The organism is Streptomyces sp. NBC_00239 (assembly GCF_036194065.1).
Taxonomy (GTDB): Bacteria; Actinomycetota; Actinomycetes; order Streptomycetales; family Streptomycetaceae; genus Streptomyces.
Map to the genome: position 1 here is coordinate 1 of NZ_CP108097.1, position 230,686 is coordinate 230,686.

Sequence of the window (230,686 nt, forward strand, 5' to 3'; positions counted from 1 at the left end):
GTACCTGAGCGCTGCGCGCTCAGGAGAGAACGGCCTCGCTGCGCTCGGCCGGGAGGCCCCCCGCTTCGCGGGGGGCCAGGGAGCCACCTCGCTGCGCTCGGTGGGCGGGTCCCAGACCGCTGCGCGGTCTGGAGGTAATCCACCTCGCTGCGCTCGGTGGCCGGCCCTTCGGGCCGGTAAGGCCTGCGCTTCGCTTAGGCCTCAGGTCTGTTCGCTTCGCTCTCTGACCTGGGGGAATCCGCTTCGCGGCTTCCCGGGGGCGGGCTCCGCTTCGCTGCGCCCGGGGCGGCCGCTGCGCGGCCTTGGCCCGCGAAGCGGGCCCGGATGGCAGCAGAGGAAGGGGCGGCACTGTGCGGACACCTCCCCTGGCGGGCCCAACACGTATACCCCAGAACGGCCCTGACGGCCTGTCTACAGCCCACTGACCTGCGCAAACACCCCTGGACAGACCGGGCAGAGAACGAGCCCCACAAGAGCGTACAGCGCCCCATCTGTTCACCACCGCACCCCACCCACCACCAAAACACACCTACCTGACAGGCAGTCAGATGTACTGAGGGAATTCAATACGTCGGTCTGGAGGAATCTATGGACCGTCCTGATAGCCCATGAAATCGAATTCCAGCACACCCCGCATAAACCATGAGCGGCCCGACTAAGGGGCCAGGTCTGGAAATTCAATCCGCCCGCCACTACCGGGTGGAACGGCCGGGACCCTGCCGCGGCGCCACGCCTCCGCCGGCTTCAGCACGAACCGTCCCGGACGGGCTTGCGCCACTAACCCACCCGCTCGGCACCCTGCGTCCGGTGTGGGCCAGGACCTCACGGATCCGCGCACTCGACTCACTCACTCCATCAGGGAGCCCGGTGCGCAGCCGGGGGCTTGCGGGGCTAACCCTCACGCGGTCCACCCTCAGCCCACAACGGCCGAACGCCCCCGGGCAAGCGCCCTGTCAAGGACTCGCGAATCCGCTCTCCAGGGCCTCTGACCAGGCACGGAACGAATATTCGCGAGAACTCGCACCCGGCCGCGATCACTCGCACGGTTGCCCCTGTCCCGCCCACACAACCCGGCATGCCGACCCGGCACGCCCCGCCTATGAGGAGAACCCCATGTCCCGACTCGCCCTGCTCGTCGTCCTCCAGGCCGTCATCACCGGCCTGCTGCTCCTGGCCGCCCTCGGGTACGCCACGTACCGGTACCCGCGGCTCGTCGCACCCCTGGGGGTGGTCGGCGCATTCGCCGCCGCCTACGCCGGCACCCTCGCCGTCGTGGTCGCCCTATGACCACAGACCAGCGTCGCTGCCCGTGCCGGGCTGGCGCCCCCTGGGCTACCCCTGCTTCGGATGCGTGGACCAGCCCGCTCACTCGCTTCACCCGCCCCGGTCAAGTGTTCGTGAGCATCGCAATGACGACCAGGCCGACCGCGAGCAGGCCGGTCGAGGATCCCCGCCGTTCTCCCATCGGAGTGCTGGTGGTCCGGTGGGAGAACGGCTTACGGGGGGTCAGGACGGGGCCCCAAGGCACGAGTTCGGGCGGTGTTTCGCGAGGAGCGACAAACAGCGTTCTTTGGCACAAATCTGCTAGGGGCTTATCAAGGACCGAAACCCGCGAGATCTCGGCCCCCGTCGGCCGTCTTCACACAGCGGCTCTCGCTCCCGGCCAACCCCGGCGCAACGCCGGCACCTTCGAGAGGAACACCATGTCCACCACCACGTCCGCCCAGACCGAGACGAGCGAGACCGCCGACACCAACGCTCAGCAGCTGACCCGGCTGCGGCGCCAGCGCGACGGACTCATCGCGGTGCTCGGCGTCGTCCTCGCCATCGGCGGAGGTCTGCTGGTACGGCTGGCGCCGTCCTGGGCCGACCCGGCACAGGTATCCATCGGTACGGGGGGCCTGTACGCCGCGCTGATGGTGCCGTACCTGTTTCGGCGCCGGTGACGTCACCGGCAGACTCACCGGTTTCCTCCCCATCATGATCCGCGGTTTCCCAGTAGCCCGGTCGACTGACAACGGCCAGGACCCGAGAGCGACGTAATTGGCTGCCGTGAACGAGATGATCGTGATGGTGGGTCCGCCCGCCGGTCGTCAGTGCAGCCAACGGCCGGGGCAGGCCTCTGAGTACTCCGGCCGCTGCGCCCGGCGCCGGACTGGCCGATGGAGCACAAAGCGAGTGATCAGCCGATCACCGTCCACAACTGCGGCGGCCCCACACCGCGCCGAGAACGGCCTGCTACTGGTGGCTCACAAGCCGTCAGTCCGCCGGTGAGGTCCGGCATTGCCGCTGGTGATTCGCGGACACACCGGTGAGGTTCAGGCGGGGCGGCGCTGTGACCTGGGGTGGGGAGGTTCTCCCCTCGCCCGGTGAGTCACGGGCCAATCTGTTCTCTTTCGGTGACGTCGAGAAGGTGGCGGTGGTGAGGAAGGCGGGACGGCGAAGCCGTGTTGGGCGCCTTGCAGTTCCGTCAGCTCGGTGGGGCCGCCGAAGGCCGGCAGGCCCCGGTCGGCGCGCTGCTGGAACGGTCGAAGGGTCAGCGGGTCGCCCGGGTGATCCAGTCCGGGTATGCGGCTCTGCGGGGTCGATTGCGAACTCAATGGCTCGGCTTCGGCGCGGCAGCGTGTACGACCTGGGGGGCTTGGGGCCCCGCCTCGGGGATGAGGGGTGGTCCGGCTGGCGGGTGAGACGGGCCCCGTGGAGTGGGGGCTTGGGGTTGATGAGTGAGGTGGGGGGTGGGTTGAAGGATGGGGGTGTGGCCCTGGGAGGCAGGGTGCCCTGAAAGTTCTTCGGAGGATTGTGATGGTCGTGTCGCGTCGTAAGGCTGCTGGGCTGGTTGTGGCGATTGCTGTTACTGCCGGGTTGGTCACGGCTGCTGGGGCGTCTGCCGAGCATCGGGAGGGGAAGGCCTCGGTTGCGCGGGTGGTGGGGAGTGCGGAGTTTTCGTTGCCGTACTCGAAGGACGACGATGTGCGGTCGTTCAGCTTTGATGCGCGGGCGGTGCCGTACAGCCGGCCGTTGCCGGGGATTCCTACCGGGCTGCCCACGGATGCGTGGGGGACGGTGAAGGTGTCGCACTACTTCGCGGAGAACGGGACGACGGTCACGGCGGACGGGAAGGTCGACTGTCTGGTGACCGGGCCGCGCACGGCGACGTTGACGGCGATCATCACTCGGGTGGATGCCGGGGGGCCTGACTGGGTGGGGAAGCGGATCGGGTTCAGTGTGTACGACGGGGGCAAGGACGAGGGGCGGTCCGGTGACCGGGTCGGGTTCTCGTGGAACGGTGTGAACCTCCTGCCCGACGGTGAGAAGGAGCCGAAGGACGCGGAGGTCGGCACGTGCATGGCGCCGGCGCCGTATGCGCCGGTGACGAAGGGCGGGTACACGGTGCGGCACGTCGACCTGCCGTTGTTCCCCGGGCAGGGCTGAGCCGCTGGGCCGTCAGGCGTACGCGGAGATCAGGCGGGACAGGTGGCGGCCCGCTACCAGGAGCGGGGTCTGGCTTTCGCTGACCTGGGCGGCCATTTCCGCGCCTTCCAGGGTGCTGATGACGGTGAGGGCCAGGTCGCGGGCGTCGTCTTCGGAGAGGCCGTTCGCGAGGAGCTTGTCCTCGACCAGGCGGCGCCAGTTGGCGAAGGCCACCGCGCAGGCGGCCTGGAGGTCCGGCATGCGGCCGACCGATTCGAGGGCGGTGGCCGTCACCGGGCAGCCGTCGAGCCAGGTGGAGTCCCGTAGGGCCTCGGCGAGGAGGACGGCCACGGCTTCGACTGCTTCGGCGGGATCGGTGCGTGAGTCGAGGCCGCGTGCGAGGAGGGCGGCGAACTCCTGGTCGCCGAAGGCGATGGCGGCGACCGCGAGCTCCTGCTTGCCGCCGGGGAAGAAGTGGTAGAGCGAGCCGAGGGTGGCCTCGGCCTCCTTGACCAGCTGCTTCACCGGGGTGCTCTCGTACCCGCCGTGCTGCATGAGGCGGGAGGCGGTGCGGACCAGGCGGTCGCGGGTGCCGGGAGCGGCGGAGGTGGTCGCGGGCGTCATGGGCACGATCTTACCCCCGGAATTGGATAGAGCGTTCGTTCTAGTGCGTGCTACGGTCACCCAGAGCGCTAGAGCGATCGTTCTAGTCGGAGTGTTCACTTCAGGGGGAGACGTATGTCCACGGGCAAGAACAGCGTCAGTGTCGTCGGTCTGGGTCCCATGGGGCAGGCCATGGCCGCCGCTTATCTGGACGCCGGGTACGAGGTGACCGTGTGGAACCGCAGCGCCGGGAAGGACGCCGGGCTGGTGGAGCGCGGGGCGCGGCGGGCCGCCACCGCGGCGGAGGCGGTGGCCGCTTCCGGGGTCACCGTCGTGAGTCTGATTGATGTGGATGCGCTGTACGCGGCGCTCGGCGAGGCCGAGTTGGACGGGCGGACGCTCGTCAATCTCTCTTCCGATACGCCGGAGAAGGCGCGGGCGGCGGCCGGGTGGGCGGGCGCGCGGGGAGCCTCGTATCTGAGCGGCGGGGTGAATGTGAATCCGGGTGGGGTCGGCAAGCCGGAGTCGTCGATCTTCATCAGCGGGCCGCGGGAGGTGTACGAGCAGCACCGGGCGGCGCTCGACGTGCTGGGCGGTACGGACTTCCGGGGTGAGGAGCCGGGGCTGGCGCTGTTGTACTACCAGCTCAACATGACGATGTTCTGGACCGCGTTCACCGGCTTCTACCAGGCGGTGGCGATCGCGCGGGCGAACGGGCTGACGGCGGCGGACATCCTGCCGTACGCCGGGTACACGGGGGACAGCCTGCGCGGGTTCTACGAGTGGGCCGGGCCGGTGATCGACGCGGAGGACTACGACGGGTCGGCGGAGCGCCTGGCGATGTGCGCGGCGAGTGTGGAGCACGTGCTGCACACGGCGGCCGCGTCGGGCGTCGACACGGGGATCCTCGGCGCGCACGCCGACCTCTTCCGGCGGGGGATGGACGCGGGGTTCGGGGCGGAGAGCAGCACGCGGCTCGTCGGAATCCTTTCCGACGCTGCCTGACGGCTCGTCCCCGGCGCCGGGAAATCGGCTGGGGGTGGTGGCGGTGGGCGTTCTAGGGTGCGGGAATGAACCCTCTGCGCTATCCGCCCAAGCCCCGGCCCGGTGACCGCGTTGCGGTCCTTTCTCCTTCGGCGGGGCTGCCGGGGCTGTTTCCGCAGCCGTACGAGTTGGGGCTCGGCAGGCTGGTGGCGGAGTTCGGGCTGGAGCCCGTCGAGTACGCCACCACGCGCCGGATGGGGGCCTCGCCGGCGGAGCGGGCCGCGGACATCCATGCCGCGTTCGCCGATCCGGAGATCAAGGCGGTGATCAGCAGCATCGGCGGGGACGACCAGATCACGGTGCTGCCGCACCTCGACCGCGAGCTGCTGCGCCGCAATCCCAAGCCGTTCTTCGGGTACAGCGACAACACGAACCTGCTGGTGTTCCTGTGGAACCTGGGGATCGTCGGGTACCACGGGGGCTCGGTGATGGTGCAGTTCGGGCGGCCGGGGGCGATCCATCCGGTGACGGCGGAGTCGTTGCGGGCGGCGCTGTTCGGGCGCGAGGTCCTTTACGAGCTGTCGCCGGCGAAGGCGTTCGGGGAGGTGGAGGGCGACTGGGCGGATCCGGGGACCTTCGAGGCCGAGCCGGTGTCGGAGCCCGCGGACGGGTGGATCTGGCACCGGGCGGACCGCGTGGTCGAGGGGCGCAGCTGGGGCGGGAACCTGGAGATCCTGTCGTGGATGCTCATGGCCGACCGGGAGATCCGGTCGGCCGAGGACTACGACGGGTGCGTGCTGCTGCTGGAGACGTCCGAGGAGCTGCCGCGGGCGGATGAGGTGTACAGGATCCTGCGCAACATGGGCGAGCGCGGGCTGCTCCGCCGGTTCCCGGCGCTGCTGATGGCGCGGGCGAAGAGCTGGTCGTTCGAGCACCCGAACGGGCGCGAGGCGCGGGAGCGGTACCGGAGCGAGCAGCGCGAGGCGGTGCTGCGGGCGCTGGCCGCGTACGCGCCGGAGACGATGGCCGTCTTCGACGTGGACTTCGGGCACACGGACCCGCAGGTGGTGATGCCGTTCGGTGGTGCGGTGCGGGTGGACGGGCCGGCGCGGCGGATCAGCGTGACGTACTGAGGACCCACTCCATGATGTGGCGTGGATCACATGGGTTGGGGTGTGGGGGAGCGATGAGTTTTGTGGGGCGCGGGGGTCTGATGGTGTGTAAGTCCCCGCTAGGAAGAGGAAATCAGCCCCATGCGCATCGTGATCAGCGAGTTCATCAGCCTTGACGGTGTCGTGCAGGCTCCGGGTGGGCCGGACGAGGACACCGATGGCGGTTTTGCGCACGGCGGCTGGTCGCACCCGTTCTTCGCGGAGGTCGTGGGCGGGGCGTTCGCGGACGCCGTGAGCAAGGCCGACGCGCTGCTCTTCGGGCGTCGTACGTGGCAGACGATGGCGGCGGCGTGGCCGGGGCGGGCGGGTGACCCGTTCGCCGACCAGATGAACGCGCTGCCGAAGTACGTGGTGACGGGGACGCTGGGCGCCGACGAGCTGACGTGGAACAACACGACGCGGATCGCGGGCGACGGGGCTGTGGAGCGGATCCGGGAGCTGCAGGCGGCCGAGGGCGGCGACCTGGTGGTCATGGGCAGCCCGACGCTGGTGCGGACGCTGTTGAGCGAGGGCCTGGTCGACGAGCTGCGGCTGATGATCATGCCGGTGCTGCTGGGCGGCGGTAAGTCGATCTTCCCGGAGGGCGGCGGGCTGCAGGCGCTGGAGCTGGTCTCCAACGTGACCAGTGACACGGGCGTGCACGTGTGCACGTACCGGCCGGTGGCTGCGGCGGCCGCTCCCCAGGCGTAGCGGCGGCGCGTGGTCTGACGGTCGGCCCCCTGTGGTGGGGGCCGGCCGTCGGCCGTTCCGTACCGCCTGTGGTGCTCGGGGGCGTTCAGGCCGGGAAGCCGAGGGCGAGGGCGCCGACGACGGGGGCCATGTAGACCAGCGGGAACGGGATGTGTCCGTACGAGCGGGCGCGGATGACGGTGATGACCGCGCCGGCGAAGTAGAGGATGAGGCCGATGGCGGCCAGGATGCCGATGACCGGGACGAAGAGGCCGACCAGGAGGCCTACGGCTCCGGCGGCCTTCGCCAGGCCGAGCGGCATCCACCAGGCCTGCGGGACCCGGTAGGCGATGAACGAGTCGATGACCCACTGCGCGCGCGACAGGGCGGCGTAGGCCGAGAACCCGGCCATGGCGGCGGCGATGACGGTGACGACGGTGGCGGTGGTGGACATCTGCCGGCTCCTTCGGTGGCGGCCTGGGGTGCTTGCCCCGGCCGGTTCGCTGCGACCTTCACCCCCTTGACCCGGCGCGGCGGACGAGTGTGACCGCTCGCCGGAAATTCTTTTGGGGCGGTGTCGCGCGGCTCCTACGGTGGTGCGGTGATGAGTACTCAGATGACCACTCAGGTGATCGTTCTCAACGGTGGGTCCAGCTCGGGGAAGTCCGGGATCGCGCGGTGTCTGCAGGCGGTGTTGCCGGATCCTTGGCTGGCTCTCGGGACGGACACTCTGGTGGATGCGATGCCGGCTTCCATGCAGGCCTCGGATGACGGGATCGAGTTCTCGGCGGACGGCGAGGTCGTCGTCGGGCCGGAGTTCCGGACGCTGGAGGCGGCCTGGATCGCGGGGGTCGCCGCGATGGCGCGGGCGGGCGCGCGGGTGATCGTCGACGAGGTGTTCCTGGGCGGGCCGGACTCGCAGGAGCGGTGGCGCGCAGCCCTGGGCGGGCTGGGGGTGCTGTGGGTGGGCGTGCGGTGCGACGGCGAGATCGCCGCGGGGCGCGAGGTGGCGCGGGGCGACCGTATCGCCGGGATGGCCGCGTCCCAGGCGGAGCTGGTCCACCGGGGTGTCGTCTACGACCTGGAGGTGGACACGGGGCGGGCGGAGGCGCTGGAGTGCGCGCGGGTCATTGCGGGGCGGGTCGCGGGGCGGGCCGGCTGAGCGGTCCACTGCGCTTGGCGGACAGGTGTGCGGGTCGGCACAGGTGGATCGGCGATTTGCCGGTCGGACGCGCGACCGTCGACGAGTCTCCGTGGTGCCGGCTCAGCCCCGCAGCCGCGGCCCGAGCCCATCCGTTCCACGGCGTGCGTGAAGCATGAGAGATATACTTGCCTCCATACTTGATATCAATGAGGTGGACAATGAGCCGTACGGTGATCGACCTCGATGACGAGCTGCTCGCGGACGTGGCCAAGGCCCTGGGAACCAGCACCAAGAAGGAGACGGTCAACACCGCCCTGCGCGAGGTACTGGAGAACAGGCGTCGTGCGCTGGCTCTGACTCGCCTGCGCGCCGCAGCCGACGAAGGCGCGTTCGATCTGACACTCTTCGAGGACAAGCGGAACTACCGACGGTGAACGCCGCTCTCTACCTGATCGACACCAGCGCCCTCGCCCGCTTCATGCGGGGCGACGCCGAGCAATACGGCTGGGACCAGGCAGCGGCCGCCGGCCTGATCGCCACGTGCCCCATCACGGAGCTGGAGTTCTTCTACAGCGCCCGATCGGACGCCGACCGGGCACGCGGTATCGAGGACATCCGCCTGATCTTCGGCTGGGTCCCGGTCGACGACCGTGCCTACGGCCGGGCCTGGCAGGTCCAGGAGGCCCTCACCAAACAGGGCAAGCACCGCAGCGCCGGTGCAGTGGATCTCGTCGTCGCCGCGACCGCCGAGTTGCAGGGACTCACCCTCCTGCACTGTGACCACGACTTCGAGTGCATCGCCGCGGTAACCGGCCAGCCACTCCAGTGGTACGGCCCGGAAGGCCGTAAGTAGTCACGATCAGTTCCGTCACGCCGGCCGGCAGGGGGACGGTCGAGTGCGTGTTCCGGCTGACGCCGACGGTAGAGGCCGACGGTGCTTGTGTCCGGCCCCGGGCCGGGCCGGCTGCCGCCGAGTTGGGAGAAGCGCGTAGCGATCTGGTGGGGGGTGTTCGCCCGGGAGGGCGGGCCTCGGCGGCAACGCCGCGTGCCTATCCGGAAGGGAGTCGAAGGTGGGCCGCCCCGACTCCGCCAAAAGGGGCAGCCCACCGCGCACGCGCGACCGCTTCCCTCCGCCGACGCCCCCGCAGCGTCGCAACCCGCTACGGGGGCCCGTACTCGCTTACGCGTCCAGGACCGTGAGGTCCAGTGCCTTGAGGCGGTCGGGGTCGGCGATCACGTCGATGGTGGTGATCTGGCCTTCGGTGACGGTGAAGGACATGAGGGAGAGCGGGGTGCCGTTGACGATGACGACGACGCCCGCGGTGCCGTTGATGAGGGCCGGGCGGGCGAACGGGGACAGGCGGGCGAAGGAGATGGCCTGGGAGCCGACGGCCTGGGCGCCGGTGAGAGTGGTGGTGTGGCGGGCGCGCTTGGCGCCGCCGTCTGCGCGGAGGACGACGTCGGGGGCGAGGACGGAGACGAGGGCGTCGAACTCGCCGTCGCGGGCGGCCGCGAAGAACGCGTCGACGACCTTGCGCTGTTGGGCGAGGTCGGGGTCGGGCGACGGGGCCTGGCCCTGGACGCGGCGGCGGGCGCGGCTGGCGAGCTGCCGGGTGGCCGCCGGGGTCTTCTCCAACATCGGGGCGATCTCGTCGAAGGGCACGGCGAACATGTCGTGCAGGACGAACGCGAGGCGTTCGGCGGGTGCGAGGGATTCGAGTACGACGAGCAGGGCGAGGCCGACGGAGTCGGCGAGGAGGACCTGCTGTTCGGGGTCCGTGCCGCGGGGGCTGCTGACGACGGGGTCGGGTATGCGGATGTCGAGGGGGTCCTCGCGGCGGGTCTCGCGGGTGCGGAGGATGTTCAGGCAGATCCGCGCCGCGACGGTGGTGAGCCAGCCGGGGAGGTTTTCGACGTCGGTGGTGTCGGTGCGGTGGTAGCGGAGCCAGGTTTCCTGGACGGCGTCTTCGGCTTCGGCGAGGGAGCCGAGCATGCGGTAGGCGACTGCGCGGAGGTGGGGGCGGTGTTCCTCGAATCGGTCTGTCACTGGGGCATTTTCCGTCCCCGGACGGAGGGGTGACCGGGCGGGGTTCGGGCGAGCCGGGTTGCCTTGGGGGTCCGCCCCCACCCCGCGCCTCAAGCGCCGGCGGGGCTGGAAATGGCACCTGCCACGCCGGCGGGGTCGACGGTGCGCGGAGGTTAGCTGGGGCTCCGCCCCAGGCCCCGCGCCTCAAACGCCGGCGAGGCTGGATATGGCCCACTCAGGTTGAGGACCGCCTCATGCCGGCGGGGCTGGATACGGCCGCTCAGGTTGAGGACCGCCTCACGCCGGCGGGGCTGGATACGGCCGCTCAGGTTGAGGACCGCCTCACGCCGGCGGGGCTGGATACGGCCGCTCAGGTTGAGGACCGCCTCACGCCGGCGGGGCTGGATACGGCCGCTCAGGTTGAGGACCGCCTCACGCCGGCGGGGCTGGATACGGCCGCTCAGGTTGAGGACCGCCTCACGCCGGCGGGGCTGGATACGGCCGCTCAGGTTGAGGACCGCCTCACGCCGGCGGGGCTGGATACGGCCGCTCAGGTTGAGGACCGCCTCACGCCGGCGGGGCTGGATACGGCCGCTCAGGTTGAGGACCGCCTCACGCCGGCGGGGCTGGATACGGCCGCTCAGGTTGAGGACCGCCTCACGCCGGCGGGGCTGGATATGGCCGCTCAGGTTGAGGACCGCCTCACGCCGGCGGGGCTGGATGTTGCCCGTGGGCACCTCGGCGCGGCTGAGGGGGTGCCCACGGGGCTCCGCCCCGCCCCGCGCCTCAAACGCCGGCGGGGCTGGAAATGGCCCGCTCGGGCCGGGGTCCGGCTCGAGCGTCGGCGGGGATGGATATGCCGTGGGCACCCTGGCGCAGCTGGAGGTTGGGCGGGGGTGGGGTTGCTTCAAAGTTGGTGGTGGATAGGGATTGGAGGCGTTGTGGGGGGTTACTTGAAGGCGGGGAGGCTGCGTTCCACCCAGACTCCGAAGGGGGCGGCGGGGCGGTTGAGGAGCTTTTCCACGTCGGGGCTCACGCGCTGTTCGGCGGGGAGGGGGAGGCCGAGGATGTCGAGGGTGCCGTCGGCGATGGGCGGGGGCATGAACTGGGACATGTGGGCGAGGGCCTGCCCGCGGGTCAGCTCGACGAAGGCGACGTCTTCGCCGAGGACTTCGGCGAGTACGGCGGCCTGCTCGCGCGGGGTGACTGCGGCCGGGCCGGTGAGCTCGTAGATCTGGCCGGCGTGGCCGTCCTCGCTGAGGGCGACCGCGGCGACGGCGGCGATGTCCGCGGGGTCGACGACGGGGAGGGCGACGTCGGCGAACGGGGCCATGACGGTGCGCTGGCCGCGGACGGACTCGGCCCAGGCGAAGGCGTTGGAGGCGAAGCCGCCGGCGCGCAGGATCGTCCAGTCGAGGCCGGAGCCGCGTACGGCTTCCTCGAACTCGCGCAGCCGGTGGTGGGAGGCGGCGTCGGGCCGGGTCTCGGTGATCTGGGAGGAGAGGAGGACGACCTTGCGGACGCCGGCGTCGGCGGCGGCCTTCAGCAGGGTGGTGGCGCTCTCGCCGCCGGCGAGGAGTTCGCCGGCGAGCAGGATGAACAGGGCGTCGGCGCCGGTCAGCGCCTCGCCCATGCTCTCGGCGCTGCCGAGGTCGGCCTGGACGTGGCGGACGCCCGCGGGCAGTTCGGAGGCGAAGGGGCGGCGCGAGACGGCGGTGACCTCGGCGCCGGAGGCGGCAAGGGTCGCGATGAGCGGACGGCCTACGTTGCCGGTGGCTCCGGTGACGACAATCATGAACGGCTCCTCAACAAGGGTCATGGTGCAAGGGACAGCCGCTGTCGGGGGCGCCGGCGCGGGGGCCGGACGGTGTCCTTCGCCGTGATGTCAGCGACGCTAGCATCCTCAAGGTAGTAGGTACCTAGAGGATAGTGACTATCGCGATCGTGGTCACGGTCCCGGATGTCCCCGTGGACAGCGGACAGTTCGTGGCCGAGGCGCGCCAGGCGGGCGCGGGCCTCGGGAGGGCCGAGTACTTCGACGCGGGCGCCGAAGCCGGCCAGTTGGGCGGCGAGCACATCGAGGGACGGGCCGTCGGCCTCGATGTCCAGGCGCCCGTCGGGGCGTACGGATGCGGTGCGCAGCCGGGTGCCGAGCGCTTCGCGCAGGGCGGGGACCGCTTCGCGGTCGGCCGCGGCGTACACGGTGGCCGCGCGGCGGCGTTGCTCCTCGGCGGCGGCCAGGATGTGCCAGGCGGCCGCCAGGTCGAAGTCGGCGGGACGGCGGGCGGGTTCGCCGGTGGGGGTGACGGAGGTGACCTCGGTGTGGCGGATGGCGTGCAGGCCGTTGTCGCCTGCGGCGACGAGGTACCAGGTGCCGGCCTTGGACACGAGGCCGAGGGGGTCGACCGTATGCGTTGCCGGCCCCGTCTCCGTTGGCGGCCCGGTACCTGTTGACGGTCCGGTCCCCGTTGACGGCCCGGTACCTGTTGACGGTCCGGTCCCCGTTGACGGTCCGGTACCTGTTGACGGTCCGGTCCCCGTTGGCAGTCCGGTACCTGTTGACGGTCCGGTCCCCGTTGGCAGTCCGGTACCTGTTGGCAGTCCGGTCCCCGTTGGCGCTGCCGGCTCGGTCGTTGTCGATTCCGTTGCCGTCGTCGTCGTGATGTGGACGCGGCGGCGGTTGAGGACGGCCTGGCGTAGCGCCTCGTGGTGGGGGCCGCCGGTGGTGTGGGTGGTGTCCAGGCCGTCGACCAGCATCGATTTGCTGGCGTTTTCGGCGTGGGGGCGCAGGGGGGCCGGGACGGCGCGGATGAGTTTGCGCAGGGCGGTGCGCAACTCCGGGAAGGCGGAGAGGGGGCCGGCGGCCAGGAACAGGGCGCCGATCTCGCTTTCGGTGAAGCCGGTGAGGTCGGTGCGGGCGCCGCCGACCAGGCTCCAGCCGCCGCCGCGTCCCCGCCGGGAGTAGACCGGCACGCCGGCGGTGGTGAGGGCTTCGAGGTCGCGGCGGGCGGTGCGTTCGGAGACCTCCAGTTCGGTGGCGACCTCGCGTACGGTCACGCGGCCGCGGGCCTGGAGGAAGAGCAGGGTCGCGACCAGCCGGTCGGCCTTCACGGTGTTCCCCCCTCGCCGGAATCTCCGGTGATCTCGTACCTGTTATTTCCAGTATTTCTAATATTCCTAATAGGCCATGAGATGACCTCTTTTGAGGGGAAGATGAGTGCATGACCGAGAATGCGCATGCCTCCGGCTCCCCTGCCACGCCTCCGACCGCTGACCCCCGCGGCGGCCTTTTCAAGATCGTCGGACTGACCGGCCAGGTGCTGGCCGCGGTCCGTCCCGACCAGTACGACCTGGTCACCCCGTGTCCGGACTACTCGGCCCGGGACATGGCCAACCACCTGGTGTCGGTGCTGCGCCGGGTCACCGTGATGGGTTCCGGCGGGTCGTTCGCCAGCGTTCCGCACTTCGCCGAGGACGTCGCCGACGGCGACTGGGCCGAGGCGTGGGCCGTCGCCGCGAAGGAGTTCGACGCGGTGTGGTCCGACCCGTCGGTGCTGGGCCGTCAGATCGGCCTGCCCTGGGGCCCGGTGCCCGGGGTGATCGCCTCGGTGATCTACACCAACGAGTTCGTGCTGCACACGTGGGACCTGGCCAAGGCCACCGGGAAGAACCCGGAGTGGGACCCCGAGATGCTGGCCGCGCCGCTCGCGAACATGCACCGTGCCGTGCCGGCCGAGCCGCGTGGCGGCCCGGTTCCGTTCGGTCCGGTGGTGGAGGTTCACGAGGATGCTCCCGACATCGACAAGCTGGTGGGTTGGTACGGGCGTCGTCCCTGACGGATACGGATGTCGCCCGGCCGGGGGGCCGTCGTCCGAGGTGGACGGCGGCCCCCCGTCGCGTGCGCGTGCGGGCGGGCGGGCGGCCACGCGTACGTGCGTGGCTACCCGCGGCGCGCGTCCGTGCGTACGGTCAGCCGGCCGAGCCGATGGACTGGGCGAAGTCGAAGAACCGGTACGGGTCGTACTTGGCCTTGATGGTGGCCAGCCGGGAGTAGTTCTCGGCGTAGTACGACTGCTTCCAGTCCGTGAGGGCCGGGTCCATCCAGTTCTGGTACGTCTCGCCGTTGGAGTGCGGGTCGACGGCGGCGAAGCCGTTGTCGACCCAGGTCGTGGCGACCGCCTTGGCCTCGGCGGTGACCTGCTGGGGGTCGTTGATCAGGACCCGGTAGTTCACGGAGAACAGCGAGTCGCGGTGCACGTACGCGGTGTCGGTGCGCGCCAGGTCGTTGGCGGCGCCGCCGAAGAAGTGCAGGTCGAGGTAGCGGGCCTGGCCGGCCCGGCGGTCGGCGTCGAACGCGGACATCACGTCGGCCCAGCCGCCGCCCGCGTACGGGGCGCTCGCCAGGCGGGTGCGCTCCAGGCCGAACTCGGGGCGGGTGAGCACGCCGGCCGGGGACTTCTGCGAGCGCTGGCACTGGTCGAGGGTGAGCGTGGAGCAGCCGAAGATCATCATCATGAGCTGCTGGTACGTCAGGACGGCGTCCTGGCGGGCCAGCGGGGCGCCGGTCATGGAGATCAGGCGGGCGGCCTCGGTGGCCAGTTCGGCCGGGGTGCCGCGGGAGGCGAGCATGATGTTGACGTTGGGCACCGAGCCGGGGGCGGCGTCGGGCTGGACGACGTAGCCGCCGCCGCCGATGGTGCGGGGGGCGTCGACGAGCCAGCGGGTGGCGGCGTCGAGGACGTCGGCCGCGCGGTCGTACGGGAAGATCAGGTTGGTGATGGCCATCTGGTCGCCCACGTGCGGGGTGACGGTGAAGCGGGTGACCACGCCGAAGTTGCCGCCGCCGCCTCCTCGGATGGCCCAGAACAGGTCGCTGCGCGTGGTCGGGGACGCGGTGACGATGCGGCCGTCGGCGAGGACCACCTCGGCCGAGGTGACGGCGTCGCAGGCCATGCCCATGGGGCGGGTCAGGAAGCCGTAGCCGCCGCCCTGGAGGAAGCCGCCGGCGGCGACGGTCGGGCAGCCGCCCTCGCTGACGACGAGGCCGTGCGGGGCGAGGGCATTGAGGATGTCGACGTTCTTGGCGCCGGGGCCGATGTTGACGGATCCGCTGCCGGGGGCGACGGCGATGCCGTTGAGGCGGGACACGTCGATGATCAGGCCGCGGGTGGTCGAGTAGCCGCCGAAGCTGTGGCCGCCGCTGCGGACGGCTGCGGGCAGGCAGTTGTCGCGGGCGAAGCGGAGGGCGACGGAGACGTCGGCCGCGCTGGTGCAGTACGCGACGCCGCGCGGGTTGGCGGAGTCGAACTGGGCGAGTTCGAGCTGCTTGGCGACGCCGTAGGTGGGGTCGGCGGGCAGGACGAGCTGGCCCTGGAGGTTGCGGGCGAGCTGGCCCCAGGGGGTGTAGAGGGTGCCCGTCGCGTCCGCGGCCGTGGCGGTGGCCGTGGCCGTGGCGGCGGTGGGCAGGGCGGCGAGGCCGACGGCGGCCGAGCCCGCGCCGAGGAGTGCTCTGCGAGTGATCACGGGTTGTCCCATGGGTCGAGGTAGCGGATGCGGTGTGCGTGGCGGGGTGGTGGGTGTCGGGTTGCGGGGTGTGGCGCGCGGCCCCGCGGCGGGGCGGGCTGCCCCGGGGGAAGGCAGTGCGGCCCGCCGCGGGGCGGCGCCGGCGGGGTGTCCGGGCCCGTGGGCCCGGATCCCGTCTTGCCGGGCCGGGGTACGGACCCCCGTCCGGGTCCGGACCCCGGCCCGTGACCGGGGGCCCGGTCCGGGTCAGGGACCCGGTCCGTGGGCCGGGCACCCGGTCCGTGGGCGGGGCCCCGCCCCGGGCAACCCGGCTCCGCCGGGTACCGGGCTCTGCCCGGACCCGCGCCTCAAACGCCGGCGGGGCTGGGTGTTGCCCCTCAGGGCGCCAACGAAGGATGGGGGTTGCCCCTCAGGGCGCCGACAAAGGATGGGGGTTGCCCCTCAGGGCGCCGACGAAGGGTGGGGTTGGCCCTCGGGCGGCTGGTACCGGTCCGGGACCGGGCGCCGGTACCGGCCCGAGCCTGCCCAGGCCCGGGCGCTGGTACCGGTCCGGGTCGGGGGCTAGGAGACCTTGCGGCCTCGGATGCCCTGGCGGACCACGCCCTTGAGCATGGAGCGGCCGAGGTCGCGCATTTCCTTGGGTCCCTGGGTGCTGGCCCACCACATGAACTTCATCATGGTGGGGGTGGTGGCGCGGAAGAAGCGGTGGTCTTCCGGGTCCTTCCAGCCGAAGGGGGTGTTGACGGACTCGCAGTTGCGGATCGCCTCGAAGACGATGTCCGCGGCCTTGTCGCCGTCGATCTGGCCGGCCTCGTACGCCTCGCAGGTGTCGACCGTGATCTCGAACAGCTCCTTGAAGGCGTGGCTGTCCGGCCACCACAGGCCCGTGTACGGGGCGTTCTCCATCTCCTTGAAGTGGCGGTCGTCGCCGTCCAGGGAGAAGTTCTGGCGGGCCATGATCTGCCGCATGGTGGCCGGGGTGGTGAAGCAGGCCCAGACGCGGAAGACGGCGTTCCAGAGGCGGAAGTGGTCGAAGGCGATGTAGGAGGCGTTGACGATCTTGTCGTTGTGCTCCAGCAGGCCCTGCTCCAGGCGCTCCACGTACTCGAAGCGCTCGGCGGTGAAGTTGTTGTCGCGCAGCGCGTCCAGCACCCGGTAGGCGAGGGCGTCGACGACCTCGAAGGTGTTGGACAGGCCGCGGGAGTACAGCGGGTCGATGAAGCCGGCCGCGTGCGACATCAGGCACCAGCGGTCGCCGACCGTGCGCTTCGACGAGTACTGGATGCGGTCGGTGGAGACCCACTCGCGGACCCGCTTGGCGCCGTCGAACTGGCGCTTCACGGCCGGGTACATGTCGAGGTACTTGTTGAACTCCTCGTCCGGCGTCATGTCCGTCGGCTTCGGGTACACCCGCTCGTCGAACGTGAGGCCGACGCTGCACAGCGGGTTCTTGGAGTCCTTGTAGTTGTCGAACGGGATGATCCAGAACCAGCCGCGCTCGATCAGGTGGTGCAGGGTGCCGCCGTGGAAGGGCGACTCGGCCGGCGGGCGCAGCGCCTCGGGGTAGTTGCACACGTCGTCGTACGGCTTGACGCCGACGTAGTGCGTGAACAGCGAGCGCGCGTGGTGCTTGAGCCGCGACGGCTTCTCGCGCAGGTCGAACTTGTCGGCGAGCGGCGAGCGGAACCCGCTGGCGTCGATGAGGAACTTGCCGCGGAAGACCTCGCCGTTGTGGCCGGTGACGGTGACGCCGTCGTCGTCGAAGTCGATGTCGGTGGCGCGCCAGTTCTGCCGGAGCTCGCAGCCGTACTTGGCGGCGACGCTCAGGTAGTACGAGTCGGTGTCCTGCCGGTAGAGGTGGATGGCCTCGGTCAGCATCTTGGGGATCACGAACATGGTCGCTTCGCGCGGGTCCGGCTCGCGGTTCTTGCGCTGTGTGACGAATCCGAAGCTCTGCTTGCGGCCGTGCTGGGGGCCGATGTTCTCGGTGATCGCCTTCACGTCGAGCATGTGCTTGATCTCGGGGACGTCGTAGCGCACCGCGAGGATGTGCAGCCACTCGACGAGCTGCGGGTTCTGGGACTCGCCGACCGCGAAGCGCGGGTGCTGGCCTGCGTCGACGAGTACGACCTTGGCGCCCTGGCGGGCCAGGATGGCGCCGGTGATCGAGCCGGCGAGGCCCGATCCCAGGATGACGACGTCGCAGTCGTTCCACTCTTCGGCCTCGGGGGCCTTGTTCACTGCCTCAGCCTTGGTGGGCAAGACCGCACTCCTCTTCACTCGGGCTTTGCGGGTCACTGGGTTCGCTCGGTTGCGGGTCAGGCCGCGGTGCGCGGCTCGCCGAACCAGGTGGCCAGGGCGTCGGTCAGGCCCTCGGGGGTGCCGTCGGCGGCGGCCCACGCCACGTAGCCGTCGGGGCGGACCAGCAGGCTCGCGGTCGGGGCGTCGGCGCCGCCGGGGCGGGCGGTGACGATGTCGACGCGGTCGGCCCAGCCGGCGGCGGCGGCGCGCAGCTCGGCGTTGTCGTGCAGGTCGAGCAGGAGCGGGCGGCCGCGGTGCAGCTGCTCGTAGGTGCTCGTCTTCTCCTCGCCGAGGATGAGTTCCTGGTCGGGGAGGCGGTGGCCGAGCAGCGGGTGGTCGCCTTCGGCGTGGCCGTAGACGATGTCGAGGCCGGTGACGAGGCCGACGAGGTGGCGCTGCACCTCCTCGATCTTGACGAGCTCGGCGAAGATCTCGCGCAGCGGCTGCATTTCGGGGCCGCCGAGGTACAGGGAGCGCTGCACCAGGGTGTTGGCGACGATGCGGGCGCCGACCGGGTGGCGTTCGGCGTGGTACGTGTCGAGGAGGCCCTCGGGGGCGGTGCCCTTGACGGCGGCGGCGAGCTTCCAGCCGAGGTTGACCACGTCGCCGACGCCGGCGCTGATGCCCTGGGCGCCGATCGGGAGGTGGATGTGGGCGGCGTCGCCGGCGAGGAAGACGCGGCCCTTGCGGTACTCGGTGGCCTGGCGGCTGGCGTCGGTGAAGTAGCTGGTCCACAGCGGGGTGGCGGCGCTGATGTCCTCGCCGGTGACGCGCTGGAAGGACGCGGCGACCTCTTCGAAGGTCGGCGGCTCCTGGGTGGGGCGCACGCCGGCGCCGCGCTCGAAGACGACGACGCGGGTGGCGTGCGGGCCGAGCGGCAGGACGACGACCATGCCGGCCTCGCCGACCTCGCCGGTGGGGCGGATCCGCAGCGGGACGCCGGTGACGTCGGCCATCTGCATCTCGATGGTGGCGTTGACGCCGGGGAAGTCGATGCCGGCGATGCGGCGGACGACCGAGCGGGCGCCGTCGCAGCCGACGAGGTAGGAGGCGCGCAGGGTCTGGGTGCCCTCGGGGCCGGCGACCTCGACGGTGACGCTCTCGCCGTCGTCGGTCAGGCCGGTGACCTCGTGGCCGCGGCGTATGTCGGCGCCCAGGCGGGTGGCCCAGCCGTTGAGGATGGCTTCGGTGCGGGACTGCGGGACCCCGCGGACACCGAAGTTGCCGCCCTCGATGATGCGGTAGTCGATCGGAATTCCGCCGAAGTGGCCACCGGGAATGGTGTCCAGTTCGCCGAATGCGTCGAGCAGGCCGCGCTGGCCGAATTCCTCGATGGTGCGGGCCGAGAATCCCAGGGCCCGGGACTGCTGCATCGGCTCTTCGAGCCGGTCGAGGACGATGACGGAGAGTCCGGAGAGACGGAGTTCCCCTGCGAGCATGAGTCCCGAGGGGCCTGCTCCGGCAACAATCACATCGGCGTTAAGGCTTTCCATCTTCCCTCTCCCGGTGGCGTTTTCTCCAGTATTCCGACGGGGCGGGGGAATCAGAACGGCCGCGGATACAGGGTTCTGACAAGTTCGTCAGGTCTGCGGCAGGTGTGTCAGGGCGTGCTCCGGGAAACGGCGGGAGGGTGCCGACAGCGATGTGTCCGGCACCCTCCGGTCGTGCACGTCGTACGGGTTCTACGGGTCGTACGGGGTTCTGCGGGTCCTACGGGTCGTACGGGGTTCTGCGGGTCCTGCGGGTCGTACGGTGGGCCGGTCAGTTGCCGAGGACGCGGTCGACGCGGATCTCGACGACGGCCAGGCCCGGCGGCTGCGGCGGCGGGGCCCAGTACCGCTTGGTGTAGCGGCGGATGCCCTCGGCGACGCGCGCCCGGTCGGTGCTGACGGTGGCCGTGCCCTCCAGGGTGAGCCAGCGCCAGCCGACCATCTGGCAGACCGACACCCGAGCTCCGGGGGCGGCGAGGATGTTGCGGGACTTCTGGCGGTGCACGGTCGTCATGACCCGGGCGATGCCGGTGGCGGCGTCCCAGGTGAAGCGGACCGGTGCGGTGTGCGGGCTGCCGTCGGGCCGCAGGGTGGTGAAGGTGCACAGGTGGTTCTCGGCGAGGAAGGCCTCCGCCTCGGCGGTCAGGCGCGGGGGGTGTGCCGTCTGGGCCATCGTGGGTCCGTTCTCGCCGGGCCCGTGCGGTGCGCGGGCCCGGCGGGTTCGTTCGCTGCGGGGCGGGCCCGGGGGTGCGCTCCCGGGCCCGCGTTCTCAGTGGGCCGCGACGTTGGTGTTCTGGTCCTCGGCCCGGGTCAGCGGGAGCAGGATCAGGGTGACGAGGAAGCCGGCGGCGGCGAATCCGGCGCTGATCAGGAAGGCGTCGTGGAAGACGGTGGTACGGGCCTCCAGGACCAGGGCGGGCACGCCGTGGGCGGCGGCCTCCAGCTCCGGGATCCGGCGGAAGGCGAAGGTGGCTGCGACGGCCAGGCCGACAGCGCCGCCGACTTCCTGGGCGGTGTTGATGAGACCGGCGGCCAGGCCCGACTCGTGCTCCTCGGAGCCGGCGAACGCGGAGACCTGGAGCGGCACGAAGGAGGCGCCGAGGCCGAGGCCGCAGATGATGAAGGCGGGCAGCAGGTCGATCACGTACGAGGCGTCCGAGGGGGCGCGCCACAGCAGCATCATGCCGGTGGCGACGAGGGACAGACCGACCATCAGGACGGGCTTGGCGGCGACCTTGGTGACGACCTGGGAGGCGATGCCGGCGCCGACCGCGGTGGTCAGGGCGAGCGGGACGTACGCCAGGCCGGTGGTGACGGCGGAGTAGTCGAGGACCTGCTGCATGAAGAGGCTGGCGAAGAAGAAGAGGCTGACGCAGGTGCCGAGCAGCAGGACGGCGATGACGTTGGCGGCGCGCAGCGAGGGCCGGCGGAAGATCGCGAGGGGGATCAGCGGGGCCTTGGCGCGGCGTTCGATGAGGAGGAAGCCGACGATCAGGAGGGCGGAGAGGGCGAAGCCGCCGTAGATGCGGCCCATCGGGACGTCGGAGTCGTCGACGGTCTGGCCGAGGGTGAAGATGAGGAGGATCAGACCGGCCGTCAGGACCACGGCGCCGGCGACGTCGAAGCTGCGGGTGCGCTCGGCGGCCTTGCTCTCGCCGACGACCATCGGGGCGATCAGGGCGCCGATGAGGCCGATCGGCACGTTGATGAAGAAGATCCAGCGCCAGCCGGGGCCGTCGGTGAGGAGGCCGCCGAGGGTGACGCCGGCGACGGCGGCGACGCCGCTGAGGGCGCCCCAGGCGCCGAGCGCCTTGTTGCGGGCCGGGCCTTCCTCGAAGTTGTTGGTCAGCAGGCTCAGGGCGGCGGTGGCGATGAAGGCCGCGCCCAGGCCCTGGGCGCCGCGGGCGGCGATGAGCAGGGCGGCGGTGTCCGCGAAGCCGGCGGCCAGCGAGGAGAGGGCGAAGAGGACCAGGCCGGTCTGGAGCATCCGGCGGCGGCCGAAGGTGTCGGCGAGCCGGCCGGTGAGCAGCAGGAATCCGCCGAGGAGCATGCCGTAGGTGGTGACGACGTACTGCAGGGCCGTCTGGGAGATGTGGAGCTCGTCCTCGATGGTCGGCAGGGCCACGTTGACGATGGAGACGTCGAGGAACGTCATGAAGCCGGCCAGGCAGAGGAACGCCAGGATGAGCCCGGGGCGGTACGCGGGCCCGGGCTCCGCCGGTGCCGGCGCAGAGCTTCGCAGGGGGGACTCTTGGATCGACATGCCACTCCTCGGAACGGAACGGATAACGGGGGGACGTTGGTGGCTTTCAGGAAGCTAGCACCCTGGGTAAAGTAGGTACCTAGAGGAAAGTGACTTCCTGGAGGGTTCGCATGAACAGCAGCACGGCCTCCGCACGGAGCGGCGGCGCGGCCGCCCACGCGGCCCGGGTGACGTCGGAGCAGGCTTGCCCGATCGCCCCGGTCCTCGACATCGTCTTCAGCCGGTGGACGACGCCGATCCTGTGGACGTTGAACGAATTCGGCGTGCAGCGCTTCGTGGAGCTCCACCGCAACATCGGCACCATCACGGCGAAGGTGCTGACGCAGCGCCTGCGGCAGTTGGAGCGCGACGGGCTCGTGATCCGCACGTACCACCCCGAGGTTCCGCCCCGGGTGGAGTACGAGATCAGTGAGCTCGGGCGGAGTCTGGCCCCGCTCTTCGCGCACCTGGCGGACTGGTCGGCGGACAACCTGCCGCGCGTGGAGCGGGCGCGGCAGGAGTTCGACGCGGCGGAGGCGCCGGTCGTGGTCCGGGGGCGCTGAGCCCCGCGGGCCGGTCAGGCAGCGGCGGCGTCATCGGCGGCGCTGTCGAGATCGCTGTCCAGTTCGCGCATGGCGCCCTGGAAGAAGATGAGGGGCTCCTCCTCGGCGGCCGGGGCGCCGAGTTCGACGACCTCGCCGAGCAGGATGGTGTGGTCGCCGCCGTCGTACTCGTTGATCAGCCGGCAGTCCAGGAAGGCCAGGGCCTCGCTGAGGACGGGCAGGCCCGCGTCCGAGCGGTGGTGCGGGACTTCCTCGATGCGCGCGGAGTCGCGGCCGGCGAACGCCCAGGCCACCCGCTCCTGCTGCTGGGTCAGGAAGTTGACGACGAAGCCGCCGCTGGACTGCACCACCGGCAGCAGCCGGGAGTTCTGGTGCAGGCAGATCAGCACCAGCGGCGGGTCCAGCGAGACCGAGGTGAACGAGTTCACGGTGGTCCCGCCGGCGTCGTCCTTCTCGCCTGAGGTGATGACGGTGACGCCGGTGGCGAAGTTGCCGCACACGTCGCGCAGCGCGCGCCCGTCGACCGGGTTGCGGCGCTCGGTGCCGGCTGACTGAACGGGTATCACGACAGAGCCCTTTCTCAGCTGTGTGTGGTGAGGACGTCCGCGCCGGGGGTGGTGCGCGCCTCCTGGGGCGCGGCGCCGGCGGGGAGTTCGGTGTCGAGGGGGGCCTTGGTGCCGTCGAGCGGCGCGCCCGCGTCCTTGGCGGTGCGGCGGGACAGCAGGGGGCCCGCCATCGCCGTGGTGACCAGGGCCATGACGACGAGCATGGTGAACATCCGCCCGTCCAGGACGCCGAGGCTGACGGCCGCGTTCAGGATGATCAGCTCGGTGAGGCCGCGGGTGTTCATGAGCAGGCCCAGGTCCACGGACTCGCGCCAGCCCAGGCCGGCCATCCGGGCGGGCAGGATGGCGCCGACCAGCTTGCCGGCGCAGGCCACCGCGATGATCAGGGCGAGGGCGATGAAGTCGCCGCCGCTCAGAGCCCCGAGGTCGACGCCGAGGCCGGTGACGATGAAGAAGACGGGCAGCAGGACGACGCTGACGTTGTCCATCGGCTTGCGCAGGTGCTGGGCCAGGACGCGGGAGGGCTCACGGGGCATCACGAAGCCGAAGAGGAACGCGCCGAAGATGGCGTGGATGCCGATCCAGGTGGTCAGTACGGCCGAGCCGAGGGCGCCGGCGCACAGCACGGCCAGCAGCGCCGACCAGCGCTCGGTGGCGGCCCAGCGCCACACCAGGCGGGCCACCAGCGGCTTGACGACCAGGAACATCAGCGCGATGTACCCGACGCTGAGCAGGCCGATCTTGGCCATGTTGGTGAAGTCGCCGTCCGAGGTGACCAGGGCGGAGACGTACGCCAGCAGGCACCAGGCGAGCAGGTCGTCGATGGCGGCACTGGCCAGCGACAGGGCGCCGACGCGGGTCTCCATCAGCTTGTTCTCGGTGAGGATGCGGGCCAGCACCGGGAAGGCGGTGACCGACATGGCGGTGCCGAGGAAGGTCGCGAAGGCGACGAAGGAGATCTCGTGGCCGGCCACGGTGGCGTGGTCGGGGTAGAGGAACGGGGCGAGCGCCACGCCCAGGCCGAAGGCCATCGCGATGGAGGAGAGGGAGACTCCGGCGGCGAGCCCGGCGTGCGGCCGGATCATCCGCTTCTCGAACTCCCAGCCGACCACGAACATGAAGAGGATCAGGCCCACCTGGGAGACCGCCGACAGGAGCGGGCGCACCTCGGCGGGGAACAGGTGCTGGGTGAGGTTTCCGGGCAGCAGGCCCAGGACGCTCGGCCCGAGCAGGATGCCGGCCGTGATCTCGCCGACGACGGCGGGCTGGCGCAGGCGCTGGGCGAACCTGCCCAGCGCGGCGCCGGCGAGCAGCACGATCGCGATGTCCAGGAGGAGCATCGCGAGGGTGGATTCCGGTACTCCGGCGGCGAGGGTGGTCACTGCATCTCCTGCTGCTGTGGCGCGGGCGGGGTCCCATCGGTCCACAGGACCTGGAAGGAGAGGGCGGCGAGGCGCCAGCCCCCGGGGGTGCGGTGGGCTTCTCCGGTCGCCAGGGTGCCGACGCTGAACAGCGGGCGGGCGGCCCCGGCGTCCGGGTGGTGGACGTGCGTGGAGACGAGGTTGGCGCGCAGCACCGCGCGGTCGTCGCCGGTGAAGTCGACGACGGCGGGCGATCCCAGGTGCTGCGTGGCGGCGAAGGCCGCGAGCGCGTCGCGGTGGTACGCGGCCATGCCGTCGAGGCCCTTGTGGGCGCTCATCGGGAACTCGACCCGGGCGTCGTGCGTGAACAGGGTCGCCGCCCACGCGTCGTCCAGTTCGTCGGCGTCGAGTCCGATGAGGTAGCGGTCCAGCAAGGTGCTTATGTCGGATGTTTCCCGGCCTGGATACATTGCGCGAGCATCCCAAGAATCCGATGGCCAACCAAGGCTGCTTTTCCTGGAACTGACGAAGTTGCAGAAAACCTTGAACCCGGCCGGGAAACCTGACAAACCCGTGCGATTTTCTGACCGGACGGGCCTTTCCCTTCGGCCCATTCCTCTTGCAAGCTGCGGTGGGAACAAAAGACGGACATGCCGTGAAGATGCTCCGCACACCATTTCCCCGAACGGAAGAGAAGAGAGAATGCCTAAGATCGCAGCCGACGGGCAGCACCTGACCGTCCTCAACCTGTTCTCGACCGACGCTCCCGAGAAGCAGGTCAAGCTGCTTGCCGCGATGCGCGAGATCGTCGACTCCGCGGCGTACGAGGGCTGGATCTCCAGCACGGTGCACGCGGGCCAGGACAAGCCGGGCACCGCCAACTTCATCCAGTGGCGCAGCACCGAGGACCTGGAGGTGCGCTACTCCGGCGAGGAGTTCAAGCACCGCACGCTGCCGCTGTTCGGCGAGATCACCACCTCGATCCGGCTGCTCCAGAACGAGATCGCCTTCACCCAGCAGAAGCCGGGCCTGGACGTCACCGAGATCTCCCCGGACCGCGACGACTACACGTCGATCGAGCTGTTCGGCGTCTCGGAGGACGAGCAGGAGCAGCTCGTCGACGCGCTCGGCACCGACTCGGAGTGGCTGGCCGAGGTCGACGGCTACCGCACCCACACCGTGCTGCGCGGCCTGCGCGCCCGCGGCATCGAGGGCAAGTTCGTCGTCGTCTACTCGCAGTGGGACAGCAAGGAGGCGTTCGACGCCTTCCGCGCGGTGCCCGAGGCGGACCGCACCCCGGCGCGCCAGAAGGTCGACGCCCAGGTCACCGCCCTGTCGACCTGGCAGGACGCCAACACGTACCGCGTGGTCCACACCCGTTCCGCGGGCGAGTGACCTGCGGCCCCGGGCGGGGGTCCGGCCGGCTGTGCGGCAGCCGGAAACCCGCCCCCGGGCCGCTTACGGACACGGGCACCGCGCGCCCTGAGCGCGGCCGCGGACAGCTGACCCGAGCACGAGAGGTCTGCCGTCTCCCCCCACCGGCGGCCGCTCGCCCGCCGGAGTGCCGCTGCCGGGAATTCCCCACCCGGCGGCGGCATTTCCGGTTTTCGGACCCCGTCCGCGGACACCACCCGAAGATTTCCCACGCGGGCGAGCGGGTCGCCCCCGGCGCCCCGGCTCCCCGTGCCCTTCGCAGGACGAGGAGTACCGAACATGCAGGATGCGGGCGTGCGCCGGACGGCGCACGAGATCACCGTGGCGGTCCCGGCGGCCACGGTCCACCGGCTGATCGCCGACGTGGACAACTGGCCGCGGACCTTCCCCGACACCGTCCACGTCGCCCTGGAGGCGGCGCCCGAAGGTGAGCAGCGGCTGCGGATCTGGGAGGCCGCCGACGGCGGCGAGCCGCAGGTCCGTACGCTGCGCCGGATCGTCCAGGACGACGAACTGCGGGTCAATTTCGAGCAGTTGACGAACGAGCCGCCGGTGGCCTCACTGGGCGGCGCCTGGCTCGTGGAGCCGGCCGGCGAGGACTCCTCGCGGGTGCGGCTGCTGCACGAGTTCCGGGCGGCCGGCGAGGGCGCCGCGGCCGATGCGGTGCTCGACGCGATCGCCGTACGGGTCGGGCGCGAGGCGCAGGACACCCTCGCGGCGTTGAAGGAGAACGTGGAGGCCGTCCACGCCAGCGAGGACGTCACCTTCTCCTTCGAGGACACCGTCCACATCGACGGCAGCGCCAAGGACGTCTACGACTTCATCAACGAAGCCGACCTCTGGCACGAACGCCTCCCCCACGTCGCGACCGTCCGCCTCACCGAGGACACCCCCGGCCTCCAGACCCTCGAAATGGACACCCGGGCAAAAGACGGCTCCACCCACACCACCAAGTCCCACCGCGTGACCTTCCCCCACCACAAGATCGCCTACAAGCAGGTCACCCTCCCCGCCCTCATGACCCTCCACACCGGCTACTGGACCTTCCAGGAGACCGACAACGGCGTCAGCGCCTCCTCCCAGCACACCGTCACCCTCAACACCGCCAACATCGCCCGCATCCTCGGCGACCAGGCCACCACCGCCGACGCCCGCGCCTACGTCCACCAAGCCCTCTCCACCAACAGCACCGCCACCCTCCACCACGCCAAGGCCTACGCGGAGAGCGGCCGCTGATGGCGGTGGCGAACACGCTCTCCGTGGGCCACGGGGAGCTGGACGTATGGCTGCTGCCGCCCCCCGACTCACCGCGCGACGTGCCGGTGGGCGAACTGGACGCGAAGGAGATGCAGCGGGCCGAGGCCTACCGCCGGCCCGACGACCGGCGGATGTACACGGCGGCCCACGTCGGGCTGCGCAGGGTGCTCGCCGTCTACACCGGCATCGCACCGCACCTGCTGTGCATCACCGGCGAGAAGCACGACGGGCTGGGCGGCCGCAACGGCCGGCCGCGCGTCCTCGGGGTGCCCGGCGCCCCGCAGTTCTCGCTGTCGCACAGCCACGGGCTGGCGCTGGTGGCTGTGGCGGGCAGCCGGATCGGGGCCGACGTCCAGCGGATCCCCGACCCGGCGACCGCCGCGGCCTGCCTGCCCGCGCTGCACCCGGCGGAGCGGGCGGAGCTGGAGGAGCTCCACGGGTCCGAGCAGACGGTCGCCTTCGGGCGGCTGTGGACCCGCAAGGAGGCGTACCTCAAGGGGCTGGGCACCGGGCTGGCCCGGGGCGCGGACCTCGACTACCTGGGCGAGTACGACGCCTCCCGGCGCCCCGAGGGCTGGGTGGTGGGCAACCTGCCGCTGTGCGCGAGCCATGTCGCGGCGGTCGCCGTGCTGGGCAGCGGGGACCGGCGCATCGTGATGCGGGCGGTGCCGGACACGCTGCTGTACGCGCGGGAGGCGGCTGAGCGGATTGCCGGGGTCGAGCCGGGGTTGCACACCGTGTTGCGTGACCTGCGGGGGCGGGGCGGGGCGGCCGCCGCCGCCGGGCGGGCCGTGGCCTGAGCGGCCTGCTCCGCCGCAACGCGCCGAGGGGCCGGACTTCCTGAGAAGTCCGGCCCCTCGGGCGTGCGGGTGGCCGTACGGCGTTTGCGGCGCGGGGATTGGGCCCGAGCCCACTCCGGCCTCGCCGGTGCCTTGGGGCGCAACCCCCAGCCTTGTCGGCGCTGCGTGCGGGAAATCCAGCCTCGCCGGCGTTTGAGGCGCGGGGTTTGGGGCTGAGCCCCAAGCAACCCGGCTGACGCCGGGCACCGGGCTCCGCCCGGACCCGCTCCTCAAACGCCGGAGGGGCTGAAGATGCGCGGGGTCGCCGGGCTCTGCCCGGGCCCGCTCCTCAAACGCCGGAGGGGCTGAAGATGCGCGGGGTCGCCGGGCTCCGCCCGGGCCCGCTCCTCAAACGCCGGAGGGGCTGAAGATGCGCGGGGTCGCCGGGCTCCGCCCGGGCCCGCTCCTCAAACGCCGGAGGGGCTGAAGATGCGCGGGGTCGCCGGGCTCTGCCCGGGCCCGCTCCTCAAACGCCGGAGGGGCTGAAGATGCGCGGGGTTGCCGGGCTCTGCCGGGGCCCGCTCCTCAAACGCCGGAGGGGCTGAAGATGCGGGTTGCAGGTGGCGGGTCAGGCGGCGGAGTGCCAGGTTCGGGGGCCTTCGAAGCCGGGTACGCGGTCGGGGCGGCGCCAGCGGGCGGAGGCCTGGTGGCGGCGGGCCAGGTCGTCGGTGCCGGCGCCGGGGCCGGCGCCGCGGGCGAGCAGGACGGCCGTGAGGGCGGCGAGTTCCTCCGGGGAGGGGTCGCCCTTGACGACGCGCAGCAGGTCCACGGGTGCGGCGGGCTGTCCGTTCTCGTTCACGGTGTGCTCCTCACGTCTACTGGGGCGGGTTGCCGTGCTTGCGGCGGGGCAGGTCGGCGTGCTTGGAGGCGAGCATCGCGAGCGAGCGGGCGAGGACCTGGCGGGTCTCGGCGGGGTCGATGACGTCGTCGACCAGGCCGCGCTCGGCCGCGTAGTACGGGTGGACGAGCTCGCGCTTGTACTGGTCGATCTTCTCCTGGCGCATCGCGTCCGGATCGTCGGCGGCGGCGATCTCGCGGCGGAAGACGACGTTGGCGGCGCCTTCCGCGCCCATCACGGCGATCTCGTTGGTGGGCCAGGCCAGCGCGATGTCGGCGCCGATGGACCGGGAGTCCATGACGATGTACGCGCCGCCGTAGGCCTTGCGCAGCACCACCGAGACGCGCGGGACGGTGGCGTTGCAGTACGCGTACAGCAGCTTGGCGCCGCGGCGGATGATTCCCTCGTGCTCCTGGTCGACGCCGGGCAGGAAGCCGGGCACGTCCACGAGGGTGACCAGCGGGATGTTGAAGGCGTCGCAGAACTGCACGAACCGCGCGCCCTTCTCGCTGGCGCGGATGTCCAGGACGCCGGCCATCGCGGCGGGCTGGTTGGCGACGATGCCGACCGTGTGGCCGTCGATGCGGGCCAGGCCCACGACGATGTTCTGCGCCCAGGCCGCGTGCACCTCCATGAACTCGCTGTCGTCGACGAGTTCCTCGATGACCCCGCGGATGTCGTACGAGCGGTTGCCGTCGGCGGGGACCAGGTCGTGCAGGGCCTCGCAGGGGCGGTCGGCGGGGTCGCCGGTGCGGGCGGCCGGCGGCAGCTCGCGGTTGTTGGAGGGGAGCAGCGAGATCAGGTAGCGGACCTCGGCCAGGCAGGTCTCCTCGTCGTCGTAGACGAAGTGCGCGACGCCGGAGGTGCCGGCGTGCACGTCGGCGCCGCCGAGGCCGTTCTGGCTGATCTCCTCGCCGGTCACGGCGCGGACCACGTCCGGGCCGGTGATGAACATCTGGGAGATGTCGCGGACGGCGAAGATGAAGTCGGTCAGGGCCGGGGAGTACGCGGCGCCGCCGGCGCAGGGGCCGAGCATCACGGAGATCTGCGGGATGACCCCGGAGGCCTTGGTGTTGCGCTGGAAGATGCCGCCGTACCCGGCGAGCGCGGAGACGCCCTCCTGGATGCGGGCGCCCGCGCCGTCGTTCAAGGAGACCAGCGGGGCACCGGCCGCGATGGCCATGTCCATGATCTTGTGGATCTTCGCGGCGTGGGCCTCGCCCAGCGCGCCGCCGAAGACCCGGAAGTCGTGGGCGTAGACGAAGACCGTGCGGCCCTCGACGGTGCCCCAGCCGGTGACCACGCCGTCGCCGTACGGCTTCTTCGCCTCCAGCCCGAAGCCGGTGGCCCGGTGCCGGCGCAGCGACTCCACCTCGGCGAAGCTGCCCTTGTCCAGCAGCAGGGTGATCCGCTCGTGGGCGGTCAGCTTGCCCTTGGCGTGCTGGCGTTCGGTGGCCCGGGGGTCCAGGCCGTGGCGGGCCTCGTCCTTGCGGGCCTGGAGCTCGGTGAGGCGTTCGGTGAGCCGGGCCTCGGGTGTCGCGGGCGGCATCTTCGGGTCTCCTGTCGGGTGGGTGGCGGGGCGGCGGGGCGGGCTGCGGACGCGTGAGCGGTCCGGGCTCAGACGCCCGCGGGGGCCGGTTCGAGGTGCTTGGCGAGCAGTTCGGCGAGGCCGGTGACCGTACCGTCGAGTAGGTCTTCGGCGGCCAGCGGGACGCTCAGGTCCCGCTGGATCCCGCGGACCAGGCTCTCGGCGTTGAGCAGGTCCAGTCCCTGGTTGCGCAGGGGCTGGTGGGGGCCGGTGCGGTGGCCCGGCGGCACCTGGAGGAGCTGGTCCAGGTGCAGGCGCAGGCAGTGGGCGAGGGTGGCGGTGCGCAGCTCGGGGCTCATGGCCCGCAGGTCGCGCAGGGCGGGCAGGTGCCCGAGGGTGCCGTTCGCCGTGCCGTGGGCGCTCTGGGCGGTGTCGTCGGTCATGTCTGTCGCTGCCTTTCGTCGGGTGCGGGCCGGCCCGCCCGGTGGTGTGTCGGCCCGTCAGGGCCGACTGTCCGGGCGGGCGGAAGAGGCGGGAGCGCGAGCGGCTTGAGCGGATCTGAGGCGGCCCCGTGTCCGGCCTCGAGCGCGGGCGCCGGAGCAGCCGCCGGGGCGGCCGGCGGGGCGGGCACGGGAGCGGCCGCCGGGGCGGGTGTGGCGGGGCGGCGGCGGGTGGTGGCCGGCCAGGCGGCCAGGGCCGCGGCGAGCGAGACCAGGCCGCCCGCGGTCAGGCCCCAGCGGGCGCCGTGGCGGGCGCTGAGCCAGCCCACGAACAGGGCGCCCAGGGGGGTGAGACCTTGCAGGATCAGCGTGTACAGGGCCATCACCCGGCCGCGCAGCCGCGGGTCGGTGCCGAGCTGGATGCGGTGGTTGGCGGCCTGCGCGAAGTAGATGCTCGCGAAGCCGGTCAGGGCGAGGAGGACGGCCGCCGAGACGTAGCCGGGTGCCCCGCCGGCGGCCGCCTCCAGGACGCCGAACGCGAGGGCGGAGCCGGTGACCGTACGGGCGGCGGGCCGGCTGCGGCGGCCGGTGGTGGCGAACGCGGCGGCCAGCGAGCCGGTCGCGAAGGCGGTGGTGAGCAGGCCGAAGGCGGTGGCGTCGGCGTGGAAGACGGTTTTGGCGAGCAGCGGCAGGGTCAGCTGGAAGTTGAAGCCGAACAGGCCGACGACCGCCACCAGGCCCAGCGTGACGACCAGGTCGGGCCGGGTGCGTACGTACCGCAGGCCGTCGCGGATGCCGGTGCCGCGGCCGGCGGGCGGGGTGAGGTGCAGCTCGGCGGGGCGGATCGCGCGCAGCCCGGCGACGGTGGCCAGGTAGCTGGCGGCGTTGAGGGCCAGCGCCCAGCCGGTGCCGGCGACGGAGATGAGCACCCCGGCGAGGGCGGGGCCGGTGACCCGCGCGATGTTGAAGTAGGCGGCGCTGAGCGCGGAGGCGTTGGGCAGCAGGTCGGGGCCGACGAGCTCGCCGACGAACGCCATCCGCGCCGGCACCTCGAAGGCGTTGACGGTGCCCAGGCCCAGGGCGAACAGGTACAGCTGCCAGAGCTGGACCGCGTCGGCGAGGACGAGGACGGCCAGCGCCAGGGCGAGCGCGCCGGAGGCGAGGTTGGCGAGGACCAGCAGCTGCCGTTTGGGGCGGCGGTCGGCGAGCCGGCCGCCGTGCAGGGTGAGCAGCAGCATGGGCGTGAACTGGAGGGCGGTGAGGGTGCCGAGGGCGCCGGCGGAGTCTCCCGTCAGGTCGAGGACCAGCCAGTCCTGGGAGACCACCGCCATCCAGGTGCCGGCCACCGAGACGGTCTGTCCGGCGGCGAACAGCCGGAAGTTGCGCACGGCGAGGGAGCGCAGGGGCCGCGGGTACGTCCGGGGACGTGTCGTCTCCATGGGCTCTGCCGGTCAGCCGGCCGCGCCGGCGCGCGCCAGGCACTCCTCCAGGAACGCGAGGGCGCGCAGGTGGTAGGAGCGGGCGACCCAGCCGAGGCTGATGTTGTGGCCGGCGTCGGGCTGCCGGTCGACGGTGACGAACGGCGCGGCGCCGAACAGGCCGGCGAGGCCGTCGAGGTCGTCCTCGCCGTGCCGCCACCACAGTTCGTGTTCGGCGAAGGTGAGCCGTACGGGGACGGTGACGGCGGCCGCGGCGGTGGTGAAGCTCTCGGGCCAGCGGGCGGCCTCGGCGCGCTCGCGCACGGGCATGGGGGCGACGAGGGCGGCCGCGTCGCGGAAGGTGTTGGGCGGGTAGAAGCGCAGGGCGCCCCAGTTGCGCTTCCAGTGGCTGTGCACGTGGGGGTCGCGGTGGTCGCCGGGGTCGACGGCGTAGTCGCGGCCGCAGCCGTTGATGTCGAGGCCGAGCAGGGGCGGGGCGGCGGGGGCGTTAACGGCGTTAACGCCGTTAACGCCGGCGCCTCGCGGGCGGGCCCGGTCGGCGGCGTAGGTGAGGGCGAGTTTGCCGCCGAAGGAGTGCGCGACGAGGAACAGCCCGGCGCCGGTCGGGAAGCGGCCGGCGAGGTGGGTGAGGGCCGCGGTGAGGGTGGCGGACTGCTCGGCGAGGCTCTGGCCGCGGGGCAGCCGGGCGGCGGAGAGCCCGTAGCCGGGGCGGTCGACGGAGACGACGGTGTAGCCGAGGCGGGCGCCGAGGGTCAGCAGGGAGACGTCGGGGTGGGCCTGCCCGTCGAAGTAGCCGGCGCTCATGCCGCCGCCGTGGACGGCGACGATGGTGGCGCGGGGCGGTCCGGCGGGCTGGGCGATGAGCGCGGACAGGGTGATGTCGCCGGCGTCCAGCGTGACGGGGCGGACGCCGGGGGACATCGACGGGGCGACGACCGGGGCGATGGTGGGGGCGCTCATGCGGTACCGCCCCGGGGGCGGGTGGTGGGGCGGCGGGTCATTGTTCCTCCTGGTGCGGGTACGTACGTGCGGGCCTGGCCGGGCCGGGCCTTTCGGGGCTCCGCCCCGGACCCCGCGCCTCAAACGCCGGCGGGGCTGGGTTTCGCCCGGCCAGGCCAGGGCTGTGGCGGGGACGGCGCCTCGAACGGCGGTGATCCAGCCTCGCCGGCGTTTGAGGCGCGGGTGCGGGGCTGGGATGCGCCTCAGGTGGGTGGTCAGGCGGAGGTGCCGAACCAGGTGGTGAGGGCCTCCTTCGCGGCGGACGGGTCGGTGCCGGCCCAGGCGACGTAGCCGTCGGGGCGGACCAGGACGGCGGTGGCGCCGGCGAAGACGTCGGCGCCGGTGGCGGGGGTGCCGGTGACGGTGATCACGCGGTCCTTCCAGGCGGCGGCGCACTCGCGCAGCGCCGGGTCGTCGGCGAGGTCGATGAGCACGCCCTGGGCCGCGTGCAGCAGTTCGGGGGTGCGGACCTCGCCGGCGGCGGTGGCCAGGGTGCGCGGCGGGAGCCGGCGGCCGGTCAGCGGGTGCGCGTCGGCGGGCGTGCCGGCGGGCGTGCCGGCGGGCGCGTCGTAGCGGACGTCGAGGTGGCTGACCACGCCGGCGAGGTGGCGCTTGACCGGGTCCAGCGCGAGGAGTTCGGTGAACAGGGCGCGCATCGGCTCGGACTCCTCGCCGCCGAGGAAGACGGTGCCCTGGGCGAGGGTGTTGGTGAGCAGGCGCTGCCCGGCCGGGTGCCGCTCGCCGTGGTAGGTGTCGAGGAGGCCTTCGGGGGCCCAGCCCTGGACGACGGCGGCGAGCTTCCAGCCGAGGTTGGCGGCGTCCTGGACGCCGGTGCTCAGGCCCTGGCCGGCGGCCGGGAGGTGGATGTGGGCGGCGTCGCCGGCGAGCAGGACGCGGCCGCGCCGGTACTCGGTGGCCTGCCGGGTGGCGTCGCTGAAGGAGCTGACCCAGTCGGCGCCGCCGCCGGAGATGTCCTCGCCGGTGAGGCGCTGCCAGGCGGCGGCGACCTCGGCGAACTCGGGGGTCTCGCTGCGGTCGGCGGGCGGCGCGCCGTGCTCGCACACGATGATGCGGTCCACGCCCTCGGCGAGCGGCGCGGCCATCACCATGCCGGCGGGGACGCGTTCGCCGAGGAAGCGCGGCGGGATGTTGCAGCCGGTGACGTCGGCGAGGTACATGCCGCGGGTGGCGTCGGTGCCGGGGAAGTCGAAGCCGCCGGCCTTGCGGACCTTGCTGTGGCCGCCGTCGGTGCCCACCAGATAGGCGGCGCGCAGCCGCTCCTCGCCGTCGGGGCCGGCGACGGTGACGGTGACGCCGTCCTCGTCCTGGTCGAGGGCGAGGAACTCCACGCCGCGCCGGATGTCGGCGCCGAGTTCGGCGGCCCATTCGGACAGCACGGCCTCGGTGCGGGACTGCGGGATGCCGCGGGCCCCGAAGTGGGCGTCCTCCAGCACGGTGTAGTCGAAGACCACGCCGCCGAAGTGGCCCATCGGGCTGGTCTCCACGTCGCCGAAGCGCGGGACGAGGCCGCGCTGGTCGAAGGTCTCCAGGGCGCGGGCGGTGAAGCCGAGCCCCCGCGACTGGCCGGTGGGCTGCGCGAGCTTCTCGACGACGACGACGTGCGCGCCGCCGAGGCGCAGTTCCCCGGCCAGCATCAGGCCGGTGGGCCCGGCGCCGACGATGATGACGTCCGCGTCCATGTGGTCTCTTCCTCGTTCCTGCCGCGCCTCAGCGGGCGGCGGCGGTTGCGGTGGCGATCGGGGCGTGGGTGGTACGGGGGCTCGCGGCGGCGCCGAACCAGCGGCGCAGCGCGGCGTGCAGGCCGGCGGTGTCGCTGCCGGGGCCGGCCCAGGCGACGTAGCCGTCGGGGCGTACCAGCAGGGCCTCGCCGGGGGTGAGCGGGGTGCCGGGGGCCGGGCGGGCGGTGATCTGGGTGACGCGGTGGGCCCAGGGGGCGGCGCCGAGGTCGGTGCCGGTGCCGAGGTCGAGGAGCAGGCCGTGGCCGGTGCGCAGCAGGTCGGTGGTGCGCAGGGGGCCGCCGGGGTCCGGGGTGGGGAACGCGGCGGGTCCGGCGGTGAGTTCGGCGGCGGCGAGCGGGGCGGGGGGCAGCCGGCGGCCGGTGAGGGGGTGGCCGGCGCCGTCGGGCAGGTCGTAGCGGATGCCGAGGCCGCTGATGGTGCCGGCGAGGGCGGCCCGTACGGGTTCCAGGGCGATCAGCTCGGCGAGGACGGCGCGGGCGGGTTCGATCTCGGGGCCGCCGAGGAGCAGCTGGGTCTGGGCGCGGATGTTGGCGAGGACCTCGGCGCCGACGGCGTGCCGTTCGGTGTGGTAGCTGTCGAGGAGGCCTTCGGGGGCGTCGCCGCGGATCTCGGCGGCGAGTTTCCAGCCGAGGTTGAAGGAGTCCTGGACGCCGAGGTTGAGGGCCTGGCCGCCGCTGGGCATCTGCTGGTGGGCGGCGTCGCCGGCGAAGAGGATCCGGCCGTGCCGGTACCGGTCGAGCTGCCGGTTGGCGTCGCCGAAGGCGTTGACCCAGTGGGGCAGGCCGTGGCCGATGTCCTCGCCGGTGACGCGCTGCCAGGCCTCGGTGACCTCGGTGAAGGCGGGGGCGCCGGTGCGGGGCCGGGCGGGGGTTCCGTACGCGTGGACCATGACGCGGGTGACGCCGTCGCGGGTCGCGGAGATGGCGAGGCCCGCTTCGAGGCGCTGGAAGCGGCGGTCGGGGGTGTCGATGCCGGTGACGTCGGCGCGCAGGAGTTCGCGGGTGGCGTCCTGGCCGGGGAAGTGGGCGCCGGTCAGGCGCCGTACGGTGCTGTCCTCGCCGTCGCAGCCGACCAGGTAGCGGGCGGTGATGCGGACGGGCCCGTCGGGGCCGAGGGCGTCGGCGGTGACGTGGTCGGGGCCCGCGGTGAGCGCGACGAGCTGGTGGCGGCGGTGGAGGCGGGCGCCGAGTTCGGCGGCCCGGTCCTGGAGGAGTTCCTCGGTGCGCCGCTGGAGGACCTTCCACTGGCCCGGGTGGGAGCTGGGCAGGCCGAGGTCGAGTCCGATGCCGCCGAAGTGGCCGCGGGGCTCGCGCGGCGGGCTGCCGAGCGGGGCCAGCAGGCCGCGGGAGTCGAGGATCTCCATGGTGCGGGCGTGCAGGGTGGAGGCCCGCGACTCGGTGGTGGGGCCGGGGCGCTGGTCGAGCACGAGGGCGTCGGCGCCGCCGAGCCGCAGCTCGCAGGCGAGCATCAGCCCGGCGGGGCCGGCGCCGACCACCAGGACGTCGGTGTGCAGGGTCGCCACGGCGGGCGTGCGGGCGGTGTCCGGGGCGTCCCGATGGTCGGCGGCCATGTCAGTTCTTGCCCTCCGCGTAGGCCTTGGCGTGGTGGAGGGTGGCGGTGCTGTTGGTGGAGAGGGCTTGGTGGACGTAGGCGCGGGCGTCGGCGGTGGTGGCCTGGTCGCCGAGGATGCGGGCGATGTTGGCGGTGTTGAGGGTGACGGTGTGCTGGGAGGAGGCGCTGACGCCGTTGTCGGTCTCCTGGAAGGTCCAGTAGCCGGTGTGGAGGGTCATGAGGGCGGGGAGGGTGACCTGCTTGTAGGCGATCTTGTGGTGGGGGAAGGTCACGCGGTGGGACTTGGTGGTGTGGGTGGAGCCGTCTTTTGCCCGGGTGTCCATTTCGAGGGTCTGGAGGCCGGGGGTGTCCTCGGTGAGGCGGACGGTCGCGACGTGGGGGAGGCGTTCGTGCCAGAGGTCGGCTTCGTTGATGAAGTCGTAGACGTCCTTGGCGCTGCCGTCGATGTGGACGGTGTCCTCGAAGGAGAAGGTGACGTCCTCGCTGGCGTGGACGGCCTCCACGTTCTCCTTCAACGCCGCGAGCTCGGAGCGGCTGTTGCGGTCGACGGCCTCGTCGATCCACAGCAGGTCGTGCGCGTCGTCGTCGATGGCGCGGTAGTCGTGCAGCAGCCGCACCCGCGAGGAGCCGTCGCCCAGCGGCTCGATGATCCACTCGCCGCCCATGGCGGCGATGGGCTTGGTGGTGACCTCCTGGCGGAAGGTGATGCGCAGGCCCTCGGGGTCGAGTTCGCGGCGCGAGGTCCAGTTCTTGGGCTGGCCGTTGGCGGTGGCCCAGATCCGGATCCGCTCCTGGGAGCCGTTCGAGTCCACCCGGTCCACGTGGATCGTGGGCGGGAAGATCCGCGGCCAGTTGGTGACCTCCGCCAGCAGCCGGTACACGTCCGGTGCGGGCGCGTCGATGGTGATCTCGTGCTCAACCTCGCGGGTCGTCATGACGCCTTCCTCTTTCGGGAACAACCCGGGCGCGTGCGCACCCGGCGGGTGCGGATCAGAAGTTGCCGAGGCCGCCGCAGACGTTGATCGCCTGGGCGGTGACGGAGGCGGCGGTGTCGGAGGCGAGGTAGGCGACCATGCCGGCGACCTCCTCCGGGGTGGAGTAGCGGCCGAGGGGGATCTTCGACTGGAACTTGTCGAGGATGGCGTCCTCGGAGGTGTCGTAGGCGGCGGCGTAGCCGGCCCGGACGCGCTGGGCCATCGGGGTCTCGACGTAGCCGGGGCAGACCGCGTTGACGGTGATGCCGGTGGGGGCCAGCTCGTTGCCGAGGGCCTTGGTGAAGCCGACCACGCCGTGCTTGGAGGCGGAGTAGGGGGCGCCGAGCACCACGCCCTGCTTGCCGGCGGTGGAGGCGATGTTGATGATGCGGCCGCGGTTCTTGTGGCGCATGCCGCCGGTGTTGAGGACTTCCTTGGTCAGGCGGAAGACACTGTTGAGGTTGGTGTCGATGACGTCCGCCCACAGCTCCTCGTCGATGTCGGCGGTGACGCCGCCACCGGACCGGCCGGCGTTGTTGACCAGTACGTCGACGGTGCCGAAGCGGTCGACGGCGGCCTGGACGAACGCGGCGGCGGAGGCCGTGTCCCGTACGTCGAGGACCGAGCCGTCGGCGTCGATGCCCTCGGCCTGAAGCTCCTTGACGGTGGCCGCGACGTTGTCGGCGTTGCGCGCGCCGATGAAGACCTGGTGGCCGGAGGCGGCCAGCGCCCGGGCGGCCGCCAGGCCGATGCCGCTGGTCGCGCCGGTGATGAGGGCGACCCGCTTCTCCTGCAACGACATGTTCTCTGCTCCGTTTGTGTCCGGGGGTGATTCGTCCGGGGTGGTTCGGCCGTCCGGCCGGGGTGGTTCGGGCGGGCCGAGCGGAATCGATTCCGCTCGGCCCGTGGGAGACGCGGTGACCGGTGGGACCGGTCAGGCGGCGGTGGGAACGCCCGCCGGCAGCGCCGCGTTGACGGCCGCGATCAGCGCCCGCGGGGTGTCGGCGTCGGTGAGCAGGTCCTCGTCGAGGGCGATGTCGTACTCGCGCTCGATGCGGCTGCCGGTCTCCAGCAGGGCGAGGGACTCGTAGCCGAGCGCCTCGAACGGGATGTCGAGGATGTCGCCGTCGAGGTCGACGTCCTCGTCGGCGCCGGCGCCTTCGAGGAGGATCCGGCGCAGGTCGGCGAGGGTGAATTCGGTGGTGGACACGTGTGCCCCTTCGTGGCTCGGTTCGCGGTTCGCGGGCGGATGCTGCGGGTGGTGCGGGTCGTACGGGTGGCGCGGGTACTACGGGTCGTACGGGTACGCGTGACGCGGTGGCGCAGGTCGTACGGGTCGTACGGGTACGCGTGACGCCGTGGCGCAGGTCGTACGGGTGGTGCCGGTGGCGCGGGGCGCGGGGGGCGCCCCCGCCCGTGGGCGCGGGGGGATGGCCACGAGCGGGGGCGCGGCTTGCGGGGTGCCGGGATCAGTCGGCGGAGCGCACCACCACGGCGGAGTTGAAGCCGCCGTAGCCGCGGGCGATGACCACGGCGGTGCGCACGGAGGCGGTGCGGGGCTGGCCCACGACCAGGTCGAGGGCGTAGTCCTCGGCCGGGTGCACGTTGACGGTGGGCGGGATGACGCCCTCCTCGATGGCCAGCAGGGCGGTGGCGACGTCCAGCGGCGCCGCGCCCGAGTACAGCCGGCCGGTCATCGTCTTGGGGGCGGTGACGGGGACGCCGCGCTCGCCGAAGACCGCGGCGAGCGCCTCGGCCTCGATCCGGTCGAGTTCGGGCACTCCGGCCGCGTCGGCGAACACCACGTCCACGTCGGCCGCCTGGACGCCCGCGTCCTCCAGGGCGATCTCGATGGCCTTGCGCAGGGCGGGCTCGCGCCCGAGCTCAGGCGCCGCGTCGAAGGTGGACCCGTACCCGGCGATCTCGCCGTAGACCTTCGCGCCGCGCTCGCGCGCCGACTCGGCCGACTCCATGATCAGGATGGCGCCGCCCTCGCCGGGGACGTAGCCCGAGGCGTCGGCGTCGAACGGCAGGAAGGCGCGGGCGGGTTCGTCGCTGGTGCTCAGCCGCTTGCCGGCCAGCTGCGCCACCCAGCCCCAGGGGCAGATCGACGCGTCGACGCCGCCGGACACGATCATCCGGGTGCCCTTGCGGATCAGGCGGCGGCCCTGCGCGAGGGCGTCCAGGCCGCCGGCCTCGTCGCTGACGATGACCCCGCTGGGGCCCTTGAGCCCGTTGCGGATGGAGATCTGGCCGCTGTTGACGGCGTAGAACCAGGCGAAGGACTGGTACGCGCTGACGTACTGGCTGCCCTGGCCCCACAGCTTCTGCAGCTCGCCCTGGCCGAACTCGAAGCCGCCCGAGGAGCTGGCGGTGACCACGCCCATGTCGTACTCGGCGAGCTGCTCCGGGTCGACGGAGGCGTCCGCGAGCGCCCACTCGGCGGCGACGAGCGCGAGGCGTGTCATGTGGTCGGTCTGCGGCAGCAGCCGGCTGGGCAGCAGCGCCCCGGCGTCGAAGCCGGGGACCTCGCCCGCCAGGGTCGAGGGGTAGGAGCTCGGGTCGAAGCGGGTGACGCGCCCGATGCCGTTCTTGCCGCTCTTGGTCGCGGCCCAGTAGTCCTTGGTGCCCAGCCCGTTGGGCGCGGTGATGCCCAGGCCGGTCACTACCACCGAGGTGGTCATGCCACGCTCCTCTCGGGACGCGCCAGCACCATGGCGCTCTGGAATCCGCCGAAGCCGCTGCCGACGGTCAGGACGGCGTCGGTGAGCTGCTCGCGGGCGACCAGCGGGACGTAGTCGAGGTCGCACTCGGGGTCCGGGGTGTGCAGGTTGGCGGTCGGCGGCACCACGTGGTTCTCCATCGCCAGCGCGGACGCGGCGATCTCGATGGAGCCGATCGCGCCGAGGGAGTGCCCCACCATGGACTTGATGGAGCTGACCGGCGTCCGGTACGCGTGGTCGCCCAGGCTCCGCTTGAACGCGGCGGTCTCGTGCCGGTCGTTCTGCTTGGTGCCCGAGCCGTGCGCGTTGATGTAGTCGATCTCGGTCGGGTTCATCCGCGCCTCGTCGAGGGCGACGCGGATCGCCTCGGCCATCTCGGCGCCGTCCGGCCGCAGACCGGTCATGTGGTACGCGTTGGAGCGGGTGGCGTAGCCGGCGATCTCGGCGTAGATGTGCGCGCCGCGCTTCTTGGCGCTTTCCAGCTCCTCCAGGACGAACACGGCCGCGCCCTCGCCGAGCACGAAGCCGTTGCGGGTGCCGTCGAAGGGGCGGGAGGCGTGCGCCGGGTCGTCGTGGCGGGGGGTGGTCGCCTTGATCGCGTCGAAGCAGGCCATGGTGATCGGCGAGATCGGGGCGTCCGAGGAGCCGGCGATCATCACGTCCACGGAGCCTTCGCGGATCAGGTCCACGGCGTGCCCGACGGAGTCGATGCCGGAGGTGCAGCCGGTGGAGACCACGGTGCTCGGGCCCTGGGCGCCGACCTCGCGGGAGACCTCCGCCGCGAAGGAGCTCGGGACCAGGTAGTTGTACAGGTGCGGGACGGCGTACTCGTGGTCGACGAGGTGCAGCCGGCCGCCGTCGCTGACGACGTTGTACTCCTCGTCCAGGCCCATGGTGGCGCCGACGGCGCTGCCGACGGTGACACCCACCCGGTAGGGGTCGTACGTCTCCAGGCTGATGCCGCTGTCGGCGACCGCGCCGCGGGCCGCGACCACCGCGAACTGCGCGGCCCGGTCCATGCGGCGGATCTCCTGCGGGCCGAGGCCGTGTTCCGCCGGGTCGAAGTCGATCTCGGCGGCGACCTTGGAGCGGAAGGGGCTCGGGTCGAAGAAGGTGATGCCGCGGGTGGCGGTACGGCCTTCACTCAGCAGGTTCCAGAAGTTCTTGGCCCCGACACCGCCGGGGGCGAGCACCTCGATGCCGGTGATGACCACGCGTCGGGGAGTCACGCGGACGCCTCCCAGTGGTAGAAGCGCTTGGCCATGGCGTCGGCCGGGGAGCGCCAGGTGGCGGGGTCGTACGCTTCGATGAAGGGCTTGAGGTCCTCGCTGATCTGTACGAAGCGCTGGTCGTGCCGCGCGTCCTGGATCAGCCGGTCGCCGTTGTCCTCGTCGAAATCCTGCAAATGAAAGTAGAGACCCCGGTATTCGAAGAGCTGGCGGCGCCGGGTGCCCATCCGGTGGGGCATGTCGGTTCCGTCGAACTCGCCGAACAGCTTGGCGACGTCGACATTGGAGCTCGGGTCCATCCGAGCCACAATCAAGGTGCTGTGCATATGTGCTCCCTCTCCTCATGACCCACGAATTGAATTCAGTATCCCGGGGCCAAAAGTCGGATTTCAACAGTGCCTGTGTCAGGCTTTTGTCAGACCGCGCAAGAATTGCGCAGCGGAAATAAAACCCTCAGTCCTTGATTTCGCATATGGTGGCGCCGGAGGTGAGGGGGTCGCCGACTTTGGCGGCGAGTCCGGTGATGGTTCCGGTGCGGTGGGCGTTGAGGGGTTGTTCCATTTTCATGGCTTCGAGGACGACGACGAGGTCGCCTTCTTCGACGTGTTGGCCTTCTTCGACGGCGACCTTGACGATGGTTCCCTGCATCGGGGAGGCGAGGGTGTCGCCGGATGCGGCGGGGCCGGACTTCTTGGCGGCGCGGCGTTTGGGCTTGGCGCCGCCGGCGGCGGCGGTGCGGGCGAGTGTCATGCCGAGGGAGGACGGCAGGGACACTTCCAGGCGTTTGCCGCCGACCTCGACGACGACGGTCTCGCGGCCCGGTTCGTCGTCCGTGTCGTCGGTGGCGGGGGTGGTGAAGGCGGGGATGGTGTTGACGAACTCGGTCTCGATCCACCGGGTGTGGACCGTGAACGGGTTCTCGCCTTCGGGGCGGAAGGCGGGGTCGGCCACGACGGCCTGGTGGAAGGGGATGGCGGTGGCCATTCCCTCGACCTTGAACTCGGCCAGCGCGCGGGCGGCCCGCTGGAGGGCCTGCTCGCGGGTGGCACCGGTGACGATCAGTTTGGCGAGGAGTGAGTCCCAGGCGGGGCCGATGACGGATCCGGTTTCGACGCCGGCGTCGAGGCGGACGCCGGGGCCGGTGGGGGCCTGGAAGAGGGTGACGGTGCCGGGGGCGGGCAGGAAGCCGCGGCCGGGGTCTTCGCCGTTGATGCGGAACTCGAAGGAGTGGCCGCGCAGGACGGGGTCGCCGTAGCCGAGTTCCTCGCCGTCGGCGATGCGGAACATCTCCCGCACGAGGTCGATGCCGGTGACTTCCTCGGTGACGGGGTGTTCGACCTGGAGGCGGGTGTTGACCTCGAGGAAGGAGATGGTGCCGTCGGTGCCGACGAGGAACTCGACGGTGCCCGCGCCGACGTATCCGGCTTCCTTCAAGATGGCCTTGGACGCCGCGTACAGCTCGGCGTTCTGCTCCGGGGTCAGGAACGGCGCCGGGGCCTCCTCCACCAGCTTTTGGTGGCGGCGCTGGAGGGAGCAGTCGCGGGTGGAGACGACGACGACGTTGCCGTGGGTGTCGGCCAGGCACTGCGTCTCGACGTGGCGGGGCTTGTCGAGGTAGCGCTCGACGAAGCATTCGCCGCGGCCGAACGCGGCGACGGCTTCGCGGACGGCGGAGTCGTAGAGTTCGGGGACTTCTTCCAGGGTGCGGGCGACCTTCAGGCCGCGGCCGCCGCCTCCGAACGCGGCTTTGATCGCGATCGGGAGGCCGTGTTCTTTGGCGAACGCGACGACTTCGTCGGCCCCGGAGACGGGGTCGGGGGTGCCGGCGACCAGGGGTGCGCCGGCGCGCTGGGCGATGTGACGGGCGGCGACCTTGTCGCCGAGGTCGCGGATGGCCTGCGGGGGCGGGCCGATCCAGGTCAGGCCGGCGTCGATGACGGCCTGCGCGAACTCGGCGTTCTCCGACAGGAATCCGTAACCGGGGTGGACGGCATCCGCGCCGGCGTCCGCCGCGGCCTGCAGGACCTTGGACATGTCCAGATAGCTGGTCGCGGGAGTGTCACCGCCCAGGGCGAATGCCTCGTCTGCCGCGCGGACATGCAGAGCGTCACGGTCCGGGTCTGCGTAGACGGCTACGCTCGCGATCCCGGCATCCCGGCAGGCCCGGGCAACGCGGACAGCGATTTCGCCTCGATTGGCGATGAGCACCTTGCGCACGTGAACCTCTCCCCCATGACTCTCGGAGTCACCAGAGTGTTCGGTTCACCTGCATATGTTCAACAGAGCCGGTTTCAGGAGTCCGTCAGAATTCCCAGACAGCCGCCAGCACTGTGGGCGGAACTGAAGGAACAGGTCAGGAATTCGTCAACCGGCCGACATCCGGGTAAAACGTCCCCACCATGGCGGGTGCGCCGGCAGCCGATACCGTCACACCCGCCCCGAGGATGCGTACATGGTGAATTCAGGCCGCGCGGACCGTGTCCTCGTACCAGGACCTGGTCCAGGCGAAATCCTCCTCGAATCCGGGGCCGGGCTCCTCGCCCAGATCCGTCCACAGCGGGGAGCTGTCGAACCAGTGGTCGGTGGTCATCATGTCCAGGCCGTGCGCGGACTTGCCGCGGGCGGCGAGCAGGGCGCGCGCCTGCGGCTCCGTCAGCTGCCGCCGGGGACGCGGCAGGTCCGCGCACTCGGCGACCGCGCGCAGCAGCCGGGCGGCGCTCACCGGCTCCGGGTGGGCCGCGTGGTAGACCTGCGCGGTCAGGTCGGCGGCCGGCGCGAAGGCCACCCCGAGCAGCAGGCGGGCCAGTTCGGGCGCGGAGGCGACGGACAGCAGGGCGTCGCCGCGCGCCAGGTCGCCGCGCAGGTTGCGCAGCAGCCCGGCGAGTCCCGGCACCACCCAGACGTCGCCCTTGCCGTACACCAGGTGGGGGCGGAGCACGATGCCGCCGGCGGCCAGGACGGCGTCCTCGGCGGCGGCGCGGGTCTGCGAGGTCGGCGATCCCGGGCGCCTGGTGAGGCCTTCGGGACGGGCTCCGGTGAAGGTGCCGCGGCCGTACACGGACGCCGTGCTCAGGTAGACGATGCGGGACACCCCGGCGCGGCGGGCCTCGGCGACGAGCGCTTCGGTGCCGCGGGCGTTGACGGCCTCGTTGGCCTCGGGGGTGCCGCCGATCTGCGAGGCGCAGTGGATCAGTACGTCCACTCCCTCGCAGGCGCCGCGCAGGGTGTGCGGGTCGGCGAGGTCGGCGGTGACGGTGCGGGCGGCGGACCGGGGTAGGGCCAGCGGCCGGCGGTGGGACATCAGGGTCAGGGCGGTGGTCCGGTGGGCGGCGGCCCGGGCGACGTGGCTGCCGACGAATCCGGAGGCTCCGGTGATCATGGTGGTGAGCACGCAACACGCTCCTGGTCCGGGGAGGTCAGCGGGTACGGGGGCGGAGCACGAGATCGGCGGCGAACACCGCTCGGTCCTCCTGGAATCCGCACACCTGGACGAGGGTGTCGCCGACGGCGTCGGGCAGGCCGGGCATGGCCTGGATCCGGCAGGGCGCGTCGAGTTCGGCGTACCGGGCGAAGGTGCTGTCCAGGCTGATGACCAGGGCGTCCGGCATCCCGGTGGAGGCGTGGGCGGCCTGCCGGGCGGCCTCCAGGAGCATCATGCCGGGGACGTGGTCCACCGGGTGGTCGAAGAAGATCGGGTGGCTGGTGTCGACGTGCAGGAGCCAGCTGTGGTCGTCCGCGCCGGCGTTCGTGTCCGGGGTGAGGACCACGTGCCCGGCGTCCGTACGGCCGACCAGCGCGGGGTCGATGGGCCGGCCGGCGGCCCGGGCGACGGCGGTGGGACGGTCGCCGCGCAGCCGTCGGTGGACGGCCGGGCTGGTGCAGCTGAAGGCGGCGCCGGCCGTGGCCAGGGCGACGCCGTCGACGAGGGCGGTGACGTCGTAGCGCATGCTCGCGAGGTTCTTGCCGCGGCGCACGACCTCGCTGCACACGGTGCGCAGTTCGAGTTCGGTGGGGGCGGGGCCGGCGACCAGCAGGTCCGGGGTGGTGGCGAAGGACATGTCCCACATCAGGAACTGGTGGCCGAAGGCGACGCCGAACTCCGCGTGGGAGAGCAGGGATCCGATCTGGCGGACCGACTCGATGAGCAGCATCGGGTCCTGGTAGCCGTCGGCCTGCGAGAAGAGCGAGTGGCCGCGGGGCCACTGGGCCCGTACGACGAAGGACTCGGGGTGTCCGGCGGGGCCGGTGGGGGCCGCTTCCCAGCCGGTGAGCAGGACTTCGGAGACCGCGGCACGGTGTACGTACTCGCGGGGAACGGTGCTGGTCAGGCCGGCCGGCGCCCTGCCGGCGAAGGCCGGGGCTAAGCCGAACGGGGCGGTCAACACGCTGGTGCTGAAGCTGCTGCTGGTACTGCGGTGCGGTGCAGAGGCAGAAGACGGCATGCGTGGACTCCTGAATCCGAACTGGGCAGGGGTGAGCACGCCGTACGCCTGCAGCCACCCCCCGTGGCAGACGAACTGTTGCAGGCCCCAAGATACAGACATGTCGGTTCGGTAACTCAAGTAAAGGTTTGGTCTAGGAGCCCAACGGCCCTCCGCGCGGACGCCGGTGGTGCCCGATCTCTCGGCGGGCCGCGCGGCGCGCTGAGGTCGGACCCCTCCGGACACGTCCTGACGTGCACTGTCTGTGGATCAGGGGGTTTAGGGCGGTCCACGGGTGCTCCTTCCGCCAAAACATACAACCCTGCCTGTTAACTTCTGATGTACGGAACTCACACTTCAGGGTCCGAGTGCCCCTCCGGAAACCGACACGCCCTACAACTTGCCTGCAAAATGCGGCAGTTGCTGGCCTCCGCGCGGATCTTGGGTTGCACGCGACGCCACACGCCGACACTTGAGGATGCGTTGACAATCAGACAAGTCTGTTTGCTATCTTCCAACAAGCGCGAGCATTTCGCAGTCCGTGATGCCACGCCCGTGCCTCAGGAGGAGCAGATGAACCGGCAGGCCGTAGATCTACTCGAACCCCGGACCGAGCGGTACCGCCCCCTCATCCCGCAGCCCCAGTCCGCGTCCCTGCGCACCCCTCCCCCGCCGGTACCCGCCGGGGACCGCGAGGTGTTACGGGTGCTGGTCGTCGAACCGGAGCCGCGGGCCGCCGAAGCCCTGGTCCAGGGGCTGTTGCGGCAGGGACACCTGGCCGAGAGCGTGGCCACGGGTGGAAAGGCGCTCCAGACCCACCACCAGGCCGATCTCATCCTGCTCGACCTCGACCTGCCGGATCTGGACGGGCTGGAGGTCTGCCGCGGCATCCGCGCGGTGAGCAGCACGCCCGTCATCGCCGTCACCGCGCGCGGCAGCGAGCTCGACCGGGTGCTGGGCCTGCAGGCCGGCGCGGACGACTACATGGTCAAGCCGTACGGATTCCGTGAACTCCTGGCCCGCATCGAGGCCGTGATGCGCCGGGCCAGGCCCCGGCAGGCCGCGGCCCGCACCATCGAGCACGGCCCGCTCGTCATCGACGCCACCACCCGGGAGACCACCCTGCACGGCAGGCCGGTGGACCTCACCCGCAAGGAGTTCGACCTGCTGCACCTGCTGGCCTCGCAGCCCGGCGCGGTCATCTCCCGGCGCCAGCTGATGACCCAAGTCTGGGATGATGCCTGGTCGCACCGTGGCCGCACCATCGACACGCACGTCAGCAGCCTGCGGGGGAAGCTCGGTTCGAGCAGCTGGATCATCACCGTTCGCGGGGTGGGCTTCCGCCTCGGACACGCCTGAGGAATCCGGGGTTCCGACCGAGTTTCACGGAATCCGCCCTCCGGGTCCCTGTCCTCCGGGTACTGACGTCGCGTATACCTGGCCATAGGATGCAGACAGGTCGGTTCGATTTGGGCGATTGCAAGGACTCGGGATGGCACAACAGGAACGCGGAACACGCTCACGGCGCTCGATTCTCGAAGCCGCCGCGCACGTGTTCGATCTGCGCGGCTACGACGCCGCGAGCACCAACGAGATCCTCGCGAGCACCGGCCTGACCAGAGGCGCGCTCTACCACCACTTCCCGTCCAAGGAAGCGATCGCGGTGGCCCTGGTCGCCGCGCACAGCGAGGCCCTGGTCATCCCCGAACAGCAGGTCAAGCTCCAGGCCATCATCGACCTGACCATGGCCTTCGCCTTCCGCCTGCAGCGCGACCCGGTGCTGCGCGCCAGCGTCCGGCTCGCGGTGGAGCAGACCTCCTTCCCGCGGCCGACGACCACTCCGTACGAGCAGTCCAGCGCGGCCATCCACGGCCTGCTGAAGCGGGCCCAGGAGCAGGGCGAGATCCTGCCGGGCGTGGACCTCGACGCCGCGACCTCCGTGATCGTGGGCTCGTTCACCGGCATGCAGGTGATGTCCCAGGTCTACACGAACCGCCAGGACCTGCCCGAACGCATCAGCATGCTGTGGCGGTTCCTGCTGCCCGGGCTCACCAGCCCGGGGATGATCGGCCACCTGCGGGTCGCACCGCCCCCGGCGCCGCCGGAGGACGAGCAGCCGGTCACGCCGTTCTGACCCGGACGCCTGCCGTCCGCGCGGGGGCGGGCGTGGGTGTGCGTGTGCGCGAGGGTGCGGGCGAGGGCCCGGGGCCGGCTGCCGGTGGCGGTGGCGGCCCGGGCGGCGCTCAGTTCTGGTCGGCGGCCGCGAACAGCGGGCGCAGCGTGTCCCAGATCCGCCCGGTCGTCTTGGGGTCCCACCAGGTGCTGTCGGTGTAGCCCAGCGACTCCAGGCCCGCCGTCACCACCACGGCCAGATCGGCCAGATCAGCGAGATCGGCCGGCTCGGCCAGCTCCCCGATCTCCCGGTGGGCGCCGATCTCGCCGAGGTCGGAGAGTTCCCCGAGGTCGGAGAGGCCCGCCAGGTCCGCCGGCTCCGCGGCGCCCGGCGCGCCCTGGGTGACCCGGTCGTGCACCAGCGCCAGCAGCTCGTCACGCAGCCGCGGCGGCCCGTCGGTGCCGTCGGGTCCCACCTGCATACCCGCCCGGACCAGGTACTCCTCGCGCATGGCCGCGCCCAGGGCGATGCTGAACCGGGCCGGGGCCTCGGCGCCCGCACCGGCGAACGCCTGCTCCGCGAGGACCGCCGTACGGGCCTGCGCCTGCGCGTACACCTCCGCCATCAGCTCGGCGGTGGAGGAGAAGTGGTGGTAGAGCGCGCCCCGGCTCACTCCGGCCCGGCGACAGATGTTCACGAGCCCGGCATCGGCGAACCGGCCGTTCGCGATGAGTTCCGCCGCGGCACGGACAAGAGCCTGGCGCGTCTGATCGGACCGCTTCTGCATCAGGCTGCACCTGTCCTTCTTCTCCTGGGGCACACAAAAGGGAAGGAACGCCGGTACGGCAGTCCTCATCCAAGTGGAATCGTACAACCCTGCCTGTTTCTCTCAACACCCCCCGTCGGACAGACTTTCACCTTCCGGCTGCGCAAATGGGCAACTTTCCGCCGTAGCACCCACTTTGGCAGGTCGATCTGCACAACTCGCGGCGCTCAAGCCTTCCTTGACAATCAGACAGGTCTGTTTGTTATGTTCGGCGACGTCGTCAGCGGCACCGACGTTGAGGAGATCCGGATGAACAGCGCGACCGCCACCGTGGTGGCGAGCGGCTTCAGTGAGGCCCTGAACGAGGGGCTGTTGCGGGCCGCGACCCGGCTGCACCGGCCGCGCACCGCCGCCGCGGCCGCCGCCCGGCGCGCCCCGGCCCTGCCCGGCGAGCGCGAGGCGGCCGCCACCGGCCCGGTGCTCTGGGCCTGGGAGAGCGAGGCCATCCTGGAGCGGTTCGCCGAACGGCTGCCGTCGGTGCTGCTCCCGGCCGAGGCCGAGGCGCCCGGGGTGCGCGCGGCCCTGGAGTCCTTCGCCCGTACGGTCCTCCTGCGCGCGGGCGGCGCACCCGACGGGGCAGCGGCAGACGGGGCGGCGGCCGACGGGGCCGCGCCCGCGCCCGCCGCGGCCCCGCACCAGCTGGTCGCCGCCGCCTCCCTGCTCTTCGAGTGCGGGCTGCTGCACGTCCTGGAGTACGGCATCGCCCACAACAGCACCGGGCTGCTGCGGGCGGTGGCCGTCGTCCAGCACCTGAGCGAGGCCATGCGGGGTGCGGGCGAGGGATTCTGGCAGGGCGACGGCGGCCGCGGCGACTGCCGCCGGCTCGCCCGGCAGCTGCACGACGAACTCGGCGGCGCGCTCGCCACCGCCCGCCGCAGTGTCGCGCTGGCCGGCGCCGACGGCGTGGACGGCGCCGCCCGCACCGCGCACCTGGCCGATGCCCGCAAGGCGCTGGACGAGGCGGCCGAGGAGAACCGGGCGCTCGTCGACGGCCTGCGCAGGCGCTCCCAGCTGCCGCCGCTGGGCGAGGCCCTCTACGCCTTCCTCGCCGGGGCGCGGCCGGCCGCGCAGGTGAGCGTACGGATCGCCGGGGACGAGCGGGCCGCGCCCGAGCGCTACCGGCAGGAGGTCTTCCTCGTCCTGCGCGAGGCGCTGCGCAACTGCTTCGCGCACTCCGGGGCGGAACGCGTCGAGGTCTCGGTGCGCACCACCCGGCGCTGGCTGTACGCGAAGGTGGAGGACGACGGCGCCGGGCTGCCCGACGGCGGCGGCACCCGCGGCCGGGGCCTGCAGTCGATGACGGACCGCATCGAGGACCTGGGCGGCCGGCTGCGCGTCTCCTCCGGCGCCGGGTCCGGCACCTGCGTGGAGATACACCTGCCGCTGGGCCCGCGCGGCTGACGGCCGCCCGGACCGGCGGTCGGTCACCGGTCCGGGCGGCCCTTCGGTCCCGGGCCCACAGGCCCGTGGGCCCGAGCTCTGCTGCCGGCGGCCACTGCGCGCGGGGTGCGGGGTGCGGCGGCTGCGGCTGCGGCCCGTGGTCAGTTGCCGGCGAGGGTGTGGGCGACCAGGGCGGTGGCGTGGCCGTGCCCGATGCCGAAGTCGGCCTTGAGCCAGTTGACGAGCTCCATGTGCTTCTTCAGGGGGGACTGGCGGATCATCTCCTGCCACTCCTCGATGGGGCGGCCGTACTTCTTCTCGATGGAGGGGAAGTAGCTGGTCGGGGTGCCGGACATGGTCTTCTCCTTCGGTTCGGTTCAGCGGGTGCGGCGGGTGCGGCGGCGGTTCAGACCGTGCGGCGCAGGTGCACCGCGACGGCGGTGAGGCCGCCGAGGCCGAGGGCCGCGCCCGCGGTGAAGGCGGCGACCGAGACGGACGAGGCGGCGAAGCCGGCCAGCACGCCGGCCGGGGCGATCCGGCAGGCGAGCGCCCAGCCGCGCCGGCCGGTGGCGGCGAAGTGGCGGGCGAGGATCAGGAAGGCGGCGCACAGCGCGAGGAATCCGGCGCCGGCGCCGATCATGTGGACCGCGCCGTGCGCGCTCATCGCGGGCGGCGGGCCGGACGGGGTGCCGGCCGGGTAGCCGGCGCCGGGGTCGGCGCTGAAGACGGAGTTGAGGGCGAACGAGGCGCCGAGGGCCGCGACCAGGCGCGGCACCCAGGTGCCGGCGGTGCTGCCGCGCAGCGCCTCGCGGATGCCGGCCGCGCCCGCGCACATCAGGGCGCCGGTGGCCAGGAACACGCCGCGGTGGATCCAGCCGCTGTCGCCGAGGCTGAGCTGGCTCAGGGCGTTACGGCTGAAGGCGAAGCTGTCGTCGGCCAGTCCCAGGGCGAGTCCGGCGGCGAGGAAGAGCGGTCCGGCGGCGGCGCCGCAGGCGAGCAGAGCGCGCGGGTCGTGCAGGAACCGGGCCGGGGCGGGGGCGGGCGAGCCGGTGGGGGTGCTGAGCGTGGGGGTCATGGGTGGTGCCTTCCTTGGTGCAAGTGCCACAGATGTGGACCGGCGGGGGAAGGCGAACTGAGCGCTTCATGAATGTGACGTAGGTCACACTCGGGAGGTGGGTCACGGACGGGGCAGCTGCGTGATCGGCAGAAGGTCGCCCGGTCCGGTGTGCGGGCGGTCGGCCGAGAGCAGCCAGCGGCCGCCCTCGGTGCGCCGGAACGTGAGCGTGTGCTCGATCAGGTACGCCTCGTACGCGGGGGCGCCGGCCTCGGGCGTCTCGTGGAAGAGCCGGGTGAGCTCCTCGACGTCGAGGGTGGCGGTGTCACCGGCCACCTCGGCCGTACCGGCGGCCCGGTCGGTCTCGGCGCGCCCGTAGCCGGCGCCGTCGCCGCGGAGGGTACGGGCGCGCGCGGCGAGGGCGTCGTACTCGCCGCGCATCGCGGCGGCCAGCGGCGGGGTCATGACGCCGGCCGGCACCTCGGGCCGCGCGGCGGCCCTGGTGACCGCGGCGGCCCTGCTCCCGAGGTAGGCATCGGCGATCCGCAGCATCTCCCGGTTGTCCGCGGCGGAGGCGGTGGACTCCTCGCGGGCCTGCCCGGCCAGGGCGGTACCACCGGCCACGGCGGCGATCAGGGCCGCGGCGGCAAGGACGTAACCGACAGGCGTGCGCATGGGACTCCTTTGGCGGTGGCCGGGTGCGGTCTCCCCCGGCCGCCGGTCTCCCGGTGCACGAGGACTCCCCCGATGATCAGGTACTCCCCCATGAACACGCCGCGGCGGGTCGGGCGGTTCTCGAACGGCCGGACCGGCTAGTGCGGCGGAGGTACGACCCACCGTGTACGACGCGACCGCGAGCCGCCGGCGCCGCGTACGAGATCGGCGTGGCGCCGGGTGCGGGGGGCGCGTGAATCGAGGCGCTCTGGGCCCACGCCGACCCCACACCTGCGGGCAGGAGGGGGCGCTGTCGTGCGTCCGGGCCCGGTTAGCCTGCGGCCATGACGATCCGTGCTGTGGTGTTCGACGTGGGGGAGTGCCTGGTCGACGAGACCCGGGAGTACGGCACGTGGGCCGACTGGCTCGGAATCCCCAGGCACACGTTCGCCGCGATGTTCGGCGCTGTGATCGCCCAAGGCCGCGACTACCGCGAGACGTTCCAGGAGTTCCGGCCCGGGTTCGACCTCACGGGGCAGCGCGAAGCCCGCGCGGCCGCCGGGAAGCCGGAGTGGTTCGGCGAAGACGACCTCTACCCGGACGTCCGGCCCGCGCTCGCGCAGCTCCGCGCGGACGGGCTGTGGCTCGGCATCGCAGGGAACCAGACGGTCCGCGCCGGTGGCCTGCTCCGGGACCTGTTCACGAAGGACGTCGACCTCATCGGCACGTCGGACGACTGGGGCGCCAGCAAGCCCGACCAGCTGTTCTTCGACCGGGTCGCCGAAGTCGTGCCGTTCGCCAACGACGAGATCCTCTACGTAGGCGACCGGGTCGACAACGACCTCCGGCCCGGGGCGAAGGCGGGAATGCGCACCGCGCTGATCCGCCGGGGCCCGTGGGCGACGATCCAGTGGAACACCGACGAGGCCCGGACCCTGCCGATGTTCCGGGTCGACAGCCTTGCCGAGCTGTCGCCCCGGATCGCCGAGTTCAACGAACGAGAGCGCTGACGACGGCGCCCGAGCCATAGCGCCGGTCGTGGAGCGAGCGGGCTGGTTCATCCTTGTTCAGGCATACAAGACGCCGCCCCTCTCGCACTGTGCGGAAGGGGCGCCTTCGCCATCTCCCCGTCAGCAAAGGGGAGTAGCGTTTCGAGTGTCTGAGTCAGAACGGAGTCCCGTATGCCTGAGCAGCACGACCCCGCACCCGCCGTCCAGACCTTTGCCCAGCGCGCCCGCAATGCGAGAGACCGTGCCGGCCTGACGCGCCCCGTGGCGGCCGGCCTCGTGGGCCGCTCGGCAGAGTGGATCAAGGGCGTCGAGACAGGCGCCATCGGAATGCCCCGACTGCCCATGCTGATCCGCCTCGCCACCATCTACGAGTGCGACGTCGCCGACCTGACCGGCGACGACCGTATCGCCGCCGCGAGCTACACCAAGGCCGCTCACACCGACCTACCGACGATCAAGAAGGCCCTGACCACCTACCGCCTCTCCCCGGCCGATGGCGTGCCCGAGTCCGCCGAAGTGCTGAGCGCCCGGGTCCGCCAGGCCTGGAAGCTGTGGCACGGAAAGGGCGACCACCGATCCCGTATCGCCAGTCTCCTGCCGGACCTCCTCGCCGACACTCAGCACTCGTCCCGGGTCCTGGAGGGCACCGAGCGTCGCCGTGCGCTCGTCGCGCAGGCGCAGGCCTACCACCTGACGCAGCTTTTCCTCAGTTTCCAGCCCGCCCCGGAACTCGTGATGCTGACGGGAGACCGGTCCATGACGGCTGCGCAGGACGCGGACAGCCCACGCGCGATCGCCGGGGCCGCCTGGTACATGAACCATGTGTACCGGGACGCCAACGAGGCGGCCGACGCCCGCGTGGAACTCGCCGAGCAGGCAGCCGGTCTGCTCCGTCAGGACGACGCCGAGCAGCTTGCCCGCTGGGGGCTGCTCCAGCTGGCCGTTGCCCTCTCCTTCGCGAAAGTCGGGCGGGCCGGTCAGGCGTGGCGGTACTGGGACCGCGCGAAGGAAGCGGCCCAACGTCTCGGCGAGGACTACGCACACCCCTGGCTCGTTTTCGGGCACGGTGTCGTCGATGCGTACGCGCTCACCATGCACAACGATCTCGTGCAGCCCGGCAAGGCCTTGGAAGTCGCGGCCGCGCTGGACCTGAAGACCGTGCCGTCCGCAACACGGCGCTGCTACCACCTGATCGAAACGGCTCGCGCCCACGGCATGCAGGACGAAGGCGTCGCCGCGGTGGCACTGCTCCAGAAGGCGTTCAAGGAGTCACCCGAGACCATCCGCTACAACATGCACACCCGGATGGTGCTGCCCGAACTGGCGAAGACCGGTCCCCGGATGGTCCGGGAGGACGCGCACACTCTCGCGCTGGAACTCGGCGTACCTGTGTGATCACGGAAGGGGTAGGAACCCTACCCCTCGGCAAGGGGGCAGGAACTCTACCCCTCGGCCGCGCACAGCACCCCTACCGTCGTCCCATCACCCGCTGACGACGGTAGGAGCACTGCCATGAGCACGCCGGACACCCACTCCGTACAGGCCCTGGTCGACAAGGTCCTCGGGCCCTACGGGCAGAAGCCGTCCGCCGAGGCGATCGGCCGCCTCACCGGCGAACTCCTCGCGGCCGGCGCCGGGCTCCTCCCCCACGCCGAGGGCCTGCGCGAGGAGGACGGATTCGCGGACGGTGCGCTCCGGGACTGGCACAAGCTCACCTCGGACGGGCCGTCCGACAGCGCCCTCGGGGACTGGAACCACGTGCGCGGCCTGGCCCGGGTGGTGCGGACGCTGTGCCGGGCGATCGAGGGCGACGAGCAGCCTCCGTACCGGGAGACGACCGTGCCGCTCTCGTTCTCCTTCGGCCGGATGCCCCTGTGAGTGCGGCGGCCGACGACCGGATCTGCTGCCGCTGCGACCGGCCCGTCACCGGGCCGGCGCGGGAGACCGTGCACGACTCGATGAGCGGCGCCCGCCCGAGCACCTGGGCGCACGAAGACCCCCGCGCCTGCCGGGCCGCCCGCGACGGCGAGGACCCGTGAGCGAACACGCCCGCCAGGCCCTGTACGTCGTCATCTGCGTCAGCGTCCTCGCCACGATCGTCCTCGGCACCCGCTGACTTCACGCTTCCACCCGGCCGCCGGGCCCGTGCCGGTTCTCGAACGGCCGGAAAACGACGGCCGGCCCGGTGGCGGGTGCCACCGGGCCGGACGGGTGCGAGCGGGCCGGCCACGGGGGTGGGCCGGGCCGCTCGCGGGATCAGTCCACGAGCTGGCGCTCGCGGGCCGGGGTACGGGAGGCCGGGACGGACGCGATGTGGTTGAGCTTCTCGCCCTCCACGTCGACGTTCGGCAGGGCCTTGTCGAGCCAGCGCGGCAGCCACCAGGCGGCCTTGCCGAGCAGGGCGAACAGGGCGGGCACGATCGCCATGCGGACGACGAACGCGTCGAAGAGGACGGCGGTGGCGAGTCCGAAGCCGATCATCTGGATCATGTCGTTCGTGTCCAGGATGAAGCCGGAGAAGACGCTGATCATGATGAGGGCGGCGGCGCTGACGACCCGGCCGCTGTAGCGGAAGCCGGTGACGACGGCCTGGTCCGGGTCGGCGCCGTGGGCGTACGCCTCGCGCATCCGGGAGACCAGGAAGACCTCGTAGTCCATGGCCAGGCCGAAGACGATGCCGATCATGAAGATCGGCATGGTGCTCATGATCGGGCCGGGCTGGTCGATGCCGAAGACGTCCTGCAGCCAGCCCCACTGGAAGACCGCGACGACGGCGCCGAGGGCCGCGCTGACCGACAGGAGGAAGCCGAGGGCCGCCTTCAGCGGGACGAGCAGCGAGCGGAAGACCAGGACCAGCAGGAGGAAGGCGAGGCCGACGACCAGGCCGAGGTAGGGCACGAACGCGTCGTCCAGCGTCTTCGAGAAGTCGATGAGCATCGCGGTCTGACCGGTGATCAGCACCTCGCCGCCGGTCTGGTCCTCCAGGCCGCCCGCGAGCGCGCGGAGGCTGCGGACCAGTTCCTCGGTCTGCTTCTCGGACGGGCCGGTGGTCGGCACGACGTTGATGATGGCGGTGTCGCCGGCCTCGTTCGCGACGGCCGGGGAGACCGAGGCCACCCCGTCCTCCTTGGCGAGGGACTTGCCGACGGTGTCGCCGGCGTCCTTGGCGTCCTTGGCGGAGACCGTGACCGTCAGCGGGCCGTTGAAGCCGGCGCCGAAGGACTCGGACAGCATGTCGTACGCCTTGCGCTGGGTCATCTCCGGCGCCATGGTGCCCTCGCCCGGCAGGCCAAGCTCCAGGCTGGCGGCGGGCACCGCGATGGCACCGAGGCCCACGACGCCGACCAGCAGGACGGCGATCGGGTGGCGCAGGACGTAACGGGCCCAGCGGGAGCCGAGGTTCGGACGGGCCGGGTCCTTCTTCGCGGCGCGGGCGGCCGCCTTGGCGGTGCGCTTGGCGGCCGCGCGCTCCTTGCGGGCCTTGAGCGGCTGGGGCCAGAACAGGTGGCGCTCGCGGCGGCCCATCACCTTGTACGGGGCGAAGCCGATCAACGCGGGGACCAGGGTCAGCGCGATGAGGACGGCGACGGCGACCGTGCCGGAGGCGGCGAGGCCCATCTTGGTGAGCAGCGGGACGTTCACCACGGACAGGCCGGCCAGGGCCACGATGACGGTGAGGCCGGCGAAGACGACGGCCGAGCCGGCGGTTCCGACGGCGCGTCCGGCCGCCTCCTCGCGGTCGCGGCCCTCCAGCATCTCGGAGCGGTAGCGGGAGACGACGAACAGGGCGTAGTCGATGCCGACGGCGAGGCCGAGCATCATCGCCAGCGTCGAGGTGGTGGCGGACAGACCGAAGGTGCTGCCGAGCGCGGTGATGGCGGAGATGCCGATGGAGACGCCGATGGTGGCGGTGAGGAGCGGCATGCCGGCCGCGATCATCGAGCCGAAGGTCAGCAGCAGGACGACGGCGGAGATCAGGATGCCGATGCCCTCGGCGGAACCGCCCATCTCGGCCTCGATCTTGACGGCGTCACCGCCGGCCTCGACGGTCAGGCCGCCGGCCCGGGCCTTCTCGGTGATCTTGTCGAAGGCGTCGTGGGCCTCGTCGCTCACCTCGGGCCCGGGGACCTTGTAGGTGACGACGGCGTAGGCCGTGGTGCCGTCCTTGCTGATCGTCTGCGTCTGGTACGGGTCGGTCGCGCCGACCACCTCGGGAGCCTTGGACAGCTCGCCGACCAGCTTGCCGACGGCGGCCTTGGGGCCCGCGTCGGAGATCTTCGCGCCCTTGGGGGCGCGGACCACGACGCGGGCGCTGGCGCCGGTGGCGCTGGCCGTCGGGAACTTCTCCTTGAGGAGGTCGAAGGCCTTCTGCGACTCGGTGCCGGGCATCGAGAAGGTGTCGGCGGGCGGCGGGGGCGCCGTGGACGCCGCGACGCCTATGCCGCCGAAGATCAGCACCCACAACAGGACGAACAGGCCCCGGCGCCGGAAGGCCAGGCGGCCCAGTTTGTAAAGGAAGGTGGCCACGGCGGGTGGACTCCCATCGGCAGGAAATATCAGCAGGACTCGGGGAGCATAACAAACCGCAGCGCCGGTTTATTTAACGCCCGATGGATTCACGCCACCGCGACGATCTCTCCACATCCCCGATGTCGTGCGAGGGAAGAACCGGAACCGCGCCCTCAGCTCACCGCACCCCGCTGGAACCCCACCCGAATCCTGCCGGAGCCCCGCTCGAGGACCGCTGGAGCCCCGGGCGCGCGCCCGACACCCGCATCCCCCTCCCGCATCCCGCATCCCGCACCCCGCACCGACGCGGCCCGGCCCGGCCCCCGGACGCACGCCCGCCCGCGGCCCCAAGACCGGGGCCGCGGGCGGGCGATGGGCGCAGCGGCGGGTGGCGCTATCCGGCGGCGCCGGAGGCGCGGACCAGCCGGGCCGCCAGCCCGTCCAGCATCAGGTCGAGGCCGTAGCCGAAGGCGTCCGCCGAGGCGGCGGGTTCGCCGCCGCCCCGCTGCGCCGCGAACCACGTGCTCAGCCGCGGGTACGGGCGTACCGCCTGCGCCACCACCGGCCGCACGCGCTCGGCCCACTCCTCGCGGCTGCGGCCGCTGCGCGCCAGCGCGATCACGAACGCGGCCTCGCCGGTGCCCGCCCCGATCACGTACGCGAGCAGCGCCCGCACCGCGTGGTGCGCCTCGTCGAGGGGGAAGCCGCCCGACTCGAACACGGCGAGCAGGTCCTCGGTGTTGCGCAGCATGCGGGGGCCGAGCGAGGAGAAGGAGGACCCGCCCAGCACGGAGGCCAGCCAGGGGTGCCGCAGCAGGGTGGCGCGCAGGCTCTGCGCGCCGCTCACGGCCGCCGCGCGCCAGCCCTCGGGGCCGCCGGCGGCGGGCACCTCCATCTCGCCGTAGACCTCGTCGACGACCAGCTCGACGAGTTCGTCCTTGTTGGCCACGTGGGAGTAGAGCGAGGTGGCACCGGCGTTCAGACGGGCCGCCAGGCGGCGCATGCTCAGGGCCTCGACGCCCTCGGCGTCGAGCAGCCCGATCGCCTCGGCCACGATGTACTCCCGGCTCAGGGCCGGCTGCTCGCGGCGGCCGCGGCGCGGGCGGGTCCACACCGACGGGATCAGCTGCTCGTGCGCTGCTGCGGACATGCGGCCGCCTCCTCTTCCTCGTGGCTGGCCGCAGGATAGCCCGATCTGCGTACGTTGTGCGGTATTTGGGACGTCGTACGCCCTGGCGCACGGCGCACGGCGTCCGGATGCGGGCGTCGGCCGACTGCCCGTCAGGAAGCGGCGGCGCCGACGCCCGCGAGCAGACCCTCGGTGACGGCCTCGGCGACGCCGGCGTTGTGGTCGACGAGGTAGAAGTGGCCGCCGGGGAAGACCTTGACCTCGAAGTCGCCGCGGGTGTGCTCGCGCCACGTGTGCGCCTCCGCGACCGTCACCATCGGGTCGTCGTCGCCGGTCAGGGCGGTGATCGGAGCGTCGAGCGGCTCTCCCCCGCGCCAGCCGTACGTGCCCAGGGCCCGGTAGTCGGCCCGCAGCGCCGGCATCACCATCTCCAGGACGTCGGGGTTGTCGAGCATGCCCTCCCCGGCACCGCCCAGCCGGTGCACGTCCGCCAGCACCTCGGAGTCGTCGTAGAGGTGGTAGGGGACGTGCGGCCGGTAGTCCGGAGCGCCGCGGCCCGAGAGGAACAGCCTCTGCGGGGCGGGCAGTTGCTTCCGGGCGAGCACCAGCGCCGTCTCGAAGGCGATGATCGAGCCCATGCTGTGGCCGAACAGGGCGTACGGCCGCCCCGGGTCCGCGGCGATCTCGCGGGCCAGCTCCTCGGCCACCGCCTCGACGAGCGAGACGAGGGACGTGAACGGCGCCTCGCGGTAGCGGTCCTGGCGCCCCGGGTACTGCACGGCCACCACGTCGAAGTCCTCGGGGAGCGTACGCGCCAGCGGCATGTACGCCGTCGCGGAGCCGCCCGCGTGCGGGAAGCACACGAGCCGCGGCCCGGTCCCCTCGGCCGTCGTGTAGCGACGGAACCACGTGCTGTTCACTGTGGGGTGTCCCTTCGTCCGTGCCGGCCGACTGGTCCCGGCCGTGGCCGGACCAGTCAACCGCCCGGTTCGGCCGGGCCGGTCGAGCGCCGCTCGCGTCCCGGCCGAGGGACCCTCAAGAAGCCTCCGACCACGCCATGTAGCGGCCCGGCGCGGTCGCGTACAGGTCGAACGTCGAGCCGCGGCGCGGGCCCGCCACCACGTCCAGCGCCGGATCCACCGTCAGCATCGCCTGGTGCAGGCGCTGCAGCTGCGGGGACGGCTCCACGCCCAGTTCGTCGATCAGGCGGCCGCGCAGCCTGCGGTAGACGTCCAGGGCCGTGGCCTGACGGCCGGACCGGTACAGCGCGACCATGGCCTGCGAGTGCAGGCCCTCGTGCTGCGGGTGCCGGGCGATCAGCTCGGTCAGCTCGGCGATGACCTCGACGTGCCGGCCCAGACGCAGGTCCGCGTCGATGCGCCGCTCGACGGTCACCAGCCGGCTCTCCTCCAGGCGCAGGACCTCGATCTCCAGGATCGGCCCCACCCGTACGTCGACCAGGGCCGGGCCGTTCCACAGGCCCAGCGCCTTGCGGAGCAGCTCCGCCGCCCGCTCGTCGTCCCCCTCTTCGAATGCGTGCTGTCCGCCCGTCACGAGCGTCTCGTACTCGTGTACGTCGACCGCGTCCGGCGGAATCTGCAGCACGTAGCCGCCGTGCCGGGTCGCCAGCACGTCCTTGGCGCTGCCCGGTACGCCCGGGCCCATCGCAGTGCCCAGTCTCCGGCGCAGCTGCAGGATGTACGTCTGCAGCGTCGTGAGCGCACTCTGCGGGAGCGCGGTGCCCCAGATCTCCTCCATGAGGGTCTGTACGGGTATCACCCGCCCCGGAGAGAGCGCCAGCAGCGCCAGGATCTGGCGCGGCTTGCCAGCCGTAGGAACAATCGAGCCCCCGTTGACCTCGGCACTCAACGGACCCAGAACCTGAATCTTCACGGTCTCCTCCGTAATTCGTCGAGTTCCCATCGATTTACAGCCTTCGACTCCGGCACGGTAGCTGGGTCCAGTACGGCTCCCCCGAATTCTTGAGCAGGTGTCGAGCCACCCTCCGTCCCACATGGTTGCATGATGAAAACACAGTGGTAGATTCCGCTGAGGGGATGAGAACCGGCACTTTTCTTTCGCCCGCCGGTGTTCGTGTCTTTCCGCAGATCCCGCAGCTCGCCGGGAGGAGGCACCATGGAATTCGGCGCACCCGCCACCCACGGCACACCTGCCGCACCCGTGGCCCGAGGCGCGGACGGCGACACCGAGGCGGACTTCCGCGTGCTGGGGCCGGTGGAGGTGTTCGACCGTCACACGGGGACGTACCTCGTGCCCTCCGGCTCCAAGCAGCGGGCGCTGCTCGGCGCCCTGGTGGTCCGGGCGGGCCACGTGCTGTCCGCCGAGCGGCTCATCCACGAACTCTGGGGCGACCGGCCGCCGGCGAGCGCGGCCAACGCGCTGCAGGCCCACGTGGCCCGGCTGCGCCGGCTGCTGCAGGGCGGTGCGCCCGACGCCGACGGCCAGGAGTGGATCGCCACCCGCTCGACGGGCTACCTGCTGCGGCCCGGCCGGGCCACCACCGACGCGCAGCGCTTCCACCGGCTGTCCGCCGAGGGCCGCGCGGCCCTCGGCTCCGACCCCGAGCACGCGGCCGAACTGCTGCGCGGAGCCCTGTCCCTGTGGCGCGGCCCGGCACTGGAGGGGAGCACGCAGGGCCCCCTGTGCACGGTGGAGGCCGACCGGCTGGAGGAGCTGCGGCTGACCACGCTGGAGACCCTGTACGACGCGAACCTGCGCAGCGGGCGGCACGCCGAGGTCGTCCGGGACCTGGAGCGGCTGACGGCCAACCACCCGATGCGGGAACGGCTGTACGACCTCCAGATGCTGGCGCTGTACCGGTGCGGCCGGCAGACGGAGGCGCTGGGCGTGTACGAGCGGGCCCGCCGGCGGCTGGTGGACGAGCTGGGCGTCGAGCCGGGGCCCGCGCTGCGGGCGCGGATGGAGGCGATCTTGCGTCATGCGCCGTCGCTGGCGGTGGGGGTGGCGGCGGGGGTCTCCGACGGGTGGCGGGATCCGGATGCGGCGCTGCTCGAACTCGGGCGGGAGATCGCGCGGCTGGGTGTGCGGATCGAGTCGCTCGGGCGGGAGCAGGAAGCGCTCATCCGCCGCTTCAACCTCCTCTCCCCGACCCCCGCCGCCGCCCCCGTCCCGGGCGACCAACTCGTCTGAACGCCGCGCAACCGCCAGCCTCGCCGGTGTTTGAGGCGCGGGGTTGGGATTCGAACGGTGGCGGGGTCGGTCAGGCGTGGCAGGTTGTGGGGCGGCCGTGGTACGTGGTCATTTCTTCGAAGAGGGTTCCCACGTCGAGGGGGGAGCCCTCGGGCAGGCCGTGTTGTTCGGCGTAGGCGCGGTGCAGGTTCGGCAGGAGGCGCTCGCTGTCGAGGAGGCCGGCGTAGGCGCCGAGGTCGGTGGCGCGGGCCAGGTCGAGCGGGGCCGCGCCGGCCGCGACGCCCTCCTCGGCCAGGCGCTGGACCCACCGCAGATAGCCGGCGTTGGCATCGAGCAGCTCCGGCCCCCCGACCGCCCCGTGACCCGGCACGATCGTGGTGGCGCCGAGCCCCCGCAGCCGCTCCAGCGCGCGCAGCGACCCGGCCACCGACCCCATGACGCAGAACGGCGTGACCCCGTTCATGACGAGGTCGCCGGTGAACAGCACGCCCCGGTCGGGCAGCCAGACGATCGTGTCGTCGGTGGTGTGGGCCGCCGGGCCGATGTGGATCAGCTCGGCCCGCAGGTCGCCCACGTGGAGCGTCGTGCGGTCCCGGAAGGTCAGTTCGGGCGGGGTGATCTCGATGTCGCCCCAGCAGACGTCCGGCCACAGCCCGGCCATGTGCAGGCCCGCCGCCCGGACCATGGCCCGGGTCCGCTCGTGGCCGATGGTCAGGGCTTCGGGGAAGACGAAGTTGCCGTACGTGTGGTCGCCGTGGAAGTGCGTGTTGACCACGGCGCGCGGCGGGCGGGGCGCCAGCCGCAGCGCCGCCCGGCGCAACTGCCGGGCACGGCTCTCGGTGGCGGCGGTGTCGACGAGCGCGCTGTGGCCGCCGTCGGTGAGGATGCCGGCGTTGTTCAGGCACCAGCCGCCCTCGGGCTGGACGTACGCGTGGACGCCCTCGGCCACCTCGATGACGGCGGTGTCTGCGGGCCGCCTGACGGTCGTGGCGTGCACGGGACACCTCTTTCTGTTCACGGCGGGCCCCCGTCCGGGCCCTCGCCGATGCGGGACCTGAATTCTGCGGGCAGACGCCGTGGTCCCGCTCAATTCCCCGTGCATTCCCGATGGAGTTGTCCTGGATTCCTGTTGGATTCCCCGTCGATCGCCCGTTGATTACGGCGCGTTTTCCCGCCCGCACGGCCGTGGAATGCCGTTCCCGCGTACCCGTCCGGACGATATCGGGGACAGGCCGGACGGAAATCCGCTCAAGGGTCGGCGGAGCGGGCGCGCGGCGGCGGGCCGTCAGGCGAGGGCGGGCTCCGGCAGGACCAGGCGGCGGGGTGCGGCGCGGCCCCACGGGAAGCCGTGGTGCAGGTGGACGGCCGGCGGCCGCGCGTCGTCGACCTCGACCGCCACCGCCGCCAGCACCTCGGGTACCGGCTCGACCTCCAGGAAGCGCCAGCGCGCCGCCGAGTCGTCGGCGGGCGGCCGGAAGGCGAGGACGCCCCGGTCCTCGGCGAGGGTGAACACGAACGAGTCGAAGGGCAGTCCCAGTCCCAGCCCGCGGGCCTTGGAGTAGGCCTCCTTCAGCGTCCACAGCCGCAGGGCGCGCCGGTTGCGGGGCCGCCCGGGAGCGGCGCTGGCGATCCAGTCCTGCTCCTCGGGGGAGAACGTCGCGATGATGTTGTCCAGGCCGCGCTCGCCGCGGTCGAGCCGCTCGACGTCGACCCCGATGCGCAGGCCCCGGGAGACGCCCAGCAGGTTGTACGCGTTGGCGTGCGAGAGGTTGAAGTCCAGCGTGTCCGCGCCGCGCGGCAGGCCGCCGTCGGGCGTCTGCAGGAACGGCCGCCCGCGCGAGGAGCGCCAGATGATCGCCTCGGCCTCGGGGATGCCGGTCTCCAGGGCCAGCACCCGGCGCACCAGGGCGTGGGCGACGAGGTACTGGCGGCGGTCGCGTTCGAAGAGGAAGCGGCCGGCCACCTCCTGCTCGTTCTCGTCCAGCCAGTGCGAGGCCAGGGTGGCGGCGATGCCGGGCGCGAGGTCCTCGTTGGGGCAGAACCACAGGTTGACCGGGGCGGGTTCGTTCTCCCCCGGCCCGCCGTGGTCGAGAGACAGCACGCTCATGCCGACCCCTCCTCGCCACCCAGCCACAGCGGGACGCGCAGGAACGCGGACGCGGGCAGCGGCACGGCCACGGAGGCAGCGCCCCGGGCCGGCTCCAGCGCGGTCCAGTCGATGTCGAGCCCGGACAGCCACAGGCCGCGGAGCTGGTCCAGGTGCCCGGCCCGCCAGAGCGCGGCGAGGTACCCGTCCGTCTCCGGTACGCCGCCCAGGTCCAGCGGGTCGGCGCCGCCGTCCCGCAGATCGGCGCAGGGCGCGCCGTCCCGTACGAACCGCTCCAGGGCCCGTACGAGTTCGCCGGTGTCGGTGACGACGGCCGCGAAGCGGCAGTCCATGGCGGACCGGCCGGTGCGCAGTGCGCGGGCGAGCGCCGGGAGCGGGGGCACCGGGCCCGGCCCGTCGAGCAGCTCGGCGAACCGGCCCGCGGTGGCGGCCAGATGGGCGGGGGTGGGGGCGGACAGCACGAACAGTTCGCGGGCGGCCTCGGGAGCGGCCTCGGGTACCGGGTCCGGGACCGGGTCGGCGCCGGGCAGGTACTCCTCCAGGACCACCTGGGCGTCCGCGCCGCCGGCGCCGCGCACGCCGACGCAGATCCGGCGGGGCGCGGCCGTCGCGTTCTCCCAGGGCTGCGCCTCGATGCGGCCCGGCTCCGGTGCCAGGATCCGGTGGCTCAGTTCGAGCACGGCCCGGGTCAGGGCCGCGGCGCCGGTGGCGGAGCCCGCGTCGCCGACGAGCGCGCGGACGGATCCGGCGTCCTCGCGGACGGCGGCGGCCGACGCGTCCAGCCCGGCCGCGCGCAGCGCCTCGCGCAGCACACGCTCCGCGGGAGCCGCGGGCGCGGCAAGGTCTGCGCCGTGCCCGCCGTCCGTGCCGTGCACGGGGCAGGAGGCGTGCAGGGAGTCGGCGGCGCGCGCGGCGGCGCGGGCGCGCCCGCCGCCGGCCCGGGACCCGCGGCCGGGGCCGGCCGCCGAGGGGTCGGGGGCGGTGTGGCCGACCGCGCTGCCGCGGATGAGGCAGTGCACGGTGTCGCCGTCGGCGAGGGCCCGCGCCAGGGGCTTGAGGAGGAGCGCGCCGACCCCTTCGCCCGCGCCGGGGCGCCGGCTGGAGGGGTGCAGCAGCAGCCGGACGCCGCCGACGAGCGCGGCGGCGCACTCGCCGCGGTGCAGGGCGGCGACGGCCTGGTGCAGCGCGACGAGCACGGAGGACTCCGCAGTGTCGACCGACTGGCTCGGGCCGGTGAGGCCGAGCAGGGCGGAGAGCCGGTTGGGCAGGCTCCACCGGCCGCCGCCGGGCATCGGCCGGGGTTGTTCGCGCCGCCAGGTCCTGGCCGCGAGCAGCACGTAGTCGCCGGTCCCGGCGCCGGTGAACACGCCGACGCTGCGCGGGGTGCCGTCGCCCGCGGTCAGCGCGTCGAGGCGGCCGCCGGTGCAGCCGGCGTCCTCCAGGGCCTCCCACGCGGTCTCCAGGAACAGCCGCTCCTGGGGGTCGATCAGGGCTGCCTCGTCCGCGTCGATCCCGAAGAACTCCGGGTCGAAGTCCTGTACGCGCTCCAGGTAGTGGCCCCGCTCGTCACCGGGGCGGCCGGCGGGCGGCTCGGCGGCGCTGTCGTGCCCGCCGCGGGCCAGCCGCCAGAAGGCGGCGAGGTCGGGTGCGCCCGGGTAGCGCCCGGCCATGCCGACCACCGCGATCGGCCCGGCGTCCGGCGCGGGGGCCGCGAGGGGGGTGGCGGGCGTGGCGGGTGCGGCGGCCGCGCCGGACGCGGAGTCCGCGCCGCGGCCGGCGGCCGGGCTGGCCGCGGCGGGGGACGGCTCGGCGCCGTCCGGCTCCGGCCAGGCCTCCGGCAGGCGGAAGACGACCGGCGCGGGCCCGGTGCCGGTGCCGGTGTCGGCCGCGGCGGCGTCGCCGGCCAGCAGCGCGGCCACCTGGGCCCGGTCCAGATGACCGTTCTTGAACCGGGTCAGGACTTCCTTCTCGTCCATCTGGACGCGCTCCTTCTCAGGGTGGAAACAGCTTCAGCCGCGTCGGGCGAGCAGCAGGAGCGCCTCGTCCACGGTGAGCCGGTCGTCGCGGATCGCGTCCAGCAGGACGTCGAGATCGCCGCCCGGGAGCGGACGTACGGCAGGTTCGTCGGCCGCGGGGGCGGCCTGGGGGGCGGCGGCCGCGGGGGCGGCGAGCGCCGGTCCGGTGGCCGGGCGGAGCGCCGGTGCCGTTGCCTGCGGGGCGGGGCCCGGGGCGGTGGCGCGGGCCGGGGCGAAGTCCTGCTCCGAGCCCGCCGTGCGCGCCGCGATGTAGGCGGCCATGGCGGCGAGGTTGGGGTGCTCGTACAGCAGCACCGACCGCTCCTGGAGGCCGAAGGCGCGGTTGACGACCGCGATGAACTCCGCGCCCACGATGGAGTCGACGCCCAGCACGTTGAACGCGGCGGTGGTGTTGATGTCCCAGGGGTCGCAGGACAGGATGCCCGCGAGCTGCTCGCGCAGCACCTCCGCGATGCGGGTCGCCGCGGCGGCCGCCGGCACCTGCCGGGCGGGGGCGGGCGGCTGCGGCCCGAGCCCGAGGCCCGCGCCCGACGCCGGGAAGGCGGCGGTGGGGGCGGCGGCCGGGGCCGGCGCCGCGGCGAGGGTGGGAACGGGGGCGGCGGCCGCGCTGCTCGCCGCCCGCGCGACCTCGCGCGCGAAGGACGACGGCGTCGGGAAGTCGTACAGGTCGGTCGCCAGCACCCGCAGCCCGTACCGGGCGTTGACCACGGCCACGAACTCCACCACCAGCAGCGAGTCCAGCCCCATGGACTGGAAGGTCTGCTCGGGGTCGATCTTCTCCGGCTTGACCCGCAGGACGTCGCCGAGCACCCCGATGAGGTCGGTCAGTACGTCCGCAGGATGTTCATTCGTCATCGCAGGCTCCTCCAAGCCGTCGGTGGCACACGGTCACGCGGTGCTGCCCGAGAACACCGGACGGCACCGGCCGTCCGCGGGGTCGGGATACCGGGCGGCCCGCTCGCCCGCGAGGCGGGGCGCGGGACCGGTGCCCGGCGTCCCGACCCGGAAGTTCTTCGCCGCGCCCTCGGGCACCAGGCTCGGCAGCAGCAGCGACCACAGCCCGGACACCCGGCACTGCAGCTCGGCGGCCGGCATGCCCGTGGCGGCCAGCGCCTCGATGCCGCAGGACGCCGCGACGACCAGCGATTCGACGCTCTCCCAGCCGATCCCGTCGCGGAGTTCACCCGCGTCCCGGGCCTGGCGCAGCAGGCCGCACACCTCGGCGAGCCAGGTCCGGTGGAAGTCGGTGGCGAGCGCGGCGGAGCCCGTGCACTCCCTGGTGAGACGGAAACTGGCCGGGATCACCGGCTCCTCGCGCAGGCCGATCGCGAGCCAGTGCGTCGTGTCGACCAGGGTCTGCAGCGGAGAGCGGCCGGAGGCGCGCAGGGCGTGCACCGATGCGTGCAGCAGCTCGCAGCCGCGCAGCCGGATCGCCTCCGCCAGTTCGTCCTTGGAGGAGAAGTGGAAGTACAGCGCCCCCTTCGTCACTCCCGCGCACGCGGCGATCTCGCTGAGCGTCGCGTTCGCGTAGCCGTTGCGGTGGAACATCTCGGCCCCCGCGTGCACCAGCTTCCTGCGGGTCCGCTCCGACCTGTCCTGCATCGCGCTGCCTCCTCGGCCCGGGGTCCGGGCGCGGCGGGTGCGGGCCGGCGAGCCGGTCGCGGCCGCGTTCCGGGTATGACGCACGGCCGTCTCAGGCCACGCGTACGAGTTGCTCACTGTTCGTCTCCGCCACGACCGGACTCTCGGGGCTGGCCATGAGGATCGAGCGCTGCAGCCGGCGCAGGGCGGCCGAGGGCTCGAGCCCGAGTTCGCGCACGAGGGTGGCGCGCAGCCGCTGGTAGACGTCGAGGGCCTCGCCGCGGCGGCCGGAGCGGTGCAGGGCCAGCATGAACTGGCCGTGCAGGTTCTCGTGGGTGCGGTACCGGCTGGCCAGTACGGTCAGTTCGGCGAGCAGCTCGCGGTGCCGGCCGAGCCGCAGATCCGCCTCGATGCGCTGGTCGAGCGCGCAGAGGCGGGTCTCTTCGAGCCGCCGGGTCTCCATGTCGAGCTGGATGCCGCCGTGCACGTCGGCGAAGGCCGGTCCGGACCACAGCGACAGCGCCTCGCGCAGCAGCCGGGCCGCGCCGGGGAAGTCACCGCCGTCCATGGCCCGGTAGCCCATGCCGGCAAGCCGGTCGAACTCGCGGACGTCGCTGGTGCCGCCGCCGCTGTTGAGCAGGTAGCCGCCGGGCAGCGTGACGAGCACGTCCTTGGCGGTGCGCCGCTCAGCCGCACCGGCCGCGCCCTCGGGGCACTCGCCGTCCTCGGCGGCCGCGCCCTGTTCCAGGGCGGTGGCGATGAGGGCCCGCAGCTGCAGCACGTAGGTCTGCAGCGTGGTGCGGGCACTGCGCGGCGGTGCGCCCGCCCACAGTTCCTCGATCAGCGCCGACACCGGGACCACCTGGTCGGCATGGAGCGCCAGGAGCGCCAGCACCTGTCGCGGCTTGGGGGCCGTCGGCGTGATGGAGACCCCGTGCTCCCGCACCGCCAGTGTGCCCAGTACTTCGATGTCCACGCCATTCTCCCCTGTCCGTGGATGAGCCTCCGCCAGTAAAAAACAGGACCGGCGGTTTGTCAATGTGAAACCGACCGTGTGTGCTGTTTGATTTCGAACCGCCTGAAGGACCCTCAAAGACCAGTCCCCACCTGCGTAGTTGCCACCCTTGACGGAGGCCGGGGCGCCCGGCCTCTGACCTGCAGACCTTCCAGAGTGGGCCCGATCAACAAACCGGCCGGTCTTTATTTACCCGCAGCCGACGCCGCGGCGTCGAGGTCGACGAGGCGGGGGCCCGCGGCGTCGAGGCCGGCGAGGCCGGCCGCCGGCACGACGGTCGGCAGCAGCAGCCGCCAGAACCGCGCGACCGTCGCCGCCGAGAGCCAGACGGCGTCCCGGAACCCGAGCACCTCGAACCCCACGGTCGCGGCCACCACGGCGCTCTCCACGTCCCGCACCACCACGCCGGGGCGCAACTCGCCCGCCGCCGCGGCCCGTTCCAGCGTCCCGGCGACCCACATCCGCCAGCGGTCCCGCAGGCCGCCCGGGCGGGGGCGGGCCACGTCGCCGCTCAGCGCGAACCCGGCCCGCAGCACCACGTCGTCGAGCTGCGCGTCGGCGAGCTCGTGGGTGGCGTCGATCAGGCGTTGCAGATGGCCGCCCGCCCCGGCCGGCGGCGCGCCCTCCGTGACGGCCTTCAACCGGGCCAGCGCCGCCTCCTCGACGGCGTCCGCGAGGCCCGCCTTGGTGGCGAAGTGGAAGTGCAGCGCCCCGTTGCTCACCCCGGCCAGCGAACTGATCGAGACGAGCGACGCGGGGGAGAAGCCCTCGCGGTCGAAGACCTCGGCCGCGGACCGGATGAGGGCGTCACGCGTACGCGCCGCACGTTCCTGCTTCACCATCTGCTGCTCCGTCGCTCCAGGGGGTCGCCCGCGTGCCGAAGGGCAGGCCGGAGTGCTCACCCGAACCCAGAGTGTAATACAAACCGCCTGTGCGGTTTTAACGACTTCGTTACCTTGGGGAACCGGCCGCCGCGGGTCCGTTTGACCTTGACCCAAGGTCAGGGTGGACGCTGATTGCATGACCACTTCGACTGTCCCGCCCAAGACCGGCATGCTCCCGGTCGACGACACGCAGCTGTTCCTCACCGACACCCGCGGCCCCGGCCGCCCCGTCGTCTACCTGAACGGCTGCTACGGCGACCGCCGGCCCTGGCTCCCGGTGATCTCCGAACTCGACAGCGGCTGGCGGCACATCACCTACGACGAGCGGGCCCGCGGCAGGTCGAAGCGGTCGGCCGACTACTCCTTCGACGCCTGCGTACGGGACATCGACGCGGTCCTGGCCGCGACCGGGGTGGACCGGCCGCTGCTCGTGGGCTGGTCGTACGGCGCGGCGATCGCGGCGCACTGGGCCGACCGGAACCCGGACCGCGTCCTGGGGGTGGTGGCCGTGGACGGTGCCATTCCGTACGGTCTGACCGGCGAGGCGGGACGCGAGCGGATCAGGCGCCTGTTCCGCCGGATGCGGTGGGCCCTGCCGCTGTTCCGCCCGTTCGGCATGGCCGCGCGGATGACCGCCGACCAGCACGCCGACATCAACATCGAGGCCAACGAGATCAACGCCGCCATCGAGCCGGTCCTCGACCGCGTGAACTACCCGCTGCGGTACGTCCTCGCCACGGGCGGCAGCCTCGGCGGGGGCAAGGAGGAGATGGAGCAGATGCGGGCCTCGCTCGACCCGGTGCTCGCCCGGAACCCGAACGTCAAGGTCAGCGCGAAGGTCCCGAGCAACCACTCCCACATCCTGCGCAAGGACTTCCGGGCGGTCGCCGCGGCCGTGCGCGAGACCGCGGCCGCGCACGACCGACGGGTCCGCTGAGCACATGGTGTACGGGCTCACGATCGGTCAGGCGGCCGCGTTCGCCGGCGTCACGGTCAAAACCGTGCGCCACTACCACCGGCTCGGCCTGGTCGACGAACCGGAACGCGACGGATCCGGCTATCGCCGGTACGGGTCGTCGGAGATCCTGCGGCTGGTGCAGGTCCGCACGCTCGCCGGCGCGGGCGTGCCGCTGGCCGAGATCGGCGACCTGCTCGACGCCGACCCGGAACGCTTCGCCTCCGCCCTGGACGACGTGGAACGACGGCTCACCGAGCGGATCGAGGAACTGATCGCGCGCCGCGCGGTGCTGCACCGCCTCGCCTCCGGCGACCGGCTGCTGCTGCCCGAGCGCGCCTGCGCGGCCCTGGACCGGCTGGCCGAACTCGGCTTCAGCGCCGACTACGTGGCACTCCAGCAGGAAGCCCTGATCCTGGCCCGCGCCCTGGTGCCGGAGGTCTTCGACAGCTTCCTGATCCAGCTGGAGCACCAGCTCGGCGACCCCGAGTACGTCGAACTGGTCAAGCGCTGCCAGGAAGCCGAGTCGTGGGATCCGCACGACCCACGCCTCGACGACCTCGCCTCCGCCCTGTCCTCCATGGTGCTGGCCAACCGGGAACTGCTGTCGATGCCGGCCGAGTTCCGGGCCAGACCCGACGCCGCCACCCGCTACGGGCTGATCAACCACCACCGCGAGGAGCAGGCGCCGGCGGCGGCCAGGCTCAACGAGCTGCTGGAGGCGAACCTGCGCGCGGCCGGCCTCGACATCCCGCGTCAGTGACGGCCGCGCGCCGCCCCGCGCCCCGTCATCCGTACGCGTAGAAGCCCCGGCCGGACTTCTTGCCCAGCAGACCGCTCTCGACCATGCGCAGCAGCAGCGGCGGCGGCGCGTACAGCGGCTCCTTGAACTCCTCGTACATGGCCCGCGCGATGGACACGGTCGTGTCCAGGCCGATCAGGTCGGCGAGCCGCAGCGGCCCCATCGGGTGGGCGCAGCCGTGCACCATGCTCTGGTCGACGGCCTCGGCGGTCGCCAGACCCGACTCGACCATCCGGATCGCGGACAGCAGGTACGGGAAGAGCAGCGCGTTGACGAGGAAGCCCGCGCGGTCCGGCGAGGCGATCGGCTTCTTGCCCAGGACGTCGCGGACGAAGACCAGCGCCCGCTCGCTCACCGCCTCGTCGGTCAGCACGGTGGCGACGAGCTCGACGAGCGGCAGCGCCGGCACCGGGTTGAAGAAGTGCAGGCCGAGCACCTGGCCCGGGCGGCCGGTCGCGGCGGCGAGCCGAGCCACCGGGATCGAGGACGTGTTGGTCGCCAAGATCGCGTCCGGGTCCGCGACGATCTTGTCGAGGGTGGCGAAGACGTCCAGCTTGAGCTGCTCGTCCTCCTTGGCCGCCTCGATGACCAGCTGGCGGTCCGCAAGGTCGCCGAGGTCACGGGTGAACGTCACCCGGCCCAGCGCCGCGTCGCGCTCCCCGTCGGTCAGCTTGCCCTTGGCCACCCCCCGGTCGAGGGACGCGGCGAGCCGCTGCGGGGCCGTGACCAGGGACGACTCGGAGAACACCGCGACCGTCACGTCCAGCCCGGCCTTCGCGCAGAGTTCGGCGATGCCGGTTCCCATGATGCCGCTGCCGACGACACCCACCCGTTCGATGGCGGCGCCGGGGCGCTGCGTGGTCGTGGTCATGCGTGGGTCCCCCAGGTCAGAAGTGATGCCCCGATCGACATGCCGCCGCCGAATCCGGCGAGCAGCACCAGGTCGCCCGGCTTCAGAGCTCCGGTGCGGTTGGCCTCGTCGAGGGCCACGGGCACCGAGGCGCTGCCGACGTTCCCGTACCGGATCAGCGTGCGGTGCGTCTGCGCGCCGGTGAGCCCCGCGCGTTCGACGACCTCGCCGAGCATCACGCCGTTGGCCTGGTGCGGTACGAAGTGGTCGACGGCGCCGATGTCCACGCCCGCCTTCTCCGTCAGTGCGATCAGCGCCGGCGGGACGTGCTCGGCGACGAAGTCCCGTACCCCGCGGCCGTCCATCTTGAAGAAGTGGCCGCCTTCCGCGAGGGTCTGCGCCGACGCCGGGTTGCGGCTGCCGCCGGCCTCGACGCGGATCAGGTGGTGGGCGTCGCCGCGGCTGGCCAGGTCGCTGGCGATGATCCCGTACGGCTCCGGGACGGCCCCGACGATCGCGGCGCCGGCGCCGTCGGCGAACAGGATGGCCGTCTTGCGGTCCGTGAAGTCGAGGATCCGCGAGTAGACGTCCGCCCCGATGACCAGCACCCGGGCGTCCGGGCGCAGCGTCACCAGGCTGTGGGCCAGGGTCAGCGCGTAGACGAAGCCGCTGCACACGACGTTGACGTCGAAGCAGGCCGCGCCGTAGGCGCCGAGCCCGTGCTGCACCAGGTACGAGGTGGGCGGCTGCGGGAAGTCGCCGGTGGAGGTCGACACGATGATGTAGTCGATCTGCTCCGGGGTCAGTTCCGCCTGGGCCAGGGCCCGTTCGGCGGCCTTCACCGCGAGGTCGGACGTGGCCTCGTGCGGGGCGGCGTAGCGGCGCGACCGGATCTGCGTCTTGCGCTCGATCCACTCCGCGGTGACGCCGACGCGCGCGGCGACCTCCTCGTTGCCCACCTCGTCCTTGGGCAGGTAGGAGCCGGTGGAGAGAATGCCTATGGCCATGTCACGACCCTCCGGCGGGCGCGGTCGCGGCGTAGTCGCGCAGCGGGTTGATCCGCGCCACCCCGATCTTCTCGCGCAGGGCGGGGTCGGTGACGCCGAGGCCCTCCTCGGGGGCGAGGCAGAGCACGCCGACCTTGCCGGTGTGCTTGTTCAGCTGGACCAGTCGTGCGGCCTCGCCGACGTCCTTCAGCGGGAACACCTCGGAGAGGATCGGGGAGAGGTGGCCCAGCTTGAAGAGCCGGTTGCACTCCGCCTGCTCCTGGAGGTTGGCCGCGTGGCTGCCCACGATGCGCTTGAGGTTCATCCACAGGTAGCGGTTGTCGAAGTGGTGGTCGTAGCCGGTGCTGGAGCCGCAGGTGACGACCGTGCCGCCCTTGCGCACGACGAACACCGAGATCCCGAACGTCGCCCGCCCGACGTAGTCGAACACGACGTGCGGGTCCTCGCCGACCTGGCGCCGGATCTCCCGGCCGAGCCGCTTGCCCAGCTCGATGGTGCGCTCCGGGGTGAGTGCCTCGTCGCCGCCCATGCCGATCTCGTTGCGGTTGATCACCACGTCGCAGCCGAGGCGGCGCAGCACCTCGGCCTTGCGCTCGGAGCTGACCACGCCGACGGCGATGCCGCCCGCGTTCTTGACCATCTGCACGGCGAACGCGCCCAGGCCGCCCGTCGCACCCCAGATGAGGACGACGTCGCCCTGCTTGATCCGGGCGCCGTTGTCACCGACGAGCATCCGGTACGAGGTCGCCGCGGTCAGCAGGACGCCGGCCGACTCCTCCCAGGTCAGGTGGGGCGGCTTGGGCAGCAGCTGGCTCGCGCGCACCACCGAGTAGTGGGCGAGACCGCCGAAGTTCGTCTCGAAGCCCCAGATCCGCTGCCCCGACCCGAGCATGGCGTCGGCGTGCGTCGCCGGCTCCTGCTCGTCGACCTGGACGCAGCTGGCGACCACGTGGTCGCCGACCTTCCAGTGCCGCACCCCGACGCCGACGCGCACGACGATCCCGGAGGCGTCCGAGCCCACCACCTGGTGCGGCAGGTCGTGCCGGGCGGCGTACCCGCCCTCGCGGGCGTAGCGCTTGAGGAAGTCGAAGGTGGGCACCGGCTCGAAGGTCGCCGACCACACCGTGTTGTAGTTGATGGAACTCGCCATGACGGCGACGACCACCTCGTCCGGGGCGATCTCCGGCATCGGGACCTGCCCGACGTGCAGCGACTTGCGGACGTCCTTGTCCTCGACGCCGTCGAACATGCCGACGTCCGAGGCCAGGATGTGCGCAGCCTCGTATTCCGACGGGAGTTCGTGCCTCCCGATCTCATCCGGGCCGGCCCCGGCGAGCAGGGCTTCGGTCAAAGAATCCATGATTCCCTTTCCCATCTTGCAGTGATCACAGAAACGTGCGGATGGACGATCGATGGAGAGCACGAACAAAACCGCTGCAGGCCGGACCGGAACCACGGACGCGGCGGCCGGGCGACGGACGCCGCCCGGTGCTGTGGCCGGCAGGGGCTGCCGGCCACGGCACTAGAGGACCGCTCCGGCCTTCGTACGGCGCTTCAGGCTCGGCCGGCTGGACTGGGAGAGGTCCTTCCACATGTCCGACAGGCCGGTGACGGTGCGCGCCGCGAAGAGCCTGCGGATCGACACCTCCTGCTTGAGCTCGGCCCGGATGAGGCCGACCAGGCGGATCGCGCGCAGCGAGTTGCCGCCGAGGTCGAAGAAGTCCTCGTCGATGCCGACCCGGTCGAGTTCGAGGACGTCGGCGAAGAGCCCGGCGAGGATCCGCTCGTTGTCGTTGCGCGGCGCCACGTACTTGCGGTCGTCGAGCTCGGGCTCGGGCAGCGCCGCCCGGTCCAGGCGCCCGTTGGCCGTCAGCGGCAGGGCCTCCAGCACGGTGAACACCGACGGCACGAGGGACTCCGGCAGCCAGCCCGCGGCGAACCGGCGCAGCTCCTCGACGGAGATGTCCTGGCCGGCGACCGGCACCACGTAGGCCACCAGGCGCTGCTGGCCGGTGCCGTCCTGCCGGGCGACGACGACGGACTGCGCCAGCCCGGTGTACTCGGACAGCACCTCCTCGGCCTCGGCCAGCTCGACGCGGACCCCGCGCACCTCGGCGCGGCTGTCGGCGCGGCCCACGTACTCGAGCCGGCCGTCGGTGCCCCAGCGGACCCGGTCGCCGGTCCGGTACATGAGGGTGCCGGCGGCGCCGAACGGGCAGGGCACGAAGCGCTCCGCGGTCGGCCCGGGCCGGCCCGCGTAGCCGCGTGCCACGCCGGGACCGGACACGTACAGCTCGCCGACGACGCCGACGGGGACCGGGGCGAGGCCCGGACCCAGCACGTAGAGGGAGGTGTCGGCCACGGGGCGGCCGATCGAGCCCGCGTGGTGGACCGGCTCGCCGGCGGCCAGGCGGTGGGTCGCGGCGAACACGGTGGCTTCGGTGAGGCCATGGCCGTTGACGATCGTCAGGTCGGGGCAGGCCTCGCGGACCCGTCGCAGGGCGGCCGCGGGCACCCGGTCGCCGCCGGTCCACACTTCGCGCAGGCCCGCGAGGCGCTCGGGGTGCGCGGCGGCGATCGCCAGGAAGCGGCCCGCGGGCAGCCATACGGTGGTGATGCCGTGCGCGGCGCGCGCCTCGGTCAGCGCGTCGACGTCCAGCTCGCCGGCGGGGGCCACGACGACCCGGCCGCCGTTCAGCAGCGGCGCCCAGAGTTCGAGGGCGAGGGCGTCGGAGGCGTGCGGCGCGTGCCACAGCACGGTGCTGTGGGCGGCGTCCTTCCACTGGCCGTCGGTGACGAACCGGCTCAGGTTGCGGTGGGTGACGGCGACCGCGGTGGCCGCGTCGGCCGAGCCGGAGCCGTACACCAGGGCCAGCAGGCCGTCCTGGTGCGCGGCGGCCGGGGCCTGGCGCACGGCGTCGCTGCCGGCGGTGGTGTCGAGCGCGTCGAAGGCGATCAGCGCGACGTCCGGGCCGGCGGAGAGGGTGGCGGCCGTCGCCGCGTCGGTGAGCCAGGTGCGCGCCGGCGAGCCGGCGAGGAGGGCCTCGATCTGCTGCGCCGGGAGCGCCGGGTCGACCGCCAGGTAGGCGCCGCCCGCCTTCACCACGCCGAGCAGGGCGACGGCCAGGTCCACCGAGCGGGGCAGCGCGACCGCCACGACCGTCTCGGGTCCGACCTGCCGGGCGCGCAGCTCCTGGGCCAGGCGGCCGGAGCGCTCGTCGAGCTCCCGGTAGGAGACTTCGGTGTCGCCGGAGACCAGTGCGACGGCGAGGGGGTCCTGCGCCACCTGGCAGGCGAAGAGTTCGGCGACCGTCAGCTCCGGCGCGGGGGCCGTCTCCTCGGCGGGCGCCGTCAGGACGCGGCCGCGCTCGTCGCCGTTGACGATGTCGAGGGCGCCGACCGGCTGCTCGCCGGCGGCGACCACGGCGCGGATGTAGGAGATCAGCTCCTCGCCGATGAAGCGCATCTCCGCGGCGTGGTAGAGGTCCGCGGGGGCGTCGAGGCGGATGTGGAGGTCGCTGTCGGGGCTGCCGTCGGTGTAGACGCCGATCGACAGTTCCTCGAAGGTGCCGGTCGTCGCGCCGGAGTAGCGCGCGGGGCTGTCGCCGAAGTGGAGCTGCTCGGCGAAGTCGACGACGTTGATGACGGCGCCGAAGCTGCCGCGGCCGCTCAGGACGGTGCCGCTGACGCGCTGGATGTCGGAGTAGTGGCAGCCGGCGTGGCCGAAGATCTCGTACGTCTCGTCGCTGATCGCGTCGGCGACCTCGGAGAAGGTCGCGCCGAGCGGCACGGCCACCTTCACGGGCACCACGTTGACGGCGAGTCCGGGCGTGCGGGCGGCCACGCCGACGCGGTTGCTCACGGCCAGCGAGAGGAGGAACTCCGGGCGGTCGCAGCGGTGCCGGAAGAACACGGCCGCGGCGGCGGTCAGCATCTGCGACATCCACACGCCCATGGAGGTCGCGGTCTCGGTCCACACGTCGGCCTCGGCGCGCGGAACGGTCAGCGTGCGGCTCACCATGCCGATGGTCTCGGCCACCGCCGACCAGCGGTCGGCGCTGCTCATCGGCTCGGAGAGGGCGGCGCGCTGCGCGTCGGACAGGGCGACGCGGGGGACCTGCGCGGGCGCCGGGGCGTCCTTCAGGTAGTCGCGCCAGAACTCCGAGTCCTCGGTGAACTTCTCGGACGCGAGGTAGTCGACGGCCTCGGTCGCGAACGACTCCAGGTCCCACGGGTGCGGCAGCTGCGGGACCTCCTCGCCCCGGGCGAGCGCCGTGTAGACCTCGGCGAGGCGGCGGGACAGCAGGCCGCCGGCGCCGAAGCCGTCCGAGATGACGTGGTGGTAGGCGATCACCAGGAGGGATCGGTTGTCGGCGAGCTTGACCAGACCCAGGCGGAACAGCAGGTCCTGCGCCAGGTCGAACGGCTCCCGCACCAGGTCGGACAGCGCCTCGCGGGCCGCCTGCTCCGGGTCGGCCTCGGCACTGAGGTCGAGGTGGAACGGCCGCCAGTCGCCCAGCTCCCGGGCCACCATCCGCAGCCCGCTGCCGTCGTCGACGAAGTTGACGCGGAGCACCTCCGCCTCGGCCATCACGTGCAGGAACGTGGCCTCCATGACCGCCGCGTCCAGCTCGCCGTCCACATCCCACATGGTCAGCGCATGGTTCGGCGTGTCGGAAGCCATTTCCTGCGCCCGCCACATCCCCTTGTGCGCAGACGACGCACCGAACGAACGCATACAGATCAACCCCTCAACAAACAGGCCCGAATTGGAATACTTCGCAGATCACCCCCACCTTCCGGGAAGGGATGCAGTCGTTCAACACGACGTGGTGCCGGGCGGGACGAGCGGCTGTGGAGCTTGCGCCCGTCCCGCCGGCGGGACATTCCTACGGGGCGGAAATCCGCCCGCCACACCGTGGGAGCACTCCCGGCGGGAGCGCTCCCGGCGGGCTCACTTCGCGCCGCTGCCGGCCATCGAGGACACGATGTGCCCGGCGATCCGGCGCGGCGACGGGTGCTTGAGCACCACGTTCGCCCTCAGCTTGAGTCCGGTCGAGGCGGTGAGGCGCTTGCTCAGCTCCACCGACAGCAGCGAGTCGAACCCGATCTCCTTGAACTCCTGGTCCGGATTGACCGACGCGCTGGAGGAGTGCCCCAGGACGACGGCGACCTTCTCCAGGACGTGCTCCAGCACGAGTGCCTTCGCGTCGTCGTCGGGCAGCACCGACACCCGGTCCGACAGGGGGGCCAGCTGCGCGTCGTCCTGCGCGGGCAGCTCCGTCGCCGCCGCCTGCGCGCCCGCTTCCGTGTGCAGGGAGTTCAGCCAGTACCGCTGGCGCCGGAACGCGTACGTCGGCAGGTCGACCCGCGGGTGCGTCCCCAGGAGGGCGTCCCAGTCCACGGACCCGCCGCGGACGTGGAGCTGGGCCAGCGAGCCGAGCACCGTCTCCGCCTCCGGCCGGTCGCGCCGCGTCGACGACAGGACGACCGCGTCGTCCAGGTCCTCGACGATCTCCTGCACCGAGGCCGTCAGCACGGGGTGCGGGCTCATCTCGGCGAACACCCGGAAGCCGTCCTCGGTCAGCTGCCGGACCGTGGCCTCGAAGCGGACCTGCTCGCGCAGGTTGCTGTACCAGTACTCGGCGCCCAGGCGCGTGGTGTCGATCGCCTCGGCGTACACCGTCGAGTAGAACGGCACCTGCGAGGCCTGGGGGCTCACGTCGGCCAGCGCCTCCAGGAGCCGCTCGCGGTACGGGGTCACGTAGTGCGAGTGGGAGGCGTACGCGGCCTGGAGCTTGCGCACCTGGACCTCGTCGGCCTTCATCGTCTCGACGAACGCGTCCAGTGCCTCCGGGTCGCCGGACACCGCCACCGAGCGGGGTCCGTTGACCACGCCGATGCTCAGCAGGCCCTCCCACGGAGCGAGGCGTTCCGCCACGACCTCCGCGGACTCGGCGACCAGCGCCATCGCGCCGTGGCCGAGCAGGTCCATCATGACCTTGCAGCGCAGCGCCACGGTCTTGGCGGCGTCCCGCAGGGACAGCGCGCCGCTCACGTAGGCGGCGGCCACCTCGCCCTGGCTGTGGCCCACCACCGCGGCGGGCTCCACGCCCCACGACCGCCACAGGGCGGCCAGGGACACCATCACCGAGAACAGCGTCGGCTGGATGACGTCCACCCGGTCCAGGCTCGGCGCCCCCTCGGCGCCGCGCACCACGTCGAGGACCGAGAAGTCGATCCACTCCGACAGTGCGGCGTCGCACGCGTCGATGCTCTGCGCGAACGCCGGGAAGGCCTCGTACAGGGTGCGGCCCATGCCGACCCACTGCGAGCCCTGCCCGGGGAACACGAACACGGCCCCGCCGCGGGTCCCGCCGGTGCCGCGCACCACCGCGGTCGACTCCGCGCCGCCGCTCAGCGACGCCAGGCCGCCCAGCAGTTCGTCCCGGTCCCGCCCGAGCACCACCGCACGGTGCTCGAAACGCGACCGGCTCGACAGCAGCGACGCGCCGATGGCGGCGAGGTCCGCGGCCGGGTCGGCGGCGACGAACGCGCGCAGCCGCTCGGCCTGCCGCTCGACGACCGCCGCGCTCTTGCCGGACAGCACCCACGGCACCAGCCCGCCGACGACGCCGGCGCCCGGAGCGGGCTCGGGCGCCGCGTCCTCCTGCGGGGCCTCTTCCAGGATGACGTGCGCGTTGGTGCCGCTGACGCCGAACGAGGACACGCCGGCCCGCCGGGGACCGTCCGCGCGGGTCCACTCGCGGCCTTCCGTCAGCAGCTCGACGCCGCCCGAGGCCCAGTCCACGTGCCGCGAGGGCGCGTCCACGTGCAGGGTCTTTGGCAGGTAGCCGTGGCGCATGGCCATGACGGTCTTGATGACGCCGCCGACGCCGGCGGCGGCCTGGGCGTGGCCCATGTTCGACTTCAGGGAGCCCAGCCACAGCGGCCGGCCCTCGGCCCGGTCCTTGCCGTACGTCGCCAGCAGGGCGCCCGCCTCGATGGGGTCGCCCAGCTTGGTTCCGGTGCCGTGCGCCTCGACCAGGTCCACCTCGGAGGCCTCGACCCCGGCGTTGGCCAGGGCCCGCCGGATCACCTTCTCCTGGGCGCGGCCGTTGGGGGCGGTCAGCCCGTTGCTGGCGCCGTCCTGGTTCACGGCGGAACCGCGGATGACGGCGAGCACGGGGTGGCCGTTGCGGCGGGCGTCGGACAGCCGCTCCAGGAGCACCCAGCCCACGCCCTCGGCCCAGCCGGTGCCGTCGGCGGCGTCCGAGAACGCCTTGCACTTGCCGTCGGGGGACAGCGCGCCCTGCCGGGCGAACTCCACCAGGGCGGCGGGCGTCGACAGCACCAGCGCGCCGCCGGCCAGCGCCATCGAGGACTCCCCCGAACGCAGCGACTGCACGGCCTGGTGCAGTGCGACCAGGGACGCCGAGCACGCCGTGTCCACGGACACCGACGGGCCCGTCAGCCCCAGTTCGTACGAGACCCGGCCGGAGGCGACGCTCAGCGAGCTGCCGTACAGGAGGTAGCCCTCCAGGTCGGTCGGGGCCGACTCCAGGAAGCGCCACCCGTACTCGGTCGAGCTGATGCCGGCGAAGACGCCGACGTCGGTGCCGCGGACGTCGGCGGGGACGATGCCGGCCCGCTCGAAGGCCTCCCACGCCGTCTCCAGCATGAGGCGCTGCTGCGGGTCGGTGGCCAGCGCCTCGCGGGGGCTGATGCCGAAGAACTCCGCGTCGAAGCCGGCGACGTCCTTCAGGAAGCCGGCCTGCTTCGTGTACGTGCGGCCGACGGCGTCGGGGTCCGCGTCGTACAGGTCCCGCCAGCCGCGGTCGGTCGGGAACTCGCCCACGACGTCGCGGCCCTCGCGGACCATGTCCCACAGCTCCTCGGGCGAGGACACGCCCCCCGGGTAGCGGCACGCCATGGACACCACGGCGATCGGCTCGCCACGGCCGGCCTTCAGCGCGTCGTTCTCGTGGCGGAGGCGGTCGCGCTCCTCCAGGAGCGTACGGAGCGCCCGCTGGACCCGGTCCGCACCCTCCGCCGTCTGATCCGCGGAGTTGGTCATATCCACTTACCTCTTCTCATCCAGAGCCAGGTCGAGCAGCGCGTCGAGGTCCATCTCCGACAGGCCGTCCGTACCGGAGTCCGCGTCCGCCGCGTCCCCGTCGCCGCCCGGCCCGGCCGGGTCGGCGCACGCCAGGACCAGATCGAGGAGGCCGGCGCTCCGCAGGCTTTCGATCGAGACGGTCCGCAGCACTTCGCGGATCTCAGCGTCCTCGTCCGCACTCGCGTCCTGCTCGGGCCGCAGCAGGCCGAGCAGGTACAGGGCCAGCTCGCGCGGGGTGGGGTAGCTGAAGACGAGGGTGGAGGCCAGGCGCAAGCCGGTCGAGGACGCCAGGCGGTTGCAGAGTTCGACCGCGGTCAGCGAGTCGAATCCGAGCACCGTGAACGCCTGGTCGGCGTCGACGGCCGCGCCGGACGGGTGTCCGAGCACGATCGCGGCCTGTTCGCGGAGCCAGTCCAGGCAGACGGTCTCCGCCTCGGCCGCCGGCAGGGTGACCAGCCGGGACGCGAGGCCCACCGAGCCGGCGTCGTGGGCCGGGCCCGCCGTGCCGCGGCGCGGGCGACCGCCTTCGGCGAGGCCGCGCAGGAGCAGCGGCACCTCCTCGGCGGGCTTGGTCCGCAGCGCGGCGACGTCCACCCGGGCCGGGATCAGGACGGGCTTGTCGAAGGCGACCGCCGCGTCGAACAGGGCCAGTGCCTCGGCGGTCGGCATCGCGGCGATGCCCATCCGCCGCAGCCGGGACAGGTCGGCCTGGTCGAGCTCCCCGGTCATGCCGCTGCTCTGCTCCCACCAGCCCCAGCACAGGGAGGTGCCGGGCAGGCCGGCCGCCTTGCGCTGCGCGGCGAGACCGTCCAGGAAGCCGTTGGCCGCGGCGTAGTTCGCCTGGCCGCCGGTGCCCAGGGTGCCCGCGAGGGCGGAGAACTGGACGAAAGCGGACAGGTTGTGACCGCGGGTCAGCTCGTGCAGGTTGATCGCGCCGCCGACCTTGGCGCCCAGCACCCGGTCGATGCTCTGCGCGGTCAGCGACTCGACGGTGCCGTCCGCCAGCACGCCGGCCGCGTGCACGACCGCCGTCAGCGGGTACCCGGCGGGCATGTCGGCGAGGACGCCGGCCAGGGAGTCCCGGTCCGCGACGTCGCATTCCACGACCCGCACGGCGGCGCCCGCGCCCTCCAGCTCCGCGACCAGCTCGGGAACCCCGTCGGCCGCAAGGCCCCGGCGGCTCGCCAGCATCAGGCTCCGCACGCCGTGCTCGGCGACCAGGTGGCGGGCCAGGAGCGAGCCGACGCCGCCGGTGCCGCCGGTGACGAGCACGGTGCCGCCGCCGAGGCCGCCGCCGATCTCGAAGACCAGCTTGCCGATGTGGCGGCCCTGGCTCATCTCGCGGAAGGTGCGGCGCGCGTCGCGGATGTTCCGTACGGAGATCGGGGTGAGCTGCACCCGCCCCTCGGCGAACAGCTCCATGACGTCCCGGAACATCGCCTGGATGGCGTCCGGGCCGGCCGAGCCGTAGAGGTCGAAGGCCTCGTAGTCGACGCCGGGGTGGTCGGCCGCCACCTGCCGGGGGTCGCGGATGTCCGTCTTGCCCATCTCGATGAAGTCGCCGCCTCCCGGCAGCAGCTTCAGCGAGGCGTCGACGAACGTGTGCGCGAGGGAGTTGAGGACCACGTCCACACCGCGGCCGTCCGTGGCGGCGAGGAACTTCTCCACGAACTCCAGGTCGCGCGAGGACGCCAGGTGCGCGTCGTCCAGACCCAGGCTCCGCAGGGTGTCCCACTTGGCCGGGCTGGCGGTCGCGTAGATCTCGGCGCCGACGTGCTTGGCCATCTGGACGGCGGCCATGCCGACGCCGCCGGCCGCGGCGTGGATGAGGATGCGCTGACCCTTCTTCAGCTTCCGCACGTGGAACAGCGCGTAGTAGGCGGTGAGGAAGGTGCTGGGCATGGACGCCGCCTCGGCGTGGCTCCACCCGTCGGGGACGGTCGCCAGCAGGCGGTGGTCGGCCACGGCCACGCGTCCGAAGGAGCCGTTGAAGATGCCGGTCACCCGGTCGCCCGGGGAAAGGCTCGTGACGTCGTCGGCGACCTCCAGGACGATGCCGGCGCCCTCGCTGCCGAGCCCGGAGTCGAAGTCCGTCCGGTCGATCAGGCCCAGGGCGATCGTGACGTCGCGGAAGTTCAGGCCGGCGGCCTGGACGGCGATGCGGACCTGACCGCTCGCCAGGGGGGCCTCGGCCTCGGGGGACGGCACCCAGGTCAGGTTCTCCAGCGTGCCCTTGTTCGGGATGTCCAGCCGGTGCGCGCCCGCACCGGGCGCCTCGATCTGCTGGTCGGCGGGCGAGGCCTGCACCATGCGGGGCACCAGGTGGGCGCCGGCGCGCAGCGCCAGCTGGTCCTCGCCGAGGGCGAGCGCGTCCGGGAAGCACGCCAGGGAGCTGTCCTCGTCGTCGATGTCGACGAGCCGGAACCGGCCCGGGTGCTCGGTCTGGGCGGAGCGGATCAGGCCCCACACGGACGCGCCGGGGAGGCTTTCGACGTTCTCCCCCGCGGCGGTGCCCAGCGCCAGGCGGGTGAGGACCACCAGCGTGGACGCGGCGAGCCGCTCCTCGGCGAGGAACCGCTGGACCCATTCCAGTACGCGCTTGCCGGCGTCGCCGACCGCAGTGAGCGGGTCGGCGCCGGCGGCGGCGAAGTCGTCCGGGCACACGACCACGTGGCCGGGCGCGTCCGCGGCGAGGACCTCGTCCAGGGACGCGTAGCGCGCCGGGTCCGCCCCGGCCGTCCCGGCCAGGCGGCCGGCCAGGCCGTCCGGCGCGCCGAGCACGCCCCACGACCCGCGGTAGGTCTCGGGCAGGCCCTCCTGGACGGGCCGCCACTGCAGTTCGTACAGCGACTGCTCGCGGCTGCCGCGCGCGGCGTGCACCTGCTCGGCGCTGGCCGGCCGGAACGTCAGCGCGTCGACGTGCGCGATCTTGCGGCCGTGCTCGTCGGCGACGGCCACGGACACGACGCCTTCGCCGGCCGGGGAGAGGCGGACCCTGACGGTCGGGCCGCACGCGCCGGCCAGGGTGACGCCGGACCAGGCGAAGGGCATCCAGCCCTGGTCGCCCGTCACCTTGATGACGCCGCCGACGACCACCGCGTGCAGCACGGTGTCGATCAGCGCCGGGTGCAGGGCGAACCCGCCGGCCGATCCCTGGGCGCTCTCGGGCAGCGTGGCGAGGGCGAAGAGGTCGTCACCCTGCTGCCACACCTCGCGCAGCCCGCGGAAGGTCGGCCCGTAGTCGAAGCCGCCGTCGGCGAGGGAGTCGTAGATCCCGTCGAAGGGGATCTGCCGCGCCCCGGCCGGCGGCCATGCGGCGAGCGCCCGCGTGTCGTCGGCCCAGTCGGCGGTCGGCGCGGTGGCCGGCGCCAGGCCGCCCATCGCGTGGCGGGTCCAGCCGCCGGGCGTCGCACCGTCCTCGGCGGGACGCGAGTACACGTCCAGGGAGCGGCGGCCGCCCTCGTCCGCCGCGCCGACGACGACGCGCACCTGCACGTCGCCGGTGTCGGGGAGGATCAGCGGGACTTCCAGGGAGAGTTCCTCGACGGCGGGGGCGCCGACGTGGTCGCCGACCGACAGCGCCAGGTCCATGTAGGCCGTGGCGGGTACGACGGCCGCGCCGAACACCGCGTGGTCGGCCAGCCACTCGTGGGTCCGCAGCGACCACAGGTCGGTGAAGACCACCTCGCCGGTGCCGGGGTGGTCGACCACGGCGCCCAGCAGCGGGTGGTCCGCGGCGGACAGGCCGGCCGAGGAGACGTCCGCCGATCCCGTGCCGGCGAGGAAGTCCACCCAGTACCACTGGCGCTGGAACGCGTACGTGGGGAGGTCCACCCGCTCGCGGGTGCCGAACAGGGCGTCCCAGTCCAGGGATCCGCCGCGGACGTGGAGTTCGGCCAGCGCGCCGGCGACGGCCTGCACCACGCCGCGGTCCCGGCGCGAGGACGACACGACCAGGGCGTCGTGGACGCCCTCGGCGGCGAAGTTCTCCTTGGTGATGCTGGCGAGCGTCGCGCCCGGGCCCACTTCGAGGAAGACGTCCGCGCCGGCCGCGCGGGCGCACTCGACCGCGTCGTGGAAGCGGACGGGCTCGCGGACGTGGCCCACCCAGTAGGCGGGGGACGACAGCTCCTGGAGGGTGGCCTCGCGGCCCAGCCGGGTCGAGAAGATCGGGATCGACAGCTCGCCCGCGGGCAGCTGCTGAATCGATTCCGCGAAGGCGTCCAGGATCGGGTCCATGAGCGGGGAGTGGAAGGCGTGGTCGACGGGGAGCAGCTTCGCCGACCGGCCGTCGGCGACGAGCCGGTCCCGCAGGTCGTGGACCTCCTCGCGCAGGCCCGAGACCACCACCGACTCCGGGCCGTTGACGGCCGCGATGCCGACCCGGGCGTACCCGCCGATCAGCGCGGTCACCTCGGCTTCCGAGGCGCGCACCGCCAACATGGCGCCGGGCTCGGTGACCGTCTGCATGATCCGTCCGCGCGCGGCCACCAGCCGGGTCGCGTCGTCCAGCGACAGCACCCCGGAGACGTGGGCGGCGGCGATCTCGCCGACCGAGTGGCCGATCAGGTGGTTCGGCTTCGGGGCGAACTGCGTCAGCAGCCGGTACAGGGCGACCTGGAGGGCGAACAGCGCCGGCTGCATGACGTCGGTGCGCTCGCGGCCCTCGGGCTCGTCGGCGAGGAGCAGGGGCTTCAGCGCGAAGGGCAGGTGCGCGTCGAAGCGCTCGCAGACCTCGTCCAGGCTCCGTGCGAACGCGGGGAACGCCTCGTACAGCTCCCGTGCCACGCCGGTCCACTTCGAGCCCTGGCCCGGGAACATGAAGACGGAGCGGCCGAGTTCGCCGGCGGTGCCGCGCACCACCGTGGGGGACTCCGCGCCCTCGCTCAGCGACGCCAGGCCGCTCAGCAGCTCGTCCCGGTCGCGCCCCAGCACCACCGCGCGGTGCTCGAAGTCCGCCCGGCTCGACACCAGCGACCAGCCGATGTCGGCGGGGTCCGTGTCCGGGCCGGCTTCGGCGAAGTCGCGCAGCTTCCGGGCCTGGGCCCGCAGCGCCTGCTCCGAGCGCGCCGACAGCGCCCACGGCACCAGGCCGGCGGCGCCGGCCGGCACCGCGGGGGCCGTGTCGGCCGCCGGCTCGGCCGGCTCCGGGGCCTCCTCCAGGATCAGGTGCGCGTTGGTGCCGCTGGCCCCGAAGGCGGAGACGCCGGCGCGCCGGGGGCGTCCCGGTGCGCTGGGCCATTCCCGGGCCTCGGTGAGCAGCTCGACGGCGCCGGCCGACCAGTCGACGTGCGTCGAGGGCCGGTCCACGTGCAGGGTCTTGGGCAGCACGCCGTGCTGCATCGCCATGATCATCTTGATCATGCCGCCGACGCCGGCGGCGGCCTGGGTGTGGCCGATGTTCGACTTCAGCGAGCCCAGCCACAGCGGGTGGTCGGCGTCGCGGTCCTGGCCGTAGGTGGCCAGCAGTGCCTGTGCCTCGATGGGGTCGCCCAGCGTGGTGCCGGTGCCGTGCGCCTCCACCACGTCGATGTCGCTCGCCTGCACCCGGGCGTTCGCCAGCGCCGCCCGGATGACGCGCTGCTGCGCCGGGCCGCTCGGTGCGGTCAGGCCGTTGGACGCGCCGTCCTGGTTGATCGCCGAGCCGCGGACGACCGCGAGGATCCGGCGCCCGTTGCGCCGCGCGTCCGAGAGGCGCTCCAGGACCAGCATGCCGACGCCCTCGGAGAAGCCGGTGCCGTCCGCCGCGTCGGCGAACGCCTTGCACCGGCCGTCGTCCGACAGGCCCCGCAGCTTCGACATCTCCCGCAGCACCTGCGTGGTCGCCATGACGGTGACGCCGCCGGCCAGGGCCAGCCCGCACTCGCCCTGCCGCAGCGACTGCACCGCCTGGTGCACCGCCACCAGCGACGAGGAGCACGCGGTGTCGGTGGACACCGCCGGGCCCTCCAGGCCCAGCGCGTACGACACGCGGCCGGAGGCCACGCTCAGCAGGGAGCCGGTCTGCCCGTAGCCCGAGATGGCCTCGGGGGTCTGGTAGTGGTTGCCGTACCCGAAGTACGCGAGGCCCGCGAACACGCCGGTCTGGCTGCCGCGCAGGGTCTGCGGGTCGATGCCGGCCCGCTCCAGGGACTCCCAGGAGGTCTCCAGGAGCAACCGGTGCTGCGGGTCGGCGGCCAGCGCCTCGCGCGGGCTGATCTCGAAGAACTCGGCGTCGAAGTCGCCCGCGTCGTACAGGAAGCCGCCGGCGCGCGCGGAGACGGTGCCCGGCCGGTCCGCATCCGGGTCGAGCATGGCCTCCAGGTCCCAGTGGCGGTCCTGCGGGAAGTCGGAGACGACGTCCGCGCCCGCCTTCACCAGGTCCCACAGCGCTTCCGGGGACGCCGCCCCGCCGGGGAACCGGCAGGCGACGCCGACCACCGCGATGGGCTCGGCGGCGGCCTCCGTCACTTCCTTCAGGCGCTTGCGCGTCTCCAGCAGCTCGATCGATGTCCGCTTGAGGTAGTCAAGAACATCGGCGTTGTTGTCGTTGGTCATCGTTGTCCCCTAGCCGAGTTCTTTGTCCAGAAGCGCGAGAAGGTCTCCCGCGGAGGCCGAGCTGATCTGGTCGGCGATGCCGGCCGGTGCTCCGGCGCCCGCCAGCGAGCGGACGCGGCCCTGCAGCTCGCCGAGCAGTGTGGAAATGGTGTTCTGGTCCTGTTCCGCGAGCGCGAGGAAGGCGTCCTCGAGCCGGGCGCCCAGTCCTTCGATCTCCTTGGCCAGGTGGTCGACCGCGGACTGTGCGGCGGGAGCGGCGTCGCGCGGGATCGCCGCGTTCAGGAACTGTGCGAGGGCGCTCGGGTTCGGGTGGTCGAAGACGAGCGTGGCGGGCAGCTTCAGGCCGGTCACCGCGGACAGCTTGTTGCGCAGCTCCAGCGCCGTGAGCGAGTCGATCCCCAGCTTCTTGAACGTCGCGCCGGGGCCGACCTTCGAGGTGTCCGGGTGGCCGAGGACGAGCGCGGTCTGCGCCCGGACGGCATCGAGCAGCGCCGCCTCCGCCTCGGCCTCGGGCAGCGAGGCCAGCTGCTCCGCCAGTGCGGTCTCGGCGGCCTCCCGGGCCGGTCCGCCGGATCCGGCGGACGCCCCGGTCAGGGCGCGCAGGAGCGGCGAGCCCAGCTGTCCGGCGCCGGGCGCGCCCAGGGCCGAGAGGTTCAGCCGGGTGGGCACCAGGACCGGTCCGGCCTCCGCGAGGGAGGCGTCGAAGAGCGCGAGGCCCTCCTGCGAGGCCATCGGCAGCACGCCCTGGCGCTGGAGGCGCACGAGGTCCGTGTCGACGAGGTCGGCGCTCATCTCGCTGCGCTCGGCCCAGAAGCCCCAGCACAGTGCGGTGGCGGCCAGGCCCTCGGCCCGGCGGGCCTGCGCCAGACCGTTGAGGAAGGCGTTGGCGGCCGCGTAGTTGGCCTGTCCCGCCGTGCCGAGGACACTCGCGATCGAGGAGAACATCACGAACGCGGACAGGTCCAGGTCGCGGGTCAGCTCGTGCAGGTGCCAGGCGCCGTGCACCTTCGGCGCGAGGACGGCGTCCACGCGCTCCACCGTCAGCGCCTCCAGGACGCCGTCGTCCAGGACGCCGGCGCAGTGGATCACCGAGGTCAGCGGGTGCTCGGACGGCACCGCGGCGAGCAGCGCGGCGACGGAGTCGCGGCTGGTGACGTCGCAGGCGACGATCTCGACGTGCGCTCCCGCCGCGGTCAGCTCGTCCCGCAGGACGGCCGAGGCCGGAGCCGCCGGGCCCCGCCGGCTGGACAGCACCAGCCGGCGTACGCCGTGGTTCTCGACGAGGTGCCGGGCGAGCATGGCGCCCAGGCCGCTCGTACCGCCGGTGATCAGCACGCTCCCGTCGCCGAGGGCGGGCAGGTCCCGCGCTCCGGCCGGGGATCCGGCGGTGGCGGGCGCGTCGTCGACGCGGGCCAGCTGCGGGACGGTCACGTTGCCGGAGCGGATCTTGAGCTGGGCCTCTCCGGTGGCGGCCGCCGCCGGCAGGCACGCCCACGAGGCGGGCAGCCCGTCGGTGTCGACGACCGTGAACCGGTCCGGGTTCTCGGTCTGGGCGCTGCGTACGAAGCCCCAGACCGCGGCCGCGGCCGGGTCGACGGGCGCTGCCTGCTCGTCGTGGAAGGCGTCGCGCGTGACGATGACCAGGCGCGACGCGGAGAACCGGTCGTCGGCGAGCCAGTCCTGCGTCCAGCGCAACACCTGGCGGACGTTGCGTCCGGTGGCGGCGGGGATGCCGTCGCCGGCCACGGCGGCGGGGTCGACGGGATCGACGGCGGCGAAGACGAACGGGGGGACCGGGGCGCCGGAGGCGGCGAGTTCGGCGAGGCCCGCGAAGACCTCGTCGGCGCCGCCCAGGGAGGCGGCGAGCGCGTCGGGGGCGCCCAGGACCGCGTACCGGCCGGCGGCCGCCCCGGAGGTGAGCGCGAGGGGCGCCCAGTCCACCTGGAACAGCGAGTCCCGGTGGTCGAAGCCCAGTGCGGTCAGCTGCTCGACGTCCGCGGGGCGCAGGGTCAGCGACTCGATGCCGCCGACGGGTGCGCCGCTGCGGTCCGCGAGGGTCACGGACAGCGTGTTCTCGCCGGCGGGCGTCAGCCGCACGCGCAGCGCGGCCGGCCGGGCGGAGTTGACGCGCAGGCCCGTCAGCCGGGACGGCAGCCAGCCCTCGGGCCGGGAGGCGTCGACGACCGTGCCCAGGGCGACCGGGAGCAGCGCGGTCTGCAGCAGGGCCGGGTGGATCCGGAACCGGCTGCGGTCCGCGCCGTCGGCGGCGGGCAGTTCCACCTCGGCGAACAGGACGTCGTCGCGGCGCCACACCTGCCCGAGGCCCCGGAAGAGGGGTCCGTGGGCGAAGCCGGTGGCGGCCAGGCGGGCGTACGCGTCCTCGGCGGGCACGGCGACCGCGCCGGCCGGCGGCCAGACGGCGAGGCCGGTGTCCGCGGGGGCCCCGGCGGTGTCGGTGCCGACGACGCCGACGGCGTTGCGGGTCCACCGGTCTTCGCCTTCGGCGCGCGAGTGGACGCTGACGACGCGCTTGGCGTCGACGACGACGCGGATCTCGCGGTCGGCGGTGCGGGACAGCACCAGCGGTGCTTCCAGGGTGAGTTCGTGGACGATGTCGCAGCCCGCCTTGTCGGCGGCCCACAGCGCGAGTTCCGCCAGCGCGGTGGCCGGCACCAGGGCGGCGCCGTGGACCACGTGCTCGGCGAGCCACGGCCGACGCTCCGCCGACAGGCGCCCGCCGCCCGCCACGCCGCCGGTCTGCGCGTCGGCGCTCTCCGCGTCGGCGGGCAGATCGATGACGGCGTCGAGCAGCGGGTGGTCGGAAGTGCTCTCGGTGGTGGTCTCGTTGGGCGTGTTCAGCCAGTAGCGCTGCCCCTGGAAGGCGTACGTGGGCAGCTCGACCCACGGGCCGTCGGCGGGCGGGAACACCTTCTCCCACGACACGGCGACGCCCGCGACGAACGCCTCGGCCAGCGACTGGTGGACGCGCGCGACGCTGTCGTCGCCGCGGCGCAGCGTGCCCACGACGACGGCCTCGGTGCCCGCGCTGTCCACGGTCTGTTCCACGGCGAGCGTCAGCACCGGGTGCGGGGACGCCTCGGCGAAGAAGGTGAAGCCCTCGGCGGCCAGCGCCCGGACCGCCTCTTCAAAGCGGACCGCCTCGCGCAGGTTGGTGTACCAGTACTCGCCGTCCATCACGGTCGTGTCCAGCCAGTCGGCCGTCACGGTGGAGAAGAACGGGATGTCGGACGTGCGCGGCTTCAGTCCGACGAGCACGCGGCCCAGTTCGCCGCGGATCGACTCCACGTACGCGCAGTGCGAGGCGTAGTCCACCGGGATGCGGCGGGTGCGCACCTCGTCCGCCTCGCAGGCGGCCGTGAAGGCGTCCAGCTCGGCCGGGTCGCCCGACACCACGACGGACTTGGGACCGTTGACCACCGCGATCGACAGCCCGTCCGTCAGGCGCGCCTGCACGTCCTGCGCCGGGAGCGCGACCGACGCCATGGCGCCCAGCCCGGACAGGGCCAGGATGGCCTTCGCCCGGAGCGCCACGACCTTCGCGGCGTCCTCGATGGACAGGGCGCCCGCGAAGCACGCGGCGGCGATCTCGCCCTGCGAGTGGCCCACCACGGCCTCGGGCTGCACCCCGTACGAGCGCCAGACCTCGGCGAGCGAGACCATCACGGCCCACAGCGCGGGCTGTACGACGTCGACCCGCTCCAGCGCGTCGGCGTCGGCGAGGACCTCGTAGAGGGACCAGTCCACGTGCGGGGCGAGGGCGTCGGCGCACTCCTGCATGCGGCGGGCGAACACCGGGGAGGTGTCCCACAGTTCGCGGCCCATGCCGACCCACTGGGAGGCCTGGCCGGGGAAGACGAACACCGTCTTGCCGACCGGCTTGGAGACTCCGGACACGACGCGGGCGGGGGCGTTCTCGTCGCCTTCGGCGGCGGCGGTCAGGGCGGCGAGGAGTTCGTCGCGGCCGGCGCCGATGACCACCTGGCGGTGGTCGAAGAGGGAGCGCGTCGTGACGAGCGCGCGGCCCGCGCCGGCGAGCGGCAGGGCCGCGTCGACGGCCAGGGCGTCGCGCAGGCGCAGTGCCTGGGCGCGCAGCGCCTCCGCCGACTTCGCCGACAGCACCCACGGCACGGCGCCGTGGCCGGTGGCGGAGTCCGCGGCCGGCCGGGCCGGGGCGTCCTCCGCGGGGGCCGGCTCGGGGGCCTGTTCGAGGATCAGGTGCGCATTGGTGCCGCTGATGCCGAAGCTGGAGATGCCGGCGCGCCGGGGGCGGCCCGGTGCGGTGGCCCACTCGCGGGCCTCGGTGAGCAGCTCGACGCCGCCGACCGACCAGTCGACGTGCGTCGACGGCTCGTCCACGTGCAGGGTCTTGGGCAGCACGCCGTGGCGCATCGCCATCATCATCTTGATGATGCCGCCGACGCCCGCGGCCGCCTGGGTGTGGCCGATGTTCGACTTCAGCGAGCCCAGCCACAGCGGCTGGTCGGCGTCGCGGTCCTGGCCGTAGGTGGCCAGCAGCGCTTCGGCCTCCATGGGGTCGCCGAGCTTGGTGCCGGTGCCGTGCGCCTCCACCGCGTCCACGTCGCCGGTCTGCAGTCCGGCGTCGGCCAGGGCCGCCCGGATGACGCGCCGCTGCGCGAGTTCGTTCGGCGCGCTCAAGCCGTTGGAGGCGCCGTCCTGGTTGACCGCCGAGCCGCGGATGACCGCGAGGATGCGGCGGCCGTTGCGCTGCGCGTCGGAGAGCTTCTCCAGGACCAGTACGCCCGCGCCCTCGGCGAAGCCGGTGCCGTCCGCGGCCTCCGCGAACGCCTTGCAGCGGCCGTCGGCGGACAGGCCGCGCTGGCGGGCCATCTCCACGAACATGCCGGGGGTGGGCATGGTCGTCACGCCGCCGGCCAGGGCGAGGGTGGTCTCCCCGGCACGCAGGGACCGCACCGCCTGGTGGATGGCGACGAGCGACGACGAGCAGGCGGTGTCGGTGGACACCGCCGGGCCCTCCAGGCCCAGCGCGTACGCCACGCGGCCGGAGGCCACGCTGTTGTACAGGCCCGTCATGGCGTAGCCCTCGACCTCGCCGCCCGCTCCGCCGCCCATCCGCGGGCCGTAGTCGGTGGCGTAGATCCCGGTGAACACGCCGGTCGACGAACCGCGCAGGGTCGACGCGTCGATGCCGGCCCGCTCCAGGGCCTCCCAGGACGTCTCCAGCATCAGCCGCTGCTGCGGGTCCATGGCGAGGGCCTCGCGCGGGCTGATGCCGAAGAACGGCGCGTCGAACTCCGCGAGGTCGTGCAGGAACCCGCCCGAGCGCGTGTACGTCTTGCCGTGCGCCTCGGGGTCGGCGTCGTACAGCGCCTCCACGTCCCAGCCGCGGTCGAGCGGGAACTCGCTCATCGCGTCCACACCGTCGGACACGACTCCCCAGAGCCCCTCGGGGGACGTCACCCCGCCCGGGAAGCGGCACCCCACTCCCACGACCGCGATGGGCTCGCGAGCGGACTCCTCCAGCTCGCGCACCCGCTCGCGCAGGTCCTGCGCGTCGCCGACGGCGCGACGCAAGTAGGACCGGAGCTTGTCGACATCCTCCACCAGGGCCTCCCCCAACAGTTGCTTACACGAACGGTGTTGCTACATGTATCCGCGGTCGATCAATGCGTACAAATCATCATCACTGCGACTTTCCACGACCGCTTCCTCCACCGGCTCCGGGGCGTCGGGCGCCTGCGGTGCGAGGAGGGAGAAGATCTGGCGGGCGAGCGCCTGCGGGGTGGGATAGGTGAACGCGACCGTGGCCGGGAGCCGTACGCCGGCCGCCGCGGCGAGCCGGTTGCGCAGTCCCACGGCCATCGACGAGTCGAAGCCCAGCACCTTGAAGGTCTCCGTCGCCCTCGCCGCGATGTCGGCGCCGGTCAGGCCCGCGCCGTTCGCGCTCATCAGTGCCGCCGTCTCGGCGCACACCAGTGCGAGGACCTCGGACTCCGAGCCGAACGCGGCCGCCCCGGCGCCCGGCCCGTCCGCCTGCGCGTCGGCGCCGGCCGCGGTCGCGGCCGCGGCGCCGTCGGGCGCCGTCAGCCAGTACCGCTGCCGCTGGAACGCGTAGGTCGGCAGGGCGGTGCGGCGCGGCCGGTCCGCAGCGAAGACCGCGTTCCAGTTCACCGGAACGCCCTGGACGTGCAGGCCGGCGAGCGAGGCCAGGACCTGGCCGGTGCTGCCGTCACGCTTGTGCAGGGTGCTCGCGAGCACCGGCGGGACCGCCAGCGCCTCAGCGGCCTCCTCCATCGCCACCTGGAGCACGGGGTGCGGGCTGACCTCGACGAACACCCCGCCCTGCGCGCGCATCAGGTCGTCGACGACCTCGCCGAAACGCACCATCGAGCGCAGGTTGTCGTACCAGTACGTGCCGTCGAGCGCGCGGGTGTCGAGCAGGCCGCCGGTGACCGTGGAGTAGAACTTCACGGCCGATTCCCGGGGCGTGATGCCCTCGGTCTCCGCCAGCAGCCGGGCCCTGATGCGTTCGACGTGGTGGGAGTGCGAGGCGTAGTCCACCTTGACCCGGCGCACCCGGACGTCCTCGGCGGCCGCCTTCTCGGCGAACGCGTCGAGCGCCTCGTTGTCGCCGGCGATCACCGACGACGCCGGGCCGTTGACGGCGGCCAGGGCGATCCGCCCGGACCACTGCTCCAGCCGCTCCTCGACCCATGCGGCGGGCGCGGCGACCGCGCTCATCCCGCCCGGGCCGGCCAGTTCGATCAGGGCCTTGCTGCGCAGGGCGCTGATCCGGGCCGCGTCCTCGAGGGAGAGGGCGCCCGACACGCAGGCCGCCGCGATCTCGCCCTGCGAGTGCCCGATCACCGCCTCGGGGACCACGCCCAGCGAACGCCACACCTGCGCCAGCGACACCATCATCGAGAACAGCGCCGGCTGGACCACGTCCACCCGGTCCATCGACGCGGCCGACTCGGCACCGGTCACCACGTCCACCAGCGACCAGTCCACGTACGGCGCCAGAGCCCGCTCGCACGCGTCGATCGAACGCGCGAACACCTCCGACTGCGCGTACAGCTCCTTGCCCATGCCCAGCCACTGCGAGCCCTGGCCGGGGAAGACGAAGACGACGGGGCCCTTCGGGTCACCGGCGACGCCGCGCACCGCCTGCGCCGAGTCACCGCCCGCCGCCACCAGGTCCAGACCCGCCAGGGCCTCCTCGCGGCCGGCGCCGAGCACCACCGCACGGTGCTCGAACAGCGACCGGGTCGACACCAGCGAGTGGCCGACGTCGGCGGCCGAGAGGGAGGCGTCCGCGGTCACGAGGTCCCGCAGCCGGGCCGCCTGGTCGCGCAGCGCCTGCGCCGACTTCGCCGACAGCACCCACGGCAGCACCGCGGGGGCGCCCGCGGGGGTCGCGTCCGCGTCCGCGGCGCGGGTGTGCGGCCGCGGCTCGGGCGCCTGCTCCAGGATCACGTGCGCGTAGGTGCCGCCCAGGCCGAACGACGACACTCCCGCCCGCCGCGGCCGGCCGGGCGCACCCGGCCAGGGCCGCGCGGCCCGCAGGACCTCGAAGTCCTCCTCGAAGTCCGGGACGGCGGGGTTCGGGGAGCGGAAGTCGGGCTGCGGGACCAGGTGGGCGCGGTCCACGCAGAGGGCCGCCTTCACGAAGCCGACGATCCCCGCGCCCGGCTCCAGGTGCCCGACGTTCGCCTTCGCCGAGCCGATCGCCAGGCGGCGGCTCCGGCCGGTGTGCCGGAACACCTCGCGCAGACCGGATATCTCGGCCGGGTCGCCCATGCGGGTGCCGGTGCCGTGCGCCTCGACGTAGTCGATGCTGTCGAACGGCACGTCCGCGCAGGCGAGGGCGGCCCGCACGGCCGCCGCCTGCCCGGCGGGGCTGGGATCCGGTATCCGGGAGGTCGCGCCGCCGCTGCCGACGCCCCAGCCGCGCACCACCGCGTAGATGTGGTCGCCGTCGGCGACGGCGAGGTCGAGCCGCTTCAGCAGGACGAACGCCCCGCCCTCGCCCCGGACGAAGCCGTTGGCCCGTTCGTCGAAGGGGAAGCAGCGGCCGTCGGGCGACAGGGCGCCCAGGTTCGCGAGGCCCGCTCCCGCTTCCGGGTCGACGATCAGTTCCACGCCGCCCGCGAGCGCCATGTCGACCGCGCCGCTGCGGATCCGGTCGCACGTCAGCGCCAGCGAGACAAGGGAGGAGGACTGGCCCGAGTCCGCGCAGAAGCTCATGCCGCGGACGTCGAACAGGCTGGAGATCCGGTTCGCGATCAGCGCACCGCCGGAGCCGAGCGCGGCGAAGGGGTCGTCCCGGTCGCTGCCGGACAGCGTGCGCAGCAGCTCGTACCCGGAGGGCCCGGCGCCGACCACGACGTCGACCGCGCGGCCCGCGAGCGCGGTCGCCGGGATGCGGGCGTCTTCGACGGCTTCCCAGGCGAGCTCCAGCCCGAGCCGCTGCACGGGGTCCATGGCGGCCGCCTCGGCCGGACCCGTTCCGAAGAACTCCGCGTCGAACGTGTCGATGGAGCCGAGGAACGAGCCCGAGCCCAGGGTGGCGGCGTCCGGGTGGGACGTGTACTTCGAGTCGCGGGCGCGGTCCTCGGGGAACGTCCCGAAGGTCGACTCCCCGTCGACCAGCACGCGCCAGAACTCACCCGGGTCGTTCACGCCGGGAAAGCGGCACGACATCCCGATGACGGCGATGTCGGCGGATGCGCCACTCATACGAATTCCTTCCGGGTCCCTCGGCAAATGGCTCTTACGGGCGGCACCGCTGTCAGCGCCAAGAGGTCAGCAGCTTCAGCAGCTCGTCCGGCGCGTCCATGAAGTCGTAGTGGCCGCCCTCGACCACCCGGATCTCGACGGAGTCCGAGTACCGGCGCCAGCCCTCCAGCTCTTCGAGGCTCACGTCGGTGTCCTCCCGCCAGTGCAGGACGACGATGGGGCAGTCCACCTTGACCGGCTCCGACCGCGCGTAGGCGCCCGCGGCGGCGTGGTCGCGCAGCAGCACGTACATGCCCATGTCGATCATGTCGGGCCGCGGCTCGATGCCCCGGCTGCGGATGAACGACTCCAGCTCGGCGCGCAGCTCGGGCTCGGTCATGGAGAGCATCCGGTCGCGCGAGGCGTCGTGCGGGGCCGGCTGACCCGACACGAAGAGGGCGCCGGGTCCGGGCAGGCCCCGCTCGGCCAGGCGCAGGACCGTCTCGTACGCGGGCATCGCGCCCGCACAGTGCGCGAAGATCGCGTACGGGCGGTCGAGCAGCGGCTCCAGCGGTTCGACCAGGCTGTCGGCCAGGTTCTCGTAGGTGCCGTAGTGGGGGTGGCCCAGCCGGTTCTCGCGGCCGGGGAACTGCACCGGGCAGACCTCGACGTCGTCGAGCGCGGCCGGCCAGGCGCTGAAGGCCGAGGCCCCGGACCCGGAGAAGGGGAGGCAGAACAGCCGGGCGGCGTGCCCCTCGGTCTGCGGCCGGACGAACCACGGCGAGGTGGCGGTGGTGGTGCCGGTTGTCATGGTGTCTGTCGTTTCTGGCCGACGATGGGGAGGTGGGTCATCCCGGCGATGAAGTACGACCGCAGGTGCTGCGGTTCGCCGGCGAGCTCGATCGACTGGAACCGCGTGAGCAGTTCCTCGAAGAAGATGCGCAGCGTCATCCGGGCGAGCGGCGCCCCGATGCAGAAGTGCGTCCCGAACCCGAACGCGGCCTGGCGCTTGGCGCCTTCGCGCGTGATGTCGAAGGTGTGCGGGTCGGGGAAGAGGGTCTCGTCCCGGTTGGCCGAGCCGATCCACGCCACGACCGCGCCGCCGGCCGGGATGGTGCCCCCGCCGATCTCGACGTCGTCCACCGCGTACCGCATGAAGTTGCAGGCCGCCGACGTCCAGCGCAGCCCTTCCTCGACCAGGTTCGGCACCAGCGAGAGGTCGGCCGCCGCCTTGTCGAACTGCACGGGGCGCTCGATGAGCGCCTCGACGGTGCCCGAGACGGTGTGCGGCGTGGTCACGTTGGCGCCCAGCAGGATGCTGTAGCCGTCGAGGGCGATCTCCTCGTCGGACAGGGCCTCGCCGCCGGGGCGGAAGGTCATGAGGTGGTGCAGCAGGCTCTCGTCCTCTTCGCCGGACTTGCGGCGCGTCTTGACCCAGTCCCGGACGTAGGTGAGGAGCTCGTGGTGGGAGATGGCGAGGGTCGCGGCCTCGCTGCCCAGCTGGAAGTGCGGGTCCGAGGGAGCCGTCACCATCGCGGTGAGCTGGACGAGCTCCTGCCAGTCCTTCTCCGGGAGACCCAGGAGGGGGCCGGTGACCATCGCCGGGAGCAGCAGCGCCTTCTCGGCCAGGTCGAAGACCTCGCCGTCGAGCGCCGGTTCGAGGAAGTGCACGATCGTGCGCCGGATCGAGTCCTCCCAGGTCTTCACGGCCCGGGCGGTGAGCTTGGTGCCGAGCGGCCGGCGGACCTCGGTGTGCCGCGGCGGGTCGGTCGACGTCATGAGCACGCCGGCCGCGGGGTCGTCCGTCCCGAGGTGGGTGGGGACCGTGCCGCGCTCGGAGGTGAACTCGCGGTGGTCGCTCAGGACGCGGCGGACGTCCTCGTAGCGGGTCACGGACCAGAACTCGCGGCCGTCCGGCAGGACCTGGTGGTGCAGCGGCGCCTTGGCCCGCATCACGTCCCAGATCGGGTGCGGATCGCCCGAGGTGTAGAGGTCCAGGTCGAACAGGTCGAGGCCGGCGAGGTCGACGTCGCGGGCGGGACCCGGCGTCAGCCTCACGCCGCGGCCCTCCCCTGCTCGATCAGCTCGGCGACCCGGGCCGGGGTCTGGGCCAGGTAGAAGTCGCGCACGGACAGCTGGACGCCGTAGTCCTGCGCCACCCGCTCGATGATCTTGATTCCGGTGAGCGAATTGCCGCCGAGCACGAAGAAGTCGTCCTCGACCCCGACCTTTCCGTCGGCGAGGAATTCCCCCCACAGCTCCGCGATGTCCTGCGCCAGCGACACAGATTCCATTGCCCGTCTTCCCTTTCTCCACCGACCGGGAGTGCCCGCTCGCGTCATTTCGGTCCTGCCTCCGGACCGTCCACCGCCGTTACGGCCACTGGGGGCCATGGGCCGCGCTGTCCCGCCGGCGAGACAAAATCTCTGAATGGCCGGACCGAGTCTCGCGTGAATTCGCGCCCGATCACACCGTGCCGGCGGTGTCCCGGTACTCCCCGGCCCGTGAGGTTGAGAGTGGACCAGGCGGCCGAACCACGACGCTCCCCGAGGACCGTCCCGCCGGCGGGACACGGCAAGTTCGGCAGCGGCTTGCCCCGTCGGGAACCGGCGTTTATTGACCGGCTGATTCCCGTTCAGTGAACGTGAAGGTGATTCAACGACGTTAGAGGCGCAGTGGAATGAGGGGGAACGACGTGGGACACAGCGACATCGATGCAGACGTGGTGATCGCGGGCGCCGGGCCGACAGGCCTGATGCTCGCCTGCGAGCTGCGTCTGGCGGGCGTCGACGTGGTGGTGGCCGAGCGGCTCCCGGAGCCGACGGGCGAATCGCGGGCCGGCGGAATCCACTCCCGCACCCTGGAGGTGCTCGACCAGCGCGGGATCGTGGAGCGATTCCTCGAGATCGGCGAACTCCAGCCGGTCGGCCATTTCTCCGCCCTCTTTCTAGACTTCGACGAGTCGGAATCGAGGCACCCCTTCCCGCTGATGATCCTTCAGTCCGCCATCGAGCGGCTGCTGGAGGAGCGCGCCACCGAGCTCGGCGTACGGATCCGCCGGGCGTCCGAGGTGACGGGCGTCAGCCAGGACGAGACCGGCGTGAGCGTCGAGCTGAACGCGGGCACGCCGGACGCGGCGACGCTGCGCGCCCGCTACCTCGTGGGCTGCGACGGCGGGCGCAGCGCGGTGCGCAAGCTGGCCGGCATCGACTTCCCCGGCACGGCGGCGACGATGACCTCGCTGATCGGCGACGTCGAGCTCCCCGACATGACCGAGGACTACATCTGGGTGCGGCGCGTCGAGGGCGGCGACTACTCGGCGGTCGCCTTCGAGCCGGGCTGGTACCGGGTGATCACCTCCGAGTACGACCTCGTGGACCCCGACGAGGTCACGACGTTCGAGCAGCTCCGGGACGCGCTGATCCGGCTGGCGGGCACGGACTTCGGGATGACCAACCCGCGGTGGATCTCCCGGTTCAACGACACCGCGCGGCAGGCCGCCCAGTACCGGCAGGGCCGGGTGCTGCTCGCGGGCGACGCCGCGCACATCCACTTCCCGGCCGGCGGGCAGGGACTGAACATGGGCGTGCAGGACGCCGTCAACCTCGGCTGGAAGCTCGCCTCGGTGGTGCGCGGCACGGCCCCGGAGAGCCTCCTGGACACCTACCACGCAGAGCGCCACCCCATCGGGGAGCGCGTGCTGCACAACACCCGGGCGCAGGCGGCGCTGGCCCGCCCCGGCGCCCAGACGGACGCGCTGCGCGACGTCTTCAGCGAGCTGATGGTGTTCGACGACGTCAACACGAAGCTGCGGCACATGCTGAACGCCCTGGACATCCGCTACCCGGCCGAGGGCGGCCACGAGCTGGCGGGCCGCCGGGTCTTCGACGCCGACCTCAAGTCGTCCGACGGCGCCGAGTGCGTCTACGAGCTGCTCCACGGCGGCCGCCCCGTCCTGCTCGACCTGGGCGCCGGCGGCGAGCTGGCGGCGCTGGCCCGGGGCTGGGCCGGCCGCGTCGACTTCGTCGAGGCCCGCAGCGAGGACGAGGTCTGGCCCGTCCCGGGCGTCGGCGAGATCCCGGCGCCCGCCGCGGTCCTGATCCGCCCCGACGGCCACGCCGCCTGGGCGGTCTCCCACGGCGACGCGCCCGACACGGCGGCGCTGCGGACCGCGCTCACCACCTGGTTCGGCCCGGCCCTGGAGGGCTGAGGCCCCGTACGACGAAGGCGGCCGCCACGACCTGCTGAGGGTCGTGGCGGCCGCCTTCGTCGTACGGGGTGGACGCGGTGCGCGCGCAGCCGGGCGGCACGGGCGGGGACGGGCGGCCGGGGCGGATCGGGACCGCGGCGGGCGGACGCACGGAAGCCGCCTCGGCGACGTGCGCCGAGGCGGCTCCGGGGGAAGGACCGACCGGCCGGTCCGGGCCGGCCGGGGGTCAGGCCCGCTTCTTGAACGTGGAGACCGCCCACACGTAGCCGACCACGGCGATCCCGACGCACCAGGCGACGGCCGCGACCGCGTCGCCGCCGGACGGGTTGCCCGCCAGCAGTCCGCGCAGCGTCTCGATGATCGGGGTGAAGGGCTGGTACTCCGCGAACTGCCGCACGCCGGCCCCCATCGACTCCGCGGGGACGAACGCGCTGCTCAGGAACGGCAGCATGATCAGCGGCACGGCGCCCATGCCGGCGGACTCCGCGGACTTGGAGGCCAGGCCCATGGCGACGGTGAGCCAGCCGGTGGCGAAGCTGAGGAGCACGATGACGCCGATCACGCCGAGCCAGTCGGTGGCGCTCGCGGCCGGGTCGAAGCCCATCGCGAAGGCCACCGCGATGATGGCGGCGCAGCCCGCCAGGGCGCGGACCGTGGTGATGACGACGTGCCCGGTCAGCATGGCGCCGCGGGAGACGTCCATGACCTTGAACCGGTTGATGATGCCCTTGGTCATGTCGGAGTTCACGGCCGTCGCGGTGGCGCTCAGCCCGTAGCTGATGGCCATCACGAGCAGGCCGGGCGTCACGTAGTTGATGTACGTGTCGCCGACGCTGAACGCGCCGCCGAACACCTTGACGAACATCAGCATGATCACGATGGGCACCAGGACCGCGTTGAACATCGTGATGGGGTTGCGCACGTTGTGCTTGAGGTTGCGGCGCAGCATGATCGCCGAATCGGCCAACGGCGTCGAGACAGTGCTCACTGTGCCATCGCCTCCTTGCTCTTGTGCTCGGTGCCCGTCTTTTCGGTGAGGGCGAGGAAGACGTCGTCGAGGTCCGGCCGGTTGACCGAGAACTCCATGGCGTCGATCGAGTGCGCGTCGAGCCGGTCCAGCAGGACCCGCAGCGACCGCGTCTCGCCGTCGCTCGGCACCCGCAGGGTCAGCTCCTCGTCGTCGCGCGTGGACTCGCCCAGGACCCGGGCCGCGGCGTCGAGTTCGTAGTGGTCGGCGAAGCGGAACCGGACGTGGGTGCCGGGGATCTGGCGCTTGAGCTCGTCGGAGGTGCCCTGGGCGACCAGGCGGCCCCCGTTGAGCACCGCGATCTGGTCGGCGAGCTGGTCGGCCTCCTCGAGGTACTGGGTGGTGAGGAAGATGGTGGTGCCCTCGGCGACCAGCTCGCGGACGATGCCCCACATGGTGCGCCGGCTGCGCGGGTCGAGACCCGTCGTCGGCTCGTCCAGGAAGATGATCTCCGGGTTGCCGACCAGGGTCATCGCCAGGTCCAGCTTGCGGCGCATGCCGCCGGAGTACGTCGCCGACAGCTTGTCCGCCGACTCCACCAGGTCGAAACGCTCCAGCAGTCGCGTCACCACCTGGTCGCCGGAGCGCACCCGCTTCAGGTCCGCCATCAGCTGCAGGTTCTCCCGGCCCGACAACAGCTCGTCCACCGCGGCGAACTGACCGGTCACGCCGATGGACGCGCGCGCCTGCTGCGTCGCGGTCGCCACGTCGTGCCCGGCGACCGTCACCGTGCCGGCGTCCGCTCTCAGCAGCGTCGTCAGGACGTTGACCGTCGTCGTCTTGCCGGCCCCGTTCGGGCCGAGCAGGGAGAAGATCGATCCCGCGGCGACTTCGAAGTCGATGCCGTCGAGCACGACCTTGTCGCCGTATGCCTTGCGCAGCCCTGAAACTGCAATCGCTGAACTTCTCATGCCTCCACTTTCCTCTCCGGGCCTGTCATCGACCTGTCACAGCACTGACGCGAGCGCCTGTCCTAGCGGCCGCGGGCGGACTCCGCTTCGATCACGTCGAGTACCTCGCGGCCGCTGTCGACCAGGTACATGTGGTCGCCGGGGAACTCCACGTAGCTGAAGCCGGCCGTGGTCGCGGCCTGCCACTGGTTGCCCTCCTCGGCCGTGACCAGGCCGTCGGAGTCGCCGCGCAGCGAGCAGATCGGCACCGTCACCGGGTCGTCGATGCTCGGCACGTAGTTCTCGTGCATCTCGCAGTCGGCCTGGAGCACGGGGAGGATGAGCTCGCGCATCTCCGGGTGGTCGAGGGCCTCGTGCCGGAAGCCCGCGAACTCCTCGACCCGGGCGAGGAACTCGTCGTCCTGGAGCCCGGTCGCCCGGCGCTCGCGCTGGGTCCAGGGACCCGGCGAACCGCTGACGAACAGCCGCTCGACCTGCACGCCGCGCGCGGTGAGCAGGTGCACCAGCTCGTACGCGAGCACCGCGCCCAGGCTGTGCCCGAACAGCACGACCCGGGCCCCTTCGCCGAGGTCCGCGACGATCTCGTCGATCGAGCCCTTGGCCGCCTCGACGACGTTCCGGTACGGCTCCTCCATGAACTTCCGCTCCCGGCCGGGGAGCTCGACGGAGGTCACCCGCCACCGGCCGGCGGACAGCTCCCGCCACGGGTGGAAGAACGAAGGACCCGCTCCCGCGAACGGCACGCACAGCAGCGTGGTCTGTTCCTCGTGTCCCGCAGACATGCCGGACCCTGTCACGCCGACCAACCCCAATCATCCATTTCGATCGTTTGTCGAGTTCCGTAAAAAAGTCGGCCGGCGGTCACGCCAGCTTGTCGCCGACGACCGCGAAGAATTCGGCCACGGGTCCGGGCATGTGCATCTCGTGGTGCGTGGCCCGCATGTCGTGCACGTCGAGGGAACCGAGGACGTACGGCCGCCAGAGGTGCGCGTACGACTGGTCCTCGAGCGTGGCGTTGAAATACAGCACGTCGCCGCGGTAGGCGGGCGATTCGAAATCCATCATCCGGGACGTGTTGTTGGCGATGACCTTCGCCATGGTGTCCAGGAAGCCCTGCCGGTTGCCCATGCGGATGTACCGGCTGAAGTCCTCTTCGAGTTCGTCCCGGTAGTCCGACGAGTCCTTTCCGCCGTGGACCTCGGTGAATCCGTGGCCGCCCGGCTGGGCGTCCAGGATCGCGACGAGGGCGACCTCGTGGCCGAGCCGGTCGAGCTTGTCCGCGACGGCCTGCACGATGGTGCCGCCGTAGGACCAGCCGATGAGGTTGAAGGGGCCTTCCGGCTGGATCTTCAGCATCTCGGTGACGTAGTCGTCGACCATCTCCTGCACGGAGCCGGCGAGGGTGTCCACGCCGTCGGAGCCGCGGGACTGCAGGGCGTAGGCGGCCCGGTCCTGGAGGTGCAGCACGAAGCTGTAGTACGCCCAGCCCAGCCCGCCGCCGCCGTGGAAGAACCACACCGGCGGCTTGCCCGTGCCGGGGTCGGTGTTCAGCGGCAGCACGACCGCGAACGAGTCGGCGTCGTCGTCGGGGACACCGCCGGCGAGCATCAGCGCGGCCAGCTCGGCCACGGTCGGGTACTTGATGATCGTCCGGATCGGGATGTCGATGTCGAACTCCTTGCGGACGCGCACGCTGAGGCGGGTGGCCAGCAGCGAGTGCCCGCCGAGCGCGAAGAAGCCGTCGTCGATGCCGACCCGCTCCAGGCCCAGCAGTTCGGCGAACAGGGCGCTCAGCCGCTGCTCGTAGGCGTTGCGCGGCTCCCGGCCGCCGACCGCGGTGTGCGCGTCCTCCTCGGGCAGCGCCCGGCGGTCGAGCTTGCCGTTGGAGGTCAGCGGGATCTCGGGCAGCGCGATCAGCGCGGACGGCACCATGTAGTCCGGCAGGCTGCCGCGCAGGTACTCGGTGAGCTCGGCGACCGACACGGTGGCCTCGGGCTCGGGCACCACGTAGCCGACCAGGCGCTTGTCGTCCGCCCCGTTCTCGCGGACCAGGACGACGGCCTCGGCGACGCCGGGGTGGCCGGCCAGGGCGTGCTCGATCTCGCCGAGCTCGATGCGGAAGCCGCGGATCTTGACCTGGGAGTCGGCCCGGCCGACGTACTCCAGCTGGCCGTTCTTGCTCCAGCGGACCAGGTCGCCACTGCGGTACATGCGCTCGCCCGGCTCGCCGAACGGGCACGCGACGAAGCGTCCCGCGGTCAGGTCCGGCCGGCCGTGGTAGCCGCGGGCCAGGCCGTAGCCCGCCACGTACAGCTCGCCGGTGACGCCGGTGGCCGCCGGCTTGAGGTTGGTGTCCAGGACGTAGGCGCGCAGGCCCGGGATGGCCGGGCCGATCACGCTGGCCTTGAAGCGGGCGGCGGAGTGCTCGTCCAGGTCGATGCGGGTGACGTGCACGGTGGTCTCGGTGATGCCGTACATGTTCACGAGCACCGGCGCGTCGGAGGCGTGGCGCGCGTACCAGTCCGCGAGGCGGTTCAGGTCGAGGGCCTCGCCGCCGAACACGACGTAGCGCAGCGCCAGTTCCTCGCCGGGGGCGTCGGCGTCGGCCTGGACCAGCTGGTAGAAGGCCGAGGGGGTCTGGTTGAGGATGGTGACCCGCTCGCGGGCGAGCAGCTGGAGGAAGTCGGCCGGGGAGCGGGAGACGTCGTAGGGGACGACGACGAGGCGTCCGCCGTGGAGCAGCGGGCCCCACAGCTCCCACACCGAGAAGTCGAAGGCGTACGAGTGGAAGAGGGTCCACACGTCGTCCGCGCCGAAGGAGAAGCCCTCCCGGGTGCCGCTGAAGAGCCCGACCACGTTGCTGTGCGGGATGAGCACGCCCTTGGGGCGGCCGGTGGACCCGGAGGTGTAGATGACGTACGCCGGGTGCGCGGGGCTCAGGGCCGCGCGGCGCTCGGCGTCGGTGAGGTCGGTGTCCGCGTGCCCCGCGAAGGCCTCGGCCTGGTCGAGGTGGACCAGCGGGAGGTCGTGGGACAGGTCGAGCGCCACCTCGTTGGTGCTGGTGGTGACCAGCAGGACCGGCTCGGCGTCCTGGACGATGTAGGCGATGCGGTCGGCCGGGGAGTCGGGGTCGATCGGCAGGTAGGCGCCGCCCGCCTTGAGGACCGCCAGCAGGGCGACGACCAGGTCGGCGGAGCGCTCCAGGCAGACGCCGACGAGGGACTCGGGGCCCACGCCCTGGGCGACGAGGTGGCGCGCGAGCCGGTTGGCGCGGGCGTTGGTCTCGCCGTAGGTGAGGGTGGTGTCCTCGTAGGAGACCGCGCCGGCCTCCGGACGCAGCGCGGCCTGGCGCTCGAACAGCTCGACGAGGGTGGCCTCGGGGACGTCGTTGCGGGCGGCGTTGACCTCGGTGAGCAGGCGCTCGCGCTCGGGCGCGCTCAGCACGTCGATGTCCCCGACGTGCACGTTCGGGTCGGCGACGATCTGCTCCAGCACGCGCACGAGCCGGGCCGCGATCACCTCGGCCGAGTCCTGGTCGAACAGCTGGGTCGCGTACTGGACGTCGCCGCGCAGGGCGCCCGACTCGTCGACGGTCAGGCTGAAGAACAGGTCGGTCATGGCGGTCGCCGGGATGGCCTGCTCGAACTGCATGTCGAGCCCGGGGATCCCGAAGTCCGGCTTCGCGTAGCTCTGCCAGGCGAACATGACCTGGAACAGCGGCTGGTAGGAGGCGGAGCGCTCCGGGTTGATGGCCTCGACCAGCAGGTCGAAGGGCAGGTCCTGGTGCTCGTAGGCGGTCAGCGACTTGTCCCGCACCTGCGCGAGCAGGCTGGTGAAGGTGGGGTTGCCGGTGAGGTCGGCGCGCAGCACCTGGGTGTTGACGAAGAAGCCGATCAGGTCGTTCAGCGCCTCGTCGGTGCGGCCGGCGATGGGGCTGCCGATCGTGACGTCGTCACCGCCGCCGAGCTTGCGCAGCAGCACCGATATCGCGGCCTGGAGGACCATGGCCATGGTCGCGCCGCGCTCCTCGGCCAGCTTCTGCAGGCCGGCCGCGACCTCGGGCGCCGCCACGAGGTCGATCCTGCCGCCGTGCGAGTTCGCCTCGGCGGGCCGCGGGCGGTCCAGCGGCAGGTTCAGGGGCTGCGGGATGCCGGACAGCTCCTTGCGCCAGTACTCGACCTGGGACGCGGCGATGCTGCCCGGTTCGTCCGGGTCGCCGAGGACCTCGCGCTGCCACTGCGCGTACTCCTTGTACTGGACGGGCAGCGGCTCCCAGGCGGGGGCCGCGCCCTCCAGGCGCGCGGTGTAGGCCTGGACCAGGTCCCGCATCATCGGCGCGGCGGAGCTGCCGTCCGAGGCGATGTGGTGGACGACCATGACCAGGACGTGCTCCTCGGGGGCCAGGCGCAGCAGGCTGGCCCGGAAGGGGAGTTCGTTCTCCAGGTCGAAGTGGTGCGCGACGGCGTCCTCGATCGCGCGGGTCTTGTCCTCGGGCGCCACGTCGACGAGCTGCACCTGGGGCGACACGTCCGCCGGCGGCAGGATCCGCGAGTAGGGCTCACCGTTGTCATCCGTCGCGTACGTGGTCCGCAGGATCTCGTGCCGCTCGGCCACGTCGCCGATCGAGGCGACGAGGGCGTCCCGGTCGAGTGATCCGGTCAGCCGGAAGGCCGCCGAGATGTTGTAGGTCGCCGCCCCGCCTTCGAGCTGGTGCAGAAGCCACATACGACGTTGTGCGAATGACAGCGGAATCATTTCAGTCCTTTGCGTGCATCTGGCGCTGACCGGGGACGGGGGGCGAGCGGCCACCGTCCCCGGTCGCCTCGCCGGTGGTTTCAGTGGTTCGTTCAACCGGCTGCGGCGGGTCGACGTCCGGTCATTCCGCCAGCCTGCGGCTGAGGACCTCGAAGACTTCGGCCACGGGTCCGGGCATGTTCATCTCATGGTGCACGGCGCGGACCTCGTGAACCTCGAGGGAGCCTTGAACGAGCGGCCGCCACAGGTGGGCGTACGACTCGTCCTGGAGGGTCGCGCTGAAGAACAGCACGTCGCCGCGGTAGACCGGCGACTGGAAATCCATCATCCGACCCATGTTGTTGGCCAGCACCCGGGCCATGCGGTCCAGGAACTCCTCCTGGTTGTCGGTGCCGATGTACCGGCCGAAGTAGTCGTCGAGTTCCGCCCGGTACTCCGACAGCTGCTTGCCGGCGTGGATCTCCGTGAACCCGTGCCCGCCGGGTTGGGAGTCCAGGATCGCCACGAAGGCGATCTCGTGGCCGAGCCGGTCGAGGCGGTCCGCCACGGCCTGGACGACGGTGCCGCCGTAGGACCAGCCGATGAGGTGGAAGGGGCCCTCGGGCTGGATCTTCAGCATCTCGGCGACGTAGTCCTCGACCATCTCCCGCACGGAGCCGGCGAGGGGGTCGACGCCGTTGGAGCCGCGGGACTGCAGGGCGTAGGCCGGCCGGTCCTGTACGTACGGCACGAAGCTGTAGTACGCCCAGCCGAGGCCGCCGCCGCCGTGGAAGAACCACACCGGCTCCTTGCCGGTGCCGGGGTCGCTGTTCAGCGGGAGCACGATGTCGAACGGATCGGCGTGGTCCCCGCCGTGGGAGGCGCCGGAGAGCAGTGCGGCCAGCTCCGCCACCGTGGGGAACTTGATGATCGTCCGCAGCGGCATGACGACGTCGAACTCGCTGCGGATGCGGGCGCTGAGGCGGGTGGCCAGCAGCGAGTGCCCGCCGAGCGCGAAGAAGCTGTCGTCGATGCCGACCTCGTCGCGGCCCAGCAGTTCGCGGTAGAAGGCGCACAGCCGCGTTTCCTGGTGGTTGCGCGGCTCCCGGCTGACCAGGGCGTGCGTGTCGGGGGCGGGCAGGGCCCGGCGGTCGAGCTTGCCGTTGGGGCTCAGCGGGATCCGGTCGAGCGGGATCACCGCGGACGGCAGCATGTACTCGGGCAGGCGCGCGCGCAGGTACACCGGCAGTTCGGCGAGCAGCCCGCCGGTCGCCCCGTCGGCCGGCGCGGCCTGCGACTTCGGCACGACGTAGGCCACGACGGCCTTGTCGCCGCTGTGGTCCTCGCGCACCACGACCGCCGCCTGCGCGACTGCGGGGTGCCCGGTCAGCGCGTACTCGATCTCACCGAGCTCGATGCGGAAGCCGCGGACCTTCACCTGGAAGTCGGTGCGCGCGACGTACTCCAGCCGGTCCTCGCGGTCCCAGCGCACCAGGTCCCCGGTGCGGTACATGCGGTCGCCGGGCGGGCCGAACGGGCAGGGCACGAACCGCTCCGCGGTCAGGTCCGGCCGGCCCTGGTAGCCGCGGGCCACTCCGGCGCCGGCGATGTACAGCTCGCCCTGGACCCCGCGGGCGACGGGGCGCAGCCGCGAGTCGAGGACGTACACCCGGGTGTTCCCGATCGGCGATCCGATCACCACACCGGCGCCGGCCCGTACGGGCGCCATGGTCGACCACGTCGTCGTCTCGGTGGGGCCGTACCAGTTGCCCACCTCGGCGGCCTGCTGGGCCAGCGTCTCGGCCAGCCGTACCGGCACGGCCTCCGCGCCGGTGATGATGCGCAGCCCCTGCGCGGCGTCCGGCTCGTGCGTCAGCAGCATCTGCCAGAACGCGGGGGTGGCCTGCACCGCGGTGACCTCGTGGCGGCGGATGAGCGCCAGCACGGCCGAGGGCTCGGTGACGGTGTCCTTGCGGGCCATGACCATGGTCGCGCCGCAGACGAAGGGGAGGTACAGCTCGGTGTTCGCCATGTCGAAGGACACCGTCGTGGCGAACAGCATCCGCTCCCCGGGCGAGAGGGGGAACCGCTGCCGCGCCGAGGCGATGAAGTTCGCGACCGCGCCACGCGGGATGGTCACGCCCTTCGGGATGCCCGTGGACCCCGAGGTGTAGATCACGTACTGGGTGTTCTCCGGACGGACGGCCACCTCGGGCGGTGTGTCCGGGTACGGCGTGAGGTCCGCGCCGGCGAGTGCCTCGGCGTCGAGCACGAGCGCCGGATCCGCCTGTTCGAGGATGAAGTCGATGCGGGAGCGCGGGTGTTCCGGATCGACCGGAACGTAGCCTCCGCCGGCTTTGAGCACGGCCAGCAGGGCCACCATCAGGTTCACGGTCCGGGGCAGGCACACGGCGACCAGCGATTCGGGCCGCACACCGCGGTCGGCCAGCCAGTGGGCCAGCCGGTTGGAGCGTGTGTCCAGCTCCCGGTAGGTGAGAGTCTCGTCCTCGCCGATCACGGCCGGCGCGTCGGGTCTCTCTCTCACCTGTCTGCCCATCGCCTCCAGCAGCCCTCCCTCCAGGGACGGCTCGGCGGTGTCGTTCACCTCCACGAGCAGCCGGCGGCGCTCCTCGTCGCCGAGCACGTCGACGTCCCCGACGCAGACGTCCGGATCGGCGGCCACCTGCTCCAGGACGCGCGCGAACCGGGCGCCCATCTCCTCGACCGTGTCCCGGTCGAACAGCTTGGTCGTGTACTGGATGTCGCCGTACAGCGTCCCCGAGGCGTCGTCCAGGGCCATGCTGAAGAACAGGTCGACCATCGCCTTCGAGGTGAGGGCCTGTACGAACTCCACGTCGAGCCCGGGGAAGTCGAAGACGGGCTTCTCGAAGTTCTGCCAGCCGCACATCACCTGGAACAGCGGCCGGTACGCGTTGGAGCGCTCCGGGTTGAGTTCCTCGACCAGCACGTCGAACGACACGTCCTGGTGCTCGTAGGCCGTCAGCGACTTGGTCCGCACCTGCGTGAGCAGGTCGGCGAACGTCGGGTCGCCGGAGAGGTCCGCGCGCAGCACCAGGTTGTTGACGAAGCAGCCGACCAGGTCGGCCAGCGCCTCGTCGGTCCGGCCGGCGATCGGGGATCCGATCGTGATGTCGTCGCCGCCGCCGAGCTGGCGCAGCAGCACCGCCAGCGCGGCCTGCGCGACCATCGACATGGTCGCTCCGCGCTCGGCGGCCAGCTTCTCCAGCCCGGCCGCCACGTCCTGCTTCACCTCGAAGCGGACCGCGTCGCCGTCCGTGCTCACGTCCTCGGAGCGCGGGCGGTCCAGCGGCAGGGTCAGCGGCTGCGGCACCCCGGCCAGCTCCCGGCGCCAGTAGTCGACCTGCGCGGCGCCGAGGCTGCCCGGGTCCGCGATGTCGCCGACCACCTCGCGCTGCCACAGCGTGTAGTCCTTGTACTGCACCTCCAGCGGCTCCCAGCCGGGCGCCCGGCCGTCCCGCCGGGCGGCGTAGGCCGCGGCGAGGTCCCGTGCCATCGGCGCGCTCGAACTGCCGTCCGTCGCGATGTGGTGGACGACCAGGACCAGGACGTGCTCCTCGGGCGAGCAGCACAGCAGGTGCGCCCGGACCGGGATCTCGGTGGCCAGGTCGAAGGCGTGCGCGACGGCCTCGTCGATCGCGCCGGGCACGCCTTCGGGTGTCACCTCCGCCACCCGCAGGCGGGCCTGTGCCGACGCCTGCGTCATGGGGAGGATCCGCTGGTGCGGCTTCCCCTCGTCATCCGTCACGTACGTGGTGCGCAGGATCTCGTGCCGGTCGATCACGTCGTGGATCGCCGCGGCGAGGGCGGCCCGGTCCAGGGCCCCTGTCATCCGCAGAGCGGAGGGCATGTTCCAGGTCTCACCACCCTCCAGTTGGTGCAGAAACCAGTAACGCCGCTGTGCGAATGACAGGGGAACCATGGCTCAGTCCTTTCTGGCAGCCATCGATCGCAGACTGGGACGGCGAGGCGCGGCCGAGACCTCCGACCAGGCGGCGAGATCCGCCACCGTGGGCAGGTCGAAGATCTTGCGGATGGGTATCTCGATCCCCATCTCGGCGCGGGCGCGGCTGATCAGGCGGGTGGCGAGCAGGGAGTGCCCGCCGAGCTCGAAGAAGCCGTCGTCGATGCCCACCCGGTCCACGCCGAGCACTTCGGCGAACAGCTTGGACAGGGTCTCCTCGCGGGTGTTGCGGGGTGCGCGGTAGGCGGTGGTGGTGAACTCCGGCTCGGGCAGCACGGCCCGGTCCAGCTTTCCGTTCGGGCTGAGCGGCAGCCGGTCCAGGACCATGAAGGCGGCCGGCACCATGAAGTCCGGCAGCCGCTCCGAGACGAAGGCGTGCAGCTCCTTGGTCGTGGTGCCCTCGCCGCCGGCGGCGGGCACGACGTACGCGACCAGCTGCTTGCCGGTGGTGCGGCCGCGCCCCTCGTGGGCGATGACCGCGGCCTGCGCGATGCCGGGGTGCGCGGTCAGCGCGGCCTCGACCTCGCCGGGCTCGACGCGGAAACCGCGCACCTTGACCTGGGCGTCGGAGCGGCCCACGTACTCCAGCCGGCCCTGGTCGTTCCAGCGGGCCAGGTCCCCGGTGCGGTACATGCGCGCGCCGGCCGGGCCGTACGGGTCGGGGACGAAGCGCTCGGCGGTCAGTTCGGGGCGGCCGTGGTAGCCGCGGCCGACGTTTCCGCCGACGTACAGCTCGCCGACCGTGCCCGGCGGTACCGGGGTGAGGCCGGCGCCCAGCACGTAGGCGCGCATGTTGCCCAGGGGGGTGCCGACGGGCGTGCTGCCCGCCCCGTCCCGGAGCTCGTCCGTGACGGTGAAGGTGGTGGCGTAGAACGACTCGCTCTGCCCGTAGGCGTTGACGATCCGCACGCCGGGGAAGGCGGTGCGCGTCTTGTCGACGAGCGAGGCGGGCAGGGCCTCGCCGGCGAAGACGACCGTCTCCACGGTGGTGCGGCCGGCGATCTCGTCGACGAGCTCGGCGAAGGCGGACGGCACGGTGGAGATGACGCCGCCGCTCCAGCCCTCCTTGCGCTCGCCCAGGACCAGCACGTCGCGGACCACTTCGACGACGCCGCCGCAGGTGAGGGTCGTGAAGATCTCGAACGCCGAGACGTCGAAGTTGACCGAGGTGCCGGCCAGGAGCCGCTTGCCGGCCGCCATGCCCACCCGGTCGGCGAGCCGCTGCACGCCGTTGACCACGTTGGCGTGGGTGATGGCGACGCCCTTGGGCTTGCCCGTGGAACCGGAGGTGTACATCACGTACGCCAGCTGGTCCGCGTGCAGCGCCACGGCGGGGGCGGAGTCGTCCCCGGACAGGTCGAGCCGGTCGAGGAAGACGTCCGGGGCGGTGTGCTCCGGCAGCACCGGGGCCGTCGCGGAGTCCGTCAGGACGAGTGCCGGACGCGCCTCCTCGAGGATGGCCGCGAGGCGGTGGCTGGGGTACTTGGGGTCGACCGGCAGGTAGGCGCCGCCCGCCTTGAGGACCGCGAGCAGGGCGACCACCAGGTCCGCGGTGCGCGGCAGGGACACCGCGACCACCGACTCGGGGCCGACGCCGCGGCCGGCCAGGTCGCGCGCCAGGCGGTTGGCCCGGGCGTCCAGCTCGCGGTAGCTGAGCGAGGTGTCGCCGGCGACGACGGCGAGCGCGTCCGGGGTGCGGGCCGCCTGGGCCTCGACGAGCCCGTTGACCGTGGCGCCCTCGGTGGGGACGGCCGTGTCGTTGTACTCGGCGAGCAGCCGGTCGCGTTCGGCCGGCTCCAGGATGTCGACGTCCGCGACCCGCAGGCCGGGGCCGGTCGCCAGCTGCCGCAGGACGCGCACGAGGCGGGCCGCGAGCACCTCCACGGCGTCCCGGTCGAAGACGCTCTGCGCGTACTGGAGGATCAGCTGGAGCTGCGGGTCGACCGCCGCCATCAGCGTCAGCTGGTAGTTGGTGGCCGTGCAGGCCCGCAGGCCCGTGAAGGCGATGCCGTCCGCGGCCTCGGTGGCGGCGCTGAGACCGTCCCGGTCGACCGGGTACGACTCGAACACGACCAGCGTGTCGAAGAGCGACGACAGACCGGTGGTCTGCTGGATCTCCGTGAGCCCGTAGTAGTGGTGGTCCAGGAGACCGGCCTGCCGGCTCTGGAGCCGGTTCAGGACCTCGCCGACGGTGTCGCCGGGCGCGTACTCGACGCGGACGGGCAGGGTGTTGATGAACATCCCGACCATCGAGCCGACGTCCGACACCTCGGGCGGACGCCCGGAGACGGTGGCGCCGAACACCACGTCCTGGCGGCCGGTGAGCTGGCCCAGGAGCAGCGCCCAGGCACCCTGGACCAGGGTGTTGATGGTGACGCCCCACTCGGAGGCGCGCTTGCCCAGCGCCCGTGCCTCGTCGGCCGGGAGCGTGATCTCGACCTGGTCGACGCCGTCCTCGCCGGCGCTCTCGGAGCCGGGGGCGAGCAGGGTCGGCTCCTCGACGCCTTCGAGTTCGGCCGCCCACACCCGGGCGGACTCCGCCTGGTCCTGGCGGGCGCGCCAGGTCAGGAACTCGCCGAAGTCGCGGGTCGCGGGCAGCGCGGACGCGTCGCCGCCGGACGCGTACAGCAGCAGCAGGTCCTTCAGCAGCAGCGGCGTGGACCAGCCGTCGATCAGGACGTGGTGGGCGGTCAGGACGAGTTCGGCCTGGCCGGACTCCAGGACGACGAGCGCGAGCCGGATCAGCGGCGCGGTGCCCACGTCGAAGTGGGCGGCCCGGTCCTCGGCGAGGAACTGCTCGAACGTCTCGGTGCGCTCCGCCTCGTCGGCCGCCCTCAGGTCGAGGTGCTGCCAGGGCAGGGTCACCGTCTCCGGGATCACCTGGACGACGTCGCCGTCCGCCCGGTTGACGAACGCGGCGCGCAGGCTGGCGTAGCGGCCCAGCAGCGCCTGCCCGGCGCGGTGCATCCGCTCCGGGTCGACGTCGCCGGACAGGTGGAACACCAGCTGCATGTGGTAGGCGTCGAACGAGGAGCCGGCCAGCATCGTGTGGAACAACATGCCGGACTGCACCGGCGTCGTCGGCCACACCTTGGCCAGTTTGCCGAAGCGGGCCTCCCAGCCGTCGATCTCGTCCTGCCCGACCTTGACCAGGGGTGCGTCGCTCGGAGTCAGGCCGCCGGCCTCGGGGGCCTGGGCGTGCCGCGCCAGGGCCGTCAGGGCCTCGACCCACAGCCCGGCGAGCTCGGTGACCTCGTCGCGGGACAGGACGCCCGTCGGGAAGCCGAAGTAGGCGGTCAGCTCGTCACCGGCGAGGGTGCTGGTGGCCACCGCGTTGATCTCCAGGGCGGAGAGCACCGGCATGTCGTCGTCGGGGGCGGCGATCAGGTCCCGGTGCGTGGTGTCCGGGGTCCAGCCCAGGCCGCGCAGCTCCTCGGGGATGTCCGCGCTGGAGGCCCGGCCCAGGTAGTTGAAGCCGATCCGCGGTTCGCGCCGGCCGGCGAGTGCGGCGGCGGTCTGCGCGTTGAGGTGGCGCAGCAGGCCGTAGCCCATGCCGTTGTCCGGCACCGCGCGCAGCTGCTCCTTGACGGCCTTGACCGCGCGTCCGGCGGCGGGGCCGCCGGCGAACGCGTCCGCCACGTCGATGCCCGCCAGGTCGAGGCGGACCGGGAACATCGCGGTGAACCAGCCGATGGTGCCCGACAGGTCCGCGCCGGGAACCAGGTGGTCCTCGCGGCCGTGGCCCTCGAGGCGCACCAGCGTCGAGTCCCCGGCCACGCCGCGCTCCCGGCGCCAGCGGGCCAGCGCGAGGGCGAGGCCGGCGAGCAGCCCGTCGTCGACGCCGCCGCGGAACACCGTCGGCACCGTGTTGAGCAGGGCTTCGGTGACGTCGGCGGGCACCTGGATGCGCACCGTGTCGACGGTGGCCGTGACGTCGACCGCGGGGTCCACGTCCCGGGCGCCCAGGACGGGCTCGTCGCCGCTCAGGATCTCCTGCCACACGGGGAGTTCCGCCACCCGCTCCGGGGTGGCCGCCTCGTCCGCCAGGGCGTGCACCCACCGGCGCAGCGAGGTGCCGACCGCGTTCTGCGGGGCAGTGGCGCCGTCGCGGACCTGCTGCCACGCGGACACCAGGTCCGGTACCAGCACGCGCCAGGACACGCCGTCCACGACCAGGTGGTTGAGGACGATCAGCAGGCGGTCGGCCTCCGTGTCGGAGGTGAACCACACGAACTGCGCCATGACGCCCGCGTCCGGGTCGAGCCGGTCCGCGGCCGCGTCGAGTTCGGCCTTCGGGTCGACGTCGGCATAGCGGACCTCGCGCACCAGCGCGGCGGCGTCGACGCTGCCGGGCTCCTGCATGACCAGGCCCGGGTTGGTGCGGTCGAGGCGGGAGCGCAGCGCGTCGTGCCGGTCGAGGACGGTCTGCAGCGTGGCGATGAGCCCCGCACGGTCGATGTCCTCGGGCAGGGTGAGCAGCGCGGACATGCAGAACCGTCCGATGCCGCCGCCCAGGGCGAGCACGTGCGCGGCGGTCGGCGGCAGCGGGGCCCAGCCCACGCCGCCGCCCGGCAGCTCGGCGAGGACCACGCGTTCTTCCTCTTCGCGGCCCTCGACGAGCTCCGCGAGGCGGGCGACGGTGCGGTTCTCGAAGATCTCCCGGGTGCTGACCACGACGCCGCGGGTCTTGGCGCGCGCCACGACCTGGATCGAGCGGATGCTGTCGCCGCCGCTGGTGAAGAAGTCGTCGTCGATGCCGACCTGCTGGGCGTCGAGCACGTCCGCGTACACCTCGGCCAGGATCCGCTCGGCCTCGCTGCGCGGCGCCCGGTAGGCGGTGCTGGGGAACTCCGGCTCGGGCAGCGCGGCCCGGTCCAGCTTTCCGTTGGCGTTCAGCGGCAGCCGGTCCAGCACCACGAGGAGGGCGGGCACCATGTAGTCCGGCAGCCGCTTGGCCACGAAGCGCCGCAGGTCCGCCACCGAGAAGCCGGCGTCGAAGCCGGCCTCGCCGTCCGCGGCGGCCACGGGCGCGACGTAGCCCACGAGCCGGGTCTTGCCGGCCGGGTCCTCGCACACCGTCACGACGGCCTGGCCGATCGCGGGGTGCTGGGCGAGGGCCGCCTCGATCTCGGTCGGCTCGACACGGATGCCGTTGACCTTGACCTGGGTGTCGGCGCGGCCCGCGTACTTCAGCCGGCCGTTCTCGTCCCACTGGGCGAGGTCGCCGGTGCGGTACATGCGCGCGCCGGCGGGCCCGAAGGGGCTGGCGACGAACCGCTCGGCGGTGACGGCGCCGTTGCGGTAGTAGCCGCGGGCGAGCAGGCCGCCGACGTACAGTTCGCCGATCACGCCCGGCGGGACCGGGGTGAGCTCGGGGCCCAGGACGTAGGTGTGCATGTTGGCCAGCGGCTGTCCCACCGGGACCGCGCCGGTGTCGGCGGACTCCTGCGGGACCGTGTACGTGGTGGCGTAGAAGCTCTCGGTCTGGCCGTAGGCGTTGACGACGCGCACGCCGGGGAGCGCGCCGCGGACCTTGCGGACCAGGTCGGCGGAGAGGGCCTCGCCGGCGAAGACGACGGTTTCCACGTCGAGTTCGAGGCTGTCGGGGCCGCCGGTGCCGATCTGGTCGAGCAGCGCGGAGAACACCGCGGGGACGGCGCTGATGGTGGTGCCCGACCAGCTGCCGCGTTCGGCGAGTTCGAGGACGTCGCGGACGATCTCGACGCTCGCGCCGGTGGTGAGCGCGGTGAAGATCTCGAACACGGAGACGTCAAAGTTCACCGAGGTCGCGGCGAGCATCCGGGAGCCCGCCTCGACCTGCGTGATCCGGCGCAGGTCCCGCACGCCGTTGACCACGCTGGCGTGGGTGATCGCGACGCCCTTGGGGGTGCCGGTCGATCCCGAGGTGAACATCACGTAGGCCAGGTCGTCCGGCCCGGTGCGGACGTCCGGGGCGTCGACGGCGGGGCCGTCGAGCTCCAGGCCGTCGAGGTGGAGGACCGGCGGCCGGCAGCCGGCCACCGCGTCCGCCGCGTCCGCGCCGGTCAGGACCAGGGCCGGCTCGGCCACGTCGAGCAGCAGCCCGACGCGCGCCGACGGGTAGTTGGGGTCGACCGGCAGGTAGGCGCCGCCGGCCTTGAGCACGCCCAGCAGCGCGACGGCGAGGTCCGCGGAGCGCGGCAGCGCCACGGCGACCAGGACGTCGGGCCCGACACCGTGCTCGCGCAGGGCCGCGGCCAGGCGGCCCGCCCGGGAGTCCAGTTCGCGGTACGACAGCGCGGTCGTTCCGCAGACCACCGCGGTGGCGTCCGGGGTCTGCGCCGCCCGTTCGGCGACCAGCCGGTGCACGGTCGCCGCCTGCACGGGCGCCGCCGTCTCGTTCAGCTTCGCCAGCCAGGTGCGTTCGGTGTCGGTGAGGACGTCCACCGCGCCGAGCCGCGTCGCGGGGTCGGCGACCACCTGGCGCAGGACGCGCACGTAGCGGTCGACGAGGGACTCGGCCGTGGCGTGGTCGAAGAGTTCCGTCGCGTACTCGAGCCGGCCGTACGCACCGCCGGACGGGGCCGGGACGATGTTGAAGAACAGGTCGAACTTGGCGGTGCCGGTGCCCGCCGGGACGGGGGTGATCTTCAGGTCCGGGACCTCGATCTGGCCCCACTCGAACTGCCAGGCCAGCATGACCTGGAACAGCGGCTGGTAGGCGGTGGTGCGGTCCGGGCTCAGCAGCTCGACCAGGCGCTCGAACGGAACGTCCTGGTTGTCGTAGGCGGCCAGCGCCCGGTCGCGCACCTGGTCCAGCAGGTCGCCGAACGACGGGTTCTGCGACAGGTCGGCGCGCAGCACCCACGTGTTGGCGAAGAACCCGATGAGGTCGTCGAGCTGCTCGTCGGCGCGCCCCTCGATGGGGCTGCCGATGGTCAGGTCGTTGCCGGCGCCGAGGTGGTGCAGGAGCACCGCGAGCACGGCCTGGGCGACCATCGGCGCGGTGGCACCGTGCGCCCCGGCCAGCCTGCCGACGCCGGCCAGGAGGTCGGCGTCCATCTCGAAGTCGACGTGGCCGCCGTGGTGGGCGGCAGCCGTCGGCCGCGGCCGGTCCAGCGGGAGCTGGACCGGCTGCGGGACGTCGGCGAGTTCCTTGCGCCAGTAGTCCAGCTGCGCCGCGGCGACGCTCTCGGGGTCCTCCTCGTCACCGAGGACCTCGCGCTGCCACAGCGTGTAGTCCTTGTACTGGATCGGAAGCGGGGTCCACTGCGGTGCGCCGCCCTGGCGGCGGGCGGCGTAGGCCGACAGCAGGTCCCGCATGAAGGGCGCCATCGACGCCCCGTCCGCGGCGATGTGGTGGATCACGAACACCAGCACGTACTCCTGCGGGGAGACCCGCAGGACCGTGGTGCGCAGCGGGAGCTCCGTGTCCAGGTCGAAGCCTTCGCACGCGGCCTCGTCGGTCGCGGCCTGCACCGCGTCCGAGGCCACGTCGACCACCCGGAACTGGAGCGCCGCCTCCTCGGCAGGCACGATGCGCTGCTCCGGGGTGCCGTCCTCGTTCTCGACGACCAGGGTGCGCAGGCTCTCGTGCCGGGTGACGACGTCCGTCACCGCCGCGGCCAGGGCCGCGGTGTCGAGCGGCCCGTCCAGGCGCAGGACGAACGGGATGTTGTAGGTGGCGGAGGGTCCTTCCAGACGGTGGAGGAACCACAGCCGACGCTGTGCGAAGGACAACGGGATCATCGACGTACTCCTACCTACACGCCCATCGGGCGCAGCTGGGGGCGGTTGGACTTGCCGAGCTTCTCGATCTGGGCCGCCAGCTGGGCGACGGTCGGGCTCTTGAAGACCGAGGTGACCTTCACGTCGACCTTCAGCTCGTTGCGGATGCGGCCGGTCAGCCGGGTGGCGAGCAGGGAGTGCCCGCCGTGGTCGAAGAAGTCGGCGTCGATGCCGACCTCCGACAGGCCCAGCAGCTCGGCGAACAGCCGGCAGAGGACTTCCTCGGTGGGGGTGCTGGGTCCGCGTCCGGTCGCCACGGCCTCGGTGTGGTCCGGTGCCGGCAGCGCCTTGCGGTCGAGCTTCCCGCTCGGGGTCGAGGGGAACGCGGCCAACGGGACGACGGCCGAGGGGACCATGTACTCGGGCAGGTGCTCCCGGGCCAGGTCCGTCAGGGCCGTGAGGTCCAGCGCCTCCGGGGCCTTGCCGGCGCCCGTCACCACGTACGCGACGAGCCGCTGGTCGCCGGGGCGGTCCTCGCGGACCAGGGCCACCGCGCTGTCGACGTCCGGGTGCTTGGCCAGCGCCTGCTCGATCTCGCCGAGTTCGATGCGGAAGCCGCGGAGCTTGACCTGGAAGTCGGACCGGCCGATGTACTCGACCTGGCCGTCCTCGTTCCACCGCACGACGTCGCCGGTGCGGTACATCCGGCTGCCCGGCTCCCCGAAGGGGCAGGCGACGAACCGGGTGGCGGTCAGGTCGGTCTGTCCCAGGTAGCCCCGGGCGAGCCCGGTGCCGGCCAGGTACAGCTCGCCGCTGACGCCGGGGGCGACGGGGCGCAGCGAGGCGTCCAGGACGTACACCTGGGTGTTCCACACCGGTGCGCCGATCGGCACCCGGTCGGCGCCCGGCACGTGCTGGTACGCGGTGACCTCCACGGAGGCCTCGGTGGGGCCGTACAGGTTGTGCACGCCGCAGCCCGGCAGCACCTCGACGACCCGGTTGGCCAGTGCGGGCGGGAACGCCTCGCCGGCGACCTCGATCCAGCGCAGGCTGGTGCACTCCTTGGCCAGGGGCTCGTTGACGAACGCCTCCAGCAGGGAGGGCACAAAGTCCGCACCGGTCACCCGCTCGCGCCGGATCAGGTCGGCGAGGTAGGCCGGGTCGCGGCGCCCGTCGGGACGGGCGATGACCACGGCCGCACCGACCTGGAGCGGCGCGAAGATCTCCGGCACCGACACGTCGAAGCTGGCGGTCGTGCTGAGCAGCACACGGTCCTCGACACCGACGTCGAAGTGGGACAGGCCCCACTTCAGGCGGTTCATGATCGCCCGGTGCGCCACCTGGACGCCCTTGGGGCGGCCGGTGGAGCCGGAGGTGAAGATGACGTACGCGGCGTTGTCGGGCGACAGCGCGCGCTCCGGGTTGGTCTCCGCGTATCCGGAGACGTCCGGCAGGTCCGCTTCGAGCACCAGCAGCGGCTCGGCGCTGTCCAGTACGCGCCGCACCCGGTCCTCGGGCAGCTCGGTGTCGATCGGCAGGTACGACGCGCCGGCCTTCACCACCGCGTAGATGGCCACCATCAGGTCGACGGAGCGGGGGATCCGCACGGCGACCAGCTGCTCGGGGCCCGCGCCCTGCTCGACGAGCCAGTGCGCCAGCCGGTTCGCGCGCCGGTTGAACTCGGCGTACGTCAGGGTCTCCTGCTCGCCGATCAGCGCCACCGCGTCGGGGGTGCGCTCCGCCTGGGCCTCGAACGCACCCGGCAGGGTGTCCGGGGCGACCGGGTGGGCGGTGTCGTTGATCTCCTTGACCAGCCAGTCGCGCTCGTCGGCCGCCAGCACGTCGATGGCGCCGACGGGCATCTGCGGGTCCTGGAGCACCTGCTCCAGCACCCGGACGAGCCGGGCGGCGATCGCCTCGGCGGCGTCGCGCTCGTAGAGGTTGTTCTGGTAGTCGAGGGAGAGCCGCAGGTAGGGGTCGGCGGAGTTGAGGGTGAGGGGGTAGTGCGAGCCCGCGAACGGCCGGATGGCGTCGATGGTGAAGCCGGCCGAGTCGTTCGCCTCGACCATGCCCTCGCGGTCGATCGGGTAGTTCTCGAACACCACGATGGTGTCGAACAGGGAGGGCAGCCCGACGCCGCGCTGGATGTCGGCCAGCCCGTAGTAGTGGTGGTCGAGCAGCGAGATCTGCCGGTTCTGCAGGTCGGCGATGACCTCGCCCACGGGGCGCTCCGGCCCGCAGACCACCCGGGTCGGCAGGGTGTTGATGAACAGGCCGACCATTTCGTCCGAGCCGACCAGGTCCGCCGGGCGGCCGTTGACGGCGGCGCCGAAGACGACGTCGTGCTGGCCGGTCAGCTTCGAGAGGACGACCGCCCACGCGCCCTGGAGGAGCGTGTTGAGCGTGACGCCGAGTTCCGCGGCGCGCCGGGCGAGTTCGCGGCCCTTGTCGATCGACAGCGGCACCTCGACGCGGCCGAGGCGGGACGCCTCGCCCTTCTCGGTGAGGCCCGCCGCCAGCAGGGTGGGCTGCTCGAAGCCGTCGAGCTCCTCCTTCCAGCGGGCGGCCGACGCGTCCCGGTCCTGCTTGGACAGCCAGCCCAGGTAGTCGCCGTAGCTGCGGACCGGAGCGAGCTCCTCGGTGCCGGCGTACAGCCGGACCAGGTCCTTGATCACCAGCGGCGAGGACCAGCCGTCGAAGAGGGTGTGGTGCGCCGTGATGATGAGCTTCGCCTTCTGCGGCCCGCAGGTGAGCAGGGCCAGGCGGAACAGCGGCGGGCGGGCGGGGTCGAGCTGGTCGGCGCGGTCGTCGGCGAGGGCCTTGTCGACGGCGGCGTCCTGCTCGGCCTCGCCGAGGCCGGTCAGGTCGATGTGCCGCCAGGGCACGGCGACGTTCTCGGCCACGATCTGCACCGGGTCGCCGTCGGCGCCCGAGACGAACGCGGAGCGCAGGTTCGGGTAGCGCTCCAGCATCGCCTGCCCGGCGGCCCGCATGCGCTCCGGGTCGACGTGCCCGGTCAGGTGCATCAGGAACTGCATGTGGTAGACGTCGAACGTGCCGTCGGCGAGCGCGGCCTGGAACTGGATGCCGGACTGGCCCGGGCCCTGCGGCCAGACCTGGACGAGCTTGCCGTAGCGCTCCTCCCAGTCGTCGATCTCGGCCTGGTTCACCGAGACCAGCGGGGCGTCCGAGGGCGTGAGCCCGCCGATCTGCGGGCGCGCGGCGTGCGCGGCCATGCCGTGCAGCACCTCGACCCACAGGTCGGCCAGTTCGGCGGTCCGCTCGCGGGACAGCACCCCGGTGGGGAACATGAACATGGCCTGCAGCTGCGTGCCGTCGGCGGTGTCCATGGCGACCGAGTTGACCTCCAGCGCGGACAGCGCGGGCAGGTCCGGGTCGGGCATCGGGATGAGCTCGGTGGACCAGGACGCCGGCACCCAGCCCTCGGCACGCAGGTGCTCGGGGACGTCGGTGTCGGAGATCCGGCCGAGGTAGTTGAAGCCGATCTGCGGCGCCGCGTACTCGGCGAGCTGCTCGCCGGTCTCCGGGTTCAGGTAGCGCAGCAGGCCGTAGCCCATGCCCTTGTCGGGGACGCCGCGCAGCTGCTCCTTGACCAGCTTGATCGCCTTGCCGGCGGCGGGGCCGCCGGCCAGCACGTCGGCCAGGTCCACGCCCTGCACGTCGACGCGGGCCGGGTACATGCTGGTGAACCAGCCGATGGTGCGGGAGAGGTCGGCGCCGGGGATGAAGTCCTCCTCGCGGCCGTGTCCCTCCATCCGGACCAGCGTCGAGCGCTCTTCACCGCTCCAGCGGTTGACGGCCAGGGCGAGCGCGGCGAGCAGCACGTCGCTGCCGGTGCCCTTGAACGCCGCGGGGAGCTTGGTGAGCACCGCCTCGGTGACGTCGGCGGGCAGCTGGACGCGCACGGTGTCGAGGGTGGACATGGTGTCCACGGCCGGGTCGAAGGCACGCGTGCCCAGCGGCGCGTCCGTCTCCTCCAGCAGGTCGCGCCAGTAGTCCAGTTCGTCCTCGCGCTCCGGGGAGTGGGCCTCGTCCTCCAGCGCCGACGCCCAGCGGCGGGCGGAGGTGCCGACCGCGGGCAGCTCGGGCGCGGAGCCGGCGCGGACCTGCTGCCAGGCCTCGGCGAAGTCCGACATGAGGATGCGCCAGGAGACGCCGTCCACCACGAGGTGGTGGAGGACCACGAGCAGCCTGCCCGCGCCGGACTCCGGGGCGAACCAGACGAAGTCGGCCATGGTGCCGGCTTCGGGGTCGAGCCGTCCGACCGCGTCCTCCAGCTCGGCCTGGGCCGCCTGGAGCGCGGACGGCTCGTCCCAGCGGCCGTCGCAGGAGATGCGGCGGATCAGGTCCGCCGCCCGCACGGCGCCCTGCGGGCGCACGACGAGGGAGTCCTCGTCGCCGCGCACCAGCTGGGCGCGCAGCAGGTCGTGGCGGTCGAGTACGGCGTCCAGCGTCGCGGCCAGCCCGTTCTCGTCGATGACCGCGGGCAGCTCCAGCACGATCGACATGGCGAAACGGTTCGTCCCGCCGCCGTGCTCGAACACGTGCCGCGCCACCGGCTGCAGCGGCATCGAGCCGACGCCGCCGGTCTCGTCCTCCGCGAGCACGGGCACCTGGTCCCGGCGGGCAGAGGCCACCTCGGCGAGGCGGACCGCGGTACGGGACTCGAAGATCTCGCGGGTGGTGACGGTCAGGCCCTTGGCCCGGGCGCGCGCCACGACCTGGATCGAGCGGAGGCTGTCGCCGCCCACCGCGAAGAAGTCGTCGTCGAGGCCGACCCGGTCCACGCCGAGGACGTCCGCGTACGCCGCGGTGATGATCTTCTCGGCCTCGGTGCGCGGCGCGCGGTAGGCCTCGCCGAGGAACTCCGGCTCGGGCAGCGCCTTGCGGTCGAGCTTGCCGGTCGGACCGAGCGGCAGCTTGCCGAGGGCCACGAAGGCCGACGGCACCATGTAGTCGGGCAGCCGCGCCGCGACGAACTTGCGCAGCTCGGCGGCCGAGGCCCCGGACTGCACGTCGACGTCGCCGATGCCGCCGGCGCCGTCGTCACCGACGGCTCCTTCGCCGGTGTGCACGACGTAGGCGACGAGCTGCTTCGCGCCGCCCTCGCCCACCTCGCGGCTGATCACGACGGCCTCGCTGATGCCGGGGTGCGCCGTGCACGCCGCCTCGACCTCGGAGGTCTCGATGCGGAAGCCGCGCACCTTCACCTGGCCGTCGCCGCGGCCGACGCACTCCAGCTCGCCCTGCGCGTTCCAGCGGGCCAGGTCGCCCGTGCGGTACATCCGCTCGCCCGCGGGGCCGAACGGGTTCGCCACGTAGCGCTCGGAGGTCAGGGCCGGGCGGCCGTGGTAGCCGCGGCCGATGCAGGTGCCGACCACGTACAGCTCGCCGACGACGCCCTGCGGCACCGGGGCGAGGCCCGGGCCGAGCACGTAGGCGCGCATGTTGCCCAGCGGGGTGCCGATGGGGGCGACGTCGCCCTCCGTCCACTCCTGGGACGCCGCGAGGGAGAAGGTGGTGGCGTAGAAGCTCTCGCTCTGGCCGTAGGAGTTGACGATCTGCACGTCGGGCAGGACCTCGCGGACCTGGCGCACCAGCCGGGCCGGGAGCACGTCGCCCGCGAACACGATGGCGCGCACGTCGGTCGCCTTGTGCAGGTGCGGGACCAGCTCGCCGAGCACCGAGGGGACACCGCTGATGATCTGGCCGTCCCAGCCGTCGCGCTCGGCGAGCGCCAGCGCGTTGGCGACGATCTCGGCCGTGCCGCCGGTGGACAGCGTGGTCAGCAGCTCGAAGACCGAGACGTCGAAGTTCACGGAGGTGCCGGCCAGCATCCGCCAGCCGGTCGGGACGTCGAGGACGCGCACCAGTTCCTGCACGCCGTTGACGAGGTTGCGGTGGGTGATCGCCGCGCCCTTGGGCTTGCCCGTGGAGCCGGACGTGTACATCACGTACGCGAGGTTGTCCGGGCTCAGCGGCGCGATGCGGCCCGCGTCGTCCAGCGCGCCCTCGGAGGCGTCCCAGTCCGCACTGAGGTCGAGGTTGACGCTCGCCATGTCGTTCGGCGGCAGGTCGGCCAGCGTCGCGGTGTCGGTGACCACGAACCGCGGGCGGGCCTCGGACAGCACGGTCTGCGCCCGGCCGGCGAGGTACTGCGGGTCCATCGGGACGTAGCCGGCACCGGACTTGAGGATGCCGAGCAGGCCGACGACCAGGTTCTCGGTGCGCGGCAGCGCCAGCACCACGAGGTCCTCGGGACCGGCGCCCCGGCGCACGAGCTCCCGCGCGACGGCGTTCGCCCGGTCGTCGAGCTCCCGGTAGGTCAGCGTCCGGCCGTCGCACTCGATCGCCGGGGCGTCCGGGGTACGGGCCACCTGGCCCTCGAACAGCTCCGGGACGGTCAGCTCGGGCACGGTGGTGGCGCTGTCGTTGAACTCGACGAGCAGGCGCGTGCGCTCGGCGGCGTCGAGCACGTCGATGCCGCTGATGTCGCGCGCGGAGTCGGCCACGAGCTCGCCGAGGACGCGCACGAACCGGTCCGCGAGGGACTCGACCGTGCCGCGGTCGAACAGGTCGGTGGCGTACTCCAGACGGACGCCCGCCCCGCCCGAGGCGTCCGGGATCATGTTGAAGAACAGCTCGAACTTCGCCGTGTGGGTCTCGAGCGTCTCGGACTCGATGCCGAGGCCGGCGAACTCCATCTCGCCCACCGGCTCCTGCCAGGCGAGCATCACCTGGAAGAACGGGTGGTAGGCGGTGGACCGGTCCGGGTTGAGGAGCTCCACCAGGCGCTCGAACGGCATGTCCTGGTTGTCGTACGCGCCCAGGGCGCGGTCGCGCACCCGGTCGAGCAGCTCCAGGAACGTGGGGTTCCCGGAGAGGTCGACGCGCAGCACCCAGGTGTTGACGAAGAAGCCGACGAGGTCGCGCAGTTCCTCGTCGGTGCGGCCGGCGATCGGCGCGCCGATCGGCACGTCGTCGCCGCAGCCGAGGTGGTGCAGGAGCACGGCCAGCGCCGAGTGCATCACCATGGACACGGTGATGTCCCGCTCGCCGGCGAGCTTCTCCACGGCCGCGAGCAGCTCGGGCTCGATCCGGAACTGGACCAGGTCGCCGTCGGAGCTGGTGCGCTTGGGACGCGGCCGGTCCGTCGGCAGGGCCAGCGGCTGCGCCATGTCGGCCAGCGCCTCGCGCCAGTACTCCAGCTGCCGGGAGGCCAGGCTCTCCGGGTCGGACTCGTCGCCGAGCACGTCCTGCTGCCACAGCGTGTAGTCGGCGTACTGCACGGGGAGCGGCTCCCACACCGGGGCGCCGCCCTCCTTGCGGGCCGAGTACGCCGTGCTCAGGTCGCGCAGCAGCGGCCCGAGGGACTCGCCGTCCAGCGCGATGTGGTGCACCACGAGGACGAGGGTGTGGTCGAGCGTGCCGGTCTTCACCAGCGTGGCGCGGATCGGCACGTCGTGGGCGAGGTCGAAGGTCTCGACGGCCGCGTCTCCGACGGCCGCGGCCCGCTTCTCCTCCGTGACCTCGACGACCGGCAGGCCGAACACCTTCTGCGCGGACGGCAGCACCTCCTGGTGCGGGACGCCGTCGTTGTCCTCGACGATGACCGTACGGAGGACCTCGTGCCTGTCGATGACGTCGTGGAGCGCTGACTCCAGCGCACCCACGTTGAGCTCACCGGTCAGCCGAAGGGCGAACGCGCCGTTGTAGGTCGGCGAAGGGCCTTCGAACCGGTCCACGAACCACAGGCGGCGCTGCGCGAACGACAACGGGATCATTGTGTCTCCAAATCGGCGGAACCAGTGAGCGAGTCGTCACTCAGCTCTGGTCGAGCAGGGTCAGAAGTTCGTCGTTGTAGAAGTCGTCGATGGAGCAGGCACCCGACAGGGTCGAGAAGTACCGGTCGATGTGCTCCTGGTGGCCGACCAGCTTCTGCAGCATCTCCACGCGGCCCTCGGGCTTGAGCTCGGCCACGTTGAGCGCGCCCTGGTAGTGGTTGAGGGTCGCGCCGCCGAGGTCGTCCTCGTAGCGCCGCAGCGCCGAGTTGAGCGCGGCGTCCTCGTGCAGGTTGGCCCCGATGTGGTCGGTGAGCGACTGGGCCTGGACGAAGGCCTCGGTGATGCCGCGGGCGGTGATGGAGTCCTTGTGGGTCACCGAGTCGCCGACGAGCACCCAGCCGGGGCCGTAGGCCTTGCGGAAGTAGTTCTCCTGGTGGCCGGTGCCGTAGAGCTGCTCGACGCGCTCGCCCTCCTGCATGCGCTCGTAGAGCTCGGGCGCCGTGGAGCGGAAGGCCTCCAGGTAGAAGTCCTCGACCGACTTGCGGACCTGGCCGTAGTCCTGCTGCGGGAAGTAGGACATCAGCAGCGTGAGGTTGTCGTTGGTCGGCAGGACGCCGATCCACTGCCCCGGCCGCTCGTACAGCTCGAAGTGGGACGGGACGCCGGCCCAGTAGCTGTAGTAGGTGCAGGTCAGGCGCGGGTGCTCGATGACGTTCTCCGCGCGGACCTTGCGGGCCACCAGCGAGCGCATGCCGTCCGCGCCGACGACCAGGCGGGCGCGCTCGGTCGCCTGGGCACCGCCGGGCGTCGTGTACTTGACGCCGACGACCCGGTCGTCCTCCCAGAGGAGGTCGTTGACCGCGCAGCCCTGCTGGAAGTCCACGCCGGCCGCCACCGCGCCCTCGGCGAGGATCGGGTCGAGCACGTAGCGCCGCGGCGCGTACGTGGTCGTCAGGCCGTCGATGGGCAGCGAGAAGCCCTCGACGCGGACGCCGGGGCCCGTGTAGCTCTGGCGGGTGATCGGCTGGGCGCCCGACTCGGCGATCTTCTCCAGCAGCCCCCAGCGGTTGAGCAGCGCCACGCCCTCCATGTGGAGGTAGTGCGAGGACAGCGTGTCCTGAGGGAATTTCGCCTTTTCCAGGAGCAGCACTCGATAACCCTGCTGCGCGAATAGCATGGCCGTCGGCGACCCCGCACAACGGGCACCGATGACAATCACGTCGTACATGGCGCCTCCGCCTCTCTTATCCAGGTTGTTTTTTGACGCAACGCGGCCGCACCCGGAAAAGCCGGTGTGATTGAGCGCGCTATCGACGCAGCGGACGAATTACCGCTGCGGAGCATGAAAGTGATGCTAGCGATTCGAACTGGCGGAATACATAGAGCCAGTGGGAGAAGCGCACGCCGACCCCGTGCCGTGTCTCGCCGGCGAGACACGGCAGGGCGCCGACCGGCCCGAAGACCGGGCCTGAAGCTGAATCCGGAGCTACTGGGCCGGTACGCCCAGGGACTCGATGTACGCCGAGATCGACGCCACCGTCGGGTTGAGGAACATCTGGTCCATGGGGACCTCGACGTCCAGCTCGTCCATATAGGCGCCCTGAATCCTGACCATGATCAGGGACTGGCCGCCCAGGGCGAAGAAGTCGTGGTCAACCGAAATTTCGTCGTTCTCGAGTTCACGGCGCCAGATGGCGAGCACGCGGTCGGCAATCATCACAGTCCTCTCGTTTGTCATCAAGGCCCGTCGACTATGCCGCGGTGCCGCTGGTGGCGTACTGCCGGCTGCTCTCGGCGGCCAGTGCCGCGCGGTCCACTTTCCCGTTCGGGCTGAGCGGAATGACCGGGATGTTCGTGAACCGGGCCGGCACCATGTTCCGCGGCAGCGTCTCCAGCAGCCCGGCGCGCAGGTCGTTCTCGGCGAGGTCCTCCCCGGCCGGGACGATGAAGGCGCTCAGCTCGGCCTCGCCGGAGTCGGTGTACGTGACCACCACGGCGGCCTCGCGGACCCCGTCCAGCCGGGCGAGCGCGCGCTCGATGTCGTTGGGGTCGATGCGCATGCCGCGCACCTTCACCTGGGAGTCGATCCGGCCGAGGACGATGAGCTCGCCGGCTTCGTTCACGTGGCCGCGGTCGCCCGTGCGGTAGGCGCGCAGCGGCTCCCCGTCGACCTCGATCGTCGTGAACTTGGCGTTCTCGGGACCGTTGTTGAGGTAGCCGGCGCCGACGCTGGCCCCGGAGATGTAGATCTCGCCCGGCTCGCCCGGCGCGACACCGCGCAGCTCCTCGTCGAGGAGGTGGACGCCGGTGTTGTAGGCCGGCGTGCCGACGGGCGGGACGGCCTGCTCGCCGGGCCGGTGGTTCGCGAGGTCGTACGAGGTCGCGACGTCCGTGCACTCGGCGACGCCGTACTGGTGCAGGAGGGTGCAGGTGTTGCCCTCGCGCCGCATCCAGTCCGTGAGCCGTTCGGCCTTGAGGGCCTCGCCGCCGAAGAGGACGTAGTCGAGCTTGGTGAGCGCGTCGCCGCGGCGCGCGGTCTCCCAGTCGACGAGGAGGTAGAGGGTGCTGGAGGCGCAGTGCACCACGCGGATGCCGCGCTCGCTCAGCAGGCGGTAGGCCATCATGGCGTCGAAGTTGCGGCTCGCCATCAGGTTCTGGGTGGCGCCGCAGAACAGCGGCGTCATCAGGCTGCGCTGCGAGAGGTCGAACCCGAACGCGCTGACGACCAGGTGGTTCGACTCGCCGGTCAGGCCGTACTCGACCGTCAGCCAGTTCATCAGGTTGAACCAGCCCTCGTGCCGCACCGCGGTCAGCTTCGGCGTGCCGGTGGACCCGGACGTGAAGACCGCGTAGCAGATGTCGTCGCCGGTGACGGCGACGTCGGGGCGGGCCGCCGGGAGGGCGGCGAGCTCGTCGGCGAGCTGCTGGAGGTCGACGGCCTCGGCCTTCGCCGACTCGACCATCGCGGCCGTCGCGGGCGAGGCCACGATCAGGGCGAGGTCGGGCACCTGGCCCAGCAGCAGCTCCAGGCGCGCCGTCGGGTAGGCCGGGTCGAAGGGGACGTAGGCCGCGCCGGCCTTCAGGGTGCCGAGGATGGCGACCAGCATGTCGATCGAGTAGTCGAGGCAGACGCCGACCTTCGCGCCGCGGCCGTGTCCGCGCGCGGCGAGGAAGTGGGCGAAACGATTCGCCTTGACGTCCAGCTCCGCGTACGTCACCTCCTGGCCGGCCCAGAAGACGGCGACGGCGTCGGGAGTGGCGTCCACGTTCGCCTCGAACTTCCGGTGGACGACGGGCGCCGCGGGCAGGGCGACCCGCTTTCCCTGAAGGATCATCAACTGACTCCGATGTGAGAGGTGTCCGGTCGGACGAGGGCCGGCGAGCCACGGCGAACGGGCGTCGGGGCCGGCGCGTTCGGGCGATGCGCCCCTAGGCGGTCTTGCGGTCGGCGGCTTCCGGCTGCCCGGCGGTTCCCCGCTCGGCGGCCTCGAGCACCCGGGCCACCCACTGGTCCAGGGGCAGGCCGTTGGCGGCAGCCGTCTTCGCGAGGTACTCCAGCCGGCCCGCGGGCAGCTCGATGGTCAGCTTGGCGACCTTCTGCTGACGCTTGTGGGCGGCGGCCGAGTCGGCCAGCCGCGGCACGTCCTGCTGCTCGTCGCCGCCCGCGGTGAGCTCGGCCTTGTCGCTCTGGACGGCCAGGCTGGCGCGGACCGACCGGCGCAGTTCGTTGCGCGACCACTTCTGCTGCTCGGCCTTGCGCAGCCAGTACTCCTGCTCCGGCGGCGCCAGACGGGCCACCTCGGCGTGGTGGGCGAAGCTGAGGCTGTCGCGCCTGCGGTGGTGCTCGAAACGCCGGGCCACCCACGAGTAGTTGCGCAGGGTCTGGTAGTCGAGCCCGGTGCGCTCGATCGCCTCCTTGTACCGCCGCCACCCGTACGTGGCCTCGCCGTAGTTCATCCAGTCGGCGAGCCACCACACCGAGGAGTTCGCGAGCTCGCGCAGATTGGTCCCGATCTGCTCCCAGGACCGCTCCGACAGGTTCTGCGGGAGGATCATCCCCGACTTCTGCACCTTGGCTTGTGACCCCACGAAGGACAGGACCACATCGCGTTGCGCGGGCTCGGCGCTGCCGGCAACCGGCCTCGCCTTGTAACTGCTCGCGGTCCTCACAGCGCCGCTCACAACCTTCATCTCCCCACTCAGATGGTTTGCCTGGGCGTAACACCGATCACTGCGCCGGGCACCCGGGCGGCGTCACCGTCGTCCCGCTGCGGCCGGCGCGCCCCCGAGAGGCGTTCAGCCCGCCGCGAGGGCCTCGCGCAGGCTCTTGGGGCGCAGGTCGGTCCAGTTCTTCTCGACGTACTCCAGGCACTCGGCCCGGCCCGCCTCGCCGAAGACGACCCGCCAGCCGGCGGGCACCTCGGCGAACACCGGCCACAGGGAGTGGTGGTCCTCGTCGTTGACGACAACGACGAAGCGGCCGTCCTGGTCGTCGAAGGGGTTCGTGCTCAACGGGCACCGTCCTTAGCTGTCATGAGGTGACTCGGGGTGGGAAATCGCCGGGAGACCGGCTGCCTCGCGTTCCTGGGATGAGGAACGGACGGCAGCCGATCGGCCCGTTCCCTGACCGCTCCGGTTCGAGCGGCGGTGCGCGACCCTCGCCTTCTGGGCCGGGCCGCATGTGGTCGTACGGGCTTGGCTGACCGTGTTGCCAGTGGCCGACTCGCCCACTGTAACCACGCCCCTTTTGAGGCCCGGTCAAGATCCACTCAAGGAGCGGGCGGGCCCCCGGCCACGGCCGCGCGCACCCGCGCCCGGGCCGGCCACCGAACCCACCGGACCCCGAACAACCCACTCTGACCAGCCACTTCACCCAGCACCCGCGGGCCACGGGCCGCGCCACCGCCGGTCGCGGACCGCTCGAGAACCACACGGGATCCGGCACAGCCGCACCCGGGGTTTCAGGACACCTCCCCGACGCCCGCCCGCCCGCATCCCCGTGTCCGGCCCCCGCCGTCCGCGCCGCACGGCCGAGGCCCGCTCGAGAACCGCCACACCACCGGTGGAGACCGCCTGGGGCCCGCACCCGGCCGGCCGGCGACCGTTCTATCGTCCGAGGATGCGCGGCCCGACCGAGGGAGAGAGATGTACGGCACCCCACCTGCCTTGCGCCTGTTCGTCCTGCACCACGCGGGGGGCTCACACCTGCTGTACCGCCACTGGCCGGCCGGGCTCCCCGACACGTGGGACGTGCGGCTGCTCGACGCCCCGGGCCACGGCCTCCTCCTCGACACCCCGCTGATCGCGGACGCCGGCCGCCTCGCCGACTTCCTGCTGAGCAGCATCGAGGACGACCTGACCTGCCCGTACGCCTTCTTCGGGCACAGCATGGGCGCCCTGGTGACGTACGAGATCACCCGGCGGATCGTCGACCGGGGCCTGCCGCTGCCGGTGTGGATCGGTGTCTCGGCACGCACCGCGCCGCAGGTGCCGGGGGCCCGCGACCCGTACCACGTACTGCCCGACGACCAGCTGCGCCTGCGGCTGAAGGAGCTCGGCGGCACACCGGACGGGGTCTTCGACGACCCCGACCTGTGGACCCTGTTCGCCCCGGTCATCCGGGCCGACCTGAGCCTGGTGGAGAACTGGCGGCCGGCCCCCGACGCCGCCCCGCTGCCCGTGGCACTGTCCGCCTACGCGGGTCGCGAGGACCTCGGCGCCTCACCCGAGCGGATGGCCGGCTGGGAAGAGCACAGCGAGCACTTCCTGGGCCTGCGCGTCTTCGACGGCGGCCACTTCTACTTCCTGGACGATCCCGGTCCGGTGCTGCGCCAGATCGAACACGACGCGACCGCGGCACTCGACGCGGCCGGCGCGACGCGCTCCTCCTGAACCTGAGTTCCCAGCCTGCGTGAGGGGAAGAGATGCAGTTCCGCATTCTCGGTCTCGTGGAAGTCCAGGACGAACGGACCGGTCTGCGGATCCTTCCCACCGGAGCCAAGCAGCGCGCACTGCTGGGCGCGCTGGTGGCCAAGGCCGGCCACAACGTCTCCGTGCAACGGCTCATCGACGAGCTGTGGGGCGAACACCCGCCCGCCCACGCCGACAACGCGCTGCACGTCCACGTGGCCCGGCTGCGCCGGCTGCTGTCCGGCCCGGAAGTCGCCGGCGGCGCCGCGCAGCACGCACCGCACCCGTGGATCGTCACCACCGCGCGCGGCTACACCCTCCAGCTCGCCTCCGTCGAAACCGACGCCGCGCGCTTCCAGGAGCTGACCGACACGGCCCGCCGGATCCTGCCCGCCGACCCGGCACAGGCCGGCGAGCTGCTGCGCCGGGCGCTGTCGCTGTGGCGCGGCCCGGCCCTGGAGGGCAGCGTGCTCGGCGACATCTGCGCCGCCAAGGCCGCCCAGCTGGAGGAACACCGGCTGACCGCCCTGGAGATGATGTACGACGCGTACCTGCGCACCGGGCGGCACTGCGAGATCACCGGCGAACTCGTGGAGCTGACCACCGACCACCCCCTGCGGGAGCGCTTCTACGACCTGCTGATGGTCGCCCTCTACCGCTGCGGCCGACAGGCGGAGGCGCTGCGCGTGTACGAACAGGCCCGCAGCCGCATCGTGCGCGAACTCGGAGTCGAGCCGGGCCCCGCGCTGCGCGGCCTGATGGAGGCGATCCTCCACCACGACCCGGCCCTCGCCACGGCCCCCGCCCGCCGCCCGGCCGGCCCCGCCCGGCCCGCGCCGGCGCCCGCCGAGGACGAACCGCCGGCCGGCGACGCGGCGCTCCCGCTGGGCGAGGAGATGGCCCGCCTGCACCGCCGCATCGAGCGGCTCCAGCAGGAGCAGAACCAGCTGCTGCGCCGCTTCAACGAGCTGACCGCGGGCACGGCCCAGCGGGTGACCGCCGGGTCCGTGCCCGCGTAAGGGCCCCACGGGGGGGGTGCTCCGGGGCCCGCGCAAGGGCCTCCGGAGGGGCCGTCCCACGGGCCGCAGGGGGGTCAGGCCGGTACCAGGACCTCGTCGAGGACGTCGGACAGGGCCGCCAGGAAGCGGTCGAGGAAGACGTCCACCTCCCGGTCCGACACGATCAGCGGCGGGGCGAGCCGGACGACGTCCGGCATCACCGCGTTCACCAGGAGGCCCTTGTCCTGGGCCGCCTGCTGCACGAGCGCCGCGTGCTCCCCTTCGAGGACGACGCCCAGCAGCAGGCCGGCGCCGCGGACCTCGCGCACCAACGGGTGGCCCAGCCGCTCCAGACCGAGCCGCAGCCGCTCCCCCGTCAACGTCACGTGGTCGAGGATGTCCGTCCCCTCGATCGTGTCCAGCACGGCGAGGGCCGCCGCGCACACCACGGGGTTCCCGCCGAAGGTGGAGCCGTGCGTACCGGGCGTGAGCAGGTCCGCCGCCGCGCCGAAGGCGAGGGTCGCGCCGATGGGCAGGCCGCCGCCCAGGCCCTTGGCGAGCGTGACGACGTCCGCCTCGACGCCTTCGGCCTGGGCCGCGAACCAGCGGCCCGTGCGCCCGATGCCGGTCTGGATCTCGTCCAGGACGAGGAGGGTGCCCGTCGCCGCGGTGATCTCGCGGGCGGCCCGCAGGTAGCCGCGCGGCGGCACGACCACGCCGTTCTCGCCCTGCAGGGGCTCCAGCATCACCAGCGCGGTCTGCGGGGTGACGGCGGCGCGCAGCGCCTCGACGTCCCCGTACGGCACGTGCGTGACGTGGCCCGGCAGCGGCTGGAAGGGGCGCTGCTTGGCGGGCTGCCCGGTCAGGGCCAGGGCGCCCATGGTGCGGCCGTGGAAGCCGCCGGAGGCCGACACCATGTGCGTGCGGCCGGTCAGCCGGCCGATCTTGAAGGCCGCCTCGTTGGCCTCGGCGCCGGAGTTGGAGAAGTAGACCCGGCCGCGGCGCCCGGAGATCTGCATCAGCCGCTCGGCCAGGCGGACGGTCGGTTCGGCGATGAACAGGTTGGAGACGTGCCCGAGCGAGGCGACCTGCTCGTAGACGGCCCGTACGACCGCGGGGTGCGCGTGGCCGAGCGAGTTGACCGCGATGCCGCCGACGAAGTCGAGGTACTCGTTGCCCTCCGCGTCCCAGACCCGGGCGCCCTGGCCCCGCACCAGCGGCAGCCGGGGAGTGCCGAAGTTGTCCATCATGGAGCCCTGCCAGCGGCGGGTCAGCGCCGCGTTGCCGGCCCCGGTGAAGTCCGGTCCGGTGATGTCCGCCCCGCTCATGCGGTCGCTCCCTCGAAGCTCACGTCGTCGTCCGGCACGACCACCGTGCCGGCGCCGTCACCGGCGAAGATCTGCATCAGGATGGAGTGCTTGACCCGGCCGTCGATGACGCGGGCGGTGCGCACCCCGTTGTTCACGGCGTGCAGGCAGCCCGCCATCTTGGGACGCATCCCGGAGGCGAGGCCCGGCAGCAGCCGCGCCAGCTCGCCGGCGGTCAGCCGGGAGATCACCTCGTCGCTGTGCGGCCAGTTCGCGTACAGGCCCTCGACGTCGGTCAGGATCAGCAGCGCCTCGGCGCCGAGCGCGGCGGCGAGCGCCGCGGCGGCGGTGTCGGCGTTGACGTTGAACACGCCGCCCCCGGCGGCGTCCTTGGCGTCCTCGGGCCGGGCGATGGAGGAGATGACGGGGATCCGCCCGTTGTCGATGAGGGCCTGGACGACCCCGGTGTCGACGTCGGCGACGTCGCCGACGCGGCCGATGTCCACGGGCTCGCCGTCGATCTCCGCGTAGCGCTTGGTGGCGGTCATCAGGCGGGCGTCCTCGCCCGTCATGCCGACCGCGTGCGCACCGTGCTCGTTGAGCAGCCCGACGAGCTCGCGCTGCACCTGCCCGGCGAGGACCATGCGGACGACGTCCATGGTCTCGTCGGTGGTGACGCGCAGGCCGCCCTCGAAGTGGGACTCCAGGCCGAGGCGGTCGAGCTGCGCACTGATCTGCGGACCGCCGCCGTGCACCACGACGGGGTTCAGGCCGGCGTGCCGCAGGAAGAGGACGTCCTGGGCGAAGGCCGTCTTGAGCTCGTCGTCGATCATGGCGTTGCCGCCGAACTTGATGACGACGGTCTTGCCGTGGTGCCGCGCGATCCAGGGCAGCGCCTCGACGAGGACCTGCGCCTTCGCCAACGCCGCCGGCCCGCCGCAACGGTCGCGACCGGTGGACCGGGAAGCCTGTCGGGATGTCGGTAGAGGGCCCGGAGAGGCACTCATCGGGTCTCCTTCGTGGATATCCCCGGTTTCCGCCGGGGGAGGTAACGAAGCTCCTGCGGAGCAGGGCAGGGAAAGCCGTTCCGCCGCCGGGGCTGAACAGCGTTGTCAGTGGCGGCCGTTACGTTGGCCGCGTGCATCTGCGGTATTCCTTCCGGATCGAGCCGACGCCTGGTCAGCGCATCGCGCTGGCCCGTACGTTCGGATGCGCCCGGGTGGTGTTCAACGATGCGCTGGCCGTCCGGAAGGCCGCGTACGCGGCGGACAAGTCCCGCATCCCGGCGGGGGAACTGGCTCGCCGGATGATCACCGAAGCGAAGAAGACTCCCGAGCGGGCCTGGCTCGCGGACGTGTCGGTGGACGCCTTGCAGTCCTCGCTCCGCGACCTCGACACCGCCTACGCGAATTTCTTCGCTTCGGTGTCGGGGAAGCGGCGCGGCCGCCGGGTGGGGCTGCCGGTGTTCAAGAAGAAGTCGGACCACCGGCAGTCGGTCCGCTCCTCGAAGAACGGTTTCCGGCTCCGCGACAACGGCCGCCTGAACCTCGCGAAGATCGGCGACCTGCGCGTGCGCTGGTCCCGGCCCCTGCCGTCCGCACCGTCGTCCGTGACCGTGATCAAGGACGCGGCAGGCCGCTACTTCGCCTCCTTCGTCGTCGAAGTGGAACCGGCCGAGCTTCCCCCGGTGGAGTCCGAGGTCGGCATCGACCTGGGACTGACCACGTACGCCGTCCTCTCCGACGGCACGACGATCGACAACCCGCGTTTCCTGCGCCGCGCGGAGCGGAAACCGAGGAAGGCCCAGCAGACCCTGAGCCGGAAGGCGAAGGGGTCGAGGAACCGGGCGAAGGCCCGGATCAAGGTCGCCCGTGCTCATGCCCGGGTGGCCGATGCGCGGCGGGACTGGTGCCACCAGCAGGCTTCGAGGCTGATCCGCGACAACCAAGCGGTCTACCTCGAAGACCCGGCGGTCTCCGGCCTCGCACGCACCCGCCTCGCGAAGTCCGTCCACGACGCCGCCCGGGGCACCTTCCGCCGCATCCTGGAGGACAAAGCAGCCCGCTACGGCCGCCACGTCGGCGTCGTGTCGCGGTGGCTTCCGTCGTCCCAGACCTGCCACGTGTGCTGGGTCGTGGACGGCAAGAAGCCCCTGCACGTCCGCGAGTGGACCTGCGGTGCCTGCGGGACTCTCCATGACCGTGACCTCAATGCGTCGCATGTGGTCCTCGCCGCCGGACGGGCGGAGAGGCTAAACGCCCCTGGAGGGCCGGTGAGACCCGGCGTGGCAATCCCGCACCAGGCACGGCCCGACGAACGGGGAACCCACCCGGAGCCACCGCCGGTCACCACCGGCAGGCCGACGGGAGCCCCTGCCCTTCAGGGCGGGGAGGACGTCAAGACGCGTACTCGCTGTTCTCGTGGACGTAGTCGGCGGTGAGGTCGTTGGCCCAGATGACGGCGGAGTCGGAGCCCGCGCCGAGGTCCACGGTGATCGCGACTTCGCGGCCGGTCATGTCCACCAGCTCGCGGTCCTCGCCCATCGACCCGTTCTTGCAGACCCACACGTCGTTGATGGCGACGTGGAGCTGGTCGGGTTCGAAGGCGGCGGAGGTGGTGCCGATGGCGGACAGGACGCGGCCCCAGTTGGGGTCCTCGCCGTGGATGGCGCACTTGAGGAGGTTGTTGCGGGCGATGGAGCGGCCGACCTCGACGGCGTCGTCCTCGGTGGCGGCGCCGACGACCTCGATGCGGATCTCCTTGCTGGCGCCCTCGGCGTCGCCGATGAGCTGGCGGGCCAGGTCGGCGCAGACCTCGCCGACGGCCTCGGCGAACTCGGCGTACCCGGGGGTGACGCCGGCGGCGCCGGAGGAGAGCAGCAGCACGGTGTCGTTGGTGGACATGCAGCCGTCGGAGTCGACCCGGTCGAAGGTCGTACGGGTCGCGGCCCGCAGCGCCGTGTCCAGGGCCGCGCTGTCGACGTCGGCGTCCGTGGTCAGCACGACCAGCATGGTGGCCAGGCCGGGGGCGAGCATGCCCGCGCCCTTGGCCATCCCGCCGACCGTCCACCCGTCCCGGGTGACCGCAGCCGTCTTGTGCACCGAGTCGGTGGTCATGACCGCGACCGCCGCGTCCTCGCCGCCGGACTCGGACAGTCCGGCGACGGCGGTCTCGATGCCGGCCAGGACGCGGTCCATGGGCAGCAGCACGCCGATGAGGCCGGTGGAGCAGACCGCCACGTCCGCCGTGTCCAGGCCGAGCAGTTCGGCGGTCCGCGCGGCGGTGTCGTACGTGTCGTTGACGCCCTGCGGGCCGGTGCAGGCGTTGGCCCCGCCGGAGTTGAGCACGACCGCGCGGATCCCGCCGTCCCCGAGGACCTGCCGGGACCACTGGACGGGGGCGGCCTGCACGCGGTTGGAGGTGAAGACGCCCGCCGCGGCACGGCGCGGCCCGGTGTTGACGACGAGCGCCAGGTCCGGGTTGCCGTTCTGCTTGATTCCCGCGGCGATGCCCGCCGCCGTGAATCCCTGTGCTGCGGTCACGCTCACGGTGCGACTCCGATCGTGGAAAGCCCGAGGTCCTCGGGGAGGCCGAGGGCGATGTTCATGCTCTGGATCGCGCCGCCCGCGGTGCCCTTGGTGAGGTTGTCGATGGCGCTGATGGCGATGATGCGGCCGACCGCCGGGTCGAACACCACCTGGACCTGCGCGGCGTTCGACCCGTGGACGGCGGCCGTGGCGGGCCACTGGCCCTCGGGCAGCAGCCGCACGAACGGCTCGTCGGCGTAGGCCTTCTCGTACGCGGCGCGCACGGACTCCGCGGTGGTGCCGGGGACGGCCTTCGCGGAGCAGGTGGCGAGGATGCCGCGCGGCATCGGGGCCAGGGTGGGGGTGAAGGAGACGGCGACGGGGGTGCCCGCGGCGGCGCCGAGGTGCTGCGCCATCTCGGGCGTGTGCCGATGGCCGCCGCCCACGCCGTACGGCCGCATGGAGCCCATGACCTCGCTGCCGAGCAGGTCGGCCTTGGGCGCCTTGCCGGCGCCGGACGTGCCGGACGCCGCGACGACGACCGCCTCGGGTTCGGCCAGCCCCGCCGCGTACGCGGGGAACAGGGCCAGCAGGACCGAGGTCGGGTAGCAGCCCGGCACCGCGATGCGCTTGGATCCCGCCAGCGCGGCGCGGCCGCCGGGCAGCTCGGGCAGGCCGTACGGCCAGGTGCCCGCGTGCGGGGAGCCGTAGAACGTCTCCCAGTCGGCCGCGTCCGCGAGGCGGAAGTCCGCGCCGCAGTCGATGACGAGCGCGGTGTCGCCCAGTTGCTCGGCGACGGCGGCGGACTGGCCGTGCGGCAGGGCGAGGAACACCACGTCGTGGCCCTTGACGGCGTCGACGGTGGTGGGCAGCAGCTCCCGCTCGGCCAGCGGGGCCAGGTGCGGCTGGAGCGTGCCCAGGCGCTGTCCCGCGCTGGAGTGCCCGGTCAGGGCGCCGATCTCCACCTCGGGGTGGGCCAGCAGCAGGCGCAGGATCTCACCCCCCGCGTACCCGCTCGCTCCCACCACGGCTGCTCGCACTTTCATAAACCCTCCCGGTTGACAGACATGTCGTTTCACGCGATCCGGGCCCTGCCGTCAATCGCATGCGCCTGGTGGATGACCACCGCAGAAACAGCTGCGGAACCTCGGCGCCACGGCTCACAGGTGCCGTGCCCGCACCACGCCGGCGGCTGGTCGCCGCATGTCGGGGAGGGTGCGTTCGCGCGGCCCGGCTCAGCTGGCAGGCGTCTGGCAGAACTCGGCGCTGAGGATGGCGATGAGGTCGTCCGCCCGCCAGTCGCTGTTGTAGTTGAAGGTGAGCTGGTGGCTGCCGTCCTCGGTGAGGGCGACCAGGGAGAGCCAGCCCACCGTGCCGCCGTCGCGGTACCACAGGGTGGTGCCGCAGCCCAGCGTCAGCTTCTCGATGCCCAGTCCGTAGGACGTGAACGGCATCTCGGGGTTGACGATGGTGGTCTTCAGCTCCTGCATCTGCTGCGCCGGCAGCAGCTGCCCGCGCATCAGGGCGCCGAAGAACCGGTTCAGGTCGTTCGCGCTGGAGATGATGTCGCCGCTGCCCCAGATCTGCGAACCGTTCACCTCGGTGACGTCGTCGATCCGGTTCGGCTGCGTGCGGAAGAAGGGCTTGGAGTAGCCGCGGCCGCTCGGCTGCGGCAGGAAGACGCTGTTGCCGGGGTTGGACGTCGCGTAGAGGCCCAGGGGTTCGATGATGCGCTTGCGCACCTCGGTCTCGTAGGACCGGCCGGCGATCTTCTCCAGGATCAGCGCGGCCAGGACGTCGTTGGTGTTGGAGAACCCGTGGCGGGCACCGGGCTGGAACACCGGCGCGTGCGCGAGGGCCACCTTCAGGCGCTTGTCGTGCGCCATGGTCTCGTACCGGTGCTGGAGGTACCCGTCCAGGACGTACGTGTCGACGTACGCGCTGTCGGAGAAGTAGTCGAACAGGCCGCTGCTGTGGTTGAGGACCTGCCGTACGGTGATCTTGCTGCCGTCGTTGCCGTTGCCCGTCACCACGCCCGGCAGGTGGCGCTCCACCGTGTCGTCGAGGCTGAGCTTGCTCTCCGCCTCCATCTGGAGGAGGACCGTCGCCACGAAGGTGCTGGTGAGGTGGCCGACGCGGAACCGGTCGTTCTTGCCGCGCAGCGCGCCCGTCTGCCGGTTGCCGACGCCCGAGGCGGTCTTCCAGACTCCGTTGGCGTCGCGCGCCTCGGCGGTGATGCCGGGGATGCCGGCCGCGACGGCCGCGTCGATGGCGCTCTTCGTCGCCTGGTGGGAGGTCGGCGGGGCCTCGACCTCCGCGCGGGCGGGGCCCGTCAGGACGGTGGCGGTGATCGCGGCTGCCGCCAGGGCGACCACACCGGTTCTCGACCTCTTGCGTATCGACATTCTTCGCTCCTGGGACTCGTCTGTGCTGGGTTGGTGTCGTCCGTGTGCGGTCCGTGGCGGCGGAGCCGCGATGGTGCTCCCGCGATCCGCGGGGGGCGGAGTGCGGTGGGGCCGTCGGTGGCGGCCCGGTGGTCGTCCCGGCGGGTTCGTCGGCCCGCCGGGGAAGCAGAGGTGCCCGGTTCCGTACGCGTTCTCGGTCGGCGGCGGAACGGGGCTCGGGGTGCCGGCTGCGGGCCGGGGCCGCCGGCTCGTACGTGCTCACCCTGCGGGTGGCACGGGGCGGGCGCGGCGCGGTGGGCGGCCGGTGCGGCGGCGCGTGGCCGGCGCGAGCGCCTCCGGCAGCCCGGGAACACGTGCCCGCGCAGCCCCGGACGTGCCCGCAGCCGCACCCAAGGGGGACTGGGGTGCGACCGCGGGAGTGCAGTGAGGGAAACATACGGGATTGCCCGCCTACAAGGCGTCCCGAGAAGGTCGTTCAATCGCGGCGAATGACGGCTCGGGAAAATACCGCTGTGCCAAGGTAATGAATTCCGGCCGGAATTGAGCATTCCCTCCGGCGGGGCGTACGTGAAGGAATTGGGGCGCGTCGCGCTCCGCGGGCCCGCCGGTCGTGCGCTGTCCCGTCGACGGGACAACCCGGCGGGCCGCCGGGCACTCACGCACCCGGCCGCCGGAGTCCACCGCCGGGGCGGCCGGACGCCCGCGCCGGGCCCACTGACGTGCTCCGTGCAGCCGTTCGAACGGCGCTCCGGCGCCGCTCCAGCCCCTCCCGCGAGAGTTCTCGCCGGTTATGTACACCCTTCTCATGGAGGCATGATGGCGCGTCAGGCCGGTCTAACCTCGGGGCCGCAGGGCGGCCCGGCAACCGCCCTCCCGCAGCCCCCGCCGCGGCAGACCCGCCCGGCGGAGACCGCGCCGCGCCGGGGCCAGGTCCTGACGACCAAGGTGGGCCTGCAGATGCCGAACGGGATGGCCTACGACGAGTGGGAGCGGGCCGGGCGCCAGCTCGCCGACATCCTCGACTCGTCCTGCTGGTGGCTGGGCGACTGGATGCGGTACGGCAAGGACCACTACACCGACCGGTACCAGCGCGGGATCCGCGCCGTCGGCCTCTCCTACCAGACCCTGCGCAACTACGCCTGGGTCTCGCGGCGTTTCGACCTCGGCCGGCGCCGGCCGACCCTCAGCTTCCAGCACCACGCCGAGCTGGCCTCCATGCCCGTCGAGGAGCAGAACCTCTGGCTCGACCGCGCCGAGCAGGGGCAGTGGACCACCAAGCAGCTGCGCAGCGCGATCCGCGCAGGCCGCCAAGGCGGTCGGCAGCCGCTCGCGCCCGCCGACCCACGCCGCGTCCTGGAGGTCCCCGGCAGCCGCTTCCAGCGGTGGCACAAGGCCGCGGAGCAGCTGGGCGTCGACTTCGAGCAGTGGGTGACGACCACCCTGGACAGCGCGGCCGCCAGCGCCCTGGAGGACCTCGACGCACCCGCGGAGGCTCCGGCGGCGGCGCTGCCGGCCGAGGCGCGGGCGGAGGCGGCGGCAGAGGTCCGGCCCGTGGAGTTGCGGCCGGCCGAGGTGCGGCCCGTGGAGCCGCGGCCGGTGGCCATCAGCGCCTGAGTGCCCGGCGCCGAGGCCCCCGACGCGTCACGGCAGCCGGCTCATCAGTCCGGCGGTCTCGCGCTTGTACGTGCACCCGCTGGCCCCGAACGACTCGCGGACCCGCTCGCGCACCTCGCCCGGCTGCTCCTGGCTGAGCTTGAACATGCCCTCGGCCCCGGTCACCTTGAACCGGAAGGCCCCCACGCCGGGGGCGATCTGGCGGAAGTAGTCGAGCGACTCGGTCATGTCCCAGCCGTTGCCGAACGCCCCCTCGAAGGCGCGGACGGTGGACTGCACCACGCCCAGGGTCTCCTCCATCGAGTCGATCTTCTCGACCACGCCCCGGACGTGCACCGAGGTGAAGTTCCAGGTCGGGGCGGCCGGGGTCTTCGCGTACACGGTGGGCGACACGTAGGAGTGCGGGCCGGTGAACGTCAGCAGCAGGACGCCGCCGTCCTGGAGCGCCGACCAGTGCGGGTTCGCCCGGTTCATGTGGCCGAGCAGCGTGACGCCCGGCAGGTCGCCGGACCAGTCGCCGGCCGTCTCGGGGTCGAAGATGACCGGCAGGTGGGTGGCGAAGGGACCGTCCTCGGGACTGCCGTTGGCCACCGCCAGCGCCAATGGATTGCCACGGATCAGGTCCGCCATCCACGAACTGTCGGGTTCGCGGTAAAAGCTGGGCACGAACATGCGGATTCACCCTATCGATAAATTGGCTCACGGCATGGCTCTGGCCCAGAGATTGACGGATCATATCACTCCGGACACTTACGCCATCGGCCGCGCCAAGCGGAGATTTCGAAAATCCGCGCCGACCATATCGTTGTCCTGTCGACAGGACAACGGTTTCGGATATCGAGCACCTTGAGAAGTTCTCTAGTGGTCTTCTACTGCCTTCAAGTTGCCTTGAAACAGTTCCGGACCAAGACTGCAGAACGGTCTCTCGGGCCACCGGCCGAGCTTTCCAGACGCGAGCGGGAGAATTTCCTATGGGCATAACGGGCAGGCGCCACCAAGAGATCTACGACGTGATCGGTATCGGGTTCGGCCCGTCCAACATGTCGCTCGCGATCGCCTTGGAGGAGCACGGGGAGAGCTCGCCGGAGCACCCGGTCACGTCCCACTTCTTCGAGCGGCAGCCCCAGTTCGGCTGGCACCGGAACATGCTGCTGCCTTCCACGACCATGCAGATCTCGTTCCTCAAGGACCTGGCGACCTTCAGGAACCCGCTGTCCCGGTTCGGCTTCATCTCGTACCTGCACGCCCAGAACCGGCTGGTGCAGTTCGTGAACAACCACGACTTCTTCCCGACCCGCCAGGAGTTCCACCAGTACCTGGAGTGGGCGGCCGCCGGCCTCGACGACAAGGTCACCTACGGCAGCGAGGTCACCGCGATCCGGCCCGTCTTCGAGGCGGGCGCCGACACGGCCGACCTCCTGGAGATCGAGCTGCGCGGCAGCGACGGCGCCACCACCGTGGTCACCGCGCGCAACGTGGCGATCTCCACGGGCCTGGTGCCGCGCCTGCCGGACGGCATGGCCGCCGACGAGCGCGTCTGGCACAGCTCGGAGTTCCTGAGCAAGTTCCACCAGCACGACGCGGCCGACCTCAAGAGCGTGGCGGTGGTCGGCGCCGGCCAGAGCGCGGCCGAGATCACCCGGTTCTTCCACGACGCGCTGCCGCACGCCCAGATCTCCGCGGTCTTCCCGTCGTACGGCTACTCCGTGGCGGACGACACCCCGTTCGCCAACCAGGTGTTCGACCCCGCCGCGGTCGACGAGTACTACTACGGCACGGACTCGGCCCAGGACGCGTTCTGGCGGTACCACCGCAACACCAACTACTCGGTGGTCGACGCCGACGTCATCCGGGACCTGTACAAGCGCTCCTACGACGAGCAGGTGCGCGGCACCCAGCGGCTGCACTTCCGCAACCTCACCCGGGTCACCGACGTCAAGCGCGCCGGGGACGAGACGCGGGTGCTCCTGCGCTCGACCCTCGACGAGTCGTCGGAGGAGCTGGCCGTCGACGCGATCGTGTTCGCGACCGGCTACGACGGCGTGGACCCGGCCCACCTGCTCGGCGACTTCGACCGGCACTTCGAGCGCGACGCGGCGAACAAGCACCGGGTGGAGCGCGACTACCGCCTGGTCTCCGCGGCGGAGCTGACCTGCGGCGTCTACGTCCAGGGCGGCACCGAGCACAGCCACGGGCTGTCGTCCGCCCTGCTGTCGAACATCGCGGTGCGCAGCGGCGAGATCGCCGACTCGATCGTGATGCGGCGCACGGAGCGGGAGCTGGACCGCCTCGGCGTCGCGGAGGAGGCGTCCTCGGCCGTCTGAGCCGCGGACGCCCATGGGGTGGGCCCCGGTGCTGCGGCTGCAGCACCGGGGCCCACCCCATGGCAGTTCCGGGTTTCGCCCGGCTACCTCACGCGGCGACGGCCGCGTCCCGCAGGCTCTGCGGCCGCAGGTCGGTCCAGTGCTCCTCCACGTAGGAGAGGCACTTGTCGCGGCTCTCCTCGCCGAACACGATGCGCCAGCCGGCGGGAACCTCGGTGAACGAGGGCCACAGCGAGTGCTGCTGCTCGTCGTTCGCGAGGACGTAGAACCGGCCGTCGGCGTCGTCGAACGGGTTGCTGCTCATCAATCCACTCCAATTCAAGCCGTCCACGATTCACTTTCAAGCGGAAAATGAATCATCATCCATCAGTGGGATGGAGTTGGCGAGACCGCCAGGCCCGATCATGGCACTTTTCGGGAACGCCGTGGAGACCTGCGGCGCCCATTGCCATCGATATCCATCACCCACTGTCCCGCCGACGGGACATGTCCCGACGACGGGACGAAATCGGGTATGAGAATGAGTCGCCATTTGCAAGCGAGCCGCCGGAAACCGACTTCCGTCGGCCCGCGTCCGCGCGCGATGATTGCGGCACAAGCACGGCCCGGGCCGAGAGGTGTTCACCTTCCCAAGAGCCCGCATCGGAGCCAAGTGCTTTCGTGCCGCACTCGAGCGCACCTCCAACGGCCACCGGACCCCGGCCGGTCGCCGGGGTCCGCCACAGAAGGAGTCGTGCCCATGAGCACCCATGTCCAGGAGCCGGCGCCCGGCCGCAGCGATCCGCCCGACGGTCTCGTCCGGCTGCGGTTCGCCGACGCGCTCGCGCTCGAACGGGCCGCCGCCGCCTTCGCCGCCGGGCCGGCCCCGGGCCTCGGAGAGGCCCTGGGCGATCCCGCGACGCTCACCCTGCGGATCCCCGGCAGCGCCGGCGTCGAGACCCTGCGGGCCGTGCTCGCGGTCCTCGACGCGGCGGCGGTCACCCCGGAGTCGCTCACCGTGCACACGCACGAACTCGACGACGTCTTCGCCGCGTTGGCCGGCCTGCCGTGAGCGGCGGCCCGCCGTGAGCGCCGGGCGCCGGGCCCGGTTCAGCCCGTACGGTCGGCGCCGCCCGCGCCGGCCGAGGGGGCTTCGGGTTTCGTGTAGAGGACCTCGCGGGCCTGCTCCGCGGCCCGGATGATGCTCTCGGAGACGAAGTCGAGGAAGCGCGCGATGTTCTCCAGGCGGGCGGCGGCCGGGGTGTCGGGCCCGAGGACGCCGACGCCCTGCCGTGCGGTGTCGACCAGCAGGGCGTTGGACCGGGCGCTGGCCATCATCGACTGGTACCAGACGTCGTTGTCGACGACGTAGCGCTCGCGGCGGCGTTCGTCGCGCTCCCGGCGGATCAGGCCCTGGCTGTCGAGGAACGCGACCGCCTTGGAGATGGACGCCGGGCTGACCTGGAGGCGCTCCACCAGTTCGGACGCGGTGAGGCTGCCGCTGTCGGTGATGGAGATGGCGGCCAGCACCCGGGCCATCATCTTGGGCACGCCCGACTGCATGAGGACGGTCGTGAACGTCTCCTCGTACTCGCGCACCGCCTCCGGATCGCGGCCGTGGGCCTCCACGGCCGCGGCCGTCCGGCGGGGCGTCTGGGGGCGCCGGTGGGCGCGGCGTTCGGTGGCGCGGTGGGCCAGTTCGGCGCGGTAGCCGGTGGGGCCGCCGTTGCGCGTCACCTCGCGCGTGATCGTCGAGGTGGGGCGTTCGAGACGCCTGGCGATCTCCGCGTAGGCGAGCCCGTCGGCCAGCCCCAGCGCGATCTGCTGGCGTTCCTGCTGGGTGAGTCTGCCTCCCGGCATCGCGATCTCCTTCGTGGTCGGCGGCGATGCCTCCAGTATAGCGTTCACCTCCAACCCATTGCAACGAACATAGCGCAGGTTGTTGCATTAGATCCAAGACCATTGCAACGATTTCTCGCCCCCTACCTGCAATGATGCCGATCGGACGCAACGAGTGTGTTGCCAGATCCATGAATGCAACGTAGCGTTTCCATCATCAGAAACACGGCGGGCCAGGAAGCGGGCCGCTACCCGAGAAGGAGAGCACCATGCACAAGTTCGAGACCGCCGCCCCCGTCTCCGCCGTCCTCGACATCCCCGCGGGCCGCATCCGGTTCATCGCCGCCGACCGCGACACCACCACCGTCGAGGTCCTGCCCGCCAACGCCTCCAAGAGCCGCGACGTGAAGGCCGCCGGGGAGGTCGCGGTCGAATACGGCGACGGCGTCCTGCGGATCACCGCCGCACCGGCCGCGAACCGGATCCTGGGCAGCTCCGGAGCCGTCGAGGTGACCGTCCAGCTGCCCGTCGGCTCCCGCGTCGAGGGCAAGGCCGCCGCCGCCGAACTCCGGGGCGTCGGGCGGCTCGGCGACGTCGCCTTCGAAGGCGCCAACGACTCCGTCAAGATCGACGAGGCGGCGAGCCTGCGCCTGGCCGTCCTCGCCGGCGACGTCCAGATCGGCCGCCTGAACGGCCCCGCCGAGATCGGCGTCCAGAAGGGCGACATCACCATCTCCGAGGCCGTGACCGGCACGGTCAGCCTGAGCACCCAGGCCGGCTCGATCACCGTCGGCACCGGCCGCGGGGTCTCCGCCACCCTCGACGCCCACACCGCCTACGGCCGCATCCACAACTCGCTCAACAACAGCGAGGGCGCCGCCGCCGGCCTGAACATCCACGCCACCACCTCGTACGGCGACATCACCGCCCGCGGCCTCTAAAGGAGCACGGACATGACCAACCTGGCCATCGCAGCGAACGGGCTGCGCAAGTCCTACGGGGACAAGGTCGTCCTCGACGGCGTCGACCTGAACGTACCCGCGGGAACGATCTTCTCCCTGCTCGGCCCGAACGGCGCCGGCAAGACCACCGCCGTCAAGATCCTCTCCACCCTGATCGGCGCCGACGCCGGGACGATCCACGTCGGCGGCCACGACCTCGCCGCCGACCCGAACGCAGTCCGCGCCTCGATCGGCGTCACCGGCCAGTTCTCCGCCGTCGACGGCCTGATCACCGGCGAGGAGAACATGCTCCTCATGGCCGACCTGCACCACCTGTCCAAGGCCGAAGGCCGGCGGGTCACCGCCGAACTGCTGGAGCGCTTCGACCTGGTCGAGGCCTCGAAGAAGCCCGCCGCCAGCTACTCGGGCGGCATGAAGCGCCGCCTCGACATCGCCATGACGCTGGTCGGCAACCCGCGGATCATCTTCCTCGACGAGCCGACCACCGGCCTCGACCCGCGCTCCCGCCACAACATGTGGGGCATCATCCGCGAACTGGTCACCGGCGGCGTCACCGTCTTCCTCACCACCCAGTACCTGGAGGAGGCCGACGAGCTCGCCGACTGCATCGCCGTCCTCAACAACGGCAAGATCGCCGCCCAGGGCACCGCCGAGGAACTCAAGCGCCTCATCCCCGGCGGCCACGTCCGGCTCCGCTTCTCCGACCCGGCCGCCTACCAGGCCGCCGCCGCCGCGCTGGGCGACGTCGCCCGCGACGACGAGGCACTGGCGCTCCAGATCCCCAGCGACGGCAGCCAGCGCGACCTGCGCACCATCCTCGACCGGCTGGACGCCGCCGGCGTCGAGGCCGACGAGCTCACCGTGCACACCCCCGACCTCGACGACGTGTTCTTCGCCCTCACCGGCGCCACCGTGCCCAGCCAGACCGGCCAGACCAACGAGGCCAAGGAGGCCGTCCGATGAGTTCCCTCTCCCTCGCCCTGCGCGACTCCTCCACCATGCTGCGCCGCAACCTGCTGCACGCCCGGCGCTACCCCTCCCTCACGCTGAACCTGCTGATGACCCCGGTCATGCTGCTGCTGCTCTTCGTCTACATCTTCGGCGGCGCGATCAGCGGCGGCATCGGCGGCGGCGGCCGCGACGAGTACATCGCCTTCGTCGTCCCCGGCGTCCTGCTGATGACCATCGGCAGCACCGTCATCGGGGCAGCCGTGTCCGTCGCCACCGACATGTCCGAGGGCATCATCGCCCGCTTCCGCACGATGGCGATCCACCGCAGCTCCGTGCTCATCGGGCACGTCGTCGGCAGCGTCCTGCAGTCGATCGCCAGCGTGGTCCTCGTCGGCCTGGTCGGCGTGGCCATCGGCTTCCGCTCCACCGACGCCTCCGTCCTGGAGTGGATCGCGGCCTTCGGCGTCATCGCGCTCTACGCCCTGGCCCTCACCTGGATCGCGGTCGGCATGGGCATGGTCAGCCCGAACGCCGAGGCCGCCAGCAACAGCGCCATGCCGCTGATCCTCCTGCCGCTCATCTCCAGCGCGTTCACCCCCATCGAGACGATGCCCGGCTGGTTCCAGCCGATCGCCGAGTACCAGCCCTTCACCCCCGCCATCGAGACCGTGCGCGGCCTGCTCCTGGGCACCGAGATCGGCCACAACGGCTGGCTCGCCCTCGCCTGGTCCCTCGCCCTGACCGTCCTCGGCTACCGCTGGGCCACGGCGTCCTTCAAGCGCGACCCGAAGTAACCGGACATGAGCGCGGGCCACTCCCCACCGCTCCCCTTCCGCCCCAGGGCGGCGCACTCCGACACCACCTCGGAGTACGCCGCCCCGTCGGCGTTTCCGGGCCCGCAGGCCGATTCGAGTCGGCCTCCAGCGCGGTCGGTGAGGGTCTAAACGGGCTCGGAGACCGCTCAGGCCCACGTGGCGCGGTTCGTGGGAGGTGGCGATGGACGACAGGCGGGCCGTACGGCTGCACTGCTTCGCACATGCAGGGGCAGGAGTGTCCTCGTTCTACCGGTGGGACACGCGCGCCGGGACCGGGGTGAAGACCACCCCCTGGCTGCTGCCCGGACGCGACGAGCGGCGCCGTGAGATCCGGGTGACCGGACGCGACGAGCTCCTGGGCGACCTCAAGCCCCTGTTCGAGCAGATCGCCGAGGAACCCGACACCCCCTACGTGCTCTACGGCCACAGCCTCGGCGCGACCATCGCCCTCACGGTCGCCCAGACCGCGCTGGAGCACGGACTGCCGCTGCCGGCGCTGCTGGCCGTCGGCGCCAGCCAGCCGCCGGACGCCCCGGCCGTCTTCGCCGACTCCGCCGAACTGCCCGAATCCGAACTGCTGCGCGTCCTGGACCGATTCGACGCGCTGCCGCCCGGCGTGCGGCCCGGAGACGTGTGGTTCCGGTCGGTCTTCCCCGTGCTCCGCGCCGATCTTCGGCTCGCCCGCAACCTGCGGGCCGCCGCCGCCGCGCACCCCGTCCCCGTACCGGTACCGCTGCTCGCGGTCGGCGGCCGCGAGGACCCCCTCGTCGACGCCGCGGCCCTCGCGGGCTGGAGCCGCTGGACCACCGGGCCGTACGTCCAGCGGACCGTGCCCGGCGACCACTTCTTCGTCCGGGGCGGCGAACTGCCCCGGATCCTCGGCCGAGCCGCCCGCATCGTGCTGCGCGGCCACCGCGACCAGACAGAACAGGGAGAAGGGCGATGAGACGAGTCGTCATCACGGGCATCGGGGTCGTGGCCCCGGGCCGCCCGGGCACCAAGGAATTCTGGTCGCTGCTGACCGACGGCCGCACGGCCACCCGTCCCATCACCCTCTTCGACGCCACCGGCTTCCGCTCCCGGATCGCCGCCGAGGCCGACTTCGACCCGCAGGAGTCCGGGCTCACCGCCGAGCAGGCCGAGCGCCTGGACCGGGCCGCCCAGTTCGCCGTCGTCAGCGCCCGCGAAGCGCTCGCGGACAGCGGCCTGACCGGCTCGTACGATCCCACCCGCACCGGGGTCACCCTCGGCAGCGCGCTCGGCTGCACCACCGGACTCGACGCCGAGTACGGGGTCGTCAGCGAGCAGGGCTCCCTCGCCCTCGTCGACCACACCAAGGCCGTGCCCCACCTGTACGACTACTTCGTCCCCAGCTCGATGGCGGCCGAGGTGGCCCGTACCGTCGGCGCCCAGGGGCCCGTGGCGCTGGTGTCCACCGGCTGCACCTCCGGCCTCGACGCGATCGGGCACGCCGTCGAGCTGGTCCGGGAGGGCAGCGCCGACGTCATGGTCACCGGCGCCGCCGAAGCGCCCATCACGGCGATCACCGTCGCCTGCTTCGACTCCATCCGCGCCACCTCCACCCGCAACGACGACCCGGCGACCGCCTCCCGGCCCTTCGACCGCACCCGCAACGGGTTCGTCCTGGGCGAGGGATCGGCCGTCCTCGTCATCGAGGAGTACGAGCACGCCCGCAGCCGCGGCGCGCACGTCTACGCCGAGATCTCCGGCTTCGCCTCCCGCAGCAACGCCTTCCACATGACCGGACTGCGGCCCGACGGAGCCGAGATGGCCGCCGCCATCACCGCGGCCCTCGACGAGGCCCGGCTGCTGCCCGAGCACATCGACTACGTCAACGCGCACGGCTCGGGCACCAAGCAGAACGACAAGCACGAGACCGAGGCCTTCAAGCTCAGCCTGGGACAGCGGGCCCACGAGATCCCCGTCAGCTCCATCAAGTCGATGGTCGGGCACTCGCTCGGCGCGATCGGGGCCCTCGAAGTCGCCGCCTGCGCCCTCGCCATCGAGCACGACACCGTCCCGCCGACGGCAAACCTGCACGAGCCCGACCCGGCCTGCGACCTCGACTACACCCCGCTGACCGCCCGCCGCCAGCGCACCGACGCCGTCCTGACCGTCGGCAGCGGCTTCGGCGGATTCCAGAGCGCCATGATCCTCAACAGCCCGAGCCTGAAGGCGGACCGATGAACACCGCAGTCGCCGCCCCGGCCCGCGCGGCCGCTCCCGCCCCGGCCCGCGACGGGGGATCCCGTACCGCGGCCCCCGTCATCACCGGCATCGGAGTCGCCGCCCCCAACGGGCTGGGCACCGAGGCCTGGTGGTCCGCCGTCCTGCGCGGCGAGTCCGGCATCCGGCCGGTCAGCCGCTTCGACGCGAGCGGCTACCCGGCGAAGCTGGCCGGCGAGGTGCCCGGATTCGTCGACGCCGACCACGTCTCCAGCCGTCTGATGCCGCAGACCGACCGCGTCACCCGGCTCTCGCTCGCCGCGGCCAAGGAGGCGCTCGACGACGCCGGCGCCGACCCCGCGCAGCTGCCCGACTACGCCGCGGGCGTGGTCACCGCGAACTCCTTCGGCGGCTTCGAGTTCGGCCAGCAGGAGCTCCAGGCGCTGTGGAGCAAGGGCGGCCAGTACGTCTCGGCCTACCAGTCCTTCGCCTGGTTCTACGCCGTCAACAGCGGCCAGATCTCCATCCGGCACGGCCTGCGCGGAGCCTCCGGAGTGGTCGTCTCCGAGCAGGCCGGCGGCCTCGACGCCATCGCCCACGCACGCCGCCAGCTGCGCAAGGGCGCCCAGCTCGTCGTCACCGGCGGCGTCGACTCCGCGCTGTGCTCCTGGGGCTGGGCCGCGTACCTGGCCGGCGGCGCCCTCACCGACGTGGCGGACCCGGCCCGCGCCTACCTGCCCTTCGACGAGCACGCGAGCGGCCACGTCGCGGGCGAGGGCGGCGCGCTCCTCGTCCTCGAAGGCGCCGAGGAGGCCCGCAGGCGCGGCGCCCGCGTCTACGGCAGCATCGCCGGACACGCCGCCACCTTCGACTCCGACGGGACCTCCCGGCTGCGGGCGGCCGCCGAGCTCGCCCTCGCCGACGCGGGCGTCCACCCCGACGAAGTCGACGTCGTCTTCGCCGACGCGGCGGGCGAACGCAACGCCGACCGCGCCGAAGCCGAGGCGATCACCGCGCTGTTCGGCCCCCGCGGGGTGCCCGTCACCGCCCCCAAGTCGATGACCGGGCGGCTCGCCGCCGGCGGCGCCGCCCTCGACGTGGCCGCCGCCCTGCTGACCCTGCGCGACCAGCTGATCCCGCCGACCACCGGCACCGAGCTGCCGGCCGACGACTGCCCGCTGGACCTGGTCACCGGAGCGCCCAGCCCCGCCCTGGGGGTGCCGCTGCGCACCGCGCTCGTCCTGGCCCGCGGCCACGGCGGCTTCAACTCCGCCGTCGTCGTCCGCGCCCCGGACGCCTGACGGACTCCGGACGCCCGACCGGCCCCGGACGCCCGGGACCGGCCCGGCCCGGCCCCACCGCTTTTTCACCTCACCCATCCCCACACGCCGACGCAGAACCGAGGGAGACCATGGACCGTCTGGAACTTGACGAACTGAAGCGCATCCTGATCGAGTGCGCGGGCGAGGACGAGGGCGTCGAACTCGACGGCGACGCCCTCGACCTGAACTGGTTCGAGCTGGGCTACGACTCGCTCGCCATCCTGCAGACCACCGGGTACATCGAGCGCGAGTACGACGTCCTGCTCGACGAGGAGGCCCTCGACGACGCGGACACCCCCCGGCGCTTCCTCGCCATGGTCAACGAGGTGCTGGCAGCCGGGGCCACGGTCTGAGCCGGTGGGCGAGGAGCTCGACACCGACGTCTGCGTCATCGGCGCCGGCCCCGCCGGGCTCGCGCTGACGCTCATGCTGCTGCGCTCCGGCATCCGGGTGACGCTGGTCGAGCGTTCCACCGGGTTCCGCCGCGACTTCCACGGCGAGCTCCTGCAGCCCGGCGGGCAGCGCGTCCTCGACGAACTCGGCGTCCTCGCCGCGGCCGCGGCCCGCGGGGCGGCGAGCCTGCGGGGCCTGCAGGTGCTGGAGCGCGGGCAGGTGCTGCTCGACGTCGACTACGGGCGGCTGCCCGCCCCGTACGACCACCTGCTCGCCCTCCCGCAGCCGCACGTGCTGCGGGAACTGCTGGCCGCCTGCCACCGGCTGCCCGGCTTCACGCCGCTCGAAGGGCACCGCATCGCCGCGCTCCTGGAGCGGCGTCCGGGCAGTCCCTGCACGGGGGCGGTGGTGCACGGCCCCGGCCGGGTGCCCGTCACCGTGCGGGCGGCGGTGGTCGTCGGCGCCGACGGCCGCTCCTCCAAGACCCGCGCCCTCGCGGGCATCGACGCGGGACGCGGCACGTCCGCCGTCCGCGAGGTGGTGTGGTTCTCGCTGCACGCGCCGCGCCGGGCCACCGGCCTGGTCCGGGTGCACCGCGGGCCGGCCGGCGCCGTCCTGGTCCACGACACCCACCCCGACCGGGTCCGGGTCGCCTGGACCCCGCCGCCCGGCCGGACCCGGGCCGCCGGACGCGGCATCGAGGGCATCCGCCGCGAACTGGCCGCGGTCCTGCCGCAGTTCGCCGACCTGATGGACGCGCAGCTCACCTCCATGGCCGACCTGACCGTGCTCGACGTGTTCGCCTCGCACGCCCGGGAATGGGTGCGCGACGGACTCGTGCTGCTCGGCGACAGCGCGCACACGCACGGGCCGCTCGGCGCCCAGGGCATCGACCTGGCCCTCCACGACGCCGCCGCGCTGCACCCCGTACTCGTGGCCGCGGTGCACGCGGACGACCCCACCGCCGCGCGGTTCGCGGCGTACCAGGAGCGGCGGGCGCCGGCGGCGGCCGCCGTGCACCGGATGCAGGCGGCGCAGACCCGGGCGGTGCTCGGCGGGGGCCCGCCGGCCGCCGCGCTGCTGCGGGCCCGCGCGGCGGGACTGCTGACCCGCACCCCGATCGGCGCGCGGATCACCCGGCGGATCGCGCACGGCCCCGACCCGGCCGCGGTCCGCACCGACCTGTTCACCGTCCTGCCCGCCCACGTGGGCTGGGGCCGCTGACCCGCCTTTCCCGGCCTTCCGGATCGGGCCGGGCCGCCGCGAGCCGATGTCCGGCTACGAGCGGCCCGCCCGGCCTTACGCGAGGTCGTCGCGGGTGACCAGGCGGCGGGCGACCTGCCAGCCGCCGGACGCGTGGACCACCACGTCCTCCATCACGCAGACCCGGAACACCTTCGACGCGCCGCCGCGCGGCGTCAGGTACACCAGCGCGTAGCTGCGGGTGTGCAGCGAGCCGTCCGCCTGGGGCTGCACGTCGAGCATGCCCAGCCAGTGCCGGTGCTGCTCGCCCGCGGCGGCCTGCGCCTCCCGGTTGCGCCGGACGCTGGCGGCCAGGGCCGTCCGGCCGACCAACGGCGCCGGCAGCGTCGGCACGTCGAAGACGGCGTCCTCGGTGAAGGTCAGCGCCCACCGCTCGGCCTCGAAGGAGTCGAAGAGCTGCATCTGGCGGGAGTAGAACTGCTGGACCTCCGCGTACAGCAGGCCGAACTCCTGTCCCTGGTGCGGTCGGGGGGATGCTGCGGTGGCGATCGTCGCGGTCATCGCGGGACTCCGTTCGTTCGGTTCCCCACAGCTTCTGCGGTGCAGATCGAGCACTCTTCGAGGACTCCTCAAGCGCCTCTTCCCAGGCTGAGGGTCCGCCGCAGCCGCGGTCGACCTTCGGGAGCCTGGAGGACAGCACCATGCCGAGATTCGCATACCCCGAACTCCCGCTGGACGGCCTGCTGCGCCAGGCGGCGGTCCGCGACCCCTCGGGCCTGGCCATCCGGACCGCGACCGGCGGCGGCGCGCGGACCGAGGTGACCTTCGCGGAACTGGACGGCCAGGCCGACCGCATCGCCTCCTACCTGGAGCACACGTGCGGCCGCAGCGGCACGCGGATCGGCGTCGCCAACGTCCTCGACCCCGTCTTCGCCGCCGCCTACTACGGCACCGTGCGCAGCGGGAACACGATCGTGCTGGTCAACCCCCTGATCAAGGAGGCGGGCCTGTTCCACGTGCTGCGGACGGCCGCCGTGGAAGTGGTGTTCGTGCCGACGGCCACGGCCGAGCTGCTGATCAAACTGGGCGACCGGCTGCCGGACCTGCGCTGCGTCGTGGTGACGGACGCGCCCGACGGGATCGTCCCCGGCGACGCCGTGCCGCTGGCCGCCGCCCTCGAATGGGCGCCGGAGCGGATGGACCTGCCCGGGCCCGTCGACCTCGACGGCGACGCGTGCATCCAGTTCACCACCGGCTCCACGGGCCGCCCCAAGGGCGTCCGGCTCACCCACCGCAACCTGGTGGCGAACGCCGCCCAGACCGCCGCCGCCCACGAGCTCGGCAGCGACTCGGTCACCGTCAACCACCTGCCGCTGTACCACACCATGCACCTCAACTCGGGGATCTTCGCGGGCGCCTGCCAGGTGCTGTGCACCGACCCCGACCCGGTCGCCTCCCTCGCCGTCGCGGCGCAGGCGGACGCCACCCACTACTACGGGCTGCCCGCCCGCCTGCACGCCCTGTCCCGGGACGCGCGGCTCACCGGCGACTTCCCGGCCGGGCGGCGCCTGTCCGCGGTGCTCTCCGGCGGCACCGCCCTGTCCCCCACCGCCGCCCGCGCCCTGCGCGAGCGCCTGGGCGTGCCCGTGATCCAGGGCTACGGGCTGGCCGAACTCTCGCCGCTCTCCCACTGCCAGGGCCGGCACCTGCCCAAGTCCGGCTCCGTGGGCCCCGCCGTACCGGGCACCGAATGGCGCATCGTCCGCACCGGCACCGGCACCCGCACCCCGCTCGACGTGTACGCCACCGGCGAGGTGCAGGTCCGCGGGCCGCAGGTGATGGCCGGCTACCTCGACGACAGCGCGCCCTCTCCGATCGACGCGGACGGCTGGTTCTCCACCGGAGACGTCGGCTACCGCAACGAGGACGGCGAACTGTTCCTGGTGGACCGCCTCGACGACGTCTTCAAGTACGACAACGAACTCGTCTCGCCGACCGCCGTGGAGCGGGTCATCGGAGCCGACCCGCGCGTCGCCGAGTGCATCGTGGCGGGCTGGCCCGACCCGGTGCACGGCGAGGTCGTCTGGACGGGCATCGTGCTGCGCGAGCCGACCGCCCCCGGCCTCCTCGACGTCATCGACTCCGTGGTGGAGCGCGCCAACGGAAACCTGAACTGGTTCGAGCAGATCCGCCGCGTCGAGGTGATCGACGCCGTGCCGCGCAACCACGTCGGCAAGCCCGACCGGCGCTCGCTGCGCCGCACCCTGCACGGCCGGGCCGAGGCGGAGGAGGGCGCGGTGTGACCCCGCCCCGCCCGCACGGCCCGCCCATCTCATCCCGTACGACCCAAGGAGCGACCACTGTGGCGACGAACGCCGACACATCCCCCGCGGCCGGGGCCCCCCGGGTGCTCGTGGTGGGGGCGGGCCCGGTGGGCCTGACCGCCGCCCACGAACTGGCCCGCCGAGGACTGCGCGTGCGCGTCGTGGACGGCGCCGCGGGCCCGGCGCCCACCAGCCGCGCGGTGGCCGTCCACCCGCGCACCCTGGAGACGTTCGACCAGATGGGCGTCGTCGACGGGGTCCTCGCCCGGGGCCGCAAGAACCGGGCGTTCACGATGTTCGCGCGCGGCCGCCGCCTGGTGCGGCTGGAGGCGGACTACCGCTCGATGCCGACCCGCTTCCCGTACACGGTGATCATCGGGCAGACGGAGACGGAGCAGGTGCTCCGCGAGGCCCTGGCCCGGCTCGGCGTCACCGTCGAATGGGGCGTGCGGCTGACCTCCCTGGAGCAGGACCGGGACACGGTCCGCGCCCGTCTCGAACACGCCAGCGGCTCCGCGGAGGAGTACGAGGTGCCGTGGCTGGTCGGCTGCGACGGCGGCCACAGCACGGTGCGCAAGCAGCTCGGTTTGCCGCTGCTCGGCGAGTCCAGCGAGACCTGGGCGCTGGCCGACGCGGCCGTCTCCCTCGACCTGCCGCCGGACACCATCTACTGGGCGCACACCGGCAGCCAGGCCATGATGATGGTCCCGTACCGGCAGGAGGGGTACTGGCGGCTGCTCGACACCGCCCCCGCCGTCCGGCCGGAGACTCCGGCCGACGCCGCGCGGCGCTTCTCCGAGAAGCTCAGCGCCGGGCTCGGCCGCCCGGTGGAGGTCGGCGAACCCGACTGGACCTCCACCTTCACCTTCCAGCAGCGCATGGTGCCGCGCATGCACGAAGGCCGCTGCTTCGTGGCGGGCGACGCCGCACACGTGCACAGCCCCGCCTCCGGTCAGGGCATGAACACCGGTGTCCAGGAGGCCTACAACCTCGGGTGGAAGCTCGCCATGGCCGCGCTCGGGCAGGCCGGTCCGGAGCTGCTCGCCACGTACGGGCAGGAGCGCGTCCCCATCGGCAAGAAGCTGCTGGGCTCGGTCCGCAAGGCGACCTTCCTGGTCCAGTTCAAGAACACGATGGCCGGGGTGGGCCTGCCGATCGCCTTCACCTTCGTCCGCAACATCGGGCCGCTGCGCCGGGCCATCCAGCGCAAGGTGCTCGGCGGCATGTCCGGGCTGCTGCTGTCGTACGACGAGAGCCCGCTGACCACGGCCGACCCGCTGATGGCGGTGCCGGCGGGCTCGCGCGCCGCCGCGGCGGCCGCCCGGCACCCCGAGGATCCCGCCTCCGAGGCGCTGCGCGCGGAACTGCGCGACACCCGCTGGTCGCTGGTGTGGGCGGCGGGCGGGCCGGCCGAGGCCGGCCGGGTCGCGGCGGCCGCCGCGGCCGTGCACGGCACCTGGCTGTCGGTGCGCACCGTGCACGACGGGCCCGACGGCACGTGCGGCGGGCCGCGGCCGCTGGCCGACGCCGACGGGCTGCTGCGCAAGGCGCTGGGTCTGGGCGCGGGCGGCTGGGTGCTGGTCCGGCCCGACGGGTACCTCGCCGCGGGCGGCGCGGAGCTGACCCGCGCCGGGCTCGCGCGGGCGCTGGCGCCGCTGGGCGCGGCCGCCGTACTGCCGGACGTGCTCCGGGACGCGGCCCGGGCCGCCCGGGTGCCGGCGCCGGCGGCGACCGGGGCCCCGCACACCCCGCACGCTCCGGCGGTCGCCCCGGTGGCCGTTCTCGACCGGCCTTCCAGCGCATCTCCAGAACTCCGCGACACGGTGGAGACCTCAGCACGGGTTCTGGAGGGCCAACGATGACAACAGCGTCAACACCGTCCGCAGCGCAGCCGGCGGCGGCCGGGAAGCCGGTCGCCCTGGTCACCGGCGGCACCAGCGGCATCGGCCTGGCGGTCGTGCGCGACCTGGGCCGGCGCGGGTACCGGGTGTTCCTGTGCGCGCGGACCGCCCAGGCCGTCAAGGAGACCGTCGAGGAACTGCGCGCCGAGGGCCTGGAGGTCGACGGCATCGCCGCCGACGTCCGCTCCCGCGAGGCGGTCACGGAGCTGGTGGCCGCCGCGGTGGCCGCGTTCGGCCCGATCTCGGTCCTGGTCAACAACGCCGGCCGCAGCGGCGGCGGTCCGACCGCCGACATCAGCGACGAGCTCTGGTACGACATCATCGACACCAACCTGAACAGCGTCTTCCTGCTGACGCGCGAGGCGCTCAAGCACGGCGGCCTGGCCGGGGCCCCGAACGGCCGCATCATCAACATCGCCTCCACGGCGGGCAAGCAGGGCGTCCTGCTGGCCGCCCCGTACTCGGCGTCCAAGCACGCCGTCGTCGGCTTCACCAAGGCCCTCGGCAAGGAGCTGGCGCCCACCGGCGTCACCGTCAACGCGGTGTGCCCGGGCTACGTGGAGACGCCGATGGCGCAGCGCGTGCGGGCCGGCTACGCGGCGGCCTGGAACACCACGACCGAGGACATCCAGGAGCAGTTCGAGGCGAAGATCCCGCTGGGGCGCTACGCGACGCCGGAGGAGGTGGCGGCCATGGTCGGCTACCTGACCACGGACCTCGCGGCCTCGGTGACCGCGCAGGCGCTGAACGTCTGCGGCGGACTGGGGAACTTCTGATGGCCGCCGAGCGGGTGCACCGTACCGTGCACGAGACCGAGGTGGCCGCCCCCGCGGGCGTGGTCTACGGCATGCTCGCCGACGCCGTGCAGTGGCCGCTGTACTTCCCGCCGAACGTGCACGTGGAGCGCCTGTCGTTCGACGGCACGCAGGAACGGCTGCGGATGTGGGCGACGGCGAACGGCCAGGTCAAGTCCTGGACTTCGCGCCGGGTCCTCGACGCGTCCGCGCGGCGCATCGAGTTCCGGCAGGAGGTCCCCGCGGCCCCGCTGTCGATGATGACCGGGACCTGGATCGTCGAGCCGCTGGGCGGCGACCGTTCGAAGCTGACGCTGCTGCACGACTTCTCCGTCGCCGGCGACCGCCCGGAGGACGTCGAGTGGGTCGAGCGCGCCACCGACACCAACAGCCGGGCGGAGCTGGGCAACCTGGCGAGGCTGGGCGAGAGCTGGGGCCGGCTCGACGAACTCGTGATGTCCTTCGAGGACCGCGTCGACGTGGACGCCCCGCCGGAGCTGGTCTACGCGTTCCTGGAGCGGGCCGACCAGTGGCCGGAGCTGCTGCCGCACGTCTCGCGGCTGGAGCTCACCGAGCCCGAGGAGCTGCCCGGCGTCCAGGTGATGGCCATGGACACGCTCACCGCCGACGGCTCCGCGCACACCACCGAATCGGTGCGGGTGTGCTTCCCGGCGGCCGGCCGCATCGTCTACAAGCAGACCCGCACCCCGGCGCTGATGTCGGCGCACACCGGCGTGTGGACGGTCACCGGCGGCGCGTACGGCTCGACGGTCACCTCGCGGCACAGCGTCGTGCTGCGCGAGGAGGCCGTCACCCGGGTGCTGGGCCCCGAGGCCGACCTCACGACGGCCCGCCGGTACGTCCGCGAGGCGCTGGGCCGCAACAGCACCGCGACCATGACGTACGCCAAGCAGCACGCGGAGTCGGCGCTCGCGCGCTGAGACTCCAGGCCGTCTCGAGCGGGACTCGGGCGGTCGCGGACAGGATCTGGACCAAGGGTGAGGGAGGGGTGTGACGATGTCTGTGCAGCAAGTCCACCGGACGTCGTACGGCGTGGAGGTGAACGCGCCCGCAGGCGTGCTCTACGGACTGATCGCGGACACGACGCAGTGGCCGCTGTTCCTCTCGCCGAGCGTCCACGTCGAGCGGCTCGACTTCGACGGCCACCAGGACCGGTTCCACATGTGGGTCACCGCGAACGGGACCGTCAGGTCGTGGCTCTCGCGCCGCACGCTGGACGCGGCGGGGCTGCGGATCGACTTCCGCCAGGAGGTCCCCGCCGAGCCCGTCGTCACGATGGGCGGCAGCTGGATCGTGGAGCCGCGGGGCACCGGCCGCTCGCAGCTGACGCTGCTCCACGACTTCGCTGTCGACGGCGACCGGCGCGCGGACGTCGACTGGACCCGCCGGGCCACCGACGCCAACAGCCGGGCCGAGCTGGCGCAGCTGAAGGAGGTCGCGGAGAACTGGACCCGGCTCGACGGCCGGCTGCTGTCCTTCGAGGACTCCGTGCGCATCAACGGCCCGGCCGACCTCGTCTACCAGTTCCTGTACGGGGTCGCCGACTGGCCCGAGCGCGTCCCGCACGTGTCGCGGGCCGCCGTCACCGAGAACGAGCCGGGCGTGCAGCTGCTCAGCATGGACACGGTGACCTCCGACGGAGCGGTGCACACGACGGAGTCGGTGCGGGTGTGCTTCCCGCACGCGGGCCGCATCGTCTACAAGCAGACCGCGACCCCGGCCCTGATGACCGCGCACACCGGCGAGTGGTCCCTGATCCCCGACGAGACGGGCGTCACCGCGATCTCGCAGCACAGCGTGCTGCTGCGCGAGGAGGCCGTCGAGCCGGTCCTGGGTCCCGGCGCCGACCTCGCCCGCGCCAGGACGTACGTCCGCGAGGCCCTCGGCCGCAACAGCACCGCCACCCTCCACCTCGCCAAGCAGTACGCGGAAACGGCCGTCCGGATGCTGTAGCCGGACGGGCCCGGCCTGTCGCAACGGTCTGCGGAGGCCTCTCGTACGGGGTCCGCGGGCGGGCGCTGCCGTAGCCGGTCCGCGGCTCCTGCTCGTACGCGGTCCACGAGCCGCTCCCGTGCGAGAGCCACTCCCGTCCACGGTCCGCGGGCGGGCGCTGCCGTAACCGGTCCGCGGCTCCTGCTCGTACGCGCTCCGCGAGGACGGCGGCGGCCTCGGCGCCGGCCGGCTCCAGCGGCGCTCCGGCGGGGTGTCAGCGGCGCGTCAGCGAAACGTGGGCGGCCCGCTCATACTCGACCCCTTTGAAGTGTGACGCCGCCCGGTGGAACGCGGACACGAGGAGGAGTGGATGAGCGTCGCCCTGACCGTGGTCATCGCGCCCGGCTCCGTCCCGGCGCTGGATCTGCGCGGTCCCCTCGATCAGGACGCCCTCGCGGCGGCCCTCGCCGCGCTGCCCCCGGGCACGCCCACGCTGCGCCGCCACACGGCGACGCACCACACCCTCCACCTGCCCCTGCCGCACTCCCAGGCCGGCACGGTGGCGGACCTGCTGACCACACCCGGGGCGCTGTCGCGGCCCGTTTCCGCGGACCCGCGCGAGCGGCGGTCCGCATCCGCGTCGTCGGCGTCGACGTCCGCGTCCGCGTCGACGTCGACGTCGTCCGAGTCGGCGTCGTCGGCATGGTCCGCGTCGTCCGCAGGGGAGAGCGCGGGCGGGCCGGCCGGACCGCCCGTGGCCGCGCTGCCCGCGAGCGCCCGCCAGCGCGAGGTGCTGCTCGACGTCCTGACCGGCCGGCCCGGCGCCGGCCTGCACGTGGAACAGCTGCACTGGCGCTGGTACGGGCCGCTGGACACCGAGCGGTTCCACGCCGCCTGGCAGGCCGTCTTCGCACAGGAGCCGGTGCTGCGGGCCGCGTTCACCGACCTCGCCCGCCCGGACGGCTCCGGCACGGGTACAGGCTCCGGTACCGGTACCCGTACGGGCTCCGGCACGGGCAGGGGCACCCGTACGAGCACGGGCACGGGCACGGGTACGGGCACCGGCCCGCGGGTCACCGTGCACCGGCAGGCCGCGCCGCAGCTGGTCCGGCACCGGCACGGCTCCGTCGACTGGCACTCCCTGCTGGTGAGCGAGCGGCTGCGTCCCTTCGACCTGCACCGGCCCGGGCTGCTGCGCATCGCGCTCCTCGACGAACAGTCGGGGGCCGCCGGACCGACCCGGATCGCCCTGACGTACCACCACGCCATGCTCGACGGCTGGAGCGTGCGGCTGCTGCTGCGCGCCTTCTACCGGGCCTACCTGGCCGAGGGGCGCACCATCGGCGGCGAGCGCCGCCCCGACGTGCGCGACCACCTGCGCTGGCTGGCCGGCCAGGACCTCGCCCCGCCGCGCGCGTTCTGGTCGGCGGCCGCGCCCCCGGCCGGCTCCCGCACCCTGCCCGGCCCGAGTGCGGCCGCCGCCCTGCTGCCCGCCGGCGGCGGCGCCCGCTGGGGCCACGGGCTCGCCCGCCAGCGGCTGACCCCGCACGAGGCCGCCCGGCTGCGGCACTGGGCCGCCGGGCTCGGTGCCACCGAGAGCACGGCCCTGCACGCGGCCTGGGCGCTGCTGCTGTACCGGGCGGGCGGACCGGGCCCGGCGCCCGCGCCCGTCGCGTTCGGCATGGCCGTCACCGGCCGCGGCATCCCCATGGAGGGCGCCGCGGGCATCCCGGCCCCCCTGCGCAACACGCTTCCCGTGCACGTCGACGTGGACCCCGGGGCGCCGGTGGAGCGGCTGCTGGCCGATCTGCGCGACCGGGCGCTGGGCGCGGCGGCGTACGAATGGGTCTCGGCGGGCCAGGTCCGCCAGTGGAGCGGCCGGGCCGCCCTCGACGACCTCACGGACTCGCTCGTCTCCTTCGAGGCACCGCAGGCCCCGCCGCCCGCGCCGGACGGCCGGGACCCGCTGTGGAGCGAACTCGACGCCGAGGGCATCCGGGTGGACGCGCCGCAGGCCGTGGGCCCGCACACGCCCCAGCCGATCACCATCAGCGCGCACCACGACGCGGAGGGCGCGCTGTTGCTGACCGCGGTCAACGACCGGGCCCGGATCACGGACCCCGAGGCGGCGGCGGCCCTCGCCCGCACCGCCCGCCTGCTCCGCGACTTCCCGGTCCTCGTCGACGCCACGACCACCGTCGCAGAGGTCCTCCACACCGTGCCGGGCCTGCCGGCGCCCGGGGCGACGACGCCCGGACCGGCGAACTCCGGCGCGACGACGCCTGGACCCGCGAACTCCGGGGCGACGACGCCCGGACCCGCGAACTCCGGCGCGACGACGCCCGGACCGGCAGGGTCCGGACCGGCGGGCTCGGGACCGGCGGGCTTCGCCGCGGACGCGGGCGCGGCCGACGGCGGGCTGCGCGTGCTGCGGCCGGCCGCGCGGGCCGATGCCGGCACGATCCTGCTCGTCCCGCCGCCGGCTGCGCCCGAGGCGTGTTACGACGCCCTCGTGAAGGCGTATCCGGGGCCGGAGGCGCTCACCACGGTCGCGGACCCGGCCGATCCGGCGGCCTGCCTGGCCGCGGTACGGCCCGCGCTCGCGGCCGGCGAACCGCTGCTGCTCGGCTGCTTCTCCGGGGGCGGGAGCGTCGCCTACGAGGTGGCGCAGCGCATCGCCGCGCACGGCTGGCTGGCGCCGTTGGTGGCGATCGCGGGTACGGCGGACGGCAGTTCCGCCTCGGCTCGCGACCTCGCCCGTACGCTGTCGGCCGCCGCCGCCCAAGCCGCCTGACCCCGCCCCCGACCCGGCGCCACCTTCAGCCCAGCCCGCTGACCGTGACGCGACCTCCACCCTCACCGGATGCCCCGGGGCAACTCCAGCCTCGCCGACGCCCGAGGGGCAACCCCGTGCCTCGGCGGCAACTCCCAGCCTCGCCGGCGTTTGAGGCGCGGGTCCGGGCGGAGCCCGGTGCCCGGCGCCAGCCGGGTTGTCTTGGGGCTCCGCCCCAAACCCCGCGCCTCAAACGCCGGCGAGGCTGGTTATGGCTGAGGTTCGCCTCAAGCGCCCGCGAAGCTGGAAGACGCCGCCAAGGCCGGACGTTGCACCCCAGGGCGCCGCAAGGCCGGACGTTGCACCCCAGGGCGCCGGCGAGGCTGGGGGATGCACCCCAGGGCATCAGCAAGGCGGGGGCTCGCCCCCAGGCATCGACCGGGCGGGGGTCGCAGCGCAGCGGGTCGGCGCCTCCGGCGGTTCACGTGTGGGGCTGGACAAGGGCTCAAGCGGGTTTCGAGCGATTTCCGTGAGGGTGGACATCACGACAACCGGACGGACCAGCCCCGGACCACCAGCAACGGCGAGTCCCGCGACGAAGGAGCTGATCCCGTGACCACGCTCACCACCGAGATCCACGCGGACTCCGCCACGGGGCACACCGAGGCCACCGATCCGCTGCGCCGCGCGGCCCGCCTCGAAGCGCGGCTCGGCGACCCCTACGACCCCGCCAACCCGCACGGCCTGGGCGCCCTGTTCGACGCCGACGAGCGGCGCCGGCCGCCGGAGGCCACCGAGGAGCTGCTCACCGAGCTGGGGCTCGGCGCCGAGTTCGTGCCCGCCGAGTTCGGCGGCCGCCTCACCCGCGCCGACCACCTCGCCAAGGTGCTGCGCCCGGTTTTCCGCCGGGACCTCGCCCTCGGCTTCGGCTTCGGCATCACCTCGCTGTTCGCGACCTCCGCGGTGTGGGCGGCCGGCACTCCGGCCCAGCGCAGGTTCACCGCGGACATGCTGCTCGGCGGCGGCCGCGCCTCGATCGTGCACCACGAGATGGCGCACGCGAACGACATCCTGCGCGACGAGTTCACCGCCGGCGCCGCTCCGGGCGGCGGCTACGAGCTCAACGGCCGCAAGGACGTCATCATCAACGCCGCCCGCGCCCAGGCGTACGTCGTCTATGCGCGCACCGACCAGGCCCGTACCCCGTACAGCCACTCCGTGCTGCTCGTGGACCCGGCCGAAGTCAAGGGCGGCATCACCCACCTGCCCCGGGTCCCCACCACCGGCATGCGCGGCAACCTGTTCTCCGGCCTGGAGTTCACCGACCTCGCCGTCCCCGCCGACGCGCTCGTCGGCCGCCCCGGCGAAGGGGTGGCCCTGGCGCTGCGGACGTACCAGGTCAACCGCTGCGTCATCGCCTCGGTGGCGGTCGCCGCCGTGGACACCGTCCTGCACTCCGCCGTACGGGCCGCCACCTCCGGGCGCAGCCGTCCGCTGGCCCGCCGCTGGCACAAACCGCTCGCCGGGGTGTTCGCCGACATGCTCGCCTGCGACAGCATGGCCACGGTCTCGCTGCGCGCCCTGAGCCTGCTGCCCGACCGCACCCACGTGCTGGCCGCCGCCGTCAAGTACGTGGTGCCCGACCTGCTCCGGGAGAACCTCGAAGAACTCGCCACCGTCCTCGGCTCCCGCGGCTACCAGCGCGGCATGCCCGAGTACGGCGCCCTCGACAAGCTCTCCCGCGACCTGCCCGTGGCCGGTCTCGGGCACGCGGGCACCGCCTCCTGCCAGGCCGTGATCGTCCCCCAGCTGCGCGCCCTCGCCGAACGGGCGTGGTTCCGCGAACAGGAGCCGCCGGCCGAGCTGTTCCGCACCGGGGCCGCGCTGCCCGCCCTCGACTACCGGCTGCTCGGCATCGCCGACGGCGGCGACTTCCTCGCCGCGTCGCTCGTCGAGTCCGCCGCGCGGCTCGCCGAGGTGCGCGGGGTGGGCGGCCAGCTGACCTTCCTCGCGGACCTCGCCGAGGGCTTCGTCACCGAACTGCGCGCCCTGCGCGAGCGCTGCCGGGCCATCCCCGCCCACGGCACCGCCGCCACCCTGGCCGACCCCGCCCTGTGCGTGCTCAGCGACCGCTACGCCCTGGTCCTGGCGGCCGCCGCGGTCCTCGGCACCTGGGAGGGCCAGGACGGCAGCGACCCCTTCCTCGCCGCCCCCGCCTGGGCGGTGCTGGCCCTCTCCCGGATCGGCGGCCGGCTCGGCATCCCGGTGCCGGACCTCCCCGACGGCTGCACGGAGCAGGTCCTCGAAGAGCTGATGCGCCGCTACCGCGCGGGCCGCAGCTGCGACCTCGACGCGACGGAAATCGCGCAGTGACCCGGCCGCCGCGCGCCGGCGCGGCATCCGGACCACCGCGTCAGCACACCCCCGCGCCCCGTACCGCACGGCCCGCACATCCAGCATCAGGGGAGGACAGCACGATGACGGACCACGCGCACCACATCACCACTCCGGTCCACGTCACCGGGCCGGGCGGTCCCTGGCACGAGGTGAGCGAGGGCATGGCCCTGCGCGGCAACGCCTCGGTGTACACCACGTGGGGCGAGTGGCTCCCCGCGGCGCTCGCGGAACCCTCGCTGCGCCCGCTGCTCGGCCGGGACTGGCTGCGCTACAAGCAGACCACCGACCCGACGATCCGCTACCGCTTCGTGGCGTCGCGGCTGGCCGTCAAGTACACGGCGGCGGCCGCGCTCGGCACCGACCCCGCCGACCTGGACCTCGCGTACAAGATCGGCGGCCGCCCGTACCTGCGGGGCTTCGACCAGATCGAGGTCAGCCTGACGCACACCGACGACATGATCGCCGTGGGCATCAGCCGCACCGGCCGGATCGGCATCGACACCGAGCCGGCCCACCGCAAGCTGTCGTTCCGGCTGTTGCAGGACCAGGTGTGCACCGCCGCGGAGAAGGCCGAGCTGTCGGCGCTGCCCGAGGCGGAGCAGCCCGCGGCGATGCTGCGGCTGTGGACCCTGAAGGAGGCGTACACGAAGGCGCTCGGCCAGGGACTGCGGCTGAGCTTCTCCGAGTTCGGCTTCGCGACCGGCAGCGCGGGCGACGCGGGCCTGCTCGCGCCGGACGGCACCCCGGCGGCCCCCGGCGAGTGGGCGTTCGGCACGTACCCGGTGCTGGACCGCTTCCTGATCAGCGTCGCCTGCCACGACACGGGCCTGAACACCTCCCGCGACACGTCCGCCGCCACGATGCTCGACGAGAACTTCATGACCATGGTCGCCGGCCTCCTCGACCAACGCTGACGCCGGCGACGCAACCGCCGCACCCACTGCACCTCCGCTCCAGGCTCGTCCGAGTTCCCGGGAGGAGAGTCTGTCCTGCGGCCGGTGACCGGACCCCCCGCCGGGAGCCAGCCGCTCCTCTTGTCGCCTCGCTGCCCCACACCCCACGCAAGGGCAGCGAGGCACAAGCATGCCCGGATCCCGGCCGGCGCCCTGTGGCGCGAGCGACCCTGTAGGGATTCCCGTGCGGAATTCGAGCCGTTCTGTAGCACCCCGTTCGATGCTGACGACCCGACACCGGCCGGACCCGGTGCCACTGTGTCGAAAGGGCCCGCATGAGCATCGTCGAGGAAAGACCACTGGAGAGCGTGCGCACACCGGACCCGGACCCGGAACCGGGCACCCGGCATCCACGCCACGGCCACGGGCAGGGAAGCGTCGTCGGCGACGACACCTCCGCCCTGGCACTCGCGGCAGCGATCCGCATCACCAAGGGCAACCCGACCGCCGAGGAGGTCGCGACCCTGGCCGTACTCCTCGGCGCCCGGATCCGGCTCCAGCACGAGGCGCGGGCCGCACAGCCGGCGCCCCGGGTGTCCAGGCTGCCGCGGCGCGCCCAGCCGTCGTTCGTCCCGCCGGGCTCCTGGGCCTCGTAGGACGACCACCCGCCGGCCCGGCCACCCCCGCCACCCGGCCACCCGACGAAGAACACCCCGTACGCCGAAGCCGCCCGGCCCGCCGACCCCGGCCCCGGGCGGCTTCGCCGTGCCCGGCCCCGCGCCCGCCCACCGGCCGCACCCGGCCCCTCGTCCCACCACGACAGCCGCCCCGGCCCACACGCTTGAGGAGGGTTCGAAGAGGGCTCGATCGGCGGCGCAGAGGCTGTCCACATCCATGGGACAGGCCATGGAGGAGGAGGGCAGGCCAGATGACCATCGAGATGCTCGGCCCCACCCGGCCCGCGGCAACGGGCCCGGCATTCGCATCGCTGTACGCAGAGGTCCAGCGGTTCTACGACCACCAGATGCGGCTCTTCGACGCCGAGGAGACGCAGCACACCGCCGGATCCGGCACCGGACAGCGGCACTGGATCGGCATGCTCGAAGCGCGCCCGCAGCCGGACGGCACGGTGCTGACCAAGTGCAGCGCCCTGGTGTCCACGGCCGCAGCCGACGGCGGCCAGAAGGGACTGCACGTACGGGTCCTGGAGGACGTCCTCGTCCGCTGCGCGGAGACGAACGCCTGGACCCTGCGGCACCGCACGGTCACCCGCGACAACCGGGTCTGAGTTCCCCGGGCGGCCCCGGACCGCGGGACGGAGCGGTCCGCGCGGGCGGCGCGGGGGACGCGGGCGGCGCGGGCGGCGCGGGAGACGCGGGAGACGCGGGCGGCGCGGGAGACGCGGGCGGCGCGGGAGACGCGGGAGACGCGGGCGGCGCGGGAGACGCGGGAGACGCGGGCGGCGCGGGCGGCGCGGGAGACGCGGGAGAGAGGACGCGGCTGCGGCGAGGGGGTGCACCGGACCGCAGGCCGGACGGCGGGCCGTACAGACCGGGTCGGCTGTTTTTAGGGCCTACGGCCGACGGACGCCGGGTGGCCGACGGATGGCCGACGGGGTGAGGACGGCCCGGGATCGCACCCGGACAGGCGCGACCACGGGAGTCCTCGTGCATCGACGTTCAAGATCAAAACATGCCGTTCCGCGGGTTCACAAGAGCCGGGCCTCGACGCCCGCTCGCAGACCGGTCGGAGCGGTGGGACACCCGTACTCCGCCCGTACCGCCCGAGGCGGCGGGACGGCCCGCGGAGCACACGGCCGGCAGGGCCGGGTCACGCCGGGCCGGGTCACGCCGGGCCGGGTCACGCCGGGCCGGGCGCTCCGCCCGTGCCCGCGGCGACCAGCTTCGCGCAGGTGGGGGCCGCCACCAGACTCGGCAGCAGCAGCACCCAGAACCGGGCAAGGGTGTCGGGCGCGAGCCAGCGCGCGTCGTGGCCGCCCAGCACCTCGAAGCCGACCGTGGAGGCCACCACCAGCGCGGCCGCGTCGTCCGCCGACACCCCCGGCGCCAGCGCCCCGAGCCCACCGGCCCGCTCCAGCACCACACGGACCCACCGCTGCCAGTCCCCGCGCAGGTCGACGCCCGAGCCGGCGACGCGCAGGCGTGCCGAGCCGAGCGCGAAGCCGGCCCGGAGGACGACGTCCTCGTCCAGGCCCCGGAGCAGCACGTGGCTGGCGTCGATGAGCTCCTGCAGTACGGCGGCGCCGTCCTGCCCGGCCCAGTCCCCGGACTCCCCCGTGATCCGCCCGAGCCGGAACGCCGCGGCGGCCTCGACGGCGGCGGCCAGGTCGGTCTTGCTCGCGAAGTGGAAGTGCAGGGCTCCGTTGCTCACCCCGGCCCGGGTGCTGATCGCGGCCAGCGAGGCCTGCTCGAACCCGTCGCGGTGAAACACCTCGGCGGCGGCCTCGATCAACGCACTGCGGGTACGCAGCGCGCGCTCCTGTCTCGCCATGACGGCTCCGTTTGCTACGACGTGCTGCCGTGCTCACGGGACGGCCCCGATCCGACCGCAGCGGCATCCACACGCGCCCGCGACGAAATGATCATGCTGACTTCCCCTGGAGCCCCAGTCGAGCCCACCTGGACCCACCGTCCACCCCGCCGCGCGGCCGGGACTTCGTACGTCTCAGGAAACAGCACACCGGCTCCCGAACGGCGCCCAATCTGCGAAAAGTCACATCTTCCCGTCGCTTTTCGGTCACCATAAACCGGATGCCTTGATTCCGAATGTGGTGATGCGAAAAGGCCCGGCTCCGGCACGTTCTGTGCCGGAGCCGGGCCCCGTGTGGCGCCGCGCGCCCGTGGCGCGCGGCAGGCGGTGTCAGACGGCACGCACCTGCGCAACGGCCGGATTGAGGTGAGCGGAAGACTGCGGGTCGAGGCCGGTCAGGACGGCCGTGGCGACCTGCTCGCCGTCCTGATGGAAAGCGACCTGGACCCGGAGCTCCCCCGGTCGCCGCGTCGGCAGGAGTTCGGCGTCGATCCAGCACGGGCTGTCGAGTTCGGCGTACCGGTGGAAAGTGGTGGAGGACGAGCTCAGCGCGAAGAAGTCCGGCTCGGACACCGCGCAGGCCGCCTGGCGCGCCGCCTCCTGCAGGACCATGCCGGGCAGGTGATCGCCGCCGTGGTCGAAGAGGATGGGGTGCGCGGGGTCGGGACTGACCAGCCACCGACCGGGCACGTCGGTGGCGGCGAGCACCACGTCGAAGGGCGAGAGTCTGCCGACCAGCGAGGGAGCGACCAGCCGGGGCCGCTCGGCGACCGGGGCGAGGGCAGTGGCCCCGAGGATCTTCCGCCCCCGGATCCGGCGGTAGCTGGCCTCGGATATGCAGCTGAACTTGCCTCCGCCGGCGGCCGCGACCTTGCCGTCCCTGCGGACGGTGACCCGCATGGTGAAGTCGGCGAGCCGCTTGCCCTTCCAGTTCATACTCGTGCACTCGGCGTGCAGGTCGAGGTCGCTGGGAGCCCCTCCGATGGCCAACTGGTCGTGATAGACAGTCAGATCCATGTCCCACATGACGAAGTGGTTGCCCAGCGGCACGTCGAACTCCGCGTGCGCCAGGAACAGCCCGACCTGACGAATGGTTTCAGCAGCCTGCAGCGGGTCGTGACGCCGGCCGTCGGGGCTGGTGAAGAAGGTGTGAGCACGCGGCCACTGCCCGGTGAGCGCGAAGTTGTTGCCATCGACCTTGCGGGCGCCGGTCAGGAAGACCTCGGCGAGGGACGCGCGGTGCACGTACTCCCTCGGCACGGTCGTGGTCAGCTGAAGCAGCTCCGCCGGACGAGCCGCACCAGTCTCCGTGGCCGTCGACCAGGTGGCTGACGAGGCGGCCTTCTGGAACGTCATCAGGGGCATGGGGACCTCTCCGCGCGCCGAGTTGGGGTTGGTCAGGGACCCTGGAGCGGACCCCGCGCTCCATAAGATACGTACTAACCGGTTTTATTTTCAAGGCGTTTGGGGCTCGAGCGCCCCGCAAGATTCCGGCCGATCACCGCCGCCGAGAGGATCCCGCCGCCACCTGTACGAACGCGACGGACCCTGCGCCAAAGAGAGCCGGAGCTTCCGCTTCTGCCTTGCGCCTGGGGCCTCGACGCAGGGATTCCGGGCCCCGGGGGCAACGCGGCGCCCATGCGGTCAACCGGCGAAGATCAGCCATACGCGAGGAAGACCGCGGTTCGACCGCCGCCGGATGAAGGCTTGCAAAAACCGCCAGCGTGGTTTTATTCTCATGCCACCGACACATTCCGCCCGGCTCCCCATCCGGTCACGGATCCTCCACAAGGCCGCCCGCAAGCTCGCAGGCGACGACGAGCACGGGACCGCTTCGTCACCAGTTCGCCAGGTGTGAACTGACACCATCGCACCCTCCCTGTTAAGATACGAACCTGACGGTTTTTTCTCAGCAGCCTGTAACACGCGGGTGAAGTCGTACGGAGGTGCGGAATGGCGCGGCAAGAACGAGCCATTCGAACCCGGGAGGCAATCCTCACCGCGGCGGCGGAGGTGTTCGACGAGGTCGGCTACGAAGCCGCCACGATCGCCGAGATCCTCCAGCGTTCCGGGCTCACCAAGGGCGCCCTCTACTTCCACTTCGCGTCCAAGGACGAACTCGCCCAGGGCGTACTGGCCGGTCAGGTCGGAGCCGTGCCCGAGATCCCGCGACAGGAACTGAAGCTCCAGGACGCGATCGACCGCGCCTTCCTTCTCGCCCACCTGCTCACGCGTGAGCCGCTGCTGCGCGGCAGCGTCCGGCTCACCGTGGAACAGGGAACACCCCGTGACGCGATCGACCGGAAGGTGCCCTTCGAGGCATGGACCGATACCGCCGTCGAGCTGTTCGACGAGGCGAAGGCGTGCGGCGAGCTGCTGCCCCACATCGACACGCTGAACGCCGCGAAGCTGTTCGTGGGTGCCTTCGCAGGCGTACAGCTGATGTCCCAGGCCGTCAACGGCCGGGCCGACGTCCGGGAGCGGGTGTCGGACCTGTACAGCTACCTGATGTCGGCCATCGCCGTGCCGGCCGTACTGGTCCGGCTGGACCTCAAGCCGGACCGCGGCATCCGGGTGTACGAGGACGCCATGCGGCTTCGTGAGGAGAAGGAACAGGCCGGGGGCGGCTCGGAGAAGCCCTCCGAGTAAGCGGCACCGGTCGGGGGACGGAGTGCACTCAATGGAAACAGCCTGCCCGTACGCGCTTGACGCCTCGGGACGCGATCTCGCCGGTGAAGCCGCCATGCTGAGGGGGCAGGGACCGGCCGTACGGATCGCGTTACCGGGTGGCGTCACCGCGTGGTCGGTCACCGGATACCGCCAGATCAAGCAGCTGCTGACGGACCCCCGGGTCTCCAAGGACGCACGCCTGCACTGGCCCGCCTTCATCGACGGGCATGTCACCGAAGACTGGCGGCTCTACCGCTGGGTGGCCGCGCGCAACATGCTCTCCGCCTACGGCGAGGAGCACGCGAGGCTGCGGCGGCTGATCGCGGGCGCCTTCACCCACCGCCGCAGCGCTGCCCTGCGGCCCCGCATCGAGGAGATCACCGCCGAACTGTTGCGCGACCTGGCGGCGACGCCGGCCGGAGCGCAAGTCGACCTGATCGCATCCTTCGCCCGCCCGCTGCCCATCCAGGTCATCTGCGAGCTGTTCGGCGTGGACGAGGACGTCCGGCCGGACCTGTGCGGTGCCATCGACGCCACGCTGCGTACGTCCACGGGCCTCGACCAGGCCCGCGCGGCCCGCGCCACGGCCCACGCACTGCTGACCTCCCTGGTGGCCGCGCGCCGGGCCGCCCCGCGCAACGACCTGACCTCGGCCCTCATCGCGGCCAGGGATCCGTCCGGCGAGCAGCTCACGGACCTGGAGCTCACCGACACCCTCAAAATGATGATCGGCGCGGGGTACGACACCACGGTGAACCTGCTCGGCAACGCGGTGGCCGCACTCCTCACCCATCCCGCCCAGCGGGCCCGTGTGACGGCCGGGCAGGTCGGCTGGGACGCCGTCATCGCCGAGACGCTGCGGCTGCAAGGACCCGTCGCACACGTACCCATGCGCTTCGCCGTGGAGGACATCGACCTGGACGGGGTCCTGATCCGCAAGGGCGATCCCATCGTCGTCTCCTTCGCCGCGGCGGGTCTCGACCCGGAGCAGCACGGCGAAGACGCGGCCGAGTTCCGCCTGCAGCGCCCAGGCGGCCACGACAACCTGGCCTTCGGCCACGGCGCCCACTACTGCCTGGGCGCTCCGCTCGCCAGGACGGAAGCCGCGGTCGCGCTTCCCGCGCTCTTCGAGCGCTTCCCCCGAATGGCGCAGGCGCAGCCGTTCGAGCCGCTGGAGTCGTTCATCGTCAACGGCTACCGGTCGCTGCCGGTCGTGCTCGGCACCCCGGGGAGCTGACGACGTCGTGATCGCGATTACCGGTGCGACCGGCACGGTGGGACGCGAAGTGGCCCGCCGGCTGCCCGCCGCGCATCCGTGCATGCTGCTGACCAGGAGTCCGGAGAAGACCGGCGGCATCCGGCCCGGTGCCGCCGCCGTGCGGGCCGATCTGAACGACAGGGCAGGCCTGGCGAAGTTGCTGGCCGGGGTGACCGCCCTGTTCGTGGTGACCTGCGATCCCTTCCGGCCGCAGGACGAGAACCTCGTCGAGGCGGCGCAGGAGGCGGGCGTGAGGCGCCTGGTGAAGCTGTCCGCCCTGGCGGTCGCCGACCCCGGTGCGGACGACCTGATCACCGGCTGGCACCGGGCGAGCGAGGAGCGGATCCGCACCTCGGAACTCGCGTGGACGATCCTGCGCCCACGCGCCTTCATGTCGAACACACTCGCCTGGGCGCGGTCGGTGAAGTCCGAGCGGACGGTACGGGCCTTCCAGGGGGCGGCCCGCAACGCCTGTGTCGATCCGGCCGACATCGCCGACGCCGCGGTCCGCGCCCTGACCGGGCCGGGCAGCGCGGGGCGGATCATCCCGCTCACCGGCCCGGAGGCACTGTCTCCCAGGGAGCAGACCGCTCAGCTGGCCGCGGAGCTGGGGACGCCGCTGCGCTTCGAGGAACTGACCCGTGACCAGGTCCGCGCGGCCTGGGCGCGCCACTACCCGGATCCCGTCGTCGAGGCTCTGCTGCAGAGTGCACAGCGCCAGCAGGCCGGGGCGAAGTCCTCGGTGGAACAGGCACCCGGCGAAGGCGAGGAACGCCCGGCCCGCACCTACCGCGCCTGGGTGCGCGAACACCGGGCCGCCTTCCTCTGACGGACGGTGTGGCCCGATTCCCGGGCCGCACCGCGGGTCAGGCCGCGGCCAGGTAGGCGGTGGGGTGTTCGGGGGCTCGGGTGGCCGTGGACGGGCGGGCCTGGGGGGCTGTAACGGCCGGGGCCGAGGCCGGGGCCGGGCGGAAGACGAACAGGCGCAGGACCGTGAAGCGGGCGAGGCCGGCGAGGGCGGAGGCGGTGAGGTAGACCGCCTGTTCGGTGAGGAGGCCGGGGGCGTCCCGGAGCAGGTGCAGGGCGAGCACCGCCAGGCTGGTGGCCGCGTAGGCGCCGGCCGCCGAGCCCGCCGACTGGAGGTGCTGGCGCAGGTCGGGGCGGTGGCCGGCGCCGAAGGTGAAGCGGGCGTGCAGGACGGTGCCCAGGGCGGTCGTGGCGACGGTGACGAGCGCGTTGGCCAGGGCCCAGGGCAGCAGCGCGGCGAGGGCCGCGACCGCGGCGCCGGCAAGGACTCCGAGGCCGCCGCCGCACAGCACGAAGCGGGCGAACGCGGCTAACGGGCCCGGCGCCGCGGCGGGTTGGCACGGTGCTCGCTCCATCGTCTTGCCCTTCGTCGTCGTCGGCCGCACGCCGTCCGGCGCGTCGTACACCGTATGAATTCCGTACACTGTTCGCAATTTATTACTGTGCGCACCCTCGGGTGGCGGAGCGGGCGGCCCTAGGATCCGGACGTGCGCACGGGCCGGGAGATTCACTTGGCCGCCGTGCTCCAAGGGGAGCCGGCGGAACGGCACTTCGCGGTGGTGGAGGTGCCAGTGCCGGCGCCGGGCCCCGGCGAAGTGCTGGTGCGCAACGCCTACATGGTGCTGAGCCCGGCCGTGCTCTCCCGGATGGCGGCGGCCGGCGGCCTGCCGGTGACCCGGTACGAGGTCGGCAAGGTGCTCTTCGGCAGCGCCCTCGGCGAGGTCCTGGCCACCGGCGACGAGGCCCCGCACGGCCACCCCGCGGCCGGCACGGACGGCCGCCCCGCGGACGCCCCGGACGGCCGCCGCGGCCGCGGCCCGGACGCCCCGCTGCGGCCCGGTGACGTCGTGGTGCACGAACTCGGGTGGCGGGAGTACGCCCTCGCCCCGCCGGCCCGCTTCCGGCGGGTCCCCCGCCGGGCGCTGGCCGCCCCCGCCCGCTACCTCGGCAACGGTCTGCTCGCCTACTACGGGCTGCTGGACATCGCCGGCATGCGCCCCGGGGACACCGTGTACGTCTCGAGCGCGGCGGGCGCCGTCGGCAGCGTCGCCGGGCAGATCGCCCGCCTCAAGGGCGCGGCCCGTGTGATCGGCAGCGCCGGGACGGCCGCCAAGACCGCCCACCTGACGGAAGTCCTGGGCTTCGACGCCGCCTTCGACCACCGGGCCTCCGGTCTGCACGACCCCCGCCGCGTTCCCCGGCACGCCGCGCAACTCGCCGCGCGGCTGCGGGCGGCCGCGCCCGGCGGCATCGACGTGTACTTCGACACCGTGGGCGGCGCACACCTCGAAGCGGCGGTGGAGGTCCTGCGCCCGCACGGCCGGGTCGCCCTGTGCGGCATGCTCGCCGAGCAGCACGGCACCGGCCGGTACGCGGCCGAGCCGACGCCCGGCCCGCGCAATCTGGGGCTCGCCGTCGCCAAGTCGCTGACCCTGCGCGGCTTCCGGGTGCAGGACTGTCCCGCGTCGACCGCCGCCCGGTACGAGGCGGACCTGGAGGAGTGGCTGGCGCGCGGCGCGATCCGACTGGAGGACACCGTCGTCGACGGCCTGGAGTCGGCCCCGGCGGCCCTGCGCGACCTGGTACGCGGCACCTACCTGGGCCGCGTGCTCGTACGCCTCACCGACCCCGGCAGCCACCCCGGCACCACCACCGACCCCACCCCCGGCACGGGCCCCGCAACCACCCCCGGCACGGGCCCCGGCACCACCCCCGGCACGGGCCCCGGCACCACCCCCGGCACCGACCTGGGCGAGTCGTAGCGGGCCCCGGCCCGAGCAATCCAGAAGGTGCCCGGACGGGCCGGGCGCAACGAGGATCAAGCCGCGCGAGCGTGACGCGCGCTGCGGCGCGGGCCCCGACCGGTCCCCGCCGCCGGACCTTCCCCTACGTACGACGGAGGACTCATGCCCGACCGGCGACGGATGCCCGCGGTCCTGGTGACGGCCGCCACCGCGGTGGCACTGACCCTCGTACCCCAGCCGACCGCGTCGGTCGCGGCGCCGCCCACGGACTGCACGTACAACCACAGCGGCCTGGTGCCGCTGAACGACCTGGGCACCGGCACCTACCAGGGCGTGACGGGCGGCCTCTACCCGAACGGCGCCAACACCCGGCCCGCCGCGCACAACACGGCCGGGGTGAACCTCGCGCAGAACCAGGTGCTCCCGCGCAACGCGGCCGGACAGGTCGACCTGGTCAACGGCAAGATCGTGCTGATCTCCATCGGCATGTCGAACACCACCCAGGAGTTCCAGAAGTTCATCCAGACCGTGAACGCCTGGGGCGGCAAGAACCCGAAGCTCGTCCTCGTCGACGGCGCGCAGGGCGGCAAGGACGCGAACGCTTGGGCCAACCCGTCGGACACCACCTGGTCCGTCCTCGCCACCCGCCTGACCGGCGCCGGGGTGACCCCCGCGCAGGTGCAGGCGGTCTGGCTGAAGGAGCAGTTCGTCGGCGACAACCTCGGCGCCTTCCCGGCCGGTGCGCAGACCCTGCGCAACGCGCTCGCCGACATCGTCCGCAACGCCCGCGCGAAGTACTCCAACCTTGCCGTCGGCTACGTCGCCAGCCGCATCTACACCTACAACCCGGTCCGCGGCGCGGGCGCCTACCAGCAGGGCTTCGCCGTCAAGAAGCTGATCGAGGACCAGATCAACGGGGACTCCACGCTCGCGTACGGCGCCGGCGGCGTCGCGCCCTGGCTGTCCTGGGGCCCGTACCTGTGGGCCGACGGGCTGGGCTCCGACCGCGTGGCCGGCGGCATCCCCGGGCGCAGCGACGGCCTGGAGTGGAAGTGCTCGGACCTGGTGTCGGACCGCGTGCACCCCAGTGACACCGGCCAGCAGAAGGTGGCCGACCTGATGCTCGCGCAGTTCAGCACCGATTCCACCACGACGCCCTGGTTCAACAACTAGCATCCGCGCAGGGCGGCCGCCCACCGACGACCGGCCGCCGAGGGAGGACCGACGTCCATGCCGCACATCGAGATTCCTGCCGAAGTCCCCGGCATCCGGGGCCTGATGGCCAGCAAGCCCGTCTCCGGGCTCAAGCTCAACGAGCTCGCCCAGCAGCTGCTGCGCGGCGAGTCGCCGCTCACCGTGGGCGAGCGCGAGGTGATCGCCGCGTACGTGTCGCACCTCAACAGCACCCGGTACTGCACGGGTTCGCATTCGGCGGCCGCCGCGCACACCCACGAGGGCGGCTACGACCTGGTGGAGGCGGTCAAGAAGGACCTGGAGACCGCGCCGGTCGACGAGCGGCTGCGGGCCCTGCTGCGGATCGCCGGGAAGGTCCGCGGCGACGCCCGTACGGTCGGTCCCGAGGACGTGGCGGCGGCCCGGGCGGCGGGCGCCGACGACGAGTCGATCCACGACGCGGTGCTGATCGCGGCGGCGTTCTGCATGTACAACCGGTACGTCGACGGGCTCGGCGCGATCACGCCCGAGGACCCGGCGGTGTACGACGAGATCGGCGCGCACCTGGCCGCGAACGGCTACCTGCCGCCGAAGCAGCCGCAGCCGTCCGTCTGAGACCGGTACGGGCCGTGCCCGGCGAGGCCGGCCGGCACCTTCGGGTGCCGGCCGGCCTCGCCTTCGCAACGGCCTATTTCGCGGCTGCAAGGGCGGGCTCCGGAACGTTCAGGGCCAGGCGGGCGACGTGCCCGCGCGAGGCGAAGGCGGCGGGCACCGCCAGCACCACCAGGGCGACCATCGCCGCGACGAACCAGCCGGACGCGCCCTTCTCCCCCAGGAACGTCGCCAGCGCCGGGACCACGCCGCCGAGCACGGCGGTGGTCACCGCGTGCGGCAGGCCCATGCCCAGCACCCGGACCTCGGGCGGGAACACCTCGGAGAGCAGCTTGGGCAGCACGCTGGTGACGGAGACGAGGTAGACGACGCCGCTGCCGTAGGCGAGCAGCAGGCTGGGGAAGGTCCCCTCGATGTGCAGGTAGCCGTAGCTGCCGAAGACGGCGAAGACGACGGTGACGCCGGCGAGGAAGTTGGTGGCGCCGATCTTGTCGGCGAGCATGCCCAGCGGCACGTTGAGCACGAGCATGGTGCCCACCGCGCACATCACGACCCCGTACATGGTGCCGGGCGGGGCGAGGCGCTGGCCCATCGCCGGGACCACCGCGGACCAGACGCCGCTGACGGTGGCGATGCCGCCGACGATGAGCACGGACAGCAGGACGGGGCGGCGGTGGCTGCGCATCACCTGGCGCAGCGAGCCGCGGCTGCGGCGGCCGCGGACCTGCTCCTGGAAGACGGCGGTCTCGGCGAGCCGGTTGCGCAGGACCATCAGGACGAGGCCGAAGACGCCTCCGACGAGGAAGGGCACCCGCCAGCCCCAGGCGGCCATCGCGTCGGCGCCGACCGCGGCGGTCAGTCCGCCGCCGATCGCGGAGGCGGTGAGCACGCCCAGGCCCGTGGAGACGGAGAAGAGGGCGCCGTAGAGGCACTTGCGGTTCTCGGGCGCCTCCTCCATCAGGTAGGCGGCCGCGGTGGGCCATTCGCCGCCGGCGGATATGCCCTGGCCGATCCGGGCGACCACCAGGAGGAGCGGGGCGAGGATGCCGATGTGCTCGTACGTCGGGGAGACGCCGATGAGGACCGAGCCGGCGGTCATCAGGACGATGGCGAGGAGCAGGGCGGGGCGGCGGCCGTGCCGGTCCGCGTACCGCCCGAAGAGGATGCCGCCGACGGGCCGGGCGAGCACGCCGATGCCGAACACCGCGAAGGCCCCGAGCAGCGAGGTGACGGGGTTGGAGGAGGGGAAGAACTGCTTGGCGAACAGGGGGGCGAACAGGCCGAAGGCCAGCAGGTCGTACGACTCGACGGCATTGCCCACCACGGTCGCGGCGACCGAGCGGCGGCTCGGCCGCGGGGCTGGGGACGGGTGTGTTGCGACGGCTGTCATGAAGTCTCCTGGCGTGTGCGCCGAAAGGACGAGGGCTCATGGTGCTCGGCGCCGGGGGCCCGTCCAACTCCGAACATGCGCAGATTGCGCACGAACGGAGTGGGCGGACCGGCCGGACCCGGCCAGCATGGTCATCGGGGCGCTACCGCCGGGAGGGAAACCGGATATGAATCACCGTCAGGTGCCGGCGGATCTGCTGGGGTGGTTCCGGGAGTTCGCCGGCTACGCGGCCCTGCCCGAGGTCACCGGGGCGGCCTGGTGCGAGCCGCCGGGGACGATCGCCTCGACGGCCGAGGGTTCGAAGTTGACGGCGCTGGTCCAGCCGCCGCCGGCCAGCCGGAACCAGAGCGAGCTGGTGATCTCGCCGCAGGGGTGTTCGCCCTCGACGACCGTGTCGCCCTCGGACCAGCCGTCGGCGTCGTAGGACACCCAGTCCTCGGGGAGCAGCAGCTGCACGATCGGGCTGTCGAGGGAGGGTCCGGTACGGACGTTGGAGTCGCGCCAGATCGGTCCGGGCGTGCACGCCCGTGCGACCTGCGGGACGAGCGGTACGTCTTCGGCGTGCTGGGGGTGCGGGGCGTGCTGCGGGCGGCGGGCGGCGGGGGTGTGCTGCTCAGGTGCGTGCTGCGTGGTCAACGGTCTCTTCCCTTCGGTGGTCGGGGTGCCAGGCGTGGATGTCCTCGGTGCGGGTGTCCTTGCGGCCCTGTTCGCGCACGAGGCGGTTGCGGTGGAGTTCGGCGGCGGCGCCGTCGCCCTGGTCGACGGCGCCCTGGGCGCGGGAGCGGAGCACGACGGCGGAGGTGCGGGGGAGCCGCTCGCGCTCGTACGCGGCCAGCGCGCGGGGCACGTCGCCGGGGTGCGCGGCGACCGCGCGGGCCAGCACCACGGCGTCTTCGAGCGCCATGTTGGCGCCCTGGCCCAGCGCCGGGACCATCGGGTGGGCGGCGTCGCCGAGCAGGGCGAGGCGGCCGTCGGTCCAGCGCGGCGCGGGGTCGCGGTCGTGGATGTCGGTGACGACGGTGTCCGCGGCGGCGGTGGCGTGCAGCAGGCGCACCACCGGCGGGTCCCAGTCGGCGGTGGCCGCCCGCAGGTCGCGCAGGGCATCGGCCGGTCCCTTGGCGGGCCATGCGCCGGGCGGTGCGGTGATCTTGGCGGTCCAGTAGAGGGTGCCGGGGGCGGCCGGGGAGATGAAGAGCTGGACGCCGCGGCCGTTGACGACGCGGGCGGGCAGCGGCATGCGCACGCCGGTGGCGCGGCCGCGCACCGAGGTGTAGCCGGCGTACCGCGGGGGGCCGTCGGCCAGCAGGTGCTGCCGCAGCGCCGAGTGGATGCCGTCGGCGGCGACCAGCAGGTCGCCGTCGAGGTGGCCGCCGTCGGCGAGCAGGGCGCGGGCGGCGTCGCCGCGGGTGGCGCCGCCGGTGACCGCGGCGCCGTGGCGGACGGTCGCGCCGGCGGCGACGGCCGCTTCGTGCAGGGCGCGCTGGAGCACCGAGCGCAGCACCGGGACCTGCGGGGTGCCCAGGCGCAGTCCGTGGGCGCCGATGGGTTCCTCGGCGAGGATCCGGCCGTGCGCGTCGGTGACGGCGCGGACCTCGTCGGGGGCGGTGACGTGGCCTTCGGCGCGGACCCGGGCGCCGAGTTCGGCGCCCAGTGCGTCGAGGGCGCGGACGCCGTTGGGGTAGAGGACCAGTCCGCCGCCGCCGTCGCCGGTGCGGCGGCTGCGCTCGAGGACGGTGACGCGGGCTCCGGCGCGGGCCAGGGCCACGGCGGCGGCCAGCCCGCCGATGCCGCCGCCCGCGACGACCGCGTGCACGGGCTCAGGCATCGCGCTCGCCCCCTGTGGCGGGCCCGCCGAGGAAGCGCCCGTCGTACGCCCCGTACTCGCCGGTCTGCGCGTCCCACACGGTCCGCCCGGCCCGGATGGTGCGCGCGATGCGCCCGGTGAAGGTCCAGCCCTCGTACGCGGACCAGCCGCACTTGGAGCGGACGTCGGCCGCGGAGAGCATCCAGGTGGCGTGGGGGTCCAGGAAGGCCAGGTCGGCGTCGGCGCCGGGGGCGATGCGGCCCTTGCCGGGCAGCCCGAACAGGTCGGCGGGGCCGGATCCCAGGCAGCGGGCGAGGAGTTCGGCGGCCCGGTCCGAGTTGTCCTCGGGCCGCCGGCGGCGGCACAGTCCGGTCCAGACCCCGACGGCCAGCTCCTGCACGCCGGGCAGTCCGGGCGGGGAGTCCTGTACGGAGCGGGTCTTCTCCTCGATGGTGTGCGGGGCGTGGTCGCTGCCGATGGTGGCCGACTGGGCCTCGCGCACGGCGTCCCACAGGCGTTCCTGGTCGGTGCGGGAGCGGATGGACGGGGAGAGCCGGGTGCGGGCGCCCAGGCGGGCGGTGTCCTCGTCGGTGAACGACAGGTGGTGGCCGGTGACCTCGAAGGACACGGGCAGCCCGGCGGCGCGGGCGGCGCACACCAGGTCGGCCTCCTCGGCGCTGGACAGGTGCAGGATGTGGGCCTTGGTGCCGTGCCGGCGGACGAGTTCGAGGACCTTGGCGACGGCGACGATGCCGGCGCTGCGGGGCCGGCGGGCCTCGTACTCGCGGTAGCTGCCGGGGGCGCCCCACCAGCCGTCGAGGAGGGAGAACAGTTCGTCGTCCTCGGCGTGCAGGACGAGCTGGACCCCGCCCTCGGCGGCGGCCGCGAAGGCCTTCTCCAGGGTGGCGAAGTCGCGTACGACGGTCGGCGCGGTGTGGTGGCCGCACATGAAGATCTTGGCGCTGGTGGCGACGGCCGGGTCGAGTTCGGCGAGGAGTTCGGGGCGGTCCGGGTCGAGGCCGATGTGGAAGCGGTGGTCGACGAGGGAGCGGCCGGCGATCTCGTCGGCCTTGGCGAGGACGGCCTCGTGGCTGAGGGTGGGCGGGAGGGTGTTGGGCATGTCGATGACGGTGGTGAAGCCGCCGGCGACGGCCGCCCGGCTGCCGTGCTCCCAGTCCTCCTTGTGGGTCAGGCCCGGGGTGCGGAAGTGCACGTGCGAGTCGATGAGCCCGGGCAGGACGTAGTGGTCGCCGGCGTCCAGCCGGGGCACGGACGCCGGCACGGCGGCGGTGGCGGCGGCGTCGGTGCCGTGCTCCACGGCGGTGATCCGGCCGGCGCGGATGTGGACGCTGCCGGGCCGCACCCCGTCGGGGGTGACGAGCCGTCGTGCGGTGACGACGAGCTCGGGCAGGGGCGCGGGCGCCGGGTTCAGTGCTGCCATGAGGCCACCGCCAGTTCTCGGCACAGGTTGTTGGCCGGACCCATCAGGGCGACCCCGCGGGCGTCGGCGAGCAGCCGGGCCAGGGTGTCGTCCGCCAGGTATCCGGTGGAGCCCGTCATGCGGGCGATGTCGAGGCAGACGTCCTCTGCCGTCGTGGACGCGAAGAGCTTGCTGTAGAGCGTGGTGAGGCCGGGGTCGGGCGCGGTGCGGGCGCCCGCCCGGTCGACGAGCGCGCGGGCGGACTCGACGCGGGTGGCGAGGTCGGTCAGCCGGTGGGTGACGGTCGGGTCGGCCAGCAGGCCGTGCCGGTTGGCGTGGCAGACGGCGAGGTCGAGGGCGGCCTGCGCGATGCCGACGGACACGGCGCCCAGGGTGGCCCCGGACTGCCGGACCCCGGCGATGATCTCGGCGGCGACGCCCTGCGGTCCGAGCCGGCCGCTGTCGGGGACCACGCAGTCCCGCAGCCGTACGAGGCCGGTGGCCGAGCCGCGCATGCCGAGGAGTTCGGGGCCGGGCTGCGGGGCGATCCCCGGGTTGTCGGCGCCGATCAGGAAGAACGTCTGGCCGGCGGCGCCGTACGCGGGCTCCGGTGCCTGCGGGTCCGCGTCCGGCTGCGGGGCCGGGTCGGCGGGCGGGGGCGGCGGCGGGCCGGTGGTGACGAGCACGAGGTAGAGGTCGGCGACGCCGGCGCCGGTGGTGAACGCCTTGGTGCCGTGCAGGACCCAGGAGCCGTCGTCGCGCCGGACGCCGGTGCTGGAGAGGTTGCGTTTGGCGGCGCCCGCGCCGGTCTCGCTCCAGGCGGAGGCGGCCAGCCGGCTGCCGTCGGCGAGGCCGGGCAGCAGCAGGTCCTTCTGGTGCGCGGTGCCCCACTCGGTGATCCGGGCGGTGACGGCGAAGTGCTGGAACGCGATGATCGCGACGGACGGGTTGACGGCCGCGAGGCCCTCGACGACCTGGTTGACGCGGGCCGCGTCGCCGCCCCCGCCGCCGTACTCCCGGGGCACCGCGGTGCCGAGCAGGCCCGACTCCCGCAGCATGGCGAGCACTTCGGCGTCCGGCCGGCCGGAGCGGGCGCTCGCCGCCGCCGACTCCCGGAGCCGGGCGCGGAACGCGGGCGCGATGTGCGGGCTCAGGCCGCCGTTGACAGTGCCCGGCATGAGTCGACCTCCTTGGGTTGCCGCTGGTCCAGCGGTGCGAGCGTGATGGAGCCCTGGAAGCTGACCTGCTTGTGGGCGACGGTGGCCCAGGCGAGGGCCGGGCCGTGGGCGCTCTCGCCGGCCACTGCGGTGACCGCGGTGCGGCCGCCGGGCGTGGTGAGGGCGAGGGGGGCGCCGGGGGTGTGCCCGCCCTCTTTCGCGATGTCCTGGGCGAGGGTGCCGGGGATGCCGGCGGCGGCGCCCAGGCAGATGGCCCCGGTGAGGGCGAGGGTGGGGTGCCAGGCGGGCACCGACACGGCGCGGGCGGCGATGCCGCCGTCCTCGCCGGGCAGCAGGGCGGCGACCTTCGGGAAGGCGCCGGTCGGGGGCAGGCCCAGCCGTTCGGCGGCCGCGAGCCGGATCCCCACGAGCCGGTCGAAGAGTTCGGGTCCGGCGGCGAACAGCTCGCGCTGGTCCGCGATGCCGAGGGTGCGCGCGTCGACGAAGACGTACGGGTTGCCCGCGGACACCAGCGACACCTCGTGCCGGACGCCGCCGGCCTCCAGGACCGTACGGGGCGTCTCGTCGGGCAGCAGCTCCGCGAAGGGCACCGCGCGGGGCTGGACGAAGCTGACGGTGAACCGGGCGCCGTCCGCGCCGGCCTCCTCGACGTCGCAGACGACGCTGTCCGCGGTGTTGAGGACGTGCACCCGGATCCGGGCGCCCCGGACGAGCGGCGGCAGCATCCCGCAGCGGGCGGCGGAGACGACCGCGGCGAGGATCGAGTGGCCGCAGGAGCCGCGCAGGTCGAAGCGGTCGGGGCCGGCGGGCAGCGCCTGCGCGAAGCGGTAGTCGAGGTCGAACATGGGGTGTTCGGCGGGGCGCACGAGCGCCATCTTCAGGACGTGGCCGCCGCCGGCGGCGCTGAGGTGGCCGCGTACCGCGGTCAGGTGCTCGACGAGCGCGCCCTCCTCGCGGGGGGCCTGTCTGCTGTCGAGGACGACGGTGGGGCAGGGGCTGCCTGCCGCGTGGGCGAGGTGTCCGATCATGCGGCGGCCTCCGCGGGGCGGCGGGCGGCGGGCAGCGCGGCCCGCCACACCTCGTGGACGAGCAGGGCCCACAGGGTGAGGGCGGTGGTGTCGTCGGGGGTGGCGGCCTGCCGGGCGAAGAGGTCCTCGACCGCGTCGGGGGCGAGTTGGCCGCCGGCGGCGAGGAGCCGGGGGTGCAGGCTGTCGCGGGCGTACTCCCACAGGGCGCTGCCGGGCGTCAGCATGGCGGTGACGGGCAGGGTGAAGGGCTGCTTGGGGCGCTCCAGGACGCTGGCGGGCAGCAGTCCGGCGGCGGCCGCGTACAGGGTCCGTTTGACCTGGCCGCGGTGGATGCGCAGCCGGTCGGGGAGCCGGCGGCCCAGGGCGACGACGGACGGCTGGCAGAACGGCAGCCGGGCCTCGACGGAGTGGGCCATGCTCAGGTGGTCGACGCGGCGCAGGTGGTAGGCGGGCAGCCGCAGGCCGAGTTCGAAGTCGGTGATCCGGCGCTGGACGGTGGTCTCGCCGCGCAGCAGGGCCTCCAGGGCGGCGGGCGGGATCGGCGGGGTGTCCTGGACGAAGGCCCGGTACTCGGCGGTGTAGAGGGTGTGGCGCAGCCGGGCCGGCAGGACGGCGAGGTGGTCGAGGTAGGCGCCGGACCAGGCGCGGCCGGAGGCGGCGGCCACCGCGGCGGCGCGCATCCGCTCGTATCCGCCGAAGACCTCGTCGGCGGCGTCGCCGGTCAGTACGGCCTTGAAGCCGGCCTGGTGGACGGCGGCGAACAGGGCGTGGCTGCTGAGGGTGATGGGGTCGGCGTTGGGCTGCCCGAGGTGGCGGACGGTCTCCTCGATGAGCTGCGGGAAGCCGGCGGGGTCGAGTTCGACCTGGTGGTGGACGGTGCCGGCGTGCTGGGCGACCTCGCGGGCGTAGTGGCGCTCGTCGAAGGGCCAGCGGCCCTTGTAGGCGATGTTGAAGGAGTGCAGCGGGCCGTGTTCGCAGGCCAGCGCGGTGACGAGGCTGGAGTCGAGGCCGCCGGAGGTGATGACGGCCACCGGCACGTCGGCCTGGAGCAGCCGGGCGGTCTCGTGGCGCAGGGTGCCGCGGACGTCGAGGGCGTGGTCCTCCAGCGCGGGGCTCAGCAGGGTGCGGGCGGCCGGGTCGGCGGGGGTGCGGACGGTGGTGCGGGGTACGCCGCCCAGGACGCAGGTGAGGGTGGTGGCCGGGGGCAGCACGCTGACGCCGTCGACCATGGTGTCGCTGCCGAAGGGGGTGCGGGTGGCGAGGTAGGCGTCGAGTCCGCGCGGGTCGGGGCGGGCGGAGCCGCCGAAGCCGAGGAGCGCGGGGATCTCGGAGGCGAAGTGCAGGGAGCGGGCCGCCGGGTCCCACCGGTAGTACAGCGGCTTCATGCCGATGTGGTCGGTGGCCAGGAGGAGGGTGGGCGTGGTGCGCAGGTCGAGTACGGCGACGGCGTACATGCCGTCGAGCTGCTCGGTGAACGCCTCGCCGTACTCCTCGTACAGGGCGGGCAGGATGCCGCCGTCGCAGCGGTCGGGGAAGGTGTGGCCCTTCTTCTCCAGCCGGCGGCGCAGCTCGTTGTGGTTGTAGATCTCGCCGTTGAAGACGACCTGGATGCGGCCCTCGCGGCCGGTGTAGGGCTGGGCCCCGCCGTCGAGGTCGACGAGGGCGAGCCGGTTGTTGCCCAGGCCCCAGCGGGGGGCCGTCAGCTGCCCGGTGCCGTCCGGGCCGCCGTGGCGCTGGAGGTGGGCGACGGTGCGCATGTCCCGCGCGGTCGCCGTGGTGTTGAAGTATCCGTGGATGCGGCACATGCCAACCTGTCTCTCTCTGCCCGGGGCGCGGGGCGGGTCAGGCCGCTCGACCGGTGGACAGGTAGCGCTCCCCGGTGTCGGGGAACACGGTGACGACGGTGGCGCCGGCCCGGTGGAAGCGGCCTGCGACGTGCCGGGCGGCCCAGGCGGCGGCGCCCGAGGAGACGCCCACGAGGAGGCCGCTGGCGCGGGTGACCTCGCGGGCGGTGGCGGCCGCGGCGGCGTCGGGCACCGGGACGATCTCGTCGATGAGGGCGAGGTCGGTGATCGCGGAGACGTAGCCGGCGCCGATGCCGGGGATGCCGTGCGGGCCGGCCTCGCCGCCGGACAGGACGGCCGAGCGCTCCGGTTCGACGGCGACGACGTGCACGTCCCGGCGTTCCTTGAGGTAGCGGGCCGTGCCCGTCAGGGTGCCGCCGGTGCCGACCCCGCAGACCAGGACGTCGATGTCGCCGCCGGTGGCCTGCCACAGTTCGGGTCCGGTGGTCTCGTAGTGGGCGCGGGTGTTGGCGGGGTTCTCGTCCTGGTGGGCGAGGTAGGAGCCGGGCAGGGTGCGCTGGAGGTTCTCGGCGAACGTCCAGGCGGCCGGCAGTCCGTCGCGGTGGTCGACGAGGATGACCTCGGCGCCCAGCTCGTTCAGGATCAGCCGGCGTTCCTCGGTGGCGTTGTCGGGCATCACGATGATGCAGCGGTGGCCGCGGACGGCGCACATCGCGGCGAGCGAGATGCCGGTGCTGCCGGAGGAGCACTCGATGACGGTGCCGCCGGTGGCGGGCAGCAGGCCCGACTCCTCGGCCTGGCGCAGCATGTACAGCGCGGGGCGGTCCTTCACGCTGGACAGGGGGTTGAACAGTTCGAGCTTGGCCAGGAGCCGGGTGTGGTCCGGCAGTCCGGGCAGGGCGACCTGTAGCAGCGGGGTGTTCCCGACCAGTTCGTCCAGGGACCGGGCGACGCGGTGGGCGGCCACCGGGTGGTGCGACGCGGTGACGGTCATCTTCTTCCTCCCTGTCTTCGGCTTCGCTTGGGCTTCGTGCGTCGTACGTCGTGCGTCGTACGTCGTGCGTGGCTCTTCGCTCTTCGTGCGTCGTCTCGTGTGCGGTGTCAGGCCGCGGCCCGGTCGTGTGCGGCCGCCAGGTGGGCGGCGGCGGCTTCCTGGAGGTGCGTGATGTCGCTGGAGACGGTGACGAAGGTGAAGCCCTCGTCCAGCCGGCGGGCGGCGTCGGCGCCGTTCAGGCAGTGGATGCCGCAGGCGATGCCGGCCCGGCGGGCGGTCTCGGTGATGGTCCGCAGGGCCTTGGCGAGGTCGCCGGCGACGGCGGGGTCCCCGAAGTAGCGGGCGCCGAGCGCGTTGCCGAGGTCTGCGGGGCCCACGTAGACGGCGTCGAGGCCGGGGGTCGCGCAGATCGCGTCGAGGTTGGCCAGGGCGTCGGCGGTCTCGATCATGACGATGCAGGCGACGGCGGCGTCGAGTTCGGCGGGTACGGAGCCCAGGCGCAGTTCGGCGCGTACCGGGCCGCCCAGGCTGCGGGTGCCGTGCGGCCAGTGCCGGCAGGCGCGGACGGCGGTGGCGGCCTGCTCGGGGGTGTCGACCATGGGCACGATCACGGCGCGGGCGCCGGTGTCCAGGGCGATGCCGATGGCGACGGGGTCGACGGAGGGGACCCGGATGACGCCGGCGGAGCGGTGGCGGGCGTCGACGGCGAGCATCGCGGCCTGCCAGCCGGGCTGGTGCAGGACGCCGTGCTGGCCGTCGACGCCGATGTAGTCGTAGCCGAGACCGGCGATGCGCTCGGTGCCGACGGGGTTGTCACAGGCGATCCAGTAGCCGACGAGGGGCTCGCCGGCGCGCAGCCGGGTGACGAATCTGGCGGGGTCGAGGTCGGCGCCGGGGGCGGGGCGGCCGGTGCCGGCGGGACGGCCGGGGTCTGCGGGGCGGCTCATTCGTCCCCCTCCGCTTCGTGGCTGGTGCGGCCGTCGAGGCCGACCGGGACGTCGCCGGTGATCGAGACGCGGTGCAGGACCCGCTTGTGGTCGCCGTAGTCGTCGACGCCGTAGTGCTGGGTGGAGCGGTTGTCGAAGATCAGGACGTCGCCGGGGCGCCAGGTCCACCGGACGGAGTTCTCGGGGCGCCGCACGTACGACTGCAGGACGTCCAGCAGCGGGCGGGACTCGCGCAGGGTGAGGCCGGCCAGCCGCTGGGCGAAGCCGCCGAGGAACAGGCTCGGCTCGCCGGTCTCGGGGTGCACGCGCACCACCGGGTGGACGGCCTCGTACCGCTTGGCGAGGAAGTCCTTGCGGACCCGGTCGCCGCGCTCGGTGCCCAGCCGCGGCTGCTCGGCGTGGTTGGTGTGCACGGCCCACAGCCGGTCGGCGATCTCGCGCAGCTCGGGGGGGGAGGTCCGCGTAGCCGGCGGCCGCGTTGGCGACGAGGGTGTCCCCGCCGTAGGGCGGCAGGACCACGCTGCGCAGGGTGGTGCCCAGCGAGGGGGTGAGGGTGAAGCTGATGTCGGTGTGCCAGTGGTTGGCCCGCTGGTCCTCGCCGTCGACGGGGATGACCTGCGGGGTGCCGTCGAGGGTCCGCATCATGGGGTGCGGCTGCGTGAGGGGGCCGAAGCGGCCCGCGAAGGCCAGCTGGTCCTCGTCGGTGATGACCTGGTCCCGGAAGAAAATCACCTTGTGCGTGAGAAACGCCTCGTGAATCTGCTCGAAGTCCGAGTCGGATATTCGCGAGCCGAGATCAATTCCCGTTATTTCCGCGCCGATCTTTCCGCCGAGCTTGCGGATGCCAAAATCAGCCATGCGCCCAAATTTCCTTCCGAGCGACCCAACTTGTTGAATTCGATAGCGGTAATGGCGCCGAGCACACCACGCTCCACTCAACTTTGGCAACTTCATCTGAACGCCTACTTGAACAAGTCGGCGTTGATTTGTTCAAGTCGCGGCGAGCTGAACAGGGGGGTTGTACGTCGGTCCCGGCGAGCCCACAGTCGGTGAACTCCACTGCAGGCAGGAGGGACGATGAAGTTCCGGGAACTGCACCCGAATATCAGGCTCCGCATCGGTGTGGGCTTCGTGCAGCGCCTGCTCGCCGTCATGCTGGTTCCGCTGCTCGTCGTCCACCTGGCGAAGCTGTACGGAGCGGCGACAGCGGGCGTCCTCACCGTGGTGGTGGCCTTCGCGGCCATCGCCAGCAATTTCCTCGGCGGGCACCTCGCCGACGTGTACGGCCGCCGGCCGCTGCTCGTCATCGGCGAGCTCGGCGCCACCGTCACCTTCGTGCTGCTCGCCGTGGCCAATTCGCCGTGGTGGGAGTCGGGCCCGGTGACGTTCGCGCTGTTCCTGCTGAACACCTGCCTGGCGAACGTCGCCACACCGGCAGCCGACGCGATGATGGTCGACGTCTCCACGACGGAGAACCGGCCACTCGTCTACACGATCAACTACTGGTCGATCAACCTCGCCTTCACCTTCGGCGCACTCGCCGGCGGTTTCCTCTACGGCGAGCACTTCTTCGCGCTCCTCACCGGCGCGGCCGTACTCAGTGCGGCCACCACCTTCGTTTTCTGGCGCTGGGTGTCCGAAACCGCCCCCGAAGGCTCCAGGGAATCCGCCACCGGAATTCCCGCCATGCTGCGCGGATATCTCGCCGTCGCCAAGGACCTGATCTTCCTGCGGCTGCTGAGCGTCGCCGTGCTCACCCGCGCCATCGAGGTGCAGATCGGCTACTACATCGCCGTCCGGCTCGCCGACGAGTTCCCCGAGCAGACCCTCGCCGGGCTCGGCGACTGGGCGCGCGTGGACGGCGTGGAGATGCTCGGCGTGCTGCGCGCCGTCAACACCGCCCTGGTCGTCGGCCTGGCCCTCTTCGCCGGCCGGCTCTTCGGCAAACTCTCCGACCGCACCCGCCTGTACGCGGGCATCGGCGCCTTCACCGCCGGCTACATGGTCTGGGCGGTCAGCAACTCCGCCTGGCCGCTGATCGCCGCCGCCGTGGTGCTCACCATCGGCGAACTGGCCAACGTCCCCATCAAGCAGGCGATCCTCGCCGACCTCGTCCCCCCGGCCGCGCGCACCAAGTACATGGCCGCGTACGGGCTCAACGCCCGCATCGGCCTGGTCGTCGGCTCCGTCTCGGTGGTCGTCGGCGCCTACCTGCCGCCCGCCGGCATGGCCGTGCTCTACGCCGTCTGGGGCCTGGGCGCCATCTTCATGTACCGCTCCCTGCTGCGGGTCCGCGCCGAACGGCAGGCCGAGGCCGAGAGCTCCACCGCGGCGGTCGCCGCCTGAGCCGCAGCCCGCACCCGGCCCCGGCCCGGCCCCCCGCCCGGCGGCCGCCCGACCCGCAGTTCCGACCCGCAACCCCCGGCGCCCTTCGAGAGAACGGACGGACTCGACATGACACATCCGCGGGCTCCGCAGCGGCTGCTGATGGTGATGCCCTACCACCAGCTGGTCCGCAAGGCCGTCGCGGCCGGCTTCCGCGTCTGGTCCATCTGGGACCCGGCGCTCCAGGAACCGCCGTACCTGGACGAGGTCGAGCGGCACAGCGAGCAGCTGCTGCTCTCCGACTTCAGCGACGAGACCGCGCTGCGCGCGCTGATCGCCGAGACCGCCCGGGCCCACTCCATCGACCTGGTGATCCACCTGGGCAGCGAGGCCAGCATGCCGCCGGTGGCGGCCGAGGCCGAGGCGCTGGGTCTGGCGCCCAACCCGGCCGAGGCGGTGCGCAGCCTCAACGACAAGGCGGCGATGCGCCGGATGCTCAACGCGGCCGGGCTCTCTCCGGTCGAGGCCCGCCGGGCGGCGACCGTCGGCGAGGTCCGCGAGATCCTGCGGGACGCCGTACTGCCGGTGATCGTGAAGCCGGCGACGCTGGCGGGCAGCCGCGGCGTGGCCCTGATCCGATGTCCCGAGGACGTCGACGCGTGGGCGCAGCGGGTCCGTACCGGCTCGCTGGCCGGACCGTACCTCGTCGAGGACTACCTCGAAGGGCCGGAGTTCAGCGTCGAGACCCTCTCCGCGGGCGGCGTGCACCGGGTCGTGGGCATCACCGCCAAGCAGACCTCGGGCGCACCCGGGTTCGTGGAGACCGGGCACGTCTTCCCGGCCCCGCTGCCCGCCGCCGACCGGACGGCGATCGAACGCCTGGTCACGGACCTGCTGGAGCTGGCCGGGTACGTCTTCGGGCCGGCCCACACGGAGGTCATCCTCACCCGCCGCGGCCCGCGGATCGTGGAGTCGCAGGCCCGGCTCGGCGGCGACCGGATCCCGCTGCTGATCGAGACCGCCACCGGCTTCGACATCGAGTCGTGGATCTTCCGGGCGCTGGCCGGCGAGCCGGTCGTCCCGCCCTCCGCACACCGGTACGCGGCCATCGAGTTCTTCCGGCTGCCGCCCGGCCGCCTGGAGTCCGCCGCCCCGGCCGCCGAGGTCACCGCCGCACCCCACGTGCACGCCCTGCACTTCCCGTTCGCGCCGGGCGCCGAGATCAAGCCGATCACCGACTCCTCGACCCGGCACGGCTACGCCGTCGTCGACGCGCCCACCCCCGCCGAGGCCGCCGTACGGCTGAGCGCCGTGCTCGACACCCTGCGGCCCGTCGTGTCCACACCCACCCACCTCATGGAAGGAGCCGGAGCGCTGTGCTGAGCAACGCCCCCGCCGTACTGCTGATCGGCGGCACCGACTCGCATCTCGACCACGTGAAGAAGCAGGGCGTGTACGTCGTGCTGCTCCAGCACCCGGACAAGATCAGCGCGTACCAGACGCGCACCGCCGACGTGCTCCTGATGGTCGACTACACCGACTGGGACACGGTCCTGCCGTACGCCGAGGCGGCCCGCGCCGTGCACGGCTGCGAGAAGGTCCTGTCCCTCACCGAGGGCGGGCTGACCAACGCGGCCCGCCTCGCCGACCTGTTCGGCTGGAGCGACGGCCGGCGCGGCGAGGTGAGCCGCCGGATGCGCGACAAGCACCTGATGCGCGCCCACCTGGCCGCGCACGGCGCCGCCGGAGTCGACTTCGCCCCGGTCACCGACCGGGAGTCGCTGGACGCCTTCGGCGCGCGCGCCGGCTTCCCGTTCATCGTCAAACCGACCGACACCACGGCCGGGTTCGGGCTGATCCGGGCCGCCGGACCGGACGACCTGGACCGGGTGTGGGAGCGGATCGGGCAGCTGCACGGGCAGCGCACCGACCGCGGCTCGACCTTGTTCAAGGTCACCGGCTTCCTGATGGAGTCGTACGTGGCCGGGCCGGAGTTCAGCGTCGAGACGCTCAGCTTCCACGGCCGGCACGTCGTCGTCGCCGTCACCGAGAAGCTCACCGACGACACGCACTTCGCGGAGCTCGGCCACGCCGTGCCGGCCCGCCTCGACCCGGACCGGCGCGCCGTCCTGACGACCGCCGTCACCGAGTTCCTCACCGTCATGGGGGTCACCGACGGCCCCGGCCACACCGAGATCCGGCTCGGCGCCGACGGCCCGGTGGTCATCGAGTCCCACAACCGGCTCGGCGGCGGACAGATCCCCGAGCTGGTCGAGGCGGCGTACGGCATCAACCTGTACACGTACGCGGCCGGCTGGCCGCTGGGCACGGTCGACGAACTGACCGCGGAACCCGCGCCGCTGGGCGGCGCCTGCACCCGGTTCGTGCTGCGCGACCCGGGCACCGTGACGGCCGTCGCGGGCGTCGAGCAGGTCGCGGCCCGCCCCGACGTGGTGAACGTGTCGGTGTCCGTGAAGGCCGGGGACACCGTACGGCCGCTGCGCGACAACTGGGACCGGATCGGCTTCGTCGCGGTGCGCGCCGAGGACACCGACGCCGCGGTCCGGCTGTGCGAGGAGCTGACATCGCGGACCATCCGCGTCGACGTGGAGCCGGCCGGCGCCTCGGGACGAAAAGGGTGAGCAGATGAGCGTACGGAGCACGGCCGCCCGGCGGAGTGCCGCCGGGCGGGCACTGGCGGCGGCCCTGCGCGAGGACCTGGAGACCGTCCTGGCCCGCGATCCGTCGGTGCACTCGCGGCTGGCGGCCGCCCGGCACCCGGCGCTGCACGCCCTGTGGGCGCACCGCCTGGCGCACCGCCTGCACGGGCGGGGCCTGCGCGGCACCGCGCAGCTGCTGGCGCACACCGCGCGCCGGCGCACCGGGGTGGAGATCCACCCCGGCGCCGTGCTCGGCCGGCGGGTCTTCATCGACCACGGCGCGGCCGTCGTGATCGGCGAGACGGCCGTGGTGGGCGCGGACGTGACGATCTACCACCAGGTGACGCTGGGCGCGGTCGGCTGGTGGGTCGACAACGAACGCCCCGCCGGCCAGCGCCGCCATCCGGCGGTCGGCGACGGGGTGGTGCTGGGCGCCGGGGCGTCCGTCCTGGGCCCGGTCACGGTCGGCGCGGGCGCGCTGATCGGCGCGGGCGCGACCGTCGTCCACGACATCGAGGCCGGCTCCCGCGTGTACGCCCCGCCCTCGGTCGTCCTGCCGCCGCACGCGCAGGCCACCCCGGCCGAGGACCTGGTGCGGCTGCACGCCTCGGCCGGGGCCTGGTGACCCGGCCCGCCCGACCGCCGATCCCACTCCCCCGCCCGTCCCGCCGTCCCGACCCGTCCGCTCCAGGAGCAGAACCATGACCGTCACACCCACCGCCGCGCCCGCCACCGCACGCGCCGCCGCCCCACCCGCCGGGTCCGCCCCGTCCGCCGTCTCCGCCCCACCCTCCGCGTCCGCCCCGTCCGTCGCCGTGGCCGCGCCCGTCGCCGCGCGGCCGGCCTTCTCCGCCCTCGCCCCGGACGCGGCCGGGCGCCGGATCGCCGGCGGGGTCGAGGACCTGATCGGCGGCACCCCGCTGGTCCGCCTCGACCTGGAGGGCGCCGACCCGCGCGTGGAGGTGCTGGCCAAGCTGGAGTCCGCCAACCCGTACGCCAGCGTCAAGGACCGCGCGGCCGGCTACCTGCTGCGGGGCGCCGAGGCCCGCGGCGACATCGGGCCCGGCTCCACGGTGGTGGAGTCCACCTCGGGCAACACCGGCATCGCGCTGGCCGCGCTGTGCGCGGTGCGCGGCTACCGCTGCACCGTCGTGCTGCCCGACAGCGCCACCCCCGAACGCAAGGGCCTGCTGCGGGCGCTGGGCGCCGAGGTGGTGGAGACCCCGGGCGCCGACGGCTTCGCCGCGGCCATCGCGCGCGCCGAGGAGATCGAGCGGGACGTGCCCGGCGCCTGGTACGCGCGCCAGCACGAGAACGCCGACAACGTCCTCGCGCACTACGAGACGACCGGCCCGGAGATCTGGGCCGACACCGCGGGCCGGATCGACGTGCTGATCGCGGGCGTCGGCACCGGCGGCACCCTCAGCGGCGCCGGCCGCTACCTCAAGGAGCGCGACCCGGCGGTCGAGGTGGTCGCCGTGGAGCCGGAGAACTCCCCCGTGCTGTCCCGGGGGTACGGCGGGCTGCACCGCATCCCCGGCCTCAACGGCGGCTTCGTCGCGCCCACCACCGACGCCTCGATCGTCGACCGGGTGGTGCCCGTCCCCGACGAGGCGGCGCCGGCCGAGGCCCGTGCCGTGCTGCGCCGCCAGGGCCTGTTCGTCGGCGTCTCCGCGGGCGCCGCCCTGTACGCGGCCGGTCTGCTCGCCCGGGACCCCGCGTACGCCGGCAAGACCATCGTCGCCATCCTGCCCGACACGGGCGAGCGCTACGTCAGCATCTGGAACGAGGAGCCTTCGAAGTGACCATCCTGATCCTGCACCGCAATTCGCTCGCCGCGACGCCGTACCACCGGTGGCTCGCCGCGACCGGCTCCAAACTCGTGCTGCTGGCCTCCGCCGAGCAGCTGGCGTACTTCGGCGAGGAGCTCCCGGACTTCGCGCCGTACGTGCACGCCGAGGCGGTGGTCGGCTACGACGAGAGCCCGCGGGTGGAGAACCGGGCCGAGGAGCTGATACGCGAATACGGCGTCACCGACATCGTGGCCGTCACGGAACGGGACATCGAGCGGGCCGCGCTGCTGCGCGAGAAGTTCGGGATGCCCGGGCAGCTGCCCGCGACCGCGGTGCCGTACCGCGACAAGTGGGAGATGAAACGGATCGCCGTGGAGGCGGGCATACCGGTCGCCGACCACGTCCTGCTGCACGCGCGTGAGGACCTCGGCGGGTTCGCGGCGGTCCACGGCCTGCCCGTGGTGGTCAAGCCCCGGCGCGGCCTGAGCTCGATCGGGCTGCGGGTGCTGCGCACGCCGCAGGAGCTGGCCGAGTGGGCCGGGCAGGCCGTGCTGGAGGGCCCGGACGGCGAGCCGGAGTGGCTGGCGGAGGCGTTCGTCGAGGGCGCGATGTGCCATGTCGACGGGGTGGTGCTGGACGGCCGCACGGCCTCCATCTGGCCCTCGCAGTACCAGTACGCGCTGGCCGACTACACCGACCGCAGCGGGCGGGTGGACATCGCGCTCGACGCCGGGGACCCGATGGCGCACCGGCTGATCGCGTTCGCGGAGCGGGTGCTGGCCGCGCTCGGCGGGCCGCCCGACCACGCCTTCCACATCGAGGTGTTCCGCACGCCGGACGACGACCTCGTGCTGTGCGAGGCGGCGTGCCGGGCGGGCGGCGCCGGGGTGCGGGACCTGCACCGGCACATGTTCGCCGTCGACCCGGCGGAGCTGCCGGTGCTGCGCCAGTTCGGGCTGCCGGGCGAGGCGTCCGGGCGCCGGGTGCCGCAGCCGGCTGCCGGACAGCTGGCGTTCACGATGCGCCCGGGCACGGTCCACCGGCTGCCCGACCCGGCGGCGCGGCCGCCGGGCGTGTTCAAGCAGACCCTGTTCGCGGCCGAGGGGGACGTGCTGTCGGAGGCCGCGCACTCGGGCGACTTCCTGGCGGTGTTCCTCGTCGAGGGCGCCGGCCGGGCGGAGGTCGAGCAGCGGATCGACGCGCTGAAGCAGTGGTTCCTGGGCGGCCTCGACGTCCACTGACCCCGCCGGCGCTCGAGGAGTAACGCCCTGACGGGCAAGATCCAGCCTCGCCGGCGCCCTGAGCCTTGGCAGCCTCGCCGGCGTTTGAGGCGAACCCCGGGCAGAGCCCACCCCGGCCGGGCCGACGCCTTGGGGTGCAAGCCCCAGCCTCGCCGGCGTTTGAGGCGCGGGCCTGGGCAGCGCCCAATCCAGCCTCGCCGGCGTTTGAGGCGCGGGCCTGGGCAGCGCCCAATCCAGCCTCGCCGGCGTTTGAGGCGCGGGGTTTGGGGCGGAGCCCCAAGACCAACCCGGCTGGCGCCGGGCACCGGGCTCCGCCCGGACCCGCTCCTCAAGCGCCGGAGGGGCTGGAGGGTGCGGGGGGTTGCCGGGCTCCGCCCGGACCCGCTCCTCAAGCGCCGGAGGGGCTGAAGGTGCGACGGGGTAGCCGGGCTCCGCCCGGGCCCGCTCCTCAAACGCCGGCGAGACTGCCAATGCTCAGGGCGTCGGGGAGGCTGGGACGGGCACCGTTCAGATGCCGTACGAGACGCCGGTGAGGCGTTCGGACTCCTCCCACAGCCTCCGCCAGACACGCGGGTCACGGGCGGAGCCACCGGTGCGCACCGGCCCGGGGTGCCCGCGGGTCTCGGTGAGGCCGAGCGGCCCGTAGAACTGCCCGCCGCGCACGCCGGGGTCGGTGGCGGCGCGCAGCCCCGGCAGCATGCCCCGATCGGCGGGCTGGAGGAACAGCGGGCCCAGGGTCGGCCCGATCCGGTGGAAGGCGGCCGGGAAGTCCCGGCCCAGACCCGTGGCGGCCAGCCCCGGGTGCGCGGCGACGGCGACGGTGTCCGCGCCCGCCGCGGCCAGCCGACGCTGGAGTTCCAGGCTGAACATCAGGTTGGCGAGCTTGGACTGGCCGTACGCGCGGTACCGGCTGTAGCGGCGCTCGGCGTTGAGGTCGGCGAAGTCGATGCGGGCCAGGCGGTGCACGTAGCTGCTGATCGTGACGGCCCGCGCGCCGGGCGTCGCGCGGAGCGTGTCGAGGAGCAGGCCGGTGAGCGCGAAGTGGCCGAGGTGGTTGGTGGCGAACTGCAGCTCGTAGCCGTCCGCGGTGCGGGCCTCGGGGGTCCACATCACGCCCGCGTTGTTGAGCAGCACGTCGATGCGCTCGCAGCGGTCGGCGAGCTCCTTGGCGGCTTCCCGTACGGAGCCCAGGTCCGCCAGGTCCAGGCGCTGTACGGTCAGTTCGGCCCGGGGGACGGCGGCCCTGATGCGGGCCGCGGCGACGGCGGCCTTGCCGGTGTCGCGTACGGCGAGCACGACGTGGGCGCCGTGCCGGGCGAGTTCCTTGGCGGTCGCGAAGCCGATGCCGGACGTGGCCCCGGTGACCACCGCGGTGCGACCGGTCTGGTCCGGGACGTCCTGTGCGGTCCACTTGCGCGCGGCGGTCACCGGGATGCCCCTAGCCGACCGTGGCCGCGGGGCGGCCGTAGCCCTGGGAGACGACCCGCTCCGCGGACTGCGCGTAGTAGCCGGGGTCGGCCGGCAGGTCGGTGTTCAGGCAGTTGACGTAGCGGTTGTACATGCAGAAGGCGGCGGCGATCAGGACGGTGTCGTGCAGGTCCTGGTCGTTCGCGCCGGCGGCGCGGGCGGCCTCGACGGTGGCGGCGGCGACCGGGCGGGCCGCGGCCTGCACTTCGGCGGCGACCTTCAGCAGCGCGCGGACCTTCGGGCTGACCGGGGCGGTCTCCGGGTCTTTGAGCACGGCCGCGACCAGGTCCTGGCCGCCGTCGAGCTGGGCGGCGGCGAAGGCGCTGTGCGAGTCGGAGCAGAACCGGGTGGCGTTGAGTTCGGAGACGTAGGCCGCGATCAGCTCGCGTTCGCCGGCGGGCAGCGAGGCGGGGGCGCGCAGCAGGGCGTCCGCGAGCAGCCCCAGCGGGGCCGCGGTGTCGGGGCGCTGGGCCAGCAGGCCGCTGATTCCGGGAAGGTCGTTGTCGAGCGAGATGTGCGGCATGAGGTGCGGCTTCCTCTCAACGGTGGTGCAGCGGCGGTCCGGGCCGTCCCGGATCGCTCGCGGCGGCGTCCAGCATCTGGCGTACGAGCGCGAGCGGCGGGTGCGCCGCCAGGTAGTGGTGCCGGCCCGGCAGCGTGTGGCCGCTGTGCGTGCCGCGCGTCTGGTGCGCCCAGGCGGCGGCGTCCTCGGCGGTGACGACGGGGTCGCCGGCCCCGACGAGGGTGGTGACCGGGCAGTCGAGCAGGGGTCCCGGCCGGTGGACGTATCCGTCGGCCATCCTGGCGTCCGCCTCGACGTACGGAAAGACCAGTTTCAGCAGGACGGGTTCGGCCAGCAGTTCCGCGACGCCGCCGTCGAGGACGGCGGCGAGCTCGCCGTCGCCGCAGCCGGCGAGGCCCCGGCCGTCGTCCGGGCCGCCGCCGGACTGCGGGGCGGTACGGGTCCGGGGGTCCGTGCCGGTACCTGGGTCGGTACGGGTCTGCGGGGCGGTACGGGTCTGCGGGGCGCGCGCGCCGGAGGCGAACAGGTGGCTCACCGCGACGCCGGCCCGGGCCAGCGACCGGGCGGTCTCGAAGGCGATCCAGGCGCCGAGGCTGTGGCCGAACAGGGCGAGCGGGCGGTCCGCGAGCGGGCTCACGGCCCGGGCGATGTCACCCGCCAGCAGGTGTACGTCGGTGGCGCAGGGTTCCCCGCCGCGTTCGGCCCGGCCGGGGTAGCACACCGCGTGCACCTCGGTGCCGGGCAGGCGGTCGGCCCACCGGGCGAAGAACGAGGCCACTCCGCCCTCGTGCGGGAAGCAGACCAGGCGCCGCTGCGCGTCGGGTCGGGGCGCGGTGCACTGCAGCCAGGTCACCGGTGGGATCAGGGCCACTCGACGTCGACCGATGTGCCGGACACGGACGAGGCCTTGGGCCACTCGACGTTGTCGCCGACGGCGGCGTTCGCGGAGGGGATCGCGAAGGCGGCGGCGAGGCCGAAGACACCGAGGACCACGGAGGTTCGGGCGGCGAGCAGGACGGTTCTCATGACGACTCCTCGGCGGGCGGGGCGTGTTCAAGTGGGACCGATCGTGTTCTGGCGCCAGAAGCTAGCGAAGCCGGAGCCGTGTTGGCAAATAGTTGCCATTCTTTGGCAACTTGCCTGTGTGGGCCGGATATCCGAGCCACCGGCCCCGGGCGCAACACCGGGAACACGGCGATGCCGCGGCGTGGAGGGGGCCAGGTGACCGGGGCGCCCGCCCACGGAAACCCCCCACGCCCGGGCAGAGCCCTGCAACCCCCGCGCACCCGCCAACCCCCGCCGGCGCAACCTCCAGCCCCTCCGGCACTTGACGCGCGGTCCCCAGCGCAGCCCGCCGCCCCCGCCGCACCCTCCGGCCCCGCCGGCGCTTGGGGAGCGGGCCCGGGGCAGAGCCCGGCAACCCCGTCGCACCCCTCAGCCCCTGCGGCGCTTGAGGCCCGAGCCCGGCCGCAGCCCGGCAACCCCTCCAGCCCCTCCGGCGTTTGAGGAGCGGGCCCGGGCAGAGCCCGGCAAACCCCCGCACCCTCCAGCCCCTCCGGCGCTTGAGGAGCGGGCCCGGGCAGAGCCCGGCAAACCCCCGCACCCTCCAGCCCCTCCGGCGTTTGAGGAGCGGGTCCGGGCAGAGCCCGGCAACCCCCCGCACCCTCCAGCCCCTCCGGCGCTTGAGGAGCGGGCCCGGGCGGAGCCCGGCAACCCCCCGCACCCTCCAGCCCCTCCGGCGCTTGAGGAGCGGGCCCGGGCAGAGCCCGGCAACCCCCCGCACCCTCCAGCCCCTCCGGCGCTTGAGGAGCGGGTCCGGGCAGGGCCCGGCTGACCCCGCCCGCACCCTCCAGCCCCTCCGGCGCTTGAGGAGCGGGTCCGGGCGGAGCCCGGTGCCCGGCGCCAGCCGGGTTGTTCGTTGGGGCTCCGCCCCAAACCCCGCGCCTCAAACGCCGGCGAGGCTGGAGGTTGCCCCACAGGGCTCCGGCGAGGCGGAGGTTGCCGCCCAGGCGGGATGTGCCGCCTGGGCACCGGCAAGGCAGGGAGTCGCGCCCAGGGCGCCAGCACAGCAAGGTGTCGCGCCCAGGGCACCGCCACGGCAAGGGGTCACACCCAGGGCGCCAGCGAGGCAGGGAATTGCGCCCCAAGGCAACCTGGCAAAGCAGGCAGACACGCCCGGCGCACGGGCACGGCAAGGGGGCCCAGCCCAGGGGTCGGCGCGGCAAGGGGCCCAGCCCAGGCGCCGGCAAGGCACGGGGGCGCGGCCCAGGGCGCCGGCAAGGCGAGAGGTCGCACCCCAGGCGCCGGCAAGGCACGGGGTCGCGGCCCAGGGCGCGGCAGGGCGAAGGGGGGCGGCGGCGGGGTGAGGGTCAGGCGGCTCGGTCGGGGAGGCCCAGGGTCGGGCGGGGGCCACCGGTGAGCAGGCCGACGACGAGCAGCGTCTGCTCGTCCACGGTCGGCGCCGCCAGCATGTCGTGGACCGGCACCTGGACGCCGAACTCCCGCCCGACCCGCTGGACCAGACGGGTCGTCAGCAGCGAGTCCCCGCCGAGCGCGAAGAAGTCGGAGCGCCGCCCCGGGGTCGGGCAGTCGAGCAGGTCGCGCCAGGCCTGCGTCACGAAGGCCCGTACCTCGCGCACCCCGGCGGGACCGGTGCGGCGCGGGCGGGCACGGGAGCGCAGGGAGTGCACCAGTGCGACCTGGTCGCCGAGGTTGCGGCGGGACATCTCGTGCAGCGGCACGGTGACGCCGAACTCCCGGGCGATCCACCGCACCAGGCGGGTCATCAGCAGCGAGTCCCCGCCGCGGGCGAAGAAGTCCGCGTGCTCGGTCAGGTGCGTGCAGCCGAGCAGTCGGCACCAGGCCCGGGTGACGAACTCCCGTACGTCGGCGGCCTCGTCGGCCGGTTCGGCCGGGGCGGTCTGCGTGGAGCCGGGCGCCGACGTGCCGGTGGCGGCGATGACGGCAGAGCGGTCACGGGTCATTTGGGCCACTCCTGTGGGCATCGTCGGCGGCGGGCCCGCGCCTGGCGTTCACGGCGGGGCCGCACCATCGCGGACTTGGGGCGGTGGTGGGAGGTCCGTACACCTCGTGTTGCCAACCAGCGTACGACAATCACGCCAACTTGACAACGACTTGCCAAGGTTCCAGGCAACATGGCTTGCCGGAACCGGCTCGACCTCTGGTCGAGATGCGCAGGCCAGGACCGTGAAGTGCTTGCTAACCTGCAAGGTTGTTGGCTACCCTCTGGCACAACAGGATCGAAGATTGTGACACGGCAGCGGCAAGACGGTCCCTCCCGGAACCTTCGCACTCCCATACACCGTTGGGGCATACACGTGCTGGAGCAGCCATCATTTGGTCGTCGGCTGAAGCAGCTGAGGACCGAGCGTGGCCTTTCGCAGGCCGCCCTCGCCGGCGACGGAATGTCGACCGGCTACCTGTCACGCCTGGAATCGGGGGCCCGGCAGCCCACCGAACGCGCCGTGTCGCACCTGGCCGGCCGGCTGGGCATCGACCCGGCCGAGTTCGAGGAGTCCAAGGCCACCTCACTGGCCCAGAGCCTCTCCCTCGCGACCTCGCTCGACTCGGACGAGACCAGCGAGCTGCTGGCCGAGGCGCTGGAGTCCGCCCACGGGCAGGACCCCATGCTGCGCTGGCAGGCCCTGTGGCTGCTGGCCCGCTGGAAGCGCCGGCACGGCGAGCAGCACGCGGAGCGCCGCTACCTCGACGAACTCGTCGCGATCAGCGAGCAGATCGGCCTGGCCGAGCTGCGCTCCCGCACCCTCACCCAGTACGCCCGGTCGCTGCGCATCTCGGGCGAGATACTGCCCGCGGTCGAGGCGGCGACGACGGCCTACCGGCTGGCCCGTGACAACGGCCTGTCGGCGACCGACATCGCGGGCGCGCTGCTGGTGCTGGTGTCCGTCGAGGCCGAGGCGGGCCGGCTGCCCGACGCGAGCCGGCACGCGGACGAGCTGACCGACCTGGTCGAGGGCCGCACCGACACGCTGTGGGCCGAGGCCATCTGGACGGCCGGCGCGCTGCGGGTGCGCCAGGGCGAGTTCGCGGTCGCGCAGAAGCTGTTCGAGCAGGCACTGGACCGGTTCGACAGTCGGGAGAACCTGACGCTGTGGCTGCGCCTGCGGGTGGCCATCGCGGAACTGCACCTGCAGAAGTTCCCACCGGACCCGGACGCCGCGCAACGGTGCATCGAGGCCGCCGAGGCGGGGCTGCCGTTCGCGCGGACGCCGGCCCTGGAGCAGGCGCTGACCGTGCTGCGCGCCCGGCTCGCCTTCCATGAGGGCCGGCTGCCCGACGCCCGCGCCCTGGTCGACCGGCTGGGCCGCTCCGACCTGCGGCTTCCCTACCAGACCCGGGTGCGGCTCGACGTCCTCGACAACCAGCTGCGGATCCTGGCCGGCGAGGAGGACGAGGGGCTGGCGGGGCTCCAGCGGCTCGCCGTGCAGGCCCAGGAGAGCTCGAACATAGACCTGGCCGCGGAAATCTGGCGGCTGGCCGCCGAGTGCCTGATGAAGGCCCGCGGCAAGGCGCAGGAGGCCGCCCAGGCCTGAGTCGCGCACGCGCGGCGTCCGAGCGGGCGCCCGGCCGGTTTTCGGCCGGGCGCCCGCTTGCTTTTCCGGAACGCACCCTCAATATTGCCAACATGGTCAGCATTGTGGCAATGTTTTGCCTACAACTGGAAACATTCGACGTCCCACTCGGCAGCACACTCCAACCAGGGGGTGGAGGAGCATGACGATCGCGAGCTTGACCAGGGGAGATACGCACGTCGCCGTGTTGGTGGACGCTCAGAAGTCTGGCAATCTGTTGCCAAAAGCATTTGCCAAATGGGGTGTCCGGACGGTTCACGTGGAGAGCGCCCCGGGCCCGGCGGAAGAAGCGGCCGCCGCCCGGCTGGCCCCGTACACCCCGCTGTGCGTGATCGCCTGCCAGGACTCCGGCGATCCGCTCGCCCACGCCCTGTCCCGGAGGTTCGGGCTGCCCGCCAACGGCGCCGGCGCGCCCCGGCTGGGCACGTACGCGCGCGGCCGCGGCGCCGAGTACACGGTCGACACCGTCTCCCGGTCCGGGCGCCGCCACGTCACCGCCGTCCGCCGGCTGCACACCCGCCGGCAGGGCCTGCGATCCGTCCACGGCCACACCTCGCTGATCGCCCCCGACCACGGACCCGCGCCCGCCCTCATCGGGTACGCGCACGAGGTCCTCGACGCGCTGGGCATCGACCACGGCCCGGCCCACGTACGGATCCTGCTGACGGCAGCCGGGCCGGCCCTGCTGCACGCCTCGCCCCGGCTCGGCGACCGGGTCCTGCCCGGCTACGACGACGTGTGCCTGGGCGCCAACCAGGCCGACCTGACGGCGCTCGCCTACCTGGCGCCGCATGAGTTCCTCGACCGGTGGGCCGGGCGCACCTACGCCAAGCTGTGCGAGGCGCAGGTCGTCGACGCGGCCGCCGACGCGCACGGCGCGGTCGACGGCACCCTCGCCCGGCTCGACCGCGCGGTCGCCGACGAGATCGCGGCGCTGCCGTCCGTCTACTGCCTCGACACCCGGCCGCTGCCCGGCGGGGTGCGGCCGGTGGCGTACACCCTGCACGCCTCGCGCCTCCAGCTCCAGCGGGACCGGCGCCGGATCCGGCAGTTGCTGTCCCGGGCGGCCGGGACCGGGCGATGACGACGATGAACGAGTCCTCGCAGCGCGCCCTGCTGGAGGCCGCGGCGGAGGGCCTGCGCAAGATCGCCACCGACACCCGCAGCCTGGCCGCCTTCGCCGCCCCCGGCTCGGCGCTGCGCGAACTGCTCTCCCCCGCCGCCCGCCGCTACGTACTGGCCCCGGACCGGGCCGGTTTCCTCACGGAGGCGGCGCAGTTGCGCGCCAAGGGCTACCGGGTGACCGCCGAGTTCGCGCCCGCCGACCACGACGGCGACGACCCCGCGCACGCCGAGCGGGCCGTCGTCGAGCACCTGGCGCTGCTCGCCCAGGAAGGGGCCCCCGACCAGGTCGGGTTCGACCTGTCCGGGATGGGGCTGGCGCTCTCCCGCGAGCTCGCCCTGGAGAACACCGGCCGGATCGCGGCGGCCGCCGCCGCCCGGGGCAGCGAGATCGTCCTCAGCATGGAGCGGTACCCGTCCGTCGACTCGGTCCTGGCCGTCCACCACGAACTGTGCGGCCGGTACCCGAACGTGGGCGTGACGCTCCAGGCGCACCTGCACCGCACCGAGCACGACGCGGCGGCGGTGGCCCGCCCCGGACGCCGGATCCGACTGGTCAAGGGGGCCTTCCCGGAACCCGCGCACATCGCGCTGGGCCGCGGGCCGGCCCTCGACGACCGGTACCTGAGCCTGGCCCGCTACCTCGTGGACGCCGGCGCCCGGCTGTCGCTGGCCACCCACGACCCGGTGGTGCTCGAAGCGGCCCGGGAGAGCGGGCTGCTGGCGCGGGTCGCCGAGGTGGAGATGCGGTACGGGGTCCAGCCGGGCCTGTTGCGTGCGCACCGCGAGGCGGGGCGCACGTGCCGCGTCAACGCGACGTACGGCACGAACTGGTGGCTCCACCTCCTCCAACGCCTCACCGAGCACCCCCCGATGGTCCTCCGCGCCCTGGCCGACATCGGCACCGTCCACGCCCCCACGACCGGCCAGACCTACTGACCCCCTACCGAGCCCGCCGACCGCACAGCAACCCCGTCGCACCCTCCACCCCCTCCGGGCCTGACCCCGCGCGCCTCCACCCCCTCCGGCGCTTGACCCCGCGCACCTCCACCCCCTCCGGCGCTTGAGGAGCGGGTCCGGGCAGAGCCCGGCAAACCCCCGCACCCTTCAGCCCCTCCGGCGTTTGAGGAGCGGGTCCGGGCGGAGCCCGGTGCCCGGCGTCAGCCGGGTTGCAGTCTTGGGGCTCCGCCCCAAACCCCGCGCCTCAAACGCCGGCGAGGCTGGATTGGGCGCTGCCCAGGCCCGCGCCTCAAACGCCGGCGAGGCTGCCAAGGCTCAGGGCGCCGGCGAGGCAGAGGCAGGCCCCGCCCAGGCCCGCCTCAAACGCCGGCGAGGCTGGGAATTGCGCCCCACCGCACCGGCAAGGCAGGCAGCCTCGAACGCCGGCGAGGCTGGGAGTTGCCGCCCGGGCGTGGCAAGGCTGAGGGGGGGCGCACCCCAGGGCGTCGCCGGGACGGGGACCGGCGCGGGCGGGGTCAGAGCGGGGGTGCGGGCCGGCGGACCGCTACGGCGGCCGCGTATCCGTCGGGGACCGCGATGTCGCCGACCCGCCAGCCCGGCGGACTGCTGACCGCCCCCGCCCCGGTCCCCAGGTAGTCCAGCGAGGGACTCCGCGCCAACCCCGTACCCAACCCCTTCAGGTACGCCTCCTTCCGCACCCACGCCCGCGCGAACGCCGCCGGCCGCCCCGCAGCCCCGCACGCGGCCAGCTCCGCCTCCTCCTTGGGGTGGAGCACCCCGGTGACCTCGTCGGCCTCCTCGGCGGAGCCGGTCGTCTGTACGTCCACCCCCACCGGCGTCGCCGCGAAGGCGAGCAGCGCCAGGTCCCCGCTGTGGGAGAGCGAGAAGTGCAGCGGCCCGGCCGGCGACGCGCAGGCCAGTGCCGGCCGGCCGTGCGGCTCGCCGCAGCACGGGCAGGGCTCGCGCCGGAACCGCACCCGGTCGGGGGTCAGCCCCAGGTGGGCACCGAGCAGCACCCGCAGCGCGATGTGCGCGGTCAGGTAGCAGCGCCGGTCCGAGGGCCGGTGCAGGGCCGCGGCCCGTTCGAGTTCGGCCTCGTCGAGCAGGGCGCGGGCGAGCGCCCCCAGGCTCGCCGGGCGGGCGGCCGCGTCCGCGAGCCAGACGTGCGGGGCGTCCTGCGGCAGGCGCAGCGGGCCGGGACGGCTGCCGAGGGTCAGCAGGCGCGGGGCGGCCGGGCCCACCGGGCTCCGCAGGACCGGGGCCAGGTCAGCACGCGGCATGGTCTTCGGCCGTCGCGGCGACGAAAGCGCAGGCGTCCACGACGGCGCCGTACGCAGCGACCCGAGCAGTCCCGCCGGCCTCACCGGCCCCGCCGGCCCCGACACCGACGGCGCCCACCCCGCCGGCCCCGCCGGCCCCCAATTCGTCCAGCACCGTCAGCAGCGCCGCCAGCAAGGCGGCCAAGCGGCCGCCGTTGTCCTGGAGGAACACGGCGTGCCCCTCCCACAGCGCGGCCCGCACCTGCGGTGCGGTGGGCAGCCCGGTGCCCGCCGCCGCGGTGCCCAGCAGGCCGGCGATGCGCCGTTCCAGCGGGGTGGGGGTCCAGTCGCCGCTTCGTGCGTCCCGCGCGAGTGCGGACGTACAGGCGCGCAGGCGCGCCACCGCCGCCGGCTCCGTACCCGGCTGACCCGGCTGCTGCGCTGGGGTGTTCGGCATGGTTACTCCTCACGGAGTTCGGATTCACAGCCGTGCGGCCCCGCCGCACCGGCCCCGAAATTGCGCGGCGGCGTGAATAGGGTGCACGTATTCCACCGCACACCATCAAAGGCACGGGCCGCCACACCGGCAAGGCCACTTGGCCAAGTGTCCGGGCTATCTCGGAAAGTGCGCACGCACACTGCGCACGGAAGGAGAAGCGGCCCGCCGGAGCCCGGTTCGAGAATGTTTTTCCCGGCGGAATCGCGGCGCCCGGCGGATGTCGCGTGCCGCGGTCCCGCACCGCGCACCTGGCCCCAGCCCGACCCGGCAAGGGAGACAGCCAATGAGCGATCGTCACCGGCCCCGTCAGCAGCCCGCGCCGCCCGGCACCACCCAGCCCGACGAACCCGCTCCGGTCACCGCGGTCATGCGCGGAGCGGCCACCGCCTCCCCTTCCTACAGCGCCGCCACCGCGAAGGGCGCGGCCACCGCGCTCGTACGGATGCTGATGGAGCAGGGCGTTTTCGGCTACGACGCCCCCGCCGCGCCACCGGAACCCGAGGCCGCAGGGGTGGAGGCGACCCCCTGGGCCCGGATGCGGACGGCCGTCAACCAGGCCGAAGCCGGCCGGGACGCGGACGGCCGGACGGCCGCCCCGGTGCTCTCCAGCGCCAGCCTGATGGGCGAGATCCTCCACGAGACCGCGAGGTCGCGTGCAGTCCACCGCTGATCAGCCAAGACATCAACCCATGTGAATACGACAACACTTGGCCGGAGTCGGACAGAGGAGGTCCGCACCATGGACAGCGGTCGCGCACAGGTTTTACTACCTGAAAGAACCACGTTCGACGGTGAAGCGCAGGCGGTTCTCCGCCGCCTGCTGGAGACCGATATCAGAGCGGATCCCTATCCGCTGTTCAACCGTATCCGCGCATACGGGCCGATCTGGATGAACAGCAGCACCGTAGTGTTCTCCTCCCGTGCGGACTGTGAGGCGGTGCTGCACGCGCCGGCCGCCGGCACGTTCGGCGCCTGCCCGGGAATGCACGGGCCGGCCGGTGACACGGCGGCCTTCCCCGGCGCCCTCGATCCGCTGGAGCACACCCGGCTGCGCCGGCTGCTGTCGCACTACTTCACGCCGTGGGTGGTGCGGGACCTGACGCCCGACCTGTGCGACCTCGTCGACGACCTCCTGGACTCGGTGGCGTCCCGCGGCCGCCTGGAGGTCGTCACCGACCTGGCGTATCCGCTGGCCATGGCCGTCATCTCGCGGGTGCTCGGCATCCCGGAGGCCGACCGCGGCGGGCTGCACCGGCGGGCGCTGGCCGTCTCCCGGGCCCTGGACCCGCACCTCGCCCTGACCGGGGAGCACCCGCCCGGCCTGGACGAGCGGCGCGCCGCCGGCGCCGAACTGGACGCGTACTTCGAGGAACTGGTGCTGCGGCGGCAGGCCGAACCGGCCGACGACCTGGTGTCGGGGCTCCTCGCGGCGCCCGCCGAGAGCAGCCGCACGCCGGTACGGGACGCGGCCGCGGTCTGCCGCTTCCTGCTGGACTCCGGGTACGAGACGACCGTCAACCTGATCTCGGGCGGCATCCTGGCGCTGCTGCGCGACCCGGTCCGCCTCGACGCGCTGCGCGGCGACGGCGGGTACGCGGACCAAGTCGTGGAGGACGTCCTGCGGATGGACCCGCCGGTGCAGCTGGTGCACCGGCACGCCACCGACACGCTGGAGGTGGGCGGGACCCGGGTGCCGCGGGGCACCACCATGGTGCTGCTGCTCGCGGCCGCGCACCGGGATCCCGGGCACCCGGAGTCCGACGCGTTCGCCCCCGGCGGCGGCGCGCTGCGCCACCAGGCGTTCGGGCTCGGCTCGCACTCGTGCATCGGCTCGCCGCTGGCCCGGCTGGAGGCCCGCCTGATGCTGACCCGCTTCGCCCAGCGGGTGGCCGGCGCCCGCTTCGCCACCGGCACCCCGACCTACCGGCCGAACGTGACCCTGCGCGGGCTGCGGGCCCTGTGGGTGGACGCCGACGACTTCGGCTCCCGCGCGATGTCCTGGCAGGAGGTCCAGTCCGCCCAATAACCCCCGACCCCCGCTCCGGCCGCCCGCACCCGGCGGCCGGGGCGCAGCGGCGGTGTCAGGCTCCGGCAGGTCCCGGGGCGCCTCGTCGTCCGGCCCGCGTCACGGAGGCGATCAGGGTGGCCAGGGCGGAGGTGGCCACGAGGCTCGCCACCATGATCATGACCACGCCGACCAGGAAGAGGCCGCTGGCGTCGTCCGACCAGTCGTAGTAGGCGGCGGCGGTCAGCCCGGCCGTGGTGCCGAGCACCGTGCCCGCGACGTGGCCTCGGAAGGCGGCCCAGCACACCGCTGCCAGCAGGGTCAGTACGAGACCGATCACCTGCCAGGCCTCGTAGGGGCCGCTGACCGAGCCGTCGGGGTGTACGTCGCGAAGCTGGTCCCAGCCGAGCCAGGCGGTCCATGCCACGGCAGATGCGAGAGCGGTCAGGCAGGGGGCGAGCTTCGGTGATGTCTGGCGCATGTCCCAAGCATTCCGGCGGGCCCCGGTCCGGCGGCAGGGCTCACATACTCAGCTCCCCATGAGTACTCAGCGAGTGCCGAGCACGACCGCGGCGTTCGGTGCGGCCGCTTCCCACATCGCGTTACGCGCGGTAGATGGTGGGCTGCTCGGCCACCTGCTCCGGGGTGAGCCCTTCGACTGTGAGGTTCCCGGTCCACAGGTGGTCGCGGTTGGCGTACGTCGCCTCGAAGCCGACCCGCTTGCCTCCCGGTTCCAGCTTCCAGCTCTGGTTTTGGAAGTGCGCGAGGCGGTCGCTCCCACAGACGAACGCACGGGTGGCCTGGGTCAGGATCCATTGTGCAAGCTCAGTGTCCGTGGCGGCGGACTTCCCGCAGTTGCGGGCCATGTCCCACAGCCGGGGCCACTCGACCCCCGGTGTCAGCGGGCCGACCACACCCACGTCCCCGATCCGACGTTCGTCAAGGTGGTGGGTGGCATAGCCGAAGACGACGTCGAACATCGCGAACACGGTGACCCTGCTCTGTCCCGACAAGCTCTCATCAACTGCCATGCGGTCTAACCTCTGTTCATGGGTGAGCCCCGGGCGCATTGGCCGCACCCGGGGCTCGTCTTCCGGGGTGGATCAGCAGCCGTCGCCGTCGCCGCAGCAGGCGGGCGGGTTGCACTCCTTCGCGGCATCCCACAGCCGGTCATCGACCTGGAACCCGGCCGCCTTCACGCGGTCCACCACGGACCCGATCAGGGGGCGGGTGCGGACGGTTCCCTTGGGCTCGTGCCCGAGGAAGTACCCGAACTGCTCCTGACACCACGTGGCGTACGCCTGGGTGTGGAGCACGAACGAGTGCCAGCCGGGGTCAACGGCGTCCGACGGGGTCATGTCGAACGCACGGGTGTCGCCCATGACCTTGAGGAAGGCAAGGGCCTGGTCCACGATCCGGCGGGCGGTGGACAGCTCGTGCCCGTACTCCTCCGCGCAGAACACGGAGACCCTCTCGAACAGCTCGGGACCGACCAGGTCCCGCCCGCGCCGTAGGGCGACGGGGGATTCCAGCATCGTCGTCACGTCTGTCTTCCTCTCTCTCGACGCTCGGGCACTTACTGGGGCGGGGGCGGGAACCGGTCTCCGGGGTCGGACATGACCTCACCTCCTCTCGGGTGGTTGGGTGCCGGGCACGGAACGACCGCCGGGCGCGCTCACGGCGCTCCTCGGGCGTCATGTACTCCGCGAGCCGTCTCACGCGGCCGCCTGGCCGGGGCACGACTCGGCGTGCCGGTAGGAAGGCACGGGAACCCCGGCCGTGCGCTCGACGGTTCCCCGGCGGGCGGGCTCAAGGGCCTTGATGGGCCGGTGGCAGGCGGAGCACTCGTATCCGGGCGCGTAGGTGACGTACTCCCACTCGTTCCGGTCGTAGTCCGGGGCTTTCGCCTTCTTCGCCCTTGTCATGTCGTCCGCCTTCACGTCGCCGGGTGTGCTGACGACGGTAGGGACGGGGCCTCAGCGGGCTCTACGGTGTTGCACGCTGTTGCACCGCTTCACCCGAGTGCGGTGAGCGCTTCCCTGATCAAGGCTCGGGCCGGGGCTCCGTGGACGGCGGTCTTGGCGATAGCGGAGAAGGCTCGTAGGTAGGTCTTGATCTCGCCGGGCGCGGTCAGGTTGATCTCTGCCGTCAGCGTCTCGACGGCCACCTGTTGATCGTCGAAGACGTAGAACGCTTCGAGCGGCCAGACGATCCGGGGGGCGGTCCTGGGGATGATCCCGAGGGAGACATTCGGCCGGCGCATCACTGTCAGGAGCGCTTCGAGCTGCTCCGCCATGGCTTCGGGCTCGCACACGAGGTAGTACAGAACGGATTCTTCGAGGAGCAGGGCGAAGCAGTGGTCACCTTCCCGGATCACCCGGGAGCGGTTGAGCCTGGCCTGTACGGCGTCGGCCACGTCGTCGGGCGTCCCCTGGAAGCGCGTGATGCCCTTCAGGAGCCCTGTGGCATATCCGGCTGTCTGGAGCATCCCCGGGACGACGTTCGAGGCATAGACGCGGAAGGAGCGGGTCCGCTGGTAAAGCGGTGTGGTCTTCTCGTGGATGCGTCGCATGCCGTCACGGTGGATCTGCCTCCACTCGGTGTACATGGACTCGGCGTTCCGGGAGGCCGCGATGATGTCCGCCGCCTGGTCCGGGGCTCCGCAGGCTGCGCACCACGCCCGGATGTCTGCGTCCGAGGGCGGGGTGATGCCACGAGCGATGCGGGACGACTTGGCTCGGTGCCAACCGCACTGGACGGCCAGCTCGTGCCCTGAGAGCCCAGCGTCCTTCATGAGCCCTTGCAGGCGGACGGCGACGGCTTTGCGTGCAGCCTGGGCGCTGGAGAACGGAGACGTGGGCATGAGCTGACCGGGCCAGGAATCAGACGGTGTACTTCTCGTGCGGGATGCCGCGCTCCCACACCGCTTCGAAAGCTGCCGTGCACTGTGCCGCCACGACAGGGTCTTCGGTCTGGTCGGTATGCACCCACCGGCCGAGGCCGTCGAAGATGTTGAACTGGACCAGCCGCCCGTCGAACAGCCAGTAGTCGTTACCGGGCAACAGCAGGTCGGATGCCTGGCGGCGCGGGAGCCAGCGGATCTGCTCCCCGGCCGCAATATTGGTGAACGTGAACGAGTGCTCGTACGCGATGTAGTCGCTGACCGGCTCCGAGACGATCCGGGCCCGCCTGATCAGCACACCCTTGGCAGTGACCTCCTGCACGAGGTCGAGCCACGGCCGCCACCAGGAGGCGCGATCGTCCGGGTTCAGCCGGTGACCCTGCTTCCACGCGGCGAAGCCCTCGATCTCGTTGTCCACGCCGTAGCCGTCTCGCATCTCCAGATGAAAGGCCGACTCCCGAACCGACCTGATGAGGTCGGAGAAGTCAGTCAGACTCTGCGACACGAATGGCCTCCTTGAGCAGCGGGATCATCCTGGGCTCAAGGACGATCAAGGCTTCATCAACGGACCGGGGCGCGTCAGCCGAGGTTCGACTGAGCGTGTCAGCGTCCGCCCGTCGCCCCTGCACGAGGATGCGTCGGTCGTCCACCCACACGGCCGGACATCCGTGATCGCCAGACTCTGGATCTTTACCGATGAACCGTAAGGCCATGGTGGCCCTCCCTGTCGAGCGCGTTGCGCCTGGTTGCAGGCTCACTCTGGGGGATGCGTCTGGTCAAGGAGGCTGGAACAGCAGAAACCCCCCGCAAGCGCTGCTTTCAGTGCAAGAGGTCGTTACTGCACCCCGTTTGCAGGGAGTTGCAGCAGTGGACTTCGAGCGGGCGCCTGGTCAGCCGGCTCCGGGACCGGGTGGGGGTCGTGGCACGGGTGGTGAAGGAGCAGACCGCCCCCTCGTGCCCTGGGCGTGAGGGGGCGGGGAGCGGGCGGGGTCTCAGCTGGTCGGGACCGCGTGCAAGGGGCGGGGCGGGGTCGTGCCGCGGGCGGGTAGGGAGCGGGCTACGGTCGCGGCGGGCCAGGCGAGGAGGACGACCGTCATCAGGCCGGCGATGAACCAGGCGGAGGCGTCGCGTTCGCCGGCGTACGCGGCGAGCAGCGGGCCGATGCCGCCGAGCAGCGCGGTGGTCGTGGCGTGCGGCAGGCCGATGCCCAGGCCCCGGACCTCGGGCGGGAAGATCTGCGCGAGCACCTTGGGCAGCACCACGGTGACGCAGCCGAGGAAGAACACGCCGCTGCCGTAGGCGAGGACGAGCCGGCCGAAGGTACCCGTCACGGTGAGGTACCCGTACGAGCCGAGGGCCGCGAACACGACGCTGGAGGCGGCGAGGAAGCGGCCCGCGTCGACGCGGTCGGCGAGCGCGCCGAGCAGCGGCTGGAGCGCGATCATCGAGCCGGTGACGGTGACCGCGACCGCGAACATGGTCTGCGAGCCGGCCAGCCGGTGGCCCATCGCGGGCACGGCCGTCGACCAGGTGCCGCCGACCGCGCCGAGGCCGCCGACGAGCGCCGCGGCGAGCAGCACCTGGCGGCCGTGGCCGCGCAGCACGTGCCGCAGCGAGCCGCGGGTGGCGCGGCTGCGGACCTCGCGGCGGAAGACCTCGGTCTCGGCGAGGCGGCTGCGCAGCACCAGCAGGACCGCACTGAACACCCCGCCGAGCAGGAACGGCACCCGCCAGCCCCATGAGGTCATCGTCTCGGAGCCGAGGTTCGCGGTGAGCGCGCCGCCGAGCAGGGAGGCGACGAACGCGCCGGCCATCGTCGTCATCGAGAACAGGCTGCCGTACAGGCAGCGGCGGCGCGGCGGCGCGACCTCCATCAGGTAGGTGGCGGCGGCGGTCCACTCGCCGCCGGAGGAGACGCCCTGCGCGAGGCGGGCGATCAGGAGCACCAGCGGGGCGATGATCCCGATGTGCTCGTAGGTGGGGACGACGCCGATCAGCAGGGAGCCGCCGCCCATCAGGGCGATGGCCACCATCAGGGCGGGCCGGCGGCCGCGCCGGTCGGCGAGCTTGCCGAGCAGGATCCCGCCGAGCGGCCGGAACAGCATGCCGGTCCCGTACACGGCGAACGCGCCGAGCAGGGAGGTGACCGGGTTGTCGGAAGGGAAGAACTGGGCCGCGAACAGCGGCGCGAACAGCCCGTAGGCGAGCCAGTCGAAGGACTCCACGAAATTGCCCACCACCGTCGCCACGACCGAGGTGCGGCCGGGGCGGCCGGGGCGGCCGGGTCTGGACTGGTGGACGCGACGGTGGCTGACGACAGACATGGAGCCCCCCGGCTCTGGTGCTTACGGCTCTGATGCGTACGGCTGTGGTGCTTACGGCTCTGATGCGTGCGGTTCCGGGACGTCCGGTACCGGAACGTGCGGTTGCGGGACGTGCGTCAGGCGGCGAGGACGCCGGCCGGTTCCCGGTAGTAGTCGAACTCCACGGCCTGCCCGTCGAGGGCGGTGCGCAGTTCGGCGAGCGCCGCCTTCACCGCGGCCCGTACGGCGGGTTCGCCGCAGCCGAGGGCCAGGTCTTCGAGGGCGCGGTAGGTCTCCAGGAGCCGCTGCTCCTGGTCAGCCGTGAGCGGTGAGTTCTCGTTCGTCATGGAGTCGTGCCGCCTTCCACAAGGATCGGGGCAGGCTGCCGGCTTCGGTCAGCTCCACCTGCGGGCGTATGCCTATCTCGCGTTTGAATTCCTCGCCGATGCGGGCGACGAGCGTCTCGGCGGCCGCGCCGACGGCGTCCGTCTCGACCTTCACGTGGATGGTGTCGAGGCCGCGGACGGTGCGGATCGCGGAGTGGAACTCGCGGACCTCCTCGAAGCCGCGCAGCACGTCCTCGATCATCACCGGGGTGATGGACACCCCGCGGATCTTGCGCATGTCGTCGACGCGTCTGAGGATGCCGCCGTCGTAGAAGTCCCAGGTGCGGCCGCATCCGCAGTCGCTGTACGGGCGCTTGACGACGACGTCCTCGGTCCAGTGCCGGAAGAGCTGGATGCCCTCGCGGGACAGGCCGGTGGTGACGCGGACGCCCTCCTCGCCGTAGCCGACGGGCTGCCGGGTCTCGGGGTGCAGGACCTCGTCGTAGCAGGACGGCTCGTTGATGTGGCAGGCGTTGCGCCGCGAGGGGCATTCGAACATGAAGACACCGCCGAACTCGGTGGTGCCGGCCGCGTTGAAGACGCGGGCGCCGAAGGCCTCCTCGATGGTGCGCGTCGTGAAGTCCGAGCGGGGCTCGGCGCCCGCCAGGATCACCTTGACGTTGGCCTCGCGGGCCAGGTCGATGCCCATGTCGCCGGCGGTCTCGATGAGGCGCATGGCGTAGCTGGGCGTCAGACCGAGGACCTCGATCTGGTAGTCGACCAGGAGCCGGATCCGGGTGCGGGAGTCCAGGCCGCCGGCGGGGACGACGGTGCAGCCCATCCGCTCCAGGGCGTAGTGCATGCCCCAGAAGCCGGCGAACAGGCCGTAGCCGAAGGCGACCAGGCCGCGGTGGTGCGGGCGGACGCCGTTGGCGTGCAGGGCCGTGCAGAAGGTGTCCACGCACCAGGACCAGTCGCGTTCGGTGTCGAACGTGCGGATCGGGGGGTTTCCGCTGGTTCCGCTGGTCTGGTGGTGGCGCACGCCCAGCTCCGGCGGGAGCGAGGGCCAGCTTCCGTACGGCGGGGCCACCGCCTCGGCGGCGAGGAGGTCGGACTTGTGGAGCAGGGGCACCCGGGCGGCGTACTCCTCGGGAGTGGTGATGCCGTCGGGTATCCGCTCGCTCCAGAACGGCGAGTTGCGCCGGGCGAACGCCATCGCGCGCTGGAGCCTGCGCCACTGCCAGTCGACCAGCTCCCGGCGCGGCATCGTCTCAGCCTTGCTGTTCCAGTACTCCACAACCCCTCCGATGCAGTGCGCCGGCACCTATGGCCGAAATCCTCGGTTCGGCGGGCGTCCGGTGCATCTTCAGGAGTGCGGTTTCGGGGGCCGGGGCCCCGCGGCCGCCGTCAGGCGGCCGCGGAGGCCTCGGCGCCGGCGTGGAAGGCGCGCACGCCCGCCAGGAAGTTGGAGATCAGGGCCATGCCGTGCTCGGTGCGGAAGCTCTCGGGGTGGAACTGCACCGCTTCCAGGGGAAGCGTCCGGTGCCGCAGCCCCATCACGTAGCCGTCGTCGGCGGACCTGGCGGTGATCTGGAGGACGGCCGGCACGGTGTCCTCCGGAACGACCAGCGAGTGGTAGCGGGTGGCGTCGAAGCCGGGCGGCAGCCCCGCGAACAGGCCCCTTCCATCGTGCTCGATCGGGCTGGTCTTGCCGTGCATCAGCCTTTTGGCCGGAACGACGCTACCGCCGAAGGCCCGGGCGATGGCCTGGTGTCCCAGGCACACGCCGAACAGCGGCAGTTCGCCGGCGAGGGCGCGCACGATCTCGACGTGCCCGGAGGTGTCGGGGTGGCCGGGGCCGGGTCCGAGCAGGATCGCGTCGGGCCTCATCAGATGTACCTCGTCGAGGCGCAGCACGTTGGAGCGCACCATGACGGGTTCGGCGCCGGCGGACATGAGGTACTGGCGCAGGATGTCGACGAAGCTGTCGAAGGCGTCGACGACCAGGATCCGGGTGGGCCGCTCCGGGGCCCGGCGGGCCCCCTCGGGGAAGCTCAGCGTCACAGCAATTCCTTTCCGGCCACTGCCCAGTGGGCGGCGCTCATCTTTGCCAGCGTCTCTCTCCATTCGGATCCGGGCACGGAGTCGGCGACGATGCCGGCGGATGCCCTGGTGCGGTAGGTGCCGTCGCGGTGGAAGAGGGTGCGGATGCACAGTGCGAGGTTGGTGTAGCCACCCACGTCGATCAGGCCGAGGGCGCCGGCGTACAGGCCGCGGCGGGTGCGCTCGACGGACTCGATGATCTCCATGGCGCGGATCTTGGGGGTGCCGGTCATGGTGCCGGCGGGGAACAGGGCGGGGACGATGTCGTAGACGTCGGCGTCGGCGGTCGCCTGCCCGTGGACGGTCGAGACCAGGTGCAGGACGTGCGAGTAGCTCTCGACGGTGAGCTGGTCGGGGACCTCCAGGGTGTCGGGGCCGCAGATCCGGCCGATGTCGTTGCGGCACAGGTCGACGAGCATGGTGTGCTCGGCGATCTCCTTGGGGTCGGACCGCAGCCGGTGGGCGGCGGCCAGGTCGTCGGCCTCGTCGCCGGAGTCGCTGCGCGGCACGGTGCCGGCGATGGGGCGCATCGTGACGGTGCCGTCCTCGATGCGGACGAACAGCTCGGGGCTGGCGCCGATGACGCGGTGGCCGGCGATGCTGCTGAGATACATGTACGGCGAGGCGTTGCGGCGGCGCAGCCGCCGGTAGACGTGGACGGGGTCGATGGCGGAGCGGATGGACAGCTCGTGCCCGATCTGCACCTGGTAGATGTCGCCGACCGCGATGTGCTTGAGGCAGCGTTCGACGTCGGCGTGGAAGACGTCGGGGTCGGTGTCGTCCTCGACGTGCGACTCGGGGACGTCGGGGTCGGTCTCCGGCTCGGGGTGGGTCTGCTCGCACCGGTCGAGGAGCGTGGTGACCTCGTCGGTGTCGAGGGCCGGCCAGTACGGGGACTCGTGGAGGAGGAGTTCGGACTCGTCGGTGGCCAGGTCGGTGACGAGGCAGCCCTGGTGCAGGACGAGGTGGATGTCGGGCAGGCCGGGGCGGGCGTCGATGAGGCGGGGCAGTTCCTCGACGTAGCGGATGGTGTCGTAGCCGAAGTAGCCGAGGAAGCCGAAGGTGAAGCGGCTCGCGGAGCCTTCGGCGTCGAAGAGCGCGGAGGCGGCGCGCAGCAGCGGCCACAGGTCGTGGGGGGTGCGCAGGCGCAGCCCGGTGAAGTCGGCGTCGGGGTCGGGGAGGAGGCCGGTGTCGGGGTCGTCGGGGTGGTCGGGGGTGTCCAGGAGGTGGCGTACCGCGCCGAGGAGGCTGCGGCGCAGGGCCGGGTTGCCCTCGATCGTCACGGTCTCCTCGGTGACCGAGAGGGACAGCAGCGAGCCGAAGCCCAGGAACCGGTACCTGCGGTCGCCGGCCGGGCCGGCCGCGGATTCGAGCAGGTAGACCTCGTCGGTTCCGTACCGGTCGGCCAGGGCGCAGTAGGCGGGCAGCATCGCGAGCTGCCTCGTGGTGTGCCGGTGCGTCGTCACGGGGACGCGGGCCGGCACCTGGCGCGGGTCAGTCATCCTTGGTCCTCGGTCGTCGGGGGGTCAGGTGGTGATCGCGTAGCGGTGCGCGACCCGGCGGGCCGTCAGCACCGCCTTGTCGGGGCCGGACCGGTTGTCGAGCACCCGGGCCGCTTTCCAGCTGACGAAGGATCCGGTGTTGGTCACCGGGTCGAGGTCGGTGTCGACGACGATGTCGGCGTGGGCTCCGGTGCGGCGGCGCAGCCGTTCGGCGACGCCCGCGCCGATGGCGGCCCGGTCCCCGGCGGCGCCGGGCATCAGGTCCATCCGTACGGTGACGGCGTCGGTGCCGTCCGCGTGGCGGTCGATGACGACCTGGTAGCCGAGGCATCCGCGGACGCCTTCGAGTACGGCGGCTTCCAGTTCGGCGGGCTGCAGCATGGCGTCGCCGAGCGGGATGCGGTCGGCGACCCGTCCGATGACGTCGACGACGGGGCCGGGCAGTCCGGCGCCGGGCGGCGCGGGCGTGATCCTGGCGAGGTCGCCGGTGCGGTAGCGGATCAGCGGTTTGGCGCCGTCGACGAGCATGGTCAGGACGAGTTCGCCCTCGCCGTACTCGCCGAGTACGGCGCCGGTGTCGGGGTCGATCAGCTCGGCCAGGTAGTTGGGCTGGGACAGGTGCAGCCGGCCGTCGGGGGCGCCGGTGGCGATGCACAGCGCCTCCTGGGACCCGTAGAGGGTGGGGCGGACCACGGCGGCGGGCCATACGGAGGAGACGTTGGCGGCGAACTGCGGGGTGCAGATCTCGCCGAGCACGAGGAACAGCTTCACGGGCAGGTCGGCGGGGTCGTAGCCGTAGTGGACGGCGGCCTTGGCCAGGCTCAGGCACAGTGCCGGGGCGCACACGATCACTTCGACGTTCAGCTGTTCGATCAGGCGCAGTGCCTTGGCGAAGCCGACGCGCGGGGACTCGGGCCAGATCTTGACGTGGCAGGCGCCCAGCGCCGCGGTCACGTCGGTGAACACGTCGCCGAACGCGTACAGCTCGGAGGGGCCCATCAGCCCGACGACCGGCATGCGGTCCCCGAAGCGGTCCTCGAACAGGCGCCGCCAGGACTCCTCGACGGCCGCGTTGGAGGTGGCGATGTCCTTGGGGCCGCGCGGGCAGGGTGTCGAGGCGCCGGTGGTGCCGGTGGTCTCGTAGTAGATGCTCGCCTCGGACAGCGGCCCGGACAGCACGTCGTGCATCTCGCGGCGCAGGTCGTCCTTGGTGGTGAACGGCAGCTGCGCGAGGGTCTGCGGGGTGACGGCGTCGAGGTCGGTGCCGGCGAGGTGGCGGCGGTAGAAGGGCGAGCGGTCGGTGACGTGGCGCAGCACCGTGGTCAGGCGTTCGGCGCGCCAGCGGTCCCAGTCGTCGCGGTCGAGGGTCCCGTCGTAGAAGGAGCCGCTGAAGCGCTCGTACGTGGCGAGGAAGCCGGCCAGCTCGGGTCGGGCGGCGGTGCTCACTCCTGCACCTGCAGTTCGTTGAGGGCGAGGCCGACGCGCTCGTTGGTCTCCTTGGCCGCGAGGAGGTCGTCGCGGCCGGTGAGCCGGCGGTGCTCGCGCAGCAGCTCGATCATGTCGGCCATCCGGTCGACGAGGCGCTCCACGTTCTTGAGGCCTTCCTCGTCCTTGGCCGCGTCGCCGCGGTGCAGGGCGTGCACGGTGGCGGGGAAGCCGCTGCCGACCACGATCATGCGGTTGAGCAGGGCGTTGACGGTGAGCTGGGCCCACACCTCGCCGCCGCTGTAGCGGCGGGCGACGGAGATGACGCCCGCGACCTTGTTGCTGAGGGGGCGGTCGAAGCGCAGGTAGCCGACGCCGGCCCGCTCGATGAAGGTCTGCATCAGGCTGGCGGTGCCGAAGCCGTGGACGGGCGCGGCGAAGATGATGCCGTCCGCGGCGACCATCTTGGCGACGACCTGCGGCACGCCGTCGGTGACCGCGCACGGGATGGTCCGGTCGTTGCAGTCGCCGCAGGGGCCGCAGCGGTCCATCTTGATGTTCCGCAGGTCCACGGCCTCGAACTCGAAGCCGCGGGCCTCGGCGGTGGCGGCGGCGAAGCGGAGTACGTCGGCGGTGTTGCCGTCCCGTTCGGATCCGTTGATCGCGAGGATTTTCGGCGGTGCGGTCACGAGATGCCTCCCCTGGAAGGAATGGGCTGCTGCGGTGTGCGGCGGGCGCGGGCCGGCTGTGGCCCTTGCAGCGGACCGGACGGCGCGGGGCGCGTCCGAGCTGCGCGGAGGTCCGCGGCGAGGCCCGCCACGCGTCGTGTCCAGCTGTGCGCTGACCCCTCCGACTTCCCGAAATCGTCACTTCTCGGGGATGCGGGGCGCATCTCCTTAAGTGCTGTGCCGTGAACGCGGAATCCCTTGACAGGAAGGGGGGGTCGGGGGTTCGGATCCGGGGCCGCGCGGCGTCCGGGGAGGGCGCGGGAACGCGAAAAGCCCCGCCGCCCCGCACACGGGCGCAGGGCCGGTGTGCGGGGCGGCGGGGCGCGTCCGCGCCGCGTCGTCGGGGCGGCGGGGACGGCTTCCCAGGAGGGCTCGGCGGGCCTCAGCGGGCCTCGGTGGGCCTCTCAGTGGGCCTCAGGCGGGCTCGGGAGGGTCAGGAGGCCTCGTCGGGCAGCCGGACGGACAGGTCGTGGTGGAACTCGTCGCGGGGGTCGTAGCGCTTCTTGACCGCCTGCAGGCGCGGGTAGTTGTCCTTCCAGTACAGCGTGTACCAGGGCACCCCGGAGGTGTTGAGCTCCGGGTCCGCCAGGTCGGAGTCCGGGTAGTTGATGTACGACCCGTCGTTGATCTCGTTGGGCACCGGGACACCGCCGGTCTCCGCGTACACGTCGCGGTAGAACGCGCGGAGCTTGCCGATGTGGGTCTCGTCCTCGGCCTCGTTGCCCCAGACGGCCATGAAGGCCGCCTTGAGGATCGAGTCGCGCTGGGCGATCGCGGTCGCCTCCGGCGCCACGCTGTTCACCTGGCCGCCGTAGCCGATCAGGATGAAGTGGTAGGGCTGGTTCTCGCCCTCGGTGGTGAGGTGCTTGTAGACCTCGCCGATCTGCTCGTCCTTGTAGCCCTTGCGGAGGTAGGCCGCCTTGATCTTGATGCGGCGGACGTCCGGGGTGCCGAGGTCGCCCCAGTTGGGGTAGGCGGAGAAGAAGAGCCACGGCTTGAGGGTCTCGTTGCGGAACGGTTCGACGTCGATGCCCTCGGAGACGGCGGCGAAGTAGTCGTCGATGACGTCCTGGCCGCCGGGCACGTCGTCGTCGACCATCGCGCCGATCGACAGGATGCCGCCCGAGCGGTGCGAGGCGTAGAAGAAGGCCATGATCTGCGCGCCGGCCGAGCCGGGGGCGCTGTTCTTCTCGAACCAGTTGCCGACGTTGTTCAGGATCCGGGTGAAGTCCTTCTCGGACACCGCGTCCCACGGCCACGCGAGGATCTTGGTGTGCCACTTGCCGGGCGCCTTGGGCAGCAGCTCGGCCGGGTCGGAGGACGTCGCGCCGGGCGAGCGGACCCAGTAGCGGGTCACGACGCCGAAGTTGCCGCCGCCCGCGCCGGTGTGGCCCCACCACAGGTCGTGGTTCGGGTCGGCGGGGTCGTTGGTGGCGACGACGGCGCGGGCCCGGCCGTCCTCGTCGACGACGACGACCTCGACGGCGGACACGTAGTCGACGACCGAGCCCAGACGGCGCGACAGCGGGCCGAAGCCGCCGCCGACGAAGTGCCCGCCGACCCCGACCTCGGTGCACTCGCCGGCCGGCAGGGTCACGTTCCAGCCCTTGAACAGCGTCCGGTAGACGTGGCCGAGGGTGGCGCCCGCCTCGATGGCGAACGCGCGCTGCTGCGGGTCGAAGTAGACGCGGGTCATCTCCGACATGTCGAGGAGGGCGCCGCCGTCGCGGGACGCCGCGCCCTCGAAGCCGTGGCCGCCGCTGCGGACGGTGACCCGCTTGCCGTCGGCGACGGCCCGGCCGACCGCGTCGACGACGTGCTCGGTGGTCGTCACGACGGTCACGTAGTCGAGGTTGCCGACGAACCGGTGGTTGCTGCCCCGGCGCAGGCTCTCGTAGCGCGGGTCGTCGGCAGTGATGACGGACGGCCCGAGCGTCGAGACGAACGCCTGCCCGGCGCCGGCGGCCGCACCGGTCTGGGAAGCCTGCTCCGTCGGGGATGGGCGCTCCGCTTCGGTCACGTTCCTACCTCCACACTCATGCGGCTCCGTCGGCGTCACCGCGCGATGATCCAGGTCAACTCGATGAAGGGAAGCCTGCACGCGGGCCGGACGCGGTGTCTTCTCCCGCTGTGCTCAGTGCGCCCCGCCGCCGGGCTCCCCGGGTCCGGCCGGGGCGGAACAGCGCAATCTGGGAGAGGACCGGGCCACGCCCCCGGTGCCACGATCGGTGCCCCGAGTCCTGCTGGTCCGCGGTGGCGCTCGGCGCGCAGAAGACGACCGGGTACAGACCGAGTACAGGAGGCTTGGCGTGAAGATTGGCTTGTGTCTTGGGGAGTTCGCCTGGAACGGCGGCGCCGCCTCGATGGCGGACACCGTCGCGTCGGTGGCCCGTACCGCCGACGACGCCGGCTTCTCGCTGATCGGGGTCGGCGACCACCTGTGGCAGGGCCCGCACGCCGGCGGCCCGGAGCAGCCCGTGCTGGAGTGCTTCACCACCCTCGGCGTGATCGCGGCCCACACCCGGCGGGCGCTGCTGGCGCCGATCGTCGCCGCGGGACACTTCCGCGAGCCCGCCCTGCTGGCCAAGATGGTGACGACCCTGGACGTGCTGTCCGGCGGCCGCGCCGTACTCGGCATCGGCGCCGGCTGGTACGAGGAGGAGGCCGTCGAGAACGGCATCGCCTACCCGTCGCTGGCCGAGCGCTTCGAGCGGGTCGAGGAGACCCTTCAGATCTGCCTGCGCATGTGGGACGGCGAGCACGGAGACGACCGCCCCTTCGACGGCAAGCACTACCGCCAGACGCGGGCGCTGAACGTCCCGCAGGCGCTCACCCGCCCGCACCCGCCGATCCTGATCGGCGGCGGCGGCGAGAAGAAGACCCTGCGCCTGGTCGCCAAGTACGCCGACGCGTGCAACCTCTACCCGAGCCCCGACCTCGCCGACAAGCTCGACGTGCTGCGCGGCCACTGCGAGACCGAGGGCCGCGACTACGGCGCCATCGAGAAGACGATCATCCTGCCCGTCGACCTCGTGGGTGACGGCGCGAAGGCCGACGAACTGTCGGGCATGCTGCGCGGCCTGGCCGGACTCGGCGTCCGGACGGCGATCGGCATCATCGCCGGACCGGACCCGCTGCGCCAGGTGGAACTGCTCGGCGAGAAGGTCATCCCGGCGGTCGCCGACGCATAACCGCCACGCGGGCGCGCCGCCCCCCGTCGTCGCGTCCGCCGTGGTCGCGGGCCCCGGTCCTCCGGGGCCCGCACTCTTTTGCCCGCGCTCGTTTGGCCGTTCACTCCTTTGCCCGCGCTCTTTGCGCACTCATCCGCCCGCACTCATCCGCCCGCACCCGTCCGTCCGCACCCGGCGGTCCGCCCCCGTCCACGCCCGTCCGTCCGTCCGTCCGCACATCCGCCCGAGGGAGACAAGGAGAAGACGCGGTGAAGAGCCGTCTCCAGCGCAGCACCCCGCGCCCGCGCGCCGCCCACCGGCTGGTCTGCTTCGCGCACGCGGGCGGATCGGCCGCCTTCTTCCACTCCTGGGCGGACGCCCTGCCCTCGGTGGAGGTCCACGCGGTGCGCTACCCCGGCCGCGCCGACCGGATGCACGAGCCGTGCGCCACCGACCTGCGGCAGATCGCCCAGGGCGTGGCCGGCGAGCTGGCCGCTTCCGGCGACGGCCGGCCGGTCGCCTTCTTCGGCCACAGCATGGGCGCCCTGGTCGCCTTCGAGACCGCCCTGCTGCTCCAGGCCCGTCCCGGCCTCGTCGACGTACAGCACCTGTTCGCCTCCGCGGCGGGCGCACCGGTGCTCCGGCGCACCACGCGGCAGGACGCGCAGGAGGACGACGAGGACGACGGCGCGCTGGCGGCCACGCTCCTCGCGCTCGGCGGCACCGACCCCGAGCTGCTCACCGACCCGGCCCTGCTCGCGTACGTCCTGCCGTACGTCAAGGCGGACTTCCGGATGGTCCGGCGCTACGTCCACCGCCCCGGCCCGCCGCTCGACTGCCCGCTCACCTCGATCGCCGCCGCCGACGACCGGCACGTGCGCCCCGCCGACGTCGCCGCCTGGTCCGCCCACACCCGCGGCGGCCACCACGGCCGTACGGTGCCCGGCGGCCACTTCTACCTGACCGCCGAACCGCCGTTCGCGATCATCGAACAGGCGCTCGCGGCAGCCGGCGCGCAGGCCCGGCCGGCAGCCGTCTGACCAGGTCACGGCACCCCAACGGAATTGAGCATTCTGAGAGTTGGCCACGTGATTGAACGCTCGGGACGATGGGGAGCACCCACGGCTCGCCACGGGGGATGACGCACGGGCCGCAACACCGGGCCCCGGAAGCGACGTGCGGTCGACACAAGGTGCCGCGGGGACGTCCCCGATGACAAAGGAGAACACCCCATGCGAGCTTGGCTCGAGCGAAAGGCCGCCGTCCCGGGCGGCCGCCGCGGTAAATGGCTGGTCCTCGCAGCCTGGCTGATCGCCGCGATGGCGCTCGGCGGGCTGGCCGGGAAGCTCGCTGAGGTCCAGGACACCAGCGCCAACGCGTTCCTGCCGCGCGGCGCCGAATCCGCCCAGGTCAACGTCGAACTGGAGCGGTTCCGCACCGACGAGGTGCTGTCGGCCGTCGTCGTCTACAGCAGCGGTTCGGCGCTCACCGACGCCGCCCGCACCAAGGCCGAGGGCGACGTCGCGGCGTTCGCGAAACTCGCCGCCAAGGGCGAGAAGGTGGTGCCGCCGCTGGCGTCCGCCGACGGCAAGGCGCTGATCGTCGTCGTCCCGCTGGAGAGCGAGGACCAGGAGGTCGTCGCCGACAACGTCAAGGAACTGCGCGAGATCGCGGCCGCCAACGCCCCGCCGGGCGTCGACACCGAGGTCGGCGGCCCGTCCGCCGCCCTCGCCGACGCCTTCACGGTCTTCGGCTCGCTCGACGGCACCCTCATGATGGCCACCGGCACCATCGTGATCATCCTGCTCCTCGTCACCTACCGCAGCCCGGTGCTGTGGCTGTTCCCGATCCTCGCCGTCGGCTTCTCCTCGGTGCTGACCCAGGCGGCCACGTACCTGCTGGCCAAGTACGCCGACCTGCCCGTCGACCCGCAGAGCGGGGGCGTGCTGATGGTCCTCGTGTTCGGCGTGGGCACCGACTACGCGCTGCTGCTCATCGCCCGCTACCGCGAGGAGCTGCACGTACAGGAGGACAAGCACGCGGCCATGCAGACGGCGCTGCGCCGCTCCGGCCCCGCGATCCTCGCCTCCGCCGGCACCATCGCCGTGGGCCTGGCGTGCCTGGCCCTCGCCGACATCAACTCCTCGCGCTCCATGGGCCTGGTCGGCGTCGTCGGCGTGCTGTTCGCCTTCGTCGCGATGGTCACCGCCCTGCCCGCGCTGCTGGTCATCGCCGGCCGCTGGGTGTTCTGGCCGTTCGTGCCGCGCTTCGGCACCCCCGCACACAAGAGCCGTACGGTCTGGGCCCGCGTCGGCGACGCGGTGGCCCGCCACCCGCGGCGCGCCTGGCTCACCACGCTGGGCGTCACCGCGGTCCTCGCGCTCAGCACCTTCGGCGTCAACATGGGCCTGAGCCAGGACGAATGGTTCGCGGACAAGCCCGGCTCCGTCATCGCCCAGGAGCGGATCTCCCAGCACTACCCGTCCGGCGCCGCCGACCCGGCTGTCGTCATCGCGACGAAGGCGGAAGCGGCCCAGGCGGAGCAGGCCGCCAAGGGCACCGACGGCGTGGCCGAGGTCACGGTGTCCGGCGACTCGCCCGACGGGCAGCTCACCCAGCTGGCGGTGGTCCTGAAGGACGCCTCGGACAGCGACGCCGCCAAGGACACCGTCAAGGCGCTGCGCGACAAGACCGGCGCACTGGTCGGCGGCACCGCCGCCCAGACCCTCGACAAGGAGGAAGCCACCGCGCGTGACCTGGGCGTCGTCGTCCCGGCCGTGCTGCTGGTCGTCCTGCTGGTGCTGATCTGGCTGCTGCGGGCGATCGTCGCCCCGCTGGTCCTCCTCGCCACCGTCGTCGTGTCGTACTTCGCCGCCTTCGGCGCCTCGAACCTGCTGTTCGAGAACGTCTTCGACTACAGCGGCGTCGACTGGGGCATCCCCCTGCTCGGCTTCGTCTTCCTGGTCGCGCTGGGCATCGACTACAACATCTTCCTGATGCACCGGGTGAAGGAGGAGGCCCAGCTGCACGGGCACGTCAAGGGCGTGCTCACCGGCCTGAGCAGCACCGGCGGCGTGATCACCTCGGCGGGCGTCGTGCTGGCGGCGACCTTCGCGGTCTTCGCCGGGCTGCCGCTGGTGTCCATGGCGCAGATGGGCGTGGTCGTCGGCATCGGCGTCCTGCTCGACACGTTCCTGGTGCGCACCGTCCTGGTGCCGGCCCTCGCCCTGGACCTGGGCGACCGGTTCTGGTGGCCGGGCGCGCTGTCCAAGGCCGGCGGGGCGCCGGTTCCGGCGCAGGGCCAGTCCGGTGACAGCGACCGCGAGCTGAACCGGGTCTGACCGTACGACCCGTAGGACCCGTACGACCCGTAGGACCCGTCCGGGCCGCCGGGCACCCCCGCAGCAGGGGGTGCCCGGCGGCCCGGAGCCGTTTCCGCGGCGTCCCCCGACCGCCCCCGGCCGTCCCCCGGCCCGCTCGGCGCAGCCTCGGCACGCCCGCGGCCAGCACCGCAATCGAGAAGATGGGCCCGCCGGTCCCCCCGCGACACGATGAGACCCGCGGGCCGTTGGCAGCCCGTCGGGAGAGGGGACATGGCGTGTGGGGCGATGAGGACGGTACGGCCACGAGACTGTGGTCGATGGCCAATCTGGGCACTCCGATGGCCGTGCGGACGGCGGCGACACTGCGCATAGCCGACCACATCACGGCCGGCCGGCACACCGCGCAGGAGCTGGCCGAGGCGGCCGGGGTGCACGCCGGTGCGCTGGAGCGGCTGCTGAACTACCTGGCCGTCCGCGGCGTGTTCGACCGCGACGACGAAGGCCGGTACACGCTGACCGCGCTCGGCGAGCCGCTCCGCGAGGACCATCCCTCCGGCGTCCGCGCCTGGTTCGACGTCGAGGGCAGCGGCCGCGGCGAGCTGTCGTTCGTCGACCTGCCGCACAGCATCCGTACCGGCGAGGCCGCCTTCCCGGTCCGCTACGGCCGCCCCTTCTGGGAGGACCTGGCCGCCGACGCGGACCGCGCCGCCTCCTTCAACAAACTCCTCGGCGACGACGTCGCGGTCCGCTCGCCCGGCATCGCGACCGGCTTCGACTGGGCGTCGGTCGGCCACGTCGTCGACGTCGGCGGCGGCAACGGCTCGCTGCTGACCGCCCTGCTCACCGAGCACCCCGGGCTGCGCGGCACCGTGGTCGACCTGCCGGACGCCGTGCAGAGCGCCAAGGAGACCTTCGCCGCGGCCGGCCTCGACCACCGCGCGAACGCCGTCGCGGGCAGCTTCTTCGACGAGCTGCCGGCCGGCGCGGGCGGCTACGTGCTGTCGCTGATCCTGCACGACTGGGACGACGAGCAGGCCACCGCCATCCTGCGGCGCTGCGCCGAAGCGGCCGGCACCGGCGGCTCGGTGTTCGTCATCGAGTCGATCGGCTCCTCCGGGGACTCCCCGCACACCGGCATGGACCTGCGGATGCTGTGCATCTACGGCGCCAAGGAGCGCGGCGTCGCCGAGTTCACCGAGCTGGCCGCGGCCGCCGGACTGCGGCTCGCCGCCGTCCACCCCGCGGGCCCGTCCGCGATCATCGAGCTGACCGCCTCCTGAGGCCCAGGGATTCCACCGCACGAGGAGCTGCCCCATGGCCGAGCCGGTCATGCCGCTGACCGAGGCGTTCGCCGCCTTGGGCACGCCGCACGGACGCCAGGATCCGTACCCGTTCTACGAGGCGATCCGGGCGCACGGGAACGTCGCGCAGCGGGCGCCCGGCCGGCTGGTGGTGACCGGCTACGAGGAGTGCGCCCGCGCGCTGCGGGAGCCGGGGCTGCACGTCCAGGACGGGAAGAGCTACGACGCCCACTTCCCGGCCTGGCGGGCGCACTCCTCGCTGCGGGCCTTCACCAGTTCGATGCTGTACAGCAATCCGCCGGACCACACGCGGCTGCGGAACGTGGTGAGCTTCGCGTTCACGCCGCCGAAGGTGCAGAAGCTGCACGCGGTCATCGAGGAGATGTCCGACCGGCTGCTGGACCGCATGGCCGGCCTCGGCGCGGACGGCGCGAGCGTGGACGTCGTCTCCGAGTTCGCCTCGCGGCTGCCCATCGCCGTGATCTCCGCCATGATGGGCTTCCCCGAGCAGGACCAGGTGTGGTTCCGCGACATGGCCTCCCGGGTCGCCGTCTCCACCGACGGCTTCACCGACCCGGCCGCGCTGGAGCAGGCCGACGCCGCGATGGACGAGATGAGCGGCTACTTCGGCGAACTGCTCGGCCACCGGCGCCGCCACCCCGCCGACGACCTGGTCACCCTGCTGGCCGGCGTCCACGACGGCGACCCGGACCGGCTCGGCCACGAGGAACTCATGGGCACCATGATGGTGCTCCTCACGGCCGGGTTCGAGACGACGAGCTTCCTCATCGGGCACGGCGTGATGCTCGCCCTCGACCACCCCGCACTGGGCCGGCGGCTGCGTACGGAACCGGAGTTCGCCGCGGGCTACGTCGAGGAGATCCTGCGCTTCGAGCCGCCCGTGCACGTCACCAGCCGGATGGCCGCGCACGACCTGCGGCTGGGCGACGTCCCGGTGGCCGCCGGGGACCGGCTGACGCTGATCCTGGCCGCCGCCAACCGCGACGCCCGCCGCTTCGCCGCCCCGGACCGCTTCGACCCGGACCGCACCGACAACAAGCCGCTCAGCTTCGGCCTGGGCGCGCACTTCTGCCTCGGCGCCCCGCTGGCCCGCCTGGAGGCCCGCATCGCCCTCCCGGCCCTGCTGCGCCGCTTCCCCTCCCTGACCACCCTGGAGCCCCCGGTCTACCGCGACCGCTGGGTCGTCCGCGGCCTGGAAACCTTCCCGGTCTCCCTGGGCCCGGACGCGGCAGCCCTGACCCGGCAGCCCTGACACGGCGGCCGCGGGAAGCCCCGCCCGCGCGCCTTGAGGTGAAGACGCGCAGACGGGGCGTGAAGGGGGCCTCAGCCCACCGCCGGCACGGGATGGTCGGGGGAGTCGAGCCACACCCGCTCGCCGCTGTCATCCACGGTCAGCCCGAAGCGATCGAAGCCGGGTCGGCCCTGCTTGTCCCACCAGCGCCACGCCGCTTCCAACTCGTCCCACAGCCGGCGGGGCCCGGACTGCACAACCGGGAACGTGGTGCGGCCCTTCTCGTAGTCCACCGTCGCCCAGGACGTGATGCCCGTGTCCATAAGCCACAGGCGGTAAGCCCCGCCGTCGCCCCACTCAACCCGACAGAACAAGTCGGGTACCTGCACCCCTATGGCGAACATGTGGACCCAGTCGCCCACGTCGTCCGGGGACAACCCGGTGTCTGACCGGGCGCCGGTACCGGGCCACTCCCCGCCGTCGAGAAAAGAACCCGTCGGGGGCAGGCTCTTCCGTTGAGCACGCATCCGCATGAACGCCGACGACCCCATGAAGGAACCGGACGCCGTACCGTCCTCGGCAACCGTCAGGCGCGCTACCGCCTCCCCGCCGTATGTCGGCCCCCACGGGGTGACGATGACGCCTCCTGACCGTGCCTGCGCCCGCCACTCAGGGGGCACGCTGCCGATGGAGCACGTAGCGATCAGCCGGTCAAACGGGGCCCGCTCCGGGTAGCCCTGCGCTCCATCGCCGACGTGTACCAGCGGACGGAACCCAGCGAGGTTCAGGCGGGTGCGTGCGTCTTGTGCACAGGCCTCGTCCACCTCGATCGTGACGACGTTCTCGGCGCCCAGTCGGTGAGACAGGAGAGCAGCATTCCAACCCGTCCCGGTACCGATCTCCAGGACCGTTTGCCCAGCCTCGACGCTGAGGGCATCCAGCATCGAAAAGACCATCGTGGGCATGGAGTTGGAGCTGGAAGGGGACTTGCCTTTGCCTGGCCCAGTGTGTGCGCCGTCATCCCACTGCGTCGTGATCGGCGCATCCCGGTAGACGGCCTCCCACCACGCTTCGGGCTCCTCGCTGCGGATCACCCGATCACTCTGCCGGTTCATACCGGCGCGACCGGGCCAGATCGCGTCCGGCATGAA

Annotated in this window: 181 protein-coding genes and 2 pseudogenes (1 of these 183 cut by a window edge); 71 read left to right on the forward strand and 112 right to left on the reverse strand. The window is 72.8% G+C overall.

What is annotated here, in order from left to right:
• The first annotated feature begins 1,113 nt into the window (after positions 1 to 1,113).
• The 3 genes from OG764_RS39410 to OG764_RS39420 all read left to right on the forward strand — a co-directional run bounded on the left by OG764_RS39410 (position 1,114) and on the right by OG764_RS39420 (position 3,432).
• Complete coding sequence (locus tag OG764_RS39410) at positions 1,114 to 1,287, forward strand: hypothetical protein (protein WP_328973639.1); 174 nt, start codon at positions 1,114 to 1,116, stop codon at positions 1,285 to 1,287.
• A 416-nt stretch (positions 1,288 to 1,703) separates the two neighbouring features.
• A complete protein-coding gene (locus tag OG764_RS39415) occupies positions 1,704 to 1,946 on the forward strand; it encodes a hypothetical protein (RefSeq protein ID WP_328973640.1) in 243 nt (80 codons plus the stop codon).
• Positions 1,947 to 2,802: 856 nt separating this feature from the next.
• Positions 2,803 to 3,432 carry a hypothetical protein gene (locus OG764_RS39420; protein WP_328973641.1) on the forward strand — a complete coding sequence of 210 codons (630 nt, stop codon included), beginning with the start codon at positions 2,803 to 2,805 and terminating at the stop codon, positions 3,430 to 3,432.
• 12 nt (positions 3,433 to 3,444) lie between these two features.
• Here the strand turns inward: OG764_RS39420 and OG764_RS39425 are convergent, their stop codons facing one another.
• A complete protein-coding gene (locus OG764_RS39425) occupies positions 3,445 to 4,035 on the reverse strand; it encodes a TetR/AcrR family transcriptional regulator (RefSeq protein WP_328973642.1) in 591 nt (196 codons plus the stop codon).
• Positions 4,036 to 4,149: 114 nt separating this feature from the next.
• On the opposite strand from OG764_RS39425, the gene OG764_RS39430 reads away from it, so the two are divergent.
• From OG764_RS39430 to OG764_RS39440, 3 genes are all read left to right on the forward strand, one after another.
• Complete coding sequence (locus OG764_RS39430) at positions 4,150 to 5,019, forward strand: NAD(P)-dependent oxidoreductase (protein WP_328973643.1); 870 nt, start codon at positions 4,150 to 4,152, stop codon at positions 5,017 to 5,019.
• 65 nt (positions 5,020 to 5,084) lie between these two features.
• Positions 5,085 to 6,131, forward strand: coding sequence for a S66 peptidase family protein (locus OG764_RS39435; RefSeq protein WP_328973644.1), 1,047 nt, complete (start codon positions 5,085 to 5,087; stop codon positions 6,129 to 6,131).
• Between the two features lie 120 nt (positions 6,132 to 6,251).
• Positions 6,252 to 6,860 (forward strand): dihydrofolate reductase family protein, encoded by a 609-nt coding sequence (locus OG764_RS39440; RefSeq protein WP_328973645.1) that lies wholly within the window; start codon positions 6,252 to 6,254, stop codon positions 6,858 to 6,860.
• Between the two features lie 85 nt (positions 6,861 to 6,945).
• Here OG764_RS39440 and OG764_RS39445 read toward each other — a convergent pair whose 3' ends face one another.
• Positions 6,946 to 7,293, reverse strand: coding sequence for a DoxX family protein (locus OG764_RS39445; protein ID WP_328973646.1), 348 nt, complete (start codon positions 7,291 to 7,293; stop codon positions 6,946 to 6,948).
• A 162-nt stretch (positions 7,294 to 7,455) separates the two neighbouring features.
• On the opposite strand from OG764_RS39445, the gene cpt reads away from it, so the two are divergent.
• The 3 genes from cpt (at position 7,456) to OG764_RS39460 (ending at position 8,836) form a co-directional block, all read left to right on the forward strand.
• On the forward strand, positions 7,456 to 8,001 hold the full coding sequence (gene cpt / locus OG764_RS39450) for a chloramphenicol phosphotransferase CPT (protein WP_328973647.1): 546 nt from the start codon (positions 7,456 to 7,458) through the stop codon (positions 7,999 to 8,001).
• Between the two features lie 200 nt (positions 8,002 to 8,201).
• Positions 8,202 to 8,417 carry a type II toxin-antitoxin system VapB family antitoxin gene (locus OG764_RS39455; protein ID WP_030031568.1) on the forward strand — a complete coding sequence of 72 codons (216 nt, stop codon included), beginning with the start codon at positions 8,202 to 8,204 and terminating at the stop codon, positions 8,415 to 8,417.
• Entirely contained in the window at positions 8,414 to 8,836 is a 423-nt protein-coding gene (locus OG764_RS39460; protein WP_328973648.1) for a PIN domain nuclease, read from the forward strand. The genes OG764_RS39455 and OG764_RS39460 overlap by 4 nt, the downstream gene beginning before the upstream one ends.
• Before the next feature lie 327 nt (positions 8,837 to 9,163).
• On the opposite strand, the gene sigJ is transcribed toward OG764_RS39460, so the two are convergent.
• The 4 genes from sigJ to OG764_RS39480 all read right to left on the reverse strand — a co-directional run bounded on the left by sigJ (position 9,164) and on the right by OG764_RS39480 (position 13,120).
• On the reverse strand, positions 9,164 to 10,030 hold the full coding sequence (sigJ, locus tag OG764_RS39465; protein WP_328973649.1) for an RNA polymerase sigma factor SigJ: 867 nt from the start codon (positions 10,028 to 10,030) through the stop codon (positions 9,164 to 9,166).
• 152 nt (positions 10,031 to 10,182) lie between these two features.
• The gene (locus tag OG764_RS39470; RefSeq protein ID WP_328973650.1) at positions 10,183 to 10,746 is read right to left on the reverse strand and encodes a hypothetical protein; all 564 of its coding nucleotides are present in this window, start codon (positions 10,744 to 10,746) and stop codon (positions 10,183 to 10,185) included.
• A gap of 212 nt (positions 10,747 to 10,958) precedes the next feature.
• Positions 10,959 to 11,804 carry an SDR family oxidoreductase gene (locus tag OG764_RS39475; protein ID WP_328973874.1) on the reverse strand — a complete coding sequence of 282 codons (846 nt, stop codon included), beginning with the start codon at positions 11,802 to 11,804 and terminating at the stop codon, positions 10,959 to 10,961.
• A gap of 20 nt (positions 11,805 to 11,824) precedes the next feature.
• Complete coding sequence (locus OG764_RS39480; protein ID WP_328973651.1) at positions 11,825 to 13,120, reverse strand: helix-turn-helix transcriptional regulator; 1,296 nt, start codon at positions 13,118 to 13,120, stop codon at positions 11,825 to 11,827.
• A gap of 110 nt (positions 13,121 to 13,230) precedes the next feature.
• Here OG764_RS39480 and OG764_RS39485 point away from each other — a divergent pair, with 110 nt between their 5' ends.
• The gene (locus OG764_RS39485; protein ID WP_328973652.1) at positions 13,231 to 13,845 is read left to right on the forward strand and encodes a TIGR03086 family metal-binding protein; all 615 of its coding nucleotides are present in this window, start codon (positions 13,231 to 13,233) and stop codon (positions 13,843 to 13,845) included.
• 133 nt (positions 13,846 to 13,978) lie between these two features.
• On the opposite strand, the gene OG764_RS39490 is transcribed toward OG764_RS39485, so the two are convergent.
• The 5 genes from OG764_RS39490 to OG764_RS39510 form a co-directional block, all read right to left on the reverse strand.
• On the reverse strand, positions 13,979 to 15,532 hold the full coding sequence (locus tag OG764_RS39490) for an FAD-binding oxidoreductase (protein ID WP_328973653.1): 1,554 nt from the start codon (positions 15,530 to 15,532) through the stop codon (positions 13,979 to 13,981).
• Between the two features lie 561 nt (positions 15,533 to 16,093).
• The gene (locus OG764_RS39495) at positions 16,094 to 17,794 is read right to left on the reverse strand and encodes an NAD(P)/FAD-dependent oxidoreductase (RefSeq protein WP_328973654.1); all 1,701 of its coding nucleotides are present in this window, start codon (positions 17,792 to 17,794) and stop codon (positions 16,094 to 16,096) included.
• A 56-nt stretch (positions 17,795 to 17,850) separates the two neighbouring features.
• Positions 17,851 to 19,326: an FAD-dependent monooxygenase gene (locus tag OG764_RS39500; RefSeq protein WP_328973655.1), complete on the reverse strand. Its 1,476-nt coding sequence runs from the start codon at positions 19,324 to 19,326 to the stop codon at positions 17,851 to 17,853.
• Positions 19,327 to 19,594: 268 nt separating this feature from the next.
• Positions 19,595 to 19,996, reverse strand: coding sequence for a pyridoxamine 5'-phosphate oxidase family protein (locus OG764_RS39505; RefSeq protein ID WP_328973656.1), 402 nt, complete (start codon positions 19,994 to 19,996; stop codon positions 19,595 to 19,597).
• A 96-nt stretch (positions 19,997 to 20,092) separates the two neighbouring features.
• Entirely contained in the window at positions 20,093 to 21,586 is a 1,494-nt protein-coding gene (locus OG764_RS39510) for an MFS transporter (protein ID WP_328973657.1), read from the reverse strand.
• A 110-nt stretch (positions 21,587 to 21,696) separates the two neighbouring features.
• Between OG764_RS39510 and OG764_RS39515 the strand changes: the two genes are divergently transcribed.
• Complete coding sequence (locus OG764_RS39515; protein ID WP_328973658.1) at positions 21,697 to 22,128, forward strand: winged helix-turn-helix transcriptional regulator; 432 nt, start codon at positions 21,697 to 21,699, stop codon at positions 22,126 to 22,128.
• Positions 22,129 to 22,142: 14 nt separating this feature from the next.
• Here OG764_RS39515 and OG764_RS39520 read toward each other — a convergent pair whose 3' ends face one another.
• From OG764_RS39520 to OG764_RS39530, 3 genes are read right to left on the reverse strand one after another with little or no spacing between them, the layout of a single operon-like run.
• Complete coding sequence (locus tag OG764_RS39520; protein WP_328973659.1) at positions 22,143 to 22,694, reverse strand: flavin reductase family protein; 552 nt, start codon at positions 22,692 to 22,694, stop codon at positions 22,143 to 22,145.
• 14 nt (positions 22,695 to 22,708) lie between these two features.
• Positions 22,709 to 24,076, reverse strand: coding sequence for a cation:proton antiporter (locus OG764_RS39525; protein WP_328973660.1), 1,368 nt, complete (start codon positions 24,074 to 24,076; stop codon positions 22,709 to 22,711).
• The gene (locus OG764_RS39530; protein WP_443056287.1) at positions 24,073 to 24,489 is read right to left on the reverse strand and encodes a nuclear transport factor 2 family protein; all 417 of its coding nucleotides are present in this window, start codon (positions 24,487 to 24,489) and stop codon (positions 24,073 to 24,075) included. The genes OG764_RS39525 and OG764_RS39530 overlap by 4 nt, the downstream gene beginning before the upstream one ends.
• 268 nt (positions 24,490 to 24,757) lie before the next feature.
• On the opposite strand from OG764_RS39530, the gene OG764_RS39535 reads away from it, so the two are divergent.
• From OG764_RS39535 to OG764_RS39545, 3 genes are all read left to right on the forward strand, one after another.
• The gene (locus OG764_RS39535; RefSeq protein ID WP_328973662.1) at positions 24,758 to 25,450 is read left to right on the forward strand and encodes an antibiotic biosynthesis monooxygenase family protein; all 693 of its coding nucleotides are present in this window, start codon (positions 24,758 to 24,760) and stop codon (positions 25,448 to 25,450) included.
• A 318-nt stretch (positions 25,451 to 25,768) separates the two neighbouring features.
• Positions 25,769 to 26,725 carry an aromatase/cyclase gene (locus OG764_RS39540; protein WP_328973663.1) on the forward strand — a complete coding sequence of 319 codons (957 nt, stop codon included), beginning with the start codon at positions 25,769 to 25,771 and terminating at the stop codon, positions 26,723 to 26,725.
• Positions 26,725 to 27,546: a 4'-phosphopantetheinyl transferase family protein gene (locus OG764_RS39545; protein WP_328973664.1), complete on the forward strand. Its 822-nt coding sequence runs from the start codon at positions 26,725 to 26,727 to the stop codon at positions 27,544 to 27,546. The genes OG764_RS39540 and OG764_RS39545 overlap by 1 nt, the downstream gene beginning before the upstream one ends.
• A gap of 607 nt (positions 27,547 to 28,153) precedes the next feature.
• Here the strand turns inward: OG764_RS39545 and OG764_RS39550 are convergent.
• The 16 genes from OG764_RS39550 to OG764_RS39625 form a co-directional block, all read right to left on the reverse strand.
• Entirely contained in the window at positions 28,154 to 28,384 is a 231-nt protein-coding gene (locus OG764_RS39550; protein ID WP_328973665.1) for an acyl-CoA carboxylase epsilon subunit, read from the reverse strand.
• Between the two features lie 16 nt (positions 28,385 to 28,400).
• Complete coding sequence (locus OG764_RS39555; RefSeq protein ID WP_328973666.1) at positions 28,401 to 29,972, reverse strand: acyl-CoA carboxylase subunit beta; 1,572 nt, start codon at positions 29,970 to 29,972, stop codon at positions 28,401 to 28,403.
• Positions 29,973 to 30,040: 68 nt separating this feature from the next.
• Entirely contained in the window at positions 30,041 to 30,394 is a 354-nt protein-coding gene (locus tag OG764_RS39560; RefSeq protein WP_328973667.1) for a phosphopantetheine-binding protein, read from the reverse strand.
• Complete coding sequence (locus tag OG764_RS39565; protein WP_328973668.1) at positions 30,391 to 31,830, reverse strand: MFS transporter; 1,440 nt, start codon at positions 31,828 to 31,830, stop codon at positions 30,391 to 30,393. Before OG764_RS39565 ends, OG764_RS39560 begins: the two co-directional genes overlap by 4 nt.
• Before the next feature lie 12 nt (positions 31,831 to 31,842).
• Positions 31,843 to 32,790: an alpha/beta hydrolase gene (locus tag OG764_RS39570; RefSeq protein ID WP_328973669.1), complete on the reverse strand. Its 948-nt coding sequence runs from the start codon at positions 32,788 to 32,790 to the stop codon at positions 31,843 to 31,845.
• 254 nt (positions 32,791 to 33,044) lie between these two features.
• Complete coding sequence (locus OG764_RS39575) at positions 33,045 to 34,529, reverse strand: FAD-dependent monooxygenase (protein ID WP_328973670.1); 1,485 nt, start codon at positions 34,527 to 34,529, stop codon at positions 33,045 to 33,047.
• Positions 34,530 to 34,557: 28 nt separating this feature from the next.
• A complete protein-coding gene (locus OG764_RS39580) occupies positions 34,558 to 36,159 on the reverse strand; it encodes an FAD-dependent monooxygenase (RefSeq protein WP_328973671.1) in 1,602 nt (533 codons plus the stop codon).
• A 1-nt stretch (position 36,160) separates the two neighbouring features.
• Positions 36,161 to 37,096 carry an aromatase/cyclase gene (locus OG764_RS39585; RefSeq protein ID WP_328973672.1) on the reverse strand — a complete coding sequence of 312 codons (936 nt, stop codon included), beginning with the start codon at positions 37,094 to 37,096 and terminating at the stop codon, positions 36,161 to 36,163.
• 55 nt (positions 37,097 to 37,151) lie between these two features.
• Positions 37,152 to 37,937, reverse strand: a complete 786-nt coding sequence (gene fabG, locus OG764_RS39590) for a 3-oxoacyl-ACP reductase FabG (protein WP_328973673.1) — start codon at positions 37,935 to 37,937, stop codon at positions 37,152 to 37,154.
• A 132-nt stretch (positions 37,938 to 38,069) separates the two neighbouring features.
• Complete coding sequence (locus OG764_RS39595) at positions 38,070 to 38,345, reverse strand: acyl carrier protein (RefSeq protein ID WP_328973674.1); 276 nt, start codon at positions 38,343 to 38,345, stop codon at positions 38,070 to 38,072.
• Between the two features lie 259 nt (positions 38,346 to 38,604).
• A complete protein-coding gene (locus tag OG764_RS39600; protein WP_328973675.1) occupies positions 38,605 to 39,819 on the reverse strand; it encodes a ketosynthase chain-length factor in 1,215 nt (404 codons plus the stop codon).
• Positions 39,816 to 41,087, reverse strand: a complete 1,272-nt coding sequence (locus OG764_RS39605; protein WP_328973676.1) for a beta-ketoacyl-[acyl-carrier-protein] synthase family protein — start codon at positions 41,085 to 41,087, stop codon at positions 39,816 to 39,818. The genes OG764_RS39600 and OG764_RS39605 overlap by 4 nt, the downstream gene beginning before the upstream one ends.
• Entirely contained in the window at positions 41,084 to 41,413 is a 330-nt protein-coding gene (locus tag OG764_RS39610; protein ID WP_328973677.1) for a TcmI family type II polyketide cyclase, read from the reverse strand. Before OG764_RS39610 ends, OG764_RS39605 begins: the two co-directional genes overlap by 4 nt.
• A gap of 127 nt (positions 41,414 to 41,540) precedes the next feature.
• Entirely contained in the window at positions 41,541 to 43,304 is a 1,764-nt protein-coding gene (locus OG764_RS39615; protein ID WP_328973678.1) for an acetyl/propionyl/methylcrotonyl-CoA carboxylase subunit alpha, read from the reverse strand.
• 244 nt (positions 43,305 to 43,548) lie between these two features.
• Entirely contained in the window at positions 43,549 to 44,478 is a 930-nt protein-coding gene (locus OG764_RS39620; RefSeq protein ID WP_328973679.1) for an NAD-dependent epimerase/dehydratase family protein, read from the reverse strand.
• 25 nt (positions 44,479 to 44,503) lie between these two features.
• Positions 44,504 to 45,529, reverse strand: a complete 1,026-nt coding sequence (locus OG764_RS39625; RefSeq protein WP_328973680.1) for a ScbA/BarX family gamma-butyrolactone biosynthesis protein — start codon at positions 45,527 to 45,529, stop codon at positions 44,504 to 44,506.
• A 552-nt stretch (positions 45,530 to 46,081) separates the two neighbouring features.
• Between OG764_RS39625 and OG764_RS39630 the strand changes: the two genes are divergently transcribed.
• Both OG764_RS39630 and OG764_RS39635 read left to right on the forward strand, forming a co-directional pair.
• The gene (locus OG764_RS39630) at positions 46,082 to 46,867 is read left to right on the forward strand and encodes a response regulator transcription factor (protein WP_328973681.1); all 786 of its coding nucleotides are present in this window, start codon (positions 46,082 to 46,084) and stop codon (positions 46,865 to 46,867) included.
• A gap of 133 nt (positions 46,868 to 47,000) precedes the next feature.
• Positions 47,001 to 47,642: a ScbR family autoregulator-binding transcription factor gene (locus tag OG764_RS39635; protein WP_328973682.1), complete on the forward strand. Its 642-nt coding sequence runs from the start codon at positions 47,001 to 47,003 to the stop codon at positions 47,640 to 47,642.
• Between the two features lie 109 nt (positions 47,643 to 47,751).
• Here the strand turns inward: OG764_RS39635 and OG764_RS39640 are convergent, their stop codons facing one another.
• Entirely contained in the window at positions 47,752 to 48,408 is a 657-nt protein-coding gene (locus OG764_RS39640) for a TetR/AcrR family transcriptional regulator (protein WP_328973683.1), read from the reverse strand.
• A 288-nt stretch (positions 48,409 to 48,696) separates the two neighbouring features.
• Between OG764_RS39640 and OG764_RS39645 the strand changes: the two genes are divergently transcribed.
• Positions 48,697 to 49,848, forward strand: a complete 1,152-nt coding sequence (locus OG764_RS39645; RefSeq protein WP_328973684.1) for a sensor histidine kinase — start codon at positions 48,697 to 48,699, stop codon at positions 49,846 to 49,848.
• Positions 49,849 to 49,988: 140 nt separating this feature from the next.
• Here the strand turns inward: OG764_RS39645 and OG764_RS39650 are convergent, their stop codons facing one another.
• The 3 genes from OG764_RS39650 to OG764_RS39660 all read right to left on the reverse strand — a co-directional run bounded on the left by OG764_RS39650 (position 49,989) and on the right by OG764_RS39660 (position 51,556).
• Complete coding sequence (locus tag OG764_RS39650; protein WP_328973685.1) at positions 49,989 to 50,183, reverse strand: DUF4287 domain-containing protein; 195 nt, start codon at positions 50,181 to 50,183, stop codon at positions 49,989 to 49,991.
• 50 nt (positions 50,184 to 50,233) lie between these two features.
• Positions 50,234 to 50,902, reverse strand: a complete 669-nt coding sequence (locus tag OG764_RS39655) for a DUF998 domain-containing protein (RefSeq protein WP_328973686.1) — start codon at positions 50,900 to 50,902, stop codon at positions 50,234 to 50,236.
• 102 nt (positions 50,903 to 51,004) lie between these two features.
• Positions 51,005 to 51,556, reverse strand: a complete 552-nt coding sequence (locus OG764_RS39660; RefSeq protein WP_328973687.1) for a hypothetical protein — start codon at positions 51,554 to 51,556, stop codon at positions 51,005 to 51,007.
• Between the two features lie 323 nt (positions 51,557 to 51,879).
• Between OG764_RS39660 and OG764_RS39665 the strand changes: the two genes are divergently transcribed.
• The 4 genes from OG764_RS39665 to OG764_RS39680 all read left to right on the forward strand — a co-directional run bounded on the left by OG764_RS39665 (position 51,880) and on the right by OG764_RS39680 (position 54,584).
• Complete coding sequence (locus tag OG764_RS39665; RefSeq protein WP_328973688.1) at positions 51,880 to 52,545, forward strand: HAD family hydrolase; 666 nt, start codon at positions 51,880 to 51,882, stop codon at positions 52,543 to 52,545.
• Between the two features lie 171 nt (positions 52,546 to 52,716).
• Positions 52,717 to 53,940: a helix-turn-helix domain-containing protein gene (locus OG764_RS39670; protein ID WP_328973689.1), complete on the forward strand. Its 1,224-nt coding sequence runs from the start codon at positions 52,717 to 52,719 to the stop codon at positions 53,938 to 53,940.
• A gap of 117 nt (positions 53,941 to 54,057) precedes the next feature.
• Positions 54,058 to 54,423, forward strand: coding sequence for a DUF6415 family natural product biosynthesis protein (locus OG764_RS39675; protein WP_328973690.1), 366 nt, complete (start codon positions 54,058 to 54,060; stop codon positions 54,421 to 54,423).
• Positions 54,420 to 54,584: a hypothetical protein gene (locus OG764_RS39680; RefSeq protein WP_328973691.1), complete on the forward strand. Its 165-nt coding sequence runs from the start codon at positions 54,420 to 54,422 to the stop codon at positions 54,582 to 54,584. The genes OG764_RS39675 and OG764_RS39680 overlap by 4 nt, the downstream gene beginning before the upstream one ends.
• Positions 54,585 to 54,801: 217 nt before the next feature.
• Here the strand turns inward: OG764_RS39680 and OG764_RS39685 are convergent, their stop codons facing one another.
• The 4 genes from OG764_RS39685 to OG764_RS39700 form a co-directional block, all read right to left on the reverse strand.
• Positions 54,802 to 57,072, reverse strand: coding sequence for an MMPL family transporter (locus OG764_RS39685; protein WP_328973692.1), 2,271 nt, complete (start codon positions 57,070 to 57,072; stop codon positions 54,802 to 54,804).
• Positions 57,073 to 57,448: 376 nt separating this feature from the next.
• Positions 57,449 to 58,204 (reverse strand): TetR/AcrR family transcriptional regulator, encoded by a 756-nt coding sequence (locus OG764_RS39690; RefSeq protein ID WP_328973693.1) that lies wholly within the window; start codon positions 58,202 to 58,204, stop codon positions 57,449 to 57,451.
• A gap of 131 nt (positions 58,205 to 58,335) precedes the next feature.
• Positions 58,336 to 59,103 carry a thioesterase II family protein gene (locus OG764_RS39695; protein ID WP_328973694.1) on the reverse strand — a complete coding sequence of 256 codons (768 nt, stop codon included), beginning with the start codon at positions 59,101 to 59,103 and terminating at the stop codon, positions 58,336 to 58,338.
• A gap of 115 nt (positions 59,104 to 59,218) precedes the next feature.
• On the reverse strand, positions 59,219 to 60,076 hold the full coding sequence (locus tag OG764_RS39700) for an AfsR/SARP family transcriptional regulator (protein WP_328973695.1): 858 nt from the start codon (positions 60,074 to 60,076) through the stop codon (positions 59,219 to 59,221).
• Positions 60,077 to 60,319: 243 nt separating this feature from the next.
• Here OG764_RS39700 and OG764_RS39705 point away from each other — a divergent pair, with 243 nt between their 5' ends.
• Positions 60,320 to 61,354 (forward strand): AfsR/SARP family transcriptional regulator, encoded by a 1,035-nt coding sequence (locus OG764_RS39705; protein ID WP_328973696.1) that lies wholly within the window; start codon positions 60,320 to 60,322, stop codon positions 61,352 to 61,354.
• 70 nt (positions 61,355 to 61,424) lie between these two features.
• On the opposite strand, the gene OG764_RS39710 is transcribed toward OG764_RS39705, so the two are convergent.
• From OG764_RS39710 to OG764_RS39740, 7 genes are all read right to left on the reverse strand, one after another.
• The gene (locus OG764_RS39710) at positions 61,425 to 62,351 is read right to left on the reverse strand and encodes an MBL fold metallo-hydrolase (protein WP_328973697.1); all 927 of its coding nucleotides are present in this window, start codon (positions 62,349 to 62,351) and stop codon (positions 61,425 to 61,427) included.
• 288 nt (positions 62,352 to 62,639) lie between these two features.
• Positions 62,640 to 63,461, reverse strand: a complete 822-nt coding sequence (locus tag OG764_RS39715; protein ID WP_328973698.1) for a 4'-phosphopantetheinyl transferase family protein — start codon at positions 63,459 to 63,461, stop codon at positions 62,640 to 62,642.
• The gene (locus OG764_RS39720; RefSeq protein ID WP_328973699.1) at positions 63,458 to 65,437 is read right to left on the reverse strand and encodes a beta-ketoacyl [acyl carrier protein] synthase domain-containing protein; all 1,980 of its coding nucleotides are present in this window, start codon (positions 65,435 to 65,437) and stop codon (positions 63,458 to 63,460) included. The genes OG764_RS39715 and OG764_RS39720 overlap by 4 nt, the downstream gene beginning before the upstream one ends.
• Positions 65,438 to 65,470: 33 nt before the next feature.
• Entirely contained in the window at positions 65,471 to 66,352 is an 882-nt protein-coding gene (locus OG764_RS39725; RefSeq protein ID WP_328973700.1) for a phosphopantetheine-binding protein, read from the reverse strand.
• Between the two features lie 33 nt (positions 66,353 to 66,385).
• Complete coding sequence (locus tag OG764_RS39730; protein ID WP_328973701.1) at positions 66,386 to 67,099, reverse strand: ScbR family autoregulator-binding transcription factor; 714 nt, start codon at positions 67,097 to 67,099, stop codon at positions 66,386 to 66,388.
• A 91-nt stretch (positions 67,100 to 67,190) separates the two neighbouring features.
• Positions 67,191 to 68,054 (reverse strand): AfsR/SARP family transcriptional regulator, encoded by an 864-nt coding sequence (locus OG764_RS39735; protein ID WP_328973702.1) that lies wholly within the window; start codon positions 68,052 to 68,054, stop codon positions 67,191 to 67,193.
• 224 nt (positions 68,055 to 68,278) lie between these two features.
• Positions 68,279 to 68,935 (reverse strand): ScbR family autoregulator-binding transcription factor, encoded by a 657-nt coding sequence (locus OG764_RS39740; protein ID WP_328973703.1) that lies wholly within the window; start codon positions 68,933 to 68,935, stop codon positions 68,279 to 68,281.
• Between the two features lie 178 nt (positions 68,936 to 69,113).
• Between OG764_RS39740 and OG764_RS39745 the strand changes: the two genes are divergently transcribed.
• Both OG764_RS39745 and OG764_RS39750 read left to right on the forward strand, forming a co-directional pair.
• Positions 69,114 to 69,914: an alpha/beta fold hydrolase gene (locus tag OG764_RS39745; RefSeq protein ID WP_328973704.1), complete on the forward strand. Its 801-nt coding sequence runs from the start codon at positions 69,114 to 69,116 to the stop codon at positions 69,912 to 69,914.
• Positions 69,915 to 69,918: 4 nt separating this feature from the next.
• The gene (locus OG764_RS39750) at positions 69,919 to 70,695 is read left to right on the forward strand and encodes a MerR family transcriptional regulator (RefSeq protein ID WP_328973705.1); all 777 of its coding nucleotides are present in this window, start codon (positions 69,919 to 69,921) and stop codon (positions 70,693 to 70,695) included.
• A 25-nt stretch (positions 70,696 to 70,720) separates the two neighbouring features.
• Here OG764_RS39750 and OG764_RS39755 read toward each other — a convergent pair whose 3' ends face one another.
• From OG764_RS39755 to OG764_RS39805, 11 genes and pseudogenes are all read right to left on the reverse strand, one after another.
• Positions 70,721 to 71,605 carry a 3-hydroxybutyryl-CoA dehydrogenase gene (locus tag OG764_RS39755; protein WP_328973706.1) on the reverse strand — a complete coding sequence of 295 codons (885 nt, stop codon included), beginning with the start codon at positions 71,603 to 71,605 and terminating at the stop codon, positions 70,721 to 70,723.
• Positions 71,602 to 72,591, reverse strand: a complete 990-nt coding sequence (locus tag OG764_RS39760) for a 3-oxoacyl-ACP synthase III family protein (protein WP_328973707.1) — start codon at positions 72,589 to 72,591, stop codon at positions 71,602 to 71,604. The genes OG764_RS39755 and OG764_RS39760 overlap by 4 nt, the downstream gene beginning before the upstream one ends.
• Before the next feature lies 1 nt (position 72,592).
• Positions 72,593 to 73,951, reverse strand: coding sequence for a crotonyl-CoA carboxylase/reductase (gene ccrA / locus OG764_RS39765; RefSeq protein ID WP_328973708.1), 1,359 nt, complete (start codon positions 73,949 to 73,951; stop codon positions 72,593 to 72,595).
• Positions 73,952 to 74,113: 162 nt separating this feature from the next.
• Positions 74,114 to 77,275, reverse strand: coding sequence for a non-ribosomal peptide synthetase (locus OG764_RS39770; RefSeq protein ID WP_443056293.1), 3,162 nt, complete (start codon positions 77,273 to 77,275; stop codon positions 74,114 to 74,116).
• 270 nt (positions 77,276 to 77,545) lie between these two features.
• A complete protein-coding gene (locus tag OG764_RS39775; protein WP_328973710.1) occupies positions 77,546 to 80,668 on the reverse strand; it encodes a type I polyketide synthase in 3,123 nt (1,040 codons plus the stop codon).
• Positions 80,669 to 80,674: 6 nt separating this feature from the next.
• Positions 80,675 to 87,247 (reverse strand): type I polyketide synthase, encoded by a 6,573-nt coding sequence (locus OG764_RS39780; RefSeq protein WP_328973711.1) that lies wholly within the window; start codon positions 87,245 to 87,247, stop codon positions 80,675 to 80,677.
• A gap of 9 nt (positions 87,248 to 87,256) precedes the next feature.
• A pseudogene (locus OG764_RS39785) lies at positions 87,257 to 92,845 on the reverse strand (SDR family NAD(P)-dependent oxidoreductase); the annotation flags it as partial.
• Between the two features lie 45 nt (positions 92,846 to 92,890).
• Entirely contained in the window at positions 92,891 to 95,986 is a 3,096-nt protein-coding gene (locus OG764_RS39790; protein ID WP_328973713.1) for a type I polyketide synthase, read from the reverse strand.
• Positions 95,987 to 96,038: 52 nt separating this feature from the next.
• Positions 96,039 to 96,776 carry a thioesterase II family protein gene (locus OG764_RS39795; RefSeq protein ID WP_328973714.1) on the reverse strand — a complete coding sequence of 246 codons (738 nt, stop codon included), beginning with the start codon at positions 96,774 to 96,776 and terminating at the stop codon, positions 96,039 to 96,041.
• Entirely contained in the window at positions 96,773 to 98,023 is a 1,251-nt protein-coding gene (locus tag OG764_RS39800) for a cytochrome P450 (RefSeq protein WP_328973715.1), read from the reverse strand. The genes OG764_RS39795 and OG764_RS39800 overlap by 4 nt, the downstream gene beginning before the upstream one ends.
• Entirely contained in the window at positions 98,020 to 98,259 is a 240-nt protein-coding gene (locus OG764_RS39805) for a phosphopantetheine-binding protein (RefSeq protein WP_328973716.1), read from the reverse strand. The genes OG764_RS39800 and OG764_RS39805 overlap by 4 nt, the downstream gene beginning before the upstream one ends.
• 461 nt (positions 98,260 to 98,720) lie before the next feature.
• On the opposite strand from OG764_RS39805, the gene OG764_RS39810 reads away from it, so the two are divergent.
• Positions 98,721 to 100,175, forward strand: coding sequence for an FAD-dependent monooxygenase (locus OG764_RS39810; protein ID WP_443056302.1), 1,455 nt, complete (start codon positions 98,721 to 98,723; stop codon positions 100,173 to 100,175).
• 226 nt (positions 100,176 to 100,401) lie between these two features.
• Here the strand turns inward: OG764_RS39810 and OG764_RS39815 are convergent, their stop codons facing one another.
• From OG764_RS39815 to OG764_RS39870, 12 genes are all read right to left on the reverse strand, one after another.
• Positions 100,402 to 101,124, reverse strand: coding sequence for an ABC transporter permease (locus tag OG764_RS39815; protein WP_443056303.1), 723 nt, complete (start codon positions 101,122 to 101,124; stop codon positions 100,402 to 100,404).
• 35 nt (positions 101,125 to 101,159) lie between these two features.
• The gene (locus tag OG764_RS39820; protein WP_328973719.1) at positions 101,160 to 102,113 is read right to left on the reverse strand and encodes an ATP-binding cassette domain-containing protein; all 954 of its coding nucleotides are present in this window, start codon (positions 102,111 to 102,113) and stop codon (positions 101,160 to 101,162) included.
• Positions 102,114 to 102,175: 62 nt separating this feature from the next.
• On the reverse strand, positions 102,176 to 102,895 hold the full coding sequence (locus tag OG764_RS39825; RefSeq protein ID WP_328973720.1) for a thioesterase II family protein: 720 nt from the start codon (positions 102,893 to 102,895) through the stop codon (positions 102,176 to 102,178).
• Between the two features lie 79 nt (positions 102,896 to 102,974).
• Complete coding sequence (locus OG764_RS39830) at positions 102,975 to 106,868, reverse strand: non-ribosomal peptide synthetase (protein ID WP_328973721.1); 3,894 nt, start codon at positions 106,866 to 106,868, stop codon at positions 102,975 to 102,977.
• 121 nt (positions 106,869 to 106,989) lie between these two features.
• Positions 106,990 to 110,808: a non-ribosomal peptide synthetase gene (locus tag OG764_RS39835; RefSeq protein WP_328973722.1), complete on the reverse strand. Its 3,819-nt coding sequence runs from the start codon at positions 110,806 to 110,808 to the stop codon at positions 106,990 to 106,992.
• Positions 110,809 to 110,811: 3 nt separating this feature from the next.
• Entirely contained in the window at positions 110,812 to 118,578 is a 7,767-nt protein-coding gene (locus OG764_RS39840; RefSeq protein ID WP_328973723.1) for a non-ribosomal peptide synthetase, read from the reverse strand.
• A gap of 14 nt (positions 118,579 to 118,592) precedes the next feature.
• Positions 118,593 to 126,362: a non-ribosomal peptide synthetase gene (locus OG764_RS39845; RefSeq protein WP_328973724.1), complete on the reverse strand. Its 7,770-nt coding sequence runs from the start codon at positions 126,360 to 126,362 to the stop codon at positions 118,593 to 118,595.
• Positions 126,363 to 126,402: 40 nt separating this feature from the next.
• Complete coding sequence (locus tag OG764_RS39850; protein WP_328973725.1) at positions 126,403 to 127,590, reverse strand: NAD(P)/FAD-dependent oxidoreductase; 1,188 nt, start codon at positions 127,588 to 127,590, stop codon at positions 126,403 to 126,405.
• 258 nt (positions 127,591 to 127,848) lie between these two features.
• Positions 127,849 to 128,079, reverse strand: a complete 231-nt coding sequence (locus OG764_RS39855) for an acyl carrier protein (protein WP_328973726.1) — start codon at positions 128,077 to 128,079, stop codon at positions 127,849 to 127,851.
• 34 nt (positions 128,080 to 128,113) lie between these two features.
• Complete coding sequence (locus OG764_RS39860; RefSeq protein ID WP_328973727.1) at positions 128,114 to 129,697, reverse strand: amino acid adenylation domain-containing protein; 1,584 nt, start codon at positions 129,695 to 129,697, stop codon at positions 128,114 to 128,116.
• A 94-nt stretch (positions 129,698 to 129,791) separates the two neighbouring features.
• On the reverse strand, positions 129,792 to 130,544 hold the full coding sequence (locus tag OG764_RS39865; RefSeq protein WP_328973728.1) for an LmbU family transcriptional regulator: 753 nt from the start codon (positions 130,542 to 130,544) through the stop codon (positions 129,792 to 129,794).
• Between the two features lie 114 nt (positions 130,545 to 130,658).
• Complete coding sequence (locus OG764_RS39870) at positions 130,659 to 130,874, reverse strand: MbtH family protein (RefSeq protein ID WP_328973729.1); 216 nt, start codon at positions 130,872 to 130,874, stop codon at positions 130,659 to 130,661.
• Between the two features lie 633 nt (positions 130,875 to 131,507).
• Here OG764_RS39870 and OG764_RS39875 point away from each other — a divergent pair.
• Both OG764_RS39875 and OG764_RS39880 read left to right on the forward strand, forming a co-directional pair.
• Entirely contained in the window at positions 131,508 to 132,254 is a 747-nt protein-coding gene (locus tag OG764_RS39875) for a thioesterase II family protein (RefSeq protein ID WP_328973730.1), read from the forward strand.
• Positions 132,255 to 132,286: 32 nt separating this feature from the next.
• The gene (locus tag OG764_RS39880) at positions 132,287 to 133,291 is read left to right on the forward strand and encodes an AfsR/SARP family transcriptional regulator (protein WP_328973731.1); all 1,005 of its coding nucleotides are present in this window, start codon (positions 132,287 to 132,289) and stop codon (positions 133,289 to 133,291) included.
• A gap of 74 nt (positions 133,292 to 133,365) precedes the next feature.
• Here OG764_RS39880 and OG764_RS39885 read toward each other — a convergent pair whose 3' ends face one another.
• Both OG764_RS39885 and argB read right to left on the reverse strand, forming a co-directional pair.
• Positions 133,366 to 134,598, reverse strand: coding sequence for an acetylornithine transaminase (locus OG764_RS39885; protein WP_328973732.1), 1,233 nt, complete (start codon positions 134,596 to 134,598; stop codon positions 133,366 to 133,368).
• Positions 134,595 to 135,500 (reverse strand): acetylglutamate kinase, encoded by a 906-nt coding sequence (argB, locus tag OG764_RS39890; protein WP_328973733.1) that lies wholly within the window; start codon positions 135,498 to 135,500, stop codon positions 134,595 to 134,597. The genes OG764_RS39885 and argB overlap by 4 nt, the downstream gene beginning before the upstream one ends.
• A gap of 215 nt (positions 135,501 to 135,715) precedes the next feature.
• On the opposite strand from argB, the gene OG764_RS39895 reads away from it, so the two are divergent.
• Entirely contained in the window at positions 135,716 to 137,017 is a 1,302-nt protein-coding gene (locus tag OG764_RS39895) for an RNA-guided endonuclease InsQ/TnpB family protein (RefSeq protein WP_328973734.1), read from the forward strand.
• Here the strand turns inward: OG764_RS39895 and argJ are convergent.
• The 3 genes from argJ to OG764_RS39910 all read right to left on the reverse strand — a co-directional run bounded on the left by argJ (position 136,974) and on the right by OG764_RS39910 (position 140,509).
• Positions 136,974 to 138,125 carry a bifunctional glutamate N-acetyltransferase/amino-acid acetyltransferase ArgJ gene (argJ, locus tag OG764_RS39900; protein ID WP_328973735.1) on the reverse strand — a complete coding sequence of 384 codons (1,152 nt, stop codon included), beginning with the start codon at positions 138,123 to 138,125 and terminating at the stop codon, positions 136,974 to 136,976. The two genes, OG764_RS39895 and argJ, sit on opposite strands and share 44 nt — an antisense overlap.
• Complete coding sequence (gene argC / locus OG764_RS39905) at positions 138,122 to 139,150, reverse strand: N-acetyl-gamma-glutamyl-phosphate reductase (RefSeq protein ID WP_328973736.1); 1,029 nt, start codon at positions 139,148 to 139,150, stop codon at positions 138,122 to 138,124. Before argC ends, argJ begins: the two co-directional genes overlap by 4 nt.
• A 189-nt stretch (positions 139,151 to 139,339) precedes the next feature.
• Entirely contained in the window at positions 139,340 to 140,509 is a 1,170-nt protein-coding gene (locus tag OG764_RS39910) for a serine hydrolase domain-containing protein (protein ID WP_328973737.1), read from the reverse strand.
• A gap of 813 nt (positions 140,510 to 141,322) precedes the next feature.
• On the opposite strand from OG764_RS39910, the gene OG764_RS39915 reads away from it, so the two are divergent.
• Positions 141,323 to 142,123: an LmbU family transcriptional regulator gene (locus OG764_RS39915; protein ID WP_328973738.1), complete on the forward strand. Its 801-nt coding sequence runs from the start codon at positions 141,323 to 141,325 to the stop codon at positions 142,121 to 142,123.
• A gap of 27 nt (positions 142,124 to 142,150) precedes the next feature.
• On the opposite strand, the gene OG764_RS39920 is transcribed toward OG764_RS39915, so the two are convergent.
• Entirely contained in the window at positions 142,151 to 142,795 is a 645-nt protein-coding gene (locus OG764_RS39920) for an FMN-binding negative transcriptional regulator (protein ID WP_328973739.1), read from the reverse strand.
• A gap of 299 nt (positions 142,796 to 143,094) precedes the next feature.
• Here OG764_RS39920 and OG764_RS39925 point away from each other — a divergent pair, with 299 nt between their 5' ends.
• Positions 143,095 to 144,447: a lysine N(6)-hydroxylase/L-ornithine N(5)-oxygenase family protein gene (locus OG764_RS39925; RefSeq protein WP_328973740.1), complete on the forward strand. Its 1,353-nt coding sequence runs from the start codon at positions 143,095 to 143,097 to the stop codon at positions 144,445 to 144,447.
• 88 nt (positions 144,448 to 144,535) lie between these two features.
• Here OG764_RS39925 and OG764_RS39930 read toward each other — a convergent pair whose 3' ends face one another.
• Positions 144,536 to 144,751: an MbtH family protein gene (locus OG764_RS39930; protein WP_328973741.1), complete on the reverse strand. Its 216-nt coding sequence runs from the start codon at positions 144,749 to 144,751 to the stop codon at positions 144,536 to 144,538.
• Between the two features lie 435 nt (positions 144,752 to 145,186).
• On the opposite strand from OG764_RS39930, the gene OG764_RS39935 reads away from it, so the two are divergent.
• On the forward strand, positions 145,187 to 145,498 hold the full coding sequence (locus OG764_RS39935; protein ID WP_328973742.1) for a hypothetical protein: 312 nt from the start codon (positions 145,187 to 145,189) through the stop codon (positions 145,496 to 145,498).
• A 38-nt stretch (positions 145,499 to 145,536) separates the two neighbouring features.
• Here the strand turns inward: OG764_RS39935 and OG764_RS39940 are convergent, their stop codons facing one another.
• Positions 145,537 to 146,286, reverse strand: a complete 750-nt coding sequence (locus tag OG764_RS39940; protein ID WP_328973743.1) for a GbsR/MarR family transcriptional regulator — start codon at positions 146,284 to 146,286, stop codon at positions 145,537 to 145,539.
• Positions 146,287 to 146,534: 248 nt separating this feature from the next.
• Here OG764_RS39940 and OG764_RS39945 point away from each other — a divergent pair, with 248 nt between their 5' ends.
• The 8 genes from OG764_RS39945 (at position 146,535) to OG764_RS39980 (ending at position 154,119) form a co-directional block, all read left to right on the forward strand.
• Positions 146,535 to 147,206, forward strand: coding sequence for a DUF4097 family beta strand repeat-containing protein (locus tag OG764_RS39945; protein ID WP_328973744.1), 672 nt, complete (start codon positions 146,535 to 146,537; stop codon positions 147,204 to 147,206).
• A gap of 12 nt (positions 147,207 to 147,218) precedes the next feature.
• Positions 147,219 to 148,190, forward strand: a complete 972-nt coding sequence (locus tag OG764_RS39950) for an ATP-binding cassette domain-containing protein (protein ID WP_328973745.1) — start codon at positions 147,219 to 147,221, stop codon at positions 148,188 to 148,190.
• Positions 148,187 to 148,972, forward strand: coding sequence for an ABC transporter permease (locus tag OG764_RS39955; protein WP_328973746.1), 786 nt, complete (start codon positions 148,187 to 148,189; stop codon positions 148,970 to 148,972). The genes OG764_RS39950 and OG764_RS39955 overlap by 4 nt, the downstream gene beginning before the upstream one ends.
• A 202-nt stretch (positions 148,973 to 149,174) precedes the next feature.
• Positions 149,175 to 149,939 carry a thioesterase II family protein gene (locus tag OG764_RS39960; protein WP_328973747.1) on the forward strand — a complete coding sequence of 255 codons (765 nt, stop codon included), beginning with the start codon at positions 149,175 to 149,177 and terminating at the stop codon, positions 149,937 to 149,939.
• A complete protein-coding gene (locus OG764_RS39965) occupies positions 149,936 to 151,201 on the forward strand; it encodes a beta-ketoacyl-[acyl-carrier-protein] synthase family protein (RefSeq protein WP_328973748.1) in 1,266 nt (421 codons plus the stop codon). The genes OG764_RS39960 and OG764_RS39965 overlap by 4 nt, the downstream gene beginning before the upstream one ends.
• On the forward strand, positions 151,198 to 152,481 hold the full coding sequence (locus tag OG764_RS39970) for a ketosynthase chain-length factor (RefSeq protein WP_328973749.1): 1,284 nt from the start codon (positions 151,198 to 151,200) through the stop codon (positions 152,479 to 152,481). Before OG764_RS39965 ends, OG764_RS39970 begins: the two co-directional genes overlap by 4 nt.
• 110 nt (positions 152,482 to 152,591) lie before the next feature.
• Entirely contained in the window at positions 152,592 to 152,855 is a 264-nt protein-coding gene (locus tag OG764_RS39975; RefSeq protein ID WP_328973750.1) for an acyl carrier protein, read from the forward strand.
• A 4-nt stretch (positions 152,856 to 152,859) separates the two neighbouring features.
• Positions 152,860 to 154,119, forward strand: a complete 1,260-nt coding sequence (locus OG764_RS39980) for an FAD-dependent monooxygenase (RefSeq protein WP_328973751.1) — start codon at positions 152,860 to 152,862, stop codon at positions 154,117 to 154,119.
• A 75-nt stretch (positions 154,120 to 154,194) separates the two neighbouring features.
• Here OG764_RS39980 and OG764_RS39985 read toward each other — a convergent pair whose 3' ends face one another.
• Positions 154,195 to 154,659 (reverse strand): nuclear transport factor 2 family protein, encoded by a 465-nt coding sequence (locus OG764_RS39985; protein WP_328973752.1) that lies wholly within the window; start codon positions 154,657 to 154,659, stop codon positions 154,195 to 154,197.
• Positions 154,660 to 154,799: 140 nt separating this feature from the next.
• Between OG764_RS39985 and OG764_RS39990 the strand changes: the two genes are divergently transcribed.
• The 10 genes from OG764_RS39990 to OG764_RS40035 all read left to right on the forward strand — a co-directional run bounded on the left by OG764_RS39990 (position 154,800) and on the right by OG764_RS40035 (position 168,421).
• A complete protein-coding gene (locus OG764_RS39990; RefSeq protein ID WP_328973753.1) occupies positions 154,800 to 156,401 on the forward strand; it encodes a class I adenylate-forming enzyme family protein in 1,602 nt (533 codons plus the stop codon).
• 59 nt (positions 156,402 to 156,460) lie between these two features.
• A complete protein-coding gene (locus tag OG764_RS39995; RefSeq protein ID WP_328973754.1) occupies positions 156,461 to 158,284 on the forward strand; it encodes an FAD-dependent oxidoreductase in 1,824 nt (607 codons plus the stop codon).
• On the forward strand, positions 158,281 to 159,099 hold the full coding sequence (locus OG764_RS40000) for an SDR family NAD(P)-dependent oxidoreductase (RefSeq protein WP_328973755.1): 819 nt from the start codon (positions 158,281 to 158,283) through the stop codon (positions 159,097 to 159,099). The genes OG764_RS39995 and OG764_RS40000 overlap by 4 nt, the downstream gene beginning before the upstream one ends.
• Positions 159,099 to 160,058 carry an aromatase/cyclase gene (locus OG764_RS40005; RefSeq protein WP_328973756.1) on the forward strand — a complete coding sequence of 320 codons (960 nt, stop codon included), beginning with the start codon at positions 159,099 to 159,101 and terminating at the stop codon, positions 160,056 to 160,058. Before OG764_RS40000 ends, OG764_RS40005 begins: the two co-directional genes overlap by 1 nt.
• A 76-nt stretch (positions 160,059 to 160,134) precedes the next feature.
• Positions 160,135 to 161,091 carry an aromatase/cyclase gene (locus tag OG764_RS40010; RefSeq protein ID WP_328973757.1) on the forward strand — a complete coding sequence of 319 codons (957 nt, stop codon included), beginning with the start codon at positions 160,135 to 160,137 and terminating at the stop codon, positions 161,089 to 161,091.
• Positions 161,092 to 161,440: 349 nt separating this feature from the next.
• Positions 161,441 to 163,864 carry a condensation domain-containing protein gene (locus OG764_RS40015; RefSeq protein WP_328973758.1) on the forward strand — a complete coding sequence of 808 codons (2,424 nt, stop codon included), beginning with the start codon at positions 161,441 to 161,443 and terminating at the stop codon, positions 163,862 to 163,864.
• Positions 163,865 to 164,455: 591 nt separating this feature from the next.
• Positions 164,456 to 166,216, forward strand: coding sequence for an acyl-CoA dehydrogenase family protein (locus OG764_RS40020; protein WP_328973759.1), 1,761 nt, complete (start codon positions 164,456 to 164,458; stop codon positions 166,214 to 166,216).
• 104 nt (positions 166,217 to 166,320) lie between these two features.
• Positions 166,321 to 167,154 (forward strand): 4'-phosphopantetheinyl transferase family protein, encoded by an 834-nt coding sequence (locus OG764_RS40025; RefSeq protein WP_328973760.1) that lies wholly within the window; start codon positions 166,321 to 166,323, stop codon positions 167,152 to 167,154.
• A gap of 314 nt (positions 167,155 to 167,468) precedes the next feature.
• Complete coding sequence (locus tag OG764_RS40030; RefSeq protein ID WP_328973761.1) at positions 167,469 to 167,789, forward strand: acyl-CoA carboxylase subunit epsilon; 321 nt, start codon at positions 167,469 to 167,471, stop codon at positions 167,787 to 167,789.
• Between the two features lie 272 nt (positions 167,790 to 168,061).
• Positions 168,062 to 168,421, forward strand: coding sequence for a hypothetical protein (locus OG764_RS40035; protein WP_328973762.1), 360 nt, complete (start codon positions 168,062 to 168,064; stop codon positions 168,419 to 168,421).
• A 572-nt stretch (positions 168,422 to 168,993) separates the two neighbouring features.
• Here the strand turns inward: OG764_RS40035 and OG764_RS40040 are convergent.
• Both OG764_RS40040 and OG764_RS40045 read right to left on the reverse strand, forming a co-directional pair.
• A complete protein-coding gene (locus OG764_RS40040; RefSeq protein WP_328973763.1) occupies positions 168,994 to 169,644 on the reverse strand; it encodes a ScbR family autoregulator-binding transcription factor in 651 nt (216 codons plus the stop codon).
• A gap of 369 nt (positions 169,645 to 170,013) precedes the next feature.
• Entirely contained in the window at positions 170,014 to 171,048 is a 1,035-nt protein-coding gene (locus OG764_RS40045) for a ScbA/BarX family gamma-butyrolactone biosynthesis protein (RefSeq protein ID WP_328973764.1), read from the reverse strand.
• A 588-nt stretch (positions 171,049 to 171,636) separates the two neighbouring features.
• Between OG764_RS40045 and OG764_RS40050 the strand changes: the two genes are divergently transcribed.
• Genes OG764_RS40050 through OG764_RS40060 form a run of 3 tightly spaced genes read left to right on the forward strand, consistent with a single transcriptional unit; the run spans position 171,637 to position 174,440 of the window.
• Positions 171,637 to 172,332 carry a ScbR family autoregulator-binding transcription factor gene (locus tag OG764_RS40050; RefSeq protein WP_328973765.1) on the forward strand — a complete coding sequence of 232 codons (696 nt, stop codon included), beginning with the start codon at positions 171,637 to 171,639 and terminating at the stop codon, positions 172,330 to 172,332.
• A gap of 31 nt (positions 172,333 to 172,363) precedes the next feature.
• Positions 172,364 to 173,590: a cytochrome P450 family protein gene (locus OG764_RS40055; protein ID WP_328973766.1), complete on the forward strand. Its 1,227-nt coding sequence runs from the start codon at positions 172,364 to 172,366 to the stop codon at positions 173,588 to 173,590.
• Between the two features lie 7 nt (positions 173,591 to 173,597).
• Positions 173,598 to 174,440, forward strand: coding sequence for an NAD(P)H-binding protein (locus tag OG764_RS40060; protein ID WP_328973767.1), 843 nt, complete (start codon positions 173,598 to 173,600; stop codon positions 174,438 to 174,440).
• Positions 174,441 to 174,477: 37 nt separating this feature from the next.
• Here OG764_RS40060 and OG764_RS40065 read toward each other — a convergent pair whose 3' ends face one another.
• Positions 174,478 to 174,993: a hypothetical protein gene (locus OG764_RS40065; RefSeq protein WP_328973875.1), complete on the reverse strand. Its 516-nt coding sequence runs from the start codon at positions 174,991 to 174,993 to the stop codon at positions 174,478 to 174,480.
• A gap of 132 nt (positions 174,994 to 175,125) precedes the next feature.
• Here OG764_RS40065 and OG764_RS40070 point away from each other — a divergent pair, with 132 nt between their 5' ends.
• From OG764_RS40070 to OG764_RS40080, 3 genes are all read left to right on the forward strand, one after another.
• Positions 175,126 to 176,400: an NADP-dependent oxidoreductase gene (locus tag OG764_RS40070; RefSeq protein WP_328973768.1), complete on the forward strand. Its 1,275-nt coding sequence runs from the start codon at positions 175,126 to 175,128 to the stop codon at positions 176,398 to 176,400.
• A gap of 144 nt (positions 176,401 to 176,544) precedes the next feature.
• Complete coding sequence (locus OG764_RS40075) at positions 176,545 to 177,555, forward strand: hypothetical protein (RefSeq protein WP_328973769.1); 1,011 nt, start codon at positions 176,545 to 176,547, stop codon at positions 177,553 to 177,555.
• A 57-nt stretch (positions 177,556 to 177,612) separates the two neighbouring features.
• Entirely contained in the window at positions 177,613 to 178,170 is a 558-nt protein-coding gene (locus OG764_RS40080; RefSeq protein ID WP_328973770.1) for a carboxymuconolactone decarboxylase family protein, read from the forward strand.
• Between the two features lie 73 nt (positions 178,171 to 178,243).
• Here the strand turns inward: OG764_RS40080 and OG764_RS40085 are convergent, their stop codons facing one another.
• From OG764_RS40085 to OG764_RS40130, 10 genes and pseudogenes are all read right to left on the reverse strand, one after another.
• Entirely contained in the window at positions 178,244 to 179,557 is a 1,314-nt protein-coding gene (locus OG764_RS40085) for an MFS transporter (protein ID WP_328973771.1), read from the reverse strand.
• Positions 179,558 to 179,779: 222 nt separating this feature from the next.
• Positions 179,780 to 180,193: a hypothetical protein gene (locus OG764_RS40090; protein WP_328973772.1), complete on the reverse strand. Its 414-nt coding sequence runs from the start codon at positions 180,191 to 180,193 to the stop codon at positions 179,780 to 179,782.
• Positions 180,171 to 181,382, reverse strand: a complete 1,212-nt coding sequence (locus OG764_RS40095; protein WP_328973773.1) for an FAD-dependent oxidoreductase — start codon at positions 181,380 to 181,382, stop codon at positions 180,171 to 180,173. The genes OG764_RS40090 and OG764_RS40095 overlap by 23 nt, the downstream gene beginning before the upstream one ends.
• A complete protein-coding gene (locus OG764_RS40100; protein ID WP_328973774.1) occupies positions 181,375 to 182,802 on the reverse strand; it encodes a dihydroorotase in 1,428 nt (475 codons plus the stop codon). Before OG764_RS40100 ends, OG764_RS40095 begins: the two co-directional genes overlap by 8 nt.
• Positions 182,790 to 183,959, reverse strand: a complete 1,170-nt coding sequence (locus OG764_RS40105; RefSeq protein ID WP_328973775.1) for an acyl-CoA dehydrogenase family protein — start codon at positions 183,957 to 183,959, stop codon at positions 182,790 to 182,792. The genes OG764_RS40100 and OG764_RS40105 overlap by 13 nt, the downstream gene beginning before the upstream one ends.
• Positions 183,932 to 184,987, reverse strand: a complete 1,056-nt coding sequence (locus OG764_RS40110; protein ID WP_328973776.1) for a PrpF domain-containing protein — start codon at positions 184,985 to 184,987, stop codon at positions 183,932 to 183,934. Before OG764_RS40110 ends, OG764_RS40105 begins: the two co-directional genes overlap by 28 nt.
• Positions 184,984 to 186,792 carry an asparagine synthase (glutamine-hydrolyzing) gene (asnB, locus tag OG764_RS40115; RefSeq protein WP_328973777.1) on the reverse strand — a complete coding sequence of 603 codons (1,809 nt, stop codon included), beginning with the start codon at positions 186,790 to 186,792 and terminating at the stop codon, positions 184,984 to 184,986. Before asnB ends, OG764_RS40110 begins: the two co-directional genes overlap by 4 nt.
• A gap of 37 nt (positions 186,793 to 186,829) precedes the next feature.
• Entirely contained in the window at positions 186,830 to 187,786 is a 957-nt protein-coding gene (locus OG764_RS40120; protein ID WP_328973778.1) for a PLP-dependent cysteine synthase family protein, read from the reverse strand.
• Positions 187,787 to 187,893: 107 nt separating this feature from the next.
• Positions 187,894 to 188,733 (reverse strand): HpcH/HpaI aldolase family protein, encoded by an 840-nt coding sequence (locus OG764_RS40125; RefSeq protein ID WP_328973779.1) that lies wholly within the window; start codon positions 188,731 to 188,733, stop codon positions 187,894 to 187,896.
• Positions 188,730 to 189,591, reverse strand: a pseudogene (locus tag OG764_RS40130) (TauD/TfdA dioxygenase family protein). Before OG764_RS40130 ends, OG764_RS40125 begins: the two are co-directional and overlap by 4 nt.
• 219 nt (positions 189,592 to 189,810) lie before the next feature.
• On the opposite strand from OG764_RS40130, the gene OG764_RS40135 reads away from it, so the two are divergent.
• The 6 genes from OG764_RS40135 (at position 189,811) to OG764_RS40160 (ending at position 196,752) form a co-directional block, all read left to right on the forward strand.
• Positions 189,811 to 191,079 carry an MFS transporter gene (locus OG764_RS40135; protein WP_328973780.1) on the forward strand — a complete coding sequence of 423 codons (1,269 nt, stop codon included), beginning with the start codon at positions 189,811 to 189,813 and terminating at the stop codon, positions 191,077 to 191,079.
• Positions 191,080 to 191,187: 108 nt separating this feature from the next.
• Positions 191,188 to 192,441 carry an ATP-grasp domain-containing protein gene (locus OG764_RS40140; RefSeq protein WP_328973781.1) on the forward strand — a complete coding sequence of 418 codons (1,254 nt, stop codon included), beginning with the start codon at positions 191,188 to 191,190 and terminating at the stop codon, positions 192,439 to 192,441.
• Complete coding sequence (locus OG764_RS40145) at positions 192,435 to 193,700, forward strand: ATP-grasp domain-containing protein (protein WP_328973782.1); 1,266 nt, start codon at positions 192,435 to 192,437, stop codon at positions 193,698 to 193,700. Before OG764_RS40140 ends, OG764_RS40145 begins: the two co-directional genes overlap by 7 nt.
• Before the next feature lie 4 nt (positions 193,701 to 193,704).
• Positions 193,705 to 194,343 (forward strand): serine O-acetyltransferase EpsC, encoded by a 639-nt coding sequence (epsC, locus tag OG764_RS40150; protein WP_328973783.1) that lies wholly within the window; start codon positions 193,705 to 193,707, stop codon positions 194,341 to 194,343.
• 76 nt (positions 194,344 to 194,419) lie between these two features.
• Positions 194,420 to 195,523, forward strand: a complete 1,104-nt coding sequence (locus tag OG764_RS40155; protein ID WP_328973784.1) for a PLP-dependent cysteine synthase family protein — start codon at positions 194,420 to 194,422, stop codon at positions 195,521 to 195,523.
• Positions 195,520 to 196,752, forward strand: a complete 1,233-nt coding sequence (locus OG764_RS40160) for an ATP-binding protein (protein ID WP_328973785.1) — start codon at positions 195,520 to 195,522, stop codon at positions 196,750 to 196,752. Before OG764_RS40155 ends, OG764_RS40160 begins: the two co-directional genes overlap by 4 nt.
• Positions 196,753 to 197,259: 507 nt before the next feature.
• On the opposite strand, the gene OG764_RS40165 is transcribed toward OG764_RS40160, so the two are convergent.
• From OG764_RS40165 to OG764_RS40185, 5 genes are all read right to left on the reverse strand, one after another.
• Positions 197,260 to 198,180, reverse strand: coding sequence for an oxidoreductase (locus OG764_RS40165; RefSeq protein WP_328973786.1), 921 nt, complete (start codon positions 198,178 to 198,180; stop codon positions 197,260 to 197,262).
• A 10-nt stretch (positions 198,181 to 198,190) separates the two neighbouring features.
• Complete coding sequence (locus OG764_RS40170; RefSeq protein WP_328973787.1) at positions 198,191 to 198,742, reverse strand: carboxymuconolactone decarboxylase family protein; 552 nt, start codon at positions 198,740 to 198,742, stop codon at positions 198,191 to 198,193.
• Between the two features lie 16 nt (positions 198,743 to 198,758).
• Complete coding sequence (locus OG764_RS40175; RefSeq protein WP_328973788.1) at positions 198,759 to 199,595, reverse strand: thioesterase II family protein; 837 nt, start codon at positions 199,593 to 199,595, stop codon at positions 198,759 to 198,761.
• Positions 199,596 to 199,603: 8 nt separating this feature from the next.
• Positions 199,604 to 199,768 (reverse strand): hypothetical protein, encoded by a 165-nt coding sequence (locus OG764_RS40180; protein WP_328973789.1) that lies wholly within the window; start codon positions 199,766 to 199,768, stop codon positions 199,604 to 199,606.
• A gap of 1,343 nt (positions 199,769 to 201,111) precedes the next feature.
• Positions 201,112 to 201,726, reverse strand: coding sequence for an acyl carrier protein (locus tag OG764_RS40185; RefSeq protein ID WP_328973790.1), 615 nt, complete (start codon positions 201,724 to 201,726; stop codon positions 201,112 to 201,114).
• Positions 201,727 to 202,080: 354 nt separating this feature from the next.
• Here OG764_RS40185 and OG764_RS40190 point away from each other — a divergent pair, with 354 nt between their 5' ends.
• From OG764_RS40190 to OG764_RS40200, 3 genes are all read left to right on the forward strand, one after another.
• Entirely contained in the window at positions 202,081 to 203,316 is a 1,236-nt protein-coding gene (locus OG764_RS40190) for a helix-turn-helix domain-containing protein (RefSeq protein WP_328973791.1), read from the forward strand.
• A gap of 298 nt (positions 203,317 to 203,614) precedes the next feature.
• Positions 203,615 to 204,439 (forward strand): hypothetical protein, encoded by an 825-nt coding sequence (locus tag OG764_RS40195; protein ID WP_328973792.1) that lies wholly within the window; start codon positions 203,615 to 203,617, stop codon positions 204,437 to 204,439.
• Positions 204,436 to 205,416 carry a proline dehydrogenase family protein gene (locus tag OG764_RS40200; RefSeq protein ID WP_328973793.1) on the forward strand — a complete coding sequence of 327 codons (981 nt, stop codon included), beginning with the start codon at positions 204,436 to 204,438 and terminating at the stop codon, positions 205,414 to 205,416. Before OG764_RS40195 ends, OG764_RS40200 begins: the two co-directional genes overlap by 4 nt.
• Before the next feature lie 536 nt (positions 205,417 to 205,952).
• On the opposite strand, the gene OG764_RS40205 is transcribed toward OG764_RS40200, so the two are convergent.
• Together OG764_RS40205 and OG764_RS40210 are read right to left on the reverse strand one after the other, a co-directional pair.
• The gene (locus tag OG764_RS40205; RefSeq protein ID WP_328973794.1) at positions 205,953 to 206,717 is read right to left on the reverse strand and encodes a 4'-phosphopantetheinyl transferase family protein; all 765 of its coding nucleotides are present in this window, start codon (positions 206,715 to 206,717) and stop codon (positions 205,953 to 205,955) included.
• Positions 206,704 to 207,153 carry a hypothetical protein gene (locus OG764_RS40210; RefSeq protein ID WP_328973795.1) on the reverse strand — a complete coding sequence of 150 codons (450 nt, stop codon included), beginning with the start codon at positions 207,151 to 207,153 and terminating at the stop codon, positions 206,704 to 206,706. Before OG764_RS40210 ends, OG764_RS40205 begins: the two co-directional genes overlap by 14 nt.
• Positions 207,154 to 207,478: 325 nt before the next feature.
• On the opposite strand from OG764_RS40210, the gene OG764_RS40215 reads away from it, so the two are divergent.
• Together OG764_RS40215 and OG764_RS40220 are read left to right on the forward strand one after the other, a co-directional pair.
• The gene (locus OG764_RS40215) at positions 207,479 to 207,865 is read left to right on the forward strand and encodes a hypothetical protein (RefSeq protein WP_328973796.1); all 387 of its coding nucleotides are present in this window, start codon (positions 207,479 to 207,481) and stop codon (positions 207,863 to 207,865) included.
• Between the two features lie 219 nt (positions 207,866 to 208,084).
• Entirely contained in the window at positions 208,085 to 209,221 is a 1,137-nt protein-coding gene (locus tag OG764_RS40220; RefSeq protein WP_328973797.1) for a cytochrome P450, read from the forward strand.
• A gap of 55 nt (positions 209,222 to 209,276) precedes the next feature.
• Here OG764_RS40220 and OG764_RS40225 read toward each other — a convergent pair whose 3' ends face one another.
• The 14 genes from OG764_RS40225 to OG764_RS40290 form a co-directional block, all read right to left on the reverse strand.
• A complete protein-coding gene (locus OG764_RS40225) occupies positions 209,277 to 209,681 on the reverse strand; it encodes a hypothetical protein (protein WP_328973798.1) in 405 nt (134 codons plus the stop codon).
• A gap of 121 nt (positions 209,682 to 209,802) precedes the next feature.
• Positions 209,803 to 210,231, reverse strand: coding sequence for a hypothetical protein (locus tag OG764_RS40230; protein ID WP_328973799.1), 429 nt, complete (start codon positions 210,229 to 210,231; stop codon positions 209,803 to 209,805).
• Positions 210,232 to 210,303: 72 nt separating this feature from the next.
• Positions 210,304 to 210,735, reverse strand: a complete 432-nt coding sequence (locus OG764_RS40235) for a hypothetical protein (RefSeq protein ID WP_328973876.1) — start codon at positions 210,733 to 210,735, stop codon at positions 210,304 to 210,306.
• A 180-nt stretch (positions 210,736 to 210,915) separates the two neighbouring features.
• Positions 210,916 to 211,125 (reverse strand): hypothetical protein, encoded by a 210-nt coding sequence (locus OG764_RS40240; RefSeq protein ID WP_328973800.1) that lies wholly within the window; start codon positions 211,123 to 211,125, stop codon positions 210,916 to 210,918.
• Positions 211,126 to 211,214: 89 nt separating this feature from the next.
• Positions 211,215 to 212,063 (reverse strand): helix-turn-helix domain-containing protein, encoded by an 849-nt coding sequence (locus tag OG764_RS40245; RefSeq protein ID WP_328973801.1) that lies wholly within the window; start codon positions 212,061 to 212,063, stop codon positions 211,215 to 211,217.
• A 19-nt stretch (positions 212,064 to 212,082) separates the two neighbouring features.
• Positions 212,083 to 212,607 (reverse strand): DUF6879 family protein, encoded by a 525-nt coding sequence (locus OG764_RS40250; RefSeq protein ID WP_328973802.1) that lies wholly within the window; start codon positions 212,605 to 212,607, stop codon positions 212,083 to 212,085.
• A 487-nt stretch (positions 212,608 to 213,094) separates the two neighbouring features.
• Complete coding sequence (locus tag OG764_RS40255) at positions 213,095 to 214,426, reverse strand: MFS transporter (RefSeq protein ID WP_328973803.1); 1,332 nt, start codon at positions 214,424 to 214,426, stop codon at positions 213,095 to 213,097.
• 116 nt (positions 214,427 to 214,542) lie between these two features.
• The gene (locus OG764_RS40260) at positions 214,543 to 214,752 is read right to left on the reverse strand and encodes a DUF6052 family protein (protein WP_328973804.1); all 210 of its coding nucleotides are present in this window, start codon (positions 214,750 to 214,752) and stop codon (positions 214,543 to 214,545) included.
• Positions 214,721 to 216,028 carry a phenylacetate--CoA ligase family protein gene (locus tag OG764_RS40265; protein WP_328973805.1) on the reverse strand — a complete coding sequence of 436 codons (1,308 nt, stop codon included), beginning with the start codon at positions 216,026 to 216,028 and terminating at the stop codon, positions 214,721 to 214,723. Before OG764_RS40265 ends, OG764_RS40260 begins: the two co-directional genes overlap by 32 nt.
• Positions 216,029 to 216,138: 110 nt before the next feature.
• Complete coding sequence (locus OG764_RS40270) at positions 216,139 to 216,795, reverse strand: anthranilate synthase component II (protein WP_328973806.1); 657 nt, start codon at positions 216,793 to 216,795, stop codon at positions 216,139 to 216,141.
• A complete protein-coding gene (locus OG764_RS40275) occupies positions 216,792 to 218,336 on the reverse strand; it encodes an anthranilate synthase component I family protein (RefSeq protein WP_328973807.1) in 1,545 nt (514 codons plus the stop codon). The genes OG764_RS40270 and OG764_RS40275 overlap by 4 nt, the downstream gene beginning before the upstream one ends.
• Positions 218,337 to 218,360: 24 nt before the next feature.
• Positions 218,361 to 219,782: a phenylacetate--CoA ligase family protein gene (locus tag OG764_RS40280; RefSeq protein WP_328973808.1), complete on the reverse strand. Its 1,422-nt coding sequence runs from the start codon at positions 219,780 to 219,782 to the stop codon at positions 218,361 to 218,363.
• Complete coding sequence (locus OG764_RS40285) at positions 219,779 to 220,450, reverse strand: flavodoxin family protein (protein WP_328973809.1); 672 nt, start codon at positions 220,448 to 220,450, stop codon at positions 219,779 to 219,781. The genes OG764_RS40280 and OG764_RS40285 overlap by 4 nt, the downstream gene beginning before the upstream one ends.
• A 472-nt stretch (positions 220,451 to 220,922) precedes the next feature.
• Positions 220,923 to 222,509 (reverse strand): FAD-dependent oxidoreductase, encoded by a 1,587-nt coding sequence (locus OG764_RS40290; RefSeq protein ID WP_443056296.1) that lies wholly within the window; start codon positions 222,507 to 222,509, stop codon positions 220,923 to 220,925.
• Positions 222,510 to 222,798: 289 nt separating this feature from the next.
• On the opposite strand from OG764_RS40290, the gene OG764_RS40295 reads away from it, so the two are divergent.
• The 5 genes from OG764_RS40295 to OG764_RS40315 all read left to right on the forward strand — a co-directional run bounded on the left by OG764_RS40295 (position 222,799) and on the right by OG764_RS40315 (position 229,556).
• Complete coding sequence (locus OG764_RS40295) at positions 222,799 to 223,680, forward strand: LLM class F420-dependent oxidoreductase (RefSeq protein ID WP_328973810.1); 882 nt, start codon at positions 222,799 to 222,801, stop codon at positions 223,678 to 223,680.
• A 248-nt stretch (positions 223,681 to 223,928) separates the two neighbouring features.
• Positions 223,929 to 224,699: a thioesterase II family protein gene (locus OG764_RS40300; protein ID WP_328973811.1), complete on the forward strand. Its 771-nt coding sequence runs from the start codon at positions 223,929 to 223,931 to the stop codon at positions 224,697 to 224,699.
• 192 nt (positions 224,700 to 224,891) lie between these two features.
• The gene (locus tag OG764_RS40305) at positions 224,892 to 227,000 is read left to right on the forward strand and encodes an MMPL family transporter (RefSeq protein ID WP_328973812.1); all 2,109 of its coding nucleotides are present in this window, start codon (positions 224,892 to 224,894) and stop codon (positions 226,998 to 227,000) included.
• A gap of 257 nt (positions 227,001 to 227,257) precedes the next feature.
• Positions 227,258 to 228,262, forward strand: a complete 1,005-nt coding sequence (locus tag OG764_RS40310; protein ID WP_443056297.1) for a methyltransferase — start codon at positions 227,258 to 227,260, stop codon at positions 228,260 to 228,262.
• A 34-nt stretch (positions 228,263 to 228,296) separates the two neighbouring features.
• Complete coding sequence (locus OG764_RS40315) at positions 228,297 to 229,556, forward strand: cytochrome P450 (protein WP_328973814.1); 1,260 nt, start codon at positions 228,297 to 228,299, stop codon at positions 229,554 to 229,556.
• A 71-nt stretch (positions 229,557 to 229,627) separates the two neighbouring features.
• Here OG764_RS40315 and OG764_RS40320 read toward each other — a convergent pair whose 3' ends face one another.
• Positions 229,628 to 230,686, reverse strand: the 3' portion of a protein-coding gene (locus OG764_RS40320) for a methyltransferase domain-containing protein (RefSeq protein WP_328973815.1). It continues 117 nt past the right edge of the window; the window shows 1,059 of its 1,176 coding nt (coding positions 118-1,176); the start codon falls outside the window, past its right edge; its stop codon occupies positions 229,628 to 229,630.

Coding starts and splice junctions, on each gene's coding strand:
- OG764_RS39410 (WP_328973639.1), top strand. CDS start 1,114: ATGTCCCGACTCGCCCTGCTCGTCGTCCTCCAGGCCGTCATCACCGGC.
- OG764_RS39415 (WP_328973640.1), top strand. CDS start 1,704: ATGTCCACCACCACGTCCGCCCAGACCGAGACGAGCGAGACCGCCGAC.
- OG764_RS39420 (WP_328973641.1), top strand. CDS start 2,803: ATGGTCGTGTCGCGTCGTAAGGCTGCTGGGCTGGTTGTGGCGATTGCT.
- OG764_RS39425 (WP_328973642.1), bottom strand. CDS start 4,035: ATGACGCCCGCGACCACCTCCGCCGCTCCCGGCACCCGCGACCGCCTG.
- OG764_RS39430 (WP_328973643.1), top strand. CDS start 4,150: ATGTCCACGGGCAAGAACAGCGTCAGTGTCGTCGGTCTGGGTCCCATG.
- OG764_RS39435 (WP_328973644.1), top strand. CDS start 5,085: ATGAACCCTCTGCGCTATCCGCCCAAGCCCCGGCCCGGTGACCGCGTT.
- OG764_RS39440 (WP_328973645.1), top strand. CDS start 6,252: ATGCGCATCGTGATCAGCGAGTTCATCAGCCTTGACGGTGTCGTGCAG.
- OG764_RS39445 (WP_328973646.1), bottom strand. CDS start 7,293: ATGTCCACCACCGCCACCGTCGTCACCGTCATCGCCGCCGCCATGGCC.
- cpt (WP_328973647.1), top strand. CDS start 7,456: ATGACCACTCAGGTGATCGTTCTCAACGGTGGGTCCAGCTCGGGGAAG.
- OG764_RS39455 (WP_030031568.1), top strand. CDS start 8,202: ATGAGCCGTACGGTGATCGACCTCGATGACGAGCTGCTCGCGGACGTG.
- OG764_RS39475 (WP_328973874.1), bottom strand. CDS start 11,804: ATGATTGTCGTCACCGGAGCCACCGGCAACGTAGGCCGTCCGCTCATC.
- OG764_RS39485 (WP_328973652.1), top strand. CDS start 13,231: ATGACCGAGAATGCGCATGCCTCCGGCTCCCCTGCCACGCCTCCGACC.
- OG764_RS39500 (WP_328973655.1), bottom strand. CDS start 19,326: ATGGAAAGCCTTAACGCCGATGTGATTGTTGCCGGAGCAGGCCCCTCG.
- OG764_RS39505 (WP_328973656.1), bottom strand. CDS start 19,996: ATGGCCCAGACGGCACACCCCCCGCGCCTGACCGCCGAGGCGGAGGCC.
- OG764_RS39510 (WP_328973657.1), bottom strand. CDS start 21,586: ATGTCGATCCAAGAGTCCCCCCTGCGAAGCTCTGCGCCGGCACCGGCG.
- OG764_RS39515 (WP_328973658.1), top strand. CDS start 21,697: ATGAACAGCAGCACGGCCTCCGCACGGAGCGGCGGCGCGGCCGCCCAC.
- OG764_RS39535 (WP_328973662.1), top strand. CDS start 24,758: ATGCCTAAGATCGCAGCCGACGGGCAGCACCTGACCGTCCTCAACCTG.
- OG764_RS39540 (WP_328973663.1), top strand. CDS start 25,769: ATGCAGGATGCGGGCGTGCGCCGGACGGCGCACGAGATCACCGTGGCG.
- OG764_RS39545 (WP_328973664.1), top strand. CDS start 26,725: ATGGCGGTGGCGAACACGCTCTCCGTGGGCCACGGGGAGCTGGACGTA.
- OG764_RS39555 (WP_328973666.1), bottom strand. CDS start 29,972: ATGCCGCCCGCGACACCCGAGGCCCGGCTCACCGAACGCCTCACCGAG.
- OG764_RS39560 (WP_328973667.1), bottom strand. CDS start 30,394: ATGACCGACGACACCGCCCAGAGCGCCCACGGCACGGCGAACGGCACC.
- OG764_RS39565 (WP_328973668.1), bottom strand. CDS start 31,830: ATGGAGACGACACGTCCCCGGACGTACCCGCGGCCCCTGCGCTCCCTC.
- OG764_RS39570 (WP_328973669.1), bottom strand. CDS start 32,790: ATGAGCGCCCCCACCATCGCCCCGGTCGTCGCCCCGTCGATGTCCCCC.
- OG764_RS39575 (WP_328973670.1), bottom strand. CDS start 34,529: ATGGACGCGGACGTCATCATCGTCGGCGCCGGGCCCACCGGCCTGATG.
- OG764_RS39580 (WP_328973671.1), bottom strand. CDS start 36,159: ATGGCCGCCGACCATCGGGACGCCCCGGACACCGCCCGCACGCCCGCC.
- OG764_RS39585 (WP_328973672.1), bottom strand. CDS start 37,096: ATGACGACCCGCGAGGTTGAGCACGAGATCACCATCGACGCGCCCGCA.
- fabG (WP_328973673.1), bottom strand. CDS start 37,937: ATGTCGTTGCAGGAGAAGCGGGTCGCCCTCATCACCGGCGCGACCAGC.
- OG764_RS39600 (WP_328973675.1), bottom strand. CDS start 39,819: ATGACCACCTCGGTGGTAGTGACCGGCCTGGGCATCACCGCGCCCAAC.
- OG764_RS39610 (WP_328973677.1), bottom strand. CDS start 41,413: ATGCACAGCACCTTGATTGTGGCTCGGATGGACCCGAGCTCCAATGTC.
- OG764_RS39625 (WP_328973680.1), bottom strand. CDS start 45,529: ATGCCGTCTTCTGCCTCTGCACCGCACCGCAGTACCAGCAGCAGCTTC.
- OG764_RS39630 (WP_328973681.1), top strand. CDS start 46,082: ATGAACCGGCAGGCCGTAGATCTACTCGAACCCCGGACCGAGCGGTAC.
- OG764_RS39635 (WP_328973682.1), top strand. CDS start 47,001: ATGGCACAACAGGAACGCGGAACACGCTCACGGCGCTCGATTCTCGAA.
- OG764_RS39640 (WP_328973683.1), bottom strand. CDS start 48,408: ATGCAGAAGCGGTCCGATCAGACGCGCCAGGCTCTTGTCCGTGCCGCG.
- OG764_RS39645 (WP_328973684.1), top strand. CDS start 48,697: ATGAACAGCGCGACCGCCACCGTGGTGGCGAGCGGCTTCAGTGAGGCC.
- OG764_RS39650 (WP_328973685.1), bottom strand. CDS start 50,183: ATGTCCGGCACCCCGACCAGCTACTTCCCCTCCATCGAGAAGAAGTAC.
- OG764_RS39655 (WP_328973686.1), bottom strand. CDS start 50,902: ATGACCCCCACGCTCAGCACCCCCACCGGCTCGCCCGCCCCCGCCCCG.
- OG764_RS39660 (WP_328973687.1), bottom strand. CDS start 51,556: ATGCGCACGCCTGTCGGTTACGTCCTTGCCGCCGCGGCCCTGATCGCC.
- OG764_RS39665 (WP_328973688.1), top strand. CDS start 51,880: ATGACGATCCGTGCTGTGGTGTTCGACGTGGGGGAGTGCCTGGTCGAC.
- OG764_RS39670 (WP_328973689.1), top strand. CDS start 52,717: ATGCCTGAGCAGCACGACCCCGCACCCGCCGTCCAGACCTTTGCCCAG.
- OG764_RS39675 (WP_328973690.1), top strand. CDS start 54,058: ATGAGCACGCCGGACACCCACTCCGTACAGGCCCTGGTCGACAAGGTC.
- OG764_RS39690 (WP_328973693.1), bottom strand. CDS start 58,204: ATGTCCGCAGCAGCGCACGAGCAGCTGATCCCGTCGGTGTGGACCCGC.
- OG764_RS39705 (WP_328973696.1), top strand. CDS start 60,320: ATGGAATTCGGCGCACCCGCCACCCACGGCACACCTGCCGCACCCGTG.
- OG764_RS39715 (WP_328973698.1), bottom strand. CDS start 63,461: ATGAGCGTGCTGTCTCTCGACCACGGCGGGCCGGGGGAGAACGAACCC.
- OG764_RS39720 (WP_328973699.1), bottom strand. CDS start 65,437: ATGGACGAGAAGGAAGTCCTGACCCGGTTCAAGAACGGTCATCTGGAC.
- OG764_RS39725 (WP_328973700.1), bottom strand. CDS start 66,352: ATGACGAATGAACATCCTGCGGACGTACTGACCGACCTCATCGGGGTG.
- OG764_RS39730 (WP_328973701.1), bottom strand. CDS start 67,099: ATGCAGGACAGGTCGGAGCGGACCCGCAGGAAGCTGGTGCACGCGGGG.
- OG764_RS39740 (WP_328973703.1), bottom strand. CDS start 68,935: ATGGTGAAGCAGGAACGTGCGGCGCGTACGCGTGACGCCCTCATCCGG.
- OG764_RS39745 (WP_328973704.1), top strand. CDS start 69,114: ATGACCACTTCGACTGTCCCGCCCAAGACCGGCATGCTCCCGGTCGAC.
- OG764_RS39750 (WP_328973705.1), top strand. CDS start 69,919: ATGGTGTACGGGCTCACGATCGGTCAGGCGGCCGCGTTCGCCGGCGTC.
- OG764_RS39755 (WP_328973706.1), bottom strand. CDS start 71,605: ATGACCACGACCACGCAGCGCCCCGGCGCCGCCATCGAACGGGTGGGT.
- OG764_RS39760 (WP_328973707.1), bottom strand. CDS start 72,591: ATGGCCATAGGCATTCTCTCCACCGGCTCCTACCTGCCCAAGGACGAG.
- ccrA (WP_328973708.1), bottom strand. CDS start 73,951: ATGGATTCTTTGACCGAAGCCCTGCTCGCCGGGGCCGGCCCGGATGAG.
- OG764_RS39770 (WP_443056293.1), bottom strand. CDS start 77,275: ATGGCTTCCGACACGCCGAACCATGCGCTGACCATGTGGGATGTGGAC.
- OG764_RS39775 (WP_328973710.1), bottom strand. CDS start 80,668: ATGACCAACTCCGCGGATCAGACGGCGGAGGGTGCGGACCGGGTCCAG.
- OG764_RS39780 (WP_328973711.1), bottom strand. CDS start 87,247: ATGACCAACGACAACAACGCCGATGTTCTTGACTACCTCAAGCGGACA.
- OG764_RS39790 (WP_328973713.1), bottom strand. CDS start 95,986: ATGAGTGGCGCATCCGCCGACATCGCCGTCATCGGGATGTCGTGCCGC.
- OG764_RS39795 (WP_328973714.1), bottom strand. CDS start 96,776: ATGACAACCGGCACCACCACCGCCACCTCGCCGTGGTTCGTCCGGCCG.
- OG764_RS39805 (WP_328973716.1), bottom strand. CDS start 98,259: ATGGAATCTGTGTCGCTGGCGCAGGACATCGCGGAGCTGTGGGGGGAA.
- OG764_RS39810 (WP_443056302.1), top strand. CDS start 98,721: ATGCTCGCCTGCGAGCTGCGTCTGGCGGGCGTCGACGTGGTGGTGGCC.
- OG764_RS39815 (WP_443056303.1), bottom strand. CDS start 101,124: ATGCTGCGCCGCAACCTCAAGCACAACGTGCGCAACCCCATCACGATG.
- OG764_RS39820 (WP_328973719.1), bottom strand. CDS start 102,113: ATGAGAAGTTCAGCGATTGCAGTTTCAGGGCTGCGCAAGGCATACGGC.
- OG764_RS39825 (WP_328973720.1), bottom strand. CDS start 102,895: ATGTCTGCGGGACACGAGGAACAGACCACGCTGCTGTGCGTGCCGTTC.
- OG764_RS39830 (WP_328973721.1), bottom strand. CDS start 106,868: ATGATTCCGCTGTCATTCGCACAACGTCGTATGTGGCTTCTGCACCAG.
- OG764_RS39835 (WP_328973722.1), bottom strand. CDS start 110,808: ATGGTTCCCCTGTCATTCGCACAGCGGCGTTACTGGTTTCTGCACCAA.
- OG764_RS39840 (WP_328973723.1), bottom strand. CDS start 118,578: ATGATCCCGTTGTCCTTCGCACAGCGTCGGCTGTGGTTCCTCCACCGT.
- OG764_RS39845 (WP_328973724.1), bottom strand. CDS start 126,362: ATGATCCCGTTGTCGTTCGCGCAGCGCCGCCTGTGGTTCGTGGACCGG.
- OG764_RS39850 (WP_328973725.1), bottom strand. CDS start 127,590: ATGTACGACGTGATTGTCATCGGTGCCCGTTGTGCGGGGTCGCCGACG.
- OG764_RS39855 (WP_328973726.1), bottom strand. CDS start 128,079: ATGATTGCCGACCGCGTGCTCGCCATCTGGCGCCGTGAACTCGAGAAC.
- OG764_RS39860 (WP_328973727.1), bottom strand. CDS start 129,697: ATGATCCTTCAGGGAAAGCGGGTCGCCCTGCCCGCGGCGCCCGTCGTC.
- OG764_RS39875 (WP_328973730.1), top strand. CDS start 131,508: ATGTACGGCACCCCACCTGCCTTGCGCCTGTTCGTCCTGCACCACGCG.
- OG764_RS39880 (WP_328973731.1), top strand. CDS start 132,287: ATGCAGTTCCGCATTCTCGGTCTCGTGGAAGTCCAGGACGAACGGACC.
- OG764_RS39885 (WP_328973732.1), bottom strand. CDS start 134,598: ATGAGCGGGGCGGACATCACCGGACCGGACTTCACCGGGGCCGGCAAC.
- argC (WP_328973736.1), bottom strand. CDS start 139,150: ATGAAAGTGCGAGCAGCCGTGGTGGGAGCGAGCGGGTACGCGGGGGGT.
- OG764_RS39910 (WP_328973737.1), bottom strand. CDS start 140,509: ATGTCGATACGCAAGAGGTCGAGAACCGGTGTGGTCGCCCTGGCGGCA.
- OG764_RS39915 (WP_328973738.1), top strand. CDS start 141,323: ATGATGGCGCGTCAGGCCGGTCTAACCTCGGGGCCGCAGGGCGGCCCG.
- OG764_RS39920 (WP_328973739.1), bottom strand. CDS start 142,795: ATGTTCGTGCCCAGCTTTTACCGCGAACCCGACAGTTCGTGGATGGCG.
- OG764_RS39925 (WP_328973740.1), top strand. CDS start 143,095: ATGGGCATAACGGGCAGGCGCCACCAAGAGATCTACGACGTGATCGGT.
- OG764_RS39930 (WP_328973741.1), bottom strand. CDS start 144,751: ATGAGCAGCAACCCGTTCGACGACGCCGACGGCCGGTTCTACGTCCTC.
- OG764_RS39935 (WP_328973742.1), top strand. CDS start 145,187: ATGAGCACCCATGTCCAGGAGCCGGCGCCCGGCCGCAGCGATCCGCCC.
- OG764_RS39940 (WP_328973743.1), bottom strand. CDS start 146,286: ATGCCGGGAGGCAGACTCACCCAGCAGGAACGCCAGCAGATCGCGCTG.
- OG764_RS39945 (WP_328973744.1), top strand. CDS start 146,535: ATGCACAAGTTCGAGACCGCCGCCCCCGTCTCCGCCGTCCTCGACATC.
- OG764_RS39950 (WP_328973745.1), top strand. CDS start 147,219: ATGACCAACCTGGCCATCGCAGCGAACGGGCTGCGCAAGTCCTACGGG.
- OG764_RS39955 (WP_328973746.1), top strand. CDS start 148,187: ATGAGTTCCCTCTCCCTCGCCCTGCGCGACTCCTCCACCATGCTGCGC.
- OG764_RS39960 (WP_328973747.1), top strand. CDS start 149,175: ATGGACGACAGGCGGGCCGTACGGCTGCACTGCTTCGCACATGCAGGG.
- OG764_RS39965 (WP_328973748.1), top strand. CDS start 149,936: ATGAGACGAGTCGTCATCACGGGCATCGGGGTCGTGGCCCCGGGCCGC.
- OG764_RS39970 (WP_328973749.1), top strand. CDS start 151,198: ATGAACACCGCAGTCGCCGCCCCGGCCCGCGCGGCCGCTCCCGCCCCG.
- OG764_RS39975 (WP_328973750.1), top strand. CDS start 152,592: ATGGACCGTCTGGAACTTGACGAACTGAAGCGCATCCTGATCGAGTGC.
- OG764_RS39985 (WP_328973752.1), bottom strand. CDS start 154,659: ATGACCGCGACGATCGCCACCGCAGCATCCCCCCGACCGCACCAGGGA.
- OG764_RS39990 (WP_328973753.1), top strand. CDS start 154,800: ATGCCGAGATTCGCATACCCCGAACTCCCGCTGGACGGCCTGCTGCGC.
- OG764_RS40000 (WP_328973755.1), top strand. CDS start 158,281: ATGACAACAGCGTCAACACCGTCCGCAGCGCAGCCGGCGGCGGCCGGG.
- OG764_RS40005 (WP_328973756.1), top strand. CDS start 159,099: ATGGCCGCCGAGCGGGTGCACCGTACCGTGCACGAGACCGAGGTGGCC.
- OG764_RS40010 (WP_328973757.1), top strand. CDS start 160,135: ATGTCTGTGCAGCAAGTCCACCGGACGTCGTACGGCGTGGAGGTGAAC.
- OG764_RS40015 (WP_328973758.1), top strand. CDS start 161,441: ATGAGCGTCGCCCTGACCGTGGTCATCGCGCCCGGCTCCGTCCCGGCG.
- OG764_RS40025 (WP_328973760.1), top strand. CDS start 166,321: ATGACGGACCACGCGCACCACATCACCACTCCGGTCCACGTCACCGGG.
- OG764_RS40030 (WP_328973761.1), top strand. CDS start 167,469: ATGAGCATCGTCGAGGAAAGACCACTGGAGAGCGTGCGCACACCGGAC.
- OG764_RS40035 (WP_328973762.1), top strand. CDS start 168,062: ATGACCATCGAGATGCTCGGCCCCACCCGGCCCGCGGCAACGGGCCCG.
- OG764_RS40040 (WP_328973763.1), bottom strand. CDS start 169,644: ATGGCGAGACAGGAGCGCGCGCTGCGTACCCGCAGTGCGTTGATCGAG.
- OG764_RS40045 (WP_328973764.1), bottom strand. CDS start 171,048: ATGCCCCTGATGACGTTCCAGAAGGCCGCCTCGTCAGCCACCTGGTCG.
- OG764_RS40050 (WP_328973765.1), top strand. CDS start 171,637: ATGGCGCGGCAAGAACGAGCCATTCGAACCCGGGAGGCAATCCTCACC.
- OG764_RS40055 (WP_328973766.1), top strand. CDS start 172,364: ATGGAAACAGCCTGCCCGTACGCGCTTGACGCCTCGGGACGCGATCTC.
- OG764_RS40065 (WP_328973875.1), bottom strand. CDS start 174,993: ATGGAGCGAGCACCGTGCCAACCCGCCGCGGCGCCGGGCCCGTTAGCC.
- OG764_RS40075 (WP_328973769.1), top strand. CDS start 176,545: ATGCCCGACCGGCGACGGATGCCCGCGGTCCTGGTGACGGCCGCCACC.
- OG764_RS40080 (WP_328973770.1), top strand. CDS start 177,613: ATGCCGCACATCGAGATTCCTGCCGAAGTCCCCGGCATCCGGGGCCTG.
- OG764_RS40085 (WP_328973771.1), bottom strand. CDS start 179,557: ATGACAGCCGTCGCAACACACCCGTCCCCAGCCCCGCGGCCGAGCCGC.
- OG764_RS40095 (WP_328973773.1), bottom strand. CDS start 181,382: ATGCCTGAGCCCGTGCACGCGGTCGTCGCGGGCGGCGGCATCGGCGGG.
- OG764_RS40100 (WP_328973774.1), bottom strand. CDS start 182,802: ATGGCAGCACTGAACCCGGCGCCCGCGCCCCTGCCCGAGCTCGTCGTC.
- OG764_RS40105 (WP_328973775.1), bottom strand. CDS start 183,959: ATGCCGGGCACTGTCAACGGCGGCCTGAGCCCGCACATCGCGCCCGCG.
- OG764_RS40110 (WP_328973776.1), bottom strand. CDS start 184,987: ATGATCGGACACCTCGCCCACGCGGCAGGCAGCCCCTGCCCCACCGTC.
- asnB (WP_328973777.1), bottom strand. CDS start 186,792: ATGTGCCGCATCCACGGATACTTCAACACCACGGCGACCGCGCGGGAC.
- OG764_RS40120 (WP_328973778.1), bottom strand. CDS start 187,786: ATGACCGTCACCGCGTCGCACCACCCGGTGGCCGCCCACCGCGTCGCC.
- OG764_RS40125 (WP_328973779.1), bottom strand. CDS start 188,733: ATGAGCCGCCCCGCAGACCCCGGCCGTCCCGCCGGCACCGGCCGCCCC.
- OG764_RS40135 (WP_328973780.1), top strand. CDS start 189,811: ATGAAGTTCCGGGAACTGCACCCGAATATCAGGCTCCGCATCGGTGTG.
- OG764_RS40140 (WP_328973781.1), top strand. CDS start 191,188: ATGACACATCCGCGGGCTCCGCAGCGGCTGCTGATGGTGATGCCCTAC.
- epsC (WP_328973783.1), top strand. CDS start 193,705: ATGAGCGTACGGAGCACGGCCGCCCGGCGGAGTGCCGCCGGGCGGGCA.
- OG764_RS40155 (WP_328973784.1), top strand. CDS start 194,420: ATGACCGTCACACCCACCGCCGCGCCCGCCACCGCACGCGCCGCCGCC.
- OG764_RS40170 (WP_328973787.1), bottom strand. CDS start 198,742: ATGCCGCACATCTCGCTCGACAACGACCTTCCCGGAATCAGCGGCCTG.
- OG764_RS40180 (WP_328973789.1), bottom strand. CDS start 199,768: ATGAGAACCGTCCTGCTCGCCGCCCGAACCTCCGTGGTCCTCGGTGTC.
- OG764_RS40185 (WP_328973790.1), bottom strand. CDS start 201,726: ATGACCCGTGACCGCTCTGCCGTCATCGCCGCCACCGGCACGTCGGCG.
- OG764_RS40200 (WP_328973793.1), top strand. CDS start 204,436: ATGACGACGATGAACGAGTCCTCGCAGCGCGCCCTGCTGGAGGCCGCG.
- OG764_RS40205 (WP_328973794.1), bottom strand. CDS start 206,717: ATGCCGCGTGCTGACCTGGCCCCGGTCCTGCGGAGCCCGGTGGGCCCG.
- OG764_RS40210 (WP_328973795.1), bottom strand. CDS start 207,153: ATGCCGAACACCCCAGCGCAGCAGCCGGGTCAGCCGGGTACGGAGCCG.
- OG764_RS40215 (WP_328973796.1), top strand. CDS start 207,479: ATGAGCGATCGTCACCGGCCCCGTCAGCAGCCCGCGCCGCCCGGCACC.
- OG764_RS40220 (WP_328973797.1), top strand. CDS start 208,085: ATGAACAGCAGCACCGTAGTGTTCTCCTCCCGTGCGGACTGTGAGGCG.
- OG764_RS40225 (WP_328973798.1), bottom strand. CDS start 209,681: ATGCGCCAGACATCACCGAAGCTCGCCCCCTGCCTGACCGCTCTCGCA.
- OG764_RS40230 (WP_328973799.1), bottom strand. CDS start 210,231: ATGGCAGTTGATGAGAGCTTGTCGGGACAGAGCAGGGTCACCGTGTTC.
- OG764_RS40235 (WP_328973876.1), bottom strand. CDS start 210,735: ATGCTGGAATCCCCCGTCGCCCTACGGCGCGGGCGGGACCTGGTCGGT.
- OG764_RS40240 (WP_328973800.1), bottom strand. CDS start 211,125: ATGACAAGGGCGAAGAAGGCGAAAGCCCCGGACTACGACCGGAACGAG.
- OG764_RS40245 (WP_328973801.1), bottom strand. CDS start 212,063: ATGCCCACGTCTCCGTTCTCCAGCGCCCAGGCTGCACGCAAAGCCGTC.
- OG764_RS40255 (WP_328973803.1), bottom strand. CDS start 214,426: ATGTCTGTCGTCAGCCACCGTCGCGTCCACCAGTCCAGACCCGGCCGC.
- OG764_RS40260 (WP_328973804.1), bottom strand. CDS start 214,752: ATGACGAACGAGAACTCACCGCTCACGGCTGACCAGGAGCAGCGGCTC.
- OG764_RS40275 (WP_328973807.1), bottom strand. CDS start 218,336: ATGACTGACCCGCGCCAGGTGCCGGCCCGCGTCCCCGTGACGACGCAC.
- OG764_RS40305 (WP_328973812.1), top strand. CDS start 224,892: ATGCGAGCTTGGCTCGAGCGAAAGGCCGCCGTCCCGGGCGGCCGCCGC.
- OG764_RS40315 (WP_328973814.1), top strand. CDS start 228,297: ATGGCCGAGCCGGTCATGCCGCTGACCGAGGCGTTCGCCGCCTTGGGC.